Annotated in this window: 215 protein-coding genes and 1 tRNA gene (2 of these 216 only partly in view); 109 read left to right on the top strand and 107 right to left on the bottom strand. The window is 41.6% G+C overall.

Annotation, left to right across the window (positions count from 1 at the left end; translation table 11 throughout):
• Window positions 1–197, top strand: the final stretch of a protein-coding gene (locus tag AFM12_RS11980) for an AMP nucleosidase (protein WP_055148510.1). The gene continues 580 nt to the left of window position 1, outside the view; 197 of the gene's 777 nt are visible here — the last part of the coding sequence; its start codon lies off the left edge, out of view; its stop codon occupies window positions 195–197.
• Here the strand turns inward: AFM12_RS11980 and AFM12_RS11975 are convergent.
• Window positions 194–607 carry a GNAT family N-acetyltransferase gene (locus AFM12_RS11975; RefSeq protein WP_055148507.1) on the bottom strand — a complete coding sequence of 138 codons (414 nt, stop codon included), beginning with the start codon at window positions 605–607 and terminating at the stop codon, window positions 194–196. The two genes, AFM12_RS11980 and AFM12_RS11975, sit on opposite strands and share 4 nt — an antisense overlap.
• Window positions 604–1,389 carry an enoyl-CoA hydratase/isomerase family protein gene (locus AFM12_RS11970; RefSeq protein ID WP_055148501.1) on the bottom strand — a complete coding sequence of 262 codons (786 nt, stop codon included), beginning with the start codon at window positions 1,387–1,389 and terminating at the stop codon, window positions 604–606. The genes AFM12_RS11975 and AFM12_RS11970 overlap by 4 nt, the downstream gene beginning before the upstream one ends.
• Before the next feature lie 165 nt (window positions 1,390–1,554).
• Here AFM12_RS11970 and AFM12_RS11965 point away from each other — a divergent pair, with 165 nt between their 5' ends.
• Both AFM12_RS11965 and AFM12_RS11960 read left to right on the top strand, forming a co-directional pair.
• On the top strand, window positions 1,555–3,501 hold the full coding sequence (locus AFM12_RS11965) for a KUP/HAK/KT family potassium transporter (RefSeq protein ID WP_055148499.1): 1,947 nt from the start codon (window positions 1,555–1,557) through the stop codon (window positions 3,499–3,501).
• A 51-nt stretch (window positions 3,502–3,552) separates the two neighbouring features.
• Window positions 3,553–4,263 (top strand): SDR family oxidoreductase, encoded by a 711-nt coding sequence (locus AFM12_RS11960; protein ID WP_172678815.1) that lies wholly within the window; start codon window positions 3,553–3,555, stop codon window positions 4,261–4,263.
• On the opposite strand, the gene nadB is transcribed toward AFM12_RS11960, so the two are convergent.
• Window positions 4,264–5,859, bottom strand: coding sequence for an L-aspartate oxidase (gene nadB / locus AFM12_RS11955; RefSeq protein WP_055148495.1), 1,596 nt, complete (start codon window positions 5,857–5,859; stop codon window positions 4,264–4,266).
• 43 nt (window positions 5,860–5,902) lie between these two features.
• Window positions 5,903–6,877 (bottom strand): KpsF/GutQ family sugar-phosphate isomerase, encoded by a 975-nt coding sequence (locus AFM12_RS11950; RefSeq protein WP_055148493.1) that lies wholly within the window; start codon window positions 6,875–6,877, stop codon window positions 5,903–5,905.
• A 190-nt stretch (window positions 6,878–7,067) separates the two neighbouring features.
• On the opposite strand from AFM12_RS11950, the gene AFM12_RS11940 reads away from it, so the two are divergent.
• The 9 genes from AFM12_RS11940 (at window position 7,068) to AFM12_RS11900 (ending at window position 21,488) form a co-directional block, all read left to right on the top strand.
• Window positions 7,068–9,350 carry a RecQ family ATP-dependent DNA helicase gene (locus AFM12_RS11940; protein WP_055148489.1) on the top strand — a complete coding sequence of 761 codons (2,283 nt, stop codon included), beginning with the start codon at window positions 7,068–7,070 and terminating at the stop codon, window positions 9,348–9,350.
• A gap of 71 nt (window positions 9,351–9,421) precedes the next feature.
• Entirely contained in the window at window positions 9,422–11,071 is a 1,650-nt protein-coding gene (gene ade / locus AFM12_RS11935) for an adenine deaminase (protein ID WP_055148487.1), read from the top strand.
• Window positions 11,072–11,077: 6 nt separating this feature from the next.
• Window positions 11,078–11,863: an acetylglutamate kinase gene (argB, locus tag AFM12_RS11930; RefSeq protein WP_055148485.1), complete on the top strand. Its 786-nt coding sequence runs from the start codon at window positions 11,078–11,080 to the stop codon at window positions 11,861–11,863.
• A 59-nt stretch (window positions 11,864–11,922) separates the two neighbouring features.
• A complete protein-coding gene (locus tag AFM12_RS11925; protein ID WP_216598511.1) occupies window positions 11,923–13,017 on the top strand; it encodes a M20 family metallo-hydrolase in 1,095 nt (364 codons plus the stop codon).
• A gap of 99 nt (window positions 13,018–13,116) precedes the next feature.
• Entirely contained in the window at window positions 13,117–14,433 is a 1,317-nt protein-coding gene (locus AFM12_RS11920) for a DUF937 domain-containing protein (RefSeq protein ID WP_157687385.1), read from the top strand.
• Window positions 14,434–14,563: 130 nt separating this feature from the next.
• Window positions 14,564–16,156: a S8 family peptidase gene (locus AFM12_RS11915; protein WP_055148481.1), complete on the top strand. Its 1,593-nt coding sequence runs from the start codon at window positions 14,564–14,566 to the stop codon at window positions 16,154–16,156.
• Window positions 16,157–16,234: 78 nt separating this feature from the next.
• Window positions 16,235–17,422 carry a putative sugar nucleotidyl transferase gene (locus AFM12_RS11910; protein ID WP_055148910.1) on the top strand — a complete coding sequence of 396 codons (1,188 nt, stop codon included), beginning with the start codon at window positions 16,235–16,237 and terminating at the stop codon, window positions 17,420–17,422.
• Window positions 17,412–18,509 carry a DNA polymerase III subunit gene (locus tag AFM12_RS11905; protein WP_055148479.1) on the top strand — a complete coding sequence of 366 codons (1,098 nt, stop codon included), beginning with the start codon at window positions 17,412–17,414 and terminating at the stop codon, window positions 18,507–18,509. Before AFM12_RS11910 ends, AFM12_RS11905 begins: the two co-directional genes overlap by 11 nt.
• A 111-nt stretch (window positions 18,510–18,620) precedes the next feature.
• A complete protein-coding gene (locus AFM12_RS11900; protein ID WP_055148477.1) occupies window positions 18,621–21,488 on the top strand; it encodes an ELWxxDGT repeat protein in 2,868 nt (955 codons plus the stop codon).
• A 4-nt stretch (window positions 21,489–21,492) separates the two neighbouring features.
• Here the strand turns inward: AFM12_RS11900 and AFM12_RS11895 are convergent, their stop codons facing one another.
• On the bottom strand, window positions 21,493–22,050 hold the full coding sequence (locus tag AFM12_RS11895) for a thioredoxin family protein (protein WP_055148475.1): 558 nt from the start codon (window positions 22,048–22,050) through the stop codon (window positions 21,493–21,495).
• 98 nt (window positions 22,051–22,148) lie between these two features.
• Here AFM12_RS11895 and AFM12_RS11890 point away from each other — a divergent pair, with 98 nt between their 5' ends.
• Window positions 22,149–22,667, top strand: a complete 519-nt coding sequence (locus AFM12_RS11890; protein WP_055148473.1) for a mechanosensitive ion channel family protein — start codon at window positions 22,149–22,151, stop codon at window positions 22,665–22,667.
• The gene (locus AFM12_RS11885) at window positions 22,657–24,012 is read left to right on the top strand and encodes an RsmB/NOP family class I SAM-dependent RNA methyltransferase (RefSeq protein ID WP_229308497.1); all 1,356 of its coding nucleotides are present in this window, start codon (window positions 22,657–22,659) and stop codon (window positions 24,010–24,012) included. The genes AFM12_RS11890 and AFM12_RS11885 overlap by 11 nt, the downstream gene beginning before the upstream one ends.
• Window positions 24,013–24,069: 57 nt before the next feature.
• Here AFM12_RS11885 and AFM12_RS11880 read toward each other — a convergent pair whose 3' ends face one another.
• The 3 genes from AFM12_RS11880 to AFM12_RS11870 are packed head-to-tail and all read right to left on the bottom strand — an operon-like array spanning window position 24,070 to window position 26,536.
• Window positions 24,070–24,630, bottom strand: a complete 561-nt coding sequence (locus AFM12_RS11880) for a pentapeptide repeat-containing protein (protein ID WP_055148469.1) — start codon at window positions 24,628–24,630, stop codon at window positions 24,070–24,072.
• The gene (locus AFM12_RS11875) at window positions 24,631–25,410 is read right to left on the bottom strand and encodes an SDR family oxidoreductase (RefSeq protein WP_055148467.1); all 780 of its coding nucleotides are present in this window, start codon (window positions 25,408–25,410) and stop codon (window positions 24,631–24,633) included.
• A 10-nt stretch (window positions 25,411–25,420) separates the two neighbouring features.
• Entirely contained in the window at window positions 25,421–26,536 is a 1,116-nt protein-coding gene (locus tag AFM12_RS11870) for an alkane 1-monooxygenase (RefSeq protein ID WP_055148465.1), read from the bottom strand.
• A gap of 71 nt (window positions 26,537–26,607) precedes the next feature.
• Between AFM12_RS11870 and AFM12_RS11865 the strand changes: the two genes are divergently transcribed.
• Both AFM12_RS11865 and AFM12_RS11860 read left to right on the top strand, forming a co-directional pair.
• On the top strand, window positions 26,608–27,192 hold the full coding sequence (locus AFM12_RS11865; protein WP_055148463.1) for a HupE/UreJ family protein: 585 nt from the start codon (window positions 26,608–26,610) through the stop codon (window positions 27,190–27,192).
• Window positions 27,193–27,315: 123 nt separating this feature from the next.
• Window positions 27,316–27,771 (top strand): GyrI-like domain-containing protein, encoded by a 456-nt coding sequence (locus AFM12_RS11860; protein ID WP_055148461.1) that lies wholly within the window; start codon window positions 27,316–27,318, stop codon window positions 27,769–27,771.
• Between the two features lie 170 nt (window positions 27,772–27,941).
• Here the strand turns inward: AFM12_RS11860 and AFM12_RS11855 are convergent, their stop codons facing one another.
• From AFM12_RS11855 to rpoN, 4 genes are read right to left on the bottom strand one after another with little or no spacing between them, the layout of a single operon-like run.
• Window positions 27,942–29,384, bottom strand: coding sequence for a hybrid sensor histidine kinase/response regulator (locus tag AFM12_RS11855; RefSeq protein ID WP_055148459.1), 1,443 nt, complete (start codon window positions 29,382–29,384; stop codon window positions 27,942–27,944).
• Window positions 29,384–30,115 (bottom strand): sensor histidine kinase, encoded by a 732-nt coding sequence (locus tag AFM12_RS11850; RefSeq protein ID WP_055148457.1) that lies wholly within the window; start codon window positions 30,113–30,115, stop codon window positions 29,384–29,386. Before AFM12_RS11850 ends, AFM12_RS11855 begins: the two co-directional genes overlap by 1 nt.
• Window positions 30,115–31,500, bottom strand: coding sequence for a sigma-54-dependent transcriptional regulator (locus AFM12_RS11845; RefSeq protein ID WP_055148455.1), 1,386 nt, complete (start codon window positions 31,498–31,500; stop codon window positions 30,115–30,117). The genes AFM12_RS11850 and AFM12_RS11845 overlap by 1 nt, the downstream gene beginning before the upstream one ends.
• Window positions 31,501–31,503: 3 nt before the next feature.
• Complete coding sequence (gene rpoN, locus AFM12_RS11840) at window positions 31,504–32,832, bottom strand: RNA polymerase factor sigma-54 (RefSeq protein ID WP_055148453.1); 1,329 nt, start codon at window positions 32,830–32,832, stop codon at window positions 31,504–31,506.
• Between the two features lie 213 nt (window positions 32,833–33,045).
• Between rpoN and AFM12_RS11835 the strand changes: the two genes are divergently transcribed.
• Together AFM12_RS11835 and AFM12_RS11830 are read left to right on the top strand one after the other, a co-directional pair.
• Window positions 33,046–34,407, top strand: coding sequence for an ATP-binding protein (locus tag AFM12_RS11835; RefSeq protein WP_055148451.1), 1,362 nt, complete (start codon window positions 33,046–33,048; stop codon window positions 34,405–34,407).
• Window positions 34,408–34,426: 19 nt separating this feature from the next.
• The gene (locus AFM12_RS11830; protein WP_055148449.1) at window positions 34,427–34,843 is read left to right on the top strand and encodes a response regulator; all 417 of its coding nucleotides are present in this window, start codon (window positions 34,427–34,429) and stop codon (window positions 34,841–34,843) included.
• Here the strand turns inward: AFM12_RS11830 and AFM12_RS11825 are convergent.
• Window positions 34,840–35,937: a hypothetical protein gene (locus AFM12_RS11825; RefSeq protein WP_055148447.1), complete on the bottom strand. Its 1,098-nt coding sequence runs from the start codon at window positions 35,935–35,937 to the stop codon at window positions 34,840–34,842. The genes AFM12_RS11830 and AFM12_RS11825 overlap by 4 nt on opposite strands.
• Before the next feature lie 121 nt (window positions 35,938–36,058).
• The gene (locus AFM12_RS11820) at window positions 36,059–36,997 is read right to left on the bottom strand and encodes a DUF8428 domain-containing protein (RefSeq protein ID WP_055148445.1); all 939 of its coding nucleotides are present in this window, start codon (window positions 36,995–36,997) and stop codon (window positions 36,059–36,061) included.
• Window positions 36,998–37,249: 252 nt separating this feature from the next.
• Here AFM12_RS11820 and AFM12_RS11815 point away from each other — a divergent pair, with 252 nt between their 5' ends.
• Window positions 37,250–38,161, top strand: a complete 912-nt coding sequence (locus tag AFM12_RS11815; protein ID WP_055148443.1) for an alpha/beta hydrolase fold domain-containing protein — start codon at window positions 37,250–37,252, stop codon at window positions 38,159–38,161.
• Window positions 38,162–38,228: 67 nt separating this feature from the next.
• Here the strand turns inward: AFM12_RS11815 and AFM12_RS11810 are convergent, their stop codons facing one another.
• Window positions 38,229–38,654, bottom strand: a complete 426-nt coding sequence (locus AFM12_RS11810) for a hypothetical protein (protein ID WP_055148442.1) — start codon at window positions 38,652–38,654, stop codon at window positions 38,229–38,231.
• 198 nt (window positions 38,655–38,852) lie between these two features.
• Here AFM12_RS11810 and AFM12_RS11805 point away from each other — a divergent pair, with 198 nt between their 5' ends.
• The 3 genes from AFM12_RS11805 to dnaB are packed head-to-tail and all read left to right on the top strand — an operon-like array spanning window position 38,853 to window position 42,032.
• Window positions 38,853–39,689 carry a ParA family protein gene (locus tag AFM12_RS11805; RefSeq protein WP_055148440.1) on the top strand — a complete coding sequence of 279 codons (837 nt, stop codon included), beginning with the start codon at window positions 38,853–38,855 and terminating at the stop codon, window positions 39,687–39,689.
• Between the two features lies 1 nt (window position 39,690).
• A complete protein-coding gene (locus AFM12_RS11800; RefSeq protein ID WP_055148438.1) occupies window positions 39,691–40,542 on the top strand; it encodes a ParB/RepB/Spo0J family partition protein in 852 nt (283 codons plus the stop codon).
• A 29-nt stretch (window positions 40,543–40,571) separates the two neighbouring features.
• On the top strand, window positions 40,572–42,032 hold the full coding sequence (gene dnaB / locus AFM12_RS11795) for a replicative DNA helicase (RefSeq protein ID WP_055148436.1): 1,461 nt from the start codon (window positions 40,572–40,574) through the stop codon (window positions 42,030–42,032).
• Between the two features lie 3 nt (window positions 42,033–42,035).
• On the opposite strand, the gene AFM12_RS11790 is transcribed toward dnaB, so the two are convergent.
• Window positions 42,036–42,827, bottom strand: a complete 792-nt coding sequence (locus AFM12_RS11790; protein WP_055148434.1) for a ParA family protein — start codon at window positions 42,825–42,827, stop codon at window positions 42,036–42,038.
• Between the two features lie 319 nt (window positions 42,828–43,146).
• On the opposite strand from AFM12_RS11790, the gene AFM12_RS11785 reads away from it, so the two are divergent.
• The 6 genes from AFM12_RS11785 (at window position 43,147) to AFM12_RS11760 (ending at window position 47,126) form a co-directional block, all read left to right on the top strand.
• Window positions 43,147–43,707: an RNA polymerase sigma factor gene (locus tag AFM12_RS11785; protein ID WP_055148909.1), complete on the top strand. Its 561-nt coding sequence runs from the start codon at window positions 43,147–43,149 to the stop codon at window positions 43,705–43,707.
• Window positions 43,694–44,272: a hypothetical protein gene (locus tag AFM12_RS11780; RefSeq protein ID WP_055148432.1), complete on the top strand. Its 579-nt coding sequence runs from the start codon at window positions 43,694–43,696 to the stop codon at window positions 44,270–44,272. Before AFM12_RS11785 ends, AFM12_RS11780 begins: the two co-directional genes overlap by 14 nt.
• Before the next feature lie 5 nt (window positions 44,273–44,277).
• On the top strand, window positions 44,278–45,354 hold the full coding sequence (locus AFM12_RS11775; RefSeq protein ID WP_055148430.1) for a hypothetical protein: 1,077 nt from the start codon (window positions 44,278–44,280) through the stop codon (window positions 45,352–45,354).
• 52 nt (window positions 45,355–45,406) lie between these two features.
• Entirely contained in the window at window positions 45,407–46,093 is a 687-nt protein-coding gene (locus tag AFM12_RS11770; RefSeq protein WP_055148428.1) for an FkbM family methyltransferase, read from the top strand.
• A 353-nt stretch (window positions 46,094–46,446) separates the two neighbouring features.
• Window positions 46,447–46,809 carry a hypothetical protein gene (locus tag AFM12_RS11765; protein WP_055148426.1) on the top strand — a complete coding sequence of 121 codons (363 nt, stop codon included), beginning with the start codon at window positions 46,447–46,449 and terminating at the stop codon, window positions 46,807–46,809.
• 20 nt (window positions 46,810–46,829) lie between these two features.
• Complete coding sequence (locus tag AFM12_RS11760; protein ID WP_055148424.1) at window positions 46,830–47,126, top strand: hypothetical protein; 297 nt, start codon at window positions 46,830–46,832, stop codon at window positions 47,124–47,126.
• A 2-nt stretch (window positions 47,127–47,128) separates the two neighbouring features.
• Here AFM12_RS11760 and AFM12_RS11755 read toward each other — a convergent pair whose 3' ends face one another.
• Window positions 47,129–47,758: a thymidine kinase gene (locus AFM12_RS11755; RefSeq protein WP_055148422.1), complete on the bottom strand. Its 630-nt coding sequence runs from the start codon at window positions 47,756–47,758 to the stop codon at window positions 47,129–47,131.
• Between the two features lie 94 nt (window positions 47,759–47,852).
• On the opposite strand from AFM12_RS11755, the gene AFM12_RS11750 reads away from it, so the two are divergent.
• A complete protein-coding gene (locus AFM12_RS11750; RefSeq protein ID WP_055148420.1) occupies window positions 47,853–48,959 on the top strand; it encodes a DUF8457 domain-containing protein in 1,107 nt (368 codons plus the stop codon).
• Between the two features lie 2 nt (window positions 48,960–48,961).
• On the opposite strand, the gene AFM12_RS11745 is transcribed toward AFM12_RS11750, so the two are convergent.
• The gene (locus AFM12_RS11745) at window positions 48,962–49,426 is read right to left on the bottom strand and encodes a DUF5362 family protein (protein ID WP_055148418.1); all 465 of its coding nucleotides are present in this window, start codon (window positions 49,424–49,426) and stop codon (window positions 48,962–48,964) included.
• A gap of 80 nt (window positions 49,427–49,506) precedes the next feature.
• Here AFM12_RS11745 and AFM12_RS11740 point away from each other — a divergent pair, with 80 nt between their 5' ends.
• From AFM12_RS11740 to AFM12_RS11730, 3 genes are read left to right on the top strand one after another with little or no spacing between them, the layout of a single operon-like run.
• Window positions 49,507–50,319: a PorV/PorQ family protein gene (locus AFM12_RS11740; protein ID WP_131458342.1), complete on the top strand. Its 813-nt coding sequence runs from the start codon at window positions 49,507–49,509 to the stop codon at window positions 50,317–50,319.
• The gene (locus AFM12_RS11735) at window positions 50,304–52,334 is read left to right on the top strand and encodes a ComEA family DNA-binding protein (protein WP_055148414.1); all 2,031 of its coding nucleotides are present in this window, start codon (window positions 50,304–50,306) and stop codon (window positions 52,332–52,334) included. The genes AFM12_RS11740 and AFM12_RS11735 overlap by 16 nt, the downstream gene beginning before the upstream one ends.
• Window positions 52,335–52,394: 60 nt before the next feature.
• Window positions 52,395–53,876: an autotransporter outer membrane beta-barrel domain-containing protein gene (locus AFM12_RS11730; protein ID WP_131458340.1), complete on the top strand. Its 1,482-nt coding sequence runs from the start codon at window positions 52,395–52,397 to the stop codon at window positions 53,874–53,876.
• A 50-nt stretch (window positions 53,877–53,926) separates the two neighbouring features.
• Here AFM12_RS11730 and AFM12_RS11725 read toward each other — a convergent pair whose 3' ends face one another.
• Window positions 53,927–56,347 carry a M1 family metallopeptidase gene (locus AFM12_RS11725; protein WP_131458338.1) on the bottom strand — a complete coding sequence of 807 codons (2,421 nt, stop codon included), beginning with the start codon at window positions 56,345–56,347 and terminating at the stop codon, window positions 53,927–53,929.
• Window positions 56,348–56,558: 211 nt separating this feature from the next.
• Between AFM12_RS11725 and AFM12_RS11720 the strand changes: the two genes are divergently transcribed.
• A complete protein-coding gene (locus tag AFM12_RS11720; protein WP_055148410.1) occupies window positions 56,559–57,773 on the top strand; it encodes a bifunctional alpha/beta hydrolase/OsmC family protein in 1,215 nt (404 codons plus the stop codon).
• Between the two features lie 10 nt (window positions 57,774–57,783).
• Here the strand turns inward: AFM12_RS11720 and AFM12_RS11715 are convergent, their stop codons facing one another.
• The 10 genes from AFM12_RS11715 to AFM12_RS11670 all read right to left on the bottom strand — a co-directional run bounded on the left by AFM12_RS11715 (window position 57,784) and on the right by AFM12_RS11670 (window position 68,679).
• Window positions 57,784–58,080 carry a LytR/AlgR family response regulator transcription factor gene (locus tag AFM12_RS11715; RefSeq protein ID WP_055148405.1) on the bottom strand — a complete coding sequence of 99 codons (297 nt, stop codon included), beginning with the start codon at window positions 58,078–58,080 and terminating at the stop codon, window positions 57,784–57,786.
• Between the two features lie 122 nt (window positions 58,081–58,202).
• The gene (locus AFM12_RS11710) at window positions 58,203–58,763 is read right to left on the bottom strand and encodes a GNAT family N-acetyltransferase (RefSeq protein ID WP_055148402.1); all 561 of its coding nucleotides are present in this window, start codon (window positions 58,761–58,763) and stop codon (window positions 58,203–58,205) included.
• 14 nt (window positions 58,764–58,777) lie between these two features.
• Complete coding sequence (locus AFM12_RS11705) at window positions 58,778–59,467, bottom strand: iron-containing redox enzyme family protein (RefSeq protein ID WP_055148398.1); 690 nt, start codon at window positions 59,465–59,467, stop codon at window positions 58,778–58,780.
• A 119-nt stretch (window positions 59,468–59,586) separates the two neighbouring features.
• Window positions 59,587–60,207: a response regulator transcription factor gene (locus AFM12_RS11700; protein ID WP_055148396.1), complete on the bottom strand. Its 621-nt coding sequence runs from the start codon at window positions 60,205–60,207 to the stop codon at window positions 59,587–59,589.
• Window positions 60,204–62,003, bottom strand: coding sequence for a sensor histidine kinase (locus AFM12_RS11695; RefSeq protein WP_055148394.1), 1,800 nt, complete (start codon window positions 62,001–62,003; stop codon window positions 60,204–60,206). The genes AFM12_RS11700 and AFM12_RS11695 overlap by 4 nt, the downstream gene beginning before the upstream one ends.
• 353 nt (window positions 62,004–62,356) lie before the next feature.
• Window positions 62,357–63,751: a hypothetical protein gene (locus tag AFM12_RS11690; protein WP_131458337.1), complete on the bottom strand. Its 1,395-nt coding sequence runs from the start codon at window positions 63,749–63,751 to the stop codon at window positions 62,357–62,359.
• 105 nt (window positions 63,752–63,856) lie between these two features.
• Window positions 63,857–64,144, bottom strand: a complete 288-nt coding sequence (locus tag AFM12_RS11685; RefSeq protein ID WP_055148390.1) for a hypothetical protein — start codon at window positions 64,142–64,144, stop codon at window positions 63,857–63,859.
• Window positions 64,145–64,265: 121 nt separating this feature from the next.
• Complete coding sequence (locus AFM12_RS11680; protein WP_055148388.1) at window positions 64,266–65,858, bottom strand: hypothetical protein; 1,593 nt, start codon at window positions 65,856–65,858, stop codon at window positions 64,266–64,268.
• A 6-nt stretch (window positions 65,859–65,864) separates the two neighbouring features.
• Window positions 65,865–67,253, bottom strand: coding sequence for a Dyp-type peroxidase (locus tag AFM12_RS11675; RefSeq protein WP_055148384.1), 1,389 nt, complete (start codon window positions 67,251–67,253; stop codon window positions 65,865–65,867).
• Window positions 67,254–67,365: 112 nt separating this feature from the next.
• Window positions 67,366–68,679 (bottom strand): peroxidase family protein, encoded by a 1,314-nt coding sequence (locus AFM12_RS11670; protein WP_055148379.1) that lies wholly within the window; start codon window positions 68,677–68,679, stop codon window positions 67,366–67,368.
• Window positions 68,680–69,129: 450 nt separating this feature from the next.
• Here AFM12_RS11670 and AFM12_RS11665 point away from each other — a divergent pair, with 450 nt between their 5' ends.
• The 4 genes from AFM12_RS11665 to AFM12_RS11650 are packed head-to-tail and all read left to right on the top strand — an operon-like array spanning window position 69,130 to window position 71,966.
• Window positions 69,130–69,897 carry a hypothetical protein gene (locus AFM12_RS11665; protein ID WP_055148374.1) on the top strand — a complete coding sequence of 256 codons (768 nt, stop codon included), beginning with the start codon at window positions 69,130–69,132 and terminating at the stop codon, window positions 69,895–69,897.
• Between the two features lie 5 nt (window positions 69,898–69,902).
• The gene (locus tag AFM12_RS19835; RefSeq protein WP_131458335.1) at window positions 69,903–70,568 is read left to right on the top strand and encodes a hypothetical protein; all 666 of its coding nucleotides are present in this window, start codon (window positions 69,903–69,905) and stop codon (window positions 70,566–70,568) included.
• Window positions 70,523–71,341: a sensor histidine kinase gene (locus AFM12_RS11655; protein WP_082391312.1), complete on the top strand. Its 819-nt coding sequence runs from the start codon at window positions 70,523–70,525 to the stop codon at window positions 71,339–71,341. Before AFM12_RS19835 ends, AFM12_RS11655 begins: the two co-directional genes overlap by 46 nt.
• Window positions 71,319–71,966: a response regulator transcription factor gene (locus AFM12_RS11650; protein WP_055148369.1), complete on the top strand. Its 648-nt coding sequence runs from the start codon at window positions 71,319–71,321 to the stop codon at window positions 71,964–71,966. Before AFM12_RS11655 ends, AFM12_RS11650 begins: the two co-directional genes overlap by 23 nt.
• Window positions 71,967–72,342: 376 nt before the next feature.
• Here AFM12_RS11650 and AFM12_RS11645 read toward each other — a convergent pair whose 3' ends face one another.
• Window positions 72,343–73,062: a fimbrial biogenesis chaperone gene (locus tag AFM12_RS11645; RefSeq protein WP_055148366.1), complete on the bottom strand. Its 720-nt coding sequence runs from the start codon at window positions 73,060–73,062 to the stop codon at window positions 72,343–72,345.
• Between the two features lie 53 nt (window positions 73,063–73,115).
• On the opposite strand from AFM12_RS11645, the gene AFM12_RS11640 reads away from it, so the two are divergent.
• The gene (locus AFM12_RS11640; RefSeq protein ID WP_131458333.1) at window positions 73,116–73,679 is read left to right on the top strand and encodes a hypothetical protein; all 564 of its coding nucleotides are present in this window, start codon (window positions 73,116–73,118) and stop codon (window positions 73,677–73,679) included.
• Window positions 73,680–74,180 carry a hypothetical protein gene (locus AFM12_RS11635; protein ID WP_055148362.1) on the top strand — a complete coding sequence of 167 codons (501 nt, stop codon included), beginning with the start codon at window positions 73,680–73,682 and terminating at the stop codon, window positions 74,178–74,180.
• Between the two features lie 3 nt (window positions 74,181–74,183).
• Here AFM12_RS11635 and AFM12_RS11630 read toward each other — a convergent pair whose 3' ends face one another.
• From AFM12_RS11630 to AFM12_RS11610, 5 genes are all read right to left on the bottom strand, one after another.
• Entirely contained in the window at window positions 74,184–76,925 is a 2,742-nt protein-coding gene (locus tag AFM12_RS11630) for a carboxypeptidase regulatory-like domain-containing protein (RefSeq protein WP_055148360.1), read from the bottom strand.
• 79 nt (window positions 76,926–77,004) lie between these two features.
• Window positions 77,005–77,472 (bottom strand): hypothetical protein, encoded by a 468-nt coding sequence (locus AFM12_RS11625; RefSeq protein WP_055148358.1) that lies wholly within the window; start codon window positions 77,470–77,472, stop codon window positions 77,005–77,007.
• Window positions 77,473–78,033: 561 nt separating this feature from the next.
• Window positions 78,034–78,540, bottom strand: coding sequence for a hypothetical protein (locus AFM12_RS11620; protein ID WP_055148356.1), 507 nt, complete (start codon window positions 78,538–78,540; stop codon window positions 78,034–78,036).
• A gap of 53 nt (window positions 78,541–78,593) precedes the next feature.
• Window positions 78,594–79,577: a formylglycine-generating enzyme family protein gene (locus AFM12_RS11615; RefSeq protein ID WP_229308496.1), complete on the bottom strand. Its 984-nt coding sequence runs from the start codon at window positions 79,575–79,577 to the stop codon at window positions 78,594–78,596.
• Entirely contained in the window at window positions 79,565–80,353 is a 789-nt protein-coding gene (locus AFM12_RS11610) for a Rossmann-like and DUF2520 domain-containing protein (protein ID WP_055148353.1), read from the bottom strand. Before AFM12_RS11610 ends, AFM12_RS11615 begins: the two co-directional genes overlap by 13 nt.
• Before the next feature lie 92 nt (window positions 80,354–80,445).
• On the opposite strand from AFM12_RS11610, the gene AFM12_RS11605 reads away from it, so the two are divergent.
• From AFM12_RS11605 to AFM12_RS11595, 3 genes are all read left to right on the top strand, one after another.
• Complete coding sequence (locus tag AFM12_RS11605) at window positions 80,446–80,661, top strand: hypothetical protein (RefSeq protein ID WP_131458331.1); 216 nt, start codon at window positions 80,446–80,448, stop codon at window positions 80,659–80,661.
• A complete protein-coding gene (locus tag AFM12_RS11600; protein ID WP_262489876.1) occupies window positions 80,662–81,462 on the top strand; it encodes a DUF3500 domain-containing protein in 801 nt (266 codons plus the stop codon).
• 61 nt (window positions 81,463–81,523) lie between these two features.
• Complete coding sequence (locus tag AFM12_RS11595) at window positions 81,524–82,381, top strand: dienelactone hydrolase family protein (RefSeq protein WP_055148345.1); 858 nt, start codon at window positions 81,524–81,526, stop codon at window positions 82,379–82,381.
• Here AFM12_RS11595 and AFM12_RS11590 read toward each other — a convergent pair.
• The gene (locus AFM12_RS11590) at window positions 82,371–83,753 is read right to left on the bottom strand and encodes a 3-deoxy-D-manno-octulosonic acid transferase (protein ID WP_055148342.1); all 1,383 of its coding nucleotides are present in this window, start codon (window positions 83,751–83,753) and stop codon (window positions 82,371–82,373) included. The genes AFM12_RS11595 and AFM12_RS11590 overlap by 11 nt on opposite strands.
• 136 nt (window positions 83,754–83,889) lie before the next feature.
• Between AFM12_RS11590 and ileS the strand changes: the two genes are divergently transcribed.
• On the top strand, window positions 83,890–87,252 hold the full coding sequence (ileS, locus tag AFM12_RS11585) for an isoleucine--tRNA ligase (RefSeq protein ID WP_055148340.1): 3,363 nt from the start codon (window positions 83,890–83,892) through the stop codon (window positions 87,250–87,252).
• Entirely contained in the window at window positions 87,249–87,785 is a 537-nt protein-coding gene (locus tag AFM12_RS11580; protein WP_055148338.1) for a hypothetical protein, read from the top strand. The genes ileS and AFM12_RS11580 overlap by 4 nt, the downstream gene beginning before the upstream one ends.
• A gap of 22 nt (window positions 87,786–87,807) precedes the next feature.
• On the opposite strand, the gene AFM12_RS20050 is transcribed toward AFM12_RS11580, so the two are convergent.
• Complete coding sequence (locus AFM12_RS20050) at window positions 87,808–87,906, bottom strand: type II toxin-antitoxin system YoeB family toxin (RefSeq protein WP_157687382.1); 99 nt, start codon at window positions 87,904–87,906, stop codon at window positions 87,808–87,810.
• Window positions 87,907–87,996: 90 nt separating this feature from the next.
• On the opposite strand from AFM12_RS20050, the gene AFM12_RS11575 reads away from it, so the two are divergent.
• The 6 genes from AFM12_RS11575 (at window position 87,997) to rbp (ending at window position 92,433) form a co-directional block, all read left to right on the top strand.
• A complete protein-coding gene (locus AFM12_RS11575) occupies window positions 87,997–88,440 on the top strand; it encodes a RidA family protein (RefSeq protein ID WP_082391310.1) in 444 nt (147 codons plus the stop codon).
• Window positions 88,441–88,481: 41 nt separating this feature from the next.
• Window positions 88,482–88,763: a pyrimidine/purine nucleoside phosphorylase gene (ppnP, locus tag AFM12_RS11570; RefSeq protein ID WP_055148335.1), complete on the top strand. Its 282-nt coding sequence runs from the start codon at window positions 88,482–88,484 to the stop codon at window positions 88,761–88,763.
• A 100-nt stretch (window positions 88,764–88,863) separates the two neighbouring features.
• Window positions 88,864–90,246, top strand: coding sequence for a prenyltransferase/squalene oxidase repeat-containing protein (locus AFM12_RS11565; RefSeq protein WP_131458329.1), 1,383 nt, complete (start codon window positions 88,864–88,866; stop codon window positions 90,244–90,246).
• A gap of 40 nt (window positions 90,247–90,286) precedes the next feature.
• Window positions 90,287–90,808, top strand: coding sequence for a TetR/AcrR family transcriptional regulator (locus AFM12_RS11560; protein WP_055148331.1), 522 nt, complete (start codon window positions 90,287–90,289; stop codon window positions 90,806–90,808).
• A 55-nt stretch (window positions 90,809–90,863) separates the two neighbouring features.
• Window positions 90,864–91,976: an MBL fold metallo-hydrolase gene (locus AFM12_RS11555; RefSeq protein WP_055148904.1), complete on the top strand. Its 1,113-nt coding sequence runs from the start codon at window positions 90,864–90,866 to the stop codon at window positions 91,974–91,976.
• A 208-nt stretch (window positions 91,977–92,184) separates the two neighbouring features.
• Window positions 92,185–92,433: an RNA-binding regulator gene (gene rbp, locus AFM12_RS11550; protein WP_055148330.1), complete on the top strand. Its 249-nt coding sequence runs from the start codon at window positions 92,185–92,187 to the stop codon at window positions 92,431–92,433.
• Window positions 92,434–92,477: 44 nt separating this feature from the next.
• Here the strand turns inward: rbp and AFM12_RS11545 are convergent, their stop codons facing one another.
• Together AFM12_RS11545 and AFM12_RS11540 are read right to left on the bottom strand one after the other, a co-directional pair.
• On the bottom strand, window positions 92,478–92,684 hold the full coding sequence (locus AFM12_RS11545) for a hypothetical protein (protein WP_310586870.1): 207 nt from the start codon (window positions 92,682–92,684) through the stop codon (window positions 92,478–92,480).
• 154 nt (window positions 92,685–92,838) lie between these two features.
• The gene (locus AFM12_RS11540) at window positions 92,839–93,363 is read right to left on the bottom strand and encodes a DUF7935 family protein (protein ID WP_055148328.1); all 525 of its coding nucleotides are present in this window, start codon (window positions 93,361–93,363) and stop codon (window positions 92,839–92,841) included.
• A 68-nt stretch (window positions 93,364–93,431) separates the two neighbouring features.
• Here AFM12_RS11540 and AFM12_RS11535 point away from each other — a divergent pair, with 68 nt between their 5' ends.
• Both AFM12_RS11535 and AFM12_RS11530 read left to right on the top strand, forming a co-directional pair.
• Window positions 93,432–93,704: a HesB/IscA family protein gene (locus AFM12_RS11535; RefSeq protein WP_055148326.1), complete on the top strand. Its 273-nt coding sequence runs from the start codon at window positions 93,432–93,434 to the stop codon at window positions 93,702–93,704.
• Between the two features lie 59 nt (window positions 93,705–93,763).
• The gene (locus AFM12_RS11530) at window positions 93,764–97,471 is read left to right on the top strand and encodes a sensor histidine kinase (protein ID WP_055148324.1); all 3,708 of its coding nucleotides are present in this window, start codon (window positions 93,764–93,766) and stop codon (window positions 97,469–97,471) included.
• 3 nt (window positions 97,472–97,474) lie between these two features.
• On the opposite strand, the gene AFM12_RS11525 is transcribed toward AFM12_RS11530, so the two are convergent.
• Window positions 97,475–98,035 carry an NUMOD4 domain-containing protein gene (locus tag AFM12_RS11525; protein ID WP_055148322.1) on the bottom strand — a complete coding sequence of 187 codons (561 nt, stop codon included), beginning with the start codon at window positions 98,033–98,035 and terminating at the stop codon, window positions 97,475–97,477.
• A gap of 189 nt (window positions 98,036–98,224) precedes the next feature.
• Between AFM12_RS11525 and AFM12_RS11520 the strand changes: the two genes are divergently transcribed.
• Together AFM12_RS11520 and pssA are read left to right on the top strand one after the other, a co-directional pair.
• Window positions 98,225–98,863: an MBL fold metallo-hydrolase gene (locus tag AFM12_RS11520; RefSeq protein ID WP_055148320.1), complete on the top strand. Its 639-nt coding sequence runs from the start codon at window positions 98,225–98,227 to the stop codon at window positions 98,861–98,863.
• Window positions 98,863–99,531, top strand: coding sequence for a CDP-diacylglycerol--serine O-phosphatidyltransferase (gene pssA, locus AFM12_RS11515; protein ID WP_055148318.1), 669 nt, complete (start codon window positions 98,863–98,865; stop codon window positions 99,529–99,531). Before AFM12_RS11520 ends, pssA begins: the two co-directional genes overlap by 1 nt.
• Here the strand turns inward: pssA and AFM12_RS11510 are convergent.
• Together AFM12_RS11510 and AFM12_RS11505 are read right to left on the bottom strand one after the other, a co-directional pair.
• Complete coding sequence (locus AFM12_RS11510; RefSeq protein WP_055148316.1) at window positions 99,520–100,368, bottom strand: M23 family metallopeptidase; 849 nt, start codon at window positions 100,366–100,368, stop codon at window positions 99,520–99,522. The two genes, pssA and AFM12_RS11510, sit on opposite strands and share 12 nt — an antisense overlap.
• Before the next feature lie 84 nt (window positions 100,369–100,452).
• Entirely contained in the window at window positions 100,453–101,880 is a 1,428-nt protein-coding gene (locus AFM12_RS11505) for a TlpA family protein disulfide reductase (RefSeq protein WP_055148314.1), read from the bottom strand.
• Between the two features lie 73 nt (window positions 101,881–101,953).
• Here AFM12_RS11505 and AFM12_RS11500 point away from each other — a divergent pair, with 73 nt between their 5' ends.
• The gene (locus AFM12_RS11500; RefSeq protein ID WP_082391309.1) at window positions 101,954–102,721 is read left to right on the top strand and encodes a YdcF family protein; all 768 of its coding nucleotides are present in this window, start codon (window positions 101,954–101,956) and stop codon (window positions 102,719–102,721) included.
• Here the strand turns inward: AFM12_RS11500 and pfkA are convergent.
• Window positions 102,718–103,692: a 6-phosphofructokinase gene (gene pfkA, locus AFM12_RS11495; protein ID WP_055148310.1), complete on the bottom strand. Its 975-nt coding sequence runs from the start codon at window positions 103,690–103,692 to the stop codon at window positions 102,718–102,720. The genes AFM12_RS11500 and pfkA overlap by 4 nt on opposite strands.
• A 278-nt stretch (window positions 103,693–103,970) precedes the next feature.
• Between pfkA and AFM12_RS11490 the strand changes: the two genes are divergently transcribed.
• The 6 genes from AFM12_RS11490 to AFM12_RS11465 all read left to right on the top strand — a co-directional run bounded on the left by AFM12_RS11490 (window position 103,971) and on the right by AFM12_RS11465 (window position 110,663).
• The gene (locus AFM12_RS11490; RefSeq protein WP_055148309.1) at window positions 103,971–105,803 is read left to right on the top strand and encodes a phage tail-like protein; all 1,833 of its coding nucleotides are present in this window, start codon (window positions 103,971–103,973) and stop codon (window positions 105,801–105,803) included.
• Window positions 105,804–105,924: 121 nt separating this feature from the next.
• Complete coding sequence (fabD, locus tag AFM12_RS11485; RefSeq protein WP_055148307.1) at window positions 105,925–106,809, top strand: ACP S-malonyltransferase; 885 nt, start codon at window positions 105,925–105,927, stop codon at window positions 106,807–106,809.
• Window positions 106,810–106,940: 131 nt separating this feature from the next.
• Window positions 106,941–107,011: transfer RNA gene (locus AFM12_RS11480), tRNA-Gln, on the top strand.
• Window positions 107,012–107,099: 88 nt separating this feature from the next.
• Entirely contained in the window at window positions 107,100–108,638 is a 1,539-nt protein-coding gene (locus tag AFM12_RS11475) for a SulP family inorganic anion transporter (protein ID WP_055148305.1), read from the top strand.
• A 103-nt stretch (window positions 108,639–108,741) separates the two neighbouring features.
• Complete coding sequence (locus AFM12_RS11470) at window positions 108,742–110,109, top strand: deoxyguanosinetriphosphate triphosphohydrolase (protein WP_055148303.1); 1,368 nt, start codon at window positions 108,742–108,744, stop codon at window positions 110,107–110,109.
• A gap of 77 nt (window positions 110,110–110,186) precedes the next feature.
• The gene (locus AFM12_RS11465; RefSeq protein WP_055148301.1) at window positions 110,187–110,663 is read left to right on the top strand and encodes an SRPBCC family protein; all 477 of its coding nucleotides are present in this window, start codon (window positions 110,187–110,189) and stop codon (window positions 110,661–110,663) included.
• A 23-nt stretch (window positions 110,664–110,686) separates the two neighbouring features.
• On the opposite strand, the gene AFM12_RS11460 is transcribed toward AFM12_RS11465, so the two are convergent.
• Together AFM12_RS11460 and AFM12_RS11455 are read right to left on the bottom strand one after the other, a co-directional pair.
• A complete protein-coding gene (locus AFM12_RS11460) occupies window positions 110,687–111,724 on the bottom strand; it encodes a glycoside hydrolase family 43 protein (protein WP_055148299.1) in 1,038 nt (345 codons plus the stop codon).
• A gap of 11 nt (window positions 111,725–111,735) precedes the next feature.
• A complete protein-coding gene (locus tag AFM12_RS11455) occupies window positions 111,736–113,157 on the bottom strand; it encodes an MFS transporter (protein ID WP_055148297.1) in 1,422 nt (473 codons plus the stop codon).
• A gap of 134 nt (window positions 113,158–113,291) precedes the next feature.
• Between AFM12_RS11455 and AFM12_RS11450 the strand changes: the two genes are divergently transcribed.
• From AFM12_RS11450 to AFM12_RS11430, 5 genes are all read left to right on the top strand, one after another.
• Entirely contained in the window at window positions 113,292–113,678 is a 387-nt protein-coding gene (locus AFM12_RS11450) for an RNA recognition motif domain-containing protein (protein ID WP_055148295.1), read from the top strand.
• A 60-nt stretch (window positions 113,679–113,738) separates the two neighbouring features.
• Complete coding sequence (locus AFM12_RS11445) at window positions 113,739–116,132, top strand: penicillin acylase family protein (protein ID WP_082391308.1); 2,394 nt, start codon at window positions 113,739–113,741, stop codon at window positions 116,130–116,132.
• A gap of 87 nt (window positions 116,133–116,219) precedes the next feature.
• Window positions 116,220–117,422, top strand: coding sequence for an AGE family epimerase/isomerase (locus AFM12_RS11440; protein ID WP_157687380.1), 1,203 nt, complete (start codon window positions 116,220–116,222; stop codon window positions 117,420–117,422).
• 33 nt (window positions 117,423–117,455) lie between these two features.
• Complete coding sequence (locus AFM12_RS11435) at window positions 117,456–117,989, top strand: hypothetical protein (protein WP_055148291.1); 534 nt, start codon at window positions 117,456–117,458, stop codon at window positions 117,987–117,989.
• A 99-nt stretch (window positions 117,990–118,088) separates the two neighbouring features.
• Window positions 118,089–121,226 (top strand): VCBS repeat-containing protein, encoded by a 3,138-nt coding sequence (locus AFM12_RS11430; protein WP_165492345.1) that lies wholly within the window; start codon window positions 118,089–118,091, stop codon window positions 121,224–121,226.
• On the opposite strand, the gene AFM12_RS11425 is transcribed toward AFM12_RS11430, so the two are convergent.
• From AFM12_RS11425 to AFM12_RS11410, 4 genes are all read right to left on the bottom strand, one after another.
• Window positions 121,213–121,590 (bottom strand): hypothetical protein, encoded by a 378-nt coding sequence (locus AFM12_RS11425; protein WP_055148287.1) that lies wholly within the window; start codon window positions 121,588–121,590, stop codon window positions 121,213–121,215. The two genes, AFM12_RS11430 and AFM12_RS11425, sit on opposite strands and share 14 nt — an antisense overlap.
• A gap of 3 nt (window positions 121,591–121,593) precedes the next feature.
• Window positions 121,594–122,919, bottom strand: coding sequence for a tail fiber domain-containing protein (locus AFM12_RS11420; protein WP_055148285.1), 1,326 nt, complete (start codon window positions 122,917–122,919; stop codon window positions 121,594–121,596).
• Window positions 122,920–123,065: 146 nt separating this feature from the next.
• Window positions 123,066–123,443 carry a hypothetical protein gene (locus tag AFM12_RS11415; protein WP_131458326.1) on the bottom strand — a complete coding sequence of 126 codons (378 nt, stop codon included), beginning with the start codon at window positions 123,441–123,443 and terminating at the stop codon, window positions 123,066–123,068.
• A 4-nt stretch (window positions 123,444–123,447) separates the two neighbouring features.
• Window positions 123,448–124,566 carry a tail fiber domain-containing protein gene (locus AFM12_RS11410; RefSeq protein ID WP_082391305.1) on the bottom strand — a complete coding sequence of 373 codons (1,119 nt, stop codon included), beginning with the start codon at window positions 124,564–124,566 and terminating at the stop codon, window positions 123,448–123,450.
• Between the two features lie 59 nt (window positions 124,567–124,625).
• Between AFM12_RS11410 and AFM12_RS11405 the strand changes: the two genes are divergently transcribed.
• On the top strand, window positions 124,626–125,105 hold the full coding sequence (locus AFM12_RS11405; protein WP_055148279.1) for a hypothetical protein: 480 nt from the start codon (window positions 124,626–124,628) through the stop codon (window positions 125,103–125,105).
• On the opposite strand, the gene uvrA is transcribed toward AFM12_RS11405, so the two are convergent.
• From uvrA to AFM12_RS11390, 3 genes are all read right to left on the bottom strand, one after another.
• Window positions 125,100–127,940 carry an excinuclease ABC subunit UvrA gene (gene uvrA, locus AFM12_RS11400; RefSeq protein WP_082391332.1) on the bottom strand — a complete coding sequence of 947 codons (2,841 nt, stop codon included), beginning with the start codon at window positions 127,938–127,940 and terminating at the stop codon, window positions 125,100–125,102. The two genes, AFM12_RS11405 and uvrA, sit on opposite strands and share 6 nt — an antisense overlap.
• Before the next feature lie 95 nt (window positions 127,941–128,035).
• Window positions 128,036–128,266, bottom strand: coding sequence for a VF530 family protein (locus AFM12_RS11395; RefSeq protein ID WP_055148275.1), 231 nt, complete (start codon window positions 128,264–128,266; stop codon window positions 128,036–128,038).
• A 6-nt stretch (window positions 128,267–128,272) separates the two neighbouring features.
• Complete coding sequence (locus tag AFM12_RS11390; RefSeq protein ID WP_055148273.1) at window positions 128,273–129,286, bottom strand: hypothetical protein; 1,014 nt, start codon at window positions 129,284–129,286, stop codon at window positions 128,273–128,275.
• 72 nt (window positions 129,287–129,358) lie between these two features.
• Here AFM12_RS11390 and AFM12_RS11385 point away from each other — a divergent pair, with 72 nt between their 5' ends.
• The 5 genes from AFM12_RS11385 to ftsY all read left to right on the top strand — a co-directional run bounded on the left by AFM12_RS11385 (window position 129,359) and on the right by ftsY (window position 131,788).
• Window positions 129,359–129,703, top strand: a complete 345-nt coding sequence (locus AFM12_RS11385; protein WP_055148271.1) for a DUF3127 domain-containing protein — start codon at window positions 129,359–129,361, stop codon at window positions 129,701–129,703.
• A 227-nt stretch (window positions 129,704–129,930) separates the two neighbouring features.
• Window positions 129,931–130,113, top strand: a complete 183-nt coding sequence (gene rpmG / locus AFM12_RS19485; RefSeq protein WP_082391304.1) for a 50S ribosomal protein L33 — start codon at window positions 129,931–129,933, stop codon at window positions 130,111–130,113.
• Between the two features lie 29 nt (window positions 130,114–130,142).
• Window positions 130,143–130,298: a DUF4295 domain-containing protein gene (locus tag AFM12_RS19480; protein ID WP_082391303.1), complete on the top strand. Its 156-nt coding sequence runs from the start codon at window positions 130,143–130,145 to the stop codon at window positions 130,296–130,298.
• Between the two features lie 57 nt (window positions 130,299–130,355).
• Window positions 130,356–130,751 carry an acyl-CoA thioesterase gene (locus AFM12_RS11380; RefSeq protein WP_055148269.1) on the top strand — a complete coding sequence of 132 codons (396 nt, stop codon included), beginning with the start codon at window positions 130,356–130,358 and terminating at the stop codon, window positions 130,749–130,751.
• Between the two features lie 77 nt (window positions 130,752–130,828).
• Window positions 130,829–131,788: a signal recognition particle-docking protein FtsY gene (gene ftsY, locus AFM12_RS11375; RefSeq protein WP_055148267.1), complete on the top strand. Its 960-nt coding sequence runs from the start codon at window positions 130,829–130,831 to the stop codon at window positions 131,786–131,788.
• 73 nt (window positions 131,789–131,861) lie between these two features.
• On the opposite strand, the gene AFM12_RS11370 is transcribed toward ftsY, so the two are convergent.
• Complete coding sequence (locus tag AFM12_RS11370) at window positions 131,862–132,428, bottom strand: YceI family protein (protein ID WP_055148903.1); 567 nt, start codon at window positions 132,426–132,428, stop codon at window positions 131,862–131,864.
• 324 nt (window positions 132,429–132,752) lie between these two features.
• Here AFM12_RS11370 and AFM12_RS11365 point away from each other — a divergent pair, with 324 nt between their 5' ends.
• Window positions 132,753–133,823 carry a sensor histidine kinase gene (locus AFM12_RS11365; protein ID WP_055148265.1) on the top strand — a complete coding sequence of 357 codons (1,071 nt, stop codon included), beginning with the start codon at window positions 132,753–132,755 and terminating at the stop codon, window positions 133,821–133,823.
• Window positions 133,789–134,526 carry a LytR/AlgR family response regulator transcription factor gene (locus AFM12_RS11360; protein ID WP_055148263.1) on the top strand — a complete coding sequence of 246 codons (738 nt, stop codon included), beginning with the start codon at window positions 133,789–133,791 and terminating at the stop codon, window positions 134,524–134,526. The genes AFM12_RS11365 and AFM12_RS11360 overlap by 35 nt, the downstream gene beginning before the upstream one ends.
• Here the strand turns inward: AFM12_RS11360 and AFM12_RS11355 are convergent.
• The 4 genes from AFM12_RS11355 to AFM12_RS11340 all read right to left on the bottom strand — a co-directional run bounded on the left by AFM12_RS11355 (window position 134,523) and on the right by AFM12_RS11340 (window position 136,838).
• Window positions 134,523–134,918 carry a thiol-disulfide oxidoreductase DCC family protein gene (locus tag AFM12_RS11355; protein WP_055148261.1) on the bottom strand — a complete coding sequence of 132 codons (396 nt, stop codon included), beginning with the start codon at window positions 134,916–134,918 and terminating at the stop codon, window positions 134,523–134,525. The genes AFM12_RS11360 and AFM12_RS11355 overlap by 4 nt on opposite strands.
• Window position 134,919: 1 nt before the next feature.
• Window positions 134,920–135,342 carry a hypothetical protein gene (locus AFM12_RS11350; RefSeq protein ID WP_055148259.1) on the bottom strand — a complete coding sequence of 141 codons (423 nt, stop codon included), beginning with the start codon at window positions 135,340–135,342 and terminating at the stop codon, window positions 134,920–134,922.
• A 66-nt stretch (window positions 135,343–135,408) separates the two neighbouring features.
• Window positions 135,409–136,326, bottom strand: coding sequence for a hydroxypyruvate isomerase family protein (locus tag AFM12_RS11345; RefSeq protein WP_055148257.1), 918 nt, complete (start codon window positions 136,324–136,326; stop codon window positions 135,409–135,411).
• Window positions 136,327–136,469: 143 nt separating this feature from the next.
• Window positions 136,470–136,838, bottom strand: coding sequence for a Rid family detoxifying hydrolase (locus tag AFM12_RS11340; protein ID WP_055148255.1), 369 nt, complete (start codon window positions 136,836–136,838; stop codon window positions 136,470–136,472).
• A 52-nt stretch (window positions 136,839–136,890) separates the two neighbouring features.
• Between AFM12_RS11340 and AFM12_RS11335 the strand changes: the two genes are divergently transcribed.
• Window positions 136,891–137,505: a TIGR04282 family arsenosugar biosynthesis glycosyltransferase gene (locus AFM12_RS11335; protein ID WP_055148253.1), complete on the top strand. Its 615-nt coding sequence runs from the start codon at window positions 136,891–136,893 to the stop codon at window positions 137,503–137,505.
• On the opposite strand, the gene AFM12_RS11330 is transcribed toward AFM12_RS11335, so the two are convergent.
• From AFM12_RS11330 to AFM12_RS11320, 3 genes are all read right to left on the bottom strand, one after another.
• Entirely contained in the window at window positions 137,502–138,065 is a 564-nt protein-coding gene (locus AFM12_RS11330) for a hypothetical protein (RefSeq protein WP_055148251.1), read from the bottom strand. The two genes, AFM12_RS11335 and AFM12_RS11330, sit on opposite strands and share 4 nt — an antisense overlap.
• 85 nt (window positions 138,066–138,150) lie before the next feature.
• Complete coding sequence (locus tag AFM12_RS11325; protein ID WP_055148902.1) at window positions 138,151–138,753, bottom strand: helix-hairpin-helix domain-containing protein; 603 nt, start codon at window positions 138,751–138,753, stop codon at window positions 138,151–138,153.
• Window positions 138,754–139,106: 353 nt separating this feature from the next.
• The gene (locus AFM12_RS11320; protein WP_055148249.1) at window positions 139,107–140,588 is read right to left on the bottom strand and encodes a DUF4301 family protein; all 1,482 of its coding nucleotides are present in this window, start codon (window positions 140,586–140,588) and stop codon (window positions 139,107–139,109) included.
• A 111-nt stretch (window positions 140,589–140,699) separates the two neighbouring features.
• Between AFM12_RS11320 and AFM12_RS11315 the strand changes: the two genes are divergently transcribed.
• Window positions 140,700–141,953: a glutamate-5-semialdehyde dehydrogenase gene (locus AFM12_RS11315; protein ID WP_055148247.1), complete on the top strand. Its 1,254-nt coding sequence runs from the start codon at window positions 140,700–140,702 to the stop codon at window positions 141,951–141,953.
• Window positions 141,954–142,397, top strand: a complete 444-nt coding sequence (locus AFM12_RS11310; RefSeq protein ID WP_055148245.1) for a hypothetical protein — start codon at window positions 141,954–141,956, stop codon at window positions 142,395–142,397. It begins immediately after the preceding gene.
• Here AFM12_RS11310 and AFM12_RS11305 read toward each other — a convergent pair.
• Window positions 142,390–143,178: a glycosyltransferase family 2 protein gene (locus AFM12_RS11305; protein WP_310586869.1), complete on the bottom strand. Its 789-nt coding sequence runs from the start codon at window positions 143,176–143,178 to the stop codon at window positions 142,390–142,392. The two genes, AFM12_RS11310 and AFM12_RS11305, sit on opposite strands and share 8 nt — an antisense overlap.
• 40 nt (window positions 143,179–143,218) lie before the next feature.
• Here AFM12_RS11305 and AFM12_RS11300 point away from each other — a divergent pair, with 40 nt between their 5' ends.
• The 4 genes from AFM12_RS11300 to AFM12_RS11285 all read left to right on the top strand — a co-directional run bounded on the left by AFM12_RS11300 (window position 143,219) and on the right by AFM12_RS11285 (window position 147,030).
• A complete protein-coding gene (locus tag AFM12_RS11300; protein WP_157687374.1) occupies window positions 143,219–144,268 on the top strand; it encodes a patatin-like phospholipase family protein in 1,050 nt (349 codons plus the stop codon).
• Window positions 144,269–144,319: 51 nt separating this feature from the next.
• Entirely contained in the window at window positions 144,320–145,099 is a 780-nt protein-coding gene (locus tag AFM12_RS11295) for a 3-keto-disaccharide hydrolase (RefSeq protein WP_055148241.1), read from the top strand.
• Between the two features lie 67 nt (window positions 145,100–145,166).
• Window positions 145,167–146,021, top strand: a complete 855-nt coding sequence (gene prmC, locus AFM12_RS11290) for a peptide chain release factor N(5)-glutamine methyltransferase (RefSeq protein ID WP_055148239.1) — start codon at window positions 145,167–145,169, stop codon at window positions 146,019–146,021.
• Window positions 146,022–146,055: 34 nt separating this feature from the next.
• Window positions 146,056–147,030, top strand: a complete 975-nt coding sequence (locus AFM12_RS11285) for an AAA family ATPase (RefSeq protein WP_055148237.1) — start codon at window positions 146,056–146,058, stop codon at window positions 147,028–147,030.
• A gap of 1 nt (window position 147,031) precedes the next feature.
• Here AFM12_RS11285 and hemB read toward each other — a convergent pair whose 3' ends face one another.
• Complete coding sequence (gene hemB / locus AFM12_RS11280; RefSeq protein ID WP_055148235.1) at window positions 147,032–148,012, bottom strand: porphobilinogen synthase; 981 nt, start codon at window positions 148,010–148,012, stop codon at window positions 147,032–147,034.
• A gap of 89 nt (window positions 148,013–148,101) precedes the next feature.
• On the opposite strand from hemB, the gene AFM12_RS11275 reads away from it, so the two are divergent.
• A complete protein-coding gene (locus AFM12_RS11275; protein WP_055148233.1) occupies window positions 148,102–148,866 on the top strand; it encodes a hypothetical protein in 765 nt (254 codons plus the stop codon).
• A 4-nt stretch (window positions 148,867–148,870) separates the two neighbouring features.
• Here the strand turns inward: AFM12_RS11275 and AFM12_RS11270 are convergent, their stop codons facing one another.
• Window positions 148,871–149,464: a methyltransferase domain-containing protein gene (locus AFM12_RS11270; RefSeq protein WP_055148231.1), complete on the bottom strand. Its 594-nt coding sequence runs from the start codon at window positions 149,462–149,464 to the stop codon at window positions 148,871–148,873.
• Window positions 149,465–149,582: 118 nt separating this feature from the next.
• On the opposite strand from AFM12_RS11270, the gene AFM12_RS11265 reads away from it, so the two are divergent.
• Entirely contained in the window at window positions 149,583–150,353 is a 771-nt protein-coding gene (locus AFM12_RS11265; RefSeq protein ID WP_055148229.1) for a hypothetical protein, read from the top strand.
• Here AFM12_RS11265 and AFM12_RS11260 read toward each other — a convergent pair.
• Both AFM12_RS11260 and AFM12_RS11255 read right to left on the bottom strand, forming a co-directional pair.
• A complete protein-coding gene (locus AFM12_RS11260; protein WP_055148900.1) occupies window positions 150,350–151,834 on the bottom strand; it encodes a YfcC family protein in 1,485 nt (494 codons plus the stop codon). The genes AFM12_RS11265 and AFM12_RS11260 overlap by 4 nt on opposite strands.
• A gap of 90 nt (window positions 151,835–151,924) precedes the next feature.
• Window positions 151,925–153,088 carry a sigma-54-dependent transcriptional regulator gene (locus AFM12_RS11255; RefSeq protein WP_055148227.1) on the bottom strand — a complete coding sequence of 388 codons (1,164 nt, stop codon included), beginning with the start codon at window positions 153,086–153,088 and terminating at the stop codon, window positions 151,925–151,927.
• A 206-nt stretch (window positions 153,089–153,294) separates the two neighbouring features.
• On the opposite strand from AFM12_RS11255, the gene AFM12_RS11250 reads away from it, so the two are divergent.
• Entirely contained in the window at window positions 153,295–154,098 is an 804-nt protein-coding gene (locus AFM12_RS11250; protein ID WP_055148225.1) for a hypothetical protein, read from the top strand.
• Between the two features lie 94 nt (window positions 154,099–154,192).
• On the opposite strand, the gene AFM12_RS11245 is transcribed toward AFM12_RS11250, so the two are convergent.
• A complete protein-coding gene (locus tag AFM12_RS11245) occupies window positions 154,193–155,095 on the bottom strand; it encodes a prohibitin family protein (protein WP_082391300.1) in 903 nt (300 codons plus the stop codon).
• Window positions 155,096–155,205: 110 nt separating this feature from the next.
• Entirely contained in the window at window positions 155,206–155,715 is a 510-nt protein-coding gene (locus AFM12_RS11240) for a heme-binding domain-containing protein (RefSeq protein WP_055148223.1), read from the bottom strand.
• A gap of 126 nt (window positions 155,716–155,841) precedes the next feature.
• Between AFM12_RS11240 and AFM12_RS11235 the strand changes: the two genes are divergently transcribed.
• Complete coding sequence (locus AFM12_RS11235) at window positions 155,842–157,563, top strand: GMC oxidoreductase (protein ID WP_055148221.1); 1,722 nt, start codon at window positions 155,842–155,844, stop codon at window positions 157,561–157,563.
• Between the two features lie 48 nt (window positions 157,564–157,611).
• Here the strand turns inward: AFM12_RS11235 and AFM12_RS11230 are convergent, their stop codons facing one another.
• Genes AFM12_RS11230 through AFM12_RS11220 form a run of 3 tightly spaced genes read right to left on the bottom strand, consistent with a single transcriptional unit; the run spans window position 157,612 to window position 162,147 of the window.
• Complete coding sequence (locus AFM12_RS11230; RefSeq protein ID WP_055148219.1) at window positions 157,612–160,071, bottom strand: YbcC family protein; 2,460 nt, start codon at window positions 160,069–160,071, stop codon at window positions 157,612–157,614.
• Between the two features lie 28 nt (window positions 160,072–160,099).
• Window positions 160,100–161,752: a proton-conducting transporter transmembrane domain-containing protein gene (locus tag AFM12_RS11225; protein WP_055148217.1), complete on the bottom strand. Its 1,653-nt coding sequence runs from the start codon at window positions 161,750–161,752 to the stop codon at window positions 160,100–160,102.
• Between the two features lie 5 nt (window positions 161,753–161,757).
• Window positions 161,758–162,147, bottom strand: coding sequence for a hypothetical protein (locus AFM12_RS11220; RefSeq protein WP_131458324.1), 390 nt, complete (start codon window positions 162,145–162,147; stop codon window positions 161,758–161,760).
• 11 nt (window positions 162,148–162,158) lie between these two features.
• Between AFM12_RS11220 and AFM12_RS11215 the strand changes: the two genes are divergently transcribed.
• On the top strand, window positions 162,159–163,055 hold the full coding sequence (locus tag AFM12_RS11215) for a LysR family transcriptional regulator (RefSeq protein WP_055148211.1): 897 nt from the start codon (window positions 162,159–162,161) through the stop codon (window positions 163,053–163,055).
• 95 nt (window positions 163,056–163,150) lie between these two features.
• Here AFM12_RS11215 and AFM12_RS11210 read toward each other — a convergent pair whose 3' ends face one another.
• Window positions 163,151–163,579 (bottom strand): DUF1761 domain-containing protein, encoded by a 429-nt coding sequence (locus tag AFM12_RS11210; RefSeq protein ID WP_055148209.1) that lies wholly within the window; start codon window positions 163,577–163,579, stop codon window positions 163,151–163,153.
• Between the two features lie 175 nt (window positions 163,580–163,754).
• Between AFM12_RS11210 and AFM12_RS11205 the strand changes: the two genes are divergently transcribed.
• The gene (locus AFM12_RS11205) at window positions 163,755–165,581 is read left to right on the top strand and encodes an alpha-amylase family protein (protein ID WP_216598509.1); all 1,827 of its coding nucleotides are present in this window, start codon (window positions 163,755–163,757) and stop codon (window positions 165,579–165,581) included.
• Window positions 165,582–165,687: 106 nt separating this feature from the next.
• Here AFM12_RS11205 and AFM12_RS11200 read toward each other — a convergent pair whose 3' ends face one another.
• Window positions 165,688–166,041 (bottom strand): Spx/MgsR family RNA polymerase-binding regulatory protein, encoded by a 354-nt coding sequence (locus AFM12_RS11200; RefSeq protein WP_055148207.1) that lies wholly within the window; start codon window positions 166,039–166,041, stop codon window positions 165,688–165,690.
• A 109-nt stretch (window positions 166,042–166,150) separates the two neighbouring features.
• Here AFM12_RS11200 and AFM12_RS11195 point away from each other — a divergent pair, with 109 nt between their 5' ends.
• Complete coding sequence (locus tag AFM12_RS11195; RefSeq protein ID WP_055148205.1) at window positions 166,151–167,395, top strand: thioredoxin family protein; 1,245 nt, start codon at window positions 166,151–166,153, stop codon at window positions 167,393–167,395.
• Between the two features lie 51 nt (window positions 167,396–167,446).
• Here AFM12_RS11195 and AFM12_RS11190 read toward each other — a convergent pair whose 3' ends face one another.
• The 3 genes from AFM12_RS11190 to purD form a co-directional block, all read right to left on the bottom strand.
• Window positions 167,447–167,929, bottom strand: a complete 483-nt coding sequence (locus AFM12_RS11190) for a gliding motility lipoprotein GldH (protein WP_055148897.1) — start codon at window positions 167,927–167,929, stop codon at window positions 167,447–167,449.
• Window positions 167,922–169,319, bottom strand: a complete 1,398-nt coding sequence (locus AFM12_RS11185) for a PSP1 domain-containing protein (RefSeq protein ID WP_082391331.1) — start codon at window positions 169,317–169,319, stop codon at window positions 167,922–167,924. Before AFM12_RS11185 ends, AFM12_RS11190 begins: the two co-directional genes overlap by 8 nt.
• A gap of 129 nt (window positions 169,320–169,448) precedes the next feature.
• On the bottom strand, window positions 169,449–170,738 hold the full coding sequence (purD, locus tag AFM12_RS11180) for a phosphoribosylamine--glycine ligase (RefSeq protein ID WP_055148201.1): 1,290 nt from the start codon (window positions 170,736–170,738) through the stop codon (window positions 169,449–169,451).
• A gap of 187 nt (window positions 170,739–170,925) precedes the next feature.
• Between purD and AFM12_RS11175 the strand changes: the two genes are divergently transcribed.
• From AFM12_RS11175 to AFM12_RS11155, 5 genes are all read left to right on the top strand, one after another.
• Complete coding sequence (locus AFM12_RS11175; RefSeq protein ID WP_055148199.1) at window positions 170,926–172,278, top strand: FGGY-family carbohydrate kinase; 1,353 nt, start codon at window positions 170,926–170,928, stop codon at window positions 172,276–172,278.
• A gap of 87 nt (window positions 172,279–172,365) precedes the next feature.
• Window positions 172,366–174,675 (top strand): PSD1 and planctomycete cytochrome C domain-containing protein, encoded by a 2,310-nt coding sequence (locus tag AFM12_RS11170; RefSeq protein ID WP_055148197.1) that lies wholly within the window; start codon window positions 172,366–172,368, stop codon window positions 174,673–174,675.
• Window positions 174,676–174,677: 2 nt separating this feature from the next.
• Window positions 174,678–176,132, top strand: coding sequence for a DUF1501 domain-containing protein (locus AFM12_RS11165; protein ID WP_055148195.1), 1,455 nt, complete (start codon window positions 174,678–174,680; stop codon window positions 176,130–176,132).
• A gap of 30 nt (window positions 176,133–176,162) precedes the next feature.
• Window positions 176,163–178,280 carry a c-type cytochrome domain-containing protein gene (locus tag AFM12_RS11160; protein WP_055148193.1) on the top strand — a complete coding sequence of 706 codons (2,118 nt, stop codon included), beginning with the start codon at window positions 176,163–176,165 and terminating at the stop codon, window positions 178,278–178,280.
• Window position 178,281: 1 nt separating this feature from the next.
• Window positions 178,282–179,709, top strand: coding sequence for an alpha-L-fucosidase (locus AFM12_RS11155; protein ID WP_055148896.1), 1,428 nt, complete (start codon window positions 178,282–178,284; stop codon window positions 179,707–179,709).
• Here the strand turns inward: AFM12_RS11155 and AFM12_RS11150 are convergent.
• On the bottom strand, window positions 179,706–180,245 hold the full coding sequence (locus tag AFM12_RS11150) for a hypothetical protein (RefSeq protein WP_131458322.1): 540 nt from the start codon (window positions 180,243–180,245) through the stop codon (window positions 179,706–179,708). The two genes, AFM12_RS11155 and AFM12_RS11150, sit on opposite strands and share 4 nt — an antisense overlap.
• A 152-nt stretch (window positions 180,246–180,397) precedes the next feature.
• On the opposite strand from AFM12_RS11150, the gene AFM12_RS11145 reads away from it, so the two are divergent.
• Together AFM12_RS11145 and AFM12_RS11140 are read left to right on the top strand one after the other, a co-directional pair.
• Complete coding sequence (locus AFM12_RS11145; protein WP_055148188.1) at window positions 180,398–181,462, top strand: phosphotransferase enzyme family protein; 1,065 nt, start codon at window positions 180,398–180,400, stop codon at window positions 181,460–181,462.
• Window positions 181,463–181,511: 49 nt separating this feature from the next.
• Window positions 181,512–182,261, top strand: coding sequence for a DUF4488 domain-containing protein (locus tag AFM12_RS11140; RefSeq protein ID WP_055148895.1), 750 nt, complete (start codon window positions 181,512–181,514; stop codon window positions 182,259–182,261).
• A 110-nt stretch (window positions 182,262–182,371) separates the two neighbouring features.
• On the opposite strand, the gene AFM12_RS11135 is transcribed toward AFM12_RS11140, so the two are convergent.
• Window positions 182,372–183,463: a glycerate kinase gene (locus tag AFM12_RS11135; RefSeq protein WP_055148186.1), complete on the bottom strand. Its 1,092-nt coding sequence runs from the start codon at window positions 183,461–183,463 to the stop codon at window positions 182,372–182,374.
• A 70-nt stretch (window positions 183,464–183,533) separates the two neighbouring features.
• Here AFM12_RS11135 and AFM12_RS11130 point away from each other — a divergent pair, with 70 nt between their 5' ends.
• The 3 genes from AFM12_RS11130 (at window position 183,534) to selD (ending at window position 186,360) form a co-directional block, all read left to right on the top strand.
• Complete coding sequence (locus tag AFM12_RS11130; RefSeq protein WP_131458320.1) at window positions 183,534–184,202, top strand: DUF998 domain-containing protein; 669 nt, start codon at window positions 183,534–183,536, stop codon at window positions 184,200–184,202.
• 89 nt (window positions 184,203–184,291) lie between these two features.
• Complete coding sequence (mnmH, locus tag AFM12_RS11125; protein WP_055148182.1) at window positions 184,292–185,305, top strand: tRNA 2-selenouridine(34) synthase MnmH; 1,014 nt, start codon at window positions 184,292–184,294, stop codon at window positions 185,303–185,305.
• Window positions 185,306–185,316: 11 nt separating this feature from the next.
• Window positions 185,317–186,360: a selenide, water dikinase SelD gene (selD, locus tag AFM12_RS11120; protein ID WP_055148894.1), complete on the top strand. Its 1,044-nt coding sequence runs from the start codon at window positions 185,317–185,319 to the stop codon at window positions 186,358–186,360.
• On the opposite strand, the gene AFM12_RS11115 is transcribed toward selD, so the two are convergent.
• The 3 genes from AFM12_RS11115 to AFM12_RS11105 are packed head-to-tail and all read right to left on the bottom strand — an operon-like array spanning window position 186,357 to window position 189,664.
• A complete protein-coding gene (locus tag AFM12_RS11115) occupies window positions 186,357–188,195 on the bottom strand; it encodes a 3-coathanger stack domain-containing protein (RefSeq protein WP_055148179.1) in 1,839 nt (612 codons plus the stop codon). The two genes, selD and AFM12_RS11115, sit on opposite strands and share 4 nt — an antisense overlap.
• Window positions 188,196–188,217: 22 nt before the next feature.
• On the bottom strand, window positions 188,218–189,318 hold the full coding sequence (locus tag AFM12_RS11110; RefSeq protein WP_055148177.1) for a right-handed parallel beta-helix repeat-containing protein: 1,101 nt from the start codon (window positions 189,316–189,318) through the stop codon (window positions 188,218–188,220).
• Between the two features lie 4 nt (window positions 189,319–189,322).
• Window positions 189,323–189,664 (bottom strand): LytTR family DNA-binding domain-containing protein, encoded by a 342-nt coding sequence (locus AFM12_RS11105; protein WP_055148175.1) that lies wholly within the window; start codon window positions 189,662–189,664, stop codon window positions 189,323–189,325.
• A 158-nt stretch (window positions 189,665–189,822) separates the two neighbouring features.
• Between AFM12_RS11105 and AFM12_RS11100 the strand changes: the two genes are divergently transcribed.
• From AFM12_RS11100 to AFM12_RS11090, 3 genes are all read left to right on the top strand, one after another.
• A complete protein-coding gene (locus AFM12_RS11100; protein WP_055148173.1) occupies window positions 189,823–191,610 on the top strand; it encodes a sensor histidine kinase in 1,788 nt (595 codons plus the stop codon).
• A gap of 53 nt (window positions 191,611–191,663) precedes the next feature.
• On the top strand, window positions 191,664–192,320 hold the full coding sequence (locus tag AFM12_RS11095) for a response regulator (protein ID WP_055148171.1): 657 nt from the start codon (window positions 191,664–191,666) through the stop codon (window positions 192,318–192,320).
• A gap of 62 nt (window positions 192,321–192,382) precedes the next feature.
• Window positions 192,383–192,775, top strand: coding sequence for a MerR family transcriptional regulator (locus AFM12_RS11090; RefSeq protein ID WP_055148169.1), 393 nt, complete (start codon window positions 192,383–192,385; stop codon window positions 192,773–192,775).
• Window positions 192,776–192,780: 5 nt separating this feature from the next.
• On the opposite strand, the gene AFM12_RS11085 is transcribed toward AFM12_RS11090, so the two are convergent.
• From AFM12_RS11085 to AFM12_RS11015, 14 genes are all read right to left on the bottom strand, one after another.
• A complete protein-coding gene (locus AFM12_RS11085; protein WP_055148167.1) occupies window positions 192,781–193,296 on the bottom strand; it encodes a cupin domain-containing protein in 516 nt (171 codons plus the stop codon).
• A 136-nt stretch (window positions 193,297–193,432) separates the two neighbouring features.
• Entirely contained in the window at window positions 193,433–193,777 is a 345-nt protein-coding gene (locus AFM12_RS11080) for an avidin-fold protein (protein WP_055148165.1), read from the bottom strand.
• Window positions 193,778–193,785: 8 nt separating this feature from the next.
• Window positions 193,786–195,219, bottom strand: coding sequence for a glycoside hydrolase family 32 protein (locus tag AFM12_RS11075; protein WP_131458318.1), 1,434 nt, complete (start codon window positions 195,217–195,219; stop codon window positions 193,786–193,788).
• Window positions 195,216–196,526, bottom strand: coding sequence for an acetylxylan esterase (locus AFM12_RS11065; protein WP_055148159.1), 1,311 nt, complete (start codon window positions 196,524–196,526; stop codon window positions 195,216–195,218). The genes AFM12_RS11075 and AFM12_RS11065 overlap by 4 nt, the downstream gene beginning before the upstream one ends.
• A gap of 82 nt (window positions 196,527–196,608) precedes the next feature.
• Window positions 196,609–197,094: a GyrI-like domain-containing protein gene (locus AFM12_RS11060; RefSeq protein WP_055148157.1), complete on the bottom strand. Its 486-nt coding sequence runs from the start codon at window positions 197,092–197,094 to the stop codon at window positions 196,609–196,611.
• 12 nt (window positions 197,095–197,106) lie between these two features.
• Window positions 197,107–197,556, bottom strand: coding sequence for a GNAT family N-acetyltransferase (locus tag AFM12_RS11055; RefSeq protein ID WP_055148155.1), 450 nt, complete (start codon window positions 197,554–197,556; stop codon window positions 197,107–197,109).
• Window positions 197,557–197,559: 3 nt separating this feature from the next.
• On the bottom strand, window positions 197,560–199,155 hold the full coding sequence (locus AFM12_RS11050; RefSeq protein ID WP_055148153.1) for an MFS transporter: 1,596 nt from the start codon (window positions 199,153–199,155) through the stop codon (window positions 197,560–197,562).
• Between the two features lie 171 nt (window positions 199,156–199,326).
• Window positions 199,327–200,448 carry an ABC transporter permease gene (locus AFM12_RS11045; RefSeq protein ID WP_055148151.1) on the bottom strand — a complete coding sequence of 374 codons (1,122 nt, stop codon included), beginning with the start codon at window positions 200,446–200,448 and terminating at the stop codon, window positions 199,327–199,329.
• A 124-nt stretch (window positions 200,449–200,572) separates the two neighbouring features.
• On the bottom strand, window positions 200,573–201,679 hold the full coding sequence (locus AFM12_RS11040) for an ABC transporter permease (protein ID WP_055148149.1): 1,107 nt from the start codon (window positions 201,677–201,679) through the stop codon (window positions 200,573–200,575).
• Window positions 201,680–201,878: 199 nt separating this feature from the next.
• Window positions 201,879–202,619 carry an ABC transporter ATP-binding protein gene (locus AFM12_RS11035; protein ID WP_082391297.1) on the bottom strand — a complete coding sequence of 247 codons (741 nt, stop codon included), beginning with the start codon at window positions 202,617–202,619 and terminating at the stop codon, window positions 201,879–201,881.
• Window positions 202,612–203,577, bottom strand: a complete 966-nt coding sequence (locus AFM12_RS11030; RefSeq protein WP_310586868.1) for an ABC transporter ATP-binding protein — start codon at window positions 203,575–203,577, stop codon at window positions 202,612–202,614. Before AFM12_RS11030 ends, AFM12_RS11035 begins: the two co-directional genes overlap by 8 nt.
• A gap of 32 nt (window positions 203,578–203,609) precedes the next feature.
• The gene (locus tag AFM12_RS11025; protein WP_055148148.1) at window positions 203,610–204,587 is read right to left on the bottom strand and encodes an HlyD family secretion protein; all 978 of its coding nucleotides are present in this window, start codon (window positions 204,585–204,587) and stop codon (window positions 203,610–203,612) included.
• Window positions 204,588–204,690: 103 nt separating this feature from the next.
• Window positions 204,691–205,953 (bottom strand): TolC family protein, encoded by a 1,263-nt coding sequence (locus tag AFM12_RS11020; RefSeq protein ID WP_055148146.1) that lies wholly within the window; start codon window positions 205,951–205,953, stop codon window positions 204,691–204,693.
• Window positions 205,950–206,561, bottom strand: coding sequence for a TetR/AcrR family transcriptional regulator (locus tag AFM12_RS11015; RefSeq protein WP_055148144.1), 612 nt, complete (start codon window positions 206,559–206,561; stop codon window positions 205,950–205,952). The genes AFM12_RS11020 and AFM12_RS11015 overlap by 4 nt, the downstream gene beginning before the upstream one ends.
• A 196-nt stretch (window positions 206,562–206,757) precedes the next feature.
• Between AFM12_RS11015 and AFM12_RS11010 the strand changes: the two genes are divergently transcribed.
• Both AFM12_RS11010 and AFM12_RS11005 read left to right on the top strand, forming a co-directional pair.
• Complete coding sequence (locus tag AFM12_RS11010) at window positions 206,758–207,288, top strand: hypothetical protein (RefSeq protein ID WP_055148142.1); 531 nt, start codon at window positions 206,758–206,760, stop codon at window positions 207,286–207,288.
• 78 nt (window positions 207,289–207,366) lie between these two features.
• Complete coding sequence (locus AFM12_RS11005; RefSeq protein ID WP_055148140.1) at window positions 207,367–208,146, top strand: phytanoyl-CoA dioxygenase family protein; 780 nt, start codon at window positions 207,367–207,369, stop codon at window positions 208,144–208,146.
• Between the two features lie 36 nt (window positions 208,147–208,182).
• Here the strand turns inward: AFM12_RS11005 and AFM12_RS11000 are convergent, their stop codons facing one another.
• From AFM12_RS11000 to AFM12_RS10970, 7 genes are all read right to left on the bottom strand, one after another.
• Entirely contained in the window at window positions 208,183–208,560 is a 378-nt protein-coding gene (locus AFM12_RS11000; RefSeq protein ID WP_055148138.1) for a nuclear transport factor 2 family protein, read from the bottom strand.
• 22 nt (window positions 208,561–208,582) lie between these two features.
• Window positions 208,583–209,011, bottom strand: a complete 429-nt coding sequence (locus AFM12_RS10995; protein ID WP_055148136.1) for a VOC family protein — start codon at window positions 209,009–209,011, stop codon at window positions 208,583–208,585.
• A gap of 40 nt (window positions 209,012–209,051) precedes the next feature.
• Window positions 209,052–209,465, bottom strand: coding sequence for a hypothetical protein (locus tag AFM12_RS10990; protein WP_055148134.1), 414 nt, complete (start codon window positions 209,463–209,465; stop codon window positions 209,052–209,054).
• Between the two features lie 63 nt (window positions 209,466–209,528).
• Window positions 209,529–210,389 (bottom strand): VOC family protein, encoded by an 861-nt coding sequence (locus tag AFM12_RS10985; RefSeq protein WP_055148132.1) that lies wholly within the window; start codon window positions 210,387–210,389, stop codon window positions 209,529–209,531.
• A gap of 15 nt (window positions 210,390–210,404) precedes the next feature.
• Window positions 210,405–210,797, bottom strand: coding sequence for a DoxX family protein (locus AFM12_RS10980; RefSeq protein WP_055148130.1), 393 nt, complete (start codon window positions 210,795–210,797; stop codon window positions 210,405–210,407).
• Between the two features lie 103 nt (window positions 210,798–210,900).
• Window positions 210,901–211,338, bottom strand: a complete 438-nt coding sequence (locus tag AFM12_RS10975) for a VOC family protein (protein WP_055148129.1) — start codon at window positions 211,336–211,338, stop codon at window positions 210,901–210,903.
• A gap of 46 nt (window positions 211,339–211,384) precedes the next feature.
• A complete protein-coding gene (locus tag AFM12_RS10970; RefSeq protein ID WP_055148892.1) occupies window positions 211,385–211,795 on the bottom strand; it encodes an SRPBCC family protein in 411 nt (136 codons plus the stop codon).
• Window positions 211,796–211,923: 128 nt separating this feature from the next.
• Between AFM12_RS10970 and AFM12_RS10965 the strand changes: the two genes are divergently transcribed.
• On the top strand, window positions 211,924–212,892 hold the full coding sequence (locus AFM12_RS10965) for a GlxA family transcriptional regulator (protein WP_055148127.1): 969 nt from the start codon (window positions 211,924–211,926) through the stop codon (window positions 212,890–212,892).
• Window positions 212,893–213,019: 127 nt separating this feature from the next.
• Here the strand turns inward: AFM12_RS10965 and AFM12_RS10960 are convergent, their stop codons facing one another.
• Window positions 213,020–214,000: a phytanoyl-CoA dioxygenase family protein gene (locus tag AFM12_RS10960; RefSeq protein WP_055148125.1), complete on the bottom strand. Its 981-nt coding sequence runs from the start codon at window positions 213,998–214,000 to the stop codon at window positions 213,020–213,022.
• Window positions 214,001–214,136: 136 nt separating this feature from the next.
• On the opposite strand from AFM12_RS10960, the gene AFM12_RS10955 reads away from it, so the two are divergent.
• Both AFM12_RS10955 and AFM12_RS10950 read left to right on the top strand, forming a co-directional pair.
• Window positions 214,137–214,985, top strand: coding sequence for a helix-turn-helix domain-containing protein (locus tag AFM12_RS10955; RefSeq protein WP_055148891.1), 849 nt, complete (start codon window positions 214,137–214,139; stop codon window positions 214,983–214,985).
• 81 nt (window positions 214,986–215,066) lie between these two features.
• A complete protein-coding gene (locus tag AFM12_RS10950; RefSeq protein ID WP_055148123.1) occupies window positions 215,067–216,539 on the top strand; it encodes a TraB/GumN family protein in 1,473 nt (490 codons plus the stop codon).
• Window positions 216,540–216,608: 69 nt separating this feature from the next.
• On the opposite strand, the gene AFM12_RS10945 is transcribed toward AFM12_RS10950, so the two are convergent.
• From AFM12_RS10945 to nhaD, 5 genes are all read right to left on the bottom strand, one after another.
• Window positions 216,609–219,779 carry a 3-coathanger stack domain-containing protein gene (locus tag AFM12_RS10945; protein WP_055148121.1) on the bottom strand — a complete coding sequence of 1,057 codons (3,171 nt, stop codon included), beginning with the start codon at window positions 219,777–219,779 and terminating at the stop codon, window positions 216,609–216,611.
• Between the two features lie 92 nt (window positions 219,780–219,871).
• Window positions 219,872–223,087, bottom strand: a complete 3,216-nt coding sequence (locus AFM12_RS10940) for a VCBS repeat-containing protein (RefSeq protein WP_055148120.1) — start codon at window positions 223,085–223,087, stop codon at window positions 219,872–219,874.
• Between the two features lie 44 nt (window positions 223,088–223,131).
• Window positions 223,132–224,646, bottom strand: coding sequence for a sulfatase family protein (locus AFM12_RS10935; protein ID WP_082391295.1), 1,515 nt, complete (start codon window positions 224,644–224,646; stop codon window positions 223,132–223,134).
• A 67-nt stretch (window positions 224,647–224,713) separates the two neighbouring features.
• On the bottom strand, window positions 224,714–225,430 hold the full coding sequence (locus AFM12_RS10930) for a type VI secretion system tube protein Hcp (RefSeq protein WP_055148118.1): 717 nt from the start codon (window positions 225,428–225,430) through the stop codon (window positions 224,714–224,716).
• Window positions 225,431–225,650: 220 nt separating this feature from the next.
• Window positions 225,651–226,919: a sodium:proton antiporter NhaD gene (gene nhaD / locus AFM12_RS10925; RefSeq protein ID WP_055148116.1), complete on the bottom strand. Its 1,269-nt coding sequence runs from the start codon at window positions 226,917–226,919 to the stop codon at window positions 225,651–225,653.
• Window positions 226,920–227,200: 281 nt separating this feature from the next.
• Here nhaD and AFM12_RS10920 point away from each other — a divergent pair, with 281 nt between their 5' ends.
• From AFM12_RS10920 to AFM12_RS10910, 3 genes are all read left to right on the top strand, one after another.
• Window positions 227,201–228,661: a TolC family protein gene (locus AFM12_RS10920; RefSeq protein ID WP_055148114.1), complete on the top strand. Its 1,461-nt coding sequence runs from the start codon at window positions 227,201–227,203 to the stop codon at window positions 228,659–228,661.
• An 11-nt stretch (window positions 228,662–228,672) separates the two neighbouring features.
• Window positions 228,673–230,055, top strand: a complete 1,383-nt coding sequence (locus AFM12_RS10915) for an efflux RND transporter periplasmic adaptor subunit (RefSeq protein WP_055148112.1) — start codon at window positions 228,673–228,675, stop codon at window positions 230,053–230,055.
• Window positions 230,056–230,120: 65 nt separating this feature from the next.
• On the top strand, window positions 230,121–230,686 hold the 5' portion of the coding sequence (locus AFM12_RS10910; RefSeq protein WP_055148110.1) for an NAD(P)H-dependent glycerol-3-phosphate dehydrogenase. Its footprint extends 424 nt past the window's final position; only the first 566 of its 990 coding nucleotides appear in the window; it begins with the start codon at window positions 230,121–230,123; its stop codon lies beyond the right edge, outside the window.

Below are 230,686 nucleotides of genomic sequence, written 5' to 3'. Positions count from 1 at the left end.
TTGTGAACAGCATTCCACACGGGGCTCTCCTTTTGGTTTCGGATAACCCAATGACCCCAGACGGCGTAAAAACCGAGGATAGCGACAAGAAAGTCACGACCAATTTTGTCAAGAAGCACCTTGAAATAGGTATTGACTCTCTCAATGAGCTTGCCGCCTCCGGCAAATCAGTGAAACACATGCGTTTTGAGACTTAAAACGTCCGCTCCATAATCACAAAATTTATTCCTCCTTTTGAAAAGGTTACATTGGTTTTCTGCAAACCAAACTTTTCGTAAAAGGAGGTTTTGTTTGCCCGGGCATTACACCAAATCCTCTTGGCTTGCTGTTGCTGTGCAACCAGAATAACATGCTCAATCAGTTGAGAAGCATAACCCTTACCCTGACATTCTATCTCGGTGGCTAATTTCCGGAACTGGGCATCGCCCTCATCTGCAAACAAAGATATGATGGAAGCCAATCTCCCATTCACAAACAAACCAAAGTGTCGGCCGTTGGCGTCATTATCAACCTTGACATACTCAAAAGGCTTGTCGGGCCACATCACTTTATGACGAACAGGCCAGGTTTCTTCGGCAGCAATTTCCCGGATTTCAGTATTGATCATTTACCCTTGAACTCCGGTTTTCTTTTTTGAAGAAATGCCATTACCCCTTCTCCGAAATCCTCCGTAAAACCACATCTGGTCTGGCCTTTGGCTTCAGCTGCCAGCATTTGTTGTAAGGAGCTTTCGTAGGTTAAATTGAGCACCTTCTTCATCTGAGCGATGGCCACTGTGGGTGCAGAAGCATAGTAATCCGTCAGTTGATTTACAGTGGCTTCCAGCTCATTTGCAGGTGCTACTTTACTCACTAAACCCAGCTGTAAAGCTTCTTCCATGTAAATTTTTCGACCAGTGCTGCACAATTCAAAAGCTTTTTGAACCCCTACTAATCGAGGTAAAAAGTACATTGACCCGGCATCTGGCATCAGACCAATACCTACAAAAAGCTCTGTCATATACGTTTTATCATTGGCAATGATCAGATCACAGGCCAAAGCCAGTGACATCCCAGCACCTGCAGCAATACCGTTCATTTGACAAATGACCGGTTTGGGACATTCCCGAATCCCGATAATGAGTGGCTCATAGTTTTCGGCAAGAATTTCTCCCAAAGGCCGGCCCGCATTGGCCATTCCATCTTTTAAATCGGCACCCGAGCAGAAGGCCTCAGCACCAGTGGCAGTCAAAGTAATGACCCGTATCGTCTCGTTTTCACCGAGTTCCTGAAAGGCAGATGCAAGCTCTTTGAGTATTGGGGCGTTAAGGGCGTGAAAAACCTCAGGCCTGTTCAGGCTGATTTTGGCTTTTGGCCCATCTATTTCAAGAATAATATTTTGATAGTCCATGTGTTGTTGATCCGTGTATATCGGGCAAATTAGGAAAAATAACCGAATACCATTCTGACAAGTTTTAATTGTAGAATTCAATCTTTTTCTTAGCCGTCCAGATATTTTTTAAGAAATTGACCCCGCTTTTTACCTCAATCGTTTGCATTAAAAGCCACTGTTTCAATGGATCAGAAAAGCAACCTCGATAAAGTCACTGCTGCCGGCCTTTTAGTGGCCATGGGAATCATCTATGGTGATATTGGCACCTCGCCCCTTTATGTAATGAAAGCCATTGTGGGCGACAGGCCCATTACGGAGGATATTGTACTTGGAGGTGTATCGTGCGTCTTCTGGACATTGACGCTGATCACTACGATAAAGTACGTTATCCTAATTCTCAAAGCCGACAATAACGGGGAAGGTGGCACTTTGGCTCTCTTTGCTCTGGTAAGACGACATGCCAAATGGCTGACAGTGCCTACCATGATTGGGGGTGCAGCCTTGCTGGCAGATGGAATCATTGCCCCGCCTATTTCGGTTTCTTCGGCTATTGAAGGTCTTGAGATTCTTTATCCTGATATTCAGACCATTCCCATCGTTATTACGATTCTGACCATCCTTTTTGTGGTTCAGATTTTCGGGACAAAAGTGGTGGGCTATGCTTTCGGGCCAATTATGGCGGTTTGGTTTTCCATGCTCGCCATTTTGGGGGTTTCAATGATTGTTCAATACCCGATGGTGCTGAAGGCCCTCAACCCCTATTATGCTTTTAATTTACTGGCCAATTACCCTGGTGGTTTTTACCTTTTGGGGGCGGTTTTCCTGTGTACCACAGGAGCCGAGGCTCTCTACTCTGACCTTGGGCATTGCGGAAGGGGAAACATCAGAATCAGTTGGATTTATGTCAAAACCTGTTTAATTCTCAATTATTTCGGTCAGGCTGCCTGGTTAATGCTCCATGAAGGGCAAATGCTTGGTGATAAAAAGCCGTTTTTTCAATTGATGCCGGAGTGGTTCATTTTGCCGGGTATTGCTATTGCCACCATGGCTACCATCATTGCCAGTCAGGCTATGATCAGTGGCTCATTCAGTTTAATTTCTGCGGCTATTCGCCTTAATTTCTGGCCAAAAGTAAAAATTCACTACCCTTCAAATGAAAGGGGGCAATTGTACATACCTAGTGTTAATGTGTTGCTTTACCTCGGTTGTATTGCAGTAGTACTATATTTCAGGCGATCTGAAAATATGGAGGCCGCCTATGGTTTAGCCATTACGGTTACCATGCTTATGGACACCATTTTGATGAGCTATTTCCTCTATACGCATCGAAGTAAAAAACGTTTTGTCTTTACTTTTCTGACCGTTTTCCTTCTCATAGAGTTTGCTTTCCTTTTTGCCAATCTTGAGAAGTTCCCGCATGGAGGTTGGGTATCCTTATTGATCTGTATTGCCTTGGGGTCAGTGATGTACATCTGGCTCAAAGCGAGTGAAATTAAATTACGATTAACTGAATTTGAGAAGTTGGATAAATACCTGGAATCGCTCAAAGAACTTTCAAAAGATATAACGGTTCCTAAATATACCACGCACCTCATTTTCATGAGCAATGCCTCCAGGGAGTCGGAGATTGAGTCGAAAATCATCTACTCCATCTTTCAAAAAAGACCAAAGCGGGCAGATGTTTACTGGTTTGTTCATGTGGATACCACTGATGAGCCAAATACCCTCGAGTATAAGGTAAAACACTGTGCACAGGATGACGTCTATAAAATAACGTTCAGGCTTGGTTTCAGACAGCCGCATAAAATTCACTTATACTTCAGGCATGTACTGGAAGAAATGGTGAGAAATGCTCAGGTGGATATCCGAAGCCGATATGAGTCACTCAACAAGCATAATGTGATTGGCGATTTCAGGTTTGTGGTGTTAAAGAAATTCCTGGCTTCCGAGAATGATCTCCCCTTCTGGGAAAACGTGGTGATGAAGTCCTATTTCTTTATCAAACAGTTTACCATGTCTGAAGAAACCTGGTTTGGGCTTGACTCATCGGCAGTTAAAGTTGAACATGTGCCCTTAGTGATCAGGCCCGTTGAGAATGTTCCTCTGAAAGAGATTCCGTGGGATGAATGAAACTAATCTCCCCTGGATGCCTGTTTTTCAAATCCAATTAAACAGATATCTATGTCAGAAAAAGTAGCATTTATTACAGGAGGAAGTAAAGGGATAGGATTAGGTGTGGCCGAAAAACTAATCAACCAAGGCATCAAAGTGGCTCTAACCAGTCGGTCATTAGAAGCGGCTAAAGAGGCTGCTTCTGAACTCAATAAAATCAAAGCAGGTTTTGCCCTGGGAATTGAGTCCGATGTCCGCAATCTTGATTCTCAAAAGAAAGCCGTTGCCACAGTCTTAGAGAACTGGGGACGTATCGATTACTTTATTGCTAATGCGGGAGTAGGTCATTTTGCTCCGATCAGCGAACTTACTGTTGACCAATGGAACGAAACCATTGATATTAATCTGACGGGTGTTTTCTACTCAGCAAAAGCATGTTTAGACGCTTTAAAAGCGTCAAAAGGATATTTCATTACCATTGCCAGTCTAGCGGGCACAAACTTCTTTCAGGCGGGCTCCGCTTATAATGCTAGTAAATTTGGATTAGTAGGGTTTACTCAGGCCATGATGCTAGATGTACGAAACGACGATATTAAAGTGAGTACCATTATGCCCGGCTCCGTAGCCACCTATTTCAATGGGCATACGCCTTCAGATGCCGATGCCTGGAAAATTCAGCCGGAAGATATCGGGCAGATTGTCTCAGATCTGATCAGAATGCCGGCCCGAACGCTGCCAAGTAAAATTGAAGTGAGGCCAAGTAAAACGGCAAAGAGGTAATTATAAAACCGAATTCTCCGGTTTGCCACCTAATTTGTAAGGATAGTCTGTGGTATAATGCAAACCACGGCTCTCCTTACGCATTTGGGCACATTTGATCACCATTTCAGCACACAAAATCAGGTTTCTAAGCTCACAAAGCTTCACCGAAAGCTTGCTCTTTTTGTAGAACTCTTCAGTTTCTTCTTTGAGCATTTGTAGTCTTCGCATCGCCCGGTTTAAACGGAAATCTGACCGAACAATACCCACATAATCAGACATCATTCGCTGAAGCTCCCTAAGGTTATGTGTCACCAGAATCTCTTCATTGATTTGCACCGCCCCGAACTCATCCCACTCCGGCACTTTGACGTTAAACTCTACCCCCTCAATATTCTCAAGAGCTCTTTGAGCGATTCTATTTCCAAAGACGGCGGCTTCCACCAAAGAATTGGAAGCCAGACGATTGGCCCCATGTAGACCTGTTGAAGAACATTCACCACAGGCGAACAAGTTTTTAATACTCGACTGTCCTTCTTCATCCACCAAAATTCCACCACATAAGTAGTGAGCGGCCGGGGTTACCGGAATATAATCCTTTGTCATGTCGATACCCAAACTCAGGCATTTCTCATAAATTGTAGGGAAATGATCGAGAATAAGTTCTTTTGGTTTATGACTTATGTCTAGGTAAACGTACTCCTCCCCTGACTTCTTCATTTCCGCATCAATGCTCCGAGCTACAATATCCCTTGGAGCCAGCGAGCCACGCTCATCATAGTCATACATGAACTCGCGGCCACTCAAATCACGTAAAACACCGCCTTCTCCGCGAACAGCTTCGGTCACCAAAAAACTCGGAAAAGACCCTGGATTGTATAAGGAAGTGGGGTGAAACTGAATCATCTCCATATCTCTAACCTTTCCTTTAGCACGGTACACCATGGCAATACCGTCACCGGTTGCAATAACCGGATTCGTGGTGGCAGCATATATATGTCCAGCTCCACCAGTAGCCATCAATGTCATTTTCGACAGAATTTTCTCCACCTCGCCGGTATTGACATCTAGGGCATAAATGCCGAAGCATGTGGTATCTGTATTTTCACGTTTCACCTCCTGACCAAGATGGTGTTGAGTGATAATTTCAACTGCATAATAATGCGTTAAAATCTCAATATTGGGGTTCTTTTCCACGGCCTCCAGTAAGGTTCTTTCAATCTCCCAGCCCGTTATATCTTTATAGTGCAGAATTCTTTTTTCAGAGTGACCACCCTCGCGGGTCAAATCATAATCACCATCGTCATCTTTGTCAAAATTAGCTCCGTAGTCAATCAATTCCCTTATCCTGTCCGGACCTTCTTTGACTACAATTTCCACAATATCACGATCACAAAGACCATCTCCCGCTATCAGCGTATCCTCAATATGCTTTTCAAAAGTATCTACTTCCGGATCAAAAACAGCAGCAATACCACCCTGTGCATATTTTGTGTTAGTTTCATCAGCATTATTGACCTTGGTCAGAACTAATACCTTGCCTTTTTCAGCTGCTTTGAGGGCAAAACTTAATCCGGCAATACCAGAACCGATGACCAAAAAATCTGTTTGTCGCATAGTCGGGTTGAAATATTCAGCAAAAAAGGCTTAAAAAGTTGGCTTAGCCAAGCCCCTCGCGTAGAAGGTCGTGCATGTGAATGAATCCGAGTAACTGCCCATCTTCTTCCACGATCAAGTGTGTGATACTGTTTGATTTCATAAAAGCAAGAGCCTTTGAAGCATTAACCTCCGGCTTTGTAGTTTTCGGATTTTGACTCATGATTTCACTGGCTTTAAGACCTTTATAATCCTCATGACTTTTAAGCATTCGTCTGAGATCACCATCAGTAATAATACCTAAAACCGTATTACCCTCATTCACAACGGCTGTAGCCCCAAGGCGTTTTGAAGAAATCTCCATAATTACCTCTTCGACACTACTATTTGGCCCCACTTTCGGAATTGCATTATTCGGGTAAACATCACCTACTGTCAATAACATTTTTTTACCCAAACTTCCACTAGGATGATTACGGGCGAAGTCTGAAGTCGTAAAATCCCTGGCCTCCATAAGACATACCGCAAGGGCATCGCCCATCGCCAAAGCTACAGTTGTAGAAGTGGTTGGAGCCAGATTATTACGACAGGCCTCTTCTTCGACACTTACATCTAAAATACAATTTGACGCTCTTGCAATTGTAGAGCTAACATTGCCTGTGAGGGCGATATGTTTACATTCAATTCGTTTAAAATAAGGTAAAAGTTTTACCAGTTCTTCTGTCTCTCCACTTTTTGAGATACTGATCACAATATCACTTTTGTCCAATATTCCGATATCACCGTGAAGAGCATCAGCACTGTGAAGAAAAACAGAAACCTGACCTGTTGAATTAAACGTAGCAGAAATCTTTTGAGCTATCAGAGCACTTTTACCTACACCTGTAAGTACTACTTTGCCTTTTGAGCTCAATATCAGCCGAATAGCTTCTTCAAACCGACCATCAATTGCACTTTTTAAAGATTCTATTGCCTCAGACTCAGCGGTTAAAACTTTTTTACCAAGCTCAATAAGATTTTTATTTATTTTCGTTTCCACTTAAAAAATCGGGAATAAGTTAGGCTCAAAATTAGCAAACTTTAGCCCGAAATGAACAGACTTCTGAACGCTTTTCGGGGATAAACCACGATATCGATTATTCGAAAAGTATTGATTATATTTATCAATCAACATGATATTTGAAGTTGTTGAAGTGAATGAAGTTTTTTGATAGAAGTACAGCAAGATCATGAGTGTAACACCAATAGAAGACAAGCTGAAGCAAAACCTTAAAGACATCTTTGGTTTTGATAAATTCAGGGGTGAGCAAGATAAGATTATACATAGTATTGTAAAAGGCGATAACACTTTCGTGATCATGCCTACCGGTGCTGGTAAGTCACTTTGTTATCAGCTACCCGCAATCACCTTAGAAGGAACGGCTGTGGTAATTAGTCCGTTGATTGCCCTGATGAAAAACCAGGTGGACCAAATGAAAGGTTTTGGCATTAATGCCCGTTTCCTGAACTCCACACTGAATAAGTCAGAGATGAATAAGGTCAAAAAGGACGTTCTGGAAGGTGAGTGTAAGCTCCTCTACATTGCTCCGGAATCTTTGACCAAAGAAGACAATCTCATTTTTCTGAAGTCTGCAAAGCTATCTTTTGTGGCCGTAGATGAGGCCCACTGTATTTCAGAATGGGGACATGATTTCAGACCTGAATACCGAAAAATCAGAAGTATTATTGAAAGTATTGATGAAAAGCTGCCCATTATTGCTCTTACGGCAACAGCAACACCAAAGGTTCAGCTTGATATCAAGAAAAACCTTAATATGGATGATTCTAAGCTCTTTAAAACTTCTTTTAACAGAGCCAATCTCTATTACGAGGTAAGACCCAAGAAAAACCCTAAAAAGCAGCTTCTGCAATTTATTAGCGGCCTGAAAGGTAAAAGTGGAATTGTGTATTGCCTTAGCCGAAAAAAAGTGGAGGAGATTGCCAACCTTCTTTCAGTGAATGGTGTAAAAGCTCTTCCGTATCATGCCGGCCTTGATCCTGATGTAAGAATGAATAATCAGGATGCTTTTCTGAATGAAGAATGTGATGTAGTCGTTGCCACCATTGCCTTCGGGATGGGTATTGATAAACCTGACGTTCGTTTCGTGGTGCATTATGATGCTCCTAAATCTCTTGAAGGCTACTATCAGGAAACCGGAAGAGCCGGCCGTGATGGCCTTGACGGTACCTGCCTTATGTTTTACGCCTATGATGACGTCCTGAAACTGGAGAAGTTTAATAAAGATAAAACGGTAACAGAGCGTGAAAATGCCAAGGCTCTGTTGATGGAAATTGTGGCCTACTCAACTCTGGGGGTTTGCCGAAGACGTCAGCTGTTGAGCTATTTTGGTGAGTACATGAACGACGATTGCGGTTTTTGTGATAACTGTAAAAAGCCGACGAAGAAGTTTCAGGTGGAGGAAGAGGCCGTTCTGGGTATGAAAGCTATTCTGGCCACCGACCAACGTTTTTCCATTCAGCATGTGGCAGATGTTTTGACGGGCAACACTGAGAATAACGATTATATCCAAAGTCATGGCCACGATAAACTTCCTGAGTATGGCAAAGGATTGGAATACTTCAAATCTGAAGAAGTTGTCTATAAACCTAAAGGTAAAAACGCCGATAAAGACGAGCAGGAAGAATACACCGTAACCGACAAGTGGGTTTCTGTTCTAAGACAGCTTCTGGTCTTTGGTTATATTGAGAAAGACATTGAGAATTACGGTGTGGTAAAAGTGACCGAAAAAGGTCACAAATACTTAGCTGACCCTTATCAGATTGAAATGCATGATGACCATGACCTTTCTGAAGCCGAGGGCAGCCGTGACGACGAAATTCAGACCTCCGCCCCGGGAGGAGCCGGTGGTGCGGCCGATGAGGCACTTCTGGAAATGCTGAAAGCCTTATGTAAAAAAGTAGGAAAGCAGCAAAATATCCCGCATTACGCAGTTTTTCAGGAACCATCTTTACAGGAGATGGCCACCACCTACCCTACCACCATGGATGCCATCACTCAGGTGCAGGGTGTGGGACAGGGCAAGGCACGAAAATTCGCTAAGCCTTTTTTAGAACTGATCAGCAAATACGTTGAAGATAATGACATTGAAACCACCCAGGATTTCATTGTAAAATCAGCCGTTAATAAGTCAAAAACCAAGATTTATATCATTCAACAGATTGACCGTAAGGTAAGTCTTGATGAAATTGCCGAGTCAAAGGGAATGGCCTTTGAAGACCTTCTTTCTGAAATAGAAAACATCTGCTATTCAGGCACCAAGCTGAATCTCGACTATTATATCGACGGAGAGATAGACGAAGATAAACAGGATGACATTTTCGATTATTTCATGTCTGCGGAGAGTGACAAGATCAAGGACGCCCTGGCCGAGTTTGACGATTATGATGATGAGGTCACTGAAGAAGATCTCAGATTAATGCGAATTAAATTCTTAAGTGAGGTGGCTAATTAAGCCACCTTTTTTTATTTAAAAAGGGTACATCAGAGGCCCGGTTCTTTGACGGCCTTCGTATCTTCGCCTTCATGGAAGTACTTCAGGGCAACATTGTCAACATATTCGAAGACAGCATTTTTTGGGGTGAGTTAATCCTCAATGAAGGACGAATTTTCACTATTAAAAATCTCGGTGATGAGAAAGCCGAAGAACCCTACTTTTTACCAGGATTTGTGGACGCTCATGTCCACATTGAAAGTTCTATGCTTACGCCAGCCTCATTTGGCAGAATTGCACTGTGCCATGGAACAGTAGGTTCGGTGTCAGACCCGCATGAAATTGCCAATGTTTTGGGGATTACAGGCGTCAATTATATGATTGACAATGCCTCTCAGACTCCTTTCAAAGTTACTTTTGGAGCTCCATCATGTGTACCGGCAACGACCTTTGAAACTGCTGGAGCGGTTATAGACTCCGAAGGAATTGAAAAGCTGTTAAGAAACCCCAAAATAGGCTATCTGGCAGAAATGATGAACTATCCGGGCGTCATTTATGAAGACGAAGAGGTCATTAAAAAGCTGGAAATTGCACGAAGAATGGGGAAGCCTATCGATGGCCATGCTCCCGGCCTACGCGGAGAAGGAGCAGAGAAATATTTCTCAAATGGTATCACTACCGACCATGAATGTTTCACAGAGGCAGAAGCTTTGGAGAAACTCAAACTGGGTGTAAAAATCCTCATCAGAGAAGGGAGTGCTGCTAAAAACTTTGAGGCTTTAATTCCTCTGGCTAAAGAGTGGAGTCATCAAATGATGTTTTGCTCTGATGACAAACATCCTGACGAGCTTCTCAAAGGTCATATCAATGCCTTAGTTAGCAAAGCAATAAAAGCTGGTATTCCACTTTTTGAAGCTCTGAGAATTGCATCCATGAATCCTGTCAAACATTATGGTCTTGATATCGGGCTTTTGCAAGAAGGTGATCCTGCAGATTTTATTCAGGTTACCGATCTCAAAAATTTTAAAGTGACAGCTACCTGGATCAACGGTGAAAAAGTTGCCGAATTTGGAAAATCACTTTTACCCGAACCCAAAAACAGTATCCTCAATAACTTCAAAGCCGGTGACGTGATGGCTACTGACCTGAAAATCATCAGTGAAAACCCTGATACAAAAATTAATGTCATAAAGGTTAATGAAGGACAATTGGTCACCGACAGCTTTCAGGTAATTCCTTTAAGTGAGGGTAGAGAGATTATTGCTGATACGGAACAAGACATACTCAAACTGGTGGTGCACAATAGGTATAGCGAAGCTAAACCTGCAGTCGCCTTTATTCATGGTTTCGGGTTAAAAACAGGAGCTATTGCCTCTTCTGTAGCCCATGATTCACATAATGTAATTGCCGTTGGCACAGATGATAACTCTATTGCCGATGCCATTAATTTGGTAGTCCGTGAAAAAGGGGGAATTGCCGCTGTGGCCGCCGAAGAAATGGGAGTTATCCCTTTGCCCGTGGCCGGGCTGATGAGCGATAAAAACGCGGAAACCATAGCCTCTGATTATGAGCAGATTGACAAATTCACTAAGACTGAGCTCGGTTCTGTCTTAGCTGCACCTTTTATGTCTCTATCCTTTATGGCTTTGCTGGTTATACCGCAATTAAAGCTTTCTGACCTCGGCCTTTTTGATGGTGGCAAGTTTGAATTCAAATCTCTTCTGGAAATACAAAAGAACTAATCAAATATGACAGTTAACGTCATCAAAATCGGTGGAAATGTGATTGATAATGAAGCCAAACTTCAAAAGTTTATCAAAAACTTCTCATCATTGAAAGACCGAAAAATACTGGTGCATGGTGGTGGAAAAATAGCTACCAAAATTGCTGCCGACCTACACATTGAAACCAAAATGGTGGACGGACGACGTATCACGGACGAACCCATGCGGGAGGTGGTGACCATGGTTTATGGTGGGAAAGTCAACAAGCACGTGGTTTCTGCATTACAACAAAATGGCTGCAATGCCATAGGGCTCAGCGGAGCAGATGCGGGTGTGATTTTGGCTCAAAAAAGACCAGTTAAAGAAATTGACTACGGTTTTGTTGGCGATATCAAATCCGTCAATGCTGGTTTTATTGAATCTCTTTTAAATCAGAATATTACCCCAGTTTTTGCACCGCTCTCTTTTGATCCTGAGCATGGTATGCTCAATACCAATGCTGACACCCAAGCATCTGAGGTGGCCCGAGCTTTGTCTGAAAATCACGAAGTTAATCTCATCTATTGCTTTGAGAAAAAAGGCGTTTTACTAAATGCCGATGATGACGACTCTGTCATTCCTAAACTGAACCCAGAGAATTACGAAAAGTATAAAGCAGATGGGGTCATTTACGCCGGCATGATCCCTAAACTTGATAATGCTTTTGCTGCTGTAGCTGCCGGAGTTAATAAAGTGATTATTTGTGAGGCAGATCAACTTCAATTAGCTGTTGAAACCGGGGAAGCCGGAACAGCCATAAGCCTCACTTGATTGCTTTTTCGAAAACCCTCAACCTAACTCTATTGAATTGTTTCCCTTAATTTTGAGTCATGATGGTCGATGAATTACTGAAAAAAGAAGCAATTGAACTGCTTAAAAAACTAATTGCCACACCTTCCTTAAGCCGTGAGGAGGATGAAACGGCCTACCTTATTGAGGAATTTTTCAGAGAGCGAAACATTCCATTTTCAAGACTTGGAAATAATATCTGGAGTCGCAACCAGCATTTTGATAAATCAAAGCCGACAATTCTTCTTAACAGCCATCATGATACCGTAAAGCCGAACGCCTCCTATACCCGCGACCCGCATGAGCCCACGGTAGAAGGCGACATTCTTTACGGACTCGGAAGCAACGATGCCGGCGGGCCTCTGGTGGCTCTTTTGGCCACTTTTGTTCACTTTTATTATGACTCATCACTGCCTTTTAATCTAATTTTTGCGGCCTCGGCCGAAGAAGAGATTTCAGGAAAAAACGGCATTGAGTTATTGCTCAAAGACCTTCCTCCAATAACCTTCGGGATAGTAGGCGAGCCAACTTCATTGGACCTTTCAATAGCAGAGAAAGGACTTATGGTACTGGATTGCCTTGTAAAAGGAAAGGCCGGCCATGCCGCCAGAAATGAGGGAGAAAACACCATCACAAAGGCCATGAAAGACATCTCATGGTTTCAGACTTTCGAATTTCCCAAAATATCAGAAACACTGGGCAAGATGAAAATGTCTCTGACCGTTATCAATGCGGGGTCGCAACATAACGTGGTGCCTGACGAGTGCCGTTTTACGGTAGATGTACGAGTTACAGATGCTTATTCACTCACTGAAACGCTTGAAATTATTAACAGTAAGGTGAGTTGTGAGGTCACACCAAGGTCTGTTCGTTTAAACTCATCGGGTATTTCAAAGAATCATCCAATACTGGATGTCGCAAAGAGTTTGCAACTAAAAACGTATGGTTCGCCAACACTTTCTGATCAGGCACTTATGCCCTTTGAAACCGTAAAACTGGGCCCCGGGGATTCCGCAAGGTCGCATACCGCTGATGAGTTCATAAAACTGAGTGAAATCAATGCAGGAATTGAACTTTATGCCAAGGTTTTAAAAGAGTTGAAAAATAATCCTGAGTTTAGCCAAAGGGGCATTTAGGCATCATATTTGATTCGTTTGTTTCGTGAATCCTGATACTAACGGTATCAACTATACTTTCTTACAAAGCGTAACACAATGAACATCGTTAATAACTTAGTGTCTCAAGTTAGTCCCGAAGCCCGGGCTAATCTCAGCGAATTCCTTGGAGAATCGTTGGAAAAATCATCTTCCGGATTTGAGTCTGCACTAAAAACAATGCTCTTTGGTTTAGTTGATATCACAAAAACAGCAGGGTCGGCCGATAGTATAGCAAAGGTTATCAAAGACGGTGGTCACTCCGGTGATCTTATTGACGACCTCTCTAACCTTTTTGGCAAAAAAGACAAGCTCCAGCTACTGGTAACTATAGGCAAGAACATTAATACTCACTTTTTTCAAACCAATCTTGACAAGTATGCTCAGGATATATCAGCTGAAAGTGGAGTTTCTAAAAGCTCTGCACTTTCTTTACTGAGTCTGGCGGCCCCCTTGGTGCTGGGTAAACTGGGCAAAAATATCAGAACCAATGGTTGGACGAACCAACAGTTCACCGCGGCCATGCTTCATGAAGGGGAAACCTCCTCTTTTCAGTCAACCGTGGTTGCAGAGGCGGAGAACCATGAGGCCCTGCCAGACGAAAGAACTGTAATTACGGAAAGGAAATCTACAAAAGATTCTAATCTGGGTTGGTTGGCCTGGCTTTTCCTTGTTTTGCTCGGTCTGAGTGCGTTATATTATACCTTCAAAGGTCGAATAGATGGGGGTAATCCTATCACGAGAGATTCAAAAGCGTCTTCGGAACAAGTTTCTGTCGACAGCTCTGCTCAAACTAATGCTGACGAAATGTTTGAAGCCCTGAATCCTGATAGAAACAAAAATGACAATTCGGCTCAAACGACAGAAAGTAGTTCTGCGGCGATAGAAGAAAGAACTTCGGCTAGCTCAGAAAATTCAAAATCAGACACCAATGGTTTTGTCGGGAATACTTCCGAAAATACAAAGAAATCAAATTCCACATCAGCTCCTGTTAGTACAAATACAGCCCGGTCCAAAGGAATTCAACGTAACTCCTCAACTGGATACCCAAGCCGATCAAATCCCAATGATCTCCCGCCGGTAAGCACTCCGGATAACCGTCCGATGAGCTCAAAACTTAGGTCCTCTGGTTTCATAGGCATCAACGGCTTGAGCTATAAATACGCCAGTGCAGAAATTGTTTCTGAAGGTAGTATTTCACAATTGGTGAAATATCTGCAAGCCAACCCTTCAGCCACGATTGAAGTTAAAGGTGGTGGAGGTGATCAAGAACTATCTGAAGACCGTGCCTACGCTCTCAAGGGTCTTCTGTATCAGAAAGGAATTCCCTCAGGTCGGGTGCAGATTTCACGTCAAAAAAGCACTGATGGCCCGGTAGTCATTAAGGTGAACCCCTGATATTTCTTCAAAAATTGCAGCTTTTCAGGTCTTAGGGTTACTCCTAACAGGATAGCATTTTTACAATATATTTTATTGTATTACAGTTTATTACTTATTTCGCATCCTATTTTAAAAAGACTTCAAAAGCATGCATAAACTTATCCTGAGCCTGGCGACAATTGTTTTATCGCTAAACATTTCGGCTCAAGAGCTTCAATCAAAATTCAACTGGCATAACCTTGATTATGAGCAGGATGGCGTTCGGGGAATGAGCGTAGAAAGAGCCTATAAAGAACTGCTTCAGGGTAGAAAATCTGAAACTGTTATAGTAGGGGTTATTGACTCAGGCGTTGATATTGAGCATGAAGATTTGAAAGATCATATCTGGGTAAATCGTGATGAAATCCCCGATAATGGAATTGATGATGATAATAATGGCTTCATTGATGACATGAACGGCTGGGACTTTATTGGAGGCCCTGACGGCCAGGATGTGAAACAAGAGCAACTGGAAAGTGCCCGTTTAATGGTTAAATATGACCAGCTTTTTGGCGAAAAGCCGAAGAAAAGAAAAATCAAAAAGTACAAGGAGGAATACGCCGAATACTTGAAAATCAAAGGCGAGATTGAGGAGAAAAAACAGGAAGCTGCCCAGTACCTGCCCATGTACGAAGGCCTTCTGACCAATTTTACCTCGTCTGAAGACTTGTTAAAGGAATATCTTGAAACTGAAAGCCTGAGCAAAGAAGCCGTTGAAGCCATTAAAGAGGCCGACGCCGACATAAAAATAAGACAAGCCAAAAAATATTGGTTGTACTTGGTGGATCAGGGTGCCAGCAAAGCTGCCATTCAGGAGGGAATTGACCATTTCAAAGGCCAACTGAATTATAACTACAATCCTGATTTCAACCCAAGAGCTATTGTGGGTGACAACCCTGAAAAGCTTCAATATGCCAAATATGGAAATAATGAAGTGATAGGCCCGAGAGCCATGCATGGCACTCATGTTTCCGGTATTATAGCCGCTGACAGAGCCAATGAAAAAGGTGTAAAAGGCGTGGCAGACAATGTGGAAATCATGGTGGTCCGTACGGTGCCCGATGGCGATGAGCGAGATAAAGATGTGGCGAATGCAATACGTTACGCTGCTGACAACGGTGCTCAAATCGTTAACATGAGTTTTGGAAAGCCATATTCTCCGGAGAAAAACTGGGTGGATGATGCCGTAAAATATGCGGAGTCAAAAGGTGTACTTTTGATTGCTGCAGCGGGCAATGACAACGCTGACATTGACATCCACAGACATTACCCAACGAAATTTTATAAAGACGGAGGAGAAGCGAATAACTGGATAACAGTAGGTGCTCTTTCCTACAAAGAAGGTGACGAGATGGTTGCGACATTTAGTAACTATGGAGATGAATCTGTAGACGTTTTTGCTCCGGGAGTAGCCATTTACTCTACGGTTCCGGGCTCAAAATATGAGGAAAAACAAGGCACCAGCATGGCAGCACCGGCAGTTACCGGTGTAGCTGCTCTTTTGAAGTCTTACTTCCCCACTTTAACCGCCGGTCAGCTCAAGCAAATCATTCTGGAGTCTTCTGATAAATTTAATAATCAGCAGGTTCAGTTACCGGGTGGTGGTGATACAGTGGCTTTTGGCGAGCTTAGCACTTCTGCAGGTGTGGTAAATGCCTATAAGGCCGTAAAACTGGCGATGGAATTGACCCGAAAGCAATAATATCTTTTTATTAACATTGGCGTTTTTCAGTGAGCCCAAATTATGCGAAAGCTTAATTTGGGCTTATTTTTGTCACTTATGAATATAATCCTCTTTGAAGATCTTGACTTCAGAAATCACCTGAAGCCACTCACTTTAACTCGGCCTATTGGTATGCTTCGGGTTGGTATTCTCACCATTAAAGAGAAGTGGGAAAACAGACTTAATCTAAGTGTATCACTAGATACCGAGGAGTACTTGCAAACCAAATATCCACTCATTTTAAAAGAGGAAAATGTTTTTATCAATTCCAGCTTTCTGCCAACTCCCGCATTAATTGACCTCATAAAAAACCTAAAGCCCGGGCAGGTGATTGCCTCTGGTCTTGAGATAGTCGCTTACATCTCTGATGCCAGAAAAAGTGCTCAGGAATTGGGCAAAGCCCCGGAAATCATAGAACTGGAACCGGAAGATACTTTCTCTATTAAACATCTACCAGACCTGTTCCTGAATAACGGTTCTCAAATAGAAGCCGATTTCAAACTAATTACAGCAGGTCGGACTTCTCAGGAAATTACTGATCCATATACCAAAGTTTATAGTCAGGAGAACATCTTTCTTGAAGAGGGCGTAAACATCAAAGCCGCCGTTATCAATGCTGAGGAAGGCCCTGTTTATATCGGAAAAGATGCTGTCATTCAGGAAGGAGCAGTTATTATTGGCCCTGTTTCTATAGGGCCCGAAGCAAAAGTAGCCTATGGGGCTAAAATCAGACAAAACACTACGCTGGGGCCAGTCTGCCGCGTTGGAGGCGAGGTGGGTAATACCATTTTTCATGCCTACACCAATAAGGCTCATGACGGCTTTCTTGGCAACTCCTACATTGGTGAATGGTGTAATTTAGGGGCGAACACCAATGCTTCAAACCTCAAAAACGACTATTCTGAAGTTAAACTCTACGATTACCACACCGATGGAATGACACCAACCGGAGAGACTTTTTGCGGCACCTTCATGGGTGATTACAGCAAAGCAGGTATAAGTACCATGTTTAACACGGGCTCAGTGGTAGGTGTAAGTTGTAATGTTTTCGGTGCTGGTTTTCAGTCAAAACTTATACGGTCTTTCACTTGGGGGGGAGCCGCTGAGGGTTATGAGCCTTATCGTTTTGAGAAAGCGATTGAGGTAATCAATGCCACCATGAGCCGCAGAAAAATTGAATTATCAGAAGAAGACTTACTCATTCTTTCGCACATCAATGAGCAAAAAATAACCAATGAGGTTTAGTGATATCAAAGGTCTGGAAGAGCAAAAACGGACACTCATACAAAGTGTGCAGAAAAACCATGTGGCTCATGCCCAGCTTTTTCATGGCTCAGAGGGTTCAGCCAATCTCGCACTTGCACTAGCCTTTGGTTCGTACCTTAGTTGTGAAAATCCAACAAACACCGACTCATGCGGGCAGTGCTCATCATGCCTGAAAACTGATAAACTGATTCACCCTGACGTTTCTTTTATTTTTCCCACAGCAGGTGGCAAAAAGGTTCTGTCAGAAAACTTTATGGCTGAGTGGCGTGAGTTTGTGCTTGATCATCCATATAAAGACATCACCGAATGGCTTGAGAAAATCGGCATTAAGCAGGGAAATATTCCTGTAGAAGAGGCCAGAAAGTTAATCGGAAACCTCTCCCTTAAATCTTATGAAGGCGGCTATAAACTCATTTATGTGTGGCTGCCGGAGTATCTGAGTATTGCGACGGCCAATGCCATTTTGAAAATTCTGGAAGAACCACCTGAGCAAACAATCTTCATGCTGGTGTGCAATGATGCTCAAAATTTACTAACCACCATCATCTCCAGAACTCAGCGATTTGCTGTTCCAAAGTTCAGGGAAGAGGATATCGTTCCCTATCTGGTTGAAAAAGGAACGACAACTGAACGTTCAAAAGAGATAGCCCGCCTTTCAGAGGGAAATCTCTTAAAGGCTTATCAGATCGCTAACGCAAAAAATGACAATATGCACGATTGGTTTGCCAATTGGATGCGATATTGTTATGCTTTCAATGTGCTGGAGCTGGTACCGATGGCTGATGATTTTGACGCTCTCAGCAAGGAGCAGGAAAAACAAATTTTGGAGTACGGTCTTACCGTTTTCCGGGAAATTTTTCTCATGGCCAGCGGCAATGAAAACATGGTAAAACTGGAAGAGAAACCACTCGACTTTGTGAAGAACTTTTCAAAGGTTTTCAATATCAACAACCTCTCAAAAATCTCTGAGCTAGTTGACGAAGCCATCTTCCACATTGACCGAAATGTGAGAGCCAAAATCGTTTTCCTTGATCTCTCGCTTCAAATGGCGAGGTTGATTAAGTAATACAACCTTCCTCCCCAAAGCGGCATTTGGTACGAAGAATAATACCGATCAATTGATAGTTGATTCAATTAATGTGGTAACTTCAAAACATATTTTCACATCTCTATAAACATGAAAAAACTACTAATCCTTCTACTTTTCGCCTACGGCGTGAATGCACAACAACTTCTGAAGCAGATAGGTAACGGTACGGGCAATACGTATTACCGAAATCATGAAAACTTCAACAATCCCATCACCGGAGACAGCTTAATCCTGATAAGGGAAAATGATCTTTTTGTAACTGATTTGTTAAGCTCTGTTAAATTCATTACCCCGAGTGACACAACAGTCAGAAACCTACATGGAGGTTCCGGATCTACATCTCTTGGAAAATTCTCAAAGGCCTTTCGACTGGGGGATAATATGGTTTATTATTCTTCTTCCGGGAATACTCAAATGTTGGGTTCTGTTCCATTGAACGGAACTACCCCTATTCTGGTCTATCAAAAAAGTGATGGAAATCCAATGAAAAACTTCACCGTATTTGATGGCAAACTTCTATTCACAGAATACAACTCCACATTTTGTAATTGCTATAGATTGATGTCTTGTGATGGTAATTATGGAGGATGTACCGAAATAAAACAATTTGGTCCTAACCCTCCGGAAAATCTAACCATTTTTAATAATGAGATTTTTTTCAGTCAAAATGATGATATCAATGGTCTGGAGTTATGGAAAACAGATGGAACTGCAGGTGGAACTGTAATTGTGAAAGACATTTTACCGGGATCAGAAGGCTCCTATCCTAGCAACTTTTTAAGTGCAAATGGCAAACTTTACTTCTCAGCTGTAGCCGCCAAAAACACTACTCATACTTTCAGAGCAATTTTTGAGACTGATGGTACTTCATCCGGAACTCAATTGATTTATCCTCAGCCTTACACAAACGGTGGATTTTATCCTCAACAACTACAACTACTTGGCGATGACCTCTATTTCGGAAACCTAACTAGTTACGGGAAAGTCAACCTTTTAAACCAAAGCTATCTTCCTCTTATCTCCTCTCAAATGGGGCTAAATAGTAGCTTTATTTTGAATGGGAAAGTGTATCAAATTTTTAGTATCGAAAACCCTCCATTTCAAAATCGCTTTGAGCTTTGGGAATCAGATGGAACAGTAGCTAATACAAAACTGGTTAAAGAGCTTTCTTCAAACGCACATTCCGCCGAAGCAAAAATCTGGATCAATAACTCAAGGGCGTATATCGAACTTATAACCACTTATAATTACTCAGAAGGCGAGAGAGAAGTTGATATCTGGACTACTGACGGTACAACAGCTGGAACGTTAAAGCTAGATGAAATTGATCCTTCAATCTCAACAAAAAACAATAAAGGGGGGCTTGGCCTTACCGGTAATACCTTCTTTTTTAATGCCTATAAAGAAGGATTGGGCTATGAACTCCTTAAGACAGACGGTTCTCAGATAAACCTTGTAGAAGACTTTAATGAGGCCCTGTTTAAACCTGAGCCCTCAGATTTTTTCTCTTATGATGATCAAACTTTCTTTATGGCCAGTAATAATAAAGACGGTCGCGAACTCTGGAAAACAGACGGTACTTCTGCTGGCACAATACAGCTTTTTGACTGGACAAAATACGACAAGGCTACACCAAATGGCAATTCGGCCCATAATACAATCAATGACTTCGCGATAATCGGAGATAACCTGATCTATATGCACCCTTTGGCTTCAAAAATAAAAGCCTATAATATGGTCTCTGAAAACATCACTGATTTAAAAAGTCTGTCTCATCTATATACGGAGAGTACAGGAAAAATTGAAAAATGGTTTACAAAAGCTGCTACCGGAAAAGTTATTTTTGTTGAGGATCAACATCCCTTTGGAAAGGAACCATGGGTTACAGACGGTACACCCGCTGGAACGATGCTCCTGAAGGATATTAATGCTGGAAACTCGAGTAGTTCTCCTCATGCGTTACGAAGTCTGAAAAGCAAAGCAGTTTTTGTCACCGAATCACCCAGGGCTTTCTGGATTACTGACGGAACTGCATCCGGCACACTTCAGGTAGGAATACTTCCTGCCACTTCTTCCTTAAGAACCAATATTGACTCTAAGGATGGTTATGAGGCCTATGTTAGGGGCGATACAGCTTTTTATAATGTTTTCAATAATTCCACGGGCAATGACGAAGTGTACGCTGTTAACCAAAGTGGAGTTCAAATACTTGGCAGCTCGAAAAGAATAGATCATTATGTTGGAATCGCAGAACTATCTGATGGCCTCTTTTTTAAAAACGGAGCTACCTCCGCTCCTAATACTTTTTCAAAAATAAGCCCCCAAGGCAGCTTCACTAATATCGGTGGCTACGGTAATGACACCTCTATTGACCATATCTTTGGTTTTCGTGATTCACTTTTTTTTCAAGCTAAAAATCTCAACACAAACCTGAAGAGACTTTACAAATCGAAAGGAAATTTTATTACGACAGACACCCTGCTCAGCTTTAATTATTTGTACAGCGATGATATAAGATATGTTCCAATTGACAGTTCAACCATTGTAGTATCTGCTCTTTACTACGGTTTGGAATCAGGAAATGAAATCTGGCTTTATCAGGATAACCAACCAAAAAAATTAATATTCAAAGCTCCTCAAAGTCCGGTATACCCCTATTCGGCCTTTGAAAATTATCATCTTAATGGTCGGAAGCTTTACTTCACAATGGGAACAAATGACATTGGCACCCAACTCTGGGTAATGGATTTTACATGCCCGGATAATATTACCATAAATCAGGTACAGCATCAGAATGGAACATTCCAGAGTGGAAATAGTATTGATTTAGAAAGTCAATTGGTTTCACCGGTTAAAACAAGCCTGGAAGCAAGCAATAAAATCAATCTGAATCCAGGGACTCAAATAGAGGCCGGAGCCGTATTTAAAGCCGAAATTAGAGATTGTCCGTATTAAGCAATCACCCCTTCCACTTAATATTACAGCCCATACTTGGATATTGAATTTCAGAGACAAAATCGCCGGCAACCACTGCTCTTAGAGCACCGCGGAGATCAGTGCCCGTTATAGGGACGCCGTTTCCTGGAGAGGAGCCATCCATTCGGCCGCGGTAGACGAGTTTGAGGTCTTTGTCAAAAATATAAAAATCCGGCGTACAGGCTGCATCATAAGCTTTGGCTACCTCCTGTGATTCATCGTAGAGATAAGGGAAGGTATAGCCGAGCTCGGCAGCCTTCTTTTTCATTTCCTCAGGGGCATCCTCGGGAAAATTTTCGATGTCGTTAGAACTGATGCCAATAAAACTCACCCCTTTCTCCTGAAACTTCTCCACTATTTTGACCAACTCTCCATTGATGTGCTTCACATACTTGCAATGATTGCAAATAAACATAACTACGGTAGCTACATCAGACTTGAGCTCGTCTAAGGAAACTTTTCGACCTGAAACGGTATCCGGAAGTATAAAATCAGGAGCCTTTGTGCCAATGGGCAGCATGTTGGATTCTGTAAGAGCCATATCGCGATTACTTTTGAATCAAAAATACAAAAATCCTACAGAAGCTCTTTTGTGCGATTGCTGCACTCTTTAGAAAACTTTGTTCGTAATTTTGCCCGATGAATTTTGATACATTTCTCGACAGCCGTTTTTTTGAACTGGTAGCCACAGCCGTTGGCATTCTTATCTTTTTTATTGTAAGATCCATCACTGATGGCATCATAAAAAAGCAAGCTAAAAAACATGGCCTGGACAAAGCCCGTAGTGTCTATGCCAGAAAATTCTTTGACATCACTTACCTCCTGATTCTCCTGCTTGGACTTGGTTTTGTTTGGGACATAGAGTTTAAAGGAATATTTGCTTCCTTTTTTGCGGTAGCCGGTGTAGCCCTCTTTGCCTCCTGGTCAATGCTAAGCAATATCACCGCATCAGTGCTTTTGTTTTTCAATTTCCCTTTTAAAATCGGCTCCCGTATCAAGATTATGGATAAAGATGATTCCGTAATTGGGGTGGTGAAAGACATTACCTTTTTTGCCATTCAGATAGAGGATGAAAACGGCGATTTGGTCTCTTATCCCAATAATGTTGCCATTCAAAAGGCTATTGTTCAATTAAAAAATTCGAAAAGTGTCAAATAGACTACCAGAGGCTTTCGTCGAACGGATGAAAAACCTTCTCGGGACTGAATTTGATCAGTTTTCTGAAACACTTAAGAGTGATGCTCCGGTAAGTGTAAGACTGAATTCGCGAAAGAAGCTTACTGAACTTTTCGATGACCTTAAAACCGATAGAGTAAGGTGGCATTCCGAAGCTTTCTTCCTGAAAGAACGCCCTGTTTTTACGCTTGATCCGGCCTTTCATGCCGGGGCATATTACGTACAGGAGGCTTCATCCATGTTTCTTAAAGAGGCTCTTGTGCAAACCGTGGATTTCTCAAAGCCTTTAAGAGTACTGGACCTCTGTGCCGCTCCCGGTGGAAAAACCACCCTCATGGCCGATTTAATGAACAGCGAAAGCTTGCTTGTAGCTAATGAAGTGATAAAAAGTAGAGTGAGCATTCTCAAAGAAAATCTTTTGAAGTGGGGCTTTCCGAATGTCATTGTCAGCAATCATGACGCCGAGGAATTTGCCGATCTGGAGGGTTTCTTTGATCTGGTCTTGGTAGATGCTCCATGCTCCGGTGAAGGACTTTTCAGAAAAGACAAAAATGCCAGCAGCCACTGGTCAGAAGAGGCGGTGGCAACTTGTTCGGCACGTCAAAAGCGAATTCTCCAAGCAGCGGCAATGGCGGTGGCTCCGGATGGGGTTTTAATCTACTCCACCTGTACGTATAACCCGGAAGAAAACCACCAGAATGTACAATGGTTTGTCAAAAATCAGGACTTTGAGGTTTTGACGCTTAATACTTCTACCTTCCCCGAAATTGAATCCCGCGAGCCGGGTTATCAGTTTTATCCCCACAGGTTAACGGGAGAAGGGTTTTATATTGCCGCTTTACAAAAAAAAGGAGGTGATACAGATTACACCACGGCAAAAATTCGCCTGAACAGGTTACCCAAAAAACAGGTAGAAGAGCTCACAAGCTGGCTGGAAAGACCGGAGCATTTTGAATTTTTCCTTAAAAAAGATGACGGCATTGTCGCCGTTCCCAAAGAACTAGCAAGCGATTTCGGAACCGTGTTAAAAGGCTTATTCAGGCGTTCCTCAGGTTTTGAAATTGGTACCTTTAAGAAAAACAATTTTGTACCTTCTCACGCCCTGGCTTTGAGTTCGGAGATTTCTTTAAAAGTCCCAAAAATAGACCTTAGCAAAGACGAAGCCTTGCTCTTTCTTAAAAAAGAGTCTTTTGACTTTGGTTCTGCCGAAAACGGTTGGCATCTGATTACTTATCAGGGGCTGGGGCTTGGCTGGGCCAAGGTTATCGGAAATCGGGTGAACAATTATCTCCCAAAAGAATGGCGAATCCGGATGGATATTGAATAAGCAGTGATTTACTCATTCAATGATTTGTTTCGAACGAGTTCAATCATTGGATGAGGTTTAGCTAATTTTCACCCCATACTTACTCAAAAGGCCGCGTGCTCCGTCCAATGAGATGAGAACACCTTTGAGTTTATTATTCTCCGGATCAATGGTGTAATTCTCGGCAGTCCGCAAGTCGGCTTTCTGTAGGTTTGATCTTTCAAAATGTGCTCCGTTTAGATCACAGCGTTCAAAAAGACAGTTGGTCAGATCAGTATCTGTAAAATCCGCGTCCTTGAGATTACAGTCGGTAAAGGCCGTATTTTTTAGGTTTAGGCCATAAAAAGAACATAAACTGAGCTGACAAGTATTGAAAGTAACATCCAACAGGAAAGGATTGATATCGCCGAAAAGGATACCCATCATTTTGCAATCAGAGAACACCACTTCATTCAATGTCGTGGTCTTTAGGTGAGCATTGGTGAGGTTACAATCCACAAACTCACATTCGATAAATTTGATACCTGAGAGATGTGCTCCTTCTAAATTGCAGCCCTCAAATCGACAAGCCTCGTAGGAGTCTATTTTGAGTTTTTGAGAGGTAAAATCTATTTTCTTGAAAACTTCGCCTTCTATCATTTATAAACTTGCACTTAATCCACCATCTACAGGCAGGTTGATACCATTTACCGATGCAGCCACCGGACTGCAAAGATAAGCAACTGCGGCTCCGACCTCCTCTGCATCCGCGAATTTCCCCGAAGGAATTGACGCCAGAATTTCCTTTTCAATTTCGCCGGTAGACTTCCCTTCACGATCAGCTCGTTGTTTGATCACCTGCTCCAGCCGACTGGTCATGGTAAAACCCGGTAAAATATTATTTACCGTGATACCTGAATGGGAAAGCTCTTTTGAGAGGGTTTTAGCCCAGGAAGCTACAGCCCAGCGGATAGTATTGCTCACTCCAAGACCTATAATAGGCTGTTTCACCGAAACAGAGATCACATTGACAATCCGACCAAAACGCTCAGCCTTCATAAAAGGAACTATATGCTGAGTGAGTAATTGATTGACCACCAAATGCTGCTCAAAGGTCTTTTGAAACTTCTCGGCCGATTCATCAATAATCTGCCCACCAGCTGGCCCACCGGTATTATTGACCAGAATATGATAATCTCCTTTTGAAGTTTTCAAAGCAGCTCTTACCTCGTCTGTTTTTGAAAAATCAGCAACCAAATAATGATGGTTTTGACCTGACTCAGCCGGTAGCTCTGTCAACCTCTGTTTTAGTTTTTCTTCATTGCGGGCGATTAGGCAAACCTCTGCCCCCAGTAAGGCAAGTTCTATCGCAGAAGCCCATCCAATACCGGCTGTACTGCCACATACCAGTGCCCTTTTTCCAATTAAATTTAAATTCATGTTTTTTGTCTTAAGCGTAGCCCCTCACCACCGATTGAATAAAATCTGCATCTGCCGCCCCCTCTTTCCACTTCTCCAGCTTTTGATTCATCACCTTAAACCAAAGTGGAGGAAAAAGGCTCATAATGATCATCAGCGGGTAGCCAAAAGGCATTTGAGGACTTTCATCAAAATGCCGTAAAACCTGATATGGCCTGCTGGCATAGGCATGATGGTCTGAATGTCGTTGCAAATTGAAAAGAATAAGATTGCTGAAAAAATGATTGGCATTCCAGCTGTGAAGCGGATTTACTTTCTCATACCTCCCATTCGCCAGTTTTTGGCGGAGCATTCCGTAATGTTCAATATAATTCACAGCCTCAAGCAATAAAATTGCCACTAGTGCCTGAATGAACAAAAACTGAAATTGGCCATGGACTATACTCCCCGAAAAATAATTGACCAGCAAAAGTGCAACGGTAAAAAGTATGGGTGTGGCCAGAAAACCTATCAGCATTGAGTTTTTGAATGACCAAACGGCTTTCCCCTCTTTTTGCAATAAACCGGTCTGAATTTGCCAGGCAGATCGGAAACTACCAGTGATAGATCGCCACCAGAAATGATAAAGCGTTTCATTATACCTTGAAGTGGCAGGGTCTTCAGGAGTAGCTACCCGTACATGATGCCCCCTGTTATGCTCTATAGTAAAATGATGATACCACACCGAAACTAAAGCCACTCTGGCATGCCACTGTGCCCACTTACTTTTTCTATGGCCCAGCTCATGAGCCACATTAATAATGGTACCGCTGTAAATTCCCTGACTAACAATGAGTCCGATAATCTGATGATTACTTAAATCATAGCTTGACAAAACATACAGCCCCCAGCCCAGTAAAAAATACTGAATATAGACATGAGCATACACCAGAATATCAAAATAGCGTTCATTAACAAGCTCCTCAAAATTTTCTTTGATTACATTATTGCGGTCTTTGCCCAGCAAATAATCAATGACAGGAATGACGAGATAAGCGTATGGAGCTGACAAAAAAGTGATCGGCTGCTCTGGCACATAAAAACCTGACAGAATAAGAAAAGGAATAGAGAAGGATGCTAAAAAGCCAATTTTTTTCCAGTAGCTCATATTCACCAAATATAGTTTGGTCGCTCATTGTATTGTCTGTAAATTTAGTCACCTAACCTTTATCATCCTAAATGTCAGAATTCATCACCTATCTAAAATTAGGCTACTTACACATAACTGACCTAAACGGCTTTGATCACATCCTTTTTATTATTGCTCTCTGTGCTGTTTACAGCATTTTTAAATGGAAAGAGGTTTTAATTCTGGTAACCGCTTTTACACTAGGGCACTCAGTTACGTTGGCTTTGTCGAGTCTGGAAATTATCTCTGTTGATTCCGACCTTATTGAATTTATAATCCCGATTACCATACTCCTCACCTGTGTGGCAAATTTCTTTTATAAATTCCCACGAAGCATCTACAAGAAACCGAAGAATAAACGCTGGGTTCGTTATGTGCTGGCCTCTTTTTTCGGGCTGATTCACGGGCTGGGATTTTCAAATTACCTCAAGAGCCTGCTAGGCAGCGAGGGCAGTATTACTTTACCTCTTTTCTCGTTTAATCTGGGGCTGGAGCTGGGGCAAATCCTGATTGTCTTTTTAGTCTTGATAGTGAATTTCAGTATGGTGGAACTACTCAAAATCAAGAAGAAGAGCTGGAATTTTATTTTATCGGGTATCGTGTTTGGGATGTCGTTAATGTTGATTATTGGGTGAATTGGGTCTTTAGCTTTGAGCGACGGGCTTTCGGCGGGGGGCGTTCACTCATTGCTAAATAACTCGGCGACAGCTTCAACCTTTTTTTGAGAAATTTACACGGATTCATTACCGACAAAAAAGATGAAACAACTACCCAAAATTCAGCTGGCTGGCCTAAAAGTAAGATGCAATAACTTTGACGGCTCGGCCAAAACGGAAATTGGCAGCTTATGGCAACGCTTCTTTTCTGAAGGTTTTGCCTCAAAAATTGAACATAAAGTCAATGCTGATATGTATTGTGTGTACACGGAGTATGAGTCTGACTATCGTGGAGATTATACCTGTTTTCTAGGTTATGCGGTGAGCGAGCCCACTGCTGATCAGAATCTGGCCTATTTAGAAATAGACGCCGATAGTTACCAAACCTTTGACGCCAGTGGCAAAATGCCGGAATCTGTTTTAAATAAATGGGAAGAAATCTGGGCGGACAAAAGTCTCAAAAGAGCCTATCACGCCGATTTTGATTTGTATAAATTCTCTGAAGCCAAGGAGGGACAGGAGCCCGAAGTGGAGATTTATCTCTCGGTTTCAGAGTAATCATCTGAGCTCATAATCACTTCTGAGCCAAAGACAAATCCACCCAGTACTAACCAGGTCATAAGGGTAAAAGCCATATCAAAATCCATCATTTGTGTTGTTTGTTTATCTTCTTGGGTAAAAAAGATATTCCGGGTAAAAAGGTGTGGAAACACTTGGACAGTAAGCCTTTATTTGACATGAGAAGGTACAAAAAACACCACAGTAAACTCTGAACCCTCACCAGGCGATGAGCTTACACTTATCTCAGCCTCATGAGCTTTCAGAATACCCAAAGTGGAAGCCAGCCCCAACCCAACTCCGTTGGTTTTAGCTGTATAGAAAGGTTCAAAAAGCTTTGACTGCAGTTCTTCATCCATTCCTATTCCGTTATCACGAATTTTTATCATCACCCGCTCATTTTCAGAATAGGTATTCAAATGAATTTCAGGATTTTCAACTCCTTCCAGGGCCTCAATGGCATTGACCATAATATTGACAAAAGCCGTGCTCACCTGTTCAGCATTCATCAGTAGTTTAGGACAATCAGTGATTTCGGTAAAGATCTGCACCTTCTGCATCATTGCCCGGTCATTGACCTGTTCCAATGTTTTGTCAATCACGTCACAAAGGTCTGTCAATTCCTTTTTGGCCTCTTTTTCAGAAGCCACATGAAGCACCTCATTGATAAGTTCGTCGATTCTTCGGGCGTTTCGCTGAACAATCTCCAGCAGCGGAGCATCTTCTTCACTCACCCCACCTGAGAGGCTACCGAGACTGAGATTGATATTCATAAGCGGATTTCTGACTTCATGGGCCAGCACCTGCATCAATCGGGCGGTAGATTGTAGTTTTTGAGATTGAAGCATGGCTTTCTCGGCCCTTATACGTTGTGTTTGATCACTAAAAATACCATGAATAAAAAAACGGCCGTCTTCTTCAGGCTCAAGAACAGCGGAGAGAAGTCCTTGTTTTCTTTCTCCACTTTTAGATTTGACCGTCAGTTTGAAGTCTTCAATACTCCCCAGCTCGGCTACCTCGTCCTGCAGTTTGACCAGCTCCAGCGGGTCTTCAAACAAAAACTGGCTTTGCATTTCGTAAATTTCACTTCTTGAATAGCCCAGATAATCTTCGGCAGAGCGACTGATGTGAACAATGTTCAAATCTTCATTCGCAATAAAAATGATCTCTTTGGAGTGCTCAATCACCGTACGGTATTTCACCTCACTTTTTCGTAACGCTTGTAGCGTTTCAGCATGTTTAAGGGCATACCGAATGCTTCGTTCCAGCGTATCAGCATTGAGCGAGGACTTCTCCAGATAGTCAGACGCCCCAAGAAGAATCGCCTCCTGATCCACCTTATTGTCTCCCTTGCCGGTCAGCATTATCGCCGGAGTATCAGAGCTGATCCCTCGAAGTGATTTAAGCAAACCCAGCCCAGAGTCTTTGCCGAGCAAATAATCGAAAAGATAAATGTCATGCGAACGAGTTCGTATCTGAGCCAGACCCTGCTCGTAAGACTTTGCCCAATCAAGTCTGTAATCAAGATTATCAGTTTCCGCCAAAAGTGTTTTGGTGATAAAGTGGTCATCCTCATCATCTTCTACCAATAAAATATTGATTTTTGAGGCCATCAGGTAGAAGGTAAAAGAATATGAAAGGAAGCACCATTTTCCTCAGTTTTTTCAGCCCAAACAGCACCGCCCATTTTATCAAAGATGGCCTTTGTAATAGACAAGCCCATACCCGACCCAGGGAATTCCCCGCGACCGTTGATTCGATAAAAAGGTCTGAAAATGTCTTCTTCATGCTCTACCGGAACGCCTATGCCGTTATCGCTTAAGATCAGGTAGGCATAGTTTCTGGAAGAATTTAGGCCTTTTGACCCAATAACAGTGGAAAAAATAGATTTGCTCATTAATCGCAAAACCGGCTTCTCAGGAGAAAATTTTTCTGCATTACGTATTAACTCCTGTAGAGCATACATTAGCTGTCGGCGATCACCGTAAACTACCTCAGGAACCTCATACCTAAAGTCGGTTTTGGGACTGATAATCAGCTCATCCACCAGCTCAGGAAGTATAATCTTCTCTTTTTTGAAGTCAGTGGTATTGATTCTTGAAAGCCGAAGCAGGTCGTCTATCATGGCTTGTTGCCTTCTGGCCGCATCCATCATTCTACTGAAATACTCCTGCTCTTCTGCAGAAAGTTTGTTGCTAAGGCTTTTGGTAAGTCTGTCGCCAAAAGTTACAATTTTTCGGGCCGGCTCTTTAAGGTCGTGTGAAGCAAGGTAAATAAACTCGTCAAACTCTTTTTGTAGTGCTTCTACCTGCTCAGGCACCTGATTTGGGATCATCTCTGCCATTACATGTTCATTTTTTTCATCTTATTATAAAGCGTCTTACGATCAATATTCAGTAGCTCCGCCGCTTTACTTTTACTAAAATTTACCTTTTTCAAAGCCTCCATGATCATCTCATATTCTGCCTCATAGGCCGCAGATTTCAGCTGGCCGTGAAGCCTTCTGTCAGCCTTTACCTCCGGCTCCTTGTCCTCTTCTACAAACAGGAGTTTCTCATGATTAACAATCTCAAAAGGCAAAGAACCTTCCTCTATAAACTCGCCCTCTGTGAGTAAGGTGGCTCGCTTCACCACGTTTCTGAGCTCCCGAATATTCCCGGGCCATGGGTACTTTTTAAAATGCTGCTGCACCTCCTCAGAGAAACCTTTGACCTCTTTCTCCAAATCCTTATTGGTTTCTTCCAGAAAATACTCAGCAAACTCAAAAATATCATTCCCACGTTCTTTTAAAGAAGGTACATCAAGACTAAACTCGTTGAAACGGTGATATAAGTCTTCACGGAATTTACCCTGAGCAATGGCCTCGGGCAAACGCTCATTACTAGCCACCAGAATACGTACATCAATATCAATTTCTTTATTGCCTCCGATACGTTTCAGCTTTTGCTCTTGTACAACTCTCAATAATGAAACCTGTACATCATAAGATAAATTGGCAACCTCATCCAGAAATAAAGTACCCCCGTCAGCCAGTTCAAAATGCCCGATCTTTTGATTAATGGCCCCGGTGAATGAGCCCTTTTCATGACCAAAAAGCTCAGAACCAGCCAGTTCTTTAGATATTGCTCCACAATCCATAGCTACAAAAGGCCCGTTTTTTCTTTTACTCTTCTGGTGAATGGTTTTGGCTATAGCCTCCTTCCCTGCACCACTTTCACCGTAGATAATAACGCTGAAATTCGTCGGAGCCACCAGATTCACCTGTTTCATCAGTTTTTTAGAAATGGAGCTGTTACCGAAAATATAATTCTCCTTTTCAGCTTTGACAGGCCTTGTTTTACCCGATGAGCTCTTAACCGGAGCATCTTCACCGGTTTTCAGGGCCTTACGGATATTGAGTAATATCTCATCAGGGAAAAGAGGTTTGGTCACATAATCAAATGCTCCCATTTTCATCACATTGATGGCCACCTTTATATCAGAATAACCAGTAATGATGATGACGGGCAAATCCGGCATCATCTCTTTAGCCTTTTGCAGCACCTCGGTGCCGTCAATATCTCCAAGCTTAAAGTCTGAAAGCAGCAAATCAGGCTTGTAATCAGCCAATTTTTTGAGACCCGCCAATCCCGAAATGGCAGTTTCTACCTCGTAGCCGTTTTTTGTTAAAAAACGGTGCATCAGCAGGCAAATGTCTTTATCGTCGTCTACGACCAGTATTTTAGGCATAATTTATAGGGCTCTTCTGTATTTTGATGAAGGAATATTTAAAAAATCACGGTATTTCGTAACCGTTCTCCGGGTTACATTTACTCCTTGCTGACTTAATTTACGCTGAATCTCGGCGTCAGTCAAAGGTTCTTTCTTATTTTCTTCCGAGACAAATTGACTCACAAAATCCTGTACTTTTCGGTTACTGATAAATTCACCATTCGCTTTTTGGATGGCTTCAGAGAATAAACTTCTCATAGGTATAATTCCAAAATCAGTTTGTACATGTTTCTGACTTGTAATTCTCGAAATGGTTGATAATGTTCTACCAGTGAGATCGGCAATATCTTTTAAAACCATCGGTCGTAAATCTTCAATTTCTCCGGTTCTGAAGTAGTTCTTTTGCAGCTTTACCACGGTAGCTATACAGGCAGACATAGTGCTTTCCCGCTCTTTGAGGGCCTCCAGAAACCATTGGGCATCATCCGTTTTCTTCTTTAAAAACGAAACGGTTTTCTTATCCTGCGGTTTACTCAATGAACTTTCTAAAACCGGAACAAACTGGAGTTTACGCTTCCTACCTTTAAGCAAACCACCAACAGGCTCATTTTGAATAATTTCGACTTTAAATTCAGGGATAATTTGTTCTTTCTCAATAGCCTCCTGGCTTTGCCCGTAAAATGGATAAGGCCGTAACTTTGAGATGAAATTTAGAAGCTCCCTGAGCTCTGAGAGCTCAATACCCAGTTCTACGGCTAAAAGTTCAAATTCCCTTTCAATCAATAAATGAAAGTGTTTATCAATGATTTCAATTACACTTTGCGGCAGTTTTTTTTCATCCGCCTGAAATAGCAAAAACTGTTGCAAATTCTCTGTGGCAATACCTGTGGGCTCAAGTAGATGAATGGATTTGCGAGCCGTTTTTATCTCTTGAAGATTGTAAAATTTGCCTTCCATAAAGGAAAAAACATCCTCGAGTTCTTCGTCCGTTTGGGGCAAAAATCCTCTCTCATCGACGGAGTCAATCAAAAGCTCGGCTAAGCGTTTTTGTGAGGACGAAATCGACAAATAAATCAACTGCTCTTTCAGCTCTGTTCTTAAATCTTTTGATTGGTCTTCCTGAACCTCTACAAGTGAAAAGCTCTTTTCGGTATTACCAAATGTAGAATACTCTAAGTTCCAATTTTCGCCCGAGGTTTCCTCTTCCAGCATTGGATTTCCCTCCAATTCCTGATTGATCAATTCTTCAAGCTCAATTTCGTTTAGTTGCAGAAAATTGAGAAATTGAATTTGCCTTGGAGTGATCTTCAGGTTTTGCTTTTGAGATTGTATTAGCTTCTGGGCAGGCAAACGGTAACATTTTATATAAAGGTGGTATTCAAAAGAAAGTCCAGTTCATTCTTTTCTGAATCAAAGGAGACCAAAAAAGCTTACTTACCATTGATTATCAAACAATTAAATCCATTTAAAAATTAAACATCAAAAAGAAACAAGGGAAACAACCACAAAATCCTAGTGGCTATTTGGGGAAGAAATTCCCCATCTTGAGCAATCATAACCATCATGAACAAAAAACTCGTAAATCTGATTTTCGGAATTTCTTTAAGTGTACTGCTGCTTCTTAGTGTCCTCACTTTTGACCGGCTCAGCACCTTTAAAGAGTACTCGGATATCATTGACCGCTCGAACCAAACGTTATTGGCCATATCCAATCTGAAATCAGGTTTTAATACAGCTATTGCCGAGCAAAGGAGCTACCTGCTCACCAAAGACACTACCTATTACTATCAATTTCAGGAAGAGAAAAATTATATGCGACACTCGCTGCAGCAGTTCAGCCGCCTCACCCGTGAGGATAAGGTGCATCAGTATTACGCAGAGAAACTGGAAGAACAGGTTGATAACCGAATACAGAGTCTGCTGGTGGAAGTCATTAATGATACCAGCTCTGCCAAATATAAATACGTTCAGAATGAGCTCATTTTTAAAAATGAACAGATTAACCGCGATTTTTATGAGCTAATTAATAAGGTGGATCAACATGAAAAACTGCTTCTTAAAAGAAGACTTCGTCTCAAAGAATTTGAAGAACAGTTCACGCCTTTCCTCCTGTTTATTCTTACGTTAGCCACGCTCGGTTTTCTCGGCTATTCTTTTGTTCTGGTAAGCCGTGAACTACAAAAAAGGGATGAAGCCACGGAACTTCTACAGGAAAACGTGGAAAATCTCAACAGGTCAAATAAAGAGCTGGAGCAGTATGCCTACGTAGCCTCCCATGACCTGCAGGAACCACTGCGAAAAATCAGGATGTTTGCAACCAAACTCACCCGCGATCACAGCGAAAATCTTGACGAAAAAGGCCTGAACTTGTTACAGCGGATGGATGCGTCGTCAGAACGCATGACGAACCTGATTAATGACCTCCTCAGCCTCTCTCGTTTACTCTCAGACGAACCGGAGAAAGAGAATGTAAAACTTCAACTCGTGGTTAATGAGGTTTTACAAAGTTTTGAAGACAAGACGGAAGATATCGAAATAGACCTTGGAGAACTACCTGAAATATCCGGGCATAAAGGACAGATTTATCAGCTTTTCCAGAATCTCATTGGTAATGCCATTAAATTCAGAAGAAACGATGTGAACTCTTTTATCCGTGTCAAAGCTTATAGAAAAGTAAAGTATAAAGGAGATATCCCCTCTATGTATCACCATATCGTAGTTAAGGATAACGGCAAAGGTTTTGATCGCCAATTCAAATACAAAATGTTCACTGTTTTTGGTCGATTAGAGAAAACATCCGATGTAGAGGGTACGGGAATTGGTCTTTCCATTTGCTCCAGAATTATGCAAAACCATGGAGGAGAAATAGATGCCGATGGAGAGGTTAATGAAGGAGCTGAATTTCATTTGTATTTCCCGGCCTGAGAAAACTCAAAAAAAGAAAATGCAGGAATATAAAATACTTATTGCAGAAGACGACGAAGACGACCAGTTTCTGATGGAATCAGCTTTTGAGGATCTTGGCGAATCGTACACCTATGAGTTTGTCAAAGATGGAGAGCTTTTAAAAAAGAAACTTGAAAATCAACAGCTACCCTCAATACTGATGATGGACCTCAACATGCCCAAAATTGACGGTAGAGAAATGTTGAAATACATTAAATCCAGTAAGAATATGCAACACCTCCCGGTCCTTATTATTTCCACTTCTGCGGCTGAACCTGAAATCAAAAATGCGTACGCGATGGGGGCTGCCGCCTATTTTGTTAAACCATCTAATTTTGATGATCTGGTGAAAATGCTCAAAAATATCACCGGCTTCTATTTTGAAGCCGCTAAACTGAGTGACGACAACAGCTAGTTTATATTGACCCAGTTTACTCCATCAAAGACACGAACTTTTCGGAGGAAACTATCAAAATAAATCTGCCCCTCTTCAGGATTATCGGGAGCTTTGGGAATAGGTTTAAGATACATACTGCCCATTACTTCAAGCTTGACGTCATTGGTAAAACTTATGCAGTCGCCCGTTACGGCATCACAGAGATCAATTGTTTCCGGATTACCATCATCACAGGCCACACATGCCAGACAAATGTTCATACCCGCATTTGGCTGAAAATAACCCTCAGCACATGGCTGACACGAAATTTGTCCGGTAATAGGATTAAAGGTTCCCGGTTGGCAGTCAGTGCAGTTCCAGCTTCCAGCCGAAGGAGCATAAGTCCCCTCTTCACACTTAAAGCACTTCACTTCTCCACTGTTTGTAGCGTATGTTCCTGATAGACATTCAAGACACTCCTGTGAGCCTTTCACCCCGCTGTAACTCCCGGGCGAACAAGCAATACACTCCACCTGGCCATATTTGCTATTGTAGGTACCCTCTGAGCAGGAATCACAAGATGTTTTCCCGGTCATGGCGTTGAAAAGGCCCGGTGGGCATAATTCAAAAGAAGACGCACTGTCATCTTTCACAAAACCGCCACCCGGTGCCGGAATTGCACTTGTGCTTCCAAAGTTTGGAACGTAGAAACCGGGAGTGGCATTTATACAATTTAATTGTCCCGTGCCCGGCTGAAAAGTGCCAGGCGGGCAGGCCGACTGGGTAACAGATCCAGTAGAGGGTACATAAAATCCGGCATCTGCTGACAAACAGCTATTTTGGCCCGAGGACGGGTTATATTTACCAAGTTCGCAGGCAAAGCACTCTTCATTACCTGTTCCCGAACTGAATTTTCCCGGAGGGCATAACTCGTAAGCCACCGCACTATCCACAGGCACAAAAGCCCCTTCGGGAGCATTTATACATGCGAACTGACCAGGAAGAGGATTATATGTTCCTTTTAAACAATTGGTACAACCGGAACCATTAAAGTATGTTCCCGGAGGACAGTTAATCTGGGCAAAGGACTGAGCACAAAGACCCAGTAATAAGAGGGTAATTATTTTTTTCATAGCTAAGGTAAGTTTCCTGAAATTACCATAAAATCAGGTAATCAGAAAGACCATTAAATAAAAACACCCGACGGAGACCGACGGGCATTTTTGTTTGAGAACATGTAAGTGTATCTATTTTTTACCTTAACCTAAAGTCGATGGTGCCGTAATAATTATTCGCTGAGTAGACTTTTCCTTTGTAAAACCCTTCTTCCAGATCCTCTGAAAGCTCTACCTCGAAACTAACAATCTCGGGTCCGTTTTTAGGATCATATGTTTCCGTAGCATGTACGGCCACAGGAATAGTTCCGTTTGATCTGTTAATGCTTACTTCGTTTATATAACCTGGAAGAGGTTCAATTTTCTCGTTAAACAAGCTCAAATAAAGCGTCTCTTTCCCTTTCATTTCTTTCATTAAAAACTCAGGCATCAGGAAAGAAACCGTAACTTTCTTAGCTCGCTTAGCTTTTGAGGTCAGTTTATCTCTTCTGTCGGTCACCTCAATTTTGAAGTTATCAGCCGGAGCGTCATAAATCAGCTTCTGATAACGATCTGATAAGTCATTGAAATCAGCCTCAAGCTTAGCATATTTCATTTCCCAGGCTTGCACCTCTGCTTTCAGGTCTGAATTTTCTGCTTCCAGAATAGGTACTACTTTCAGGTCTTCAGCCATTTGATCTTTTATTGCGGTTAACTCCGTCAGTTGTGCATTCAGACTATCAATTTCCATTTGACGCTGCAATTGCTCAGCTTCAAGTTTCTCACGAGCCTGCTTGGCTCTGAAAGAGTAAGCCTTGTTATTTGCGACTCTTTTTTCTTCCATTTCTTTTAGGGCCGCTGCAGCTTCCTCAGATTCTTTAATTTTGGCTTCAAGCTCGGCAGAGAGTGTTGCTACCTCATCTTCAAGCTCGGTTTTCTGAGATGATAAGTCGAGGGCTTTTTCTTCTGATGCAGCAAGAGACTTCTCAGCTTCCTGTGCATTTTGATATTGGTATATCCCTACCATGGCCGCAGCCGCAAAACCTACTCCCAAAAAAATAGCAGCAAGTCCTGTTTTCTGTTTGTTTGAATTTTCCATTATAAACTAATTTTTGATGTTGCCCATCTTCTTGAAAATCTTATTCCCTAAGCTTTCGCCAGCCGGAATGCAGCCTGTTTGAGAAAGGATTTTCTCAAATGAGCAAAAACGGGAAATTCAACCCAAAAAAGCCCTTACAGCCCCATTCGGGGAACTTTGGGGAATTTGTTTCGCAAAAAATATTCATGGAAGTAGCCCAATAACATTGGAATATATTTTTCTTAAAAAGAGATAAATCAAACTGCTAAAATCATGAAAACACGATTACTCTATTGGATTGTTTTAGCTTCACTGGCTCTGCAGTCCTGCGAACTTGTTGCTGACGTTTCTCCTTTTTCTCAGCAAAAAAAAAGAACTCCTTTGGTTAACCTTATGACTAACCAAACTGTACAATGGTATGACGTCAAATTCAATCAGTCTTATGGCGAAAACAGGTTTCAGAATTATGATGTTTACGTACCTCATGTCGACAGCCTTGACCCTGAGAAAAAGTCAGTTTCTGTGGTCCTTGTTCATGGTGGGGGCTGGAGTCTTCTTGACAAGAGCTTTTTAGCCGAAGCAGCACAACACTTTGCTAATCAGAAACTTAATATTACCATTTTCAATATTAACCACCGCCTGGCAGGAATTGACAGCGTAACTTTTGATGATATGATGATGGATTTTGACTTGTTCTTTGACCATCATGACAGCCTCAAAAATGTGCTCAATCTTAGTGATGAAATTGTGCTATGGGGTTATAGCTCGGGTGGGCATTTGGCTTTGTCATATACTTATAAATATGATAAGAGAAATATAAGAGCTGTGACCGCCATTGCAGCCCCCACAGACCTTACTGATGAAACCATTAATCAGGGTATAAAAGATGACAAAAACAGAAACCTTACCGAGCTTTTGATAGGACAACCATATGAAGAAAATCCGGACGCTTACCGAAGAGCCAGTCCTTATTTTGCAGTAGACAGGCAGTGCTCAACCACCCTTCTTTTCTATGGCGGGAATGATAATTTAATTAAACCAGAGCAAGGAGAGAAACTTGAATCTCTCCTAACGAAAAAGAGAGTACAGTCTGAATTCTATCTGCTGCCAGACGCCAACCATGATATGCATGGCAAAATGGGAGAGATTGTTTCAGAAACTATAGATTTTATGAAGAACTTATAATAGTGGTTAGATTAGCTTAGTAACAATCCCCGCAGCCCTTGGCCGCGGGGATTTTCGATTTAAAAGACTAAGCGTCACCTCTTCCCAGCCACCAGCCGGCAACAGCTCCGGCCAGAGCCATTTGAATGATCATCAAGACAACATCCAGCAAAGTGGATGAGAGCGATGTCACATTTGAAGTTCCTAACATGGTAAAGTCCCAACCAATAGCTACAAACGCACCGATGACAGCACCCGCCTTGGCACCGCCACTGAAGGTGGAAATACTGGCCCATTTAGCGAAAATATAAGAAAGAAGTAGACCAAGGGCCATCTGACCTATTACCAGCCAGTGAATAGAACTCATCATTTCTTCATCTGTCTTTGCGACTCCGGTGGCAGTACCACCCATATCGGAAAACAGATCGGCCAATAGAATGCCGTAAATCAGCCAACCAAGTAGAAAAAGAGTCAGGCCGGCTAATAGACCGGCAACAATCGATTTGGTGTTCATAATTGTAAATGTTAAGGGTTAATAAGCGTACTAAATTAACCTTATTTTGTAATATTTAAATATTTCATTGAACTAAAAGATCATCCTATCCTTAACAGGATAAATTATCCACATTTTTAAAACTTATCGACAAACTAAATTTTCAATACTCAGGCGGGTGCAAAAGACCTATATTTGTAGTCCTCAAAATCAAAAACTATGGGAAAAATCGTTTCTATTGTCAATCAGAAAGGTGGAGTTGGAAAAACGACAACGGCCATCAATCTATCTGCCTCTCTTGCTATTCTTGACTATAAAATCCTGATCGTGGACACCGATCCGCAGGCAAACGCCGGCTCTGGTCTTGGGATAGACAGCAAGGAGTACAAAGACAATATTTACTCAGCTCTGGTAGGAGAATCAGATATCAAAGACTGCATTCTTTCAACAGAGATCCCAAACCTTGACGTCATACCGTCGCACATTGATTTGGCTGGTTTTGAGTTAGAAATAGTCAATCAGGTTGCTCGTGAATACATACTAAAAGAATTACTTGAGCCCATTAAAGGTGATTATGATTTCATTTTCATTGACTGCTCGCCTTCATTGGGTCTCATGGTAATTAACTCTATTGTGGCTTCAGATTCTGTTCTGATTCCGGTTCAGTGCGAGTATTTTGCTCTTGAAGGAATTGCAAAGCTGCAGAACACAGTAGAAATCATTAAAAAGCGTCTTAACCCGGATTTAGAGATGGAAGGTTATGTACTTACCATGTACGATGGTCGTACCAATCTCTCAAAAATGGTGGTGGAAGATGTGACCAACTACTTCAAAGATGAGTGTTTTGAGACCATCGTGCCCCGCAATGTAAAATTGGCCGAGGCTCCAAGTTATGGCGTACCTGCTCTATTGATGTTCTCCGGTGAAAAAGGGGAAGAGTTTGACATCAAATTCCTCGAAAACAAAGGTGCTATCAGCTACGTGGACCTTGCTAAAGAAATGCTCAGACGTAATAATCTTCCGGAATTTAAGGCGGAAATCACAATAGCGGCATAAGATGGCGAAAGGATTAAGTGCACTATTGAGCGACAGCGATCTCGTAGTTTCCAAAAAGGTCGCCTCTTTTGAGGGCGTTCAGCAGGTTTTGGTTTCCAAAATCAAAGCAAATCCTCATCAACCCAGAACTGAGTTTGATGAAGAAGCTCTCGAAGAACTGGCTGAATCTATCAAAGTTCATGGTATTATTCAGCCACTGACTGTTCGTGAAGTTGATGGCGAATACGAGCTTATTTCAGGCGAAAGACGTCTGAGAGCTTCCAAACTTGCTGGCCTAAATGAGGTGCCAGCCTATATTCGTAATGTGGACGATCAGCGTTCGCTAGAAATGGCCTTGATTGAAAACATTCAGCGTCAAAATCTGAATGCCATTGAGGTAGCTCTTTCTTTCCAACGAATGATTGACGATTGCGGGTTAAAGCAAAATGAACTTGGTAGCCGTGTTGGTAAAAACCGTACAACGGTCAATAATTACCTTCGTTTATTGCAACTCCCGGCGGTTATCCAATCCGCTATTACGCTTGGCAAAATCTCAATGGGGCAGGCTCGCCCTCTAATTACATTGGAAGACGAAGCTTTTCAATTAGAGCTTTTCCATAAAATCATCAATCAGGGACTTTCTGCTCGTAAGGTGGAAGAACTGGTTAAAGCTGAAAATGCTTTTGGCGATACTTTTTCGCCTCTTGAAACCTATCGTGAGGATATGCGTATTGAGGAAATATCACTTCGCGGAAAAACAAAAGTACCGCTGAAAATCAAGGTAAGCGATGTAGACAAAGGACATATTTCTGTACCCTTTGAAAGTGAAGACCAACTGAATGAGTTTTTGGAAAAACTCGGACTCGACCAATAATTTCTTGTCCTTAGAAAAATAAGCCCGAAATGGCCAAACAAAACCGAAGATTGCAGCCCAATATCAGGCCAACGAGAGAGCCCGTGCTTTTTCAGCAGCTTTCGCATGTGCAGGCTTTGGAGGCCAATGTTCTCGGCGGAATTATCAAAGAGAAGGATGCACTTACCTCAGTTATTGACATTCTTAAATCAGATAGCTTTCAAGATGAACGGCATATTGCTATTTATCAAAGCATTCTGGCTCTGTTCGGTAAAACAGAACCGATTGATCTACTCACGGTAACCAATCAGCTTCGTCAAAATGGGGAACTGGAGTTTGTAGGCGGAGCTTCTTATGTCTCAAAAATCATGGCCAACTCTACCGTGGCCCATATTGAGCAGGATGCCCGCATTATTGTACAATACGCCATCCGAAGAAACATCGTCAAAATACTGGACGTCGTAAAAAATAAAGCTTACGAAGACACCACCGATGTTTACGGACTGATGGATTCCACTGAGCAATCTCTTCGCGAAATTCAGGAGGGTAACCTTAACAAGAATATTCCCGAGCTGAGTGCCGTAGTTCAGAAAACACTTGAGGAAATCAAAAATAAATCTGACCAAAACGCTGAACACAGCAATGTGCCTTCCGGCTTTCCGTCATTAGACCGAATTACCGGTGGTTTTCATAATACTGAGCTCATCATTATTGCAGCCAGACCAGGGATGGGAAAAACTGCCTTTGTAGTTTCTGCATTAAGAAATGCAGCTATTGATTTCCATTTGCCTGTGGCTCTTTTTTCGCTTGAAATGTCGGCACAGCAGGTGATGCTTCGTTTAATTTCGGCCGAGGCGGAGATTGACAGTCAAAAACTTAGAAAAGGAGAGCTCGATAAAGACGAATGGCACTCGCTACACTCCAGATTAAACAACCTATCCACAGCTCCAATTTATGTGGATGATACCCCTGCACTCTCTATTCTGGAGCTGAGAACAAAGGCCCGTCGTCTCAAGGCTTTTCATAATATCAAGATGATCATCATTGATTACCTGCAACTTATGACCGCCGGAAACATCAAGCAGGGTATGAATCGTGAACAGGAAATTGCCGCAATCTCCAGATCACTAAAAACTCTGGCCAAAGAACTTAATGTTCCGGTAATCTCCCTCTCACAACTTAGCCGTTCGGTGGAAACAAGAGGTGGTGATAAACGCCCTCAACTCTCTGACCTCAGAGAATCAGGTTCCATTGAACAGGATGCTGATGTGGTGATGTTCTTATACAGACCTGAATATTACGATATTGATTCTCTGGAAGACGGGACCAGTACTAAAGGCTACGCCGAAATGATCATCGCCAAAAACCGAAGCGGCGGTACTGAAGATGTCAAAATGCGATTCATTGGTAAATACACTCGCTTCGCCGAATTCGATGGCTTCCACGTCTCAGCCGAGGAATATGAACAACAAACCGGCATTACGATCGGAAGTAAGGCGAATGATATGTAGGAGTTAGGATACCTTCCTCTTCTTCAAATTATACTTTTCCAACAACTCAAGGATAAGGCGATGGTAGGCCTGGAGGCCGGGCGAGTTACTTTTCTTTGAGGCAATGACTGGAATCTGGCTGGCGGTTGAATCAATAAAATCAGAGTCACGCGGAATGAAGGTATCAAATACATCATCCCCGAAATTTGATCGCATCAAAGCTATCATTTTGCGGGACAAATCTGATTCTTCATCATACATGGTCATGAGAATACCTTCCACGTAAAGTTCAGGTTTGAGTCTTTTCTGAATAATTTTGATGGTATCCAATAACATCTCCAGCCCTTCCAAACCGAAATACTCACACTGAAGTGGAATAAGAACCGAATCTGCCGCTACCAGACTATTTACCGGCACAATACCTAGTGAAGGAGGACAGTCAATAATAATAAAATCATAGAGCGGTTTAATGACCTCAAGCTTTTCGGTTAATATAAATTCCCGATTGGTGACGGTCACTAATTCAATTTCTGCCCCTACAAGGTGTTGCGTGGATGGAATCAAATCGAGGTTCTTTCTACCAGAGGAAATGATACAATCCTGAATAGGAGCTAAATCAACCAATGCGGCATAAATGCTTCGATTATCATATTCCATATTAATACCAAGAGCTACCGTACACGATGCCTGATAATCCGTGTCAATCAAAAGAACCTTATAGCCACGCATAGCTAAACCCACAGAAAGATTGACGCTTGTTGTGGTTTTACCTACACCGCCCTTTTGGTTAGAAACTGCTATAACTTTTGGTATCATTCAGAAAGCAAAATTGAACTTTAAAAGTAGATAGATTTTATAGAAAACGAGGTTTACAAAACATATTTCTATCCACTTTAACAGAAAAAAAAATTGAGCTAACCCTCATCACCTCCCCTGTTTTTCGGTATATAACTAACTGATTTTATTGAAGTTAAATTCCACCATTTCTCTCATCACAAAATAACACCGCTTATGCAACATTCTCTTTCTATTGGTTTCTCTTCACTGTAGTTTTGAGGTCGTTCTGAACACCCGAGCAGAAACCAAAACATCGATAAATAAAGAATCCCTCGTGCGGGTAGAGGTGCCGAGAAATTTGACACCCAAGGTTTACATAGAAAAAAACACAGAATTAGTAGAAAGGTGTAAACATGGCGACCGACAAGCTCAATACAAATTGTATAAGCTTTACTCACGAGCCATGCTGAATACCTGTTTGCGTTTTGTAAAACAGCAGGAAGAGGCTGAAGATGTACTGCAGGAGGCGTTTATTGATGCATTTACTAAAATTCATTCATTCAGAATGGAATCATCGTTCGGGTTGTGGCTGAAGCAAATTGTGGTCAATAAATCTATAAATCACCTGAGAGCCAAAAAGCTGGAACTGGTGGATATAGAAGATCATCAGTATAAAATAGAGGAGCCTGAAAGTTTGGGAATTGATGAGAGCGAACTTGAATATAGAGTTGAAACCGTAAGTCGGGCTTTGGAAATGCTGCCTGATGGCTACCGCACCGTTTTAAATATGTACCTTTTCGAGGGGTACGATCATGAAGAAATAGCAGGTTTTCTGGAAATCAGCGAAAGCACCTCCAGAACACAATATATGCGAGCAAAAAAGAAATTAGTACAGATCATAAGAGATGGACAAGCTTAAAGATTTCATAGAAAATAATCGCCGTTCTTTTGATACCGCTGAGGTTTCTGAGGGGCTTTGGGACAAAATAGAGCTGGGATTAAATGCTGGAGGTACCATCCCCCTGAAATCAAAACCCTGGTTTAGAATGGGCATAGCGGCATCAGTAGCTATTCTATTGAGCCTGGGCTATGTGGCTGGTAAATACTCCAGACCCATTAAAGAGCATAAAGAGATCATTAACCTCAGTCCGAGATATGGTGCGGAAATGGTTCGCTTCAGTTCTTCTGTGAATGAAAAGAAAAAACAACTGAATACCTTTCAGGATGTTAACCCCGGTCTGGTTGAGCAGTTTAATGAAGACCTTAAGGCCCTTGACGAAAGTTACGGAGAACTAAAAAATGAGCTGCCCAATAACCCAAATCAGGAAATTATTCTGGACCAGATGATTGAGAACCTGAACTGGCAGCTAGAGCTACTTGATCGTCAACTTGATGTTATCAAAAAAGAACAAGAACAGGAAAAAGACGACATGGTACTTTCTCCATTTGAGATGGAAGAAGAAGTCCCTGTTCAATTTGTATAAGTCGTATGAAAGCAAAAATTTTAATTGTATTAGGTTTACTCCTTTTGAATTTTGGTCTTCAGGCAAAAGAAAAGGAATGTATAAAATTACATGTCGGCCATAATGAGGTTCCTGAAAATCTGATTGAAAAGAAAAAATCAATAACGCATACGCACCACCTGAGTGGCCATGAACCGGTACATATTGAGAATCATTTTGGTGATGTAAAGGTCAGAGTCTGGGAAAAACCAGAAGTGAAAGTCAATATTGAAATTACAGCCAATGCCCCTTCCGAAAAGAAAGTTCAGGCTTTTCTGGAGATTGTAAAGATCCACTCTGAAAAAGTAAATGGTGAAATTCATTTCAAAACAGATCTCCAATGCCTCGCTTCGGCCTTTGAAAATAATATCAATGGAGGTGATGATAAAGAAGAACGTAATTTCCTCCGAGTTGATTACGAGGTATGGATGCCTGAGGGTCATGATTTGACCGTGGAAAACTCCCATGGTGATGTTTATATCCCCCGATTTTTATCTGTTTTAAACCTCCATCAAAACTATGGCAACCTCTTCGCTGATCATTTAAAAAATGAGCGATCTGTCATCGATCTTAATTTTGGTAAGGGTTTTATCAAGTCAATGAAAGGCGGACAGCTGAACGCACGGCAAACGGCCCTGCTCATTGATAAAGCTGAGAATGTGGTCATGACCAACACCAGTGGTAACGTCAAAGTGCTGATGGCTGATCATGTGGACATGAAGACCTCATATGGCTCAGGTCATATTGATAAAGTGAGCGAAAGCTGCCGCTTCCAGGTCAAATATGCCAAGGAGTTTATCCTTGGAGAAATTATGGCTGACGTAGACAAACTGGAGATTGAGAGCTCTCACACCAATCTTGAGCTTCCGCTATGTGTAAAGGGTCGCTATGATCTCAGCACCAATACCCGAAACACTGATTTGGTATTGAAAGACCAGCCAAAGGTCCATTATATTACCACCGGCAACGACGCAGAAAAGAGAATGCTCATTGGTACTACCACTGAAACCAATGCCACAAAAGTACGGGTTACCTCTTCTTACGGCCGTGTAGAAGTGAAATAAGCATTTCAAAATTTAACAGGTTGGTGTACCTTTGAGGCTTAAACGCCCCGTAATGTCTGTAAAGCACTTTTTCAAACAACTCTTCAGTGGTATCGTCGTAAGAATCCAGGATGGTCCTTTACAAGGTAAAAAATGGATCGCCACCTCCGGGTCAAAATTCATCAAAGGGCGTTTTGAGACTTACAAAGCCAAGGCTTTTCTAGAGCACTTTAAAGAAGATGACGTCTTTTTTGACATCGGTGCTCACTTTGGTTATTTCTCTTTGCTGGCAAGTCAAAAATCAGATCATATTTTTTCATTTGAGCCCCGTCCGGCAAACCGCAAATTTTTCGAAAAACATATGAAACTGAACAATACCCAGGGCGTTCAGCTATTTCCTTATGCCATTGGCGATAAAACAGGTACTGTTCGGTTTAACACTCAGACCGGCTCAGCTACAGGTCATGTTTCAGACTACGGAAATCTCGAAGTGGAAATGATTCATATAGACCAATGGGTTCAAAACAAAAAACTGCCTAAACCTGATTTTATAAAAATCGATGTGGAAGGTGGCGAAATCGAGGTGATTAAAGGTTGTCAGGAAACCATCTCTACGTACCGACCAAAAATGTTAATTGCCACCCACAGCGACGAACTTCATCGGTCTGTGCTTCAATTTCTTAAAGGAGAAAACTATAAGATAGAAGTATTGGAGCCCGAGTCTGAGACCGGCGACACTGAAATCATGGCTCTTCCCTAGCCCGTTTTTTAAATCCTTCCAATTAAAGCTCACTCTAAAAAGAGCTCCCTGAAGGTAAAAATAACCTCTGATTAGAAGAATATTTCCCAAAAGTACGGATTTAGCCCCCAAAAACATACATTATTTTAAAAATAGCCTTGATAAAGTATTTTCATTGGCTACCTCCTCTAAAATGACCTCTCAATTGCTCATTGAGGAACTTTTGCAAAATAATATTTTAAATAATTTTAAATATTTGATATTTTCCATTTATTATTCGTTATATAATTTTTTTTCCATATTATATTTTGAATAATTAAAATTGAGCTTATTATCTTTGTTCAAAGCAATTACGCTTCATTAATCTAATAAGCATGGAAAAACAACTCACAGATAATCTGTACATCAGCAATGAGGCGGTTGAGATTCTGGACTTTTTAGCTGACCAGAAAATCACACCGGCCACATTTGGGAAAAACCAGACGATCAGCCATATAGATGGTGTAGATCTTTATCTCATTCTCTTTATTAAAAGAGAAGAGAAAGATGAATTTATAAAGTTCACTTTTAAAGATTTCACCACTAACCCTGACTCTATGTTCTACCTGCTGAATGTATTGAAAAATCTGGCAAAAGAGGACTATCAGATGTTTAATCCGGCTCAGCGAAAGCTGGAAGAAATGATTCATATGCGTCCGGTTTTCCACGCTTATTATTACCCAAAAGCAGCAGCATAAACCATAAAACAATTAAAGAAATGAACAAACTATTTAAAATCGTAAGCAAAGCATTAAGTGCAGTTATTATAACCGGAGGAGGAGCCTTCGCCCAGGAAATAGAAGAAAGTATGAACCCATTGAGAAATTCAAGAAACTACAAAGCCAAGGCTACTGTAAGACAGGAGTGGAAAGGCAACCCTTACGGGTCAGAGATCACCAAAGAAGTAAGTAAAAACTATAAGAGACCAAATAGAAAAAGCAAGTCGCTGGTAGTAGCTCTTACCACCTCGCCGGCCTCAAAGCGAAACTACAAAAGGCCTTATTCTCAGAAATAGAATTAATCGGCCGTCTCGTTTTCTTTAGCAGGGGGTGCGGGTACAGCCGGTAATTTATCAGACAGGTGATAGCAACGTCTGCAGCGGGCTTCATAGCTCTCCTGCTCACCTAGCATCACCTGTTTTTCATTTTTGACCTTACGGTATGAAAAATGAGCAATATCTCCGCACTGCACACAAATAGCATGCACCTTCGTGACATATTCAGCCACCGCCATAAGTTGAGGCATTGCCCCAAAAGGAGCACCGGTGGAATCCATATCCAAACCTGCGATGATTACCCGCTTTCCGCCAGCTGCCAGTTTATTTACAACATCTATTATTCCTGAATCCAGAAACTGAGCCTCATCTATCCCTACTACTTCACAATTGCCTGCGTAAAGTAAAATTTCGCCCGAAGCATTTACCGGAGTAGATCGAATAGAATTTTGGTTATGAGAAACAATATCCTCCTCATCATAACGGGTGTCTATACCCGGCTTAAAAATCTCAACATTTTGTTTTGCAATTCTGGCCCGGTTTAGCCTTCTGATCAGCTCTTCCGTTTTACCGCTAAACATAGAGCCACAGATTACCTCTACCCATCCTGATTTTTTCTCAGATGCTTTCCCACTTTTTGGCTCCAGAAACATAAAATCTGATTTTCTTCGTTGTCTATGAAATGCACAAATTTTGTACCTTTACTGTACAATTGTGCTTACTCCTACAAAAAAAGACATTTTGATAATGACCTACAAGTGGAATTCGGCTGATGCCCAGCAATACGCAGAACAGTTTGCTTCACTACTCTGCGATGAATTTTTCAAAAACAAAGAAAGTATCAGTGGAGCCGAAGTGCTTCAGATCAGCGAAATAAAACAGCTTAATCTTCTGGTTATCAAAAACCTTTACGATAAATGGCAGGAAGAAAATACGCGTTTGAAAAGTCCGTTTTTTGATTACTCAAACCCGGAAGTGAAAGAAGCTCTAGAGAGTTTCATGAATGTACTGAGTCGTCATATTTCAGTCAACCAAAAGACTTTCCAAAGCCTTCTGAGTAAGGCAACTTTTGATACCTTACAGCTTGCTGCCGAACCTCAAGCCTTTTTTGAGGGTCAATTGAGAAATCTCCCTGACTTTAAGCTCAGTAAATCCTGGATTGACAAAAACTCAAAGTATTTCGTATTCAATAAACACATTTTGAACAAACTGGGAGAAAAAACCGGTGACATCAATGTGTTTGCCAACGAGGCCATTCAATGGCTTAAAGAAATCATCGCCTCTGAAGGAACTGAGGATCCATCAGACTTACTTGCAGACCTCAACAATATACTTCCGCTTTACGTGGGAAAAGCGGCAGGAAAAACTTCTTTTTTTGATGAAGCTCTAAATGGATCTGCCTCTACTAACCCAGTCCGTTTAAAACCAACGGAAGAGCCTCTACCTGAAATACCGGCTAAGCCAATACCTGTCAAGGTGAAGATAGATAAACCTGTAGCTCTCCAGGAAGAAGCCATGGCTCGCCTAAACGAAAAACACAGTGGTACATCAGTCACACTGAATGAGCGAATCATCTCAGAGAATACCAAAAATTTACTGGATCTGCACCAAAAGAAAAAAATCAGCAGCCTGAAAGAAGGCATCTCTTTTAATCAGAGACACCTCTTTGTTAGAAATCTTTTTGCGGGAGATTTGGACGCCTTTAATCAAACATTAGAAGCTCTTGAGACCTACTCGTCTTATGATCAAGCCATTAATCACCTTGAGCAAAATACTGTAAAGCAATTTCAATGGAAAGCAGGATCAGAAGAAGCCGGTGAATTTTATGCTCATCTGGAGCGGAAATTTGCCTAGGGCTATATTGAGTTAATATTGGATCCTGCCATTTGCGAGGCGAAAGTCATCATTCTTATCACAATAAGTGCGTATAAAACTATGGTCACTATGGTAGTTATACCCACAAGACGATACATTTTAAACTGATTTGTAAAAGCCAACTCCATTTCTGATTGGTCATCATTTATGACAGCATTCGTGCTTTTTGTGGCATACTGAAAGAGATAAAAGCATAGGAAAAAATAGACTGCAGCCATCCCCAAATATAGTAATGGCATAAATTTGAAAAAGCTCCCCATTGGTCTCATTTGATCAAAACGGGAAATATCAGAGCCGATAAAACTCATAGCTCCATACATAGCCAGTGCGGCTAAAACCATAAAACCAGTACCTATAAAACCTAAAATCGCCAGAAATTTGGCCCACCTGGCTCCCTTTAAAATATTGTTTTTGATGGATTCTGAAAAATAGAGTGTTTCTATCATTGTGCTTAGTTAAAGTTGAATATTGACAACAATGATAGGCTATAAATTTGAAAATGTTCTGCTATTTTTAGTTCAACATTTTGAAACCACTCAACATCATACTATCCATACTTCTTCTGCCGCTTTCTGTTTTGGCTCAAACTACGGTTTTGAGTCCCGTAGGAGCACGTAGCTGGGGGATGGGTAACGCCATGACTGCACTACCCAATGAATTATCTTTCTTTTATAACCCGGCTGGATTATCATTTGCAGAACAAAACTATGTTAACAGCTCCTTTGACTCTCGTTTTGACATCGCAGGGTTGTCAACTGCTTCTCTTTCGGCCTCGTTTCAAACGTCAGGATTAACTATCGCCGCCGGTGCAGAGCGGTTTGGAGACAGACTCTATAATGAAAACAAGGCAGGCCTTGCCGTTTCAAAAAATACCGGTCTGGTTTCAATAGGTATTAAAGCATCTTACCTCGGATCCTACGCTGAAAACATTACATCCTCGGCTACTTTGCTCACTGAATTTGGTGTCATGGCCAAGCTTCATAGTCAAGTAAATATGGGTTTCCATGCCCAGAATCTCACAGGTGCACGTTTGGTTGATGGTCAAAAACTCCCCACTACTCTAAGACTTGGACTAGCCTTTTTACCTATTAAACAAGTGGCCATTTCTGCGGAGACAGCGTACACTCTGCAGCATAAACCTTTCTTCAGAGCTGGTTTAGAATATGCTATGAAAGAAAACTTGTTCCTAAGAACTGGAATCAATACTCAGATAAAGACCAACCATTTTGGAATAGGCTATGCGTATAAACAATGGCAAATAGACTATGCCGCCAATACCCATCCCGCTCTGGGGCTTTCTCATCATATCAGTTTAAACCTCAGATGGCAGAAGAAATGAGAAAGCTTAGGCATTACATACCCCTGCTCGCTTTCTTCCTTTTGAGCAAAATTTACGCTCAAGAGGTCCCCCAGCCTGTAATTGAACTGGATGAATTTATTCAAAAACTGGCTGCCACACAGCAGGAAGATGCCAATTACGAGGATTTATATGAAGCCATACTTCAATTTTACCTCAACCCTCTAGATATAAATAAGGCTGATGCCGGAGAACTCAGAAGCCTTTATGTTCTATCTGAAATTCAAATCCAAAGTCTGCTTCAGCATAGAACCAAATACGGAAATTTATTAAGCCTTTACGAATTGCAAAGTGTTGAGAATTTTGATCAGGAGACCATTAAAAACCTGCTTCCTTTCGTAAGAATAATTCAAAAATTGCAGAGCAATGACATAAAAGGAATTTACCGTAGGGCTACCGATCACTTCTTTGTTATAAGAGCAGAACAAACCCTGGAGAAAGCCCGCGGGTACACGGATAGTATTTTTCTCGGTAGTCCTCAAAAGATTTATGCTCGCTATCGGCTGCAGCATCCCAAAGATTTTAGCCTGGGTTTTATTATGGAAAAAGATCAGGGAGAGCCCAACCTGGCAGACTATACGACTTTCCATTTTCAGCTTCAGAACAAAGGCAAACTGCGAAATATGATTCTGGGTGATTACCAGTTACAGTTTGGTCAGGGTTTAATACTTTCTGGTGGGTATGCTGCGGGCAAAGGTGGAGAACCGATTTATACCACTCGCAGAAGTGATTTGGGCATACGGCCACATAACTCCGTGCTCGAAGGCGGCTTTTTACGCGGTGCAGCAGCCAGCTATGACTTTGGTCAAATTCAGCTCACCGGTTTTGCTTCTTACACTAAAAGAGACGCCAGTCTTAATACAAGTGTAGAAGAGCGGGAAGATGTTTTCAGCTCCATACTCATCGCCGGTTTACACCGAACAGAGGCAGAAATAGCAAAAAAAGGGGTTCTTCCTGAGCAAAACTACGGGCTCAATGCCAAATTCAGACTGAATGGCGGGCATATTGGTTTTACGGTTTTGAATACCACATTTGGAAACCAAATTGAGAGAAATCCTCGTGAATATGCTCTTCACGAATTCAAAGGAACCCAAAACATTGTTGCGGGTCCAAACTTTAGCTATAGCTGGCAAAACTTCAACTTCTTTGGTGAAGCTGCCCGCTCATCAAGTGGTGGTATCGGGGCGGTTGGTGGCTTTGTGGCTTCTTTGAGCCCTCAATTAGAATGGGCTCTGAATCTGAGAAATTATGATCGCGATTTCCATAGTTTCTATGCCAATGCCTTTGGCGAAGCCAGTCGAAATATTAACGAAAAAGGAATGTACACGGGTCTGAAATACAGTCCGAAGAGAGGAATTACATTCTCAGCCTTCTATGATAAATACAAATTCCCATGGCTTAGATATTTGGTGGATGCACCATCTGATGGAGACGATTATCTGTTGAGGTTTACTCTCAAACCAACAAAAAAATGGATATTTTACACGCAATATCATAGAGAACGCAAACAGAGAAACTCTCCGAATAACGAAACCACAACAGACTATTTAACAGACAGTTATCGACAAAACCTTTTAGCCCATTTTGAAACAGGCCTTGGTAAAAACTTCAAATCGCAAACAAGACTTCAATACAATTCATTTCTCTACTATGGCCTGACACGTTCAAACGGATTTGCTCTTATTCAGGATATAGAAGGTGCCGTGGGCCAACTCCAGCTCAAAACACGGATTGCTCTTTTCAAGACCGACGACTATAACTCCAGAATTTACGCCTACGAGAATGACGTTTTATATACCGTTTCTTTTCCGGCCTATTTTGGAACAGGAACTCGTCTCTATTTGGTCAGCAGATATAGTGTTAACAGAAATATTGATTTATGGTTTCGTATAGCAAGAACTTCACTTCTTAATACAGAAACCATAAGCAGTGGATATAATGAAATAGAAGCTCCACACCGGAGTGATTTAAAACTACAAATCAGGTATAAATTTTAGGATAAGACATATACTTTCAGTGAAATTCCTGAGTTTTGTAAAGGTAACTCAAATAGAATCGTGCTTAGAATAATAATAACCTTGCTACTGGTGGTGAGAACTTTGAGTGCTCTCTCGCAGACGCCCGCCCTGCAATGGCAGAAAAATATTGGTGGCAGTGGGGATGACTTCGACCTAAAAATAAGCCAAAATAGCCTCGGCGAAATATATATAGCCGGTACAACATTTTCGAACTCCAATGATGTCCCGGGAAATAATGGCGGTTCTGATATTTTTATTGCAAAAGTTAATTCGAATGGCTCTTTGGCATGGACAAAAAACTATGGAGGTTCAGCCAATGACAGTATTATTGGATTAACAGCTTTATCCTCGGGAGGAGTTGCCGTGCTTTGCAAATCAGGTTCAACTAACTTTGATTTTGATAAAACAGGAACCTGGCTCATAAAATTAAACTCGAACGGTTCTCAAAATATACTGAAAAGCTATGACGGAAATCCTACCAAAACGGGTCAAATAATTGAAACAAGCTCTGGAACAATCCTTTTTTTAAGTAGTGAAACTAGCCCCACCACCGGACTAGACCTTAGAGTTGTAAACCTTAATAGTAATAATGGTACAATAATATGGGATAATACATTTGGGGGCAGTGGTGAGGAAGTCCCATCCGACATTTTAGAGCAAAATGGCTTCTATTATGTTTTAGGCACGAGTGACTCTCCTTCAGTTAACGGAATTGTTTCTAATGGCGGCAATGATTTATTCTTATTAAAAATCAATGCTACTGGTTCCGAAATATCAACAAAACTTATCGGAGGGAGTGCCAATGAAGAGGCCGGAAGCTTAATAATAGGACAAAGTCTTTTTGGTAGCTTCCTGATAGTCCTATCAACAACATACTCAAACAATACAGGTGCTGGTTCACTCAACGGTACTTCAGACATTTGGCTTTATTCTACCAACATGGACCTCAACCCTTCCGGAGACCTGAATAACTTATTTGGTGGAGATAGCCTGGAATATGCGGCTGATATGTTCTTTGACTTTCAGAATGAAAAAACTGTAATTCTAGGTACTACATATTCCGATAGCACTTTTATGAACAATTCTGACCCCATAGTTCCAAATATTTATTCTACAGAAGTGCTTTTTGGTAGCCCAATAAACGAACTTGTATTTGGTGGTTCAGGGTCTGATATCGCTTCATCTATCATAAAGACGAATACTGGTGACATTTTAGTTGGTGGATATTCCAACTCCTCTGATGGAAACCTTACAGGCAATTATGGCGGGAAAGACTTTTGGCTAATAAAACTTGGGGACGCCTGCCCTGATGTTATAGAACTGAATGCCTCGACCTATAATGAAAGTATTAGTCGGACAGCCGAAACCCTTATAAAAGTTTCTGGTTCAACTTTTGATTCTCCTGGAGGGCACGTATTTCTTCGTTCAAACTCTATCCTTATTGAACCAAATGGAAATGGGTTTGGAACACTCATCACGCCAGGCACCGTTTTCGAAACCGAAATTGGCGGATGCCCATAAAAAAAGCATGGCCGGTTAAGCCATGCTCTCTTTACAAAATTTCTAATTTCTTAATCTGCCCCTTGAGTAGCAGCTGCTCCGTTTTGACGGGCTTCCTGCATTGGGTTTGTAGAAGCTCTTGACGATGACTTATAGAGTTGGAAACGTGTTGGTTTCTCCGGCTCTCTCGGGAAAGCGTTATTCGAATCATCAATGTCAGCAATCTCCTGATACGGATCTAAAACAAACTTCTTCACTCTTTTCTTTGTCGGAATCGTCTTGGTGATTTCAATATTATTCTTTCTCCAGATTTCTGCCGGGAAACGAACAACTTCTTCAGTGCCATCCTCAAATTCCATTTTCACGATTAATGGCATCACCAGCCCTCCTTTGTTTTTGACTTTCAAGGCATAGTAGTTCATTCCGCTTTCCACGAGTTTGCGTTCATCTTCAGAAAGGGTTTTGAGATAGGCCTCATAACGTTGCTTATCCTGCGGAGTCACCTCGTATGGATCATAAGAAGAATAAAAGTCACGATACTTCTCATCGGCTTCTTCCACCGTTTGCGGAATATCCGTTCTGTTTCTGATGTTGGCTATGGTCTCGGTGTCTTTTTCGTGCTCAGCACGGCCTTCTGCCTTAACAATTTCAGGGTTTTGGGTATCCAGTGAGAACCATTCCACTTCCGCCAGATCCTGATCTACAGCCTCGGTAGTATAAAACCAGCCTCTCCAGAACCAATCAAGATCTACACCGCTGGCGTCTTCCATCGTACGGAAGAAATCTGCAGGTTTCGGGTGCTTGAAGGCCCATCTTTTTGCATACTCTTTAAAAGCATAATCAAAAAGCTCACGACCCATTACCGTTTCTCTCAAAATATTCAGTGCCGTTGCCGGTTTACCATAGGCGTTATTTCCAAACTGAATCACCTGTTCAGAGTTTGTCATAATAGGCTGCATCTGACTGGGGTCAGATCGCATGTATGAAACAATATTCTTAGGCTCACCACGGCGGCTAGGAAAATCGCGGCTCCACTCCTGCTCAGAAAGATACTGGCAGAAACTGTTCAGTCCTTCATCCATCCATGTCCATTGGCGTTCATCTGAGTTGATGATCATCGGGAAGAAGTTATGACCAACTTCATGGATTATCACTCCAATCATGCCTCTTTTAACGTTTTCTGAATAGGTCCCGTCTGCCTCAGGGCGACCGCCATTAAAACTGATCATTGGGTATTCCATGCCTCCGCGGGGAGTAGCATGGCAGCTTATCGCTACCGGATAAGGATATTCGATGGTTGATTTACCATAGGTTTTAAGCGTATGCTCTACCACTTTAGTGCTATACTGTCCCCACAGCGGATTTCCCTCTTTAGGGTAGACAGACATACTCCAGATTTTACGGCCGTTTCCATAAACATCGGTTTGCATTGCATCCCAGATAAATCTTCTTGATGAGGCAAAGGCAAAATCACGAACATTGCTGGCCTTGTACTTCCATGTTTGCTTTTTGTCCGACTTGGTTTTGGAGTTCTCAATAGCCTCTTCCTGAGTAACGATCAATACCGGATCTGTGGCTTTTGAAGCTTCATCCAGTCTTTTTTTCTGAGTTCGGGTCAGAACCTTGTCCCAGTTTTGGCATTCGCCGGTGGCTACTACAACGTGATCATCGGGCACTGTGATTTCCACCTCATAATCTCCAAAAACCAATGCAAACTCTCCATTTCCAACAAACTGCTTATTTTGCCAGCCGTTGACATCGTCATACACGCACATTCTTGGGAACCAATGGGCTACGAAATAATTATAGTTGCCATCTTCCTCAAAATATTCATAGCCCGAACGGCCGTAATAATCAGCCATATTATAGCTCCAGGCTATTTGAAACTGAACCGATTGATTCGTGGTCAATGGCTCAGGCAAATCGATACGCATCATGGTGCTGTTTATGGTATGCTTTAAATCACGACCAGCCATATTTTTGACATACTTAATATCATAACCTCGCTCGCGACTATTATCCACATCTCCATAAACTGAGTTTGCCGACTGAAGACCGGACAATTGCCCAGAGGTCATCTTTTCATCAATTCCTCCTGTTTTAGAAAGTGCATTGATAGAATTGTCTTTGAACATATTCATATCCAACTGCACCCAGATATAACTAAGGGGATCAGGTGAATAGTTGTAATAGGTCACAACCTCCTCACCAATAATTCGTTGGTTAACATCGTCTAGTTCTACTTTAATTGAGTAATCCGCTTTTTGCTGAAAATAGTCTCTCCCCGGAGCACCAGAGCCAGTTCTGTAGGTATTAGGAGTAGGTAGCTCGGTTCCAAGCTGTTCAAAAACGCGGTTTGATTGGAGCTGGGCAGTTGCAATAAAGGATGTAAAGACAGGTAAAAGGCTCAGTAGAGCGATAATTTTAGGGTAAACACCCTTTCTGTTGGCTGTTGACTTATTCTCTACAGCCCAAAAGAAAGTTCTGGTCATTGTTTATTGATTTGAAGTAAGTCAGCAATTTAAGTGACAATTCAATTGAAACAAAGTGTGAGAAGTCAAAACGTCAGAACTTCATTCTTTTCTGACAGTTTTATACAATGAAGCCTTTTGAATCGGGAGGAAAGGGTACCAGTCACCAAATGTTCAAAGAGAACCCGTAAAGAAAAGAAATCGTACATTCACAATAAAACCTCATCAATCCATGAAATCAAACCACCTTACAATTGTCAACTCCAAGGGTATTGAATTAAAGGCTTCTTTGGAGTTACCAGCCAATGAAAGACCTTGGCGATATGCCATTTTTGCTCATTGTTTCACCTGCTCCAGCGACCTGAGTGCGGTCAGAAATATCAGCAGAGAGCTCGCTAATTATGGTTTCGGGGTTATTCGGTTTGACTTTACTGGCCTGGGGCAAAGCGAGGGCGAGTTTAAAGACAGCCACTTTTCTGCAAATGTTCAGGATCTCATCGATGTATCAGCCTATATGGAAAAGCACTTTCAGGCTCCCAGCTTACTGGTTGGCCATTCACTTGGAGGTGCAGCGGTCATTATAGCCGGGCAAAAACTTGAAAATATAAAAGCAATAGCTACCATTGGTGCTCCGGCAGAGACCAGTCACGTTGAACATCTTTTTGAAACAGCTCGCGAAGAACTTACCCATAAACAGGAAACAAGAATTAATATTGGAGGCAGACCTTTCACCATTGACGCCAAATTTCTTGAGGAGCTTGACCGCCAATCGGTGAAGTCAACTTTGAAAGAAATGCGTAAACCAATTTTGATCTTACACTCTCCTCAGGATAAGATTGTGAGCATTGAAAACGCCAGAGAAATTTACAATCATGCTTACCACCCCAAAAGCTTCATTTCGCTGGATGGTGCTGATCATTTGCTCAGCAAAAAAGAAGACTCTGTTTACTCGGGTAAAATGATCGGTACGTGGGTTGATAAATTTTTGCCCGCAAAACCCCTGAAGGTCATTGATACGTATGGTGAGCAGGTGGTTGGCCATCTTGATCTGGAAGAGGATCATTTTACCACCACCATTCAAACCGCCAAACATACCATCATCGCTGACGAACCCGCAAGTGTGGGAGGTGATGATTTTGGGCCAAGCCCATATGAACTACTCAACTCAGCTCTCGCAGCCTGCACGGCCATGACCCTCAAACTCTACGCAGAACGCAAAAAGTGGCCTCTAGAGGAGGTCTATGTTTATTTGAGTCACAGCAGAAAGCATGTGGAAGATTTGAAGTCTGATCGAAATGAAAAGATTGATGTTATTGAGAAAAAACTGAAGCTTGTCGGTGATTTGGATGCTTCGCAACGTGAAAGACTTAAGGAAATCGCTTCAAAATGTCCGGTGCACAGAACTTTGATTACCACAACTCAAATAAACACTGAGATAATTGATTAACAGGCGATTCTTATATGCCAAGAGCCGTTTTTATGATCGACTTCTTTCGTCGACTTACCGGAACACGGTTTCCACTTCTAAGTTCAACATAACGCTGACCAGCTAATGTTGCTACATTGACAATCTTTTTGGGGTTCACCAAATGCGACTTACTCACTCTGAGAAAACCAGAAAGCTTCTCTTCATACCGCTTTAAGGTGGTACAGGAAACTTCGACTGTCCCGTTGTCGAGGTATAACTCGGTGTAGTTTACCACCCCTTTGAGGAAGACAATTTCTTCAGGATTATTGATTTCTGACAGTTTCATGGTTTATATGGATTATTGAAAAGACTTGTGATTCAGCAGAGGGAAAGACTCACTCAGTAGCGAATTTCAAAGATATGGTGCCCCATACGCCAATCCAATACCCCGTTTGGGGTATTCTTCCGCTAAGCCACTTGTGCAAAGTCCTTAAGCTCTTGCATATACTTTTCATAAACGGATGCAAAGGGACTGTTCAGTTCTGTCAATCGCTTCACATCCCATGGATTAATAAACAATTGAAACCGCTTACCAAACGCATATTGCTTCTCACGATATGGCATAAAGCCCAAACGACGGTACATCTTCAATAAATGCTCTTCTGTTTCAATCAGGGCCAGTTTGGCATCAGAAAGCAGTGCCTGTTTATAAACAGCCAACATCAGTAAATAGGCCACCCGACTATTCCTGTACTTCGGTAAAACAGCAAGGCGATCTGTAATGGCAATTTTTAGGTTGTGCCGAATTCCCCACTCCTCTGTCAAATCATCAGAAGAATCCGGCATCCGATATCTCAGGCAACCCAGCAATTGCTCATTTTGGCTGGCCAGCAACTGAACAGCATGACGGTCTTTAGGCTCAAAACCTTTGGGAAGAAAGTCTTTTTGAAGCTCAAGCGTATTGACCTCATACCGTAACTTCATCACCCTTTCCAGCTCGTTTTCTGAATCTGCAATTTTGATAATCATGGCACATTCTGTTGTTAGTAAACCAGAGTCAGTTCACCTTTAATGATCCAGTCGAAAATAGTTGACGCATAGAGCCATGTGGCTTTTTCAGCTCCGCTCAAAAGCTGAGCTTGATGTACTTCTGAGAAGTTTTCAGCTCCCAGGGCATCCAGAATCTGATCGCCATGAGGTAACTCTTCGTGCATGTGCACCTGTGTAAACGTGGTATTCCTTTTATGAATAAAATCCGCAGAGCCCAGTAAGTCTTTGATGATGGGAGCCGCAAAGTTCCCCACGTTTTCAAGCACAGCTGTGGCACCAAGTCGCTCCATCGGCTTCTCTATAACCGCCTGCCGCTGATAGGCCCACCAAAGCTCTACCGGAAAAGGAATATCGCCTGTACCAGCACCGGTATTTTTGAGATCTTTCTCGGCCAGCTTGTAATGCATTTCCTCCTCGAAAGCAAAATTGATCAGAAACTTCCGAAGCTTTTTATAGGCCCGGGTTTCACTGTGCGAAGCAATCGCCATAAATGTATCCTGAACACCCTTGGTCAGGTGATATTGCATCTGCAAATACCTGATATACTGCTCAGGCTTAAGGCCTGTCTCTGAGAAATTCTTTTTGAGTTTTTCTGCGAAGAAGAGGTTGGCATTCTCAACGCGAAGGGCCAGTTGATCCATGAAATCAAGACTGGTTTTTAGAGTGTCGTTTTGAGCTATCATAAATTCGATTTTGATTTGATAGTTCAAATTTCAAGAAGAACCGTAGGCCTGAACAGGCTGAAAGTACGGGTTTAACGGGGTGTTTTAACCACTGAAAGAAAGGGTAATTTAACGGTGGTTCAGAATTTATTCATCACTACAATCAACTCAGCCACATTGCTAACATTCAGTTTCATATAGATATTCTTACGATGAGTCTTCACCGTATGAAAACTGAGATTGAGATTTTCGGCGATTTCCTGATTATTGAAACCATGCCTCAACTGATGCATCACCTCCAGCTCGCGGGTGCTCAGCTGATAACGAGCCATGAAATTATCTTTGCCGATGTTTTGGTCCTCAGTAAGAGATTCAAATTCCGTGAAACAGGTACCTCCGTTCAAAACCTTTTCTATACCCGAAAGCAATACAGACGTCTCACAATCTTTCAGCAAATAGCCATCCATCTGAAACTGCTTGCTTTGTTTGAGAAACTTCTCGTCTTCGTACATCGTCAGCATGATGATTTTGACTCCGGGATAGCTATTCTTGAGGTCGCGGCCGAGTAGAATGCCATTGGTTTTACCCAAATTGATATCCAATAAAAGTACGTGTGGTTTGAGTCGAATAACACCCTGAATAATTTCTTCGCGTTCTTTCAAAGGGCCAGTTACCTCAAAAGTAGATTGTTTGGAGAGCAACTCTTTGAGGCCTTCACCGAAAAGCTGGTGATCGTCGGCGATAAGAATTCTTTTTTTCATTGCAGTGGAACGTCAAGGATGATGGTGGACCCCGATTTGTTAGAATCAAAATTAAGCTTTCCATTCAAATAATCGGCTCGCATTCGCATGTTTTTCATCCCCAGACCTTCCTCATTGTCAACGAATTGACTTCCGTCATCTTCCACAATTAGTGATAATTCTTCCTCTGACCAAACAAGCTGCACATGCACCTCGGTGGCATTGCTGTGTCTATTGATGTTTTGAAGAATTTCAGAGAAGATTCGATACACATGTAGAGCTGATTTGGCAGGCAACTCGACCCGGTTGCCATGTTCTCCAAACTTAAAATTTCTGCCAGGCCCTTTATTGAATTTGATTAACTCCCGAATAGAATCCACCAGACCGGTTCGTTCAAAATTAGGAGGCATCAGGGCATGAGAGATTCTCCGTAGGTCATCCCCTGCCCTCTGAGCCAATTGGGTAAGCTCAAGCTGATCTTCATCACTGGTCAGATGCAAAAGCTTATCAAAAACCTTCCTTTTGAGCGTGGAGAGCGTTCCGCCCAAATCATCATGTAAATCACGGGCGATACGTTTTTGTTCCGTTTCCTGAATCTCGATATAGGCATTGGCCAGCTGCAGCTCGGTGTCTTTGAGTTTTTGTTCAACAATTTTGCTCAGAAAACGCTCACGATAAATCAAAGCAAAAAGAATGAAGAGCATTTCCAAACAAATGGAAAGTCTAAAAGCCTCAAAAAACTGATTGGGTATTTTGATAACTCCAAAAACATTGGTGAGTCCTTCAATTAGGCCTGACAAAACCAAGGGCATGGCCATAACGATGTAGAGACGGGCAAGCACATTTTCTTTCAGGCTATTCAACAGATACCAGATGAGGTACAGAATATTGAATACAAAAAAGGCCAGTTTTATGATAAAGAAAAGCTGATTTCCTTCCTGTGAAGGGAACAGAGAAACCAGAACGGTAGCTCCGAAAAGGACATCGATAGTGGTGACGAGAAACTTATTTTCGGGCCTTCTATTAATATTGACAAAAGACACCGCAAACCGCAGAAAAGTATACGTGCTGATGAAAATGCAAATATTAATAAGATAGTTAAGCTCAATAGGAAACGGCTCCCTGATAAATGCAGGAGAAGCCACTCTCAGCGTGTAGAACAGCAGAAAATTGACGGCATAAACGAGATAAAGCACTAAAGTTTTGCGATACTCAGCCGTAAAAACCAGGTTATAAATACTAAAGAGAATGGAAGTGATCAAAGCCAGAATCACCAGCCCGTCTTCAATGAGGGAAGTGTTATGATGCCCGTAAAAACCCTGCCGGTCGTAAAGCATAAGTGGCAGACGCAAGACCTGGTACACATTCTTCACTCTGAAATAAACTGAACTGACAGTATGCGGAGCCAATTTAAACTCAAAGGCATGAAGATAAGTCGGTAACTGCCGATGGCTGATTGGACGGCCCCAGCCAGAGCTTTCCATCTGCCATGTGGAATCACTCAAATGCCAGAAACGGACATCTTCCAGAATAAACTGATCTGAACTCAGAAAAGCCTGTTTTTCATTCACAGTCTTATTTTCAAGATCAATTTTGACCCAAACGGGCTGCCTCAAATGCCCGAAATTGATCTCTGGTTCGGTGTAGGGCCGAAACTCTTTCAGTTCCTTTATATGACCAAAGTCTAAACCCCCTTGCTGATCAATAAAATACTCCACGTTCTTTACCTCCACCTCTTTCCCAAAGGCATTGATCACCCGCTGATCTTTCAGGGTGCAGGAGGTGAGAAGCAGCAGCAGCGGTATATATTTTATCATGTGCAGGTGGGGCAGATGAGCTCACAGGATAAATATATTGGAAAGGGAGAGGAATTGGAAATTTTTGTTTCCAAGGAGGTTTAAGAAACTGTGACCCGGATTTCCGAGTCCGGGAAGCCCTTCTTTCATGGCCAATAACAGCGACCTGGCTCTAGGCTACCAAGGTGACACCTACCTCACGGAAAACCTAAGAACCCAAGGCATCTCCCTAAGCACCGATAGTTGCTTCCGATTGGCCACCAAAGCAATCCTTTAAGTTTCTACCCATATGATTAGTCCTGAGAATCGGGATGTTTTTGAGGGAAGGATAGGATTGGGGTGGTCAGGATAGAGTGAGGTTTTATAACTCCAACTTAATTCTTCAGATTCCAGAGAATATAACTGGACAAAATAAATCTTCTCAATAATTCTATTCCTAAAGGTACAAACACAAAAAATGAATTTTGCCATTTAATACCCAAGCAGAAAATCAAAAGAATTAGCACCACAAAAAAAAGACCTAGACTCCATTTAATATAATTCATAAAATTCTTTGTGGTAGTCATTCTTCCGAAGAACTGAATAAAGGTATCCGCCTTAAGAGCACCACTAGAAAAAAGTTCAGTTGTTCTGTATGATGAAATCGGAGGCAAGTCTCCCTTAATAATCGCTGAGTAGACTTTAGCTATCTGATAATTCCGATAACTTTTCATGTGCATTTCATCAAACCAATCATTTGAGGTAGCTAAGCCTCGATTATCGACGTGTACCAAATTGTCAAAACCGCCATCTTTGGCAAGACTAATTAGTGACTCATTAAAAATATGAATCATAGCTTTTAAAACACACCGCATGTCTTTCACATCATATATTTGAGAATTTCTGAGCGGGTTTTCTATCCAATTGCCGTTGTTTTGAAGTCTATTAAGAAGACCTTTATAAAAGTAGTTTAAAGAGAACCAAAGATTCTTGGCTGCCATAGCTGGAATGGCCTCAGAGTACCCCTGAGTAATGATCAGTAAAGTTTTGTATTTCTTTCTTATGTTATGAAACATGAAATAATAAGACCAAATCATCAACTTTACCTGGCTAATAAATGCCTTATTGAGATATTTATACCCTCTTACTAATTCAGAATCGTTCGTAGGGAAATGACTCAAAATTTTAAGATAATAATCTGAGTCATCCGGATAATCTGTTGTACACTGAATGGATTTACTATACGAGGGTTGCCTTATAAACAAACCCAACTTTTGTCCCTCCAGCAGATCATTACCTCCCCCGCTTACCAGAAAAGCATCTGGTTTTATCAGGGATAAACCCTCAATATACTCACCACCGTAAATATAGTTTTGAAGCCAGTCGGCTGCATAGGCCATACTATAAACAGATACATTATTTTCAAGATTTAGCACTTCCAATATATCACAGAGAAATGGGTGATTAAACCAGGAATCTCCTTCAGCCACAACACGTTTTAAATCTTTCTGTTTGTTTTTTGAGGAACTTACTTCTCTGAAATATTTCCAGTAGCTCTTTTGCCTTACCGCATTTGTGTATCTATTCAGACTACCAATCTTACCCTCACCAGCAGCAGACTTGTAAATTCCTCCTTCTACCAAATCTAGTACTCTAAGCGTAGTTTTCCGAATGACATCTTTATCGAGCCTGCCATTATCAATAGCTTTGGTTAGAACTTTCATCTGTAGGAGACCAAAAGTCTCGGGTTCATCAATCAACCTTTTTATGGTACCTCGGTAGTTACTCATTTGAACATTTCTTTTTTCTGCTAGGTATGGTTTGATGATAAAATCTTATTCAAAACAGTCGGTCATATATTTTTTCCATATCAAATTATTTTCGAAGGGCTACTTTCACAATTCTTCCACAGCTTTAACTCTTGTTTCCACAAATTTTTTAGTTCTTCTGTCAAGATTTACCTCTATCAAAAGATCTTCCTTTCGTGTAAAATCACCTTTCAGAATTTTATAGTCTGCCTGTATCCTGAATATATGATGATTTTCATTCGATCGATCTAAATCTACTCGTATGGACCTCAAAGAAACTGTTTCATCAGAATCTCTTCTTTCAAACCAATTGCTAACCACTTTATCCTGTCTGGCGAAAGATATGGCCCCAATAAAAAATTGGCTCTTTGTCATTTTATCAGATTTATTTTTTTGAATTCACTTATTTAATCAAGTGGAAGCACCATGTATAAATATCAGATAGAAAGATTTTCAACTTTATTTATAGTTGTAGAAAAACGCGGACTTCTTTGAACTACCGTTCAATCCTGTTTGTCAGATTGTATGATATCCCAAAAAACAGAGAAGGTCGAAATACTTTTTCTGTAATCTCATTGACAGTTAGATCAGAAGTTAAATAGTTTCTACCCAATTCATATTGTGGCTCTTTTAATCTGTTGACTCTTAAATAACTGATTCCGGCATTGAGCATGACTTTCTCATATTTACCCAGCACCATACTTAAGCCACCAAATACTCTTAAATCGATATCTGAAATAGTCTGAAAACCAGCCCCTATCCCAAAAAGACCTCCTAGTGCACTAGTTTTACCCGTCCTGGGGTAGAAATGCATTAATGCTCCTAAACTTGGCTTCATGGCGTTTTTATTTAAGTTTACGCCAAGATTTGATAGCGAATCTGGAATAACATCCTCTAAATAAACATTTTCGTCATTAGATTCGGTACCGAATGAAATAATAGGTCCCATGCTGAAATCAACTTTCCAACCACCCTTGGCAGGGATGTGGGTTTCCCAGCTCATCGCTCTTAGTTTTGGCCCTGTACCCGCACCAGCCCCTGGAGTAATTGATATCTTAAAAACTGCGTAGTCGGCATCCATTTGGATAAGCGGAGATAAAACTGTAAAGTTTTCTTCTTCTTTTAATTCTCTTTTTAAATTAGATACATCATTTATATAGGAAAGGTAGGTCTCGCTTTCTAACAAGTGATAACCCTCTTCAATTTTTTCAGTAGCTTCGGCAATTTTCTCTTCTATTTTTTTAAAATTATTTACAACATTAGAACTGTCATGCTGAAAGTTTAGATGTAGCATATCTAATCTGAGCTTTTCGTCTTCGTCTATATTGCTTTTTTGATTTTTGCTCTTTACCTGTTCCCTTGCCTTATTTGAAGCCATTTTTTGAGTATATACGGCTGCATTATACTTATTTATTAAATTTTCTAATTCTTTATCCCGTGCTTTTGAATTTTCAGCAGCCAAGCCATCATACAACCTTTCCACATTGAAATATAACAACTCAAACATAACATACTGCTTGCTAAGTGAAGACTCGTCGGGTATTTTTATTGAATTAAATTCAGATTGAATTTTAGCAAAAGGTAAGTTTGATTTTGCCAATGAAATTAAGTCTTTTCTTACCTTTTTCACATTAGAGATACCATTGATAACATCTTTAATCATGTTGTAATATTCGTCACATTTTTTTATTAAGACTTTTGTCTTGTTCGCGAGCACTTCCGGAGTTTCATTACTTTTAGCTATTTCGGTCATTAATTCAATAGCTTCATCTGTGTTATTTAAACCCTCTTGTGCATTTTCTGGAGTAGAAATTAAATCTTCTTCGTCAATATTGAACAATCGTTGTAACTCGGAGGGCATTGGAGTGTTAAGACTCATATTTTTCCCTTCAATTTTGACATCAAATAAAAAGGTATTAATATTTCTAATTTTGATGTTCGTAAATCCCCCGTATTCCACAGGTGATACTTTAACATCTAAATCTTTCACATTAATATTTGATAACTCTGCGTAATCAAATACTACTTCCTGCCCCAATGTCGCATTGCCGACGAAAAGAAGTATTATTAATTTCAAAAACTTATTCATAGCTATTTAAATATTTATTGTTTTTAAATACATCATACTCGGAGCAAAGAAATACTCACCGCCCCTCATGCTTACAAAATGATTAAAGTCTGCTGATTTCATGGACGTTGGGTTACCCCATTCAGTGGCATAAGCACCTTTTGCCAGGCTTTTCCCCTGACCAATAATCAAATCCAGACCGGGCTTATCATAGGCCTTTCCTTGTGGGAAATCAGAATTATTGGCCCAATTTTTTTGTATGTGCTCAAACTGATCTTCCAGACTGGCCTGGAAAGACATAAACAACAAGCCAACACCACCTATGGGCATTTCATCGATGGGTATATCCGGCTTATATTCTCCAAAAGGAATTCCTCGCCTGGCCATTCTCCGATCTGCCGCTTCCTTTTCTGTATTGCGAGGATTAGTCTTTCTGATGTGGGCATGAAAGGGGCATTTAGATTCTCCGTTAAAGGTGTAGTCAAAATCATTAAATCGTTCAGCACCCATCATGCCTTCATGCCCTGATACTTCCACAGGTGTTCCATCCTCAAAACGACCAACAATCATCGCCCCTACTCTTTCCTCGTCAACTCCTATCAAGTGTAGTTTTTCAGCAAGCTCAGCTTCTGCTTTTTTGAAGCCTTTTACATTCTGCTCCAGTTTGCGATAAACAAAGAAGCTACCTTTAGAATGGGGTTCATCCACAAACTTGTCTTTAACCAGAACCAACTTGCCCTCAGCTCTTGGATCAAACTTTAAATCTTTAAGATTTCTTATGCGATGATCATTTAAATACTTCTCAAACTCATCCTCGAAGAAAAGTGGCTGCGAGATGCCATCAGCATAACCAAAATGCTCAATGGCTGCCTTGTTTTTATTAAATATGGCATTCCCATATTCAATGTGAAGCGTTTGCAGGAAGGAACTGGTTTCTCTTTTGATTTTTTCTACCTGATTCACCAAAGTTGATTTAGAATCATCGGCGAGCAATAGCATAAAGTGACAATTCTCCTGATAGACCTCATCCCACTTGGAAGGCTCCGGATCATTTAGAGCAGCCCTTTTCATACCATTTATAAAAGAGGTGTTCCCGGAGAATAACCGTTGAGCTTTATCCTTACCTTCCAAAAAAATATACCCCTCAAAACTGATATAGAAACCACCAAATAAGCCTCCGTCAATTTTTTGTGTTTTAAACAAGTGATTCGCTTTGAGTTGCTGATAACCTGATTTCACAACTGACTCTTCCTTATTTACAAGTTCACTGATCCAAAAGGCAGTGCTGTTCCTTTGTCCCTTTTTCCCTTTGAGAAAAACATGAGCCGTATATTTCCGGCCGTGCCCTTTCAGAATATTGCCTTGAATTGCTTCTAATTCGGAGCGTAGTTGAGGGTTGTATTGGTTAATCAGCATAGAATTGATTTTTTGTCAAATCTCGATCTATTTCCATTTCAGTTTCATTGGAAAATTGCCCTATTAAATAGGGTATTTTCCCCGTATAAGAATATCTGTAACGATGTGAATACTAATTTATAAGATCAAATATCGAAGATAAAATGGACCCACTGTTATGTCTTGGAATCACATTAAATGGGTCAAATCCAGGTGATTTGTTCACATAGGAATTTGGGTCTTTGAGGAGAAGATTCAGTAAAGTACCTGCTACAATGGTACCTCCTATCTGCCCTAATTTTCCTCCTCCTTGCTCAGCTTCATGAAGAATATAAAACCATAACGGAGTTTCCGTTAGGCCGGCATCATCTATTTTTTGATGTAGAGGTAAAGGCTGGCTACTAAACAAATTTTGAGTAATATCTTCGCCTGTCCTGATGCCGAATGTCCTTTGTCCACGTTGCAAATTCCTGTCTGCAAGACTTTTTATCAGATCGTGAATAAAAGGCAAATTAAAAAGGTTAGCGGCAAGTGAAGTGTCTATTGGTCGGCATTTCAGGTAGCTGTGCCCATCCAAGTCGAAGAAAAATTTCCAATCCAGATTGAATCCTTTTTTTACAGGAGCAAAGCTGCCGAAATCAAATAAGTCACCTCTTTTTCTTCTATTAAGTCTGTAATTATTTCTGATGTGAGAGTGCCCAAACCTGTAAGCTGCAGCAGAAAATTCTACTGAAATCAAAGGAACATTATTCCAATTTACAGGACCGGGTAGGTGGGCGTTAAAAAAACCGTGCTTTATGGGAGTGTAAATATTTGTTTGAACAACTTCATTTAAAAACTCATCCACGATGGCCTTTTGGTAAATCCACCGTACAAATTGTTGAGCCTCCTCAAAGGTCATTTGGAAGTCATCAATCAGACAATTATGAAACTGGCAAAAGCCGGAGTGTAACTGATTAATGAACAGATTTTCATCATTCCTGGGATCGCCGATAATGGCAGTTCCTTTTGCATTTCGCTGAAAATCCTTTGGGTTTCTTTTATGTCCCAGAATTATTTTATCGCCGTCAAATAAAAACGGAGTTCCTTCTTTTCCTCTGCCATATACAGAGTCCAGTTCAAGCCGCGGTGTTCTTAAATTCTCAATTTCAGTGACATCATCAACCACCTCACCGAGCTTACTGATAACATCGAGTGTAATATCATGGTCAATAAATTGGCCAAAAAAAGCGAAGCCGACAGGAGTTTCCAGGTCAGGAGTTTGACTTGAATCCGTCATTGAAGCGGCTACTTCTGACAGTTTTTCTTTTGAGAAAGCAGCAGTGTCTCCTTTGCCAAATAAATACCCAAAATTGTGGCCGAATTTATCCTTACACATGTCATTTTCGTCACATGTGCGTTCAATCAGTTTCCACATGCTTTCGTTGGTTCCATGATGTTTGCTCATATTATTTTTTTTGAACAAAGCTCAACCTTCCAGCAATCACTTGTAAGGGGAATTATCCCATATCACTTACCGTAGTTTTCACGTTTTTGAAAAAGTCTGGTATAATGCGGATAAATTATTCTTTAATTTCCTTACACTTCTACTGTAATATGAGATTGGTTCATCTAACTTCTCACCGAATATTATTAGTTCTCTGATGGTAGCGAGTATGAAAATTTAAAACCTTTAAGCTATGCAAGTGAACGCTCACAAGCCGAATTTGAGCTGAGGAGGTATAATGAGTTTATTCCGGAGGGGATAGAGAATGAGCTTATTTGAGAAAGCCGGGGTTTGATTAGGTGATCTGTCAATCCCTGACTTTATAGCATTTTTTTTGACTATGATTTAAAAAAGGGTGTTTTTCACGTAGCTCAGGTTTTCAATTTTAAAGAATTTTAATAGAAAAAAGTTATGCCATATTTCCTGTTTGATCATCAAAAGAATTTTACCAATCCAAGTAAGCTGAAGCCCATAACTGAAGAAGTATTTTTCAATGGGATTAACAACTATCGAAAAAGAAAGAAGTTACATCAGAAAGAACTAAAAAAGATAAATGTTAACCTAAAGAAGGAGGTTTATTTTTCCTCTTTTAAAAGAAAACATATCTTGAGTTTCCTAAGCCATATTGAAAATACAAACAATGAAGATTATTTTGTACTTCGCTTTGCCTCCAAAATTGGAAGAATAAGCAAAGATCATCATTCCTTCATGACACCTGTATTAATGAAAAAAAACACCTGTGAAATTGAAGACTTTATGTGCCGGGGAGGTAGAAGAGGCAAACAACTTGGACCCAAATCTGATAGAGATAGCTATTGCAATAGTGCAATAGGTTATTGGGACAACAGGAATGACATTGTGAAGAATACCGATCACTTTGAAAATGAATGTAGCGGAATAGCACATTTAGCACTTGATGTAAAAGAATTATTAAGTTGTAAAGATTTACAAGGGAAATACGTGAATTTTATTATGATGTATTCACCCGTAGCCAAACTTGGTGACAGAACAACAGAGTTTAAAACAACATTTGCATTTTACTTAAGTGACAATCGTAGCAAATCAGAGATCAAAGTCTTTTTAAGAAATTATGAAGCTCAAAATGGCTTCATGGACTACACAACATTTAAGGCAGAAGTTGATCCATACGACAACGGTCATGAATGTTGTCCCATATAACTGAAGTGAAATTTGCACTAATCTATCAGTTGGTTTTATACGGCTCTATGGTCGCCGGAATTCTATTTAGAAAATCAATATTTCCCTCGAGCAGATACATTTTCTATTTGATTTTAATCACCTCTGTGGTAGAAACAATAGGACTGTTCTCGTTAAAACTATATGATAAACCCGCCTCAGTAATCTATGACTTTTTCCAGCCAATTGAATTGATTCTTATTGGGCTGTACTTTTTAGGAAAGTACCAAGAGCAAGTCAATAAGGTTTTAAGTAAAGTACTCGTAGGTATAGGGATTCTCTTCTTGATTGCTTATCACATCATACGTGAGTTCTATGAATTAAAAGCTTATTATGATTTCTTGATTGTGGCGTTTATAGTATCTATTCTATCTATCTTATTCTTAATAGAAGTTTTAAGATATCATTTGGATAAGGAATTATTAAAATATGAAGTCTTTTGGATATCTACGGGTATCCTTGTTTTTCATGCAGGGTCGTTTGTATTGATGGGAACCGTAGTTTATGTTTATTTGCTCAACCCTAAATTAGCTAGCCAGTTATACTCCATCAACCACCTCCTAAACATCATCTATTACTCCCTCATCACCTACGCCTTTTACATTCAATGGAAGTCAACGAAGTCGTCATCGTCATCATTGGAGGGACATTGATTATGTTGATTCTGATGATCTTTATCATCAGTTTCTTCTTTATCCACTCCCGCCGCCAGCAAGCCCACAAGTTGGAAAAAGCGGCTATGGAGGCCACCTTCAATGAGGAGATTCTGACCGCCAAAAACGAAGTTCAGGAAAACACCATGAAGCATATTGCCCGGGAGCTGCATGATAATATCGGGCAGTTGCTGAGTTTGGTGAAGATTCAGTTGAATAATATTGATGAGGAGAATCCGGGATTGAAACGGGTGACGGACAGCCGGGAATATTTGAATAAGGCTTTGACCGATTTACGGTCTTTGTCGAAGACGTTGAACTCTGAGAACATCCTTCAGGCTGGTTTAGTGAAGGCGATTGCCTTTGAGCTGGAGCGGCTGGAGAAAACGGGTTTTGTGGAAACCAGCTTTGAGAATCAATGCTCTTTGGTGAATATTGAGCCCAAAATCAGCATCATCGTCTTTCGTATTTTTCAGGAAATGGTGCAGAATGTGATCAAGCACGCCAATGCCAAAAAGCTTTCGGTAAGCTTGTATCAAAACACAGAAGTCTATACTTTAGAGTTAACTGACGACGGACAGGGCTTTGAGGTAGAGAAGAAATTCCGGTCAAACGGATTTCAGTCGGGATCAGGATTAGCGAATCTAAAAAACAGAGCTGAACTGATCAATGGGAAATTAGATATAGCCAGCACGCCAGGTCAGGGAACCACCCTTAAGCTATCTATACCCATTAACCGCCCAATAAACCATGACGAAAGTAGCCCTGGTTGACGACCATCAGCTCATCCGCAACGCCCTCGCCGAACTCATTAATAAATTTGAAGGCTATCAGGTCATCCACGAAGCCGGAAACGGTGTAGAATTTCTCTCTCAACTCGAAGCTTACGAAGCCCCTGACATCGCCCTTATTGATATCAATATGCCGCTGATGAATGGTTTTGATACGGCGAGAAAGGTGGCAGATACATATCCGGACGTCAAAATTCTGGCACTTTCTGTAGAAGATGATGAAGAAGCCATTATCAAAATGCTCCGATCAGGAGCCACCGGCTACCTCCTCAAAGACACCGCCACCAAAGAATTCAAACTGGCTTTGGATGAAATCAACCACAAAGGCTATTACCATAGTGACTTAGTTGCCAATACCTTACTAAAATCCATTAAACCGGAAACCAACGGCAAAGCTGTTAAAGCCATCATCAACTACCAGGCCCGAGAAGAAGAATTCCTTCAACTCGCCTGCTCAGAAATGACCTATAAAGAAATCGCTGACCAAATGTGCGTCTCCCCCCGCACCATCGACGGCTACCGCGAAAACCTGTTTATGAAACTCGAAGTGAAAAGCCGCGTAGGATTGGTGCTTTTTGCGATTAAGAATGGGATTGTGGAGGTTTGAAGTGGGAAGTTAGAAGTTGGAAGTTTTTGGCGGAGGACCGAGGACGCCTGCCTGTCGGCAGACAGGGATGACCGATGCTACCGGAGGCTGAGCCCTGGCCGTCCGGCAGGCGGGTTGTCGAAGCCAGAGGTTTGCTGGGTGTCGGGTGTCCGATGTTTTTTTGGCCAATGACCGATGTTATTGGAGAAAGGAACACGGAGAACGGAGAAAGAAATGCTGAATTAGCTACACGCTTAAACTGCCTACTGTAACTGCCCACTGTTTACTTCTACCGGCTGCTGAGCGTGTCCGCAGGTCAATGACTCTGTGAGATTCTGTGAATCCAAGCCATAGCCAAAAACTGCCCACTGAATACTGGAACTGCTTACTAAAAAAACTACTCCACAGTAATAATCTTCTCAATCGCCTCCAGAGAATTCGGATCACCGTAATCTAAGATAGCGAGCATGGAGTATTGGCCTTTTGGGAGGTTCTCAGGTAATGGCAGATTAACGGTCCGCTTACCCATTGGGAAAATTGGGCATTCTATAGGCTCTCCCTGAAATTCTTCACCGGTGGCTATATTCGTTAACTCTAAAAAGGAAGTGGTCTTCAGCATCACTCCCCCGTTATTGATAACTTTCAAATCATACAAACCCGGTGTTTCTTCATTGACATTCAAGGCCTCTGCTCTTGCTGATAATTTGGTTACCGATGGAGGGGTTTGATAGATGTGGACGCCAAACCTGATGATCTCTTTAATATTGGTTTTTATCCCGGGAGCTCTTTCATCAATCTTTTCTCTGATTTCAGACCCTTGAATAAAGAGCATAGCCCACTTCATAGACTCCATTGATTCGGCATCTGAAGGTGCTTCCAAGGTAATTGGAACTGAGGCTGTTTCACCCGGACCAATGGTCAGAAAACGCGAACCAATCTCCAACCATTTTGCACAGGAGTAAGGCTTACTGCCTCCTTCAAAATATTCATGACCTCCATCTTCCTTTCTGGCCCAGTCTCCCGCATACAATTGTACCGTTTGGCTACTCTCAGATTTATTTGTGATATTTATGACCTGAGTTTGACGCTCATTGGGTGCATTAAGCAAAAAATCCATTGCGGTAGGGTAAATCGTCAGGTGCTGTCCGAATGTCTGGAGAGAAACAAAAAATGCAAAAAAGAGGAAAAATCGGGTCATCATGTATTGAATTGGATCGGGATAACTTTGTGTTTGCAAAACGAATCACGAGTACTTTTATCAGGAAAGTTACTCTGATATCTACCTTCCTTCTATGTTCCAAATTTAATGCCATTTTAGCACAAAGCATTAACTTTTCTGTAACACCAAATACTGATCTGGGATTGGTCTATCAAACGGGTTTAGATTTCGAAACTGAACGCACTATCCCAAGAGCCTTCCGGCTCGCTTTCGGGGCGGCGAATTTGAATCTGGCCGTCAATGCCAAGGTCATATCCACCCTGAATTACGGCACAGAGCTCCTTTCCAGTGATTTTTATTCTATTCGCCTGAGTAATGCCAATACGAATGTGAATAATAAATTCCGACGCCTTTATCAGCTTGATTTTGCAGATCAAACGATTTTGGAGCATCGTGGATCAAACAGAGGCGGATCTGTCTATTATGATTATGACCTCATCGTAGCCCCGGTAGGTTATGATATTGAGCCCGGGCAATATTTCTATTCCATCGTTTTCACTTTAAGCCCTCAGTAAGTGAGAAAATTGTTCATCATAGCCCTATTATCCCCCTTTTTCAGTAACGCTCAGGTTTTACGAACTGAAGCCATTTTCCCGTTTTTAGACATCAGACCTGTTCTTGATCTAAGCGTAGTACCAAAGGGAAACGCTCTGTTTTTTGAACCCAAAAAGGATAGAGATTTTCTGACCGGAATGTCACAGAAAAATGCTTTCTCTGTAGAGATAAAATCAAATACCAACTGGCAGCTCACAATAAATTCTGATGCCGAAACATTCACAAATCAGGCGACCAATATGCCAAGTGAAATTTCTTCTGAAGTTATACAATTAAGGCAGGATAAAAAGACGCAATACGTGGCTCTGAATACAACTCCGCAAGTTTTGGCCACAGGCGGACCTGGCGGAAGTAAATCGAAGGAGAATAACTTCGATCTGGATTTAGCCTTACTCCCGGGAGACTATATGGAAAGTGGAGGTTTTCAAATCACACTTTTCTTTACGCTCTCTTCTCAATAATTTTTAGTCTACTGACCGACGGATGTTTAACTTTCGTTTTTTCTCAATCAGTTGAAATTCAATAGATTCAGATTTCTGCTGCTGAAGATTTACCGTTTTAGTGAGTTCTTCAAAATAATATTTAGTACCGGTTATTGATGCCGGCATTTGAACCGTGTACACGCCGGAAAAGAGATTAAAGTTAAACTCGCCGTTCTCCGTAGTCAGGGTGGTAAATTCCTGACCGTTCTGATTTTTGGCAATGATCAACATCCCGCTCAAATCTAATTTTGTGGTAAGCGAATAGTCAGAAGTTTTGAGCGAAATCTTTCCATGAATCGTTTTTGATTCTTTAAAAGCTAATGAAACTTCGGTGTCTTTTTTAAACTGAATGGTGTCTGAGGAAAGCTTATCCGGAAGCCAGCCCATGATATTTCTGCTTTCTTTTAGGTCTACCACATAATTGTCATTTTTGATATTTTTGAGCACCCCTTCACCCTTACTATTGGTTCGGAGTCTCTGGCCATTAACAATTAGATTTGCCCCTTTTAAAGGCTGCTCACTAGCATCCCAAGTATTATTGGCATTGCTGTCTTTAAACAGTCTTACCCGTAAAGTGTGATACTTTTTAAAAGGCAATTTGAGGTTAAATGTCTTGTAAAAAGCCACACTGACAAAGTATGAATTTTTAGGATTCAGAACATTGACCGTATTGGTCATGCTGAATGACATTTCTCTTGACGGAAAATCAAATTCTACTTCAGCCTGCGTATTCAGCATATTAACGTTACCCTGAGAGGTGCGGTAATAGTTGGCCGATAAACGAGTCTTGAGTCGCTTCAACTGAGATGAGCTCCAGAATAGGGCATATTGCTGCCTGTTTTGCCAGGTCGATGTTCTGTCATAATACAGGTAATCAAAATAATAGAAAGGCCCGTATTCGTATTTGAGATTAAAGCCCAGAGATTTCACCTTGCCTGATACACTGGCATTATAGGTATTGAATAGGCCCAGCTCCTGCCCTTCTTTCTCCATTCCGGCTCTGACCATATTTAACTGAACTACCTGATCTCCAAAACGACCTCTTCTGAAATAGTTTAAGCTCAGCTTTTTACCTACAACCGGCGAGTTTAATAAAGAATTTGAAGAACTAAGTCCTACATTTTGCAGCTGGTAATGTTCCCCGGCTTTCGCTGTTAGTAGCCCATCACCAATTTTAGAGCCAAACTGAAAACCGTAGTCCGTATTCTGAAAGGTAGTCTGCTCCACATATTCGGTAAAATCATTTTTGTAGAGTGACGGAGTTCGGGTATTGGTGTTGGCAAAACCACCTAGCCTCAAAGGCCCCAAATGAAGAAGGGCCTGATGATTTTGGAAGTTCAGACCTCTGGCCGTTCCCGGAAACCAGGAGCTGGTGATCCTGACATTTGACTGAACCGAAAACCATTTTTGAACACTGGCCAAAGCACAATTCAGGGAATAACCATTTTCAGAGATTCCAATTTTTTCTGCCTTTTCATTACTCAGGCCACCTCCAATTCTTAGTCTGAGTTTTTTATTTCTCAAATTCAGGCTATTCTCAACATAACTTGAGGTAACTCCGTTGTCTTTATTTACTGAATAGTAGGCTTCGGTTTCATTAGTTATAGCATTCTTTAGTGAAAAAGACTGACGGAAGCCGAGCGAAATCCCCTGATAAAAAGTTGGCCGTAATGCGAGGACCTCAAAATCTTTAGATCCAAAATGGTAACCTACTCTACCTCCTATTCCAAAAATCTGACTTTGAAAAAAGTCCTGAACAGACCCTACTTCAACTCTCGCTTTCTTTCCTCGGTAGGCCAGACTGTGGTAGCTGAATCTTGCATCGTACTTGTCATTAAAAATAAATGACTGCGATCGAATCCCCAGGAAAGAACCATTCTCAAACTCCACATCTCCGGAGAGGTTAAGAATCTGTGAAAAATTGTATTTCGACATCCCATTGGCCTGCCATCTTAACGATAAAGGCAAAATGTATTTGTCCGATGGGTTTGCCTTAAATTCAGAAGGAGAAATTAATATGCGTTGTTGAAGAGTTTTTGAAGTACCTCTGCTTGCCACATTGATCACAATATTGTCTTCCAACTGATTTAGTTGACGACTTCTGACTCCCACCGTGATCAGTGTATCTGTGGCAGGCCCCAGCAATATCTGAGTACCCTTTGAGGGTAATGTTAACATAAACTCCGAGGTTAAATCCACCTCAAACAGTTCATACCGATTACCATGATTATAGAGATAGAAGCTGAAATTTGGCAAAGCCTCATCATCACCTACATAGATGACCGGATTCAGCAATTTAATATCCCAATTATTAATCTGACTGAGAACCACACGAATGTAGCGGCGAATTTGCTCTCCGGTCAGAGCGTCTTCAAGGTCAATGATGACTGGGTAGGGTTTACCTCCAAAGGAATGATCACCCGGTTTCAATCGAAAAGAAAGGATATTCTCTTCACCCGCTCTAACTTCTGTAGAGGCCGGTAAATCTCTCAAAAGGCTCCAGCCTGACGGAAGAGACATTTTGACGCGGAATGTTTTCGATTCTGAACTGTGATTGAAAATGCGGATGGTATTGAAACCAAATTTACCCGGAGCGATATGCATAGAGTCTGAAAGAAACTGAACTGATACAGATTGCTCCGATAGCATCATGTCCTGACCGTTGGCATGTGACACCCACGACAGAGCACTTAGAAGAAGAAATATTTTTATCAGTCTTTGCACGTAAATCCCTTCCAGGGTTAAATAGAAAAGGGCAGGAAGTCTGAACCTCCTGCCCTTTACAAATCAAACACCGTACCAATTAAGGCTGGGCCTCAAGCGTATAGGTAATTGTAGCAGAGTAAGTACCCGGCTCCAATACATAAAGATCTGCTGGCGTATAAGTTAAGTTGTAAGCAATAGTTCCTGTTTTTTCTTTCCCTCTTCCACCAGTTTCTACAGTAGCACCAGTAGTGCTCATGGCTTGGCCGCCAACTGTTAGGTTACTTACAGGGATTGAAAAAGCACCATCCGATTCGTTTGTGATATCACCATCTGCTGCAGCAGTAATTTGCCAAAGCTGGTTCGTCTTAATTTTGTATGAATGACTACCAGAGGCTGAAAGAGTTCCTCCATCCAGGTCTGTTTCTGTTGCAGATACAGTTACATCTTCTCCTGGAGTTGTTTGAAAGGACATAACTGGAGGGATAGACACGCTCACATTGAAATTTTGGCTAAATCCAGCAAAACCAAAGAAGGCGAAAGCTACGGTTAAAAGAGATTTTTTCATTTTACTTTTTGTTTAAAATAGTGTTTGCAGATTAACACGTCTCTGCAGGTACGTTGTTATTAATAATTGAACTTTAGTACGAGATCAATGAAGTATTCAGAGGTGACTTTAACTGAAGTGTAGTATCCAATAACAACAAAGCAGATATCAGGGCGGACCAAGGACCATGCAGCCTTAGATTTAAATACGTTTTTTTCTGACAAATCTGTTTGCTATTCGAGAACCAAACTTCATTTCCACTTTCGTGGATAATCAGTCACTTTTCCTGAGGACTTTAACTATTAATTCAAGCCTCTGAAATTGAATTTGAATTCTTCAAATAACTTTATCGAGTAGGCTATTTTTCAACCCTAATCGTTGTCAATTATCACCCAAATTCTATGCCAAATTTTATTTCGTATTTACAAAATAAATTTTCGTATATGTAAAAACTGAATTCGTACTTGCTTGAGAAGATTATGGATCCAGATTTAACCGTAAGACTATCAGGGGCTTACCCTTTATTTTAGCTGAATATTCTTGTGTGGTAAAGTAGGATTAAAAGCCCTGTTACGTTCGTTTCTAAAGGGAGCTTACAGTGAAAAGCACATTCATGGCATAGGTACCTGCTGGCTGGTCAAAGGACGGAGAAGCTTTAAAATCAACATCGAATTCATTTTTGCCACCAAAAAGTCCGGTCCCTCCAGATTTCAAGGGTACTCCTACAATAGATAATGGTAAGTAGGGTGCCAAACCTTTACCAGATCTGAGTGAAAGTACGGTACTTGGCATGTCAGATAAATCACCTGTTTCCACTTTCGTAAAGAAAGGAGTTTCTGCCTGTGCACTAGCTACCCAAAGTTTGTTTGACCTTACCTGCAGTGTTGCCGCCTTACCATTTGTAAGACCACTTTCAAGCTGCTTTTCGGTAGCAAAATTAAAATTTGTAGTGTTTGCCGTACCCGGCTTTAGACGAATCTGTGCTGCTTCAGGAATTATAATCTCTACCCTAAAAGAGGCTTGACCAGATACACGAAGTGTACCGGCCACAAGGGCGATCAATGCAATCTTTATTCCTGACAATTTCATTAGTTAAAAACAAAAGAAACATCCCTGTTTCTAAATACCAAACTTTTATTCAATTAATCGATCTCTTTCAGACAACGAAAACCGATATGAAAAAGGCTTGTTTCAGGTGTGGAAGAAGAGCGTCCTGAAACCCTGTAGCCATGACACCAGGTAGGCTCACAAAGAAACGAACCTCCTCGTTGAGCTTTTTCCTGATCCATTCCTCCCGGAAAATCATCAATGATAAGGGCTCTGTAATCAAATTTATAGTTTAGGCACCATTCCCAGACATTACCGCTCATATCTGTTAAACCTATTGGAGTTTCGCCGTATTGGCCCACAGGTGAAGTCTCTGAAAAACCATCTTCAACTCTGTTGAACTCAGGAAAAATCCCATTCCAAACATTGGCTTTAAAGCCTAATGAAGTGCTTAAAGAATCTCCCCATGGATAAATAGACCTGGAATTTTCCGCGTTACGGGCAGCATGCTCCCATTCTATTTCATGAGGCAGTCTTTTACCTGCCCATTGGGCATAAGCCATAGCATCACGCCAAGAGACCTGGGTTACCGGATGATCATCATTAGCAGCTGGAAAATCAGGACCCATCGGGTACCGCCAGTTGGCTCCATCTTTTAGGATCCAATTTTTACCGGTGGATTCATGAATAACTCCGGCATTGCCAAATTCTTCGGCTTCAGTTTTATAACCTGTAGCTTCTACAAACTCACGAAACTGAGCTACCGTAACCGGTGATTTATCCAGAAAATAAGGTTTTACACGAGCCCAAAATAGGGGCCTTTCATGATCAAAACCTTCTTCAGAGCCAATTCTGACATTACCACCATTGATAGCGATCATGCCCTCAGGAGCTTCTTTGTCGTTGATAATCATTTCCTTTTCCTCAGGCTCAGCCGTGCCTGTATAAAGAATAGTAACGGGTAGTTCTGCTCTGGGCGAGTTTATATCAGTGCTGCTTTTGGTTTCTTCACTGCCACCACAAGCCAGCAAGATCAGAGTAAAAAACAAACTAATAAGGGAAATTCTTATTGGTGCCAATCCTGGATACTTTGAGTTAAGGTTTTATATACTTTTAATAAGTCAGGGTCTTCTTTTACAAGCTTTTTGTGCTTTTCAATGGTACTTTCATCATCTCTGACAGCAGGCCCGGTTTGTACCTGAGCCGGATGTTCAGCCTTCATGGCTTTTTGAAAAGTTTCAGAAATTAGGGGTTTGAGAATTTCAAAATCAATCTCCTCTTCTTCAACTATTTCTTTTGACAAAGCCCACAGGTGATTGACAAAGTTACAACCAAAAACCGCAGCAACATGAAGAACCAAACGCTGATGTGAGGTGATTTCGCTCACATTTCCGGAGATTTTTTGAGCAATTCCCCTCAAAATTGACAAGGTATATTCGTCTTCCCCTTCAATACAGATGGGTACTTTCCTGAAATCAACCGGAACACCTCTCGTGAAGGTCATCAAAGGATAAAAAACTCCCATTTTTACCTCAGGGTTTCTTTCCAAAGCAACAGACAGCTCACCCAAAGTTTTCGCACCGGAGGTATGCACTAAAATGGCCTCTTTAGGAAGGCGTATTTCAGAAGCTACCTGGACAATGGCATCATCAGAAACGGCCAGAAAGAAAACTTTTGAGGTGCTATTGCTGAAATCAAGATTCGTTTGCACCGCAACATCATAGGCATAACCCTGCATATCAGCAGCTTTTCGCTTCTTCCGGGCAAAAACCTCGGCCACATTGAGATCATTTTCTTCAAAAACCTGAATAAAATGCCAGGCGATATTGCCCGTTCCTATGATACTTATATTCATTTGGTCTTGGTCTGCCTTTCACAGGTCTACTGCCTGATGAATTGACCCTAAATATATGTAGATTGTAAGACAATTCAACCCTGAATCTGAAAATGAAAAGCCTGATCCTTGCCTTCGCGGCACTCGTTTGTTTTGGCTGTTCCGCCCAAAAAAATACAAACAAGGAAGTATTGAACGCCACAAGTTCATTCTTGGAAACCTTGTCGGCAGAACAAAAAAAGAGGCCGTTTTCCCGCTGGAAAGTCAAGAACGAACCAACTGGTTTTATACCCCCGTACCCAGAAAAGGCCTTGACTACCGCAAATTAAATTGAGCAAAAGAAACAGGCCATGGATGTCCTCTCGGCTTCTTTAAGTGAAAGAGGTGCTTCTACAACAAAGGCCATTATGCAACTGGAAGGGGTTCTTCACGTATTAGAAAACAGGCCGGCTGGTAGCGACCACCGTGACCCGGAAAAATACTACTTCTCCATATTCGGGGAACCCTCTGCAGATAAACCCTGGGGATGGCGGATAGAAGGACATCATTTGTCCTTGAATTATTCTTCTGCCAAAGGTAAAATCTATTCTGCCACCCCATTATTTTTTGGCACAAACCCGGCAAGAGTACCCGCAAACATGCCTTTGCCTGAAGGAACCGAAGTATTACAAAAAGAAACTCAGATGGGTTTTGACCTTCTTCATTCCCTGACATCAGAACAAAAAGCCATAGCCAAGACAAGTAAAAAAGCCCCTTATGATATGGTGAGTTCTAATAATAAAGTGGCTGTGGTTAACCAATCTGAAGGATTATCTTACGAAAGAATGAGCACTGATCAGAAGGAGGCTTTCACCAATATGCTCAGATATTATATCAGAAGGGCACCGTATGGGTTTGCCACGGAGCTACTTCAAAAGGTTGAGAACGTGGGTTTCGAGCACCTTCGTTTTGTCTGGATGGGTGCTGAAGAGTGGGGAGCCGGACATTATTATCGAATTTCTCATCCGGTAATATTGGTGGAATACGACTGTACTCAAAATAACGCCAACCATGTTCACACCGTGGTCAGTGATTTAACAAACGACTGGGGCGAAGACCTCATTCAAAAACACATCAGAGAAGATCATTAAGGTTTTGGAATCATTTGAAAGCCTCTAACTGTTATCAGACAAAACCAAAACTTATCAAACAATGAAAATTGCTTTACAATCTGTCATTCTGTTTTTTGCCTTTTTCCCATTTTATCTGGGTTCAAAGGAAACTAAAAGAGAAATCACTATTTGCCACGGAGACCTGCCAACTTCAATGGCCGATTTCGTTTCAGACCCTGAATTCGTCAAAATGCATCCGCGTCCATTGAGGATCATTCATGAAGGGCCGGGAGAAGAAATTAAATTTGATACTCCTGATGGTAAAATGGCTTCCGGTTATTTCATCAAAGCCAAAACCGATTCAGATAAATGGCTTTTCGTGTATCAGGAGTGGTGGGGATTGAATGATCATATTCGCACCGAGGCAGATAAATTTTATAAAGACCTTCATGGAGATGTCAATGTTTTAGCTCTTGACATGTATGATGGAAAAGTTGCTTCTGACCCGTCCGAAGCAGGTAAGCTAATGCAGGGTGCCGATCAGGCTAGATTACAAAGTATCATTAACGGAGGTTATGAATTTGCCGGAGATAACGCCAAAGTGGCCAGTGTAGGTTGGTGCTTTGGTGGTGGTTTATCCCTTAAATCAGCCTTGGCTGGCGGACAACAAAACGTCGGCTCTGTAATGTATTACGGAATGCCTGTGCAGGATGTGGAGCAATTGAAAACCCTAAGTTCTGACGTTCTTGGTCTTTTTGCCACGGAGCAATGGATTAGTAAGGAAGTAATAGAGGAGTTTGCTTCAAACATGAAAAAGGCTGATAAGAAACTGACCTATAAGATTTTCCCGGGTGTGCATGGTTTTGCCAACCCAAGTAACCCGAATTACGATGCGGAAAATACTAAAGTCGCTTATGGCATGGCCTTGGGTTACCTGATGTCAAAATTCAACGGGTAGAGATTTCCTGCTCGATCCATTTCAAAACCACATCGGTAGCCCCGGTGTGGTTTTTTACATATTCCGAGGCCAGGTTTGACGTTTTCGAAAGGTCTTGTTCGTTTAGAAGAAAGTAAGAAAGCTTATCTTTCAATCCCTCCCCATCAGCTATTGGAAAAGCTACCTTTTGCTCAATTAAGTCATTGGCCTCCTGGAATTTATCAAAGGATTTATCTCCAAAGAAAATAGGCATACCAAAAGTAGCAGCTTCCAGAATATTGTGTAGCCCCTTCCCAAAAGCACCGCCGATAAAAGCAAAATCGCCGTAGCGATAAACTGAAGAAAGCAAACCAATGCTATCAATGAAAAGAACTTCAAAACTCTCCCAATCTGTTTCAGAGTTGATTTCCGAAAATTTAAGACATGGCTTTTCAATTTTAGCGATCCAGCCATCAATTTGCTTCTGATTTATTTCGTGGGGTACGATGACGAATTTGAGATTTTTGGAGTTGGAAGGTTGAAGGTTAAAGGTTAAAGGTTGAGAACCAGCACTATCACCATTCTCCGTCCTCCCTTCTCCCTTCTCCCCATTTCCCGCTTCCTGCTTCCTATCTCCAGCTTCTGTCAGTTCGAGCGTAGCCGAGAACACTCCCATCAAAACCTCCATATCCTCTTCCCAAACCGAGCCGCAAACCATCAGTTTTGAATCCCCTTTAAATCGTTCAATCTCTGAAACTTCCCGACTCGATTTTAAAGTATCCGCTACACGGTCAAAGCGAGTATCGCCGGCAAGAGTGGTTTGAGGAATATCAATAGAATTGAGCAACTCCTTTGTTTGCTTATTCTGCACAAAAAAATGATCGAACCTTTTCAAGGTATTACGACCGAAACCACCCCACCATTTAAAGAAATACTGATCTTTTCTGAGGATGGTTGAGATTGAAATCAACGGAATTTCTCTTCTCTTTAGCTCAAAACTAAAACTTCTCCAGAACTCATATTTCACAAATACCGCAAGCCGCGGTTGATAAAGATCAAGAAAGGCATTGACCTCCCCGGGCAAATCAAAAGGGAGATAACAAATGATATCAGCCCCTTCATAATTCTTTCTGATTTCAAAGCCTGATGGAGAAAAGAAGGTCAAGAGAATCTGCCAATCCGGATGCTGCTTTCCAAACCTTTCCATCACTGGTCTGCCTTGCTCAAATTCACCTAAAGAAGCACAATGGAACCATATGAGGGGTTTACTCTGGTCTCTCAAAACGGTATTCTTCCAATTTTTATCACCTTTCATTTTGAGCCTGGTCTTAGAATGAAAAACCCCAGCAAATCGTAAGGCCAACTTCACAAACCGGAGAAGAGAAGCATAAAGAAGTTCTGTGAGTGATCTCATGAGAAGAAATTTGAGCAAATATATCCACTTATATAATGTCCGACATCGTATTTGAGTCGAAATCCCTATCTTTGCCCCCTGATTTTTAAAGGCCTCCACGGGGGCATTTTTTGATAGATCAAGCACAAAAATATTTATGAAATATCCTGAGTACAAAGCGGTCAATTACGCCGAGGTGGCGAACGAAATTCTGGAATTCTGGGAGAAAGAAGACATTTTCAGAAAGTCAATTGACGAGCGTGAGGGCAGTCCAACGTTTACCTTTTACGAAGGCCCTCCTTCCGCAAACGGCACCCCGGGTATTCATCACGTGATGGCCCGTACTATCAAGGATATTTTTTGTCGCTACAAAACGCTTAAAGGTTTTCAGGTGAACCGTAAAGGCGGCTGGGATACGCATGGTCTTCCTGTTGAACTTCAGGTAGAGAAAGAACTTGGCATTACGAAAGAGGATATCGGAAAGAAAATTTCTGTGGCCGAGTACAACCAGAAATGCCGTGAAGCGGTGATGCGATTCACTGGCCTGTGGTCGGATATGACCGATAAAATGGGGTATTGGGTGGATATGGATGCCCCCTATATCACCTATAAAAACGAGTATATTGAGAGCCTTTGGAATCTCCTTAAAAGGCTCTACGACAAAGGCTTGCTCTACAAAGGCTACACCATTCAGCCCTACTCTCCGGCTGCAGGAACCGGCCTTTCTTCTCATGAGCTTAATCAACCGGGCACTTACCGCGATGTGAAAGACACCTCGATGACCGCACAGTTTAAAGTTCAGAAAGACGAAAAAAGTCAATTTCTTTTTGATCAGGCAGGAGATGACGAGGTCTATATTCTGGCCTGGACGACCACGCCATGGACGCTGCCTTCCAATGCGGCCTTGACCGTTGGAGCCGGCATTCATTATTCTTTAGTCAAAACCTTCAATCCATACACGCATTTGCCTGTTAATGTGGTGTTGGCTTCTGATAGAATCGGAGCTTATTTCAACGAAAAAGGCAAGGATGGTGATTTTGAGGCCTATCCGACTTCCGACAAAAAGATATTGCCTTGGACTGTCCTTGGAACTTTCAAAGGTTCAGAGTTGACCGGTATCCATTACGACCAGCTGCTTCCATACGTTCAGCCTGAAGAAGGTGATGCATTCCGTGTCATTTCAGGTGATTTTGTGACCACTGAAGACGGTACTGGTGTGGTACACACTGCTCCTACTTTTGGTGCAGATGACTTCAGAGTGGCTCAGCAAAACGGTGTTCCTGCTATTTTGGTGAAAGACGAAAACGGAAAAGACATGCCTTTGGTTGATCGCAAAGGTCGTTTTGTAAAAGAAGTGGCAGATTTCGCACTAGAGTATGTCAAAGCCGAATACTACACGGATGAAGAGATTGCTGCTGAAACAGAAAAGCAGGGAAGAGATAAATATTTATCTGTCGATGAACGAATCTCCATTAAACTTAAGGAAGAGAACAGAGCCTTCAATGTGCAGAAATACGAGCACAATTATCCCCATTGCTGGCGTACGGACAAACCTGTTCTGTATTACCCGCTAGATAGCTGGTTCATCAAAACCACAGCCGTAAAAGACCGGCTGGCTGAACTCAATAAAACGATCAACTGGAAACCGGAATCGACCGGTACCGGTCGATTTGGCAACTGGCTGGAGAATCTGGTTGACTGGAACTTGTCCCGTTCCCGTTATTGGGGTACTCCGTTGCCCATTTGGCGAAACGACGAAGGCGAAGAAATTTGTATTGGCTCGGTAGAAGAGTTGAGTCAGGAAATTGAAAAATCAATCGCTGCTGGCTTTATGACTGAAAATTACCTCAAAGGAGGTGATTACGAGTCATTTGACCTCCACCGCCCTTATGTCGACGATGTTATTCTGGTTTCTGAAAGTGGCAAGAAACTCTTCCGTGAGCCAGACCTGATCGACGTTTGGTTTGACTCCGGTGCTATGCCTTATGCTCAGTGGCATATGCCGTTTGAGAATAAAGAGATTTTTGACAAAGCCTACCCTGCTGATTTCATTTCAGAGGGTGTGGATCAGACGCGTGGCTGGTTCTTTACCTTGCATGCCATTGCCGGAATGTTGTATGATTCCGTAGCCTTCAAAAACGTGGTTTCTACTGGTCTGGTACTCGATAAAAACGGAAACAAGATGTCCAAACGTCTTGGCAATGCCGTAGACCCGTTTGAGACGTTGAAAAATTACGGAGCTGACCCTACCCGCTGGTACATGATCACCAATGCACAGCCCTGGGATAACTTACGCTTTGACCTGGCCGGTGTAACCGAAGTACGGAATAAGTTCTTTGGTACTCTGACCAACACCTATAACTTCTTCGCGTTGTACGCCAATCTGGATGGATACAATTTCACTGGTAACCCTGATTTAAGCAAGTGCACCGAGCTTGACAAATGGGTATTGTCAAAATTGCAAACACTCATCAAAGAAGTGGATGCCGCTTATGAAGATTACGAGCCAACCAAAGCCGGACGAGCGATTCAGGAATTTGTCACCGATCAGCTTTCGAACTGGTATGTGCGTTTAGGCCGCCGCCGTTTCTGGAAAGGCGAAATCTCAGATGATAAGAAAGCTGCCTATGAAACCCTTGGGCTATGTCTTAAAACAGTTTCGCAACTGATGTCGCCCATCGCTCCTTTCTATGCCGACTGGCTGTACAAGAACCTGACTGGAGACGCTGAGAAAGTATCAGTGCACCTTTCAGATATGCCTGTAGCCAAAGAAGAATGGATCAATGCCGACCTTCAAACCAGCATGGATTACGCTCAAAGAATCAGCTCCATGATTCATGCCTTGCGGAAAGCCAATAAACTGAAGGTAAGACAACCACTCTCAAAGGTGTTAGTGCCTGTCTTATCAAAAGAAACCCGTCAGTTGATTTCTTCGGTGGATGAACTCATCAAAACCGAGGTCAATATCAAATCTGTGGAATATCTGGATGACGACTCCGGCGTATTGAGCAAAAAAGTGAAACCGAACTTTAAGACGCTCGGGCCGAAGTATGGCAAAAACATGAAAGATGTTGCTGCTGCCATCAATGGCATGTCAAAAGAAGATCTAAAATCGCTGGAAACGAGTGGCAAAATTCAACTTGCTGTCGGTGAAATCGAATTGGGTGATGTGGAAATTCAAACGGAGGATCTTCCAGGCTATCTGACCGCTCAGGATGGTAACCTCACTGTAGCCCTTGACATCACGATCACCGAGGAACTGAAGAATGAAGGAATCGCCCGCGATTTTGTCAACAAGATTCAGAATTACCGGAAAGACAGTGGCTTTGAAGTCACAGACAAGATCAATATCCAGCTACAAAACAATAATGAAGAACTGGCCAAAGCTATTGAAGTTAACAAAGATTACATCTGCCAGGAAGTACAGGCTCTTTCTTTGGAAGTGATTGACAGTTTGAGCGATGCGGCAGAGCTGGAGATGGATGAGTTTGTTTTGGTGGTGAAGATAAGAACAGCATGAGAGCTCTTTGCATTTCACTAATATTTATTGGATTAAGTGGTTGTCAGAAACTTGAATTTGACAAAATTGATTCATGTGGACAAGGGCTTTTAACTTTAAACTACGCAGGTAAAAACGTCTGTGCCTCCACCGAAATTAAGCCTAAGCTGACCTTAAAACCTGTTGAGTCTTGTAAAAAAAAGAAGGCAGAAAATGTCTTTAAACTTAGCCTTGTCTTTGAAGATGAGGGCAATTGGCTAGAAACGGAAGATGGTATTGTTCAAGGTTACCTTAAAATTGTTATTGAAAATTTCTCTTTTGAGAGTAAACGTCCTCAAAAATTCTTGGTAACAGAATTTGATAGAGGAGGTTGTAGCTTCCTAAGCTATCCTTTTCAACAATCAGATTTTCTAAAAGGAGGCACTATTATGATCACCCGAAAAACTGAAAGTACTTTTTCTGCCCACGTTGAGTTTATTGTCAATATCAAAGGAAAAAGAAAATCCATTTTAGGTTTTATCAACAAAATGAATTATGAAATTTCCGAAAGTTGAGAAGCAAATAATAGTGAAACCTTCACTGAAAAAAATGAATATGATCATCGTAAATCCAGTTAACCAAGCGGTGCTCGTTTTTTATTCTTCTTGACCAGTAATTCTTTTTGAACCATTCCACGAGCTTTTGGGATAAATTCAGGCAATAAGGCAACAGCTATTGATTTTCCATCAAATTCTGCTGATTTTAAGTCAATAAACCAATTTCGGCATGAAAGTCTTTTCCCTCGTCCTCTTCCTTTTCTTCTCAACCTTTAATGTTTTTGCCCAAAACAAAGAAATCATTCGGACGGAGCGAGCTCCGAAAGCCTTAGGTCCTTATAGTCAAGGGGTCAAATCCAATGGTTTTACATATCTGGCTGGCCAATTAGGCATCCATCCGGCTACAGGAGAATTGGCCGCTGATTCCTTTGAAACAGAGGTCAAGCAGGCTCTGGAAAATATCAAAGCTATTTTGGAAGCCGGTGGTGGAAGTATGAGCGACATCGTTAATACCACGGTCTATCTAACTGATCTGTCTAAGTTTTCAATTTTCAACGACATTTATGGCACTTATTTCACTGAAAATTTTCCGGCCCGAACTACAGTCGGTGCCTACGCACTACCCAAAAACGCCCGAATTGAAATTGCAGTTGTCGCCATTTCGAAAGACTAACTAGCCTTCCTATCTTTGCCGCCTCATAACAATAACAGGAAATGATTAAAGCAAACGAGTATTTTGAAGGAAATGTGAAATCATTAGGCTTTGCCACCGCTGAGGGAGATTCCTCAGTAGGCGTAATGGAGGCCGGAGAATATACGTTCGGGACAGGCAAACCAGAAATCATGCACGTAATTGAAGGTGAAATGAGCATTCTTTTAAAAGGTGAAACCGAATGGAAAACCTATAAAGCCGGTGAGCATTTTAATGTGGAAGGTAATTCATCTTTTGACGTAAAAACCAGCGGACAAACAGCCTATTTATGTCAATACCGTTAAAAACATCAACTCATTAATAAAAGAAGAGCGGCATTTCGTCGCTCTTCTTTTGTTTATCAGGTTCGTTTTCTGATTTTTGATAATTCCATATCTGAGCTCTGTGAGAAAACTTCTATTCCTGCTTCTTCTTTCTTTTTCGCTTCGGGCACAGCTCACACCTGATGAAGCTTTCAAGGGGGCCTTAAAGTATTTAAGCGAAACACAAACTGACAACACCATAGAGGGAAAACAGTATAAAGGTGAATGGCCGGTTTACATGGAATTGACAGAGCCTTATTTTTTTATCGGCAAAAGGCAAAGGGCACGTGATTCTAACTGCTTTACTGTTTCAGCAATTCATAATCAGCTTGCTGAATTGTATTTGGCCGACAGCACTCTTTCAGAGCTGAAACCTATGCTGTCAAAGGCTTTTGAGGAAATTCAAAGCTACAAAACAGGGCCGGAGTTCAACTTCTGGAAAGCTCTAACTCCATTAAAAGACCATCGCCTACGTTTAAGCAGGCCAGAGGAGTTGCCTTTGGTCAGACGACCAACCAACTTTAGTTTCAAACCCCGCCTGGTGCAGAAAATGGCTAATGTGGCCAATGATGCCGACGACACTAATCAGGGAAATCTGGCTATTTGGTACCATAATCGTGTTTTTAAAGATACATTGAATCTGGTTTCAGCGGCAAAATTTGAATCCAGAATTGACCTTAAACGACAAAACAGGAATTGGTATAACTACCTCTTTCATACACGCAAGAACTCCGGAGCTTACCTCACCTGGTTTGCCGATGAGCATGATTACGGTTTCTGGAACCCGGCCTACGGATACCTCTCTGTCCTCAGTATTTTTCTACCTTCCAGCTCGGCTTATCCCAGAGCATACAAGCCCTGGGTCCCCTTTGGAGCCAACGATGTTTGCCCCATTGTGAACGCCAACATCCTGACCTATCTGGCAAAGAGTCATCAGTTAGAAGACGCGGTTTCGGTTAAAAATTCGGCTGAAATGATTCACCGTATGACCAGAAAAAATATGTGGAATACGGCCGGAGTTTATTATCCGAATGCTCAGCATTTATCCTACAGTGTGGCCAAAGCCTATGCCTCTGGTGTAAATGACCTCAAAGAAGCAGCAGCGGATACCAAGGCATATCTTTTAGCTAGCCAAATGGAAGATGGGTCATTTCTAAGCAAACCTTGGGTCAATTACCACGATACCATTCAAACAACTACATATGCCCTTTCGGCAATGCTCAATCTGCAAAAAGCCGGTTTGGAGATTAACCAAAGTAAAATTGACAAAACAGTCAACTTTCTTCTCTCAAAAGCCATTCAAGACGAAAACGGAATTCATTGGAAAGGGGGCGTTTACTTTACCGGAGGTACTGCTCTCCGGAATATCCTTCATTGGGAGTCTGATGCTTACACCACCTCTCTTATTGCCGGAAGTCTTCAGCAGGTTTTGAAGAAAGAAAAAAGTGTCAAAACTTTGAACTAAAATCATCGTGCTTTACTTTTGTAAGTGATTACTTACTTTAATGACCGAAAAACAAGAAAATATTCTGGAAGCTGCGTTACGCCTTTTTGCCTCAGAGGGGTATAACGCCACCTCTACAAAAAAGGTAGCCATAGAAGCCGGTGTTTCCGAAGGTTTGATTTTTCGTCATTTCGGAAATAAGGAAGGCCTACTGCAAGCTATTCTAAACTTAGGAAAAGAGCGTTTGCAGAAAGTTTACGCCAACATTGTCTTGCAATCAGACCCAAAAGAAGTTATCAAAAAGGCTATTTTAATGCTTTTTGAGGTACCTGAGGAAGAATATGCCTTCTGGAAATTGCAATTCAAACTAAAATGGGAGCTCGAATTAGTAGATCACGAAAAAATGGCCCCGCTCCTGCTTTCCTTGTCAAATGCATTCAAAAAATTAGGCTACAGCAATCCTGAAATGGAAGCAAAGCTTCTTCTTCATATTCATGACGGGCTGGCAACAGCTATACTCATGGGGAGAAATGTTGACAAAGAGAAAATGAAGGACTTTCTTCTTGACAAATACAACGTCTAAAAAATTTAAATAAATTATAAGTGATTACTTACTCAAAATGATAAAAATTATAAAAATGATTCTTATAACAGTTACTGCCCTCTTGATCGTCACGGGAATTGGAAGCTATGTTTTTGTCACCTTCCACCCTGTATTTGGTGGCAAAGCTGACGAGACTCAAAAAGCTGAGTATCAAAAATCGAATCAATACCAAAATGGAATTTTTGAGAATCAGATAGAAACTGATATGTCCATGGATTTCATGGAGATGCTTAAGATGATGCCCGAATTTCTTAGCAGACCACCTGAGCGGGAGCCTGATTTTGAGTTGCCCGTTGAGAAAATTGACAGCATCTCCATTACCACCGCCCCCGATGGCACCACTCAGTTGACCTGGTTTGGCCATTCAGCCTTTCTAATGACAATTGAAGGTAAAAAAGTTTTGATTGATCCAATGTTTGGTGAAAGCCCTTCCCCTATTTCTTTTATGGGTTCAAAACGCTATTCAAAGGAGCTACCTATAGAAATAGAGCAATTACCTGAGATTGACCTTGTTCTATTCTCTCATGATCATTATGACCACCTGGATTATCCTTCAGTAACAAAACTGAAAAGTAAAGTAAAGCAATGGTTCGTGCCCTTAGGCCTTGAAAATCATTTGACAAAATGGGGAGTGGAGGCTTCAAAGATCAAAACCTTTGATTGGTGGGATGAAACCGAGTATATGGGTTTAAAATTAGCCTGTACACCTGCCAGGCATTTCTCTGGTCGTGGGCTGGGAGACCGTTTCTCCACCCTTTGGGCATCATGGGTAATTCAGAGCGACTCCAGCCGTATCTTCTTCAGTGGAGACAGTGGTTACGGGCCGCACTTTAAGGAAATTGGGAAAAAGTATGGTCCCTTTGACTTTGCGATGATGGAATGCGGTCAGTACAATGAGAAGTGGGATAATATTCATATGATGCCAGAGGAAACTATTCAGGCCGGTCTGGATATCAATACCGGCAGACTCATGCCTATTCACTGGGGAGCTTTTACTCTTGCTATGCACTCATGGACAGACCCGGTAGAGCGGGCTTTGAAGGCGAGTAAGCAAACAGAACTTGAGATTATCGTCCCAAAAATAGGCGAAACTTTCAATGCTGTAAAGCCCGAAATAGAAGGACAGTTTTGGTGGGAGAAACCTTAACAACTTCCACATAAACCTCTCATTTTAAACGACTTTTTTGAAGACGTGTCAAAAAAGAATAAAGATGAGGCATGAAAGTATTGTAAAAAATATGTATACCTTTGTTGCCGACAATGAGCATAATTTTGTTTATGCATTTCTTATTTCTTTTCTGAATTAGACTGCTACGCACATTATCCTCTCTTTTTTTTATTTAATTTTTTTTCAAATGAACATTTTCGTAGCAAAATTGAACTACAACACAGAAGAAGATGTACTAAGAAGCTCTTTTGAAGAGTTCGGTACTGTTGATTCTGCAAAAATCATCATGGACAAATTCACTGGCCGTTCTAAAGGCTTTGGATTTGTAGAAATGCCTGATGATTCTGAAGGGCAAGCCGCTATTGACGCCCTTAATGAAACTGAGCTTGATGGTCGTACCATCGTAGTGAAAGTTGCAAGACCTAGAGGTGAATAAGTACTTGTAAGCGATATAAAAAGGTGGGTTTTACCCACCTTTTTTTATGCCTGAGATGTAGGTTTCTTATCACCTAACAATTCCTGTATCATTTGTTCTGCCTCCGGAAACCTCTCCTTTAACATTGCCAAAGTATCCGCCAACTTATCCGAGGCCTGCCCTTTCAGCTCTTCAAAATACTCCGGAGCCTTTTCGATAGCCCCTTCGGCTTCGGTTTTCAGCTCCTGCCCTCTGGTTTTGAGATCTTCCATGAGCTTTTCGCCCTCCTCTGTTTGAAGCTATTTGTGCATGGCCACTCCTGCAGCCGCACCCAGAATAAATGTTGCTAAGTGTTTTGATGTCACTGCCATAATTGAGAATTTATTTATCCCGATTTATAGATTTTGACCAGTGAAAACAATGATATCAGGCGAACAAAACCTGTACTTCTTTCTTCAACATCAACAAGGCTTTTGAAGTCGGGTCAATTTCTTCATTGACCACTTTGTCAAAGATTTTCTTCGAAAGTTTTATCGCCGGCTGATCAGCGGATAATTCAGATGCGGACTGATTAATCAAAGTCAACACCGAATTCATTGAGTTCTTAATTTCCTCCCAGGTATCAGGGCCGATATAAATTTGCTGTGCAAGATTATGGTAATATTCTTCACGAACTTCTTTCAACAAAATAGCCTGAAAATCACCAACCTGATTGGCTTTTTCATACAATCTCAGCAGCAAATAATTAGGCGTAATACGCTCCAGAAAAAGCGTCATTCGTTCATAAGCTTGAAGACGAAGGCTGAGAGTGCCTTCATTGACCTGAGCTTTCACCTCAAGTTGCTTTTGCTCATATTGTTTGTTCAGAAATGACCTGACCAAAAGAAACATCCCCAGAAGCAAAAAGCCGGAGGGAATCAGAATTTTGAATAAATCCGCCAATATTTCCATAATTGAGGCAAATTTGCGTTTTAATTTCTGAGGTCAAAACAATCAACCTTTTTTTCTGAACCTACTCAATGGTCAGCTTTACCGAAACAGCTAAAAAGAAGATTCTGGAAGCCCTGAGCCAGCCTGGTATTTCAGAAAGTTATGCTCTCAGGCTCGGTCTTTCCGGAGGTGCCTGTGCAGGTAAATACATTATTGGTTTCGATCAAAAAGCCGCTGATGACGATAAGTATTTCATCGATGGTATCCCGGTCATCATTGCTAAAAAACACCTGATGTATCTGATGGGCAAAAAGGTGGATTATAAAACCGAGAATAACGAGTCTTTCTTCGGGATAGAATAGCGGCCCTTGGCACGGTTTTTTCTTTTCAAGCCATAGTGACTTGCGTTTAAAGCTTTTCAATGATCTGGAAATTCGTCAAAAAATATTTGCTCCTGATACTGGCGGTGGCCTCCTTTACTTTGGCAGGCATACAGTATTTCTCTGCCCCCCCGGAGCAGGAAACAGCGGAATTAAACTATAGCGAGGCTGTTCAGGAAAGTGTAACCGAAAGTCTGCAAACCGCGGGCAGAGAGCTGGCTGAAGTCACCAAAATATATCAGGATGGTAATGAGCTCAGCTTTACCAATTTGAATATTGAAACAGAGTTCCCATTCTATGTTTTCAAAAATAGAGAGCTTATCTACTGGTCAGACCACAGGTATACTCCTGATCATCAGTCTATCCAAGGCTTTTATGATGATGGTCTGCTCGCTCAGAAAAACCATATTCACCTGGTGAGAAAGCAGGATTTCTTCCATAATCAGGATAAAATTGAGCTTGTTTCGCTTATTCCTGTTTTTATAGAATATGAGCATGAGAATGACTACCTGAAGTCTCACTTCAATAATAAGCTATTTAAGGCCAGCCCTTTAAGCATAAAGAACACCGCGAGCTCCAAAGCCCATTTAAACATTCACGATCAGAAGGACCGGTTTCTGTTTTCAGTAGAACCTCCACGGTACGAGCGACTGTATTCGTCAAACCTATCAGACAAGGCTCTTGGCTTTCTGGTTCTCGGATTTCTTCTTCTGGGCCTTTGCTTATTGACAAGGATACGTTCTGTTTTTCACAAACATGGTTTTGAATACTCTCTGGCTCTAATCATCATTTATGTGGTGGTGGTCCGGTGGTTTATGCTGGCGAATAGTATTCCTTACTCTCTTTATGAAATTGACCTTTTTAACCCCAAGTATTTCGCGGTAAACGCATTTACCCCATCGCTCGGGGATCTCATTGTAAATACGCTATGCTTTACTCTGATTGCTCTGTTTATCGCTTACAGGTTTCACAAGTCTGCACTTTACAGAAACATCATAAAATCTGGAATTCATGGCAGAAGTGTTATTTCAGTAATTACAATTTTACTGAGCACGGCGGTCACCTATTGCTGCCATAAAGCCCTCATTTATCTCTATGAGAAATCGAATTATATGCTTGATTTCTCCGTCAGCACCTCGTTTGACAATATCAAATTGGGCGTATTGGCCTTCTATGTTTTCCTGGCCATTCTATTTTTTCTGAGCCAACATCTTTTGATCGGCATATTTTTGAGATTAAACAATCGTCATAAATCTGGATTAGCTCATTGGGTTTACGGTGCAATCTTGTCCGCTATCATTTTACTTTTTGTCGGTGAAACGTCGTGGGTTTTATTGATCGGAGCTTTCTATTTTCTTATCTCGTACTGGTTCAAATTCCCGTTGTATCTCTATACTCTAAAGTATAGAACTTCGATCTTTTTCTTTTTAGGAGCCTTCGTTTTCACCTTGATTTCGATGCAGGTGCTACATCATGAAAACAGAAGAAAGGCAGCATTTGATAAACTAAACTTTGGGAAACAATTTCTGGCCGAAAATGACGCTCTGGGAGAAGGTTTATTAGGCAAAGTCATACTCTCCATTAAAAGTGACTCCGCAATTCAAAATGCTATTCAGAGACCGACACTTGCCCGCGAGGCAGTGAGCTCCTTGGTAAAAGAAAATCATTTGGAGCTCTATTTTGATAAATATGATACCGAAGTTTACTCTTTTAAACCACTCGGAGAGCAATTGGGCTTTGAGGAAAACTTACCATCACTGCAAGAGCTGGAAAATCAATACAAAAAGCCAAACTACCAAACCACCAATGCTAACATCTTCTTCATTGACGAAACCGGAGAAAAGTTTATAAAACAGTACGTCGTTTTTATCCCTCTTGAAAGAGGCGGAACTGTGGTACTCGACATGAAACAGCGAAACGCCAACAAAAAGAGCGTTTACCCGGAGCTACTCATGGAGAAAAAACTGAGCCAAAGTCCTGAAATCAAGCCCTTCAGTTACGCCATTTATGATGATAAAAATGAGCTTATTTATTCTGGAGGTAAATATAATTACCACAAATACGGGCTAACGGATTATCTCAAAAACGATCAGCTTTTCTCTGACGGAATTCAGTTTAATGGTTTTAATCACCTCGGTGTAACTAATGATACCGGAAGAAAAATCATTGTATCTACGAACGATCATCTGTGGAAATCACTCTTGTCTGACTTCTCCTTTCTCTATCTCGTACTGGTAAGTGTAATTTTCGTTGTCATTCTGTTTTATGCCTTCAGTTTTGGGTTGAGAAAACTCAAAATGAATTTCTCTACCAAAATTCAGGTTTATCTTAATGCCGCTTTCTTATTACCTTTTATGTTACTTCTTTTTGTAACCATTGGTATCATTAGAAGTACTTTACTAAACATTCAGGAGGGCTTTTATTTTGAGAATACTCAAAACATAAGTTCGACCTTCAGAATTCACCTTCAAAACCTCAAAGAAGGCCGGTATAGTGAGGCATTCTTTGAACAAGAAATCAATAAACTAGCTCAGGATACCCGATCTGATATCAATTATTTTAATGAGGAGGGCAAGCTGGTCTACAGCTCCAGACCCCTTATTTATGAATATAATCTGCTTTCAAAGTGTATTAATCCGGGAGCTTATCGGGCCATTGTAGAAGAAAATGAGAACGAAATTCTGCTGTCAGAAAAACTCGGAGATCTTGAATACCGGGCGGCCTATATGACCATAAAAGATAGCCAGAATGAGCGGTTAGGTATCATAGGAGTACCCTTTTTCAACTCTTCAACAGCTCTGGAAAGCCAGCTAAAAGAGGTATTTACCACGATTTTAAGTATTTGTATAGCCCTGTTTTTAGCTCTGTTGGTATTGTCTTATTATGCTTCGGGACAATTGACTAATCCATTAAAAATGGTGGCTCAGAAAATAAAACGAATTAGTTTAAACGAGGTTAATGAACCTATCCATTGGGAAGCTGACGATGAAATTGGTGTTTTAACCGGCTCTTACAACCAAATGCTTAAAAAGCTTGAAGAAAGTAAGGATGCCCTTTCTCAAAGTGAAAAACAAACAGCATGGCGTGAAATGGCAAGGCAGGTAGCCCATGAAATAAAAAATCCGCTAACACCGATGAAACTTTCTATTCAACAGCTACAGCGTACATTACCCACGCTGGAAGATACCACACGTGGTAGAATAGAACGTTCTTTAAACTCTCTCACTGAGCAAATAGACAACATCTCGGAAATTGCGAACTCATTTTCAGAATTTGCCAAAATGCCTGTTCCTCGCTCTGAAGTGTTTGAACTGGGCACCGTGGTTCAGCGTACAGCTTACCTTTACGCTCAAGACAATGGTCTCGACATAAATATCGACATAAAAGACCAGGGGCTCATGGTTCGAAGTGATCACCAATTAATAAACCGCGTGGTGACTAACCTTATCATCAATGGTATCCAGTCAGTTCCTGAAGACCGAAAGCCTCAAATTGAAGTCAAGGTTTACGGACATCACAAAGACAAATTCGCTATTATTGAGGTCAAAGATAACGGCAGCGGTATACCTGAAGAAAACCGTAAAAAAGTCTTTATGCCAAACTTCAGCACCAAAATAGGCGGTTCAGGCCTGGGGCTTGCCATGGCCAAACGTGGTGTAGAACATAGTGGTGGCAATATTTGGTTTGAGACTGACGAGAATAAAGGAACTACCTTTTATGTAGATCTTCCGCTGGTCAGAAAAGCATAAAATCTATTCGTCATCTACAGTTACATGACCCCAGTTTTCGCCCGAGCGAATGCGGTTCAACTGTGTGTGAGTTATTCCAAACTGACGGGCAATCATCTTTAAACGGGTACTGTCTGATTTCAAAAGCTTCTTTATCATCTTTACTTTTGACTCATTGAGCTTATAGTTTTTCGATTTTACCGGCCTTTTTCGATTGATAACATTAGGATTTTGTTTGTTATGCTCAATCATCTCTTCTTTTGTAACCCAGGCAAGATTAGAACAGATATTATTGTGCTTATCAAAATCCTTATGAATCACATACATATGATCTTCCGATTCTTTCTCTACAAAATACTCCGCAACCATCTTATGTATGTAACGATTAAATGATTTACCTTTCGGCAGACGTAGGTTTAAGGATTTATAACCCTGAATGACTGAACCTTTCAGAAATTTTCCGTCGGGATTATTCTGAAAGCTTTTTAAACGGCCAAAACTTGATACTTCATAGTGAGGAGGCGTCTCTAATCCATCTATAGTGATTCTACGCCACTTTTCAGAGGTGGAGTTTGGATTGATCATAAAAGGGGTTTATAGAGTTAGGTTACTATTTTAAAGAATTCAAATACTATTTATAATTTTTACGTCATTTTGAAAGAACAACTTAAAAACTATTTAATAAATGAGACTAAATAGGACTTTATTCATAACAAATACGCCTTTTTTAGCATCTTTTACATCGTTATGACGTAGCAATTTTTAAAAAGTAACATGAGCACCATAAAGAAATTTACTTTTTCGCCTTTTGAGGAAAACACCTATATCATCTATGATGAAACAAAGGAAGCTGTCATTATTGATCCGGGCTGCCTCGCTCAGGAGGAAAAAGAGAAGCTTGCTTCCTTCATTAAAAAGGAAAACTTACAACCCAAAGCCCTACTTCAAACCCATACTCACCTTGACCATGTATTTGGTAGTGCTTTTGTAAAAAGAAATTTTGGTATCAAAATGTATATCCATCAGGCAGATTTGCCTGTTTTGGCCGATGTCGAAAATCGTTGCAAAACATGGGGAATACCTGGTTATGAGCCCGTAGAGGCTGACGCTTTTCTTCAAGATGGAGATATCTTCTCTTTTGGAAATACCGAACTCAAGGTAATTTGGGTGCCGGGTCATGCCCCCGGACATATTGCGTTTATCAATACAGAAGACAAATATATTGTGGGTGGAGATTGCTTATTTAATGGAAGCATAGGGAGAACAGACTTTCCACTTTGTAGCCATGAAGATCTGATGAAAAGTATTCGGGAGAAGTTCTTTACTTTGCCTGACGAATACACGGTTTATGCAGGCCATATGGCCGATACAACGATCGGTTTTGAGAAAAAATTTAATCCGTTTTTTAATTAATGAAGGTATTTACCATCCCTAATTTCATTACTCTTCTCAATCTTGTTTGTGGAATTGTGGGCATCATTGAAACAATGGAAGGTCGGCATGAAAATGCCGGATACCTCATTTTAATGGCTCTGGTTCTTGATTTTCTGGATGGATTTATTGCCCGACTAACCAAATCCTATTCAGATATTGGTAAACAGCTCGACTCTCTGGCAGACATGGTCAGTTTTGGGGTACTGCCGTCTTTAATGTTGTACAATTTGTGGGATAGTTCTGAATGGTTTGTTTATATCTCCTTTCTACCGGCTTTGTTTTCAGCATTACGACTCGCCAAATTCAATATTGACGAGCGACAGGGAGATACCTTCTATGGCATACCAACACCGGCAAATGCCATGACGGTAGCCGCTTTTCCATTTATTTTAAAAGACAACGAGGGGCTTCTTTCGCCACATACAATAGAAATCGCCCTAGGCGTTTACGCGGTAGTTATAAGTATTCTGATGATTGCGGATATTCCCATGATGGCCTTGAAGTTCAAGGAATTTAGCTGGACAAACAATAAGCCAAAATTCCTTTTTTTGATTCTCTCCTTAGGCTTATTGCTCCTTACTAAACTAGTGGCTATTCCGCTTATTTTAATCCTTTATGTAGGATTTTCTCTTTTTTCAAAGTCCTGATTTCAGCGGAAAAGAGTTTCCCAGCAAAAAAGGCTGCCTGGTTTTTAAAGCGGTTGCTTCAATCGTTTTTCTTGGTCTGTGCTTCGGTAGTTGAGTGGTATAAATTGTTCTGGCCTTTTTTAGCCATGGGTAATGGTTTACAGCAGTAGGCTTAAAATCTTCATCCATTTTGAGAAACATTAAATGGAGGTGAGTATCTGAGCGGTTTCTTTCGGCATTAAAACCACTACGGCCCACTTCACCTATTTTATCACCCTGCTCCACTATTTGCCCTTCAAGAGCATAAACTTTTCGCTGATGAGCGTAATACCAAAGTCCACCAGATTCAAAATCATAGAGCCAAACGTAGTTGCCTCCCTTGTATCCGTTCTCTTCGGTCCACTCAGTTTCAGTAGCAATCACAACACCTCTGTTTACGGCTAAAATATCCACATATTCACCTGTGTTATCATCTTTACAATCATGGTCAAGATCATAAATGAATATATCATGGGCCGGATGACTTTTAGCCACCGAATGATCAAACAAGTCAAAATGACGAGCATAAAAACCTCTGCCTCTGCCCCCTACATCTTTGTAATTTTTTGTTCTCAACGGGAATACCAAATCCATGGAAAGTGAATCGTAGGATGCAGGCTTGTACTGTTCATGAAGTTCTTTCATGATTCGTGAAAACTCTTTTTCCGCCTTTACTGGTTCAATCTTTTGCTCGCGAATAGCCACAAGTAAGCCTTTAAAGTCCAACGGCTTTTCTTTTTCTGAATTCTTCTTTGACTGTGATTGACAAGAAAAATTAGTGATAACCAGAATGATGACAAAGATTCTTTTTAGCTGCATGTATTGCTTCCCCTCTTACGATAATTGGCAAATATACAAAGCGAATAATTCTCAATAAAAAAGCCACCCGAAGGTGGCTGTTAATTATTTACTCTGACTTTTAGAACCGTTGCGACGTTCATAAAACTCTATGAACCTATCAAACTCTTCAATAGGAATACGTTTGCCAATTATACGCTTTTGAGAGTCCAAAATATATGAGGTTGGCGTAGCATAAACATCATAGTTCTCGCGGAAATAATAGTGATGTCCCTGATCCCAAAGGTTCAGCATGTCCTCACCAGTTCCGTATTTATCAATGAACTTCTTCATTTTATCAAGCTCATAGTCCACTGAAACATTATAAATGACAATACCTTTTCCTTTGGCAGCTTTGGCATATTCCACAAGCTCCGGAGCAGCATCTTTACAATGGCCGCAGTCAGGGCTGTAGAAATAAACAATGGTGTATTTACCCGGGCTTTGCTGCACAGTATGTGCCTGCCCAAGCGTATCATAAACATAAAGTCTCGGGAAGACTTCACCGGTTCTCAACGGCTTCAGAATTTTTACTCTGTCCTCAAATTTCTTGCGTTGTTCTTCTGAAAGCCAGTCGGCATCTTTTAGATAATATTCTTCAGCGAGATGCACAAAAACACCATCAAGGCCAACTATTTCTGAGTTTTCGTACTTATTGGTAACCCACCAAAGCACGTAGCGATAAACCTCCGGATTTTGTTTCGAAAGTGTTACCACTCTATCTGCGTCAACAATCACACTATCCTGAACCTGGAAAACAAGGTCTTTGAAGTACTTCTCAAGCTTGGTTTGCAGAAATGGAGTCCAGAGCATTCTTCTGTCACTAAAGTCCATATTATCCCAGAAATGAGCCTTATAATATCTGAAAGCAAAAGTACTGTCTTTTGAGCCATCAGGGTTTAATGGCACCTCTTTCGGAATCTCTATTTCCTGATTCGCTTTTATCACCTTCGCGGCAAAAGTACCCTCATTTTCAGCAATCGTCTTCTCCAGGTAATTCTTGTACTCCTCCTGAAGAGTCATCATTTTTTCTCTTCGTGTGCTATTAGCGTCCGGGTCCTGCGGATTAATTGAAGCATTTATTTCAGCAGCTCTATCATTCATTCCCTCAAGGAATTTACGATAGCCGAAAAGAATATCATTCTCTTTAGAGCCCGTAAATTTTACAGATTTAATAAAATTGACCGTGTCAGCTTCTATTTCAAAGGCTTTCTCGTCGCCACTAACTATAAAATCATAATATTTTGCCGAACTATGCACAATCAAGTAAATACCACCTTCAAGAGGCTCTTCACCCTCAAAATGATAGATGCCATTTTCAAGTTTTGCCGAGTCTACTTTGATATACTGATTATAACCCATAAAGTGGGCCAGATGAATGTATCTGTCTGTCGGTCCTCCATCCAGTTTGACCTTTATACTATACTCTTGCTGGGCAAAAGCAGAAAACGCAGTCATTAAAATTAGCAGAGCACCTAGTGTAAATCGTTTCATATTAGGATTTATTAAAAACTGGATACAAATTTAAAGATAAACGGATATAACGCTTGATTATTAACAGTTCTTTATGTTTTACCTACTTTCTAAACTGCTGACGTTTATTGTGATGCCGTTAGGGATCATCCTGATCCTTATCATCCTAATGATTAAAAGTAAAAATCGTACCAAAGCCAAAAAGTTAGGTCTTTTTACCATTTTCTTAACATACCTTTTCAGCTGTCCGGCTGTAGTAAATAAGGCATTGACTTTGTGGGAGTCGCCTCAGAAAAACATTGAAGATTTAGAAGCTACAAACGCCGGAGTACTACTCACTGGTGGCTTGATAAATGCCTACCTCCCGTTCAACGAGAATCTGCATCTCAATTATGCCGGTGATCGCCTGTGGCAAACATTACATTTATACCAAAAAGGGAAGATTCAAAACATCATAATCACCGGAGGTGATATCAGTATTTTCTCAAAGAAGAAGGTAACCGAAATTGATCTTGCGAAAGATTTTCTGATTCAAAACGGTGTGCCTCCGGAGCATATTGTTCTGGAGAAGAAAGCCAGAAACACCCACGAAAATGCCATGTCCGCAAAACAGCTGCTAGATAAAAAATTCCCCGACCAGGAAATCATTTTAATAACCTCCGCATTTCATATGAAGCGGGCTGCGGCCTGCTTTAAAAAAGAAGGAGTGAAACTTCAAACCTACCCAAGCCATATCATGAGTATGAAAACAAGTCTCGACCTACCAGACTTACTTCCCAGTTCAGGGTCATTTGGTCTTTCAGAGACTCTTTTCAAGGAGTTTGTAGGTCTGCTCGTCTATAAGATTGCCGGATACGCTTAGATACTAAGAATGTGAACCATTCTTAGAAGATCATCATGAATTGGTTTTGGCTTCTTAATAGTATCAATGAATGGTGTAAACACCAAATTGTTATTTACAATCCCCGCCATTACATTTTTCTGACCATCAATAAGACCCTCAATAGCACCAAGACCAAGGCGGCTTGCCAGAATACGGTCATAAGCTGTCGGTATACCACCTCTTTGAATGTGACCTAAGGTAGTCACTCGGATGTCAAGCTTGTCGCCAACCTTACTTTTGATTTTTTCAGCAATCTCAGGAGCCTTACCCTCTTCATCGCCTTCAGCTACAACCACAATGGAAGAGGATTTTGACCTGCTCCAGCCATCTTTAAGGGCAGAAACTACTTTTTTCAATGGTGTATGCGTCTCAGGAACCATCACGATCTCGGCACCACCACCAATACCAGACTGGATAGCAATATAACCTGAATCACGACCCATTACCTCAATAAAGAACACACGGTCATGAGAATCAGCAGTATCTCTGATTTTATCAATAGCCTCGAGTGATGTATTTACAGCAGTATCAAAACCAATGGTATAATCAGTACCATAAAGATCATTATCAATTGTACCCGGGCAGCCTACTGTTGGAAGCTCATATTCATTATAAAAAACTTCAGCTCCGGTGAAAGTACCGTTACCTCCAATGGCAATCAAACCTTCAATACCTCGAGACATTAAATTCTCGTAAGCTTTCTTTCTACCCTCAGGTGTCATAAACTCCTTACTGCGGGCCGACTTTAGAATAGTACCTCCTCGCTGAACAATATTACTTACAGATCTGGAATCTAAAGGGAAGATATCATTGGATATCATTCCATTATATCCTCTCCTGATGCCATACATCTCAAGTCCATGGTAGATACCTCCTCTGACAACTGCTCTGATACAAGCGTTCATTCCCGGGGCATCTCCTCCTGATGTAAAAACGGCAACCTTCTTCATTTTCCTTAATCCTGTTTTTTATGACGCTCGCAAAAGTAAAGAGTTTTCAGGATTTACACCAATTGATTTTCCTGCCTTGCAGCAATTAAACTTAAAGCATCATTGAGAACAGGATTTAAACAATTATAAACATCACTATTCAGGCTCTTCATACCTCCAAACCTCCGTTTCATCCATCACCATTGACGTATACTATTTCTGGCACATTATTTGGGGTTTACCTGTCACACACTGAATCCCATGTTAAGTTTACTTGTCCAGGAATTAAAAAGAACAAAATGTTGAGAAGATTACAAAAAGCCTTTCCGACTTTCCTAATAGTAGTCGTGATAAGCCTGATAACAGAAAAAACGGTACAGGCCCAGGGAGTTGGGATAGGAACCGTTGATCCGGATAAATCAGCCATTTTAGACTTAAGTTCATCTGATAAAGGTCTCCTTTTACCCAGAATGAGCCTAAAGAACAGAAGTGGTATTGATAATCCTGCCAAAGGTCTAATGGTTTACCAGACAGATTACCTGTCTGGCATTTATGTCTATAACGGTACTGACTGGACGGCACTGGGCAATACGGAAGCAAAACTAACTACAGCTGACAATTCTGTTTGGGGCACTACAGGCAACACAGGTCTGGATGGTTCGACAAACTTTCTGGGTACAACCGACGAAACTCCATTGGTTTTCAAAGTCAACAATCAGTTCTCCGGAAAAATTGATCCTAAAAGAGGTAACCTGTACTTTGGTTTTAAAACAGGAGCAATATCAGACAGCTATAACTCTGTAGTTTTAGGTGCTTTGGCTATGCAGAAAGCAAGTAGTAGTGGAAATAACATTTCAATCGGTTTTCAATCAATGTTTAGTAATGAAACGGGTGGACATAATGTTTCCATAGGTACCGGGGCTCTTGCCGCGAACATTCATGGGGGTAGTAACGTCTCTCTTGGTTCTTTATCTGGATATAAATCAACAGGTAGCGGTAACGTCTTCATTGGTTTCCAGGCTGGCTACGCTGAACAGGGTAATAATAAATTCATTTTGAATAACGATGCCAACAGAACACCTCTAATTTATGGTGATTTCGAAACCGGCAAACTCGGGATAAATACCTCTGACCTTCAAAATACACTTACAATAAAAAGCTCTACAGCTAATTCAAGTGGCTTACGCTTCACAAATCTGACAAACCAGTCACCTGCCGGAAATTCTAACGGTAAAGTTCTTTCTGTCAATCAATCAGGTGATGTAGTCTTGGTAAATGATCGTGAAGGTAGTTCTGTAACGGCTACTACATATTGGAATGCCTCGGGCAGTGATATTGTCAACAGTAACTCAGGAACAACAAAAATTGCCAACGGCCTTCAACTCGGTGCATTTCAAAACATGTCGGGTAAGTTTCTTGGGCTTGACAACAGCGGGAATGTTGTAGCACTGGACGCACCTACCTCCGTAGTTACCAGTGGTGGCAGCGGACTTTGGTATCAGGATGGAAACGATGGAAAAATTAAACCCACTGTGGACGCCGACGTTATGATTCACAAAAGAATTGATGCCCACGGCTTAGATCTCGGATGGGGAGGTATTAAGTTCAAAGAATTGAACAGTACTTATCCAAACCCATTCCCTTCAAACGGTCTTGCTCTTTCATTGGATGAGTTTGGTCATGTAATTCTGACTTCAAACTCAGATGGAGGTTCCGGAAGCGGTTCCTCAGTCTGGAATTATGCAGGTAATATTATCAGAACGCCTGGAGACCAGAAAGTGGTGATTGGTACCGGAATGGATACCCTTCCCGACGGTTTCTCTTTATTTGTTAGAAAAGGTATTCTGGCCGAAAGGGTAAGAGTAGCAGTAGCAAACTCTTCTAAATGGGCTGATTATGTTTTTGAAGATAATTATGACCTGATGCCTCTCGATAAGGTTGAAGAGTTTATAGATGCCAATGATCACCTACCGAATGTTCCATCTGCTGCCGAGGTTGCCGAAGGAGGAATTGATCTTGCAGAAATGTCAGCAAAACACATGGAAAAAATTGAAGAGCTTACGCTTTACCTTATTGAGGCAAACAAGCGAATTGAAAACCTTGAAAAACAAATCGAAGAACTTCAGAAATAATATTTACAAATCGTATTCGGTTCTAAACATCTCAGCCCATCAGCTGAGATGTTTTGCTTTCAGGAACTGTGAAAGATTAATTAGCCTCGCTAACTTGCGGCCTGAATCATAAAGAAAAACGATGAAAGCATATGTTTTTCCCGGACAGGGAGCACAGTTTAGTGGAATGGGTAAAGATCTTTACGAATCTTCCGAAAAGGCCAAAGCACTTTTTAACAAAGCCAATGAAATTCTGGGTTTTGATATTACCAAAGTAATGTTTGAGGGCTCTGCCGAAGATTTACAACAAACTAATGTTACTCAACCAGCCATTTTCCTTCATTCGGTAATTCTGGCAATGGTTCAGGACAATATTCATCCTGATATGGTAGCAGGCCATTCTTTAGGTGAATTCTCCGCTCTTGTAGTTTCGGGTGCACTATCTTTTGAAGACGGTTTAAAATTAGTTGCTCAAAGAGCAGATGCCATGCAAAAGGCCTGTGAAATCAACCCTTCTACCATGGCCGCTGTGCTAAGATTGGAGGATGAAAAGGTGGAAGAGATTTGTAAACAAATTTCTGATGAATTGGGTGAGGTTCTTGTGGCAGCAAATTATAACTGCCCGGGTCAATTGGTTATTTCAGGATCAGAAAAAGCCATTGATGAGGCCGTGGAAAGAATGAAAAACGCCGGAGCAAAAAGAGCTCTAAAGCTCCCCGTGGGTGGAGCATTTCACTCTCCACTAATGGAACCAGCCAGAGAGCAACTGGCCTCAGCAATTGAGAATACAAACTTTAGCAAGCCAAGCTGCCCTATTTATCAAAATGCCACAGCTTCCGCTTCAACGGAGGTTGATGAAATAAAGAAAAACCTGATCGCTCAGTTAACTGCCCCGGTTAAATGGACACAATCTGTACAGAAAATGGTAACAGATGGTGCAAGTTCATTTACCGAGTGCGGACCAGGTAAAGTTCTTCAGGGACTTGTGAATAAAATAGAACCAGAGGTAGAAGTTGCTGGAATCTAACCATTTGCACTTTTCCAATATCCGCTAATGGACTTTAAGCGAAATTCTTGCAACCAGACTCTAATATTTTTTTGAGTTGATAGTTTGCAAATCAAAAGAGTCCTGCTAATTTTGCATCCACAAAACAGGATTGGCCTGTGGTGTAATGGTAACACAGAGGTTTTTGGTGCCTTTATTGAGGGTTCGAGTCCTTCCGGGCCAACTAGCTTGAAAATCGCAATCGATCAAAAGTCGGTTGCGATTTTTCTTTTTATGCCCATTTAATTGCATTATTACAAGCATTGTCATAAATGAAACAAGTACTTTCGCTCTTTGATTTATCTCAAAAAGTTAACTACAAAAACGAGGTATTATCTGGTTTAACGGTAGCCCTTGCCTTAATTCCAGAGGCCATTGCTTTTGCACTTATTGCCGGGCTCCATCCATTAACTGGTCTTTACGCCGCATTTTCGATGGGCCTGATCACTTCCGTTTTTGGAGGAAGACCTGGAATGATTTCCGGAGCTACTGGTGCTGTCGCTGTTGTTATAGTTTCATTGGCAAAAAGTCATGGTGTTGAATACATTTTTGCTGCAGTAATTTTGGCCGGAATTATCCAAATGGCAGCCGGTTTTTTTAAGCTTGGCAAGTTCATTCGTTTGGTTCCTCACCCTGTTATGTTTGGTTTTGTGAATGGTCTGGCTATTGTCATTTTTATGGCTCAGCTCGGCTCTTTTAAGATCACAAATACTAATGGTGTACAAGAGTGGATGCAGGGTTCTCAACTATACATAATGTTAGGTCTGGTACTTCTGACCATGTTGATAATTTGGGGTCTACCCAAGATTACCAAGGTAGTTCCAGCCTCTTTAACCGCTATTTTAGTTACTACAGCCATTGTTCTGGGATTAGGTCTTGAGACAAAAACCGTAGGTGATATCAGCCCTATTAAAGGAGGGTTCCCTCCATTTCATATTCCTTCCGTTCCTTTTAATCTGGAAACGCTGAACATTATTTTTCCCTATGCCCTGATTGTGGCGGGAGTAGGACTTATTGAGAGTTTGTTAACGCTCAATTTAATTGATGAAATCACCGAAACCAGAGGAAGAAGCAATAAGGAAGCCATTGCACAGGGTGCAGCCAATTTAGTAACCGGCTTTTTCTCAGGTATGGGCGGCTGTGCTATGATTGGTCAAAGTCTTATTAATATTTCCTCAGGAGCCAGAGCTCGTTTATCGGGAATTGTGGCCTCTGTTATGCTTCTGGTTTTTGTAATGTTCGGAGCTGAATACATTGAGCAAATGCCAATGGCCGCACTTACAGGACTCATGATCATGGTATCTATTGGTACTTTCGAATGGGCTAGTTTTAAAGTCATTGGAAAAATGCCAAATCACGATATACTGGTGGGTATTCTCGTGGCCGGAATAACCGTACTGCTACACAACCTTGCATTGGCTGTACTGATTGGTGTCATCATCTCTGCCCTCGTTTTTGCTTGGGAAAACGCCAAAAGAATCAGAGCCAGGAAATATGTTGACGACAAAGGCATCAAACACTACGAAATTTTTGGACCACTTTTCTTTGGATCGACACAGGCTTTCAGTGAGAAATTCGACGTTCAGGAAGACCCTGATACTGTCATTATTGATTTTCAGGAAAGCCGTATCAATGATATGTCGGGAATAGAGGCTCTGAATAAGATAACAGAACGTTACCAAAAAGCTGGAAAAGAACTTCATTTGAAGCATCTGAGTCCTGATTGTAGAAAGTTATTGAAAAATGCGGAGAAGATCATCGATGTTAACATCCTTGAAGATCCTACCTATAAAGTGGCTGTAGAAATTTAAGCTAAGATTGAATGCTTGATAAAAAAGCTTCACTCTTAATCAATCTGTTATTTTTTCGGTGAGGTGGTAAAAGGTATTTTTGCAAAAACCGAAACTATACGAAATGAACTGGCAAAGCCTTTTCTCCAATAAACGCTACGGATCAAGCAATAAAGGACTGAATGACGAAACCAGAGGTGAATACCTCCGTGATTATGACCGGCTAATTTTTTCTTCACAGTTCAGGAGACTTCAGAATAAAACTCAGGTTTTCCCTTTGCCAGGAGCAGTTTTTGTCCATAACCGGCTGACTCATAGTCTTGAAGTTGCCTCTGTGGGTCGATCACTCGGCAGGCTTGTGGGTGAAAAACTGGCAGAAAAATACAAAGACGAATTCAACGATCAGGCAACTAACTTTTACCGTTTTGAACTATCGGATGTAGTTCAAACCGCCTGCCTTGCTCACGATATAGGGAATCCACCTTTCGGGCATTCAGGTGAAGACGCAATTCGAACTTTCTTTAGAGAGTTACCGGAAAATCTAAGTCAAAAACTGGAAGTTGAATTATCAGAAAACCAGTTTAACGACCTCAAAAACTTTGAGGGCAATGCAAATGCTTTCCGAATTTTGAGCACGCTTTTCAAGAAAAGCGGTCTTAAACTTACTTACACCAGTCTGGCCTCTATCGTCAAATATCCGGTAGATAGTACTCATGGTTTTAACAAGAAAACCGGCCTTATAAGTACCAAAAAGAGTGGCTATTTCGATGCAGAACTGGAGGTAGCTTATGAAATGGCGAATGAGTTGCAACTCATCACTTTCGATCAGGAAAAACACCTGCTGGCCCGGCACCCTTTTGTGTTTTTGGTTGAAGCTGCCGACGACATTTGTTATCGCATTATTGACCTTGAAGATGCTTTCAGGTTGAACATTTTGAGTTTTGAGGAAGTCAAATCACTCTTGCTGCCATTTTTTGATGGTGAAAAGAACGAGGAGTATATTTTGCAGCAAATGTTGGATATCAAGGACGAAAAACAGAAGCTTTCATTGCTGAGAGCTATGCTGATTAACCTACTGACCAACCGCTGTGCAGCCGTTTTTATAGAGAATGAAGAAAAATTACTCAATGGAGAGCTCAACCAAAGCCTTATTGATCTCATTGACGAAAAATCGCTGGCTCTGGTTGAGAAAATTGACGAGGTTTCCATCAAAAAAATCTACAATCATAAATCCGTAGTGGAGATTGAAATTGCCGGATTTCACGTTATTGGCGGTTTACTCAAAGAGTTTACAGGTGCTGTTTTAGACCGCAAAACAGCAAAATCGAAGAAGCTACTTAGACTAGTTCCAGAGCAATTTGACCTCAATCCTGAAAATGGTTTGTATCAAAACCTCCTCTCTGTAATTGACTTTATTTCAGGCATGACAGACCTCTATGCCATTGATCTTTACCGAAAAATCACAGGAATACAGATACCAACCCTGAGTTGAAATAAATTCTTTCATTGAATGGCCAACTTTCTGCATTATTTATATGTTGATACATACAAATAAAAGATCTGTACTAAATGATTACGTTTAGAAAGCATTCCGGAATTTACACTTTAGAGGCTGAGACACAACTTCCAATTTCTTTGAAAGAGGCCTGGAGCTATTTTTCAAGTCCTAAAAATCTTCAGGAAATCACTCCGCCACACATGGGTTTTAAAATCACTTCAAAACCCTTTGAAAAAGCATTTTCTGGTCAAATCATCAGCTATAACGTGGGAATTTTGCCGGGCATCCGTACCAATTGGGTTACCGAAATTACGCACGTCGAAGAACAGAAATTCTTTGTGGATGAACAGCGTTTTGGCCCCTACAGCATGTGGCATCACGAGCATCATTTTGAAGAAAACGATAAGGGTGTTTTCATGACAGACCGTGTTAGCTTCAAGATTCCCTTGGGCTTTTTGGGAGATATAGCCTATGCATTATTCATCAAAAAACAACTACAGGGCATTTTTGAGTATCGGGAGAAAAAACTGAAAGAAATCTTTAACTAAAAAGCACCCGAAGGTGCTTTTTATTAGTCTCCGTAAGGTTTCAGGGTTTGAATGCTTCCATCCTCATTATGTATAATTTCAGCAACCTTGATAGATCTCAAATGCGTCACTCCCTTCGAAAGAGAGGAATCGTGATAGAATAAATACCACTTACCCTCTACCTGACAAACCGAGTGGTGGGTAGTCCAGCCCACGACTGGCTCCAAAATTCGACCACCATAAGTAAAGGGCCCATAAGGAGAATCGCCGGTGGCGTAGCAAATAAAATGGCTATCACCCGTTGAATAGGTAAAATAGTATTTGCCGTTATGCTTGTACACCCAAGCCGCCTCAAAAAACCTTCGATCGGTATCTCCGGCCAGCAAAGCCTCTCCGTTTTCATCAAGGATTACCACATCTTTGGGTTCTTCGGCAAACTCCAATAAATCTGGAGTTAGTTTTGCAATTTTTGCACAAAGTGCAGGCTCATCATCTTCCGGTATAAAGGCAAACGGACTCTCAGGCTGCCCGGCATTGAACTCACCTGTTCTCCAGCGTTGTAACTGCCCACCCCAGATTCCACCGAAATACATGTAGTATTCGCCGTCATCATCTTTATAAACTGCGGGATCAATTGAAAAACTTCCTTTTATCGCTTCGGGCTGAGCTTTGAATGGTCCTACAGGCGAATCACCAATGGCAACTCCAATCCTGAAAATGCCATCGTACGCCTTGGCCGGGAAAAACAGGTAATACTTTCCGTCTTTCTCATGGGCATCGGGTGCCCACATTTGCTTCTCAGCCCACGGCACGTCATCAACATGCAAAGCCACACCATGATCTACTACCGGGCTATCCACGGAGTCCATAGAGATGACATGGTAATCTTCCATAGCGAAATGACTTCCGAGATCATCAAAAGCATCGCCGGCATCAATATCATGTGAAGGATAAATATAGATTTTACCCTCAAAAACATGAGCCGAGGGGTCCGCCGTGTAAATATTAGTTACTAAAGGCTGAGAAATAGCCTTTTCGTTTAACTCCTTAAAATCAATATGTTCTATACTATCTTCAGGCATTCTTTTTGGTTTTATGCTATTCTTCTTTCTTTGAGTTCTGATTCAATCTGCAGTTCCATTTTCTTTCCAATTTCATAGAAGAATAATAGGCCTACTGCAATTAAAAACGGTATTGCGGGAAAAACACTGACTAACATTTTTATGCCGTTTATAGTATCGGCTGTTTGGCCAACTTCAGACTTTGGCACATAATTGAACAGATTCAAAATCCATGTTAGTAAGGCACTCCCTATACTTAGGCCACCTTTCAGACCAACCATCATGGCTGAGAAAATAATGGCTGTGGCTCTTCTATTCGTTTTCCACTCAGAGTAATCCGCCACATCAGCAATCATCGTCCAAAGAATAGGCGTACTGATACCATAGAAAAACATGTGTAAAATCTGGGATCCGAAAATCCAACCGATAGACTGTGGCGGGTAGAAATAGAAGAAAATAATAAACAGCGTAGAAACAAAAAGAGAGGCTCCGAATACGTTGCGTTTCCCATATTTATCAGCAAGCGTTTTAGACCACATGATCCCGATAAGACCTATTAAAATACCTCCACCGTTAAAAACGCCAAGACCAAGTGCAGTATCATTTTCAAAAACGGGCAAGAAAGGTTTCATCGGATTAAGAAAAGCTTCGAGCTCGCCCTGATCTACATAATTCTCGAAATAATAAACATATGATCCGCCTTTTAAAGCCAGTGTGACAAAAATCAAAGTAGTCACTACCAACATGATGATCCAGGGAATGTTTCTAAATAAATCACCCAGATCTTCTCGAAGGCTGGACTTCTGTTCGGGCTTAGGAACCACCCGTTCTTTCGTAGTAAAGAAAGTGATTAGCAGCATAACGGTCCCAATAATCGCCAATACCGTCATTACCTTTTCAATGCCCACTGCTTTATCACCATCTCCGGCACTTAAGATCAGGTTATACATGAAAACCTGAACAAAAAACTGAGCAAACATTACCGCCACAAAACGATAGGCCGACATACTGTTACGTTCTTTCATGTCACCCGTGATAACACCACTTAGTGCCGAATAAGGCAAGTTATTAGCCGCATAGAGCATCAATAAAAGCGTGTAAGTCACCACGGCATAAATCACCTTGCCTTTGTACGAAAAGTCTGGTGTACTAAAGGCCAATAGAGCCACAACTCCCAGCGGTACGGCCGTCCAGAGAATCCATGGTCTGAATTTACCCCAACGGGTATTGGTTCTGTCGGCAATCGCCCCCATTACCGGGTTAAAAACGAAAGCAGCAAATAAACCTACAAAAAGGGTAACCAGCGTAGCATCCTCGGTTTTAAGCCCATATATGTCGGTATAGAAGTAAGCCAGATAAGTAACCAATGTCTGAAAGACAAGATTAGCCGCCAAATCTCCAAGGCTGTAACCCACCTTCTCCAGGATTGATAATTTGTGATTTTGAGTTGTCATTATTGTAAAGGGTTGAAAAAAGGGACTTATTTAGTTTAATCGACAAATAAGTTAAATCTTTGTCCTGATTAACAGCTTATAAGCTCTTAAAAATTAATAAGTGTTATTTTGACACTCAAATATATTATTTTGAAATGGATTTACACGTAAGCAACCTTCCTTTTAAGCTAACCGAGGCCGAGCTGACTCAAATTTTTGAGGCTCACGGTGCTGTCGAATCTGTTCAAATTATACTTGATCATAAACTTCGTCAAAGCAAAGGGTATGGTTTTGTGAAAATGCCAAATGATGATGAAGCTCTTAATGCAATTGAGGCATTAAACGGCTCAGAAGTCATTGATCGCGTTTTGAAAGTGAGCGAGTCAAAACCTCGGACCGAAGAGAAAGATACCTCTAAAAAAGTACCCTACTGGAGACTAAAAAAGAAGCCAAAACAAAAGTTGGTCACTTTTGGTGATGAACCGGCTCAGCCACCAAAAAGAAAAAAGAAACGCGGTCAGGGTCGTGGCACCAAATACTAGCCATTACCTTCTTATAGCTTTCAGCGAAAATGTCTATTTTGGGCTACCTAATCCCTGAAAATGATCAAAAAAGTCATTCTGGGCCTTCTGGCTCTTATTATTCTTGGCCTCGCTGGGGTCTGTGCCTATCTGCAATATTTGCAGCCTTCCTACTCTGGTGAACTGAAAATTGAAAATCTCAAAGCACCTGTAGAAGTTATTTACGATGACTACGCAATCCCCCATGTTTATGCCCAAAACGAGGACGACCTTTTCAGAGCTTTTGGGTACGTCCATGCTCAGGATCGCCTTTTCCAAATGGAACTACTCAGAAGACTTTCGGGCGGCCGACTTTCAGAAGTTTTTGGCGAAGCGGCTCTGGAAACCGACCTATTTTTCAGAACCCTCAATTTCAAGAAACATGCAGCCGAAGCTATTGCAGACAGATCACCTGACTCCTCAGTAATGCGTGCTGCTGAAGCCTATATCGATGGTGTCAATCAGTATTTGAAAAATGGAAAAACGCCTATAGAATTTACACTGGCCGGTATCCCAAAAGCTGAATTTACGGTCAATGACATCGAAATGATTATCGCCTTTATGGGCTATACTTTTGAGGGTGCTTTCCAATCTGAGGCCGTACTCACGTACCTTCAAAATACATATGGTCCGGAGTACATCAAAGATTTTGACCAAAGCTGGCCTGATGGTGATTATCAATTACCAGTAGATAAGAAAGCACAGATAGAAGTAGCCAAAAGTCTTGCTCTGGTAAGTCAAAAACTTCAGGAAATTGATAAAGACTTGGCCATAAAACCATTTAATGGTTCAAACGGCTGGGTAATTTCAGGTCAACGGACAAAATCCGGCAAACCGATTCTTTCCAACGATACGCACATTGCTTACTCACAACCAGCCATATGGTACGAGGCCCATCTGAGCTGCCCTACTTTTGAGGTTTACGGTAACTTTCTGGCCGGCACGCCCCTTCCCGCCCTTGGGCATAACCCTCACGGCGGCTGGGGGCTAACCATGTTTGAAAACGACGAAGCCGATTTTTATCGTGAAAAATCAAACCCCGAAAACCCAAATCAGGTTTGGTATAAAGACCAATGGGTTGATCTGGAGATTCAGGAAGAAGTGATAAAAATCAAAGGTGGAAAAGATACCACAATTCAAATTCGTAAATCACCACACGGCTATTTGCTCAACGGTGCTTTTACAGATTTGAAAGAGCATTCTGATCCTATTGCTCTGCAATGGGTTTATCACCTTTTACCTTCAAAACATGCTGATGTTTTCTATGGCCTTTGCACCGCAAAAAATGTTCAGGAAGCAGAGGAGGCTGTTCAACATCTGACCTCTCCCGGACTCAATTTCATGTGGGCTGATAAAGAAGGTAATATAGCATGGTGGGCCGCTGGTAAATTGCCTATTCGGCCCGATCATGTGAACTCGTACGTCATTTTAGACGGAAGTGCCGGAGACGACGACTGGCAAGGTTTTTACAATTTTGCGTATAATCCTCAATTGGTAAATCCCGAAAAGGGCTATCTATATACGGCCAATAATCAACCTGAAAATATGGGCACGGGAAAAGTGCCGGGTTATTATGTGCCCTCAAACAGAGCAAAGCGAATTCTGGAACTGATCGGCATCGACAAAACAGACTGGAGTGAGGAAAGCCTCAGAGAAGTCATCAATGATAATATCTCAAGTACTTACCCGCCTTTGATAGATAGCCTCTTGAGCGTAATAGATAAGAATTCATTGTCAAAAAATGCTCAAAATGCTCTGCCTATCATTGACAATTGGAAAGGTGAACATGAATTGAAAAGCACCGCTCCCGCTCTATATTACCGTTGGGTTTATGAAATGTATGAGAGAGCAATGCGGGACGAACTGGGCGAAGATTACTTCAAGGATTTTGAACACAGCCATGCTTTCAAAAGAGGAATGAGAACATTTTTCCTGAATGATAAATCGCCCTGGTGGGATGATGTCAATACTTCGCAAAAAGAGACACGAGAACAAGTCTTCACCGAAAGCTTTGAGGCTTCAGTGACCTTCCTGGAAAATCAATTGGGCACCGATCAATCTCAATGGCACTGGGAAAAAGTGCATACCCTCGAGCATCCGCATGCGATGGGTCAGGTGGAAGCTTTGAAAAAGTATTTCAATTTGGGCCCATTACCCGCTCCCGGCGGACTAGAGACCATTGATAATCAAATGTTTCTTTTGGATAGCACAGGATATTATAAAGTGGTGGCCGGCCCGGCACTTCGTCGAATTATAGATTTTGCAACGCCTGATAAGGCCTACAGTGTATTGCCTACCGGGCAAAGTGGCTATTTCATGAATGATCATTACGATGATCAGGCCAAAATGTTTGTCAACGGGGGAAAACGACCGGAATTAATGAACCGAGCAGACATTGAAAAGGCTCAAATTGGTCGGTTGATTTTAAAGCCCTGAATTCATCGACAAATTGGAATGAATCAGCACCGAGGTTTCGAAAGCTCAAAAAAGCTGAGTAAATTTCTGTATTCAACCCAATCTCAAATGACGCTAAACACCTTTAAATCAGAAGTAAGAGACGAGTTTTTTGACCTTATCAACTACTGGATGGAATATAGTATTGACGAAAAAAATGGAGGGTTCGTCGGGACGATTGACAAAGACAATAAACAGATATACAGCTCCAAATCAATGGTTTCAACGGCCCGAACGCTTTGGGGTTTCAGCACAGCCATTCATTTCATCAAAACTCAACCTGAACTCAACTCAGAAAGTCATCTGATACCAGAGTTAGAGAAGCTATGTCTCAGGGCTTTCGATTACATCACCGAAGATTTTTGGGATGAGAAAAACGGCGGTGTTTACTGGAGCGTAAAGCCAGAAGGTCAGCCCGAGAACACCAAAAAGAGCATGTATGCCCATAGTTTTTTCGTTTATGGTATGAGCGAATATTTCAGAGCGACGGGTAATAAACCTGCTCTGCAATGGGCCCGGAAAGGTTTTGAGTCCATTATTGAAAATGCATACGATCATCAAAACGGAGGATATATTGAAGGTTTTGCTCAGGATTGGTCGGATACGAATGACTATATTCTCTCAAAAGGTGAGCTGAGAAAATCCATGAATACGCATCTTCATTTGCTGGAGTGTTTTGCTAACCTTTATCGGGTTGACCGCTCTGAAAAGGTTCGATTTCATCTCGAGCATTGCCTGCAAATAATGCTTGATAAAATCATCGGTAAGGACAAGACCCGAATGACCTTGTTTTTCACTGAAGATTGGCAGCCAAGAGACCAAACCATCAGTTACGGGCATGATATTGAAGCCAGTTGGCTGGTGTTGGAGGCTTCTGAAATTCTGGGAGATGAGCATTATATAGAAACCGTCAAAATAAAATGCCTGGCAATGGCCAAAGATGCCGCGGATGGTCTGCAGGCTGATAATGGGATGATTTACGAGATTAATCCCGAAACCGGACACGGAAACTTCTCTCGTGATTGGTGGGTAATGGCAGAAGCGATGGTCGGTTTCTATAATGCATATCAGCTCTCCGGGAAGGTTCATTTTCTGGAGAAATCAGAGAACAGTTGGCAGTTTATCAAAGATCATTTAATGGCGGAAAACGGTGAATGGTGGGGCGGAGTAAACGCCGATCATAATATCTCCTCTTTCTCAAAAAGTAACCCGTGGAAGGCCCCGTACCATAATGTCAGATCGTGCATGGAGATTTATCGGCGAATCGGGTGAGTTGATGATCTTTGTATTCCCTGAAATCAACCAATGACTTCAAAAGAAATTCTGGAAGACCTTCGACAAAGCTTTCTAAGAGAACAAAAAGCTCTTGGGATTCACACAGCCTTGGGCTCACTTCTCAGAACTTTTGAACTAAGTCACCCTAATTTTGAAGGCTTTATTTTTCGACCCGCAGAGACAAAAAGTCTTGTTTTAACAACCGAAGGCAAATTTGGTGTTGATGACAAACAGCAGATTCGTGTACCCGAGAATATTCTGGATTTTCCTTTGAGCTATACCATCCACCTTCTTTTTCATGAGTTTATTCATATTCGTCAAAGAGCGACACCTAACTTCTCGGCCAGTCGCCCGCTGCGAGAGTTTGAGGCCTACTTTGCCGGACTTTTCTCTCCAAATCGGCCAGTAATTCCCTTGTCTGAACATTTGAGAGAACAGTTTTTGGCGGCTATTGAAAAGTATTACCAGCAAATGACAGAAGAGGAAAAAGCTACAGTTCAAGACAAATACGATTTAGCTCAAAAAAGATGGCCAGAATCGGGTGATCCGCGTTTTCTGACTTAGTTTTGGTTATTGAAACTCCGGCCATTGAAATTTCAAAAGAACATCCTTTTTTTTATCCTGTCTGCTCTTCTGCTTTCGTGCAAAACCGAACCTAAGCAATTGTTCAGCACAGTACCTGCGGATCACTCCAACCTTTATTTTGAAAACCGGATCGCCGAAAACGAGCAATACAATGTTTACGACTACCATAATTTGTATAATGGTGGAGGAATTGCTGTGATCGATATCAATAATGACGGGCTTCAAGACCTATATTTTACAGGCAACCAAGTCTACGACAAACTGTATTTAAACAAAGGGGACTTTGTTTTCGAAGACATCTCTCAATCCGCAGGTATTCAGAGCAGTGACTGGTCAACGGGGGTATCGGTGGTGGATATCAATCAAGATGGATTTCTGGATTTATACGTTTGCAAATCAGGAAATGAAACCGCAGAAAATAGAGCAAATCATCTGTATATCAATAACGGCAACCTGAGCTTTACGGAAATGGCTGCAGATTTTGGTTTGGCAGACACCACGCATACCAATCATTCCGCTTTCTTTGATTTTGACCATGATGGCGACCTGGACGTTTACCTCCTTACCACTTCAAATGACATCCGTAATCCTAACCTTCTTCATGAAAAAGATCGCTATGGACTTTACACCAGAGACCGGTTATATATTAATGATGGAAAAGGAAAATTTAGCGAAGAAGGCCTTCGCCGAGGTATTTATCAAAACAATCACGGATTGGGATTGGTGGTAGCTGATATCAACCAAGACGGCTGGGAAGACATTCTGGCTTCCAGCGATTTTCTACCCAATGATTTGGTTTATCTCAATAATCAGGACGGTACGTTTAGTCACAAGAGTTCAGATATTCTCCCGTATCAGAGCAGGTTTTCCATGGGCAATGACATTGCAGACCTCAATAATGATGGTTTGCTGGATATCATGACCGTAGATATGCTACCAGCAAGCAATGAGCAGCAGAAAAAAATGCTGATGACCTCTTATCACGTCTTTGAGGTGGAAAATCAACTCGGTTATGAGCCGGAGTTCACCCGAAATATGTTATTTCTCAATCAGGGCATTCTGAATGGTGAGCCTCAGTATACCGAAATCGGCCTGTTTACCGGAGTCGCTTCTACAGATTGGTCCTGGGCTCCTTTGATCGTAGATTTTGATAATGATGGTCTGAAAGATATCGCCGTTAGCAATGGGTATCTCCGTGATGTCACCGATTCCGATTTTGTTTCCTATAACATGAGCTTTGCGGAGAAAACAAAATCAAAAGAAGAAATGCGGGCTTTTATGAATAATAATGCCGCATCTCTCCCTCATTTGAAAGCTAAAAATCAGTTTTTCCGTCAAACCGGAAACCTGGAATTTAAAGAAGTGACAGAGCAATGGACTACAGTAGAGAAGGGCTTCACTAATGGTGCCGTAATTGCCGATTTAGATAATGACGGCGATTTTGATTACATCACTCACAATATCAATGAACCTGTGGGCTTATTCCGAAATAATTCCAAGAATAATTACCTCAAAATAAAACTCAAAGGTCTCAAATCAAACTCGTTAGGAAGTGGAGCAAAGATTGAGATTGACTTCAATCATAAAACTCAGACAGCCCTCAATTTACCCGTCAGAGGTTATCAATCCTCTACAGATCCCTCAGTTATTTTCGGAATCGGGGATGAAAAAGGAATGGCCAAGGTTAGAGTCGTTTGGCCTTCTGGTAAGGTAAGTGAGCTGGAAAACATTGAGATCAATCAAACAATCGTGATTGATGAAGAATTGGCCAAAGAGCAAATACCTTCTCCTGTTGGTGCTCAAACTGCCCACTTTTCTCAATCGGCCACCGAGATCATTTATCAGGAAAACAGGTTTATCGACTACTATACAGAAAATCTTTTGCTTCAGAAATACTCAGCACCTGGCCCTGCCGTGACCGTTGCAGATATTGACAAAGACGGACTGGATGAGATTTTTGTGGGAGGAAACCCGGAATGGCCTTCAAAACTTTACGGACAGACCGAAGCAGATAATTTCCAAGTCATTTCAGAACAGTCAATCAACAATGAGGATGCCGATGCCGTATTTTTTGACGCCAATTCTGATGGTTACCCTGATCTATATCGGGTAAAAGGCTCAAATGAAGTAAGGGCTCCATCTGATAAATTTCAGGATGAGCTTTATATCAATGATGGTCATGGAGGTTTTCTCAAAGCCAGGCTTCCAGGTATTGAATTTCCAGGTTCTAAAATACTGGCTGGAGATTTTGATCAGGATGGCGATCTGGACTTATTCAGGTTTGGGGCTGTTTTAGCAGGCAATTTCCCCTCAGCCGCTAAATCTATGTTATTGACAAATGATGGAAAAGGAAATTTTGCAGTTACCAATCAATTCGATTTAGGTCTAATCACAGACGCCATTTCAGCCGATTTCAATAAGGATGGACGAGTTGATATACTTGCCGTTGGTCACTATTCTTCACCAAAATTCTTAATGAATACTCTCGCTGGCTTTAAAGAGACAGAGTCTTTTCCTCATTTAAAAGGATTGTGGAACTCAGTGGCAATAGCAGATCTTGATGCTGACGGTGACGATGATGTTATTCTGGGTAATGTTGGTAGAAATTATAGATATCCTTTCGGAGTAAATAAGCCCGTTAAGGTGTATCAAAGCTCAAAACTCGCTGGTTTTCTGATTACCTATTTCAAAGATGGTCTGGAGGTGCCCGTCGCCACCCGTGATGATCTAATCCGTCAGTTCCCGGGATTACGTTCTAAGTTTCCCAATTATGCTTCCTATGCAAAAGTTACCATTGATGACCTTAAAGATGTTTTTGATCGGCAAATTGCTGAGATAAATACCATGGAAAGTGGAGTTCTCTGGAATGAGGGCAACGGTTTCCTTTTTGAGACTCTCCCTTCAGTTACTCAACAATCTGTGGTAAATTCAATTCTGGTAAAAGATATTAATAACGACAAACTCCCCGATTTGGTGATAGCAGGAAACAGCCGGCAGTTTGAGCCCACCAATAGCGGGTTTATTGAGGGCTCCTTGGGTCAACTGTTGATAAACAATGGTAAAGGGCAGTGGAAGATTATCTCAAATCAGGAAAGTGGCCTTTGGCTTAAAGGAGAAACCAGAAATCTGATTGAGATCAAAACAAAAAAAGGCAGCGAAATACTCGCTGCCCGATTCCAGAAGCCTTTTATAAGGTTCAATTTCAATACACATTAAATGATTTCAGGAATTTCCCTTCCGAATCATACAGACCTGCAGAGAAAGTAGATATGGGTAAATCTTTCAAGCTTATTGAAACCGTACCCGTCTCTGCGTTTAGGTTATAAGACTTTAATTCTTCGTCTCTTCTTGGGTGAAACAGTGTTATTTTACCCGAAGTCATTCCAGACGGAAGCGAATAGTCTAGCTTAACTTCAGCACCAGTAACGGAGGCTTCATTCTTTTTCAGATAAATATCCTCAACCGAAGAAACCGTAAAGCTCGGTTTAGCACCTAGAGGGCGACCGTTTTCGTCAATCTCCTTCTGACCAAATGAGCTAAATGTAATGATTACCAAACCGACTGTAAGAAATTTTTTCATGACCTATCTTTTAGCATTTGAAAAAGTTGATTTTTGAGAGGCACTTTCAAGTTGCTTTATCCTTTTCTCCAATGAAGCCATAGACTTTAACTCTTCTTCCAGGCTTCTTATTCTTTCTTCCTGCTCTTTAAAACCCTGAATTAGAATAGGAACGATACTTGTATAATTTACACTTTTATATCGTCCACCACTTCCTGTGTCGAATTCTTTGATAAGCTCAGGAAGAATGCTCTCAACATCTTGAGCCAGTAGCCCATATTGAAGCTCTTCAGGTAACCCAAGGTTTCGTACAAACTCCTGCTTAAAATAATATGACTTCGGATACAACTTCATTAAAAGACCTGAGGCATCCTTTAGATCTATAAGACTCTGTTTTAAACGTTTATCCGAAGGACCAAAAGACGCACTTGGGAAAATACTTCCTTTAACATAGACATCCCCCATAAAATGAGCCGTGCCGGTAACATCAAGATCAGTATATGCACCGTTACTACCACCGAAAGCAATAGTTTGAACCGAACCATCAGGAAACTTAATTCCCTTATTCTGAAGAATTAATGAATCTTTCAACGATAGCTTACCTTCCGAATCTAAAAGAAGTAAATCCTCACTACCTTTAATATGCAATGGCCCCGCTGGCGTTAAAACCCCCATTCCTATGTCACCATCCGTATCAATCACTAAAGCATTGGATGGAGAACCCGGCCTTACTCTGAAAGGAAGCGTGCTTCCGTTTGAGGCGTCTCTGATGAAAAAGCTAGTTTCATTACCAGCCAAATCCCATGTTTGAGGCTCAAAACCAGAAGTTGCATTCTGCTCTAATCTTAAACCCGGGGTATCACCTCCTGCGACATGTAATTCTATAACAGGGTTTTGAGTTCCGATACCAATATCGCCATCTGACTCAACATATAGTGCATTATTCCGGGCACCTGCCTCTACAAGAAAAGGAGTTCTAGAGGCAGTTGCATCCTGAACTGCAAAATAATTCCCCCCCCCATTGTCATCATCATTAATTACAATTCTCCAATCGTTAGCTGGGAAAGAAGCCGAAGTACTAGTATCATCGAAATGAACTCTCAAATTATTCTCCTTAAACCTTTGGGTATCAAAACCAAAAGATTCAGAGGCAACACAATCATTACCAACACATAGACTTCCATCTATACTTCCGCTACCAGTATGAAAATAGGCTTCAACAGCCTTAGCTTCAGACCCACCTAAAACCTCATTTAACTCTTTCTGAGTCTTTTTCCGCAGGCTCACCTGACTTTGAAGCAAACAGGCCACCAAAACCAAGCCTGATCGAAGTATATAATTCTTTAACATGGCTGTATAACTGTTTATTATCAAAGATAATTTATATCGATATACAGCCCGCATTTTTAAAAAGAGTTCTATTTAACGGAATTAAAACAAAAAAGGCAGCGAAATACTCGCTGCCCAATTTCAAAAACCTTTTCTAAGAAAAGGTTTCAATACACATTAAATGATTTCAGGAATTTCCCTTCTGAATCATACAAGCCTGCAGAGAAAGTAGATATTGGTAAATTTTTCAAACTTATTGAAACTGTACCCGTCTCAGAATTTAAGTTATACGACTTTAATTCTTCATCCCTTCTTGGGTGAAAAAGTGTTATTTTACCCGAAGTCACACCAGAAGGAAGCGAATAATTGAGTTTTATTTCTGAACCGGCAACAGAGCTTTCACTTTTTGCCAAATAAACATCTTCAACCGAAGAAACCGTAAAGCTCGGTTTAGCACCTAGAGGGCGACCGTTTTCGTCAATTTCTCTTTGTGCAAAAACCACCGTTCCTGCCAACATTAAAGCGACTGTTAAATACTTCTTCATCTGACTATCTTTTCGCATTGTTTGTAGTTGCACTATTCTTAGAACCTTCCAGGTCTCTTATCCTTGATTCCAAAGAAGCATAGGATGCAAGCCCTTTCTCTAATTCTTTAATTTTTTCGTTTTGGGCATTAATAGTAGCCTGCTGTTCTTTAAAACCCTGAATCAGTAAAGGAACAAACGCCGAATAGTTCAAACTTTTATAATTCCTTTTCAGGTCGTTATCACTGTAAACTCCAACAATTGTTGGTAATATTTTTTCAACTTCCTGAGCGACCAAACCATATTGTAGACCCGACGGAAAACCGTTACTTTTAATAAACTCCTTTTTAAAATAGTATGACTTAGGGTACAACTGCATTAACAAGCTTGTCATATCATTCAATGGTTTGATTTCCTCTTTCAATCGGAGATCTGAAGGAGCGGTAGGCTGGATTAAACTGACGTTCTTTATTGTCACACCACTAGGGCCGATCTCAAATGCCTTGTCAGGAGAATTAGGAAATATTCTGAAAGGTAGTTTGCTTCCGTTAGTTACATCCCTTATAAAAAAGTTAACTTCATTACCAGCCAGATCCCAAGTTTGCGGCTGAAAGCCCGCAGAGCCGTCTTGCTCAAGCCTCAAGGCTGGTGAATTGCCATCTACTGCATGTAACTCAACCACTGGATTACTTGTTCCAAAACCTATGTTACCTTCTCCCCGTTTCACAAATAATGCGTTATTACCGGCACCAGACTGAACCTTGAAAGGGTAGGTTCCAGCATCGGAATCTTCAAAGGCTAAGAAACTATCTCCTCCATTTATGGTTTCGTTAGCCACAATCCTCCAATCATTTGTCGGAAACGACCCTGAATTACTGGTATCATTAAAATGTATACGTAAATTGTTTTCTTTAAGTCTTTCGGTGTCGGAGCCGAAATTTTCTCCATTCACACAATCAAACCCGACACAAATACTTCCCTGAACAATAACATCATCGGCAAAAACCTGATCGTTTACAGCTTTCGCCTCATTACCTCCTAATATGTTATTTAATTCTTCCTGACTTTTCTTTTTACTTACCTGACTCTGTAGTGTCAATAGCGATATAAAAAGAGCACCGAAAAGGCGTACTTTTTGTTTCATGTTGCTAGAGTAGTTTTAATAGGTGTTATTTGTACGCAAGTTATACAAATTCTGAGTTAATGAAAGTATTGAGGCCTTTTAACTTCGTAGTTCTTATTTCCATTTTGGCTGGGTGCACGAGCACTTATAAAGATGATGCCAAGGGCCTCTATATTGATTACAAGGGACTTAAAGCTGAATCCATCAACGTTTTAGTCAATCAAACTCCACAAAAAAGTAAAAACTTCAATTATGGGGACGAAATCACTGTGGTAGTTGATGGTATTGATGACTTTAAAATGATCAGTGATTCAAATGTTTTACCCGGTGCAGAATATGCTGTTTCTGATGAGGAAGGAAATGTGGTATCCTTCTTCCCAGACCTTTTCACAAAGTACGGAGAAGTTGGTGTTTCTGCCGAGGATGCCAAAAAGCTTAAGCTTAACCTGGTTGTCGGCCAACCCATGGAGCATGGTAAAACATACTACTACCTATTCAGAATCTGGGATAAAAAATCTGATAAAGAACTCAAAGGTAACATTGAGGTCAATGTCCTATAGTTCGGCTTTCAGATAATGTCCGGTAAAGCTTTCTTTCACCTTTGAAACCTCCTCCGGAGTGCCCTGAGCTACTATTTGACCTCCTCTGGTGCCACCCTCGGGACCCATATCCACGATAAAATCAGCTACCTTGATCACATCCATATTGTGCTCAATAATGAGCACTGTATTCCCTTTATCGGCCAGTTTTTGAAGCACATCCAGAAGTTTTTTGATATCCTGAAAATGCAAACCTGTGGTTGGCTCATCTAAAATGTAAAGCGTTTTACCAGTGTCTCTCTTTGAAAGTTCCTCTGAAAGTTTAACTCGCTGTGCCTCTCCGCCAGACAAAGTCGTAGCGTGCTGACCTAAGGTAATGTAGCCCAGACCTACGTCAAAAAGCGTACTAACTCTTCTTTGTATACGCGGCTGATTTTCAAAGAAGTGCATGGCCTCTTCTACCGTCATGTCCAGCACATCAGCAATGGATTTCCCTTTAAATCTCACTTCCAAGGTTTCTCGATTAAAACGTTTACCCTTACACGTTTCACATTCCACATGTACGTCCGGTAGAAAATCCATTTCTACTTTTTTCATTCCGCCTCCCTGACAGGTTTCACAGCGGCCTCCTTTCACATTGAAAGAAAAGCGTCCAGGCTTATAGCCCCGAATTTTGGATTCCGGCAGCTCCGCAAATAGAGCCCTGATGTCCGTAAACATGCCTGTATAGGTCGCGGGGTTTGATCTTGGCGTTCTCCCTATTGGTGATTGATCAACCTCAATAACTTTATCAATATACTCTAGCCCCGTCACTTTTTTATGTTCTAATGGCTCCCTTTTTGCTCTGAAAAAATGTCTGTTTAAGATTGGAAAGAGAGTATCATGAATCAGAGACGACTTCCCTGAGCCACTAACCCCGGTAACACAAACCATTTTACCCAAAGGAATTTTAAGGTCAACATTCTGTAAATTATGGCCTGTAGCACCTTTTAAAACCACCGATTTCCCGTTTCCTTTTCTCCTTTCTTTTGGTACTTCAATTTGCTGACGACCACTCAAAAAATCAGCCGTAGGGCTTCCGTTCTTTAGGAAATCTTCAGGTGTACCCTGGCCAACAATTTTGCCACCATGCCGCCCGGCCCCCGGTCCAATATCAAGAATATAATCAGATTCCAACATCATATCCTTGTCATGCTCCACAATCAATACTGTATTACCAAGATCACGAAGATCTTTCAAAGCCTTAATCAGTTTTACATTGTCTCTTTGGTGCAGACCGATGCTTGGTTCATCCATGATATAAAGCACTCCCACGAGCTGGGTGCCAATCTGAGTAGCGAGTCTGATTCGTTGTGCTTCTCCTCCGGAAAGAGATTTTAAAGGCCTGTTAAGTGTCAAATAATCCAAGCCAATTCCATTCAAAAAGCCGATTCTTTTCCGCAGCTCCTTCAAAATTTCAGTTGCAATTTGCAATTGCTTATCTGTAAGCCTTGTCTCTATATTCTCAAACCAATCTGAAAGGTCAGAGATATCCATCTCAGCCAGTTCTGAAATATTTTTGTCAGCTATTTTGAAATGTCTTGATTCAATTCTCAGTCGAGCTCCTTCACAATCAGGACAGGTTTTTACAATCATAAAATCCTGTAACCAGTCCTGAATCTTATCGTTATCTGACTCTTGCTGGCGTTTCAGAAAGTTTATAATTCCTTCGAATTTAGTGTTCCAGTCTTCACCGGGATACTTCTTTGAGGGAACTGCCACGGGATCATCACTTCCGTATAAAATAGTTTTAAGTCCTTCCTCAGGAATTTTCTCAATAGGCGTGCTCACGTTTGCCTTGTATTTTTTGAGTATCACCTGAATCTGTTTGAAAATCCATAAGTCCCTGTATTCACCCAAAGCCACAATACCGCCCCGGCTTATGCTTAAAGATTTGTCCGGAATGATAGATTCTTCAGTAATTTCTTCCACCTTCCCCAGACCGTTACAGGTAGGGCATGATCCATATGGCGAGTTGAAAGAGAAGGAGTTCGGCGAAGGTTCCTCGTAACTTATCCCACTTTCAGGATCCATCAAGTTTTGAGAGAGGTATTTTACTTCATCTTTTTGATCCAATAGAAGCATAGAACCCTTCCCGGTTTTGAGGGCCGTGCCCACCGACTGACTGATGCGATATCGATCCTCTTTTTGAGGCATAATACGATCAATCACCACCTCAATATCGTGTATTTTATAACGATCTACCTGCATTTTGGGTACCAGATCCTGCACTTCTCCATCCACACGAACTTTGGTATAACCCATCTTTCGAATCTGTACAAAAAGCTCGCGGTAATGCCCCTTCCGACCTTTCACTAATGGAGCCAGAATAGTCAGTTTTTGTCCCTCATACTCCTCCAAAATCTGATCGACGATCTGATCCTGAGTTTGTTTGATCATCGGTTTACCCGTCACATAGCTGTAGGCAATGCCTGCCCTAGCATAAAGCAAACGCAGAAAATCATAGATTTCAGTGGTCGTACCTACGGTAGATCTTGGGTTTCTGGAGGTAGTTTTTTGCTCAATGCTGATGACGGGAGATAGTCCGTTTATCTTGTCAACATCCGGGCGTTCCATATCGCCAATAAATGAGCGGGCATAGGCAGAGAAACTCTCCATATACCGCCGCTGACCCTCAGCGTAAATGGTGTCAAAAGCCAATGAAGACTTCCCTGAGCCACTGATGCCCGTCACGGTCACCAGCTTATTTCGGGGAATTATAACATCAATGTTTTTTAGGTTATGCTCCCGGGCTCCAAAGACCTCAATTTGCTCATGCCCGGTAATTTCTACGTCTGAAAGTGCTTTTTCTGCCACGTTTATGAAAGGATTTTTCTGCAAACCGCAAAGTTAGCCAAATATCTCTCAACCAGACAGATTGAATCTAAAATGCTAAGAATAATGTGAATGTCTCAAACTAGCCCGTCCCGTTTCAACTCCAGATAGAGCTCTTCCACCTGTTTTCTGGCCCAGTCTGTTTTTCTCAAGAATTTCAAAGAGGAGTTCATCGTGGGGTTATTATTGAAACAATTAATTCTGATGATCTTCCCCAGTGCTACCCAGCCAAAATGATCCACTAAGGCATTCAGTATGGTATCAAGTCTCACACCGTGAAGAGGGTTATTGGGCTGCTCCTGAGTCATTGAGATTTATATTTCTTCGGCAATGATACGCTTACAAACGGCATTTTCCAATTGCAATGCCAGCTCATGAGCCTCACATTTCCAATAAAGTAATGCCCATTTTTGAGAAGCTATATTTTTTAACCAGAGAGAAGGCAATGGAGCAAAAGGAGCTCCGATAAAAGAATAAAACTGTCCTGTAACATTTGATTCGGGCAATTTCAGGTCAAGCCCAAGCCTATATCCTGCGGTTTGTAAAAGCAACTGATTCAGGAATACCTTTTCATTTTTCAATAATTCAGGAAGACTCTTTTTCAATAGGCCACTTGCTTCAGCCAATTGTGGAGGATCAAATTTTTCAATCAACCGGGCGTAATGATACACAATCAATGGTACGGTTCCATAATGCCGTGATACCCAAAAAGGATTTTTGAGATACTCTTCTGAAACAATCACTTCATTCAGATATTCCAAAGTCTGGCGATCATTGATATTCAACTCCTCTCCCGAACCGAAAACCAGATACATTAGATTTGACAGAGCACAGGCGTCCTTCTCTTTTGGCATGTTTTTACCAAACCAGGTATCATAAACTCCATCTTCATGAGCATGTTCAATCAGAAGATTTTTGAAGTAAGATATTTCTGCCTTTTGAATCAAAAAAGACAGAGCTGTATCATCAATATCATCCGGTAATTTGAAATGCCTGAATCTATGCATTAAGAAGCCGTTCGGAAAATGAGAATGCTCACCACTCTGATAAAAATTGAAAGTCTGCCGATCAGGCTTAGTTTGATACTTAGGTAAGCATCGAATTAGCTTTTCTTTAATCTCCTTAATCATCAAACGCTCATCACTTTGCATAAACGATTCGACACCATTCAAAACAAAACAAACTGATAATGAAGAGAATATATTATTATCAGGCCGCCTATAGTTCCAAAAAGGATTTACTCTGAATGATGGAAATAGTCCCTGATCAAAGTATTGATCTCCTTCAGATTGCAAATTTTGAATACGCTTAATAAGCTCGGTGATCAATGGATTTTACGGCTTGAATTCCTTAGATTTGCAGCCAAATTAATTAAAAATCTATACTAAAATTTATATCGGATGGAGATCAGCGGAAATATCATTCAGGTTTTACCACTTCAAAGCGGCGAAGGCAAGAACGGTCCATGGAAAAAGCAGGATTTTGTGATTGAGACAGAAAGCCAGTACCCTAAAAAAGTTTGTATTTCTATGTGGGGCGACCGAATCGATGAAAATATGATCAAAGTAGGTAATGGTGTAACGGCTTCAATAGACGTTGAAAGCAGAGAATATAATGGCAGATGGTATACCGATGTGAGGGCCTGGAAACTTGAAGCTAGCACAGCAGGAGAAGGTGGAGATGATATTTCTGCTCCCGCTGATATTCCTGCTGCCGTCGAGGGTGAAGATGATCTTCCTTTCTAAAGCGGAGAAAATGTATATTGGAAAGTTCTGGACTCATTGAAGTATCAGGTCTTTTCTTAAAAAAAGCATTCGAAATCAATGCTCTCACTCAAACAAACACACTCATAGTCAGTGAAAAGGGCAAAGGAAAATATTCTAATTTATTTTCGATGTAGTTTTGCCGAAAGCTGGAAAAATATCTATCTTTGCACCCCTGTTTAGAAAAAAGACAATAATTCGATAAAGCAATGGCTAAGAAAGGAAATAGAGTTCAGGTTATTTTAGAGTGTACAGAGCACAAAGAGAGCGGTATGCCAGGTATGTCTCGTTACATCACTACTAAAAACCGTAAGAACACCACTGCAAGACTGGAATTGAAGAAATACAATCCGGTTCTAAGAAAATACACCGTACACAAAGAGATCAAGTAATTCGGTAAAACATTTAAACTAAGAAGACAATGGCAAAGAAAGTAGTAGCGACCTTACAAGATAAATCTAAACTTAAGAACTTCTCAAAAGTTGTTAAGGCTGTCAAGTCTCCAAAAACGGGTGCTTATACCTTCAAAGAAGAAATGGTGCCGGTTGAACTAGTAAACGACGTTTTGAAAGCCTAAGGTCAGAATCATCATTTTAAGAAGCCTCTTTGAGAAATCAGAGAGGCTTTTTTGCTTATGGAAAATACTTTTTCACAAAACATCAAAATCACTCCAGAGCACCTTGATGAACTCAATCACGTCAATAACGTGGTTTATCTGAAGTTCATGGAAAAAGCAGCTATTGATCACTGGTATCACGTAGCTACTGAAGAAGAGCGTGAATCAGTACGATGGATTGCCAGAAGGCACGAGATTGACTACCTGAGGCCTGCTTTTCTTAATGATGAACTTACCATCGAAACCTGGGTGGAGAAGCATGATGCTATTAGTACTGAAAGGCATTATTTAATTTCAAAAAATGGTCAACCAGTGGTAAAAGCTTTAACCCTTTGGATTGCACTTGACCCTGTAAGCATGAAACCAAAGCGTCTTCCAGCCGAGCTTATGGCTAAATTTGACCGGCTTTTTTAAGCATTTCGTTGTCACATAGACATCTACTGAACTAAGCTTCTTATTTTTACGTCCTTATAATCGAAAAAAATCAGCACATGGGCATATTCGGTTTCTTCAGTAAAGAAAAAAAAGAAACTCTCGACAAAGGACTTGAAAAGTCAAAATCAGGCATTTTTGAAAAAATCAGCCGGGCGGTTGTTGGTAAATCTTCGGTTGACGAAGAAGTTTTAGATGAGCTTGAGGAAATTTTGATTTCATCTGATGTCGGAGTTGATACTACGATTAAAATAATACGAAGAATTGAGAAACGAGTTGCTGAAGACAAATACACATCCGTTGAAGAGCTTGATACCATTCTACGGGAGGAAACTGCGGCCCTACTAGAAGAAAACAATTCTCAGGACGTTCAGAATAGTTTTGAGACCGACAATCTGCCAAAACCATATGTTCTGATGGTAGTGGGGGTCAATGGTGTTGGTAAAACTACAACTATTGGTAAGCTGGCTCATAATTTTCAGAAGAATGGAAAGAAGGTGGTTCTCGGAGCAGCAGACACTTTCAGGGCCGCTGCCGTAGATCAACTGAAACTTTGGGGTGAGCGTGTGGGTGTTGACGTTATAGATCACGGAATGAATACTGACCCCTCTTCAGTGGCTTATGATGCTGTTAAAGTTGGTGTTGAGAAAAATGCTGACGTGATTATTATAGACACGGCTGGAAGGCTTCACACCAAAGTGAATTTGATGAAAGAACTGGGCAAAATCAAACGTGTAATGCAGAAGGTTTTGCCTGAAGCCCCTCACGAAGTGATGCTTGTTCTTGACGGTAGTACGGGTCAAAATGCAACTATTCAGGCACGTGAATTTACCAAAGTGACCGAAATTAATTCGCTGGCCATCACCAAACTAGATGGGACCGCAAAAGGAGGAGTAGTTATCGGTATTTCTGATGAGTTCAAAATACCTGTAAAATATATTGGTATTGGCGAGAAGATGGAAGATCTACAGGTCTTTAACAAAATAGAATTTGTAGACTCTTTATTTAAGAAAGGGTAACGCTCTCAAAAAGAGCATAAAAAAAGGGAGTCCGAAATCGGCCTCCCCTTAAAAATAAAACCCCTTTTATTTTTTACTCTTTAGTGAATTCTCCGTTGGCGAAAATCACAACTTCTCTACTTTGACCAGCACCTGATTCACCACCGATGTGGAAATCGTATCTGTCGATTTCACCTGTAGCCTTAACACCAACCATCTTCTTTTGGTTTCTAGGGTTAACTATCGGGCCATTCACAATAACATCCATCTCAACTTCTTTTGTAACGTCTTTGATGGTAAGATTACCTTTCATTTTATACTTCTTACCTTCCAAATGCTTGAAAGAAGTACTTTTAAAAGCAACCGTTGGATATTTTTCTACTTCGAAGAAATCAGCACTCTTAAGGTGAGTATCTCTTCTTTCAATTCTTGTATCAATACTATTTGCCTGAGCGGTGAACTCAAATACAGCATCAGAGAGGTCATCTTTGTCAGCAGTAATCGTGGCCTCAATGTCTCTGAATTGTCCGTCAACATCAGAAAGCATCATGTGGGTAATTGTAAAACCTACATTGGAGTGAGCTTTGTCAACATTCCATTTTTGAGCGTTAACCGCGAAAGCTGAAGCCAGTAAGGTTACAAGCGTTAGTGTTTTTTTCATTTCAGTTAATTTATATGTTAATACATTTAAAGCATACAAAGCTATCAACTCTGCTCATTTTAAGGTGTTAACAAAATTAAAACAGCTCAAAAACTCTACCAATTCGGTAGAATAAACGACTACTGGGCCCCAAAAATGGACAATAATCTCTAAGGCCTAACCCTTCACTCCCGAAAAGGTCATTTTTATCTTCAAAACTGCAAAGTTTGTCGGTTAAGTCCGTTTCCGATGTTAAATAAGCATTAATCGCCTCATTATGTCATGACATCTGTTAAGTCAGTTTTCCATTGGAAATCTTCTTTTTTTTGTATTGCTTTAATTCAAATGGCATTGATAACTCAAAGACCGAAAACTGAAAACGCCTACAAGATTCTATTTCAAATCTTTATGTGGGTAATCTGGATTGGGTATCCGTTGGTAAACGCGGATTATGACAATCCGGATGCAGTGATCTTTCTAAAAATGTTAGTTACGGTTAGAGCTGTGGAGATTCCACTCTTTTACTTTATTGTACATTACCTAATCCCTAAGGTTTTCAGAACCAGAGGTACCACTAGTTATGTTTTTTCGCTAATTATAATCTGTGGAGCCTATATCTTTTTTGAGGATAAACTGAAGTTTTGGATTAATCCGAACTACAAGCATGCCTTTACTTTCTTTATTTTCTTCCCCGTAATGTTTGTTGCTGCATTGGCTACAGGCTATGGCCTGATTACTGAAATCATGAAAGAGGAGCGGGGTCGTAGAGAAGAGAAACAGGAAAGAATGCAATCTGAGTTATCGTTTTTAAGATCCCAGATAAGCCCGCATTTCATTTTTAATGTCTTAAATAGTATTGTTTACCTTATTCGTTCGGAGCCCGGTGATGCCGAATCTGTAACCATTAAGCTCTCTGAACTTATTCGATATATGCTATACGAAACCGATAGCAAGCAGGTGCCGGTTAGCCGTGAAGTAGCCTATCTTCAAAACTATATTGACTTGCAAATGGTCAGATATGGTGATGATGTGGAAATCAATGTCAATATAGAAGGTAATGACAGTAGCCTCACCATTGAGCCCATGCTGCTGATTCCCTTTGTTGAAAACGCTTTCAAGCATGGTATTGGCATGGTTAAAGAGCCAAAAATTGATATTCAACTTGAGTATCACGGGGACCTGCTTACATTTATGGTGGCCAATCAAATAGCCCCCGAGACCAAAGAATCAAAAGACTTCAGTTCAGGAATAGGTCTTAAAAATGTGAGACGAAGACTGGAGTTGCTATACCCTAAAAAGCACGAATTAATGGTCGATGACAGCGACGGGAAATTTGTGGTTCAATTATCGATAGACCTTAAACGAGACAAAACCGAAGAAGATGCCTACCACCAAGCTGAATTGCATAGCAGTTGATGACGAAAGCCTTGCCCGCAAGTTACTGCAGGAGAACATTGAACAAGTTCCATTTCTTAACCTGGTAAAAGTTTGTAAAAATCCCTACGAGGCCATGGAGGCTTTGCAGGCGAACAAGATTGATCTCATGTTTCTCGATATCCAGATGCCGGGGATGTTGGGTACCAAATTTTTAACCAGCCTTACAGAAAAGCCGTTGGTTATTCTGGTTACAGCTTATGATACCTATGCTGTTGAAAGTTACAATCTGGACGTAGTGGATTATCTAATGAAACCTGTCAGTTTTGACCGGTTCTCAAAGGCTGCTCACAAAGCTCTTGATATCTTTAAAAAGAACAAGGAAAACGCGGTAAGCATCGAAGGAGCACCTCCAATTGATGAACAAGATTCTTTCTTTGTAAATGTGGAATATTCGCTGGTCAAAATAATTTTTGATGATATCACTCATATCGAAGGTCTCAAAGACTATATCAAAATCTTTATTACTACACAGACCAGACCTATTCTTACCAAATCAACATTAAAAGGAATTGAGGCCAGGCTACCAAGTAACTTTATGAGGGTGCAGAAATCCTATATTGTTAATCTTGAAAAAATTCAAAGTATTCGAAATCACCGGATAACTATTGACAAATTTGACATTCCGGTAAGCGATAGTAATATGGAGGATCTCCTGAAAGCCATAAACTATCAAAAGCCTTAGTCAAGAAAAAGACTTCTCAGCTCCGGCGTGGGTATCATGCACTCCCGCCTTTTCCCGAACCATCGGTAGCGGTTACGTGCTGTGAAATCATACACCCAATCTCTCAATATGAGGGGTAAAAATCGGAAAAAGTAAAGCCAGGAAAAGCGGGGAAGTTGTTTCAGAATGGCCAGTGCGGCATCAGATTTGATCAACACCTGATCCTCTTCAGTAATCAGAATTACTGAATCAACTTTTGAGGTGTCAAAAGACTTTTGATCGAGCTTCTTTTTTGCGTAGTCAGATTGTAAAGAAGCAAAACGGAAAACAGATTGGCGATCCTCTTTGATGATAAACTGTACAAAACTATTGCACAGGTTGCACACACCATCAAAGAGAATCACCTGAGGCATTTTAGAATAATTTATCAAAAGGCAAACGGCTCAGCACAAGAACCAAAGCCAACCCAAAGAAGATCATTGTTGACTTAAAACGCTTGCCATTTCCTACTGCTTTTTTGCTCTTAGCATTACCTATAGTCACTAAAACCGCGGCAAGAATACCCACAGTTGGGTGCTCTATATAAGCCTTTCTGGCAACTGCATTCTTCATGATGGCACCCATTTCTACGTTTGAAAGAGCCATAACCATCAGAATCAAACCGAGTAAAAACATGGTATGCGTAGCAATAAGGGCAAAAAGGTTAACCTTTCTGTGCTTGCCTTCCCACATTTTTTCGCTCGTGGTTCCCATAATTCCATTAATGGTAGCCCAAGCCAAAAGAATAAGGGCAGCAAACGCCAGATAGTGGTGAATGTTCAGAAGTATTTCTCTCATGTTCTCTAATTTTTTGGTCAAAAGTACTGCTCAAAGCTTTAGCAGCATTAGGTTTTTAGCTATTTATTAAAAATCATCACACCAGCGATAAGCAGCAATCAACTTTTCTTCTCCTTCTTTACCTTTGAAGGCATTTCCGTGCTCCATTCCTAAAATAAACTGATCGCCTGCCTTCTCATAAATATGCTCGAACAAGAACTTATAATTGATCTCACCCGTGGTTGGTTCTTTTCTGCCTGGTTCGTCACCTATTTGAAAATATCCGATTTCATCCCAGGCCTGATCCATATGATAAGTTAGTCGTCCCTCATTTTTCTGCATATGGTACATATCAAACAATATTTTGCAGGCAGAGCTATTCACCGATTGGCAAATATTATAGGTCTGATCGGAGAAGCGTAAAAATAAATCAGGGTTATCAGAGAGTGGCTCCAGTACCATGGTAAGCCCATGAGGCTCCAGAATGTCAGTACCTCTACGCAAGGCATCCACCACATTAGAAGTCTGAATACCAAGAGGTAAATTCCGCTCAAAATAACCGGGCACCACAGTCATCCATTTGGCATTAACACGTTTTGCCACATCCACAGCTTCACGACAGGTTTTCAAAAATGTATCCTTAAACTCATCTTTCCCTGTAGTCAATGAAACCTTCCAGTTGTCACCCCCGTCAATCACGAATACGCCCATTCGCATCCCAAGCTTTGACATTTCATTAGCTATTTTTTCCTGATCCTCAATTGAACGTTTCATCATGCCGTTATCTTCCAGAGCTCTAAAGCCTCTTTCATGCATAAAGCGGATCTGATCAATTAAATCATCACCAGCACTGTTCTTAAACATACCAAAATGGGGTGCAAAAGCAGACTTGAAAGGTTTATCATCGTATTGATATTTACTGGCTGCAAAGCTCTGTTTGGCAGCAAGACTCAAACCAGCCGCTGATAAGATTGATTTTGAGATGAATTTTCTTCGACTTGACATATTCTAAAAGGGTTGATGTTTAACTACTTATCTTAATTAATATAAAAAAACTGAACGGAATACTATTTCTTCTCTCAAAAGTACCATACTTTTGACGCACCTATTCAACCTTAAACTTTACTATTCGCCCTAATACTATTAAACTATTTAACGGCGATCGCTGAAATCTCGACATTAACATTTTTCGGCAAACAAGCCACCTGAACCGTTTCACGGGCAGGTGGTTTATTTTTATAGTACCTTCCGTACACCTCGTTTACTTCGGCAAAGTCATCCATTGATTTCAGGAAAATACTGCATTTGACAACGTCTAAATAGGAATAACCCGCAGCTGAAAGAATAGCCCCAATGTTTTCCATAACCTGAGTTGTTTCCTCTTCAAGAGTCCCGTTTTGAGAAGCTTCAAAGGCGATCTGACCTGAAATATAAAGTGTACTGCCAGCTAATACAGCCTGAGAATAGGGTCCGATCGGTTCAGGAGCCTTTTCCGTATATATGATTTGGTTGCTCATTTGATGATCCGTTATTTTTGAATGGGTATTATAATCCTAAACTAACAGTCTTTTGAAAGAAGCCCTTATAATTTTCATTAAAAATCCTGAGTTAGGGAAAGTTAAAACCAGACTGGCCTCAACGATTGGGGATGAGAAAGCTCTGGAAATCTATAAATTACTCATGAAGCACACTCGTGAGATCGCCCAAAATGTAGCTGTGGATCGTCATGTGTTTTACAGTCAGTTTATTGATGAAAACGATGAGTGGTCAAACAGCGATTTCCACAAACACCTTCAAAACCAGGACCCTGACCTGGGACTCAAAATGTTTTCTTCTTTCCATGACCTATGGAAAAAGGGGTATGAGAAAGTGCTGATTATTGGTTCAGACTGTCTTGAGCTAACTGACGATACTGTCAAAGATGCCTTTGTTTTGCTCAATGAGCAGGAAGCCGTGATAGGCCCTGCAAAAGATGGCGGATACTATAGTATCGGCTTCAATTTCAACCTGTTAGATCAGAAAACTGAGAAGGTAATGGCTGATGTATTTCTGAATAAAACCTGGTCACATGAAGATGTTTTTATGGAAGCAATGAGTGCCCTAAATTCAAATAATCTAAGAAGAGCCAAACTTCCTCATTTAAGTGATGTTGACTATGAAGAAGATGTAAAGCATTTACTTTAATTTTCTCCCGGAAGAGCCCACTCAGGTACAGTCGATAAATTTTCATCAAAAAGCTCGTCAATGTAGTACTCTCGCCTAACAGTGAGGTTGCACTTTTTGACATCTTCCTCACCTCCAAAAACATAAATACAGGGTTGATATGGGCCTTCAAGAATAGTGGTCATAATTGATCTTGGAGCACCTGAAGGGAAAAGGTCATCCTTATGGTCCCGACCTAGAAGACAATGACCTAGCTCGTGAAACACCAAAGCCTCTTTGTTTTGGTCTGATTCCCTGAACCAGCAAATAGGATCAGTACTGATTGATACAATTCTTTGCCCCGCTCTATTCCTTTTAGGACGTTCACATTGTCCACAAAAATCATCATTAATGACTTCTGTAAACTCTAAAATCAAATTTTCCTTCTCAATAAAAACACCTCTCTTTTCAGCCTCTAAGAAAAACCGATCAACATAAACCTCCAGGCCTTCTTCAATGCGATATTCCAATAACAAAGACTCTTTTTCACAGCCCATAAAGAGAGCTAACAGAAAGATTAAGAGGAAATTATAGCTTTTCATCAAGAGGAAAATAATTGCCTCAAAATACAAAAAAAACCGAGTACAAAGTACCCGGCATTTCATTCAACCCTATTGAAATAAAATCTTATTTTCCTCCCTTAAGGGAGTCTTGTAATTTCTTAAGCTCATCCATTTTACCAGCAGCCGCAAGCTTTGCTTGTTTAGGCCATGTCTTTGGCTCATGGATGTTATACCTTGGGCCGGCTGCTTCCAAAATTCCTTTCAAAGTCTTTTGAGTAGCTTTACCAAGTTTTTCAAACGTATCAATGCCGTCTGCTACTAACAATTCGGCAATTTTCTTACCTACACCTTCAATTTTTGTCAGGTCATCTCCCTTCACAACTGCTACTTTTTTCGCTGACGTTTTCGCCGCAACTTTTTTAGCTGGAGCTTTCTTCACCGGTGCAGGAACTTCAATTACGCAGTTATCAATCTGAAAATCAGAAACGAAATTGTAAGCATCTGCATTACCATCGTTTACCCATCTTCCATCATCAAGCAGGTATCTATACTCATAGACCTTTCCTGTTTCAAGTGTGATGGCGGTGGTAAGAGATCCGTCTTTGGCCTTCTTTAGTTTCACACCTTTCGAAGCATCCCAGTTATTGAATTCACCTAGTAATATTCCTGAACTTGCATTTCCAACAATTTCAGGAGCCAGAGAAAAATTAATTTTGGTCTTTGCCATTACGTTTTCCGTTGTTTGCTGTACAAATGTTATCATTAGAATTCGGACATGCAGCAAACTTTCTTCAATAAATTCAATATTTCTTCGAAATGTACAATTCTTTAAAAAATACAAACAATTTCAACATCAAATAAGTATAAAAAACTTCCATTTAGGGCTAACCGGAAGATTAAGTAGACTACTTATGTATTCATTATCAATCAATTATGCAATATCAAGCTACTCAAGGGTATTGCAAACGTTTGCGATAAGCTCCAATGTTTTCAACCCCCTTTCAAAGAAAAACCCTACTTCAAATATGTATGAAGCAGGGTTTCTTCCTATTTCTTAGACAATTATCTAATCGTCTATCCTTAAGCTGGTTGGTGTTCTTTTCTCAACAAATCATTCACCGTCTTTACGGGATTGAAGGTAATAAGAGGCACTTCCACAAATAGTGTATTCCAGTCAGCCATAGAGCCATTCCATAATCCCGGTAATTCCTGAGCCTTCAAGGTTTTACCACTCATACTCTTTTCAGTAATAAAGCCGGTTTGGGGATCTCTGAAGTCCAATAGATTAAACTTCTCCCGTTTGTAATTCTTAGTTGATACCACAAGATCCACAGGGTTAAAATGCGTGGCATTATTAAAAATTTCAGACTGACGCTTGTTATTGAAATTAAACTGAGCCGACTCAAGAATGTGTGTTGAGAAGGATCCGTCTCCATTTTCTATCCAGAATGGCCCACCACCTGGCTCACCGACATTCTTCACCATTCCACAGACACGAATAGGTCGGTTGATTTTTGCTTTGGCATAAGCCAATTTATCTTCATTTGACCAATTTCTGAAACCTTTCGGCGGGGTAACATTGAGCTCATTCTTTAAGAAACTCAACGCCTTTTGACGTGTATAATCTGAAACTTCGGGCTTATCCAACCTTTTAGCGAAGTTGAAAACCTTTTTCTGATAACTCATCAAAAGGCCTGCCAAAGCTTTTTTATACTTAATGGTTTCATCCTTCAGGTGATCAGGGACTACATTATCTACATTTTTGATAAAAATCACGTCAGCATCCTGATCATTCAGGTTTTCAAGCAATGCTCCATGCCCAGCCGGACGGAATAATATTGAGCCATCCTCAAGCCTGAACGGAGTATTATCCATATTAACCGCTATGGTATCTGTACTTTTCTTTTGCTCAGAAAAACTGAAAATAAACTGAACCCCATATTTTTCCTCATAGGCTTTCTTAACCCCCTGAATCAGCGACTTAAACTTGCTTTTATGCTCTGGCGAAACGGTGAAATGCAAACGAACCCTACCATTTCTGTTAGCGTAGGCCGCACCTTCCACCATATGCTCCTCAACCGCGGTTCGGGTCTGATCACCATATTGATGAAACTCTAGTAACCCTTTTGGCAGACTTCCATAATCTAAACCATCAGCATTCAAAAGTCCGTTCAACAGGCTCTGATCATCCCTTTTACCCTGCGTTACTTTCATCAGGCTTCCTGCAAAAGCAAACTTATCAATTTCATTAATATACTGTTCTACGCTCTTGTCTTTCTTACCTTCATCTTTCGCAGCAAAAAGAGCTTTGAACATTCTGGAGGCTGCACCCGAAGCCGGCACAAACTTGAGAAGTTTCTTTCTTGAAGATTCTTTATCAAATAAAGCTACCAACTCATCAATTTCGGATTCTTTCAATCTGATCATCCCGTCATCAATAGTTGCCGCTTTACGGGCTTTAATGAACGGAAAACCGTTGACGAAATTTTCAATTTGTTGCTCCACCGTTTTAATGTCGCTTCCTCTTTTCTCTATCTGGGCTTTGTCTTTTTCTGAAAACATGAAAATCTATTTAGGTTTTGCGTTAAAGTCTCATTCAAAAATAACGAGCCTGATTGAGAAAAGGGGCATTTTTTATGTCTTCGTTTAATTTTTTAAGACCTTTGTGCACCTATGGAACAACAAAAAGCAGAAGATTTTTTCAAACAAAGCCGAAAGGCTTCAAAAGCTATTGCAAGACTAAATTCTACAGAGAAAGCTAAACTTTTGACGGATTTGGCTGAGCTCATTGAAAAGGAAGTGGAAGAAATCAAGGTGGAAAACAAAAAAGACCTTGACCGAATGGAGACCTCAGATCCGAAATACGACCGTTTGTTGCTTACTGACGAGCGTATTGCAGGCCTTTCAAATTCTCTACGAACGGTTGCCAAACTGGAAGACCCGGTGGGAAAAGTTCTTTTAGAAAAAACATTGCCAAATGGTCTCAAACTTTCGAAAATTGCCGACCCGCTTGGCGTCGTGGGCATTATATATGAATCAAGACCAAATGTTACCGTAGATGTAGCTTCACTTTGCCTTAGATCAGGTAATGCAGCTATTCTGAAAGGTGGCAAAGAGGCTCATTTTTCAAATACCTACCTGGTTTCACTCATCCATAAAGTACTAAGCAATAATGGCTTACCTACTAAAGTAGTAACACTCTTACCCACAGATAGAAGTTACACAGCCGCCTTGCTCAATGCCGAAGATTACGTGGATGTTATTATTCCTCGTGGCTCGGCAGGACTCATCAATTATGTGCGTGAAAACTCAATGATTCCTACAATTGAGACCGGAGCGGGTGTTTGTCACACATATGTTGAAAAAACAGGAAATCCTTCAATGGCTGCCGCCATTCTGGTCAATGCCAAGGTGACACGCCCTTCCGTTTGTAACTCTTTGGACTGTGCCGTACTGGACGAAGAAGTGTTGGAAACTGTGATTCCTCAGGTACTTGAAGGCTTTAAAGAATACGATGTTGAAGTTTATGCCGACGAGAAAAGCTATCCTGTTTTTGAGAAAAATGGGTATACCAAACTCAAAAAGGCAAGTTCTGAAGACTTCGGGAAAGAATGGCTTGACTATAAAGTCTCTTTCAAAACCGTAAATGGTATTGACGAGGCTCTCGAGCATATTGAAGAAAATAGTTCAAGACACTCGGAGGCCATTATCACAGAGAATAGTGATCTGGCTATCAAATTCATTAAAGAGGTAGATGCCGCCAGCGTCTATCACAATGCGTCTACCCGATTCACCGATGGCGAGGAGTTTGGCTTAGGGGCTGAGATAGGAATTTCCACTCAAAAACTACACGCCAGAGGGCCTTTTGCCCTTGAAAAACTGGTTACAGAAAAATGGGTGGTTTTAGGAAAGGGTCAAATTCGTTAAGTGAAAGAAGAACTCTTAAAACTGGCTAAAGCAAAAGTTCAGCTCCGGCTGGATGAGGCTCGTAAAGCCATGACAGCGGCCCAAACTGCGGCCAATGAAGAAACCAAAAGCTCTGCCGGCAATAAATATGAAACCGGCAGAGCCATGGCTCAAAACGATCGGGACATGTATGCCCGTCAGGAAGCTGAAGCAAAAGCCGAAATGGCTGTTTTACAAAGTATTGATCCTCAAAAAAAGTATGAATTCCCGATCACTGGAGCCTTCATTGAAACTTCCATAGGTAAAATTCTTATTGCCACGAGTATTGGCTTTTTACAGGTGAATGGCGAGAAGGCTATGGTCATTTCTGAAACTTCGCCTATGGCTCAGGCCCTGAAAGGCAAAAAAGCCGAGGAAATTTTTGAGTTCAGAGGTCAGCACGTCAAAATTATTTCGATCAGTTAAGCCACTGAATAATCTTTGAAAGGGGTTTCCACCATAGGGTGTACCATTTAGGTTTTATTCCGTTGATTTTCCAGGCCTTGCGATCTTCTTTGTTTGCCCTGATCCTGTTTTTGAGAGACATATTGCTCACACCTCCCGCCCTCATTTTAATCTGAACAATAGGGATATAAACAGCCTTGATTTCATGTTTGTAGAGCATTCTGAGCATAAGCTCGTAATCGCCTGCCGAAGCAAACTCATCCCTGAAGAAACCGAAACGATCATAAAACTCTTTCCTTAAGAAGAAGGTGGGATGAGGCGGCATCCAACCCTTGAGAAAATTTGAGCGGTCGTAATTACCTGCTTGCCAGTTTCGGGTGACTTTATTCGTATCCTGGCTATCCACGTATTGTAAATCACTGTAAGCCGCTCCTACTTTGGAGTCCTCAAAAACCTTTGCTACCCTACTTAAAACCTCGTTATCAGCATAAAAATCATCAGCATTCAGTAAGCCAATTATTTCACCACTTGCTAACTCCAGACCCTGATTCATAGCACTGTAAATTCCTTTATCTTTTTTAGAAACCCACTTCAGCTGGTCTTCGTATTTTTTGAGTATGTCGAGTGTTCCATCAGTAGAACCTCCATCTTTTATGATATACTCGATATCTTTGAAATCCTGAACAAGCACACTTTTTATAGTGTCTTCAATGGTAGCTGCCGAGTTATAGCAGATGGTAATCAGAGTTATTGTCATTCCGTTAACAAAGGTACGGTCATCAGGTGAAACAATTTCAAGCAAAAATTCATTTATTAGATTGAAAGAAGCTCAAAAACATTTCATGCGTCGGATTATACCACTGATTATCTGCTTTCTGTTCGTCTTCGGGAATCTTAACGCCCAGTATATCCCGGTCTACCGTAACCTTGTGTTGGAGGGTGGCGGCATCAAGGGAATTGCCTACGGAGGGGCTTTGGCGGAGCTTGAAGAACAAGGTATTTTGAAAAACATCATTCGGGTAGCAGGCACCTCTGCAGGGGCTATTCAGGCTGCACTCTTGTCTGTTGGGTACTCAGCGGAAGAAATCACTGAAATCATCTCCGAGACTCCGATTGAGTCGTTTAATGATGATGGTTTTGTCCCTCGGGGCACAAAACGACTGCTCAATCAATACGGCTGGTATAAAGGTCAAAGCTTTCTATCTACTTTTGAAGGGTTCATTTATGACCGAACGGGAACTCTAGACCTGACTTTTGGAGATCTTCATAAGCTGGCAGAGGCTTATCCTTTTAGAGATTTATATGTAGTGGGAGCCGATTTATCAGCTCAAAAGTCTGTTGTTTTCTCTCATGAAACGCATCCCAATATGCGAATTGCGGATGCCGTTCGGGTCTCTATGTCTATCCCTCTTTATTATCGAGCCATTTGGTTAAATAAAGACGGTAAAGTTTATGAAGAACCCACTGAAGATGACCCTTGCCACCTTTTTGTTGATGGTGGTATTCTTATGAACTACCCTGTTGAAATCTTTGACCATTCTCAATACATCCCGGCTTGTGACGACGAGTATTGCGATATGTTTAACCCCGAGACTATTGGTTTGCGACTCGACCGCCCCGAACAGATTAATCAAGAGCTTGAAAATGGTTACGGAATTGCTCCTTATCAGATTGAGGATTTCAATTCCTATATGGCCGCTTTGGCAAGTATTCTGATGCGAAATGTAAACCCTGCTCACCCCAAAGACGTGGAGCGAACGATTTATATCAATGACCTTGGCATTAGCCCTAAACCCCGCAAGGTGCCTGAGGATGAAAAAAAGGCTCTTATGGAAGAAGGCCGCAAGGGCGTTCAACTCTTTTTAAGCCGGATAAATTTACTGGCAGATTAAACTGCTTTTTGTAAGTTTGGAAATTCTAAAACCAAAACCATAAATAAACAGATGAAAAAAATAAAGATTTTGTTGTCAGCCGCTTTAATGGCTGCTGCGGCTCAGGTTTCTGCTCAATACTCGAGCACACCACCGGAAGTTTCGCCGATGCCAATGAAGCCGGAAATGACTGAAATCTGGGAGCCTGAGGTACCCGTTGTTACTCCGGGCAAAAAACTGGGCGATGCACCATCTGACGCCATCATCCTTTTTGACGGTTCTAACCTAGACCAATGGGTAAGTAGCAAAGACCCTTCTCAGCCAGCTCCGTGGACGATCGTGGGAGATCATATGGAAGTAAAGCCTGGCTCCGGTGATATAAAAACCAAAATGAAATTTGGCGACTGCCAGCTACATCTTGAATTTTCAGCACCCGATAAAGTAGAAAGCGTGAGCCAGGGCAGAGGTAACTCTGGTGTTTTCTTTCAAGATCGTTACGAGCTTCAGGTCTTAGATTCTTACCAAAACCGTACGTATAGAAACGGTCAGGCGGGTTCTATCTACAAAGACCACGCTCCGTTGGTAAACCCAATGCGTGACCCTCTTTCTTGGAATGTATACGACGTTGTTTATACCGCCCCGAGATTCGGAACCGATGGTCAGGTGGACTACCCGGCCAGAATCACGGTTTTCCTAAATGGTGTTTTGGTTCAAAATAACGTGAGTATCACAGGTATTACAGAATACATCGGTCTTCATATGTATCCGCCAGCTCATGGTGATGATGTAATCCATCTTCAGGATCACGGAAACAAAACTCAATTCAGAAACATCTGGATCAGACCATTATAATTTTAGAAGAAGAGCCGGAAAGCCGGCTCTTCTTTTTCACTATGCAGAGGGTAATACCTCTTTTTTTATGTCTTTTTTAGGAGCCAAAAGTATTTTTGATCAAACCCTTCAAGACCTGTACATCGAGGATGAGTCGGAGCGAAAGTCTGTGGCTTTTCTTTTGCTGGAAGACGGTTTTGATATCTCAAAAATGGATATCATCTTAAATAAATCGGTGATGATTGATGAATTGCTTCTGGAAGAATACGTAGAAAGAATCAACAGGCAGGAACCCATTCAGCAAATCGTCGGGTTTACCTATTTTGCTGGTCGAAAATTCAAGGTTGACAAAAATGTACTAATTCCACGCCCTGAAACCGAGGAATTGATCTCCATCATCAAATCCTTGCAATTGGATCAACCTGCCATTCTGGATATTGGTACGGGCAGTGGCTGTATTGCCATTTCACTGGCTCTTGAGCTCATCAATTCAGAGGTATGGGCTTTGGATATCTCTGAAGGAGCCTTGAAAGTCGCAATGGAAAACGCCAAATCCCTGAAGGCTTCTGTTAAATTTTTACACGAGGATATTCTCAAAGAAAAATCAACAGAGCTCAATCTCAAACGCTTTGACCTGATTGTCAGCAATCCACCCTATATCAGAAACCTCGAAAAGTCTCAAATGAAAGCCAATGTGCTGGATTACGAACCACACCTCGCTCTTTTTGTAGAGAACGATAACCCTTTAATTTTCTATAAGCGTATCGCCGATCTGGGTATCGAGCAACTCAATAAAGACGGACTTATTCTGGCCGAGATCAATAGTTATCTAGGCGAGGAAACCCGACAGTTATTTGAAAAGAAAGGCTATGAACAGGTAGAAATTTTGAAAGATTTTTATGGTAAAGATCGTTTTGTAAAAGCTAAAAAAGGATTAGTCTGAAAAATATGGGCTATTTCATTAATTTCACCCCTGAATGAGTCACAAAAAAGAACTTCAAAAGAAAATAAAAGACGTCTTTGAGGAAGTCGGCAAAGTTGTCGTAGGTCAGGATTATCTGGTCAACAGACTGCTGATCGGCCTTTTTACGGGGGGGCATATCCTGTTGGAAGGTGTCCCCGGTTTGGCTAAAACCAAAACCATTAATACCCTTGCTCAGGTTCTTGAACTCGATTTCAGAAGACTTCAGTTTACGCCTGACCTTTTACCTGCCGACCTTATCGGGACGATGATTTATAATCAGAAGTCTGGGGATTTTGAGGTCAAGAAAGGGCCTATTTTCTCAAATCTTATTCTGGCCGATGAAGTGAACCGTGCTCCTGCCAAAGTGCAGTCAGCATTGCTGGAAGCCATGGCTGAAAAGCAGGTGACTATTGGTTCTGAGACCTATCAGCTTGATCGCCCTTTTCTGGTAATGGCTACTCAAAACCCCGTGGAGCAGGAAGGTACTTACCCCCTACCCGAGGCTCAGGTTGACCGCTTTATGATGAAAATCTTTGTGGATTATCTCGATAAAAAAAGCGAGCTGGAAGTACTTAGAAGAATGACCAACCTTGACTGGAATTACAGTCCTCAGCAGATGCTTACGGCTGAAGAAATCCTTTCAATCAGGTCGGAGATCAATAAAATTGAAATCTCTGATATGCTGGAGCGATATATCGTGGAGCTGGTATTTGCCAGTCGTTTCCCCGGAGAATACGGCTTACACGAAGAGGCTCATTACGTGCAATTTGGCGTTTCACCCCGGGCGGGCATTGCCCTTTATAATGCAGCCAAAGCAATGGCCTTTTTTGATGGTCGCGATTACGTCTTACCTGATGATATCAAACCTCTTGTGAATGATGTTTTCAATCACAGGATTATCCTCAATTATGAGGCAGATGCCGATGGGGTGACCACCGAGCACATCATTGAAAAAATTCTCAATAAGGTGGCTATCGCAGGGAAATAGGCTACTGGTTTCGTAAAACCTTGGCCGCCTCTTTAGCAAAGTAAGTCAAAATCACATCAGCCCCTGCTCTTTTCATACTGAGGAGCATTTCCATCATGGCTTTTTCACCATCCAGCCAGCCGTTTTGGGCCGCGGCTTTGATCATCGCGTATTCGCCACTTACATTATAGGCCGTAATCGGAATATCAAAATTGCTTTTTAATGCCTTGATAACATCCAGATAAGCAAAGGCGGGTTTTACCATCATCATATCTGCTCCTTCGTCAAAATCAAGATCGGCTTCCATGACAGCTTCTTGAACATTGGCGGGGTCCATTTGATAGGTCTTTTTATCACCGAATTTCGGGGCAGAATCCAAAGCATCTCTGAATGGCCCGTAAAAAGCAGAAGCATATTTTGCCGTATAAGCCATGATACTGACATCCGTAAAATCAGCATCATCCAAAGCTTCACGAATCTCGCCGATACGACCATCCATCATATCCGAAGGTCCGATGATATCAGCACCAGCCTCTGCCTGAGCAACGGCCATGTCACAGAGAATCTCGACCGTCTCATCGTTAAGGATTTTACCATCTTGCACGATACCATCATGTCCATCAGAACTATATGGGTCCATCGCCACGTCGGTCATGATTAACAAATCAGGGAAGGCTGCTTTGACCTGACGAATGGCTTCCAGGTAAAGGGTACCCTCTTCCGTGCTTTCAGAGGCCAGATGGTCTTTCTTTTCTTCAGGGTAATTAGGGAACAAACACACGCATTTAATACCAAGCTCCGCCACCTCTTTGAGCTCTATAAGTAACTCATCAATGCTAAACCTGAAAATACCGGGCATTGACTTGATTTCCTGCTTGATCTTCTCTCCTTCCATGACAAACATGGGAAAGATAAAGTCATTTACGCTCAGGGTATGCTCAGCCACCATAGCTCTGATAGCAGCAGATTTTCTATTTCTTCTCGGTCGACGTGTCAGTTCCATTTCCTAGGTTTTTAGGCTGCAAAAATAGGGATTTGATTCCAATCCCACTTTTTTATCTAGTTTTACCTTTCCCAATCCGGAAAAATAATATGACAAATCACCGAGCACCACTAGAAAACTGGGCACAGGTTAATATCAAAAAAGCCCAATGGACACTGGCCGCTACAGAGACCATACGACTGCTAATTGGGCTTTTTCTGGGCTATAAGGTACTGCATGGAGTAGGGGTTAACGAACTTGTTTTGGTTACAATTTTGACCCTTTCCGCCTTTTTTGTAGTCATGAACCGACCTGTAGGTCGTCGGAATTTCAGCCAATACATTAGAAAAGCTGGTTTGCTTTCTCTTTGCTCTTTTGTTCTCAGTTTTACGCTAGGTGGAGTTTTGTCAGGTAATCAGATTAACTCTTCTGCTAATCTGGTCATGGCCTTTGATGATATTACCGAAACTTCGAAAAGTGGACTTTTAGATAAGGCTTTGAAGCAAACAAAGCAACTGAAAGTAGAGCTGAAAGCAATAAAAAAAAACAAGACGAAAGAACCCGCCAAACGCTGGCCGTACCTTTTGTTGTTTCTTTTGAGTCTTCCGTTGACCTATTTCGGCTTGATTTTGAGCTGCAGTTTGTCTTGCTCAGGTTATGGCGTTTTGGCGATACTGACGTTCGTATTAACCTCCGGAGTTTTCAGCGGCGGTATTTTCTTCCTGATCAAAGCTCTACGAAAAAAAGCCTCCAAAAAGTATAAAAACATGAGCTGCGATGAACGCAAAGGCGAATGGAAAAACTTCCTTCTCGTTTGGGTAGTCACTGCCGTTGGAGTGGCCCTAACAATTCTGCTTGGCAATATTTTCGGATAAATTCCTACTTCTTTTGAAGTATTATAAACAGCTCTGAGCCAGCTCTAGGTGCAATGGAATTATGACAAGGCTCCATTGATTTGATGTCAAACAAAGGTTCGAAATAACCAAGATATTCCTCAGAGTTACCACCAAAAGGGGGGCCATCCGGTTTGTGCATTTCAAAAAGAACACCGGCCACTTTGCCTCCAGGTTTCAGCAATTCAGCCATTTTCTGGGCATACTGCTGACGTAAAGAAGGATCAATGGCACAGAAAAAAGTTTGCTCTATCACCAGATCAAAAGTGCCTTTAAGGTCAAAGAAATCAGCATGAATGACCTCACATCTGTCTTCTGCGATTTCTGCTTCAAATTTCACTTTCAGTCGCTCCACTAAAACCTCGGAAATATCCACCAGCGTTACTTTTTTGAAACCTGCAGAGAGAAGATGCTCAGCCTCATGGGAGTTGCCACAGCCAGGTATCAGAATAGATATATCCTTGTTAGTCAATTGATCCACATAAGCTTCTATTGGAGGTGAAACCTGCCCAAGATCCCAGCCTGTGGTGTTCTCCTTGTATCGGGTTGACCAGAAATTATCGTCTAATTGATTTGACATCAAAACCGTGATTTGTTTCAAAGCAGAACGCAAGATGCAGGGCAAAACATTCCTTTAAGTTCAATTTGTCTACATTCCACGGAATTATTTACTTTGCCTGAATTCAACTTTTAACCACATGCTGTTTAACCCTAAAACGCAAACCACTATAGCTCGTTGGGCTTCAAAAAATGTAATTCTTGCTCAAACCCTCCTCTCTGCCGCTGAAATAGGCCGATTGTCGATTGCTTTTTATTTAGGCACTGTTTTGATGGCCAAGGTTGGGGTCAATGAACTACTGTTGATCACCATTTTTACCTTCTCATTGGCTTATGCTGTATTGAAGTGCAAAACCAAAAGGTTGCACTTTAGGAGCTATCTTAGCCGAGCCATGGTTATAATGAGTTTAACCTGGTTCACCAGCTTTTCAATTGGAGGTTTCCTTTCACCACAAAACAATTCTGAACCCTCCGTTTACGCAGGGGATGTGATAACTATTCAGGAGAGTGGATTACTTAAAAAAGCCCAAGAGCAAAATACTTTGGAGCTGACTCGAAAAAAGAGAAACGGACGTTATAAGCCTAAAACAGGAATGGGTAAAAGAAGAATTCTATACGGGTTTCTTTTTGTCCTAAGCCTCGCTTTAACAGCCGCCGGAGCCATGCTTACCTGTACTCTCACCTGTACCGGACTTTGGTATTTTGCTCTTCTGGCCGCAATAACAACGCTCGGACTTTTCTCCGGAGGAATTTACTTTCTTCTGAAAATCTTCAGAAAAGGCCATCAAAGAAAATACCGACAACTCAGGAAATCCCAAAAGCAGGATGAATGGAGAAAATTCTTCAAAGTATGGCTTTTTACCAGTCTAATCGTTTTACTTGGCTTAATAGGTATACCTTTTTTACTCTAAAAGTAAGTTCCGGCAATCAGGGCAAGTAGCCCCAAAAAAGCCAACATTGTCACCAAAGGCATTATGAACTTCAGCCATTTATTAAAACCCACATTTACAACAGTAAGTGAGGCCAGAATGAGACCGGTTGGGTTGATAAAGGCAAAAAGCCCTTGCCCGTACATATAGGCGTTGACAATGAGCTCCCGTCCAATACCCACCACATCTGCTAATGGAGCAAAAATGGGCATTGTAAGTACTGCCATACCAGATGAAGAGGAAATGAATAAAGACAAACCGGTATAAACGACATAAAGCATACCGATGAAAAGTCCTTTGGGCATGCCATCAACAGCTAGCGAGCTTTGATAAAGTAAGGTGTCTGAAATCTGCCCTTGTTCCATCAAAATAGTAATTCCACGGGCTACACCAATGATCAAAGCCACACTCAAGAGGTCTTTGGCTCCATTGATAAAACTTTTGACAAAGGCCTTTTCACCAGTTTTGGCAATAAAACCCATAAGAATTGCTCCGCAAAAGAAGACGGTTGTCATCTCAAGAAACCACCACTCCAAACTGGAAACACCATAAATCATAACAACAAAACAGAGTGCAAAGACGATTAGAATGAATTTTTGGCGACCTGTGAGCAGCTTCCTCTCGGCACCTTTCTTTTGAAGAAAACGCTCTTCCAACTCCTCTTTTTGCTCATAAATTAATGAAGTTGAAGGGTCTTTCTTCACTTTTCTGGCGTACCGCAATATATACCAGAGACAAAGTGAAAGACCAATAAATAACATCATCACACGACCCTGGATGCCTGTAATCCAGTTGATTCCAGCTGAATCCGAGGCGATAATCACACTAAAAGGATTCACGGTACTGGCCATAGTACCAATAGAAGAACCGATATAAATACAGGCGATGGCCACCATGGCGTCATATCCGGCAGCCAGAAAAACCGGAACGAGAATCGGGTAAAAAGCAATCGTTTCCTCGGCCAAACCAAAGGTAGTCCCTCCCGCTGCAATTAATGAGGTAATAATGATGATCAATAAGAACTCCCTGCCTTTCAAAACATTGGAAAGGCTGATAACTCCAGCATCAAAAGCTCCTGTGGAGTGGACCACTCCAATAGCTCCCCCGAGAATTAATACAAATAAAATAATGTCAATGGCTTCCTCAATTCCTTTCAATGGAGCCTGAAAAAAGTCGATAATTCCCTGCGGTTTTGAGGTCGTTTTGTGATAGGTACCAGGTATGCCAATAGGCTTCCAGATATCTCCTTCGGTAAAGTTTTCCAATGGAATTTTGACGCCGATATCATCCAGCGACTCTTGTGTCGCAGGCATTGATTTCTCTGATTCACCGCTGATTCTGAATTCATTTGTTGTGCTATCATACACTAGTCGATCATATTGACCCGAAGGTAAAAACCAGGTAATACCAGCCACCAAAGCCGCAATGATCAATAAAACTGTATGTGCCGATGGGAATTTCATATCGCTGTAATCAGTTCTTCGGCCTAAAATAGACATAAAAAAAGTGAAACACCATTCGGCATTTCACTTTTGAAAAGCAGTTGACAAGGCTTAAATGCCCATACCTGCATATAATTTCACGTCATCTACCTGAATAGTTTCACCACACATAATTACTAAACGCTCTACTACGTTTCTTAATTCACGCACGTTACCCGTCCACTCCAATTTCATCATGTGCTCCATTGCTTCTTTTGAGAATGACTTTTGAGTGTCTCCATACTCTTCAGAAACATCCTGAAGGAATTTATCACAAAGCAAAGGAATATCTGTAGCTCTGTCTTTCAACGCCGGCACATGAATAGGAATCACATTCAAACGGTGGAAAAGGTCTTCTCTGAACTCTCCTTCTTCAATCGCCTTTTTGAGGTCTTTATTCGTCGCCGCCAGTACTCGAACATTGATGCTAATCTCTTTTTCGCCACCTACCCTGGTAATTTTCCCCTCTTGAAGGGCTCTGAGTACTTTGGCCTGAGCTGATAGACTCATATCGCCGATCTCATCCAGAAATAGTGTGCCGCCATCGGCCTGTTCAAACTTTCCGATCCGTTGTTTAATTGCTGAAGTAAATGCTCCTTTCTCGTGTCCAAAAAGTTCTGACTCTATTAACTCTGACGGAATAGCCGCACAGTTAACCTCAATCAGTTTCTTTTTGAAACGACTGCTTTTCTCGTGAATCTGTTTGGCTACCATCTCTTTACCTGATCCGTTCGGGCCGGTTACCAGTACTCGGGCCTCTGTTGGTGCTACACGGTCAATGGTTTCTTTTACTTTGAGAATAGGTGCAGAATCTCCAACGATCTCGTTCTTTTTGTATACACGCTTTTTGAGCGTTTTGATGACCTCTACATCATTTGCTTTCTCAATGGCGTTTCTTACCGTAACCAAAAGTCTATTCAGGTCTGGCGGCTTGGTAATGAAATCAAAGGCTCCACGTTTAGTGGCTTCTACGGCATTCTCCACGTTACCGAATGCTGAAACCATCACAAACTGTGTTACAGAACCTTCTTCTTTGGCTTTGAGGAGTACATCAAGCCCTTCGAGTTTGGGCATTTTAATATCACAAAGGGCCACATCATAGGGTGCACTCAGCACCATATCCAGGCCTTCCTGACCGTCTTTTGCTTCGTCTACCTGATAACCTTCATATTCCAGAATATCTCTGAGTGCATCCCGAATACTCTTTTCGTCATCAATTACAAGGATTTTTGCCATTTGGGTAGCTTAATCGTGGTTTTAGGATTATTATTTTAGCTTGAAAACACATGTTTTACCGAGGCAAGTTAACAAAAAACTTTCATTGACTACGTTGTTTTACAGCCCCAGACCATTCAAAGCTTATATTTTCTATGGTTTATATCCATCCGTAGATAATTTCGGTATTATTCTTGCAGCTACTTCCTTAAAATGTCAGGGAAAAGATGCTAAAGAATTTCGGCAAAATTGCGATGCTGGGTGTGCTTGTGCTTCTAACCTTCTCTTGTAAGAAAAAGAAAAAACTGAATAAGCTTCTTGAAACAGCCGCCTGCCCGGTGATTGCTCTTATTGAGCCCGACGGCACCTCCTGGCGGGATTTTGAATATGTTGGAAAGCAGCTTACACGGATTTATTTCAATGACGACACAAGGATGGTTTTGAGCATCCGCTATGGCGAAGATCAAAGGATCAAAACGTTGGAAATCGATAACGAGGTGGATCTCGAAAAAGTAGTGGTAAGCTATACCTATGATGAGGATGGGCAAATCAGTGAAACCAACTCCTCCATTTCAGGACTACCCTTCATGCATAACGTGTTTACATGGCAAGACAATAAGGTAGTGAGTGTGAAAACCACCGTTGAACTTTTCGGACGCTCAGTAGACGGACAAACGAGAATTGAGTATACCGGAAATAACGTAAGAGCTGTTTATCAATCCATTGATAGTGACCCGGAGAAAATGGTGTATCAGGGCGAAAAGTATGACGATAAGCCCCTGTTTATGCCAGGTGTGTTTCGTCAGGTTTGTCTGGGTTTTGTTGGCATAGCCAATAACTTCTTTTCCTATATGGGCAAAAACAACATGGTGATAGGCAAACTGTATAACGATGAAGGCAAAGTAGATCAGACGACTCAAATCATTTTCGACTATGACAAGAAAGATCTTATCATGTCCGGCGAATACATTATTGAACAAAACGGAGAAATTACCAGCAGTACTCTCAGATACGAGTACGACTGCAACTAAAAATCTTGTGCTTACAAGACTAATAATCCAGTGTATAAAAGAGGCCACCCATTTGGGCGGCCTCCACTGTTTTAAAACCTTTTGTTTGGCTTTATCAAGGCGTTATTAACAAATTTCCTTCTTTACCTCCAAGAATTACCATTTTACTATTTTCTGATTCCGCAAGGGCTTTTTGAGCCTGAATAGCTTCATATTTTAACAGACGATCAGTCAACGTAGAAGTTAGAATTCTTTGATAATCAGCAATACCCTGAGCCTCTACACGCTTTCGCTCGGCTTCCTGCTTTTCTTTCTGAAGTACAAACTCCATTTTCTGAGCTTCCTGCTCGGCATTGATTTTTGACTCAATAGCCAGTTTTACTGATTGGGGAAGTGTAATATTTCTGACCAGTAATTGCTCAAGCACCAGTCCCCTGGACTCAAAATCCTTCTCGATAGCATCAAAAATCTTGTTTTGAAATTCTTCTCTTTTTGAGGAATACAGAGAAACCGCCTCATAGTTGGCCGCCAGGTCTCTGATTCGGGTTCGGGCTATCGGTCTCACAATTACATCACGATACTCCTTACCAAGCTCCCGGTAAATAGCGGGTGCTCTTTCAGGGATAATCCTGTAAAGAACAGTAAGATCAAGAGTTACTTCCAGACCATCCTTCGAGAGGGCTCTGATGGCATCATCGCCGCCCTTATTCCCTTCATCAGTGATACCACTCATGGTGTAATTCTGTGTTTTAATATCAAATTCATGCACCTCCACCAGCGGATTTACCACGTTTAGTCCACTCTTTAAAGTGTTGTCTTTAACATTACCAAACAAACTCTGCACTCCTACCTGACCCGGGTTTATCTGCACTACAGCTTTTGAGAGTGCTCCTAAAATAAGAAGTACAATACCAATCACTCTGATGGTGCCTGAAAGTCGCTGAAGAGGTGATTGCGGGTTATTTAAAACAAAACTGGCTATTATGGCCGCCAGGCCTAAAAACAATAACATTGACATATTTATCGATCGGTTTATTTAGTTCTAAGGTACAAAAAAGCCCCCGCCATTGCCATCAAATCTGGATAAATGGGTCGGGGGCATTTTAACAGGAATGCCGAATGGATGAACTAGTGATCACCCGGTCTCGGCCCTCTTTTAGGAGGCGTAAGATCTATAGTACTGTCTGCTTCCATCTGAGCTCTGATATCCTGAGCCCAGCCAATGAGCGATGCTTTTTCAGCGTCTGTCAGTATGGCGTCTCTGTGAATTAAGGTGTAGCTTTCCAGAGGCATTTCGCCTTCGTCCACCATTTCTACGAGCTCTTCCAGTTTATGCCATTTTACCCAGTCAGGGCTGTAGGCTGCAAACTCTGACAGGTCAAAGTGTTTTTTACCATCATCAACATGGTGAGCAAGAAACCAGGCTACCGGCTGAATATTACTGTACCAAGGGTATTTGGTGTTATTACTGTGGCAGTCATCACAGGCTTTCTCCAAAATAAGACCTACATCATCCGGTACCTCATATAGTGTTCTTATGTCGTTAGGTGAGCGGGTCTCTGAGATGTTCTTTTCAGGCTGTATGAATTGAATCACAATCAAAACTACTAGCAAGCCCAGTAAAATTTTCTTCATCATAGTTTAAAAGGGTTTCGTTTCACCAAATGTACACCTTCTGCTGAAATTGAGAAAATCAGTGGTTGATCAATATGGTTTAAGAAGCCAGCTTTTGTAGTTTTGATATCCCTATTGAAGAACATTAATATGTATATAAATTTCAACGAGAATACTGAAAATAGTTTTGACGCCATCGTTGTTGGTAGCGGTATAAGCGGTGGCATTGCAGCCAAAGAACTTGCTGAAAAAGGTCTCAAAGTGCTCATGATAGAGCGTGGCCCTCAAAATGATCACATCAGCAGTTATAAACATGCTCTTACTCCACCTTGGGAAATGCCTCATCGGGAGAGAATCACCAATGAAATCAGAGAGCGTTTTCCATATATGACCTCTGAGGGTGGGTACCCCGTAAATGAAACCAATGATCATTTCTGGATGCCTTTTGAAGAGAGCCCGTACATCAGAGAAAAGCCTTATGACTGGTATCGGGGTTTTGGTACCGGAGGTAAATCGTTACTTTGGGGCCGTCAGGTTTACCGCTGGAGCGATCTTGATTTTGAGGCGAACCTCAAAGAAGGAGTAGCCATCGACTGGCCTATCCGTTATAAAGACATTGCTCCCTGGTATAGCCACGTTGAAAAATTTGCCGGAGTTAGTGGTGAAAAACTAGGTTTACCGCACCTGCCAGACAGCGAATTTCAGCCGCCAATGGAGCTTAACTGCGTGGAACTTGACCTCAAAGAAAAGATTAAACAAAAATATGGTTCTGAAAGAATCATCACTATTGGCAGGGTGGCTCATCTCACTGAACCTACCGAGGAACAACAAGCATTAGGACGTGCCAGCTGTCAATATCGGAATGCCTGTGCAAAAGGTTGCCCCTACGGAGCCTATTTCAGCACAAATGCCGCCTCTTTACCGGCCGCCATGAAAACCGGAAACCTTACTTTGCTTAGTAATGCAGCGGTCTCTGAAGTCATTTTTGATGAAGAAACTCAAAAGGCGAAAGGAGTTATCGCTATTGACCGGGAGACTAAAGAGAGTAAAGAGTTTTTTGCCAAAGTTGTTTTTCTCAACGCCTCCACTATCGGCACAGCACATATTATGCTGAACTCAAAATCAGCTCGTTTTCCTTATGGTTTGGGAAATGATAGTGGTATGTTGGGTCGAAATCTGATGGATCATCACAGCCGTGCCGGAGCGGGTGGCAGAGTGGAAGGCTTTACTGATCAGTATTATTTTGGACGCAGAGCCAACGGCTTTTTTATTCCACGTTACCGTAACATCGGCAACGATAAACGGGATTATCTACGTGGATTTGATTATCAGGGAGGTGCCAGTCGCGGGCGGGGTAATACCGCCGGCAAACCGTCTTTCGGAGCTGAATTGAAAGAATCTCTCAATGAGCCGGGTAGCTGGTCGGTCTACATGAGTGCATTTGGCGAGACACTGCCATATGAAGAAAACCGAATGTATCTTCATGAAACCGAAAAAGATCCATACGGTATTCCAAAGATCGTTTTTGATGCCGAAATCAAAGAAAATGAGCTTAAAATGAGAGTAGATATGAAGAATGATGCGGCTGAAATTCTGGAAGCCTGTGGCGTCAAAAATGTATTTTCTTTTGCCAACGAAAAACCTCCGCTTGGCCTGTCAAAACATGAAACCGGTACGGCCAGAATGGGTCACGACCCTAAAACTTCAGTTCTTAATAAACACAACCAGGTTTGGGGCTGTGAGAACGTTTTTGTTACCGATGGGGCCGCCATGACCAGTAGCGGCTGCGTAAACCCTTCTCTAACCTACATGGCTCTGGCCGCAAGGGCCGCTGATTTTGCTAAGAATGCTTTAAAACGTGGAGATTTCTAAAAGTTTACAATGACGGGGTGTATTCATCAATACACCCCGTTGTTTCTTTTATATTTTTTCCCATTGCAGATCACCGATGTATCTATAACTAACTTCTCCTGTCTCTCCTAAGGCCAGAAGGTGAATCCATTCGTTATCTATAAGATCTCTTACGTTTTTATGATTCTCCAACACCTGATTGATGGCCTCAAGAGGAGCTTCAATAATCACATTGAGTTTTACGGGCTCATGAAGGACCTGATCTCCGCTGAAGACCGACTGTTGTGGTAATCCAACTCTCAGATCTCCCGAAAATCCTTCAAGGACACCAACTCCGCCTGTTACGTTATGTAAAGTCTTGTTACCGGCCCCCATATTTTTATTATCCACCGTAGAGGCGAAGTATTGAAGACTAATCCAGCTCGTAACGATCATCGGGGCAGTCATAATCAACTCCAGCACTTTAAAGCTTTCGTCCTTTTTCCAATCATAGGAGTGTAAAAAAGACCTTCCCTGAAAATCAATGTTTCTGGTTCTCTCCCGCGGGGCAATCACAAAAGAATAGCAACCTGCCAGCCCCCACTCAGGCCTTACCTGTGACCAGTCTTTGCTGCGGTCTTTGATTACTTTATCAACTTCTCCCTTCAGAGCCATTCTACCAGCTCTTTCTTTTCTCGTCAATCGACCAGCCAGGGTAAATGAATTTTTGATTTGCACAAGCTCTTTGATCTGATCTGGATTGAGCTGACTGAGTTCTTCAAACTCGACCTCATCCGTGGTGGTATCATGTAACCCAGCTAAGAACATCGTTTCGTCAGGAATATCAATCTGGAGTTCTTTCAGAGCTTTTCTAACTTCCGGATTATTCAGAACTTTTGCCGCCACTTTTGCATTGGCCTCTCCGGAATGACCTCCGCAGGCTCCACAATCCAGACCTGAGGCATGCGGATTATTCACCGATGAGGAACCATGGCCTATAAGCAGAACAAACTTTGCAAAATTCTCTGTCAGCGACATGGCTCTTAGAGCATTCGCTGCCATTTCCACCTGCTTTTCCAAAGGAATACCAACCTCTCTATGGCTGTGATGAGCATGATCAATGTTTACTGTTCTGTTCTTGAAATCTTTGCCCGAGTAACCCACTTTTGCAGGGTCATGTACTGCCCTGGTTAGCCTGAAGGTATCGGTTAGCAATTTCACGAGAAAAGTAATTCCTAAAGGGCTCACAAAACTAAAACAGGTCACTGCCCCGGATTTAAGGCTTTTCCAAAGCTTTCTAACCTGATAGTTGAGCTGCCTTTTCTCCTGAGCTTTGGCGTTTTGATCTGCATTTGAAAGGCCTTCTTCAACAGTATACCCGGGGGCCAGTAAGGCCGGGCACTGAGCCTGCCCGTGTTCATGAGCCAAAGGCATATAATTGATGGGAAACGCGAAGAAACCTGCAAAACCCATCGTTTCAATAGCAGTATCAACCTTTTCAAGGTTTCGTCTGAAAGTCTCTGACCTGACATCGATGCAAAAAATAGCCTGAGCTAACTTTCGAGTCGTCTCCGAAGCGTTAACCGGATTTTTCTCCCCTTTAAACTTCTCAATAATTTCTCTTTGGACCGTCCGGTTGAATGCCTCCTGCAAAATCAAATTGGCAGACAGGCTTTTTCGATGACCTGATTGAGAAGACTTAAAATTTTCAGTGTAATTCTCCCAGGCGTCGTTCAGTTCGTCTGTATCTATAGCCTTCATGAGGCAAGCTTCCCAGCAAAGAAGTATGGTTAAAAACTCCTTGAGCTTTGTTTTACCTTCTCCCTGAAGCTCAAGGTTCCAATCAATCTGAGCTATGTATGCTGACCAGCCAGCCGTTTGTAGTAAAAGCTTGTGTAAATAAACCGGAAGAAATTCTTCAGTAATCTCCAGCGTTTCTATGGCCTCCCTTGCTGCCTCCTCAGGCTGATCAGGCAAGGCTTTGATACTGCTACGGAAACCTTTCAAACCCTGAATTTCAGGAGTAAGATCTATCCCGGCTTCAGCTTTCCAGGATTCGAAAATTCCGGATTCAAAATCGCTGGCTTTCCAGGCAGCCTGACCTTTATCAAAATAAGCCGAGGCCCAGAAAGAGATTCTGGAAGTCATGAAAGATCGCCAATCTTTGCCCGTAATTTTGGTGGCCATATCGGCCAGACTCAATATGCTTCTTTTAGATTTTACATCCTCTGAGATGTCAAGACCATTGAGAAATTCATCTGCTTTGAATTCCGAGGCTTCTTTTGAAAGAACCCATTCCAAATCACTTTTACTGATATTACCTTCTCTGTATTTTTCAAGGTAAAATGAGCTTGGAAGTGCCATTTGAATGTTGGCCAGCTCAGAAAGATATTCGGCTGTATCAACGAATTTCTGATCAGCAAATCCGATGAATGGATTCACCGCCACCACATTTTCTAATGACCATAATGGGGCCACTTTTTCACAAGCCATTGTCAGCTCTTTGCTGAGTAGCTGATCTGATATTTTGGATATTGATAGATCAATCATTTAGTTTCTTGGTTAATTTGTTTGTGTTCTAGGACAGAACCATTTCCTCTTTTTCAATTTGCTTGGTGTCCATATCTACTCTTTTTCCTATCACAAAACTGTAGGACTCAGATTCGATAGAGAGAGCTTTGATCATCCGATCAAACAAGACATTTGCATACAGGCCGTTTCTTAAGTGAATACCTAACTTCAGGAAGAACGCTCTTTTCCTAAGCCGGGGGGCAACCATTTGAAGGACCACAATCAAGCTAAAAACGGCGATTATTGCTCCTATGGTCAAATATTTACCTAGGCTCACTCCGGATACCTCTGGCACCTGTCCGGTGATCAAATGACTCATTATAGACTCGAAAAAGAAAAAGGAAAAGGAAATAGTCAGAGCCATGATCAGGCTTTGAAATATCAGGCCGAATTTGATGCCGGAACTGAAAGTTTCAGCGAAAACTCTGGATAAACCCAGGATTATTACCACACCGAGAGCTATCAAGGCAAATTGCTGAGTAAGGTCAACTTGAAATAAGAAGACTGTGAAACTGTAAACTGCAATTGCCGCAAGAACCCCACTTATTGCTTTTACGAAGTTTAGAGAACCTTTCACCTTTTTAAAGCGGGAAGCCCTGATAAGATCAATGGCACTTCCAGATGATAAAAAGGCATGGGCTTTATAGAATGAGTGCCCTACCAAGTGCAACATGGAAGCCGAGAAAACCCCAAGACCTGAAACCATAAAACTGAAGCCCATGTGTGCAATGCTAGAATAACCCAAAGCTGTTTTAACCGAGGGCTGTGTCATATAAACCACCGAGCCGAAAACTGCAGAAAGAGCTCCCACTATCAGAAGAATGTAAGAAGCATAAGCCGAAGCTTCAATTAAATAGGCCATACGAATCACGAGAAACGGACCGGCATTTAACAAACCGGCATGCAATAATGCCGAAACAGGAGTTGGAGTTTCCATAACTTCGACAAGCCATCCATGGGTTGGAAACTGGGCTGATTTAAGGAAAGCTGTTATCAATAAGAGCATAATAGGCAACTCAAATTCTGTAAAGACCAGGCTTGACACATTTGTACTTTTTAGCCAATTGAAAATCTCCTCAAGGTTACCAGACCCAGCTGATTCGTAAAGGAAGTAAGCCGCAGCAATGAACGAGACATCGCCAAGCCTGGCCATAATGAACTTCTTTTTTGCCGCTATCTGTGCACCTCGGCGTTCAGCATAGAAAACAAGAAGATAATGGAGCATTACGCTGGTAACAACCCAGGCCAGTACCAATTGAAACAAGTTCCCCGAAATTACCAGTAGCTGAACAGCACTAAGTGTGCCGGAAAGTCTGCCTATAAACAGCCCCTGACGTTCATCTCCTTCCAGATAATTGACACTAAACTTGAGGATCACGAAACTGAGAATGGATATCATCCCAAACATCAAAAGACTTATGGAGTCAAGCCGAATACTCAGCCCAAGACCCTCAAAACCCCACAAGGCAGACTGAAACACGCCATTATTGGCCACAAAAAAAGCTCCGGTTACCGAAGCTAAAACGCTGAACAAAGCGGCAACAAGACTTATCTGAATAATCGGCTTTGCTTTTTGTCCCGGTGCAAAGGCAGAACTTACAGCTGAGATGAAAAAAAAGGCCGGAGCAATTAGAAACAGTAGAAGTATTAATTTTTCCAAGAGTCTTATGCGTTTTGGTTCAATGGTTCAATGATAACATTTGAATGGATGCGGAACTTTTTACCACTTCCTTTAACTAAATCCAGCGATTCTTTTTTGGCGTTTTTTAACTCCATAATTCGCTGAATGGCCTCTGATTTCGCAACACCAAGACGTTCTTCATGACTGAAATTTTGTGCTACATGAAAATCAATTTTTGATTGAAACAACTCGCTTAATAAATCGACCGCCTCACCTGCTGTAAACTCTCCCCTGATCAGATTTAGAGTTAACTTTTCATCGACCGATTTACGTTTTTCTGACATCGTTATCATAACTGAAATTGTTTTTGGTTCGGGTGCAAAGATGAAGGGCATGATTGATAAATTTTTATTTATATTTGATATGAGCATCATTAATATTTTTTATGAATTACACCTTTCATCAACTTCAGATATTTCTCAAAGTAGTTGAACATGAGAGCATTACGAAAGCCGCAGAAGAGCTGTACATGACCCAACCAGCGGTCTCAATTCAACTTAAAAATTTTCAAAATCAGTTTGATTTAGCCCTGACTGAAGTGATAGGAAGACAGCTTTTCATTACAGAATTTGGCAAAGAAGTGGCAGTTATTGCCGAGCGGGTTGTGCAGGAAATGGAGAATATTAACATGAAAACACAGTCGTTCAAAGGTCATCTGACAGGCCGAATCAAGATTTCCTCCGCCTCTACCGGTAAATATGTAATCCCTTATTTCATTGGCGGGTTTTTTGAACAGCACAGAAGTCTCGATCTCATTCTTGACGTGACTAACAAAACGAGGGTGGTGGAAAGCCTGAAACAAAATGAAATTGACTTCGCACTCATCTCGGTTCTTCCTGAAAACATTGAGGTAGAAGAAGAAATACTCATAGAAAACAGACTCCTGATGGTAGGAAATAAACCTCATAGGGATGAGTCCCGTCCTCTGATTTACAGAGAAGAGGGCTCGGCCACCAGATCTGCAATGGAAGAATATTTCAATACCAAAGAAAAGAACCAACGAAAACGCCTGGAACTCACTTCTAATGAAGCCGTTAAGCAGGCCGTTTTAGCCGGAATCGGTAATTCTATCATGCCCGTAATAGGTATGCATAATGAGCTGCAAAACGGTGATTTGCACGTTCTAAATTATCCTCGTCTACCCATTACCACCCAATGGAGACTTGTTTGGTTAAAGGGGAAAAAGTTGTTACCCGCCAGCCAGGCTCTTTTAGACTATATCAGGAACGAGAAGGAAAATATTATTGAAGAGCACTTCAAATGGTATCAGAATTATGGCTGATTCTGATTTGCTAATCGTCATAAATAGTCCGCTTAGAAAGCCATTCTATCAACTGCCAGGAAACCAGTTTTCAAGGCAGTTGATATTAAGAAGGGTTAGTTCATGAAAATGATTATTGAAGCAACAAGCACTAAGGAAACCAAGGCATATCCGGTATTAATAAAAAACAATTTCCATGAACGGCTCTCCCAAACTATGGCTCCCAAATGATATGGAACGTAAAAGCCGAGCCATGTGAAAAAGGCGGTACTGAATACATTGCTTATTTTACTCATTTCATCCATACCGGGTACATAGCTCCACGCGACGATATTGTGAGATAGTACATAAGCCAGTAAGAAGTTGCCAATCACCATAAAAGCCATACCTTTCATCATCACCTTAGGGTCGGGCTTTTGAGTCATATCCATACCCATTTCTTTCCCCCAGACTTTGCCAAAAAGAGGCGTATACCAGAGAAAACCGAGAATAAAGTTTGCTACCACGGCTACCAGGATAGCAAGCCAGTTGATTTGAATTTCCATACCATTTGGGTTAAAGGGTTAGTTTTCTACTCTTTTGGATTTTCGACTCCTCCCGTTTTTGTAATTGGTTACCGCTCCATTTTTCATCTAAAATATAGAAAATCAATGAATTATAGATGATCCAAATTTTAGCAAATCAATAAATCCCAAGGAGCAGTCATTTTGATAAAATTAAATGGCAAGATTAAAAATCATTTATCTTTGCCCGCAAGACGAAAAACGGCTGAACAGCCGCAGAATACTTAAAAAACTTACACTCCTGCTTGCTATGACAACAGCAAATTCAGGCACCGGCGGTATACGTAACGGTGTGATGCTCAATGCTTACCCAAACAGTATTGGCCAAAAACTCAGCGACCTTGTAGCTATATTGCAAAAACCTGAGTTTAAGGACACCTTTTCTCTTTTTTACGTTCTGCCCACTTTTTTTAATAGTGATCTTGATCGAGGCTTCTCCATCATTGACTATAACCATAATGAGGAACTTGTCTCAGAGAAGGATATTGAGGCACTGAAAAACCTGAATATTGAACTCAAATTTGATATTGTACTGAACCACCTTTCTGTGGCTTCTCCTCAATTCAAAGATTTGCTGGCAAAGGGCGAAAAATCGGCTTATAAAGACTTTTTTATCAACTGGAATGAATTCTGGAAAGGCGAAGGCGAGCCCGATGAAAACGGTTTGATGATCCCGAAAAAAGAGCATCTCGATAAGCTCTTCATGCGAAAATCAGGTCTGCCCATTCTCAATGTTCCTTTCCCGGATGGAAGTGAACAACCTTATTGGAACACGTTTTATCAAAAGGTGACCCTCGAAGAAATTGAAGAAAAAGACCTCGATAATCTTCAACTTGTCAAGAAAGCTGAAGTATGCTCACAGGTGAATGTGGCCATCCATAATTCCGAGGATTTGAGTCAAGTCAATTTCGGAGCTGATCAGGACAAAAAGGAAGCAATTCTGCAGGTAGTCAATCGAAAAAAGAGTTTCTTGGGTCAGATGGATGTCAACGGAAAATCACCACTGGTTTGGGATTTTTACGAGGAAGTACTCTCAAAAGTTGGCAGCTACGGCTGTAAAATTTTGAGGCTGGACGCCTTCGCTTACCTGCACAAAGAAGTAGGTCAATCTAACTTTTTCAATAAACCCGGCACTTGGGATTATCTGGAGCGAATCAATGGAATCGCTCAGAAAAATAATCTTCAGCTGCTACCTGAAATTCATGCCGAATATGGCGTGCACCTACATGATGAAGTAGCCGCTGAAGGCTATATGATTTACGACTTCTTCTTGCCGGGCTTGCTGATTCACACATTGGAAAAAGGCTCTAACAAAGCCCTTTTAGGCTGGGCCAAAGAGATTATTGAGAGAGGCTTCAAAACCGTAAACATGCTGGGCTGCCATGATGGTATTCCGGTGCTTGATCTCAAAGGCAAAGAGGTGAACGGGGTTTATCAAAGAGGACTGTTGAGTGATGAAGAAATAGACGACATCATGGAAATTGTGATGCAGCGGGGCGGGCGAGTTAAAAACCTTTACGGAGCAGATGGTAAAAAGTTATCTTACTATCAGGTAAATGCTACGTATTTCAGTGCTTTGGGTGAAAACGATCAGAAAATGCTGTTGGCCAGAGCTATTCAACTCTTTATGCCCGGTATTCCTCAAATCTGGTATCTGGATGTTTTCGCCGGAGCCAATGACTACGAAGCTGCTGACAAGGCCGGTGAAGGAGGTCATAAAGAAATCAACCGAACCAACCTGAGTCTCGAAGAAATTGAGCAGAGACTATCTCAAAAGGTGGTTTCAGCCCAGCTGGAGCTCATCCGTCTAAGAAATACACATCAAGCTTTTGCTGGAACGGTCTCCTTCCCTGAAACGAGTGAAAACCAGTTAAAAATCTCGTGGACAAATGGGGATGACTACGCTCACCTTTCCGCTGATTTGAAAAGTCTGAGTTTTGAGATTCGGTATTCTGAAGGAAGTACCGAATGTTTTTGGAGCTAGTCCTTCCCAAAATTACCGATCACTGAAAAACGAACTGTAAACCTCAAATTATAAAATAAGTCAGAGACCGATATTCTCACCTTCAAAGTCAAAGACTTTGAAAAACTCAAGCGAATACTTTTGAATACTCCTCATCATCAAAACCCATCACCACTACTTTGCCATCCTTTTCAATGATCGGGCGTTTGATTACTGATTGATTTTCCAGCATCATCTCTTTGGCCACGGCTGCATCTTTGAAATTGGCTTTCATTTCATCTGAGAACTTTCTAAAAGTGGTTCCACGGTTATTGATCAGCTTAGCTGGTTCTACCTGCTCCATCCATTCGGCAATTTTTTCATCGGAGATTCCTGCTTTTTTGTAGTCATGAAAATCGTAGCTCAGCCCTTTGGCTGCCAGCCAGTCAAAGGCCTTTTTCATGGTATTGCAGTTTTTGATTCCGTATACAGAGATTGACATGGTTTTGGTTTACTTTTTGTTTAACAAGGATTTAACAGGTACAACAAGCCCTCAGAACTTGTCGTTTCCTTTTATGTCATTAATTTCGCCAGCATAACAAGCAATTCAAATGAAGCATTTTACAAAAACTATTTCTTTACTCGTGGTTCTTCTGGCCTTTGGGTGCAAATCTAACTCACAGCAGGCCGAAAAAGCTCAGGCTCCCATAAATACTTCTGAAATCACATGGCAGCCGGATATCACTCAGGCTCTGGCTGATGCCAAGGCTCAGGGTAAACTCCTTTTTGTAGAATGCTACTCTCCTACTTGTCCTTACTGCCAGGCGTTGGAACCGTTCTTTAAAAACACTGAAGTAGCCACTAAATACAATACCAATTTTATCAATTATAAACTTGATGTGGGAGAGGCCGAACAGGTAAAATTCCTCAATGCCCGAAATATCTGGTTACCAAGCTTCCCAATGTTTCTGTATTTTGACGGCGATGGCAATTTGGTTCACCAATCTGGTGCTGACCCCAATGTGGAATCAATCAACGGAAATGCTGACGATGCTTTGGATGAAGATACCAGGGCAGATAGTTACCCAAAAAGGTTTGCAGCGGGAGAGCGTTCAATTGAGTTTCTGACTGATTATGCTAACTACGCTAAGGTTATTAAAGACACTGCTGCCACCACAACTGCTGCTGAAGAGCTTTTCAAAATCTATCCAAAAGATAAATTAGGAACCAAAGAAAGCTGGGAGTTGACAAAGAAAGCTGTAAATGACGTTGACAACGGATTTGCAGAATATTGGTTAAAAAATGTCTCAAAAGCAGCAGCTATTGAAGCCGAAAACGGGCACCCGGGTACCGAACAAAATACTTTACAGGGTATTATTCAAAACTCATTATATAGTTCAAAAGCAAAAGACTACAGCATTGAAAAGATCAATCGTATCAAACAATACATGACCAGTACCGGAGCCGGACAATATGTTGACGGAGCCACCTGGGAATTGGAATCCAAAGCTCTGATCAGAGACGGCAAAGGTGCACAGGCTTTAAGTGTAGGTCAAAAAATGGTTGATAAGCTAAAAACCAACGGCTCTGCATTGGTTTATATAACCCGTGTATTCGTTGATAACTTTAAGGATAACTCGTTTATCCCAACAGCTAAAAAATGGATGGCCACTGCATTGCCGACTATCAATCAGGATAACGTGAAAGCCGAGTATCATTATGAAATGGCCCGTATTCATCAGAAAGCCGGAGATCTTACTGCCGCAAAAGCAGATGCTGCTACAGCCATGGAGTTAACTAGGAAAATAGGCGGAAAGCCGGAGAAATTCCAGGAGCTGATTGACAGCTTGAATTAAGAAATTTCGATAAAGAAATAGATCAGACAGCTCGCCGAAAGGCGGGCTTTTTTATTTTTCAGCCGTATTGTCTACAACTTCAAAACCGACCGACATGATACCCAAAAGTGGGTCAGGTCGCATGTTTTGCTGAAGCTCAAAAGTATAGGTTCCATTATAAGGAAACTTGATGTCGCGATACTGAGCAGCACCAATTTTATGATCAAAAAGATCACCGAGTCCGTCGCCCAAAGGTTTACCACTTTTCTCATCAAAAAGCATCAACTCTTCCATACCTGACTCCAGGCTGGCACCGGTGCTGTCTTTCAGCCAGCTTTTGAGATAAATATTATAAAAAGGGTATTGAGCCGCATTTCTCAGCATATAATTGATACTGTATGACTTAGTATTATCTTTTACTTCAAAAGTAAATTTTTGGATATCATCCACAGCCCATTCCGCATCTTTAAAATCGACTATTTCTTTATGAATAGCCGCGTCATTACAGGCCCACAAAGCACTGGCCGCAAACAGCAAAATGATAATCTTATTCACCTTTGTTTTCACTCTTATTCGGTCTGTTTCTGTTATTTCTACGCTTGTTCCTGTTTCGGTTATTTGGCTTTTTCTTACCCTCGGCAGTTGGTGTTGCCTGCTCTCCCGTGTTATTCTGAGCTTGAGGATTTGGCTTTCTTCTATTCTGTTTGCGTGGGTTTTGGTTTTCCTGATTGTTATTGGTTGCCTTATTTTCAGGCTGACCTTGTCCTGAATCACCCCTCGGCTTACGATTAGGCCTTTTCTTCTTCTTTGAAGAACTTTTGCCTTTAGAAAGCTTCTTGTCTAATCGCTCCAGCTCATTATTGATTGATGCTGGTTTTTGCTTCTCAAAATCTTCGATTAAACTCAGATTTTCAAGTGTCATTGGTTTCTTGCCAGCCTTATTCAACTCCAGAATCTCAGTTACCTGAGAACAAGGAATAGAGTACCAGTTAGAATCATTTTTAAAACTAAACCACATTAACCTCCTGAAGATATCAGTCTTCTGAAGGTATGCTTCTCCTTTCTCAGTAAACAGTGGCTTCGAGACTTTAGGTATGCCTTGTAAAGCATCTACGTAAGTTTCAAGCTCATAATTCAGGCAACATTTCAATCGTCCGCACTGACCCGATAATTTCGCCGGATTGAGTGAAAGATTCTGATATCTTGCGGCAGCCGTCGGTATTGATTTGAAGCTTGTCAGCCAGGTAGAGCAGCAGAGTTCGCGACCACAAGAGCCTATTCCACCAAGACGCGACGCCTCCTGTCTTAGGCTAATCTGACGCATCTCTACTCTTATTCTGAATTCACCTGCCAAGGCCTTAATCAGCTCTCTGAAATCTACCCGATCATCGGCCGAATAATAGAAAGTAGCCTTACTGTTGTCTGACTGAAACTCCACATCAGAAAGCTTCATTTTAAGACCATATTCATGAATGAGTTCCCGGGTTCGGTACATGGTGCTGAGGTCACGATTAATGGCCTGCTCATGTTTCTCCATGTCTTTCTCCGTTGCCACCCGAAGTATCTGCTGAATTTCGTCATTATCCGAAATTCCTTTTTTGATCAACTGAAGCCTGACCAGCTCACCCTGTAAAGACACCGAACCGATGTGATAGCCAGTGGGCATATCACAAACCACAAAATCACCGGTGTGTAAATTGAGTTTTTTTGTATTTCTGAAGTACTCTTTTCGGCCACCTTTGAATTTGACCTCCACCACGTTATATCGCATGGCAGCAGGCAATTCCATGTCAGAAAGCCAGTCAAAAGAGTTTAATTTCGTGCATCCGGTACTACAGCCTCCGCTGCTACCACAGCCTTTGGCTGTTATATGATTTGTCTTACCCTCTTCGGCTACCGGCCTAATACTACCGCATCCGCCAGAGGAGCATTGTCCACATCCCATAAATATATATTCATCACCTCCACTTCGGGGAGGATCGTTAAAGCAGCACCTTTTTTCAACACTGCCATCCTTCACTTCAAGGTGCCTGGCATTTCAATTGAGCCTCTAAAGGCTCAAATCAAAATTAACTTATTTTTGGATTAAAGCCAGTAAATCCTGGCCGATATCCTTTCTGTAATACTTCCCTTTGTATTTCACTTTCCGTGCCATACTCTGAGATTTTTTCACGGCGGCATTCAGTGTCTTTGCCATGCCTGTAAGGGCCATAACTCTACCACCATTTGTCACAACTTTGCCATCCTGCAGTGCCGTACCTGCATGGAAAATCAATTTATCCTTATCGCCTTCAGGCAAATCCATTTTATCGCCTTTCTTGTAAGTTTCCGGATATCCACCGGCTACCACCACCGAAGTTACCGCTGTTTTCGGCGTTACTTTCAATTTGATTTTATTCAGAGTTCCCTCTGCTGCAGCTTTGAAAAGTTTAGCTACATCAGTTTGAATCCTCGGGAAAACCACCTGAGTTTCCGGGTCACCCATTCTTACGTTGTACTCAATCACCTGTGGCTCACCACCTTGATTCATAAGGCCGATAAAAATGAATCCAACGTAATGAATTCCCTCTTTTTGAAGGCCTTCGAGAGTGGGCTTCACCACCTTTTCTTCTACTTTTGAAAGAAAATCTTCAGTAGCAAATGGAACAGGAGAAACAGCACCCATACCACCGGTATTAAGCCCGGTATCTCCTTCACCAATTCTTTTATAATCTTTGGCCTCTGGCAAAATCACATAATTTTTTCCATCGGTCAATACGAAAACGGAAAGCTCAATTCCAGTCAAAAACTGCTCGATCAATACTTTTGAGCTGGCATCACCAAACTTAGCCTCAGCCAGCATTTCGTGCAAAGACTGCTTTGCTTCATCAGCATTTTCGGTGATGATTACACCTTTTCCAGCAGCAAGACCGTCAGCTTTGAGAACATACGGACCTTCGTTGGCATCTATGTAAGCCTTACCTTCTTCCAGCGAATCTTTGTTAAACGTTTTTGAAAAAGCCGTAGGCACTCCGTATTTCACCATGAAATCTTTAGAGAAGTCTTTGCTGCCTTCCAGCTGAGCCCCGGCCGCATCAGGACCAACGATATTTATATTTTTCAGATCTGCATCTGCCTTAAAGAAATCAACAATACCCGCGACCAAAGGAGCTTCAGGACCAACAACAACGAGATCAATTTTTTCATCAAGAACGAGTTTTTTTATCGCTTCAAAATCGGTAACAGAAATATCTACATTAAGTGCTATCTCGTCAGTTCCGGCATTTCCGGGAGCCACAAAAAGCTTACTACATTGTTTTGATTGTGCCAGTTTCCAGGTCAGGGTATGTTCTCTCCCACCGGAGCCTATTACCAGAATATTCATTAATTCAGATTTCAGTTCAAAAGAAAGGGGGCAAAGATCGTTAACATTGTACTTTATAAGAAGTTTAAAGGAGAATTTCTATTTCTCCTTCTCAAATACTCTGGAAAACAGGATTTGCTTTTGATTTTGTTTGATACAATCAGCGAAGGGTGTTATTTTGAAGAAGAAATTCAAACGCTCCGAACTGATGAAAGAAGCCTGTCTGGTTTTTGATGTACTGCACCACCTCAAATTCGTGACGGTCTTCGACCAGAGCTATCAGGTCCTTTATAAAAAAGTAGAACCAAAAACTTACAGCTTTGATGAAGATGGTATTGAATGCGAAGACCTTCCTGGATTGGTCGCGTGGATCATTGCTGAAATAGAATCACTAAAGTCTTCTAAAGACTTTAAAATAACAGCTATCAATTTCACCTCTTACATCGGAGCTCTCGTTCACCTCGACTCCAATCATCAGCCGGTGATGCCTGTTTATGATATCCGCCGAAACCTTGGGTATAAAATCAATAAAAGTATTGATCAGGCCTTGGAGAATTATCCCGGATGGCGAACCGACCTGCAGGTTGCCGAGAACAGTTTCCAGACTGTTGGTTTTCAGTTGTTGTGGTTGAAAATAACTAAGCCAGACTTGTTTGTTCGGGTTAAGAAAAGTCTGTCTATTGCCCAGTATTTGCAAAGTATATTCTCCAAACAATATTTCCATGACTTCAGTACCATCGGCTGTCATTCTGCTTGCTGGAGTTTTGAGAAACAGGAGTATCATCCGTGGCTGAAAGAGCAAGGACTGAACTCCATTTTGCTCCCTCTTAAAAACTCAAATGAGACTGTTTTAGCGGATGGAATATATATCGGAGCTGGCATGTACTCTAAAATTGCCGAGCTGCAGACTTTCATGGCCATAGAGAAAGACCAGTTTATCTTGTTGAGTACTGGAGCTTGGACAGCCTGCCTCAACCCTTTCAATTCGGATCTTGTCCGAGAGAGTGATCTAACCAATAATTGTTTCAGTTTGCTGAATAGCGATGGCAGAATAGTGAGAATGGCCCGCCTTTTTAGTGGAAATGAGCACTCCAGACAAATACAGCATCTGGCCAGGCATTTCGGGCATGATGAAAGTCATTGCCTTAACATCAAATTTGATTATCGGATTGTTAAAAAACTTCGGCAGACCGTAGACCAGGTAAGACCTCAGGGAACAGAATTAGGCTCAATGCTCGACAGCCCCTTTATGGAACGAAACCTCAATTCTTTCGGCTGTATTGAAGATGCCTATCACCAGTTTGTCATGGATTTAGTGGCACAGCAAATTGCCTCTATAAGACTAACCATTGACCATCAGATCAATCGTAAAATTTATGTTGAAGGTGGCCTGGCGAAAAATCAGGTCTTCATGAGTTTATTGTCAGAGGCTTTCTTTGATCGCATTATTTATAAGGTCAATTTCCGGAACACAGCATCAATTGGAGCAGCCATCAGCATTGCCAACTCTTGGAACCCTACGCCGATCTCGGCCGAAACATTAGAGGTGGAAGCCCTGTAAAACAGGCCTCTCATCTACTCCTGATAGGATTTTGCCATCTAAATCATTAGCTTAGTGTCACGACTTCTGATCTTGACAAACTAACCTATGATTACACGGAAACTACTGATGGCTTTATCGGCCAGCTTACTGGCAGTCGTCGTTTCTTTAAATAGTTGTAATACAACAACCGACACCAAGGACAGTGACCTCGTCGATTATAATTTTCAAATCAGGCCTATACTTTCTGACCGTTGTTTTAAATGCCATGGACCTGATGCCAATAAAAGAGAGGCTGATCTTCGTCTCGATACTCCTGAAGGAGCTTACGCAGCTTTAAAAGAAAACCCGGAAGCTCATGCTCTGGTTAAAGGCAAACCTATGCTTTCTGAAGTTTTCTTAAGAATAACTTCCGAAGACAGCACTCTCCGAATGCCTCCACCGGAGTCTAACCTAAGTCTTAATGAGCAAGAAATCAGTCTCATCAAAAAGTGGATAGAGCAAGGTGCAGAGTACAAGCCTCACTGGGCTTTTATAAAACCGGAGAAAACAGAATTACCGAAGGCTGATGAAGATTGGGTCAAAAATGAAATTGACTATTTTGTTTATTCTAAAGCCAGAAAAAAAGGTTTAAAGCCGAATGAAGAAGCCTCAAAAGAAGCCCTTCTCAAGAGAGTTACTCTTGACCTCACCGGACTTTTACCGACCCTTGAAGAACAGGAGAGTTTCCTTAACGATAATTCAGAAAATGCATACGAAAAGGTAGTTGATCGCCTACTGGAAAGTCCGCACTATGGAGAAAAAATGGCTTTGCCCTGGCTTGACCTTGCCCGCTATGCCGATTCACACGGTTATCAGGACGACGGGCTCCGAACCATGTGGCCATGGCGTGACTGGGTTATTCATGCCTTCAACGAAAATTACTCTTATGAGAAATTTGTGACTTGGCAGCTGGCCGGTGATTTGATTGCAAAACCAAATAAAGAAAGTCTTTTGGCCACGGGTTTTAATCGAAATCATAAGATAACGCAAGAAGGTGGGGTTATCGATGAAGAATATCGAATTGAGTATGTTACTGACCGAACGAACACTTTCGGGAAAGGCCTTCTGGCTCTGACTTTTGAGTGTGCTCATTGTCATGATCATAAGTATGACCCTATTTCTCAGAAAGACTATTACAGCACTTTTGCTTTCTTTAATCAGGTGCCGGAAAAAGGGATTTTTGGAACCATTGATGCCTCTTTTGCTGACCCGCCAAACATGAAAATCAGTAGCGAGGATGTGAAGTCTATTTTGAAGTTCATCAATAAGAAAGATACTTCGGATGTCTCTGTGATGGTCATGAAAGACTCCTCAAAAGTACGCCCAACCTACCTTCTGGAGCGTGGCAATTACGACGCTCAAGGCGAAATTGTCGGTTTTGCATTGCCCGAAAGCATTCTGGCTTTTGACAGTTCAAAATTTGAGAAAAACCGCCTGGGTCTTAGTCAATGGCTTTTTGACAAAGAAAACCCTTTGACTTCAAGAGTTTATGTCAACCGCCTGTGGGAGCAGTTTTTCGGTCAAGGGATTGTAAAAACCACTGGTGATTTCGGGATGCAGGGCGATTTACCCACTCATCCTGAATTACTCGACTGGCTGGCTGTTGATTTTCAGGAGAATGATTGGGATATCAAATACTTGATCAAAAAAATGGTGATGTCTGCCACTTATCGCCAGGCCTCCGACTTAAACAAAGACCATTTGAAAACAGATCCCGAAAACCTTTGGCTCGCCAGGGGCAGCCGAATCAGAGTTGCCGCTGAGCATGTCCGCGATTTGGTTTTGCAAAGCAGCGGATTATTAAACACGGAAATTGGCGGCCCAAGTATCAAACCTTATCAACCGGAGGGATTGTGGGAAGTTGCCACCTCCGGACGTGGTCTATTGGCTAAGTACAAACAAGATCATGAGGCAGATTTATACCGAAGAGGAATGTACGTGTTTATCAAGCGTACTGTGCCGCCGCCATCAATGCTCATTTTTGATGCAAGTAACAGAGACCAATGCGAGGTAAGGAGGCTAAGAACGAATACACCTCTCCAGGCTCTTAGTATGCTAAACGACCCCACTGTGCAAGAGGCTGCAAGGGTTATAGCCGAGGAATTGACCCTTGAAAAACAGGATATTGAAAGTAAACTGGAAAAAGCTTTCAGAACAATCATTTGCCGTAGGCCGGAAGCCAAAGAACTGAAGGTGCTGAACACCTATTTTGAGGAAGAACTGACCTATTTTAATGAACATAAAGACAAAGCGGAGGAATTGTTAAATGTAGGAGAATACCCTTCAAAAACGGCGAAGTCGATTAGTGAAACAGCCGCAATGATGCACTGCGTGCAATTGATTTATAATTTAGAGGAAGCACTAATGAGAGTATAGTCATGAGTAAGGAATATTTAGAACATCGTTTTAATATAAACCGCCGGCATTTTTTGGCAAAAACGGCTGTCGGTCTTGGCGGAGCAGCTTTGGGGTCATTGCTGATACCTGATCTTTTCAAAGGCCAGGCTGACAACTCAGAAGCCTTGCCCACAAGAATCACTCATTTTGCTCCGAAAGCTAAACGAATCATTTACCTTTTTCAAAACGGGGCTCCCAGTCAATTGGAGTCTTTTGATTACAAGCCGCTTTTGAGTAAAATGCATGGCAAAGATCTGCCGGAGTCTATCCGTCAAGGGCAGCGTTTAACAGGCATGACCAGCGGACAGGATCGCTTCCCGCTGGTAGGATCTGCGTTTGATTTCAAACAATACGGCAGTAACGGTACCTGGGTGAGTGAGCTTTTCCCACATACCGCGAAAATTGTGGACGACCTCTGTATCATTAAATCAATGCACACCGAGGCCATCAATCATGACCCCGCTCTTACCTTTATGCAAACCGGAGCTCAAGTAGGAAATCGCCCCAGCATGGGTGCCTGGTTAAGTTATGGTCTGGGAAGTGAAAATGAAAATCTGCCTGCCTTTTGTGTTTTGCTCTCGCGGGGACGAGGAAACGGTCAGGGTGTTTACTCAAAATTATGGACCAATGGATTTCTGGACTCAACGCATCAGGGTGTAACCTTTAGTAGTGGGGAAGATCCAATTTTATATCTCAATGACCCTGACGCACTTGAAAGAACAGAACGCCGACGAATGCTGGATAAAATGGCTGAGCTGAACCAGCTCGGATTCGATGGTAATCAGGACCCTGAGGTTCTGGCTAAAATTCAACAGTATGAAATGGCGTACCGAATGCAAACGGCCGTTCCTGAACTTACTGACCTTTCCAAAGAACCGGATTCAATCATTAAAATGTATGGCCCTGAATGTCTTGTACCAGGTAGCTACGCAGCCAATGTACTTCTGGCCAGAAAGCTTTCTGAATCAGGAGTTCGGTTCGTACAGCTTTATCATCAAGGATGGGATCAGCATGATAATCTTCCGGGCCAAATGCCGCTGCAGGCTGAAGAAACTGATCGGGCATCTGCCGCCTTGATAACGGACCTTAAACAGCGAGGATTATTGGATGAGACATTGGTCATCTGGGGAGGCGAGTTTGGACGCACTAATTATTGTCAGGGAAATTTAACAGCCGATAATTACGGTAGAGATCACCACCCAAGAGCATACAGTATCTGGATGGCAGGCGGAGGGGTAAAGCCCGGAATCGTCTACGGTGAGACCGATGAGTTTGGCTATAATATTACCCGGGATCCCGTGCATGTCAATGATTTCCATGCCAGCATTCTCCACCTGATGGGGCTTGATCATGAAAAACTAACCTATAAACATTTAGGCCGAAGATACCGACTCACCGATGTAGCCGGGAAGGTTATCCCTGGTATAATGGCCTAAATCACCTACGTTCAAGCGATTTTGAATTCCATGAAAAAATGGCAAAGTATTTTTGAGTACCTACTTTTGGGCACATTGGGCCTGCTGGTCATATTTCTTATTTTTTCTGATTCTATTGTAGTGCCAGACCTCCTCAAGCCCCTTGGCAGAATGCATCCTCTTTTGCTTCATTTGCCCATTGGTTTTTTCCTGGTTCTTCTTTTACTCCTTGTTTTTAAAAAGGAGTTTCCTGAGGATACTTTTCAAAAGAGTTTTGGATTCTTGAGTCTTCTCAATGCTCTTCTAGCCGTTTTTACAGCACTTTTTGGCATACTTCTGAGCAATGAATCCGGTTACGAACCTGACACTCTCAATTGGCATAAGTGGACAGGGGCAATTTTTGCTTTATCAGCTGTGATTTTGTATTTCTTCTACTCCAGTTTTTCTCACAGGCTTTATCAATTGGGATTGAGCTTTACGGCTCTGATATTGATTATTGCCGGCCACCTGGGAGCAGAGATTACCCATGGCGAAAACTACCTTTTGGAAGCATGGAGTTCAAAAGAAACCAAGCCTTTTGATCCGGAGCAGCCGGTTTATACTCAAGCCATCTTTCCAATTTTGGAAAAGAAATGCATTTCCTGCCATAATGATCAGAAAATGAAAGGCCAGCTAAATATGGCCAGTATTGATCAGCTTTTAAAAGGAGGAAAAAACGGTCCTCTTTGGTTAGCAGGAGATGCTTTGAACAGTCATTTGACTGAAAGGATAAATCTACCTCTGGAAGAGAAAGAACATATGCCACCCAAAGGCAAACCTCAGTTAACTACTCAGGAAATTGCCCTGATAACGCAGTGGATTCATAGCGGAGCTAACCTGGAAATAAGTACGGCAGGGCTACCTGAAAATGATACTTTACGACAGATGATCACTGGCTTGTATCAAAATACCGATGAAAAAAAATATGCTTTTGAAGCTGCTTCTACCGACCTTATCGAGGAATTAAATACTCCATTTTGTAAATTAGAACCGCTTTCTTTAAACTCACCTGCTTTGGAGGCCTCCTTTTTTGTTAGTCAAAGATTTGACCGAAAAAGCCTTCAAAACTTAGAGAAAGTTGCACCGCAGCTAGTCAGCCTAAAACTCAATAAGATGCCGGTGAAGGATGAAGATTTGCAGCTTTTGAGTTCTTTTGAAAATCTTGAAGAACTTTACCTCAATCAAACTGAAATAAAGGGAGCAGGTTTAAGTCACCTGATAGATTTAACAAAACTTGAAAAACTTAGCCTTTCCGGTTGCGATTTGGAACCTATTGCTCTGGAACAAATCAAAAAGCTAACTCAATTAAAAGAAGTATACCTCTGGGATACCGGAGTAGATACTCAAAAATGGCAATCTGAACTGGCTGGCTTGAAATTAATTGAAGGCTATCAACCCGACCCTGAAGAGAAAATAAAGTTGAATCCGCCTACTGTGGTAAATAAAAACAGGGTGCTGAAAAGAGGCGAAAAAATAGAACTAAAACACACCCTCCCAGGAGTGAAAATTGTATACACAACAGACCTGAACGAACCCGACACCCTAAAGGGTGACGTTTACCAAAGTCCTTTAACCTTCAAAGGATTCGGAGCAATTAAAGCCAAGGCTGTAAAAGAAGGCTGGCTTGCCAGTGAAACCGTTTCCTTTCCTTTCTTTTTCTCCGAAATAAAGGCAGATACGGCCGTTTTAATCACAAAAAAAAATGCCCAATACCCGGGAAACGGAGCTAAGACAGTGATTGACCTTGCCGCAGGTGATATTGACAATTTCAAAGACCGCAGCTGGTTAGGTTACAAGGATACCCACGCTGAAATACTTATAGAATCGCAAAAAGAGCCTAATGGACTTACGGTTTCTTTTCTTGTCGATGCCGGTAGTTATATTATGCCTCCCGTCTCTGTTGAACTTTGGGCTGGTCCAAGTCCCAATTCGATGAAATTATTGGGTAAAAAGAGCCCGGATCAACTCAAAGGCTATGTACAAAAACGTGTTGATGGCCTTAGTTTCGAATTGACCGAAAAAAATAAATATATAAAACTAATTGCCCGCCCTATAGCCAAACTGCCCTCATGGCATGCTGGCAGTGGCCAGAAAGGCTGGGTCTTCATTGATGAAATCTATCTTTGGTAACATGAACAAACTCTATTTTCTTTTTCTATTTTTTGCCTTTTCCTGCACCTCTGAAAACAAACAGGCAGAACTGGAGCCTTACGGGGCGGTACCTTCTGAACGCCAGCTCAACTGGCACGATATCGAGATTTACGGACTCATTCACTTTACCCCAACAACTTTTGAGAATAAAGAGTGGGGCTTTGGTGATGCTGACCCCTCCATCTTTAATCCAACAGACTTTGATGCGGATCAGATCGTGGAAGCTGCCAAAGCAGGAGGGCTGAAGGCCCTGATTCTGGTGGCCAAACATCATGATGGCTTTTGCCTTTGGCCTACCAAAACCACTGAATACAATATCACAAAAAGCCCCTGGCGAGATGGAAACGGTGATTTAGTGAAAGAAATGGAGCAGGCCTGCCGGAAAGCTGGTTTACAATTTGGCGTTTATTGCAGCCCATGGGACCGTAACAGTGAGTATTATGGTACTGACAAGTATCTGGAGATTTACCGGGAGCAACTTCGGGAACTTTACACCAATTACGGCGACCTCTTCATTAGCTGGCACGATGGAGCAAATGGCGGGGATGGTTACTATGGAGGAGCAAACGAAATGCGTAAAATTGACAACACCACCTATTATCACTGGGACGAAACCTGGAACAATATTACCCGAGAATTGCAGCCCGGAGCCAATATTTTCTCAGATATCGGTTTAGATGTTCGCTGGGTTGGTGGCGAGCACGGCTATGCGGCAGAAACCCACTGGGCTACCTTTACCCCGGAGCCAAATACGGGCGATAAACCTGTACCGGGCAATGTAAACACGATGGTTAGTAGCACCGGAACACGTGGAGGTAAATACTGGATGCCGGCTGAATGCGATGTACCACTTAGACCAGGTTGGTTTTATCACCCTGAAGAAGATGGCAAAGAAAAATCAGCAGAAGATGTTTTTGAACTTTATCTCAAAAGTGTAGGTAGAGGTGCTGGCCTTGACCTCGGCCTGGCTCCCACTACGGAAGGTAAACTACATGAAAACGATGTAGCTATCCTGAAGAAATTTGGAGAAATGGTGAAAGAAACTTTTGCTGATAATCTGGCCGACGACGCTCAAATCGGGAATGAAAATGCTGGCTCTCTTTTAACAGACAATGATAAAACCACGTACTGGACTCCCGGTGAAAACGAAGCTGTAATTGATATTGAGCTCAATGAAGAGAAGAACATAAAATATGTTCAGCTGAGGGAGTATATCCCTTTAGGCCAGCGAATAACAAACTGCAAAGTTGAAGCTCTGATAAACGGTGAATGGTCCGTAATAAATGAAGTAAAAAGCATTGGTGCCAACAGAATCATGTCGATTAATGAAACTGTCAGCACCAAAAATGTACGAATAAGCCTAATTGCCGACGCACCAATAGTACTCAGCGAGATAGGTTTATTTTAAGAATTTGCAGTCATCTCGGCAATCGGAATACGGTCAGCATAATTCCAAAAGGCTGAGACATTGACAATTTTCCATTGGCCGTCCACCTTTTCCATCAGTCGTACCTCTTTGGAGTGAAGAAAATACTCCTGATTGCGGTCGCTGTTATACTGATCCCAGGTAAGGTGGGCGGCTTCTTTTCCATAGAATTTCACCCTGAGGTTTTTACGCAGAACTACCGGGTGACTAGAGCCGGCCTCCTCAGGTTCAGAGGGATTTTCTTTGATATACTTACCCAGATTCTTCTCAATGTTTTCCCAACCCACCGAGGCATCAAAAGTACCATCAGCATTACTCCAGGCCTGATATGAGTACTCGGTATGCGTAAATTTATCGGCCCAGCAATCGTAATCCCGCAGGAAAAAACATTCGGTCTCTCCTTCAATTACATCCATAATGGCGGTGGTTTCATCTTCTTCATTGAAGGGTGTGCCACAGGAAAGGCACAAGAATAGGCTGCCGGCTAAATAAGTCAGATGTTTGATATGTGTTCTCATAATTGAAATGTTATTTATGGTGAAAAGTTTGAAATAAAGTGCCGGAGCCATGCGGAGGCGTTTCTTTTCAACACATATCAGTCTTATATTACGAAAAATATTTGATCTTCCAATTACCTGAGTACAATTTTTTCTTCTAATAACCCTATAAAATGAAGGCTGGAATTCTTGACAACTGGATTGATGTTTCCGAAGAAATTGAGCTAAAACGCTTTGGATCAGGCCATATTCATCAAACATTTCTGGTCAAAATAAGAAATAAGCCTTCTTATATTCTTCAAAAACTGAATACCAGCATTTTCGGGCTTCCTGAAGTTATTTCAAAAAACATTGAGTTAGCCTCTGATTTTCTGTCAAAAAAAGACCCGGATTACCGCTTTCCCGGGGCTGAACTTACTCGAAGTGGGGAGCCTTTGTTAATAGAAAATGGAGAGCACTGGCGACTTAGTCGTTTCATTGAAAATTCTTATAGCCCGGATGTGCTTGAGAGTCCTCAACAGGCTTTTGAGGCAGCGAAAGCTTTTGGAAAACTCAGCCGCCTACTTCACGGGATACCGATGGATGGATTCCAAGAAACTATACCTGATTTTCATAACCTGCATTTTCGGTATTTTCAATTTGAGCAGGCTATAGTAAATACTTCTTCTCAAAGACTGAAAAAGGCCGAAGAACTGGTTGAATTTTACAAGGACCAGAAAACACTGGTAGATGTTTTTGATAAAATCAACTCTGACAATCTCTTACCCCCGCGGATTCAACATCATGATACCAAGATCAATAATGTTCTCTTTGACAACAAAACCCATAAAGCTCTGGCTGTTTGTGATTTAGACACCCTGATGCCCGGTTATTTCATTTCTGATTTAGGCGACATGATCAGAACCTACACTTCTGCCGAAAATGAGGACAGTACTCGCTGGAATGAGGTCAAAATACGAACACCCTTTTTGGAGGCTCTATTACAAGGGTATTTGAGTGAAATGGAGAATGTACTTACCACCGATGAAAGATACTATCTCTCTTACGCCGGAGAATTTATGATATATATGCAGGGTCTGCGTTTTTTATCCGACTATCTCAATGGCGATATTTACTACCCTGTTAAATATGAACAGCATAATTATGACAGGGCCAAAAATCAGATGATTTTACTTCAGAATTATCAGGAAGGATATTCCAGAAACTTTTTTGAGGAAATTCTACAAAAGAAAGACTGATTTGGTATCCGGTAGTTTTACTAAATTTAATATCGCAAACCTTATTGATATGAAACTTCTCGCCAGTCTTTCACTCGTACTTATTTCATTTTTCAGCAATGCTCAATCTCTCGACGGCTCATGGAGAGTTACTGAGATCAATGGTCAAGCCCAAAACAATGAAGAAACCGTGATGATTTATCAGGAAGGCTATTTTGTTTTTGCCAGTAAGGATACCGGCTCAAACCACTTTCTGGGAACGGGAGGGGGTATTTACACAATGGACAACGGAGTTTATGAAGAGACCTTTGACTTCAATACTTACAACAGCGAGAAAGTAGGGACAACCGTTAAATGTGACATCGATTTCAAAAATAACAATGAACTTACCTTTTCTTACTCCACTCCAGATGGTTTGAGAAAAGAAACCTGGCAAAGAATAAGCGACGAAGAAAATGACCTTAATGGTACTTGGGTGATCACAGGCAGAAAAAGAGATGGCAACTTAAGTCAGATGACCCCGGGAGCCCGAAGAACGGTCAAAATATTGGGTGGTGGCCGTTTTCAGTGGATTGCTTTTAATAGCGAGACCAAAGAGTTAAGTGGAACCGGCGGCGGTACGTACACTGCCAAAGATGGCAAATACATTGAAACTATTGACTTCTTTAGCAGAGATGATGGCCGGGTTGGAGCCGAATTGTCTTTCGATTTTGAAGTGATTGATGACGAATGGCATCACAGCGGACTTAGCTCTCGCGGAGCTCCTATTTATGAAATCTGGTCAGATTATAGAGAAGCCTACCTAAAAAAGAAAGAATAACGTTTTTATGCTTCCTATGATTCTTTGCGGTTTTCTTTCACCACATAGGCTCATGAGGTTACATAGTTCTTACAAAGCAGCTGAAAGCCGGAAACAGAAGTCAGAAAGCTTTACAATAGCTCTTCAACTCTTTTGGCCAATAATTCCGCAGCATTCTCAATGGCCTCCTCTACTGAAGTTTCGGCATTGACCAACGAAACCGCTTTATGAATACCCAAATCTTTTAATTGCTCAGTCGTCAATTCATTTTTACCGCATACCGCACTGACGGGAATTTCATGTTTTTTACCCAAGTCAGCAATTCCCGCAATCAGCTTACCTGATAAGGTTTGCGTATCCAATTTTCCTTCTCCAGTAATAATGAGATCAACATCTTTTAGCTGTTTTTCTAATTCCAGAATTTGCATGATGGTCTGAACGCCGGGTAGAATTTCAGCATTGAAAAAAGCGATCATGCCAGCGGGCACACCTCCGGCAGCTCCGGCTCCGGGAATATGAGCAACAACTTTATTCAGGTCTTTCTTAACAACCTCCGCAAAGTTTCTCAATCCCTCATCCAGTCGTTTGACCATCGCTTCGTCTGCACCTTTTTGAGGAGCATACACATAAGCTGCTCCATTTTCACCATAAAGCGGGTTTTGAACATCACAGACAACTTTGAGTTCAAAATCAGGTAATTCCGCAGGCTTTGTGACAGACTTCATCTGACTTAAAGCCTCTCCACTAGGCAGTAATTCTTCTCCACTTTCATCTAAAAACCGATATCCCAAAGCATAAGCAATTCCCAAACCGGCATCATTCGTAGCAGAGCCGCCGACAAAAAGGTAAACCTTGGTGCAGCCGTTTTTCATTGCATGTTTTAACTGTTGCCCTGTACCGTAGGTAGTTGCCAGCTCAGGATCTCTCTGATTCTTTTTGATCAGGTTCAAACCACTGGCTACAGCCATTTCAATAAACGCCGTACCTTCTTTCTTAAGGTAAAACCCATCAGTAGGCCGCCAGAACGGATCTTTCAAAAACTGTTTGACCTCCTCGGCCTCTAAACTTTGCTGAATTGCTTCCAGCGAGCCCTCACCTCCATCTGCCAGGGGCACTTTTATAATTTCAATACCTTCAGGAATTCCTTTTTCTAAAGCATCACAAACCTGTATGGCAGAAAGGGAACCTTTAAAAGAATCAGGGGCAAGTAAAATCTTCTTCATACCGCGAAATAAAACCTTTTTTAATCAACATCCTCTTGATGTAACTTTAATAGAACAAACCCCATCGGCCATGAATTCATTTGACACCAAAGAGCACCGCGAAGGGCAGGAACAGCTGATCTCTTTTAAAGTTTTAAGGCAGGCTATCGGCTTTCTAGGTTTATTTTTTCCGTTTATTTTGATTGTGGGAGGAAACTGGATTCATGATTGCCCAATGATTTTACAATCAGTCAGTGGTTATTATCATACCGATATGCGGCAGGTTTTTGTGGCTGTGATGGTAACCATCTCCATTTTTCTTTTTGTGTATGACGGTTACGACTTCACGGATTTCGTTTTAGCCAAACTTGCCACTCTGTTCGCTTTGGGCGTTGCCTTCTTTCCTACCGAAATTGAGAGTTTTGACCCCACTTGTCTGGTATACGAAGTTCCCGTCCGTCATGAATTGCATATGATTTCCGCAGTCTCCTTCTTTCTGATACTTACCTATTTTGCCCTTGTGCAGTTTCGCAAATCTGACAAGAAATTACTCGGAGAACAGAAGAGCTACCGAAACACCGTGTATCTCGTCTGCGGAATTGTGATGTTAGCGAGCATTGTTCTAATCGGTCTTTACCTCCTCTTTGAACAATATTTCCCGGTCTTTCCCTGGGTTTTTGTCTTGGAATGGATTGCTTTGGCCGCCTTCGGCATCAGTTGGATTGTAAAAGGTGAGTTTATTCTTGCCGATCAGCCGTGACTCTCTTTTCAATGTAAACTTAATCCTATTTGATCTTCATAAAACCTCTAAATTGCGTCAGATTAGGGTTTTGAAAAGCCCACACATATATGATTGAACGAAAACAGGTTGAAGAATTTCTGAAAGACGTGCCCAATGCTTTGGTACTTGATGTCCGAAGCCCTTCAGAATATAACCATGCCCATATCCCGGGAGCCATTACTTTCCCTCTTTTTTCTGACGAAGAACGCAAAGTTGTAGGTACCGCCTACAAACAGCAAAGTCGCGAAACCGCCATTAAAATTGGTCTTGATTATTTCGGTCCTAAAATGAGAAAGATGGTAGAAGAAGTGGAAAAATTACTGGAAGGCCAACCCAAAAAAGTGCTGGTACATTGCTGGCGAGGTGGAATGCGAAGTGGAGGAGTTGCCTGGCTTCTTGATCTGTATGGCTTTGAGGTAGTTACTCTTGATGGAGGTTATAAAGCCTTCCGAAATTGGGTTTTGAAACAATTCACTCAAGATTATCCGCTAAAAATGGTCGGTGGTTATACAGGGAGCGGTAAAACAGAAATCCTGAAAATGCTACAATCAAGAGCTGAGCAAATGATTGATATTGAAGGTCTGGCCAATCACAAAGGTTCAGCACTTGGAGGTATCAATATGCCGCCGCAGCCATCCCAGGAAATGTTTGAAAACCTCCTGGCCTTTGAACTATCAAAGCTGGATAAAACCAAACCTATCTGGATTGAAGACGAGAGTCAACGTATTGGCAACCGCAATATTCCGAATGACTTCATAGAAAAAATGAGGCAAGCCAAGCTGTATTTTCTGGATGTTCCTTTTCAGAAAAGGTTAACTTATTTGGTCGATAATTATGGAAAACTACCTGCCGAAAAGATTGTCAACGCTATTTTGAGAATCAAAAAAAGACTTGGTGGCCTTAATACCAAAAATGCCATCAATTATCTGGTAGAGGGAGAAATCGATAAGAGCTTCGCCATTCTTCTCAGCTATTATGACAAAGCCTATGATAAGGCACTTGACAAACATGAAGGCCAGGTGGTAAAAATTGTGGCAGAAGAGCTGGATATGCAAAAAAACACCAACCTTCTTTTAAAATGACAAACCAAAAAATGGAAGAAATTAAACTCACTCAATATTCACATGGGGCAGGATGTGGCTGCAAAATTTCACCAAAAGTGCTCGATGTTATTTTACAGGGCAATATAGCCCTGCCAAATAATGAAAACCTGATAGTAGGAAACCACTCCCGGGATGATGCCGCCGTTTTAGACCTTGGCAATGGAACTGCTCTCATCTCAACCACCGATTTCTTTATGCCTATTGTGGATGACCCTTTCAATTTTGGAAGAATTGCTTCCTGCAATGCTATAAGCGATGTTTATGCCATGGGTGGAAAGCCTGTGCTGGCCATCGCAATATTGGGTTGGCCCATTGATAAGCTGGCTCCTGAAGTAGCTCAAAAAGTAATTGACGGTAGCAGAAGCATTTGTCTTGAAGCAGGTATTTCATTGGCGGGAGGGCATAGTATTGACTCACCCGAACCCATTTTTGGGTTAGCCGTTAACGGCATTGTACCGATTGAAAATGTCAAACAAAACAATAATGCAAAGGCCGGGGACTTCCTTTTTCTGACAAAACCCCTGGGAGTTGGCATTCTAACCACAGCAGAGAAAAAAGGCCTTCTTAAACATGAACATAAAAACCTGGCTGCCAACCAAATGATGGTTCTCAATAAAGTTGGAGAGGAACTGGGTAAAATGGACGCCGTACACGCCATGACTGATGTCACTGGTTTTGGTCTTTTAGGCCATCTCACTGAAATGGCCGAAGGATCTGGTCTCTCAGCTGAAATTCATTTTAACAAAGTGCCTTTAATCTCACCCGACATTCACGACTACATTGCACAAAAATCTGTGCCCGGCGGTACCCACAGAAACAGGGCCAGCTATGGTCATAAAATAGCCGACATTTCAGATGAGAAATGGGCCGTTCTCGCCGATCCGCAAACCAGTGGCGGGTTATTAATTTCTGTAAATCCTGAAAAAGTGGAAGAGGTTATCAATGTTCTCAAAGCTGCCGGTTTAGAGGAGTCTATTGAGCCCATAGGTGTTTTGAAAAGTCAGGGAGATAAAATAGTAGAGGTGGTTGCCTAGTTACATCCACCTATTTCTGCCTGAAATACTGTGCCCGAATCAGCTTTAAAACCGGGGTTCAGCTGCACCGAAAGACCAGAGTTATAGGTTACTTTTGTTCCACTACCGCTGATAATATTCGTTGCCGTAATCTTTTGATCAGAACCGTTTGACACGATTCCAGAATTTATCGGAGCCGTTATTGGGTCAAAGACACCTCCACAAATAATCACTTTGACAGATTCAATCACCTCACAACCCGCTGAACTAGTCGCTTTGATATAATAAGTCCCGCTCTCCAAAATACTGGTAGGATTTGAAACCGGTATAGTTGCCGACGAATCTGAAAAATAACTAAAAGTGGTTCCGCTTGGCAATGAGCTCCCGACCGTTACTGCAGAGGCGGTAAGGTCAACAGAAGATCCGGATGGAGCTTGCTGATCGCTCAAGACCAAAATCGCACCGACTTGAAATGTTGAAGTCACGGTATCCCGTAATAAAGGAAAAGTTGATTCAACTATAACCTGATATCCCGTACCGGTAGAAGTACCACCCGGAATGGTCACTATTAAAGTATCTCCGGTATTGTTCATCTGAGATAAAATCTCAGTAAACCCTGATCCGCTCGCATCTTTGAGTTTGACCAAAAAATGCGTGGCAATGCCATATTCTGAACTATCCGGCCAGTTACCCGTTGTGTCGACAGGTATTTTGATGAGTTCTCCTGGGCAAAAGATATTTGAAAGGTCTCCTGCTATATTTCTCGGCTCGCCGGTTTCCAATTTTATCGTACTATCCACCTTTATAATTGCCTGATAATAGGCAGAATTTCGAGAATCAGAAATTGAAGAAACTACGGGCTGTTTGGTGTTGACTTGAAGTGTAAATACATTAAAGCCATGAGAGAGGCTGTCCGTTCCAATTTCGTTTTCCGCTTGTATATGAGTTGAATCTGTAATCAACTCAAACTCTATCGGACTATTAGTTGTAAAATCAACACTAAGGAGGTTCTCTGGTGTGACATAGCCATATTGAGTGGGCTTAAGAGCATATTTTACACTATCAATTTGGGGCACGGCACCTATCACTAAAATAGATTGAGAACTCCAGGAAGAATACATCCCCCGTTTGTCAGAAACACGATAATGCCATTGGTTATATCCCTCTGCAGCCAGGTTTAGAGCTAACTGATAGGTAAACCGAAAGCCTGAATCCGAAGAGGGTAATGCTACAGTTTGTACGTTGAGACTGTCCTGATTCCAGAAGTACTGTAGCTGGCGAACTTCCATAGAGTCTTTTTGAGAGCTTACACCTGCAAGGTGATTTTCAGGCGAAACAAAAATCAGGAATTGTTCAAAAGAAGAATACAGACCATATTTATCCTTCACGGCCAAATTAAGTGTATGCAAACCACCGGACTGTGGGCCTAATGACAATGCCATTTGACTCTCAAAACTGGCGGAAGGGCTGTTTATATCAATGGTAAATAATGAGGTACGAAGAGTATCCCAATAATAAACCAATTGCCTCACCTGAGCCGAATCAATACCGGAACCCGATGTGGCCAAATGATTCTCAGGCCCTATCAAAATCTCATGACTTTCAACAGGAGACCATGAAGAATCAGATTCCATAAAGCGGACATATACCCGATGTAGCCCGGGACTCAGCGGTACATCTACTTCGATATCATAACTTTCATCAGCTTGTCCGGTAAGTAGATCAGAACCAGACAAGGCTGTTCCCTGCCCCACTCCGGGATCAGTATCCCAAAAGTATTCTCCAGCCGTTATTTGTCCCTTTGCAGATTGGGCAAAGACCATCCATAAAACCAATAGTACTAGTCCCTTTTTCATAAGTGAAAGGTTTTAAAAGGGCCTAGTTATTTGATCTGGCTTTTACTTTGACAGTAATCGTGCTATTGGTAGCTGCCAGAGGTGGGACTACCATTTCATAAACCTGAGGGCCAATAGGTATTCCGCTTAGGACATATGGCAAGGAGCCTCCAAAAACCCCAGCGTCGGTCGTAGGATCAGAGCCACTGTACGGGTAACTTCGACCAAAACCTACGGCAGGGCCTGTGGGGTCAAGTAGAATTCTTGCATCCGCATTATTCATTCCATTGATGATAGTCGGGTAACCGGCAAAAATGCGTTCGGTGGTCACCAAATTATCAACAGGAATGGTGTATCCAGCATAAACGGTATCAATGATATTGTACTTAAAATTCAAAGGATGATATAGCGGGTTAGAGGTAGAAAAAATGGTAGAACCCGTAGTCGTGGTCGAATGACAAAAACCTCCCTTGAAAATGTTATTATAAAATGAAACACTGCTGATTCCACCACTAACGGAGATGTATTGTCCCGCACTGTTACCAATGTTTGTGCTGTCTGGGTCAAAAATATTATTCACCACTAAACCCGTAGAATACATGGAATGGGCAAAGCCAATGCTGTTCATCACTACATTATTAGATATCTGATAATTCGTTTGAATGACAATTGAACTACTGCCTACTTTAATACCTGGTATGGATGAATTTTGAGAGCCAAAATAATTTTGTACCACCTTATTGTTGGAGGTTGCGTAATTGATAGTTGTGTATCCCAAATAAAGAGTTCCATCAATTTTATTACGAGAAACCAGATTATTACTACTGGCAATATTCAGGTTACCGGAAACCACCAAACCTGTAAGCATGGAGCCATCAGATCCAACATCAAGCCAGATGGAATTTATATAAGCAGTACCACCCTGCAACTTGAAATAACCCGGGCCTATTAGTGTGAGTTTTTTGTCAATTTTTACGGTTTGAAGGTACTGCCCGGCACTTATCACCAGAATGTCACCTGCTGAGGCACTGTCTACTTTAGCCTGAAGGTCATCACCATTGACCACAGAAATGGTTTCGGCTTTAAGGTGTCCCCGGGAAATTATGAATAATATGATCGAAAGAAAAAGTAGTCTTGTTTTCATAGTTTTAAAGGTTTGGGCAATTGAAAAGAGAAATTTTTCGATGAGCCAACAGGGCTCTTCTTCGTGAAAATTCTACTCTGAAGCCATTGCTGAGTTCAGCCTCGGGATGCGGAAAATCAGGATAGTATTCCACAATATGCTCGATATTGAGAATCACCTGTTTATTGACCCGAACAAAAGGAGCGTTTTTCACCAGCTCCGACATCTGCTTTAAAGTTTTGGCAATCAGGATTTTGCGACCGCCCTTCAGCCAAAGCCTTGAGTAATTGACATCCGACTGGATGAGCATGACCTCGGAAGGAGGCAATTCTACATTTCGTACAAACTTTATGGTGTTGAGTTTCATGGCTGTAAAGTTTACTCCACAAAACTGTCTCATAATTAAGCCGGTGGCAATAAGGCATTTGCCCTATTTACGCACGTGGCCCTGCTCAGCATATTCTGATTATATTTGAAATATTAAGCCCCAAAAGCCTGTCAAAACAGGTCGCTCTGTAAACAATAATGAGGCAAATTCTAACCATATTGGCCCTTTCGGTTTTGTGCCTGCTCAAAACTCAAGCTCAGGAAAAAGCTTTTTTTTTGAGAGACACTACCGGTCAGATTTCATTTCCGGAAATTCTAAATAATGGCCATTTTGAGGAACAAACAGATGGTGATTTTGGACTTGATAATGTTTGGCACTGGTTAAAAATTGATGTTCCCCCCAGCCATGATGATCGGGTAATTTTGATTGAGAATTCATTTCTCGATGAAATTCATTGCTATTTCAAAGGCCCGGACACACTTATTGATTTTGGGGAAATGTTTTATGGCACACCGGTTTCAGAGAGGCCTATAGATCACTATCAGTTCGGGTATCCTGTACCAAAATCGGGTGGAACATACTACCTGAGGGTATATCGTAAATTTCTTAAACTAGCTGCTCCGTTTAAAATCTACACGGCTCAAGAGTTTAGAAACGAAGTCTCCTCAAAAAATAAAGTTTACGCTGGCTTTACCGGCATTTTTGCCTGTGTCATCCTTTTTTCGTTAATCCTCTTTGGTATAAACAGAAAGTGGTACTACCTCTTTTACAGTCTATACACTTTTCACATCTGGCTGTCTACTTTGCTGGCGGAGGGCTCAGTAGTTGAATACTTTCACCGGTATAATCTTCTCTTTTCGTCGTATAACTGGCGAAACATGCTTAACAATCTGGTAGTCTTATGGCTTTTTGGTTTTGTGAATACCTTTATCCTGGCAGGGGCAAAAAAAACACGATTCCTAAAAACACTCATTGCTCTTTCTTTGATTGGGATCTTGGTACCACTTGCTCTTTTGCCTTTTGAGCATTTATATATCGACCATCTGAAAGACCTGCCAGCCATATTAAAGTTTTACCCGTACAGCGGTTTTACGGTAGGCACCTTCTTTTGTTTTGCTTTGGTAGCCTACAGCCTGATCTTTAAAGTACAGCCCTTTTCAGCCAAAATATTTTTGATTGGTTTTACGCCGCTACTGATCTATTCATTCCTATCTCCCATGAGAAATATAGGCGTCATACCCGATTATGAGTGGCTATCTTACAAAACCCGGTTAGCCTGCATTCTTTTTGATGTGCTCTTTATTTTTATTGGTATTGCTCTACAAATCAGACGTTTGTCAAAAGAAAAACTCAGACAAACCCGCTTGGCTTTAGAAGCCGAGCTCCAACTATATAAAGAGAAAGAAAGAATTAGCCGGGACCTCCATGATAATGTAGGCTCACAACTGACCGTAGTTTCTACCGGCATTGACAGAGCATTATATCTTTCAGAAAAAGAGGGCTTTAAAAAAAGTAATCTGGAACAACTAGGCGAAAATGTAAGGTCTGCTATTCAAAGCTTGCGAGACTCCATCTGGGCTACCCATTCTGAAAAAATTACAGCGAATGATCTGGCCTTAAGAATCAAAAATTACCTTTTGAAGCTTTCGGATCAGGTAACCATAAACGGGCAGTTTTCGGATAAAGAAATTGATGCCTCTCATGCCTTAGATATCTATCGTATTTTTCAGGAAGCTGCCCAAAACGTCATTAAGCATGCCGGCCCCGCTGAAATATTCCTGACTTTCAAAGAGAACTTAGATGGCTTGAGTATATATCTCAAGGATACCGGAAACGGCTTTGACCCTCTATCGATTGATGGTGACAACCACTTCGGGCTGGAAAATATGAAGGCAAGAGCCAGCCAATTGCCGTGCAATTTTTCTATCAAATCTGAAACAGGTCAAGGAACAGAGGTGATTTTACATTTGAACTTAAAAACATAAATAGGGCATTTGCCTTATTGAACCCTTGCTTACAAAATCTCAATTTTGGACACATGATAAGAATTGGCATCATAGACGACAACCCCACACTACTCAGAAATCTCAGGCAAAACCTAAGCATTTTTGAGGAGGTTGAAGTGATTTTCAGTGCTAACTCGGGCCTTGATGCTGTTTCTAAAATGAATAATACTCCGGCAGAAGTATTGCTTATGGATATTGAAATGCCGGTGATGGATGGTATTGAGGCTACTCAAAAAATTAAAGAAGAACATCCCGAGGTAAAAATCATGATGCTTACCGTAATGGATCGTGAGGACAAAATTTTTGAGGCTATAAAAGCCGGGGCTTCAGGCTATCTTATGAAAGATGAACGGCCTTCTAAAATCATCGCGGCCATAGAAGAAATGATGGAAGGTGGGGCTCCTATGTCGCCAACAGTAGCCATGAAAACCTTGCAAATATTACGCAAACAGGAGATTGCAGGGAAAGAAATTGAGTCAACTCAGTCACCGGAAGATTTCAACCTAACCAAACGTGAAATAGAGATTTTAGAAAAGGTAGCCGATGGTCTTACCTATAATCAAATCGCTGAAGAGCTCTTTATCTCGGCCAAAACGGCAAGAAAGCATATTGAAAATATTTATCAAAAACTGCATGTACACTCAAAGCTGGAAGCAGTAAGTCTGGCCCGCAGAAACCGCTGGGTTTAAAATAAATCCTGAGTATTAATAAATAACAAATGGTTCTCTGAAAAAGAGATCATGGAATTGCTATGCAAAATAAAATCACAAAATATTCGGTCAAAAAGCTCTCTGATCTGGCAGGAGTAAGCGTCAGAACTCTACATATCTATGACGAAAAAGGTCTGCTCAAACCGTCTGAAAGAAGTAAATCGGGACATCGCATTTACGGTCGACTTGAGTTTAAGCGACTCCAGAAGATTCTGTTTTACAAAAACCTCGGGTTCTCTCTGGATGAAATCAAAGAGATGCTCTTTACTACCGACTGGCAAAGACTTAAGGCCTTGAGAAATCAAAAAGAACTTCTCATTCATCAGTTCAGAGAACAAGAAAAAAGGCTTCATCAAATTGAGGAAGCTATTGAAAAACTTAGTCTGGAAAATCAGTTGCCTTATCAACAAACGCTAAAAAAATCAGCGGCTTGAAGCTTTTAACGTCCGAAATCATCTTGGACCCGCACGATATCCTCTTCATCAGAAGGGTTTTCTTTATCAACGTGCTGCCAGATTTCGGCCACAATCCCATAACCATCAGTACCCACTAAACGGTGACGCTCGCCACATTTCAGATTAACAATATCACCAATTGACAGTGTCTGAAGCTCAGTCTGTTCATCGGTATCTGAGATCACAACTCCGGCTACACCACCAATTAATTTCCAGATTTCTGCACGACGATGGTGGTACTGCCAGCTTAGTCGCTGATCCGGAGCCACAACAAGAATCTTAGGGCTAAGCTTCTCAAAGCCTGCGAAATCTTCTAAAGATAAATGCGGAAAGAAGGCCTGAATAAATTCCGGAGCCTGACTTTCGTCTAATACAAAAAAACCTCCCCATGGGCGGGCATGGTCAGTGGCAGTTACCTGAAAGCCTTTCTCATCTAAAAAAGATTGAACACTTGAGAAAACTTCGGGCCTTTCAGCATTCTTTCCAAATTGCAAATTCATGTGATATTGTTTAATGTTTGTGTTTCGTTCATTTCAATTTAGAGGCCAATCCTCCAAAAATGCCAATAGGGCATAAAGAAGCGTTATTTTTCGAAGAACGGAAAGCAAATCCGTTCCACAATTTGGATATTTCTATTTATTGGAATTCTTCAATAATACTTTTACCCTCAGATTTATCTCCACTTGTCCATCTCCATTTTTCATGTAGACGAATACGCCCATCTGGTAAAACTTCTGGAGTAGAGTGACAGACTCCCGTCATCAGTTCTCCGTTTGTATTTATCTGCTGATACCGCATGTCCAACTCTCCGTTTTCAGAAACCAGAGCAATAAGACTTCCTTTGGCAATCTGTCCTCCAGCGTATTCTGATGTCAAAATATTCCCTTCCTGCTTGTAATGGAAAATCGTTTCAGCAGATGTCTCACCATTTTCAGTGTTTTGGACCGGTCGGAATCGGCGATTGTGGTAATTGATTTTCATTTGGTAATCTAGGGAAATTGCAAAATAGCCTTTAAAGGCTTCTGAGTAGGGAAAACCTGCTGAGTCATCACCTTTTTTCCGTCATTCGCAAAAAGCTCAATCACGGATTGATCCATGTATAAATCCAGAGATTCAAAATTTCCTATTTCCATTTGGTCTTTACTGGCAAAAGAAGAATTGAAGTCAACTTTTCCACTTTGAGTACGATCAAAAGTGAGTACTCCGTTTGAAACGGAAATAAGGGTGAATTCCGATTCAGATTGTTCAAGTTTCAGCTCAAAAGAACCTTCAATTTGACCCAAACGAATATGAAAGACCGGATTTTCAAAATCAGCCTCCGGATTCTTCTTACTTAGCTCAACCGTCTGAATATCCTTTGAAACAATCGGAGAGTTCATTAGTCGATACGTGCCATTTTCATTGTAAAGAGACAGTTCCCTTGGAAAAGAAAAGCCACCTCTGAAACCCTTGTTTGGAGTGTCATTGGCATAAGCCCAATTGGTAGTCCATCCCAGAATGACAGGCTTCTGATGGTGCGTCGGTAGGTTATTGAAAGGAATAGCTGCATAAAAATCCTTACCGGCATCTAGCTGAAAAACATCATTCTGTACTTGTGGCGTAAACGATTTTCCATCGAAATCACCCACAAAATACTGCATACCAATGAATCCCGGAGTCTTGTGGCCAGATGAGATCAGCAGTACCCATTTTGTTTCCTTCGAATTCTCAACAGGCACCTCAAAAAGGGCGGGGCATTCCCATATTTTGGTGGTGTCTCCCTGTTTGCCAAATTCACTTAGCAGTTCCCATTTTTTGAGATCATGCGACTCATAAAACTGGGCTGTATATTCCTGAGGTTTGACCACGGTCATCAGCCAGCTGTTACGTTGATTATTCCAGATCACATTGGGGTCACGGAAATCCTTCATACCCAAATCCAGCACCGGATTTTCCTCATAATGCGTCCAGGTTCTTCCCTTATCCGAGCTGTAGGCAATACTCTGGTATTGCCCCATTCCTTTGCCACTACTATCTACATGTACCGTAAAAATAGCCACCATGCCTTTGGTAAACCCGTCCTCAAAAAAGCCGGAAGTATTGGTAGAGTCTATCACAGCCGAGCCGCTGAAAATCATAGAAGTGCTACCATCACCGTTGTCAAACTCAGGAATGGCCACAGGAAGGTGCTCCCATGTTACTAAATCTTTGCTGATAGCATGGCCCCAGCTCATATGCCCCCATTTATCGCCAAAGGGATTATGTTGATAGAAGACATGATATTCAGCGTCCAGAAAAATCAGTCCATTGGGATCATTGGTCCAGTTTTGGGGTGGGGTGAGATGGTATTCAGGGCGGCAAGTCATTTCCTGTATTTCTTTCTGCTGACAAGACCAGATTGTTACAATAAACAGGACAACATAAAGTAGTTTACTATTTTTCATTCTGAAGGGTTTTTCTTTTTCAACATTTTCGTCATCCAGTCTCTTTGAGCTTTTTGTTGCTCGGGGTAAACCCAATGAGCAGACTCCAGAGCTAAAAACTTTTCTTTCTTGCTTTTGATGACGTTATAAGCCGCAAAAATGGAGGTAGGCGGTACCACATTATCATTATACCCAAAAGAAAACCACACCGGTGCCTGAATGCTACGGGCAAAGTTCAGGGCATCATAATAACTGATGGTTTCCACAATTTGCTTGTGAGAGCCCCACTCCCATTTCGTTTGATCTTTGAGGTAATGCGGCCATCCACCGGCTCGTCCTTCCAGATAACCGGTCATATCACACATGGCAGGGTGGACAGGGGCCACGGCTGTGACTCTGGCATCTATTCCCGCTGTAACAAGACTTAATGCTCCACCTTGCGAGCTGCCCATTACTCCCAGGTTTTTGCCATCCCATTGAGGCAAAGAGCTTAGAAAATCGTTGGCTTTGATGCAGCCCAAATAAACGCGTTTGTAGAAATATTCGTCCTTATCATGAATCCCATCTTCCCAATAATGATTATTCCAGCCAGCCAGCAAATCGTCATAGTTTTTCTGTGGCATGGTGACGGAAATGCCATGAATACCTATCTCAAAACTGATAATACCATCTTCAGCAAACTGGACATCGCCGTAGTAAGGCCGTATTCCCGCACCAGGCACTTTGAGAACAGCAGGGTATTTACCTGCTTTTTTGGGTAACGAAAGAATGCCATAAAGCCTGGCTCCCTTCTTCCAGTTTTGCAAACTCACTTCGTAAACATTGACTTTTTCAGTGCAGCGTTCGGGTAACAAAATCATACGGGTATCCATTGGCAACTCCCGGTTTTCTTTGACGGCATTTGACCAGAAGGTTTGAAAATCAAAAGGCAGTTTAACTGTTGGCTCAATTTTCTCAGGCTCAAAACCCGCCGTAGCCCATGCAGAGTAGGTTTTGCCATTAAGCTCAACCGAAACCTGACAACGTTTGAAGCCCGGTTTCTCCATACTTCCACCTTTAATAAGGATAGAACCGTTTTCAAGAAAAACATCCTGTTCTACTTCAGGCTTCATTTGTTCCTCACCAAGTACATAATGAATTGTCACATTAGGCAAGGGTACATTACTTTTCAAAACCGTCACCTGAAAATCAGCATCTTCACCAATTTTGTATGTCCAGTCGGCATGATTCGGCGTTACGATGATCTCAATCCACTGATGATCAGGTGGAGGCTGGGCGATTGAAAGAAAGCCGGAAAAAGTAAAAAGGAATAAAAAGAGCCTTTGCATTGAGCTTAATTAGGGTTTATCGATCAACGAAAATATGAATTATTCTCCCCGATCAATCAGCCCTGAGTTCAAAAGAAACAATCTATTTCTTTATCGGAATCCAAATATCCTCCTCAGAGGCTGGATTCAAACGATCATACTTTTCATCCAATACCTCAAAATGTGGACGATTGTCCAAGTGAAAACCTGATGAAGGTAGCCATTCATTTAAGATATAACCTATTGATTTCATAAAGCCCTGTGGCGTATTACCCACATGCCTGAAGACCGCATAATATCCTTCGGTTAATTCAAATGACTTCATTCCCTCCGGAATATTTTCAAATGCCGAAACTTCAACCAATGCCCACTTTTCAAATATAGTAGAGGGTGTATACTCTGACATCAGAAGCCCTTCGGGAGACCTTTGCAACGAAACAAAACGATGGTCAATACGATGTTGAATCGTATTTCTCAAAGGCATAAATTTCGACCACAATGGCCCTGGATTATGGTTTTGAAAGCTCATGGGCATCATCATGCCTACGAGCTTTTTGGGAGAAATATTTTCAATTCTTGGGTTCTGCATTTCTCAAATGATTTACTCAATAATCAAATCACAGCTCTCCTCAATATTGCTGATCTCGGCTCCCAATCCGCGGTAGAAAGCTTTGGCTGACTCATTCCAATGGGAGACCTGCCATTTAACTTTATAGCAGTTTTGTTCTTTGGCAAGGTCGATCACTTTTTGAATCAACTTTGTCCCCAAACCTATTCCACGATAGTCTGGTTGCAGATAGAGATCATCGAGGTGTAAGGCTTTGCCGGTCCAGGTATGATAAGCCGGGTACCAGGTAACATAGCCGACCAGCTCCTTTGCGTCATTTTCCACCACAAAACCTTTGAGAAGGTCTTGCTCTTTTTCCATTCTTTCAATGGAATTTTTGAGGGCTTCAGGCCTTTTTTCAAAAACGGTAAACTCCTTAAATAAAGCAAAGAGCGACGGTAGGTCGCTCTTTGTAATCTCTCTGATATTGATATTGGAATTCAATTGCTAGTGTCCTCCTTTAATTGATTTTTTGGCTACTTCGGCATCAAAATCGATTCCCTGCTTGCGAAGAGTTCGCTGGGCCACGATCCCGAAAACAAACAAATATACAAAACAGCCTGTCGCCAGTAAATATGAGGTCTGGATTCCCATCACATCGGAAAACTTGCCCTGCATCACAGGCAAAATAGAACCACCCAAAATCATCATTATGAGCAATGCTGAGCCCTGATTGGTAAATTTACCAAGACCAGCAGTTCCCAAAGAGAAGATACTTGGCCAAAGAACCGAGCAGAACAAACCACCCGAAATCAGACTGAAGAGAGCCAGTTTACCGGTTGTCAATACTCCAATAAGTGTCATTAAGGCTCCCAAAGCGGTAAAAATCAAAAGAATAAGTACCGGTTTTTCTTTACTGGCAATAAAAGCAAGAATCATCACCACCACACAAAGGGCGTAAGGGTAAAGATCTGAAACATCTCCGCTATAAAGTGAGTTAGCAAAGAGTACGATACCAAAAGCCACAAATGGCACCACCCATGTCAAAATCTTTTTCAAGGTTGCCGAAGGATTAAAAGCCGGCATGGCGGCCGTCCATCGGCCAATCATCATAGAGCCCCAAAAAAGAGATACATATTTTGATATTTGGGATGAATCCAGATTTTGTGTTTCTTTCAAATACTCGCCGAGATTTGAGCCAACAGTCACTTCCACTCCCACGTAAACGAAAATGGCTGCCATCCCTAATAAGGCCTGTGGATAATCAAATACTTTACTTTCATTCCCTGTCAGAGGTCCCGAATTAAGCCCGCGATACATAGCATAAATCAGGAACAAACACATAACTCCGAATGAAACCATAATAGCAGTTTCAATAGAAGCTACCAATGAAGAAATAACAAAAATGGCAATAAGGATGAGTGGACCAAAAGTAAGAGCATTACCTACTTCTACCTCCTCGTCGTTCTTGATACGGGGTAGTTTTGATATCCAAAAGAAAAGAGCCACCGTCACAAAAAGGACTCCCAGAATCAAGTAAGGAATTTTCACATCCTGAATGGAAGCATTCTCAGCAGCCTCTGCCGATATAGAGCCAAAAATGGCGTAACTCACCAGAGCCGGACCGATAGTACCCCCAAAATTATTGACGGCCCCACCCATGTTGATACGCAAGGCTCCGGTTTCCGGAGGCCCCAAAGCAATCATAAAGGGTTGAGTAGCTGTTTGCTGAAGACTGAAACCCAAGCCAACGATAAATAAACCTGAAAGCAGCAAACCGTACGAACGGGCTTCTGCAGCCGGGTAAAACAGTAGGGTTCCTAAAGCTGAGAGAACAAGACCGATAATGATCCCGTTTTTATATCCGATCTTATTGAGAATATCGGTTTTAGTGAATTTCGAGAACATAAGGTAGAGCCAAGAACCCACGAAGTAGGCCGCATAAAAGGCAAAGTCAACGAGCTGAGCCTGCGTTTGAGTTAACTCAAACTTCTCTTTAAAAAGTGGAATCAGAATACCATTTGAGGCTGCCACAAAGCTCCAGAAAAACCACACCGTCATAAGGGTGTACAGAGCGGGCATGTTTGATTTATTATCAGACATAGGTTAGAAGGGTTGTAATTTGGTCAATATTGAATGAGCAAATTAATTTTATTTTTTAAAAAATTTTAAAAACCCCTTAAAAAACTATTGCCCCTTGAATGGGTTTGTAGGAGAATTGTGAATTCAACCAAGTCAGCACCCTGAAACTCTACTTTTCCAATTCAACATTTCCTACGCCGACCGCTTCCGGTAATTCCTAACCGCTAACCAGTTAAAACCAATGGCAAAAGCGATCATCATACCAAAATCGGGTAGTAAATCTTTGAAGGTGCTACCTTTTATATACACTGCACGGATCACCTCAATAAAATAGGCCGGCGGATTGATTTTGGTCAGCCATTGAGCCCAATTTGGCATACTTTCAATGGGTGTGTAAAGTCCACCCAGCAAAATGAAGATCATCATAAAAAAGAAGGCGAATAGCGTCGCCTGCTGCTGTGTATCGGCGAAGGTGCTCACCAACAAGCCAATACCCAGAACTCCTAACAAATACACTGCCGAGAAAACATAAATAGTGAAGAAAGAACCCACTGGCAAAATGCTGTATACTATAAACGAAACCACCATGCCTAAGGTTATTGAAACCATACCTAAGACCCAAAATGGCAGCAATTTCCCGAGGATAAACTGCCATTTTTTGACCGGAGTCACGTTGATTTGTTCGATGGTTCCGGCTTCCTTTTCCGCCACTATATTTAAGGCCGCCAAAAAACTTCCCACCATAGTCACCAGAATGGCCAGAATCCCAGGAACCATAAATAAATAATAACTGATATGCGGGTTATACCATCCTGCTGAAGTTATTTCCACCAGCGGAAGCGGCGAAAACCGTGGAAACTGAACCCATTCTTCTCTGACTTCCCGATTAAAGTCAGCTATGATTTGAGAAGCGTAGGCCGTACCCAGACCAGCTTTAATTCCATTCACGGCGTCGGCAGCCAGATGCAGTTTAGCTCCATCTTCTTTGATCAACTGTTTTTCAAAATCGGGTGGAATCGTTAGAATAATGTCGGAATCACCTTCTCCAACCGCTTTAAGCGATTCCTGATAGGAATTGCCGTATTCGGCCAACTGAAAATATCCTGTGGACAATAGCTTTTGAGTCAGACGGTTTGAGTAAGGCGAATGATCTTGATCCACCACCGAAATATTGATCTGTTTGATCTCGTAATCTGCCGCCAGCGGAATCAAAATCAACTGAATAACAGGCATCATAAAGATCAGCCGCAGAATCGTCGGATTCCGGAAGATCTGTTTGAATTCCTTCTGAAGTAGATATTTGAGGGTGTTCATTATGTTTGATTTTGTGCCGAGGTTATAACTTTCGTTACTGGTTGGAAGCTCGGAGTTGGAAGTTGGAAGTTTTGACGGATGACCGAGGATACTCCGGTCACCGGTCTTCGGTCTTCCGTCTCCTCTACTCCAGCCTCACCTTAAATTTCTTAATCGCGGCGACGAAAAATATCACAGTCATAACCACCAAAATACCAGTCTGTTTGGCTACGTAACTGAAACCTAAGCCTTTGACCATGATGGCTCTTACGATGCTGTAATACCATTTGGTAGGCACGATATTGCTGATGATTTGCATGGGTTTCGGCATATTTTCAATGGGAAACATAAAGCCGCTGAAGACCAGAGCCGGCATCAAAAAACCCACCAATGAGATAAACATGGCCACCTGCTGCGACTCCACATTCGCTGAAATGAGTAACCCCAGGGCCAGCGTAGTGAGTATGAAAAGCAGCGACTCGGCCAGTAACAAGGGTAATGACCCAGCGATTGGCATATCCAAAATAAAGACAGCCATGAGTAAAATGAGAATCACATCTACAAAACACAGAGCCAGATAAGGAACCGCTTTACTTAAAACCACCAGAAGTGGCTTCATGGGCGATACCAATAAAATCTCCATTGTACCCATTTCCTTTTCTTTCACAATGGAAACGGAAGTCATCATTGCTCCTAGCAACATGAGAATTAGTGTCATTACACCCGGCACAAAATTGTAGGAACTTTTGAGCTGAGGGTTATAAAGCATCCGGGTTTCAGTGGTGATTTGGTAAGGCATTTTCATGGTACCGAATAACTCATTTTGAAAGTCACGTACTACTGCTGAGGCATAATTGATAACGATATTCGACGTATTCGGATCAGAAGCATCGCCCACAAAACGGATCTGAGCACTGTTGGAATGTCGTAAATCATGATCAAAATTTGGAGGAAAAATCACCACTATCCGAACTTCGCCACGGCGGAAAGTCTGATCAATTTCCTGCTCCCGATCCAGAAATTTAACCACGCTGAAATATTGACTGTGATCCAACCGATCAATGAGCATGCGACTACTCTCATCTTTGGCATTATCCAAAATACCAATGGATGAATTCTTCACCTCGGAAGAAAGAGCAAAACCAAACAAAAGCATCATCATCACGGGTAACCCGATGAGAATCATCATACTCCGCCTGTCCCGCAGCAGGTGCTGAAATTCCTTTTTGACAAAAGCTAAAAACAGTTTCATTGCTCTTAATGTTATTTTCTACTCTACCGCGAAGCCGCAAGTTCGCAAAGTCTAATTCCCTTAATTTGGGTCATCCACCCCCGATAAAAAACCGCCTCAACTCGTAGGTTTAAGGGGACTGAGTAAGATGTAGGCAACTTCGGTCCCCGGTCGTCCGTCTTCCGTCAAAAAACATCAAACATACATCACCAACACCACCCTACTCCCCTCTCTTCGCCCCACGGGCCAGTCGCAAAAACACCTCATCCATATCTTTGGCCTCAAACTGATTCCGCAATTCCTCCGGCGTATCCAGTGCGGCAATAGCTCCGTCAACCATGATACTTACCCGGTCGCAATATTCTGCCTCATCCATGTAATGCGTTGTCACAAAAACGGTTATACCCCGATGAGCGGCTTCGTAAATCATATCCCAGAATTGTCGTCGGGTGATGGGGTCAACACCACCAGTTGGCTCGTCTAAAAACACAATTTTAGGTTCATGCAAAATGGCCGTGGAAAAAGAAATCTTTTGTTTCCAGCCCAATGGCAACGAACCCACCAACTTATCCGCCTCCTGAGTCAGTCCCAGTCGACTTATCAATTCTTCCGATTTTTCTTTGAGTTCCCTTTTCGGAATGCCATAAATTCCTCCAAAAAAGTGGATGTTTTCACGCACCGTCAGGTTATTATAAAGCGAGAATTTCTGACTCATATAACCAATGTGCTTTTTGATGTTTTCTGTTTCCGTATAAACATCATAACCGGCCACCTTGGCCACACCAGAGGTTGGAGCCAGTAAACCGCATAAGATTCGCATGGCGGTGGTTTTACCGGCACCATTCGCTCCCAGGAATCCAAAAATTTCACCTTTTGAAACTTCAAAACTAATGGCATCCACAGCCGTGAAATTTCCGAATTTCCGGGTCAGGTTCTCTGTATGTATTACCGTTTCAGCCATGATTTTCCTGCTCCAGCATTAGTTTGATAAATACATCTTCAATATCGGGCATCACCTCGTGTACGGTCAGATTCATATGTCCCTTTTCTCCGAGAAAATGTAAAAGGGAATCCGTAGCCGGACTATCCTTGAAAACGACGTGATTGTCTTCTCCAAAAGCAAAACAACTATCGGTTTGGTCAAATGATCTGATATCCTGAATAAGCCGATGCCGGTCTGTTCCTTTGACTGAATACGTGGGCTGACGATGCTTTTCCAGGATATTTTCCAGCCGGTCAATTTCCATGATTTTGCCGTCTTGCATCAAAGCGATCCTGTCACAGCGGGAGGCTTCATCCATGTATGGCGTGGAAACAATAATTGTTATACCGCGGGCTTTCAGCAGGTCCAGCATATCCCAGAATTCTTTCCGGGAAACGGGATCAACACCTGTTGTTGGTTCATCCAGAAACAGCACTTTGGGTTCGTGAATCAAAGCACAGCAAAGGGCCAGCTTTTGTTTCATCCCTCCCGATAGTGCTCCGGCCAGACGGTCTTTGAAAGGTTCTATCTGAACATAGATATCCTTAATCAAATGATAATTTTCCTCAACGGTTGTTTCAAAAACGGTAGCAAAAAAGTTCAGGTTTTCAATGATGCTCAAATCCTGATACAGTGAAAATTTACCCGGCATATAACCAACAATCTTCCGTATCTCCCAGAAATCATCCACCACATCAAAACCATTCACTTCCGCCTTTCCTTCGTCAGGTTTTAACAGCGTGGTGAGAATCCTGAACAGGGTGGTTTTACCCGCACCGTCAGGACCAATCAAGCCAAAAAGCTCTCCACTTTCCACTTCCAGACTCACGTCATCCAAAGCGGTAACGGTACCCTTTTCATAGGTTTTGGTGATATTTTGAATTGAAACGCGACTCATGTCTTCGACTTCACTTGTGGCTTCGACAGGCTCAGCCACCGCTCCTCTCCAGAGAGGGGACTTTCTTTATTTTAAAATTTTACTTCTCCGTACATGCCCAGTTTAAGGTAGCCGTCGTTTTTGACTGCCACTTTGATGGCGTATACCAGATTTGATCGTTCGTCTTTGGTTTGGATGGTTTTGGGCGTAAACTCAGCCTTGTCCGAAATCCATTCCACGGTGCCGGGTAATTCTTTGTAACCTTCCTCCCCGTTATCCACCATCACGGTAACGGCTTGCCCGAGTTTCAATGTCGCCAGCTGATCATTGGTGATATAGGCTCTCAATTTCAGTTCCGATAGATCCGCCAGTTTGTAAAGAGCTTTGCCCGGAGCGGCCACCTCGTTTTCTTCCGCATATTTGACCAGAACAGTTCCGTTTACCGGGTTCTCAATAGCACATTTGTCCATCATATTTTCTACCTGAGCGATGCGTTCCTGCATCGGCTTACTCTCACTCATCACCGCCCGGTTGGCAATGGTAATCTGATCTTGCTGGGCTTTCATTTGCTGTCGCGTTATGGCCAATTGGCTTTCCGCTGCGGCTATTTGTTTGGTCAAAACAGCCACTTGCCCGTTGATGTCATCCAATTGTTTGGTAGGCACTGCATCTGATTTGGCCAGGTTTTGAACTCTGTTTTGTTCTCTTTCAAGTACCTGAAGCTGTTCTTCTTGAGCCGAAAGTGCCTTTTCCTGAGAGGCCAGCTGAGCTTTTAAAACTTCCACTTGCGGACCGGCTGAAGTGCGTTTGGCTCCAAGAGCTTCCAGACTTGCTTCCAGTTGAGATTTCTGGAGGTTCAGGTTTTCGCAATCGATGAGACCCACCGACTGACCGGCGGTCAATTGCGTTCCTTCTTCCAGATTGAGCTGTAATATCTGACCGGAGGTTTCCGCCGAAACGATGATTTCTTTCGCTTCAAAAACGCCCGTGGCATCAAATTCATTTTTATCCTTATCACAGGAAATCAATCCCAGCAATAAAAGCGATCCAATACTGTATATGCTTTTCATTTTTTATGAATTTTTATTCTTTGTTTCTTTTTTGCCACCAAGTCACGAAGTCACGGAGGTGAACTAAGGCTTTCTCTTCGTGTGCCTTTGTGTTTTCATTAACCTACTGCCCCAGCAAAAGCCGGATATTCTGTCTCGTCTGCAAAAGCTGTACTTCATGGATAGCCTTGTTTTGACGAGCCTGATCCAGTTTATTTAATTCGACCAGATAATCTGCAGAAGTAATGACACCATTATCCAGCTGAGTCTCCGCCGTCCGAATCAATTGCTCTCTGATATCTATCAATTCATCATCACCAGAAATTAACTGCTTCAAACGCTCCAATTCGTTTTCTTGTTTACTTTTTTGAATTTCCGTGGCCAATAAAAAGCCTTCTTTCTGAGCATCCAGTTGCTTTTGGACTACCTGCAGCTGCTGTATTTCTGTCTTTTGACCTCCGGTGTATAAATGACTAATCGGGATTTTTAAGGAAACACCTCCAATGAAGTAGGGTGAAAAATCACGAGCCAGAAAGTTTAATCCCGGCCTACCATAGCCACCTGTAGCAAAAAGAGCAAGCTTGGGAGCATTTTTTGCTTTGATCAATTGCTCACCTACCCGAAGAGACGTCTGTTTAGCCGATAAAAAAGCCAACTCGGGGCGATTGTTCTGATCTTCCGAACCGGATGTAAAAACATCCTCTGAAAAGGTGGCATTGGAGTCTAACGTTTTCCCGGTAAGTAAACTCAAACTTTCCATGACCGATTTTTTTATTTGATCTATCTCTGCCATTTTTTGGTTCAGTTCCAGTTCTTTGGCTCTTAAATCAAGTAAAGAAGATCGAGTGGCAACTCCATTTTCTACAGCTGCTTTTGCAACCTTCATTCTGGCCTGTAAATCATCCAATAATAGATTTGCATTCGTCCTTTGCTTATCGGCAATGATCGCTCCGAAAAACAACTGACTTACTTGTTCTTCAACTTTAATCAGTTCTGTAGCAATGCTATTTTCCTGTACCGCCTGATCTGTTTTCGCCTGAGCTTTTCTGGCCGCAGTCAAGCCACCATCCCATATATTTTGCTGCAGATCCAGCGTTAGCTTATACTGATCCTGAGGGGGCGGCTGAATGTCAATTCCAGGCAAAGGAATTGAAATGGAAGTCACCTCCGACTGCCAGGTAGCCTGACCACCAAGGGTAGATTGAGGTAGATAAGCTCCGGAGATTTCTTTAAGTTTTAGCTCTGTTGACTCCTTGATTAGTGCCATTTGTGCCTGCTGAGGATGATGATTGCGTGCAGCATTGATAAGCTCATCCAACGAATGCTGAGCAATAAGCATTGGCGAAGCCAACAAACTCAAAATCAAGGCTTTCAATACCTTTCTCATGGTGTTAAAATTTTTCTGATATAAAGTTTCAATTCAGGTATTCTAGACCTCATCATGCTCTCAAAATTGCTTTCTTCCATCTCAAAAACGACTTTCAAAATAGGCTTACCTAAAAAAGGAAAAACACACATCCCAATCACCGAAATCAGAAATTGGTTCGGGTCAATCTCCGCCACCACACCTTGTTCCCTGTCTTTTTGATAACTGATAAAAACACTTTCGGCCAGTTGTGCCTTAAAAGGCAATTTTTCAATAAAACCCTGAGTACCTGATGAGTTCACCGTACGAACCACAAAAAACGGAATGAAAGGATAGCGGGTTAGAAAGTTGATATAGCCCTCAACGAACTCCTCCATTTTCTCAATGAAAGTGGTGTCCTCTCTTTTCATCATATCCTTCACCGCAGGAAAAAAGAATTTTGATTTCATCTCAAAAATCTTCTCAAAGAGCATCTCTTTTGACCTGAAATAGTAATGCAGCATGGCCTTGTTAATCCCCGCTTTGTTAGCAATGTTTTGCATGCGTGCTCCCTCAAAACCATCTTTTACAAAGGTCTCCTCGGCCGCGGCCAGAATTTTTTCTTCCGTTGATTGCTCTTGCTCAGACACTACTCTAACTTTATGGTTTATCTAATTGGTTTAACCATTTGGTTAATTCGTAACAAACATAGAAATAGAAATATTCAGATTCAAACCTTTTCTATCTTTTTTTACTGGTGAAGCTCTCTAAGAATAAGGCTTTTAGAGCGGTCAGTACAACGAAAAGTCTCTATCAGGCATTTGAGAAGCATAAAACGTGAATTGTATGAAATTGATCATATTCGTATTTGCCTTCATTTTTACCGCTTGTAAAACGGCTGAAATCTTACCCTACGAGGTTAATCCCGAAAGATTCGGTAAATCTGCTAATACGGTTTATGAAAATGCCCGGCTGAATCAAAAGAAAGACGCTCCAACTTTTGGTCTGTCAGGTCAATATGAGATCATGAAAGGCGATAAACTGGTGTTTGAATACATTTTCGTCAAAGAAGCCAATCCAAATATTGCAGACGATGAGTTTACCGAAACGCTGGTTTTTGAAACCGATACCAACATTACCAATAAGACCTTCAAAGACGGAGAGATTATGAAACAAAAAGCTATTTATCGCTATTTGTGTTACTGTATTCCAGTAGGCGAACTTAAAGAAACCAAAGGTACCATAAGCATTACCCGCCTATCGGCTGAAAGCTACCAGGTCGTGGCCGATGTTGACTTTATTTTCAAGCCTGCCGAAAACTTTACTGATCCGGTGACCTGGCAGGTGGATTTTGATAAAATTTTCACGGTAAAGTAGTATTTATCTGATGTGACAGTGCCTAAAGCTCCTAATACTAAAGCTTTATGTGTATCTTTTGAATCTCAAAACCAGTTCATGTCTAAACTTAGTGAGAAGCAGCTCAATGATTTTATTGATCAGGGATACCTGAGACTTGACGGGGTGTTTGATCAGCAAACTGCCGAAGAAGCCCGGAAAATCCTCTGGGAAGCCATGGGTGTGCAGGAAGCCACAGGAGTTTACTGGAAAGAACCGGTGATTTACCTCGGAGATTTTGCTCAAAAGCCTTTTCGTGAAGCTGCGAATTCAGAAAGACTTGCTGTAGCCTTTGATCAATTGGTAGGACAGCAAAACTGGATTCCCCGCATGAGTCTCGGTAGTTTCCCTATCCGGTTTCCGTCTTTGAAAGAACCAGGAGACACCGGCTGGCATGTAGATGCAAGTTTTCCCGGCGATGAGCCCGGTGATTATATGAAATGGCGAATCAATATCTGCTCAAAAAACCGTGGTCTATTAATGCTTTTCCTGTTTTCTGATGTCACAGCAGCCGATGCCCCGACCCGAATACGCGTGGGTTCTCATCTGGATGTGGCCAGAATTTTAAAGCCTTTCGGCAAAGAGGGGCTGTCCTTTACGGAGCTGTCAGATAAGCTAGGCAGCACGAGCAACCGAAAAGAGATATTTGCTACCGGTGAGGTAGGTACCGTCTATTTATGCCATCCTTTTTTAGTTCATGCCGCTCAAAAGCATCTGGGGCAATACCCGAAATTCATGGCCCAGCCACCTCTTTTTACCAAGAATGACTTGAGCCCTTTAGTTGAAAAAGAAGAATATCCGGCGGTGGAGATGGCGATTAGGAGGGCTTTGAAGGTTTGATTAGGAAAGGCGATTCTTAATCTTTTTTATCTAATCTTATTTCTTCAGTATAATGAATGATCTAATCTCTTTTATCTTATTCGCCCCGGCACTTTTAAACGTATAGATATCACAGAATTCGTAGACTTTATCATCAGCCCCAATGATCAGGCCATTAACCGCAGCGGCCTTCCCATGGGTGATGACATTGAAGATTTCCATAGAATTCATGGAGAAATCAACCATGATTTTCAGCTCTTTCTCAAAAGCTTCTTTGCCTTTAATTTCTTTGTCACCGACCAGCGTCCATTGAATGTCATCCTCCACCACGTCAAGAATAGCCGAAATATCATTTTTCGTGAAGGCTTCATTGAAAGTAATGAGCAACTGAGCTTTGGGGGAGTTATCGCAGTTATCGGGTACAATAAATTTCATTTTATGTTTCTGTTTGAAAAAACTAATCTACATTAAACTCCACCATCCACTCTATCCCAAATTTATCTCTGAACATACCAAAGAATGAGCCCGGAGCGGTCTCATTAAAGGGCATTTCTATTTCTCCGCCTTCTGAGAGGGCTTTGAAGATATATTCTGCTTTCTCTTTGCTCTTAGCACTCACATGGATTTTACTTCGGGTCTCGCTCTCGTTATGCCTTCCCATGAACTTTGGGGTGTCATTGCCCATAAGCACATTGTTCTTACCTATTGGCAGAGCGATTTGGAAGATCTTATTGGCCTCCTCTTCGGTGATAGGAAAATCAGGGTTCATTGGAAATTCTTTGTAACGCACCAGTTTTGAAAACTCGCCGCCAAAGGCCGCTTTATAGAGATTGAAAGCCTCTTCGCAGTTGCCGTTGAAATGGATGTAGGGGTTGATACTTGCCATTTTTTATCCTTTCATTTTAATAAATCCCGAAAAACCAGGCTCAAGCCAGCCTGAGCATACACCAAACCTCCTCCATGCTCACATACCATTCTATCCCCAAAGGGTGCTCTTTGTGATGAACATGCTTCAGTAAATAGGTAAAGGCCTCTCCTATTGACGGGATGTTCTCCATATATCCTTTTACCGAAACATATTGATAATCACCCGCTGGAACGGTTAATGTTTCTAAATTATGTCTTTGAAACTCTCCTTCACGAAGTTCCTGACTTCCGGCCCAATAATCCATGCCACCATCCGGCAATATTTTGGAAAGACCTAATTGCATACGGTCCGGATCAAACTCTACCAGAGAATGCATGTATTGAAAAGCCGCCTTCACACCCATGGGAAAGCTTTCGGCTTTTTTGCAATAGACAGTAAGATCCTGTGCGAAATGATGAGTTTTTATTTCCATCGTTTTGAATGTCAGATGTTTGAAGTCCGATGTCGAGTGTGTGTTTTTTTAGACTGGTATCCGTCAACTTTCCGCCGCCTTCTCCAAGTCCGCGATGATGAGTTTTTTCATGGGCATCATGGCATCGAAAACACGTTTGGTTTGTTCGGGATTTCCTGAGCTGATCAATTCCATAAATCGTTTTGGAACAATTTGCCAGGTTACCCCAAACGGATCTTTCAGCCAACCGCACTGCACCTCCTCACCTCCGTTAGCCGTTAGCTTTTCCCAGAAATAATCAGTTTCCTTCTGATCTTCAGTTGAAACTAAAATTGATACGCCTTCATTGAAATCAAACTGATGTTCTCCGGGGCCATCCATAGCTATGAATTGAAATCCATCAATCTCTGATCTTGAAAAAAGTACATGGCCTTCCGTATTGCCCTGGCCCGATCCATAATGAGACATTTCTAAGTTTCGCCCCTTATTAAACACTGAGGTATAAAGCTTTACCGCATCAGCTGCCTTTCCATTTTTCTGGTTAACAAAGAGTAAACTCGGAGTGATTTTTTGATTGGTATTGCCTTCTGCCCGAAGGTTTAACTGCCACGAAACCCCAAATCGATCTTCGAGGAATGCATAACGTGCCGTCCATGGATATGCATCCAGCGGCATCATCACCATTCCATCCTCCGAGAGTTTCTTAAATTTTTCATCAATCTCTTCCACCGAATCACATTCCACATAAAAGGAAATGGACGGGTTTGGCTTAAACATGGGGCCACCATTGATTCCCATCATGTAATAGCCATCCAGTTCAAAAGTAACTGCGGTTTGAAATTCATTGATAATAATGGAATTCTCAAAAAGTGAGCAATAAAACTTTGCAGCCTCTGTACCATTATTGTTAAACCATATGGCCGGGTAGATTTTCGGACTTTTCATTTCTTATTTAAAGATTTAGCTGATCAAGGGAAAAATGGACCGTAATTTTTCATTTCTGAGCCAAAGACCGCCCCAAAGAAGAATTCCAAAATATACAGGAAACAGCAAGTGACTAAATAGTGGATTATCTACCCGCAAATGCGTAGCGATAGCTCCACCCAAATAGCCAGTCAGTAAAACAGCACCAAGAATCGACGTCTTGGGAATAACATATAGGATAGTAGAAATCAATAACAGGATTCCCATGGTTGCAATATGATGTTCCTGATAGCCAAGCTCATTCACCGTTGTGGTAATCACCTCCTCGGGTTTCATGAATTTCATCACGATATCAAAGGTTAAAAATAATACTACAAAGCCGCTCATGATCCGACTGATCCAGAGTCTGGTTTTAGATATGTTTTCCATTATTGTAAAAGGGTTTAGAGTTTTGTTTTAGAGCAACACGAATTCCACAGATTCTACTGATTGACCCGGATTCTTGTTGAGTCTTTTGTCTTAAGTCTTAAAATCACTTCTTCTCAGAGCAATTAAACATCCATTGAATACCAAATTTATCGGTTAAGCTTCCGTAGTAATCACCCCAGAACATGTCCTGAAGCTCCTGCCTTATTACTCCACCAGTGCTTAATTCCTTAAAAAGCCGTTCAGTTTCTTTCCGAGTATCTGGCATGAGATTAATATTTACATTATTTCCTTGAATAACATTAAATCCCATACATTCGGGTGCATCGGTTCCCATGAGTTTAAAGCCGGCTGTAATGGGCAATTCTACGTGCATAACCCCATTCAAGGCTTCTTCAGGAAGCGAAGGACTACCCACTTCGGGAGGCACATCGCTAAACCGGCTGATGGGCCCAATAAATTCGGTTTGAAATACTTCTTTATAGAAATTGAACGCTTCTTCAGTTCTGTTCGGGAAATTGAGATATATACTTACTGATGCCATTTTTTGATGGTTAAAAGTTGAAAGTTTCTGGTTAAAAGTGTGGCAATTAATTCTTCTCTATATAGGTCTTAAAATTATTCAAAATAGCCTGCCAACCTTGCTGTTGCATTTCGACCGGGTTTTGATCTTCGGCATCAAAATGAGTGGTCACTTTGGTACTATCTCCTAAATCCTCAAAATCTGTGAGAGCTACACGTCCATCTTCCATGGTGTACTGAATAAGACTATTTTGAACCACTTTGTCATAGACAGCCGTAAAGTCAAAACCAAAACTACCATCCTTGGCTTCCATTCGGGCTGAATATTTCCCTCCCGCTTTTAAATCATTGCTGGCTGAAGGACAGCACCAGTCGTCACTAGCGAAATTCCAGTTCACAATGTGCTCCGGGGCAGTCCAGTATTCCCATACTTTGGATACGGGTGCGTTTACTTCAGCTTCTATTTTAATCTTTTCCATTTCGCTGATCTTGATTTTGTTTTTTACAAAGTTGGCTCTAAATATCTGCAAAAAAAGTGTGCAATCCCGACTACTAAAGGGGTGGTATACGACAAAAGAAAAAGCTAACTTTAACAAAAAAATCATCTATGCACGTCACCGTATTTGTTCCCGAGCAGGCCGTAATGGAAGCTATCTCACCACCATACCGTCTTTTTACTTCGGCCAATCAGTTTTTGCAGTGGCAGGGGAAAGAGCCACTTTTTGAGGTTGAATTCGTTGGCATGACAAAATCGGTAGCGGCTCAGGATGGTGAATATGAAATCAAAACGCATAAGACTATTGATCAGGTTAAAAAAACTGATCTGGTGATTTTGCCGGCCCTTTATGGTGACGTGCAGCAAGCTCTGGAAAAGAATGAACCTGCCTTAGATTGGCTGAAATCAATGTATAGAAACGGTTCCGAAATCGCTTCACTATGTATTGGAGCTTTTTTACTGGCCAATACAGGCCTTGCTAACGGCAAAAAATGCTCTACTCATTGGGCGTACTACGATCAATTCAGGTTGATGTTTCCACAAGTAGAACTGCTGGATGGAACCATCATCTCCGACGAGGACGGCATATACAGTAGCGGAGGTGCCAATTCTATCTGGAACCTGCTTCTGTACCTGCTTGAAAAATATACCGATCGCAATACGGCCATCATGGCAGCCAAATTTTTTGCTATTGATATTGATCGATTTGATCAGGGATATTTCACGATTTTCAGTGCCCAGAAAAATCACAATGACCCTGAAATTCTCAAAGCTCAGGAACTGATTGAATCAAAATTCAATGAAAAAGTAACGGTAGACGAGCTAGCCGACTATATCGCCGTCAACCGCCGGACTTTTGAACGCCGTTTCAAAAACGCCACCAATAATACCGTAGTAGAATACCTTCAGCGGGTTCGTGTAGAGGCTGCTAAAAGGCAATTTGAAGCCAGTAGAAAGAATGTTAGCGAAGTTATGTACGAAGTGGGCTACTCAGATAACAAAGCCTTCCGTGAAGTTTTCAGAAAGGTGACCGGGCTTACGCCGGTGGAGTATAGGAATAAGTATGCAAAGGTGGGTTGAGTTCGACGAGCTCACTCATCGGTTCTCCTCAAAGATCTCAGGGCATAAAAGTTAATGAGCCGAATATGTTATCTATTCGCCTCATATTTTAATCTTTTTAAGTCAATTATGCTTTTAACAAACTATTCTACCACTTCCTTAAGCCCAGCAATTTCTCACCCAACTCTGTTAATTGAGCCGTTCCATACTTCGTTTGCTCCCAATTTCTCGGGTCGCCGGGGAAGGCGTAACCTTCAGGGGCAATTCGGTTTTTCCAGGAGTTAATTCGCCATTCTTTTAGCGGCTCGTTTTCTTCCTGAGCGGGCATCATAGAGATGTATTGGGCTATACGAACTTTATCTTCTGAGCGGTTAGCTCTGATTCCGTGAGGTTCTGAACTATTGAAAATAAGTAAATCACCGGCTTCTAAGGGCACTTTAACTATTTCATTCTCCAGACCAGTGGTATTGGGTTGAAAATGATTACGATCTTCTGGCTGAGAGAGTTTCCAGGTATCGTAATTTCTAAAAAGCCACGGGATACATTGAAAACCACCCATATTTTCATCTGTTTGATCGGCTAACGCTAACACCCCCTGTACCTGTTGAGGCTTGGTCTCAGGGTCATAATCCCAGTGGATGAAGGCCTTGTACTCATGCCCCGGCCGCATTGGGAAATTCAAATTGGCCCTATCAATTGTTACCCAAAGTTTTTCAGTGCCCCAAATATCTACAAAAGCATCATACACTTTTTGCATCTGTCGGTTATTCCATAGATGCTGGTTATTATACACTTCCACCATCCCGGTACCGGCGAGTTCTTTCATTTGCATTTCGGCTCTTGGTGCTGTGTACCACGTACTTTTGTCGTTCGGGTCTTTGTCTTCAAACTCCCACAGAAAAGTCGCAGTTTCTAATGCCTGCTCTCTGGGAACTGCATTTTTGATGACCACATAGCCATTCTCTAACCAGAAATTCCATTGCTCTTCTGTCAGCACTCTCAGACTGTCAGCGGTCGCTTCGGTTCTTAGTTTCTGCGTGCTGCTTTTGGCTGTTGAAGGGTTTCCGGGAATATCGGTATGCTCATTGACCGGCATGGGTGCCATGGTCGCCATTGTTCTGTTCTCCATATTAGTAATATTTCTTTATCAAGATTGAATAAGACAAATTTAAGAATGTCAATTCCCTTAGATTTTCAGAAAAACACACAATTTTTGAACTATATTGACCAATCAATTTATTTTTAATCCCAATAAATGCATTGAAATGAAAATTGAGCTGGAGCAGATTAAATCAGAAGACAAATCATTTCAGCTGATGTTCAATCCTCGACTGAGCGATCTCTTCTACTGGCATTTTCATCCTGAGCTTGAGCTCGTTTACATTGAAGCCGAACGGGGGAAACGTCACGTGGGCGATCATATTTCCCACTTTTCGGGCTCTGACTTGGTGCTGATTGGCTCCAATATTCCGCATCTCAATTTTGACCATGGTATCAAAACCGAATATCGAAAGGTGGTTTTGCATCTTGACAAAGACTTCGTCAGTGAACAATTGCTCAAAACACCTGAACTAAAACATTTGGGCTCACTTTTTGAAAAGGCCAAATACGGAATTGCTTTGGGCAGTAAGGAGAAAAAGGAAATCGGTCAGCGACTTTTTGATTTGGAAAACCTTCACTCTTTTAACCGATACATTGAAATCCTAAAAATTCTGAGTGATTTGAGTCAGTTCACAGAAAGTGAACTGCTACACGATGAACCCTACACTCGTTTGATCAATCAAAACGACGAAAACAGAATCCGCTCCATTTATACGTTCATTGACACCCATTTTCAGGAGAAAATTTCACTGGAAGAAATCGCCGAAGCCCACCATTTCTCGCGGGAGGGTTTCAGTCGCTATTTCAAAAAAAGAACCGGTTCCACTTTCACCGATTTTGTGAATCGGTACCGGGTTAGCCAAGCCAAACTGATGCTGGAAAACAATCATTCTATTTCAGACGCCTGTTTTAATTGTGGTTTTGAGAGCCTGTCGTATTTTACCCGCGTTTTTAAAAAGGTGTCCGGTGAAAACCCCGGAGAATTTGTCAGGAAACTAACCTCCACAAAATAGAAAACTGGCTGCCTTTGACCCAAAACTTCAATTAAGCGGTCAAATGGTTTTAAATTTACTCCAGTCTCAAACCCGTTTGTCATGAAAAGAATCATCTTCCTTCTCTTGTTTAGCCCATCTCTTTTTGCTCAGCGGTCAACCCTTTTTGAGCTTACCAAACCTGGTTTGCCGCACAAGAGCTATCTTTTTGGCACTATACACATGACCAATGACAAGGTCTTTAATTTCAATGACAGCGTGTATGTGGCCATCAATGCGAGTGAAAAAGCCTTTTTTGAGATTGATATGAATGACGGTTCTCTGTCAAAAGATGCCTTGAAGTCTACGGTGATGGAAATACTGCCAACCTTAGACAGCAGCCGCATAAAATCGTTTTTTGTAGACCAGCTCTTCCCCGGGATAGAGAAACAGATTACTCCGCAACAAATGGCTGATAGAATCAATAATGATCTGCTGCCCCTGCTGGAGAAAGCCTTACCGATGTTTATGGAACAAAAAGGAGAGCGATCTTTAATGATGGATCAGTACCTCACTCAATATGCTCTGGCCAGTGGCAAAAAGATCGTGGGCATTGAGGATGTGAATGAACAGATGGATGCTCTTCTCGGCGGAATTAAAGTTTCTGATAATTTCTTCACCAAAAAGACGGCAAAAAAAATCATCAGTTTCCTCAAAAACGGCGATCTGGAAAAGCCGGTGATGAATTACCTGGAAGGACAAGCCGGGATTATTGATACCTATCATCAGTTTGCCTTGTCGAATATTGAAGAAATGCTGCAGCAATCGATGAACAGTAAAATTTATGACCGACTCATTGTCCAGCGAAACGATATTATGTTTGAACGAACACTTCCTGAAGTGAGTTCAGCTCCGGTTTTCATCGCTGTGGGCACTGGCCATTTGGTAGGAACAAACGGACTTTTAAAGCAATACCGTGATGCCGGATTTCAAGTCAGAGAAGTGGATGTGAGATCTGATTTTATGCTTCCTCAAAACTGGAAATCGTTTGAAAATGATAAAATTAGCCTCCAGGTACCGGCCTCATTGAAAGACTTCTATTACGAATCTGACGATTATGATGCCACATTGGAGGGAGGTCAAATTTTCACTTCGAAAGGGGTTTTGAATTTGAGTATCACTCATTACGGACCTATCGAGGAGGAAGTTTATGAGGAAGAGCCTGAGCCCCCAACGATGGAAATCCCTGAAAGTAAGGAAGGTGATGGCTTCAAACTCTCTCCGCCACCTATGACCAAAGAAGATGGTGAACCTTCATACCTGGGTCAGGTAATCCAAAAAGTGGATTTTATGGAGTTTCTTGGTAAAGCAATGAGCCAAATTAAGCCCATGGACGGCATGGAAAACGAGGCTGGTACTCTAATGTATAAGGGTGAAGAGATTGCCTACACCGACACCAATATGTTTGGCAAAAGAACCATCGTTCTCACGTTGGAAAACGGAGACGATCAATACGAAATCAGACTAACCGGCGACAGCGGAGCCATGGATGTATTTGATTGGAAGTCAATGATCACGGCTTTGGAGTTGAAATAAGGGTTTAAAGTGGCCCTGATTTCTAAGAAATTTCAGCTCCTTAATGGGATAGCAAACCAATAAAATGTTCTATTGGCAACCATCGATAATTGCTTTGAAGACACTTCCTTTATCAATCGTGGCACCTGGACTCAGAATTACTTCGCGACCACTTTGAAAAATAACTTCATTCCCTGGAATAATATCTCCTTGAAAATTTATCACCACCTCAGATTTATAAAATTCGTTGGTAATGATAGAATCGTTTATTGGAGAATCGAATGTCTGACATTTAGGCTCGTGCGACAAAACACCCAACCATACGTCTGTTAGGCCTTTGGTAGACTTTATGTCGGCATTTGGACCAACAACATCGGTACTTACAAAGTATTTCCCACTTGATAAGGAAAGTATTCTTGATGCAGAATTTCCAATCTCTTCACTTTGAATCACTTTTTGCCAATTCAAATTCAATCCTAAGTCATAGCAGGAAACAATCAAGTTATACCACCGTGAACCAAAGTGAAAGGGTGCTCTTACTTCACTTCCACAACATGATCTGCTAGTAACGATCACTTTATCACTATCAATTAGCATATCATGAATTCCATCATAATAACTATCAGGAGCGTTTCTAATATAGCTGGTACTTGATAAACCAATCTCAGGTGAATACTTACCAACAAACATACTTTTACCTCCTCCGGGGTTCAAACTAAAATCTCCGTTTGTTGACTCTGTATATCCATGTAAGAATATTTCACCATTATTTACTTTAACTGAATGTAAAACATCATCATAATTTCCTCCAATATTAAAGAAGGAAATACTATCACCTGTTTCCGAAATATTTAACAGTCCAATATCATCAAAACCCCTTGAACCTGGGAACGCCTCTCTTGAGGTAAAACCGAGAATAAAGTTTCCTTGCCCGTACTTTTCTAAATTATACACCTTAGCTCCCCTGTTTGTGTATGTTTCATGAAGAATTTCAACTCCATTAGAATTAACTCTTTTGATCCCCACTCTACTTTCTATGAGACCCGCGATTAGTATATCCCCATTCCCTAACTCCTGCAACTGACTGAATTGATCAGGAATGTTTTCAACATAATATCCATTATCATGCGGTGTGGTATAAGTCTTGAGCCACTTGAGAGTTCCGGTGGCTGAGAGACGTCCTGCCAAACCTCCATAAACTCCATTGAGATTCGTTGAAAAAGTGGTACCAACAAAAAGAATATCCCCGTTTTGTGCCTCTTTCAAATCAAACACTTCATCGCTCGACTCACCATGAATCTCATATTTCCAAAGAACATCTAAATCATTGTTTAGTTTGATTATTAAAATATCACTTCTCCCACTATTCCCAGACAATTCTCCATTGGATGATTTTGAATTAATAGCTATAATATACTCTCCTGAATTTGTAAGTATTAAATCACCCAACTCATCCTCCATTGATCCCCCCAGATTTAACTGCTCCTCTATTTCCAGGGTGTCCTTTTGAATATTAAATCTCACTGAGTTTTCAATTGGAAACGTACCACATAAGTTTTGGACTTTATCCAGGTATAATATTGAAGGCTTCTCCAAATATTTTTGAACGAAATTAATATTGTTGCTAAAACTTGTGCTGAAGGATTCTTGATTTACAAACAGTTTGAATGGTCCATTCGCAGGAAGAGTAATGCTTGATCCTAAGTAACCTTGAGTGGGATTATCAAGCTCCAAAGAAGCATTCCCTTCCCACTTTAATGGAGACTGAACTCTGATAACTCCTGCAATAATTTCATTCTCAGGACTTGTGCTTTTTATTTTTACCCTAAATTCCTTCGTGCTATTAACATTGGGACTTGATAATACAGGAGCGTTAAAGTTGAAAGTATAGCCGCTTGTTTCACCCAAGTAATACTCCTCATATCCTGAAACTAATGATATTTGAAAACGATTATCAGGATTAATCGGCGTATTCGAAGAAAACTCAATTTGAATTGGCCTTTTGCTACAAAGCCAGCTTGGCGAGATATCTTTGAGTTGTAAAGAACCCTGTTCAATCTTAAAAGTCTTTACCCTTATATCGCCCGAAGGATAGCTTATCCCATAATAATCATAGAGCTCTACAATGGCATAATTCCCACCACCCTGATTTATAAATTTAACTGAATTAAAGGGATTGAACTTTGCAATCAAAAAACTTTCAAGAAGAGCCCCATTACTACTCATTAAATATAAACCAGAATTGGTGTAATAGAGAAAATCATCATTTACACTGGAAATCTGATTACTTGATGGAAGATAGCCTTGCTGTGGTCTCTCCCATATTACATTTCCCAGCTTGTTTAGCTTAAGTATATAATTACCGGTTGCCGTAAAGAGCTGTTCATCGCGTCCGTCAATTCTACATGCCAGAATATAACCTTCATCGTCTGCTCTGGATACACCATAAATCTCGTCTTCACCCGCTCCACCGATAATTCTTGAATTTTGAATCTGACCAGAATTTTCATTGATTCTGACCATCCAGATGTCATCTTCAGACTCATTTGATTGTAAATTCTTACTTCCAACAACATCACCATCCGTACTCTCCGTATACGCCCAGAAAGTTACTGTACCATCATTATTGCTGAATACGTCATAAATATTTGAGCCTAGCCCGCCACCATATTGCCTTTCCCATTTAAATGACAGATTTTGATCAAAAGCCAGTCCACTAAGCTCAGAACCAATAACTCCAACACCTTTGTTGAAGGTCTTTCTTACATTTCTAAAAAGTATTAAAGTCTTGTTTGAAGTACTGACCAGCCTTAATTTTGAAGTTTGAAAAATACTTGAAGCTCTACTCTCAAATCTTTCATTAACAATAACCCCGGTATCCTTATTTAGAGTAAAGATTTTTAAAGAAGTATCTGAGTGACCAGCGATGGCTAATTCTTCCGAACCAAATTCAGCAATATTACTTGTCCGACTGTAGCCCGGCATTGTTTGTACCCATTCCACCTCAAAAAGTGTATCAGTTTTGATAAGGAACATTTTAGTACCAGAGGCATGTCCTTCGAATATTCCATCAGTACTAGAGGTGGAGCCAACAATAAAGAAACAGTTTCTCTCTGAATCAAATATGGCATCAAAGACATGTTCAGTAGAACTTCCCCCAAAAACCTTTAAAATTCCATCTGACACTGCTTGTGAGAATACTGGGCGAGAGAGTATAGTCAGAAAAAAAACTATACCTATTATCCATTTAGTTGTGGGCATGAAATAATTAGTTACACTTTTTAGTCCTAAAAATAATAAGACTTTAAATAATGTTGGAGAGACAAGTCAATGAATACTTAAAATATTTGGTCTTATCTCCCAAGAGAATAAAATAATACAGGCAAAGTATTTCTCCCTACAATCAAATTATTATTCACTATTTCTAATCCTCTTACATCCCCTATCAGATTCAACCCACTCCTACACTGCGGCACATAAGTGAAATTTCCTTTACCGTCATTGAGAAATACCTGGCCATGATTGGCGGAAATATTACCCAGGCGAACGCGGGTTTTGGTGTTATTACCCCCGGCAATCAAATCTAGGTCTCCATCCTGATCAATATCAGCACTCAATAAGGCATAAACCGGAGCGGCCTGAATTTGAACAGGTAGAGACTGTCTCACAAAACGACCGCCTTCATTTTTAAAATACACAGTTTCGAGGGTGGTCGCTTTTTGAATTTCCGGCGTGACCTCAGGGAAATTCTTTAGAATATCTGCTGTAGTAGCCTCCGAGTAAAGCTCATATGAATTATAGGCTTTTCTCAATGGAAAGAGCTGATCCAGCATTTCATCGCGACTGTAAAAAGGATAGGCCTTGCCCTGAAGGTAACAACTGAGGATCGGGTCTTTTCGGCCATTTCCATCAAAATCAGCGGTATAGAGTTCCAGAGGCTCAGCAGGACTGGCACATAGCTGAGAGTTTAGTCCTAGATTTCCCACGATAAAATCATCATCACCATCACCATCAAAATCTGCTGCGAGCAGGCTTTGGTAAATTCCGGTGTCATTGATAATTGCGGCCTCATCCCGCTCAAAGCTTCCTCCCACATTTTTGAAAACCTGCAAATCCGTCCACTCTCCTGCCAGAATAAGATCCATTTTGCCGTCGCCGTTATAGTCTGTGGCTATAGCATCTTTGATCAGACCGGCTTGCTCAAAACCCGAAATCTCCTGATACTCAAAAACTCCACCATTATTCAAATAAAATCGTGATGGGTTATAAGAAGGGTAGCTCCCCGGCAGCACAAAACCGCCTACAAATAAGTCCTCATCACCATCACCGTCAGCATCAAAAACCTCAACGCAGGCATCGGAATAAATATGTGGAGGAAATGCTGTATCATTCTTGGTAAAGTTACCTTTCCCGTCATTGATGTACAGGCGATTTTGAAGCAATAAGTCGTTTGGCAGGTATTCATAACCTCCACCCACTACATATAAATCTAAATCTCCATCAGAATCGGCATCAAAGAAGACAGCATCCACATCGGTACAAAGCTCCCATTGCTTAAGAAGGGTTTCATTCGTTTTTACAAAACTTCCGTTTGGCAAGGCTTTCATCAACTGACCCGGCGAGCCCTTTCCTCCGCCCAAATAAAAGTCCTCCAGCCCATCTCCGTTGATATCACCAACAGCCATGCCCGGCCCCTGATAAGAGTACATCCAAGGGAGTAAAATCTGCCTGCTAAAATCATTGATGGGCATTTGTTCATGCACGATATCTGGCATAGTTATTTCCTCAAAATAAGGTTGAAGAAACTCAATATTGATATCACCAGAAGCCCTTTTTGAAACCTCAATGGTCGTATTCACTTCCGGATCAGTAATGACCTGATAAGTACCATCAGGGTATATTATTTCAATTTTTTCAGCTCCGGAACTCCCCAAACCGAAATGTACCGGTCCATCATAACTGCTTTGAAAGCCATGATTAGGGGTAAATTCTCTGTATTGTTTTTGACCGTTTGAGGTCAGAATGACTTTGGTATTCAGGCGATCAGTTGGCTTGTCATTCAGGTTAATTTTAAGGTAGCTTTTCCCTCCTTCTAATTCATTGGAGTGATTCTCAAAAATTCCTACTGGCTCATTGAGATTATTGGTGATAATTTCCAAATCTCCGTCGTTATCCAAATCAGCATAAATGGCTCCGTTCCCAATTCCCTTATTCTCAAAACCCCATTCTTTCTGACGATTTTCAAACTGCAGGCCGTCCATGTTTTTGAAAATATAGTTCGGCGTTCTGGTTGAAGGCATTTTATTGATTATTTCAAGCACATTGTCTTTACCTTCAGAGCGTTGCTCAGCATAAAACTTCACAAAATCGTTATTGGTATAATCCCTGAAATAACCGTTAGTGATAAACATATCCTTAAGGCCATCGTTATCAAAATCAGCCAGCAAGGGCGACCAGCTCCAATCGGTATTGGAGATACCAGCAAGCTGCCCTACTTCTGAAAATTTGCCGTTTCCTTCATTGACGTGTAGCATATTTCGCATGACTTCAGGATGAAAACCATTGCGAAGCATACTCAGATAAGCCTCATAATTGTCCGGGCCGAAAAGTAGCTTTTGTCTTTTATTATCTTCAGGCAGCATATCAGCCGTGAAAATATCGGGCAAAGCATCGTTATTGACGTCGGCTATATCATTCCCCATGCTGAAATAGCTCGTATGATCTACCATTTCAGCAATATTATCAGTAAAGGTGCCATCTCCGTTATTGATATATAAATAGTCGCCTTCCAGATAGTCATTAGAAATATAAAGGTCAGTCCAGCCGTCTTCATTGAGGTCAGCGGTATGGATTCCAAGACCAAAACCGATGGGGTTACCCTTGATACCCGCCTCTTTACTGACATCCACAAAAAAGCCGTCGTCATTTCTCAATAGCCTATCCCCGGCGTACTGGTCACGCATAAAATGGATGGCCTCTACATCAAAACGTTTGAAATCTTTGACATTATGATTCATGATGTAGACATCCAGATCACCGTCTTTATCATAATCAAAAAAGGCCGACTGTGTAGTGAATCCATCCTGATCAAGGCCATATTCAGCCGCCTTTTCCTCAAAAACAAATTCTCCTTTGTTAATATACAGCTTGTTTTTCCTTAAATCCGGGTGACCTTCATTGCCCGAAACTGAAACATAAATGTCCTTAAGGCCGTCCGAGTTTATATCTACTACAGTAACTCCTGTCTTCCATTCTCCATTGAAAGCAATGCCTGAACCTGAGGTTTTATCTTCAAACTTTAACTCCCCGAGGTTTTTGAAAACCTTATCAGAACCCATGTTTGCAGAAAAGTAGAGGTCTATAAGTCCATCATTATCAAAATCAGCTGCAGCCACTCCACCGCCATTATAGAAATACTCATAAACCAGCACATTGAGCACATCTGTCTCTTCAATCTGGTTAATGAAATCAATACCCGAGGCCGAGGGGTCAAGACGTTCAAAAAGTGTTTTGTTTTTTGAACAGGAAAGCAGCAAAAAAATAGCCAGTAAGGAAGTTAGTTTTCGCATGATGAATGTTGAGAAATGCTAAAATAGACTATTCAGTAGCTGTTTCAAAGCTCCATTGTCCAATTCATTCCAGGCCAGTTTTCCACATTGACATATTCCTGGGCAGGTCCCTCGTTACTTCTGCCGTTTTTAATCACCTGTTGAAGCTGACTTCTCAAAAATTCATACTGCTCTTTCTCTTTTTCAACCAGATTTTCACGCTCTCCCGAATCTGATTTCAAATTGAACAATTGTACCTTAGGAGCATCCTTTGGTTCTTTTCCTGCTCGTGGATAACTCCAGCCACCTGAGCCCGGAGCCATAATTAGTTTCCAGTCTCCTTGCCGAATGGCAAAGTTTCCATCCACCGAATGGTGAATCGTATTTTTACGAAGAAACTCGCCCTGACCAGTCAATAATGGAAGCAAACTAAAGCTGTCTTCAGCCGTGTTTTCAGGAATTTTGACACCGTTCAGATCAGCTACAGTGGCCATGAAATCGGTAAGGCAATTGGTGGCATCCACAACTTTACCCGCCTCAAAATGCCCCTTCCATTTGATAATCAAAGGTATTCTATGCCCTCCTTCGTAAATATCGGCTTTGTAGCCACGGAAATTCATACTGGGTCGGTGTCCTTTTTCTTCAAGACCCTCTACGTCAGCATAAGGGGCACAGCCATTGTCTGAAGCAAAAACAATCATGGTATTTGAGTCTAAACCTTGTTTTTCGAGTTCATTCATTAATTGGCCAACCAGGCCATCAATCATTAATACGAAATCGGCATATTCATTAAGCCCTGATTGCCCCTTGTTATTTTCATCAGGTAGTATAGGAGTATGAGGTGCCGAAAGTGGCAAATAAAGAAAAAACGGCTTATCTCTTTTTTGAGAAATAAAACTCCGGGCCTTCTCAAAAAAAGTTGGTAAGACTTCCTGATGAGTAAAATCCGCACCTGTAGGACCTAAACGCCACCAGCCAAATGCTGAGGTATCCTGCGTCATTCGGTTTGGTAAAGCCGTGACCTCATCATTCTCAACATATACATAAGGCGGGATATCCAATGATGCCGGTATCCCGAAAAAGTAATCAAAGCCATACGAATTAGGCGAAGGATTGAGCTTTTGAGAAAAATCGACAGGAATACTTCCGGTATCGGCCTTAGTCCAGTTCATTCCTAAATGCCATTTTCCTATGGAGGCCGTTTCATAACCTGCGGTTTGCAAAAGTGTACCAACTGTAAGACGGCCCGGCTCCACAATACAGGTATCATAACTCCAGGTAACACCCTTTTTCAACACTCCTCGCCAGCTGTAGCGACCAGTCAGAATACCGTATCGGGTAGGTGTACAAACAGCAGAGCCCGAGTGTGCATCTGTAAACCTTACCCCCTCGGTGGCTAATCGATCAATATTTGTTGTTTTAATAAGTGAGGAATCATTAAATGCCGAAACGTCACCTATTCCCAGATCATCAGCAAGTATGTAAATGATGTTAGGCTTAGTCTCTTCTTTCTTTTGACAGGAGAAAACAACCACCAAAAGAAACAAAGGCAGAGAAAATGGGACTTTAAACGATTTCATAGGGCAAGGTTTTATCTCTAATCTAAGATAAAAATGGTAATCCCGTACCCCAACTATGTTTTAAAAGTTACTCATTGGTGTTGAAAGAATGAGTAACCTCTGTATTATGGATATGGTCTTTTATTGTAATCTGCTCAAAAACAAGCTGTATCTCCTCGATCATACTTTTAGCAGAAAGGTTATTCGTGGCATCAAGGAGTGTCGTTAGCTCGGAGTGAGGTCCCACAGTTCTCATGCTTAGCAAGTTGACATTCTCCAAATGATAACTGTAGTAGGGCACATCATCTTTAGTGGTCTGAATATAAAACGTAAAAATGACATCCGTAAAACTTTCTCTTCTTAAAAGAGCCTTGTTCAAAAGCGGAGAACTCTTCCCTAATTTCTTTTTGAACTTAAAGTCATATTCAGCCACACCAACAGAACGCCCGGTTCCAAGTGTTGAGAAAATATTAAAATCCAGATGAAGAACTCTTGACTGAGAACCGTGAATTCCCGTGTTTTCGACATCGCCGGGCACTATGGTTGGAGCCCCGCTAAACTCTACAAAAATGTGAGGCTCATTATTGGGTACCGGTTCTGACAATGCTTCCCATGAGCCCTCTCGTCTCAGAAAAAGAGACTTCTGATCAGTTTCATAAACGATCATACCTTCGTGAGGAGAAGTTACATCAGCCAGGCTTTCTACTTCCGGAACTTTAATACCATTTGGTAATACCAAACCCGACTGAGCTTCGGCAATTTGTACACCAAAAAACAGGACTAGGCCTAACAGTAAACCTTTCATAGCTATCTCTTTTTTTGAAAGTTACAAAGAGCATGTCCTAAAACGAAAAAACTTTTATTTCATGGTAAGAGTAGACCCAAAATACCTTCAACAAGAAGATTGAATAAACCATGATCTTATGAAAAAGACTTAAAACGCAGGGGGCATTTTTGTCCGGGTACAAACTAAAAATCCCCAACCGATGTCAGGGATTTAAATTCAAATTTATTTCTTAAACGTATTAAGGGAACAACAAAAGAAATACCCCAATACCGGCAAAATAACCAATCAAGGCCAACCAGGATATTTTCTTCACATACCAGAAGAAGTTGATTTTCTCCATACCCATAGCAGCAACTCCCGCAGCCGAGCCAATGATCAGAGCCGATCCACCCGTACCGGCACAGTAGGCAAGAAGCTCCCAGAAACGGTCGTCTGTAGGGAACTGGCTTAGGTCATACATACCCATTGAGGCTGCTACTAGAGGAACGTTATCAACCACCGACGAAAGCAAACCAATCAGCGTTACAATTACCGTTTGGCTGCTGATATTATCAGATAACCAACCGGCTAAACCTCTTAAAACACCTTCGGTTTGTAAGGCCGAAACCGCCAGGAGAATACCCAGAAAGAAAAGTACAGAAGGCATATCAACTTTTTCGAGAGCCTTGTACACTGAATAGTTATTTCTGAAATGCTCTTCTTTATCTTTTAAAAGAAGCTCGGTCACCATCCAAAGCACTCCAAGAGCCAATAGCATTCCCATAAAAGGAGGCAAATGAGTAACCGTTTTGAAAATTGGAACCGAAATCAAGCCACCGATACCGGTGAAGAAAATCACATACTTCTCTTGCTTGGTATGATGCGTCTCACCATCATCGCTGAAAAGCTTCTTTGGCAACATACCCTTGATGGAAGGAGCGAGCACAATTAGCGGAACAAGCATACATACCAAACTCGGCAGAATTAATGTCTTAATAATGTTCACCGCTGTAATCTGACCACCAATCCATAGCATAGTGGTAGTAACGTCACCCATCGGAGACCAAGCTCCACCTGCATTAGCTGCCACTACTATAATACCGACAAACAAGAGACGCAGTTTTTCCCCCTCAATCAGCTTTTTAACCAAAGTCACCATTACAATAGTAGTGGTCAGGTTATCCAATAATGCTGAAAGGAAAAACGTCAGAATACAGATAATCCAGAGCAGTTTTGTCTGGCTTCTGGTGGTTATTCTATCTGTGATGATATCAAAACCATCGTAAGTATCTATCAACTCCACAATAGTCATAGCACCCATCAAAAAGAATAGAATGCTTGCGATTTCACTCAAATGGTGAAGCAGCTCCTCATTCATGTGCTCAGGATCGTGCGTCGTAAAAGCAACAACCGTCCAGCACAATGCCCCGGTTAAAAGAGCCGAAGATGACTTGTCAATTGAAATATTGTGCTCAAGCACAATGCCCAAATAACCGACTACAAATACCAAGACCAGGAGTGCTATCATAACAGAAAATGTTTTATACGTTTGTAAAGCGGTGCAAAAATAGAAATGAAAATCTCAGGCACAAACAAATCCACTAACGGAAAAAGAAAAGACCAAATAATCATAAAAGACCTCCATAAATCAACAGTAACTCTTCCCCAAATTGGCAAAGTCAGATAATACACATCTGGTCAAGACATCAAATAAAACCTTTTCATTTAGCTAATCTGCCGCTTATCCATTTTCAATGAAGCAGACTGCCAAATGTTAACTAATATTGTTCCTGAAACTGCCAATCCCTTATGAAAAAAATATTACTGGCCTTCACTTTTGTCTTTTTATCAGCCGTGTTAGTATCAAATGCACAAACCCGGCTTTCAGGTGCTGAAGAGACACCTGGCTATACCCTCAAAGAGTGTATAGATTACGCACTTAGTCACAATATAGCCCTGAGACAAAGCGAACTCGCTATTGAAAATAGTCTGAATGCTCTGAATCAGGCCAGAGCTGACAGATTGCCGTCAGCCAATGGTCAATTTGGACTAAACTCGAACTTCGGCCGTAACATTGACCCATTCTCAAACGATATTGTGACGTCTACAATTGCTACCAACTCGATGGGAGTGGGAGCAAATTATATCCTCTATAACGGCCTTCGTATAAAGAATACAATTGACCGTAGCACACTCGACCTAGAAGCTTCAAGAATGGATTTGGCTGCTCAGAAAAACAATATCTCTCTGCAAATTGCCGTGGCCTATGTCAATGTTCTTTCAGCTCAGGATATGATCACCGTTGCTGAGAAAAATGTGGAGGTTACCCGCTTACAACTTGAAAGAACTGAGAAGATGGTTCAGGCCGGATCATTGCCTGAGACCAACATTTTTAACCTCAATGCCCAATTGGCTAATAATGAACTTCAATTGGTTAACAGCCAAAATCAGTACGAAACTGCGATTCTGACACTAAAACAAGCCATGAACCTCACGGATAACAGACCATTTACTGTTAGCCGCATTGATGTTCCTAACCCGTCAATTCAACTTTACCCTGAGTCTGCAGGTCAGGTTTACGAGGCAGCCATCAATTACCTCCCCGAGATTAAAGCTTCAGACATCAGAGAACAGATGGCGGTAAAAAATATTCAGATTGCCAAATCTGTTGGCCTGCCAACGGTTATGGTAAACGGAAACTGGGGTACAGCCTATTCTACAGCAGCCAAAAACCTTATCCCGAACGGCTTTGATACACAAACTGTGACTGCCACAACTGTCTTTCAGGGTGAAACAGTACCTTTTACCGTAGATTTTCAACAGCCGTCGTATGATCAGGTGGGCATCCCCTACTTCAATCAATTGGGTAATAACCAAAACATGAACCTCGGTATTTCTATGCAGATTCCTATTTTCAACGGATTCAATAAAAAATACCAGATGCAATCAGCCAAAATACAGCAATTGCAATCGGAGTTGAATACAGAGAATACGCTTTTGGGAATTCGTCAAAACATTGATCAGGCCTACATCAATATGCAAAATGCCGCCAAGGCATACTCAGCCAATCAGGTTCAGGTAGATGCATTGCAAAGAGCCTTTGAAGCTGCTGAAGCCAGTTATAATGCCGGGGCCTCTAATTATGTAGACTACAATCTTGCCCGTACACAGCTTGATCAGGCTCAGGCCAATCTAGTTCAGGCGAAATACGATTATATTTTCCGAATTAAAATTCTGGATTTCTACCAAAACAAACCTCTTGAATTCTAACACTTAAATACATGAAAAAGAAGTCAAACAAGACCTGGTATATTATAGGAGCCGTTGCTCTGGCATTCGTAGCCTTTCTGCTTGTCGGGAAGAAAATGGGCTGGATCGGCAAAGAAGAGGCCTCTGAGGTAGAATTTACGACAGTAGCAAAAACTGACCTCGTAGAAACTGTTTCTGCCTCAGGAAAAATTCAACCTGAACTGGAAGTGAAAATATCACCGGATGTTCCGGGTGAAATCATCGGTTTGTTCATCGAAGAAGGTGACTCCGTTCAAAAAGGCCAGCTATTGCTACGCATTCAGCCTGAAAACTACATTTCAGTGGTTGAGCGTTTCAGAGCAGGGGTAAATCAGGCCAAAGCCAGTGCCGAGCAGTCAAAATCACAGATTGCCCGTGCTGAATCGCAATTATTGAGATCTGAACTTGACTTTAAAAGACAGCAGAAATTATTGGCTGATAAGGTGATTTCTCAATCTGATTTTGAGGTCGCCGAAACAAATTACAGAATTGCAAAACAAGATCTGGAAGCTGCAAAGGCAAATTATAATGCCGCTGAATACGCCATCAGAAGTGCTGAGGCCAGCCTCAAAGACGCGAGCGAAAACCTCAGAAAAACCAATATCTATGCTCCAATGAGTGGTATTGTTTCAAAACTCGACGTAGAGCTGGGTGAAAGAGTAGTAGGAACTTCGCAAATGGCGGGTACAGAAATGCTTCGTATCGCAAACCTCAACAATATGGAAGTGAGGGTCAATGTCAATGAAAATGATATTGTTAGGGTACAGCGTGGCGATACTGCCATCATTGATGTAGACGCCTACAGCAGTCTGGATAAAACTTTTAAAGGTGTAATAACACAGATTGCAAATACCGCCAACGGCAGTGGCAGTGATTTAACGGCAAATGCTAACTCTACCGAGGCTGTAACTGAGTTTGAAGTAAGAATTAACATTCTCCCTGAATCTTACAGCGATCTGTTGGCCGAAAGAAGATATCCATTTAAGCCGGGTATGACAGCGACTGTAGATATTATTACAGAAAGAAAAAATAATGTTTTAACAGTACCAATCGCGGCTGTCACCACCAGAAGCGGTGACGGGGGCAACTCTGACGAAAATGAGAATGGAATGGGATTGGGAGCCGTGGAAGAAAGTGCACCAGAGGCCGAAGTTGAGGTCAAAGAAATTGTATTTGTCAACGAAGGCGGCAAGGCCAAAATCAAGGAGGTTAAGACTGGCATAACCGATACACAGGCTGGTACTATTGAAATTCTTGAAGGACTTGAAGCCGGAGAAGAGATTATCTCCGGTCCATATATTGAGGTTTCTAAACGTCTGAAAGATGGAAAGGCGGTTATCGCTAAAAAGGAAGAGGAAAAGCCTGAAAAAGAATAGCAGTCCAAACATATTGTTTTTTGAAAAGGAGGCCTCAGGGTCTCCTTTCTTTTTATCTTTGAAGAATGAAGGTTAGTGTAATAGGCGGTGGTAGCTGGGCTACAGCCATTGTTAAAATTCTCTCAGAAAATAGCCGCATCAACATAAGGTGGTGGATGCGAAATGCCGATGCTGTGGAGCATATCAGAAAGCTTCACCATAACCCCAAATACCTGAGTAGTGTTGAGTTTCACCCTTCAAAAGTAAAAGCTTACCACAAAATCAAAGATGCTGTTAAAGGCTCAGAAATCATCATACTTGCTGTACCCGCAGCTTTTCTTGCTGAATCTTTAAATGACCTTTCATTAAAACACTTTGAAAACAAAGCGGTCATTTCGGCCATAAAGGGGATGATTCCTGAAACGCATCAGCTCGTGACTGACTTTATCAAAGAGAAGTATCAGGTGCCTTTAGAACGTCAGGCAGCCATTGCAGGGCCCTGCCATGCAGAGGAAGTCGCTTTTGAAAAAAACTCTTACCTCACAATTGCCTCCCCGGACATTAGTTTGGCTGAAAACTTTGCAGACCTCATGAACTGTCGGTATGTGAGAACCTCTGCCATTTCAGATTTGTACGGAGTAGAGTATACTGC

The sequence above is a fragment of the Jiulongibacter sediminis genome, from assembly GCF_001306455.1.
GTDB lineage: Bacteria > Bacteroidota > Bacteroidia > Cytophagales > Spirosomataceae > Jiulongibacter > Jiulongibacter sediminis.
Note: the sequence above shows the minus strand (reverse complement) of the source record. Positions and strands in the feature narration are given on the sequence as shown.

What these genes read in the sequence shown, in the direction of transcription:
- AFM12_RS11060 (WP_055148157.1), bottom strand. Translation starts at nt 197,094, where the DNA reads ATGCAGAACCCAAGAATTGAAAATATTTCTCCCAAAAAGCTCGTAGGC.
- AFM12_RS11115 (WP_055148179.1), bottom strand. Translation starts at nt 188,195, where the DNA reads ATGAAAAAGGGACTAGTACTATTGGTTTTATGGATGGTCTTTGCCCAA.
- AFM12_RS11535 (WP_055148326.1), top strand. Translation starts at nt 93,432, where the DNA reads ATGGTCAGCTTTACCGAAACAGCTAAAAAGAAGATTCTGGAAGCCCTG.
- AFM12_RS11285 (WP_055148237.1), top strand. Translation starts at nt 146,056, where the DNA reads ATGAGTCACAAAAAAGAACTTCAAAAGAAAATAAAAGACGTCTTTGAG.
- AFM12_RS11035 (WP_082391297.1), bottom strand. Translation starts at nt 202,619, where the DNA reads ATGGCTGAAACGGTAATACATACAGAGAACCTGACCCGGAAATTCGGA.
- AFM12_RS11370 (WP_055148903.1), bottom strand. Translation starts at nt 132,428, where the DNA reads ATGAAAAAAACACTAACGCTTGTAACCTTACTGGCTTCAGCTTTCGCG.
- AFM12_RS11620 (WP_055148356.1), bottom strand. Translation starts at nt 78,540, where the DNA reads ATGAAATTGTCAGGAATAAAGATTGCATTGATCGCCCTTGTGGCCGGT.
- AFM12_RS10965 (WP_055148127.1), top strand. Translation starts at nt 211,924, where the DNA reads ATGCACGTCACCGTATTTGTTCCCGAGCAGGCCGTAATGGAAGCTATC.
- AFM12_RS11475 (WP_055148305.1), top strand. Translation starts at nt 107,100, where the DNA reads ATGAAACAAGTACTTTCGCTCTTTGATTTATCTCAAAAAGTTAACTAC.
- prmC (WP_055148239.1), top strand. Translation starts at nt 145,167, where the DNA reads ATGTCTTTTTTAGGAGCCAAAAGTATTTTTGATCAAACCCTTCAAGAC.
- AFM12_RS11320 (WP_055148249.1), bottom strand. Translation starts at nt 140,588, where the DNA reads ATGTTTTCAGAAAAAGACAAAGCCCAGATAGAGAAAAGAGGAAGCGAC.
- AFM12_RS11845 (WP_055148455.1), bottom strand. Translation starts at nt 31,500, where the DNA reads ATGCCTAAAATACTGGTCGTAGACGACGATAAAGACATTTGCCTGCTG.
- AFM12_RS11000 (WP_055148138.1), bottom strand. Translation starts at nt 208,560, where the DNA reads ATGAAATTTATTGTACCCGATAACTGCGATAACTCCCCCAAAGCTCAG.
- AFM12_RS11240 (WP_055148223.1), bottom strand. Translation starts at nt 155,715, where the DNA reads ATGATGAAGAAAATTTTACTGGGCTTGCTAGTAGTTTTGATTGTGATT.
- purD (WP_055148201.1), bottom strand. Translation starts at nt 170,738, where the DNA reads ATGAATATTCTGGTAATAGGCTCCGGTGGGAGAGAACATACCCTGACC.
- AFM12_RS11350 (WP_055148259.1), bottom strand. Translation starts at nt 135,342, where the DNA reads ATGAGAGAAATACTTCTGAACATTCACCACTATCTGGCGTTTGCTGCC.
- AFM12_RS11735 (WP_055148414.1), top strand. Translation starts at nt 50,304, where the DNA reads ATGGCAGAAGAAATGAGAAAGCTTAGGCATTACATACCCCTGCTCGCT.
- AFM12_RS11435 (WP_055148291.1), top strand. Translation starts at nt 117,456, where the DNA reads ATGACTTCAAAAGAAATTCTGGAAGACCTTCGACAAAGCTTTCTAAGA.
- AFM12_RS11555 (WP_055148904.1), top strand. Translation starts at nt 90,864, where the DNA reads ATGATTCTTATAACAGTTACTGCCCTCTTGATCGTCACGGGAATTGGA.
- AFM12_RS11110 (WP_055148177.1), bottom strand. Translation starts at nt 189,318, where the DNA reads ATGAAAACAAGACTACTTTTTCTTTCGATCATATTATTCATAATTTCC.
- AFM12_RS11875 (WP_055148467.1), bottom strand. Translation starts at nt 25,410, where the DNA reads ATGAATTTAAATTTAATTGGAAAAAGGGCACTGGTATGTGGCAGTACA.
- AFM12_RS11750 (WP_055148420.1), top strand. Translation starts at nt 47,853, where the DNA reads ATGACCTACAAGTGGAATTCGGCTGATGCCCAGCAATACGCAGAACAG.
- AFM12_RS11325 (WP_055148902.1), bottom strand. Translation starts at nt 138,753, where the DNA reads ATGGCAAAGACCAAAATTAATTTTTCTCTGGCTCCTGAAATTGTTGGA.
- AFM12_RS11770 (WP_055148428.1), top strand. Translation starts at nt 45,407, where the DNA reads ATGTCTGTAAAGCACTTTTTCAAACAACTCTTCAGTGGTATCGTCGTA.
- AFM12_RS11825 (WP_055148447.1), bottom strand. Translation starts at nt 35,937, where the DNA reads ATGAAAAAAATAATTACCCTCTTATTACTGGGTCTTTGTGCTCAGTCC.
- hemB (WP_055148235.1), bottom strand. Translation starts at nt 148,012, where the DNA reads ATGGAACTGACACGTCGACCGAGAAGAAATAGAAAATCTGCTGCTATC.
- AFM12_RS11675 (WP_055148384.1), bottom strand. Translation starts at nt 67,253, where the DNA reads ATGCTGATTAACCAATACAACCCTCAACTACGCTCCGAATTAGAAGCA.
- AFM12_RS11705 (WP_055148398.1), bottom strand. Translation starts at nt 59,467, where the DNA reads ATGATAGCTCAAAACGACACTCTAAAAACCAGTCTTGATTTCATGGAT.
- AFM12_RS11780 (WP_055148432.1), top strand. Translation starts at nt 43,694, where the DNA reads ATGGACAAGCTTAAAGATTTCATAGAAAATAATCGCCGTTCTTTTGAT.
- AFM12_RS10940 (WP_055148120.1), bottom strand. Translation starts at nt 223,087, where the DNA reads ATGCGAAAACTAACTTCCTTACTGGCTATTTTTTTGCTGCTTTCCTGT.
- rbp (WP_055148330.1), top strand. Translation starts at nt 92,185, where the DNA reads ATGAACATTTTCGTAGCAAAATTGAACTACAACACAGAAGAAGATGTA.
- AFM12_RS11105 (WP_055148175.1), bottom strand. Translation starts at nt 189,664, where the DNA reads ATGAAACTCAACACCATAAAGTTTGTACGAAATGTAGAATTGCCTCCT.
- AFM12_RS11915 (WP_055148481.1), top strand. Translation starts at nt 14,564, where the DNA reads ATGCATAAACTTATCCTGAGCCTGGCGACAATTGTTTTATCGCTAAAC.
- dnaB (WP_055148436.1), top strand. Translation starts at nt 40,572, where the DNA reads ATGGCCAAACAAAACCGAAGATTGCAGCCCAATATCAGGCCAACGAGA.
- AFM12_RS11755 (WP_055148422.1), bottom strand. Translation starts at nt 47,758, where the DNA reads ATGTTTCTGGAGCCAAAAAGTGGGAAAGCATCTGAGAAAAAATCAGGA.
- AFM12_RS11270 (WP_055148231.1), bottom strand. Translation starts at nt 149,464, where the DNA reads ATGTCAAATCAATTAGACGATAATTTCTGGTCAACCCGATACAAGGAG.
- pssA (WP_055148318.1), top strand. Translation starts at nt 98,863, where the DNA reads ATGAAGGTATTTACCATCCCTAATTTCATTACTCTTCTCAATCTTGTT.
- ade (WP_055148487.1), top strand. Translation starts at nt 9,422, where the DNA reads ATGGAAGTACTTCAGGGCAACATTGTCAACATATTCGAAGACAGCATT.
- mnmH (WP_055148182.1), top strand. Translation starts at nt 184,292, where the DNA reads ATGATTGAACGAAAACAGGTTGAAGAATTTCTGAAAGACGTGCCCAAT.
- ileS (WP_055148340.1), top strand. Translation starts at nt 83,890, where the DNA reads ATGAAATATCCTGAGTACAAAGCGGTCAATTACGCCGAGGTGGCGAAC.
- AFM12_RS11405 (WP_055148279.1), top strand. Translation starts at nt 124,626, where the DNA reads ATGAAAGTATTGAGGCCTTTTAACTTCGTAGTTCTTATTTCCATTTTG.
- AFM12_RS11500 (WP_082391309.1), top strand. Translation starts at nt 101,954, where the DNA reads ATGTTTTACCTACTTTCTAAACTGCTGACGTTTATTGTGATGCCGTTA.
- AFM12_RS11220 (WP_131458324.1), bottom strand. Translation starts at nt 162,147, where the DNA reads ATGATGCTCATATCAAATATAAATAAAAATTTATCAATCATGCCCTTC.
- AFM12_RS11020 (WP_055148146.1), bottom strand. Translation starts at nt 205,953, where the DNA reads ATGAGAAAGGTATTGAAAGCCTTGATTTTGAGTTTGTTGGCTTCGCCA.
- AFM12_RS11810 (WP_055148442.1), bottom strand. Translation starts at nt 38,654, where the DNA reads ATGAACACCAAATCGATTGTTGCCGGTCTATTAGCCGGCCTGACTCTT.
- AFM12_RS10960 (WP_055148125.1), bottom strand. Translation starts at nt 214,000, where the DNA reads ATGGAGAACAGAACAATGGCGACCATGGCACCCATGCCGGTCAATGAG.
- AFM12_RS11870 (WP_055148465.1), bottom strand. Translation starts at nt 26,536, where the DNA reads ATGAGCTACTGGAAAAAAATTGGCTTTTTAGCATCCTTCTCTATTCCT.
- AFM12_RS11395 (WP_055148275.1), bottom strand. Translation starts at nt 128,266, where the DNA reads ATGACTCAGGAGCAGCCCAATAACCCTCTTCACGGTGTGAGACTTGAT.
- AFM12_RS11725 (WP_131458338.1), bottom strand. Translation starts at nt 56,347, where the DNA reads ATGACCAGAACTTTCTTTTGGGCTGTAGAGAATAAGTCAACAGCCAAC.
- AFM12_RS11690 (WP_131458337.1), bottom strand. Translation starts at nt 63,751, where the DNA reads ATGAGTAACTACCGAGGTACCATAAAAAGGTTGATTGATGAACCCGAG.
- AFM12_RS10935 (WP_082391295.1), bottom strand. Translation starts at nt 224,646, where the DNA reads ATGAAATCGTTTAAAGTCCCATTTTCTCTGCCTTTGTTTCTTTTGGTG.
- AFM12_RS11455 (WP_055148297.1), bottom strand. Translation starts at nt 113,157, where the DNA reads ATGACAACTCAAAATCACAAATTATCAATCCTGGAGAAGGTGGGTTAC.
- AFM12_RS11830 (WP_055148449.1), top strand. Translation starts at nt 34,427, where the DNA reads ATGCAGGAATATAAAATACTTATTGCAGAAGACGACGAAGACGACCAG.
- fabD (WP_055148307.1), top strand. Translation starts at nt 105,925, where the DNA reads ATGAAAGCATATGTTTTTCCCGGACAGGGAGCACAGTTTAGTGGAATG.
- AFM12_RS11975 (WP_055148507.1), bottom strand. Translation starts at nt 607, where the DNA reads ATGATCAATACTGAAATCCGGGAAATTGCTGCCGAAGAAACCTGGCCT.
- AFM12_RS19480 (WP_082391303.1), top strand. Translation starts at nt 130,143, where the DNA reads ATGGCAAAGAAAGTAGTAGCGACCTTACAAGATAAATCTAAACTTAAG.
- AFM12_RS11425 (WP_055148287.1), bottom strand. Translation starts at nt 121,590, where the DNA reads ATGAAAAAATTTCTTACAGTCGGTTTGGTAATCATTACATTTAGCTCA.
- AFM12_RS11970 (WP_055148501.1), bottom strand. Translation starts at nt 1,389, where the DNA reads ATGGACTATCAAAATATTATTCTTGAAATAGATGGGCCAAAAGCCAAA.
- AFM12_RS11150 (WP_131458322.1), bottom strand. Translation starts at nt 180,245, where the DNA reads ATGAGAACACATATCAAACATCTGACTTATTTAGCCGGCAGCCTATTC.
- AFM12_RS11410 (WP_082391305.1), bottom strand. Translation starts at nt 124,566, where the DNA reads ATGAAACAAAAAGTACGCCTTTTCGGTGCTCTTTTTATATCGCTATTG.
- AFM12_RS11340 (WP_055148255.1), bottom strand. Translation starts at nt 136,838, where the DNA reads ATGAGCAACCAAATCATATATACGGAAAAGGCTCCTGAACCGATCGGA.
- AFM12_RS11790 (WP_055148434.1), bottom strand. Translation starts at nt 42,827, where the DNA reads ATGATACCAAAAGTTATAGCAGTTTCTAACCAAAAGGGCGGTGTAGGT.
- AFM12_RS11085 (WP_055148167.1), bottom strand. Translation starts at nt 193,296, where the DNA reads ATGAATTTGCAATTTGGAAAGAATGCTGAAAGGCCCGAAGTTTTCTCA.
- AFM12_RS10985 (WP_055148132.1), bottom strand. Translation starts at nt 210,389, where the DNA reads ATGAAAAGTCCGAAAATCTACCCGGCCATATGGTTTAACAATAATGGT.
- AFM12_RS10945 (WP_055148121.1), bottom strand. Translation starts at nt 219,779, where the DNA reads ATGCCCACAACTAAATGGATAATAGGTATAGTTTTTTTTCTGACTATA.
- AFM12_RS10990 (WP_055148134.1), bottom strand. Translation starts at nt 209,465, where the DNA reads ATGGAAATAAAAACTCATCATTTCGCACAGGATCTTACTGTCTATTGC.
- AFM12_RS11765 (WP_055148426.1), top strand. Translation starts at nt 46,447, where the DNA reads ATGGAAAAACAACTCACAGATAATCTGTACATCAGCAATGAGGCGGTT.
- AFM12_RS10920 (WP_055148114.1), top strand. Translation starts at nt 227,201, where the DNA reads ATGAAAAAAATATTACTGGCCTTCACTTTTGTCTTTTTATCAGCCGTG.
- AFM12_RS11865 (WP_055148463.1), top strand. Translation starts at nt 26,608, where the DNA reads ATGTCAGAATTCATCACCTATCTAAAATTAGGCTACTTACACATAACT.
- AFM12_RS11210 (WP_055148209.1), bottom strand. Translation starts at nt 163,579, where the DNA reads ATGGAAATTCAAATCAACTGGCTTGCTATCCTGGTAGCCGTGGTAGCA.
- AFM12_RS11385 (WP_055148271.1), top strand. Translation starts at nt 129,359, where the DNA reads ATGGAGATCAGCGGAAATATCATTCAGGTTTTACCACTTCAAAGCGGC.
- AFM12_RS11605 (WP_131458331.1), top strand. Translation starts at nt 80,446, where the DNA reads ATGAAAAGCCTGATCCTTGCCTTCGCGGCACTCGTTTGTTTTGGCTGT.
- AFM12_RS11530 (WP_055148324.1), top strand. Translation starts at nt 93,764, where the DNA reads ATGATCTGGAAATTCGTCAAAAAATATTTGCTCCTGATACTGGCGGTG.
- AFM12_RS11670 (WP_055148379.1), bottom strand. Translation starts at nt 68,679, where the DNA reads ATGAGCAAACATCATGGAACCAACGAAAGCATGTGGAAACTGATTGAA.
- AFM12_RS11050 (WP_055148153.1), bottom strand. Translation starts at nt 199,155, where the DNA reads ATGTCTGATAATAAATCAAACATGCCCGCTCTGTACACCCTTATGACG.
- argB (WP_055148485.1), top strand. Translation starts at nt 11,078, where the DNA reads ATGACAGTTAACGTCATCAAAATCGGTGGAAATGTGATTGATAATGAA.
- AFM12_RS11965 (WP_055148499.1), top strand. Translation starts at nt 1,555, where the DNA reads ATGGATCAGAAAAGCAACCTCGATAAAGTCACTGCTGCCGGCCTTTTA.
- AFM12_RS11815 (WP_055148443.1), top strand. Translation starts at nt 37,250, where the DNA reads ATGAAAACACGATTACTCTATTGGATTGTTTTAGCTTCACTGGCTCTG.
- AFM12_RS11695 (WP_055148394.1), bottom strand. Translation starts at nt 62,003, where the DNA reads ATGATAAAATATATACCGCTGCTGCTGCTTCTCACCTCCTGCACCCTG.
- AFM12_RS11025 (WP_055148148.1), bottom strand. Translation starts at nt 204,587, where the DNA reads ATGAAAAGCATATACAGTATTGGATCGCTTTTATTGCTGGGATTGATT.
- AFM12_RS10980 (WP_055148130.1), bottom strand. Translation starts at nt 210,797, where the DNA reads ATGGAAAACATATCTAAAACCAGACTCTGGATCAGTCGGATCATGAGC.
- AFM12_RS11590 (WP_055148342.1), bottom strand. Translation starts at nt 83,753, where the DNA reads ATGAGATCACTCACAGAACTTCTTTATGCTTCTCTTCTCCGGTTTGTG.
- AFM12_RS10915 (WP_055148112.1), top strand. Translation starts at nt 228,673, where the DNA reads ATGAAAAAGAAGTCAAACAAGACCTGGTATATTATAGGAGCCGTTGCT.
- AFM12_RS11580 (WP_055148338.1), top strand. Translation starts at nt 87,249, where the DNA reads ATGAGAGCTCTTTGCATTTCACTAATATTTATTGGATTAAGTGGTTGT.
- AFM12_RS11365 (WP_055148265.1), top strand. Translation starts at nt 132,753, where the DNA reads ATGGCATTGATAACTCAAAGACCGAAAACTGAAAACGCCTACAAGATT.
- AFM12_RS11900 (WP_055148477.1), top strand. Translation starts at nt 18,621, where the DNA reads ATGAAAAAACTACTAATCCTTCTACTTTTCGCCTACGGCGTGAATGCA.
- AFM12_RS11560 (WP_055148331.1), top strand. Translation starts at nt 90,287, where the DNA reads ATGACCGAAAAACAAGAAAATATTCTGGAAGCTGCGTTACGCCTTTTT.
- AFM12_RS11250 (WP_055148225.1), top strand. Translation starts at nt 153,295, where the DNA reads ATGCTAAAGAATTTCGGCAAAATTGCGATGCTGGGTGTGCTTGTGCTT.
- rpmG (WP_082391304.1), top strand. Translation starts at nt 129,931, where the DNA reads ATGGCTAAGAAAGGAAATAGAGTTCAGGTTATTTTAGAGTGTACAGAG.
- AFM12_RS11960 (WP_172678815.1), top strand. Translation starts at nt 3,553, where the DNA reads ATGTCAGAAAAAGTAGCATTTATTACAGGAGGAAGTAAAGGGATAGGA.
- ftsY (WP_055148267.1), top strand. Translation starts at nt 130,829, where the DNA reads ATGGGCATATTCGGTTTCTTCAGTAAAGAAAAAAAAGAAACTCTCGAC.
- AFM12_RS11650 (WP_055148369.1), top strand. Translation starts at nt 71,319, where the DNA reads ATGACGAAAGTAGCCCTGGTTGACGACCATCAGCTCATCCGCAACGCC.
- AFM12_RS11130 (WP_131458320.1), top strand. Translation starts at nt 183,534, where the DNA reads ATGAATTCATTTGACACCAAAGAGCACCGCGAAGGGCAGGAACAGCTG.
- AFM12_RS11465 (WP_055148301.1), top strand. Translation starts at nt 110,187, where the DNA reads ATGATTACGTTTAGAAAGCATTCCGGAATTTACACTTTAGAGGCTGAG.
- AFM12_RS11165 (WP_055148195.1), top strand. Translation starts at nt 174,678, where the DNA reads ATGAGTAAGGAATATTTAGAACATCGTTTTAATATAAACCGCCGGCAT.
- AFM12_RS11850 (WP_055148457.1), bottom strand. Translation starts at nt 30,115, where the DNA reads ATGGCAGAGATGATCCCAAATCAGGTGCCTGAGCAGGTAGAAGCACTA.
- AFM12_RS10995 (WP_055148136.1), bottom strand. Translation starts at nt 209,011, where the DNA reads ATGGCAAGTATCAACCCCTACATCCATTTCAACGGCAACTGCGAAGAG.
- AFM12_RS11895 (WP_055148475.1), bottom strand. Translation starts at nt 22,050, where the DNA reads ATGGCTCTTACAGAATCCAACATGCTGCCCATTGGCACAAAGGCTCCT.
- AFM12_RS11905 (WP_055148479.1), top strand. Translation starts at nt 17,412, where the DNA reads ATGAGGTTTAGTGATATCAAAGGTCTGGAAGAGCAAAAACGGACACTC.
- AFM12_RS11625 (WP_055148358.1), bottom strand. Translation starts at nt 77,472, where the DNA reads ATGAAAAAATCTCTTTTAACCGTAGCTTTCGCCTTCTTTGGTTTTGCT.
- AFM12_RS11135 (WP_055148186.1), bottom strand. Translation starts at nt 183,463, where the DNA reads ATGAAGAAGATTTTACTTGCCCCTGATTCTTTTAAAGGTTCCCTTTCT.
- AFM12_RS10975 (WP_055148129.1), bottom strand. Translation starts at nt 211,338, where the DNA reads ATGGCATCAGTAAGTATATATCTCAATTTCCCGAACAGAACTGAAGAA.
- AFM12_RS10970 (WP_055148892.1), bottom strand. Translation starts at nt 211,795, where the DNA reads ATGGAAAAGATTAAAATAGAAGCTGAAGTAAACGCACCCGTATCCAAA.
- AFM12_RS11775 (WP_055148430.1), top strand. Translation starts at nt 44,278, where the DNA reads ATGAAAGCAAAAATTTTAATTGTATTAGGTTTACTCCTTTTGAATTTT.
- AFM12_RS11505 (WP_055148314.1), bottom strand. Translation starts at nt 101,880, where the DNA reads ATGAAACGATTTACACTAGGTGCTCTGCTAATTTTAATGACTGCGTTT.
- ppnP (WP_055148335.1), top strand. Translation starts at nt 88,482, where the DNA reads ATGATTAAAGCAAACGAGTATTTTGAAGGAAATGTGAAATCATTAGGC.
- selD (WP_055148894.1), top strand. Translation starts at nt 185,317, where the DNA reads ATGGAAGAAATTAAACTCACTCAATATTCACATGGGGCAGGATGTGGC.
- AFM12_RS11195 (WP_055148205.1), top strand. Translation starts at nt 166,151, where the DNA reads ATGAAGCATTTTACAAAAACTATTTCTTTACTCGTGGTTCTTCTGGCC.
- AFM12_RS11525 (WP_055148322.1), bottom strand. Translation starts at nt 98,035, where the DNA reads ATGATCAATCCAAACTCCACCTCTGAAAAGTGGCGTAGAATCACTATA.
- AFM12_RS11065 (WP_055148159.1), bottom strand. Translation starts at nt 196,526, where the DNA reads ATGCAAAGGCTCTTTTTATTCCTTTTTACTTTTTCCGGCTTTCTTTCA.
- AFM12_RS11910 (WP_055148910.1), top strand. Translation starts at nt 16,235, where the DNA reads ATGAATATAATCCTCTTTGAAGATCTTGACTTCAGAAATCACCTGAAG.
- AFM12_RS11820 (WP_055148445.1), bottom strand. Translation starts at nt 36,997, where the DNA reads ATGGAAAATTCAAACAAACAGAAAACAGGACTTGCTGCTATTTTTTTG.
- AFM12_RS11880 (WP_055148469.1), bottom strand. Translation starts at nt 24,630, where the DNA reads ATGATAGAAGGCGAAGTTTTCAAGAAAATAGATTTTACCTCTCAAAAA.
- AFM12_RS11245 (WP_082391300.1), bottom strand. Translation starts at nt 155,095, where the DNA reads ATGTCAATGTTATTGTTTTTAGGCCTGGCGGCCATAATAGCCAGTTTT.
- AFM12_RS11345 (WP_055148257.1), bottom strand. Translation starts at nt 136,326, where the DNA reads ATGTCAAGTCGAAGAAAATTCATCTCAAAATCAATCTTATCAGCGGCT.
- AFM12_RS11230 (WP_055148219.1), bottom strand. Translation starts at nt 160,071, where the DNA reads ATGATTGATCTATCAATATCCAAAATATCAGATCAGCTACTCAGCAAA.
- AFM12_RS11140 (WP_055148895.1), top strand. Translation starts at nt 181,512, where the DNA reads ATGAAACTTCTCGCCAGTCTTTCACTCGTACTTATTTCATTTTTCAGC.
- AFM12_RS10950 (WP_055148123.1), top strand. Translation starts at nt 215,067, where the DNA reads ATGAAAAGAATCATCTTCCTTCTCTTGTTTAGCCCATCTCTTTTTGCT.
- AFM12_RS10930 (WP_055148118.1), bottom strand. Translation starts at nt 225,430, where the DNA reads ATGAAAGGTTTACTGTTAGGCCTAGTCCTGTTTTTTGGTGTACAAATT.
- AFM12_RS11100 (WP_055148173.1), top strand. Translation starts at nt 189,823, where the DNA reads ATGAGGCAAATTCTAACCATATTGGCCCTTTCGGTTTTGTGCCTGCTC.
- AFM12_RS11295 (WP_055148241.1), top strand. Translation starts at nt 144,320, where the DNA reads ATGAAAAAAATAAAGATTTTGTTGTCAGCCGCTTTAATGGCTGCTGCG.
- AFM12_RS11450 (WP_055148295.1), top strand. Translation starts at nt 113,292, where the DNA reads ATGGATTTACACGTAAGCAACCTTCCTTTTAAGCTAACCGAGGCCGAG.
- AFM12_RS11005 (WP_055148140.1), top strand. Translation starts at nt 207,367, where the DNA reads ATGTCTAAACTTAGTGAGAAGCAGCTCAATGATTTTATTGATCAGGGA.
- AFM12_RS11205 (WP_216598509.1), top strand. Translation starts at nt 163,755, where the DNA reads ATGGCAAGATTAAAAATCATTTATCTTTGCCCGCAAGACGAAAAACGG.
- AFM12_RS11155 (WP_055148896.1), top strand. Translation starts at nt 178,282, where the DNA reads ATGAACAAACTCTATTTTCTTTTTCTATTTTTTGCCTTTTCCTGCACC.
- AFM12_RS11175 (WP_055148199.1), top strand. Translation starts at nt 170,926, where the DNA reads ATGAAAGAAGCCTGTCTGGTTTTTGATGTACTGCACCACCTCAAATTC.
- AFM12_RS11145 (WP_055148188.1), top strand. Translation starts at nt 180,398, where the DNA reads ATGAAGGCTGGAATTCTTGACAACTGGATTGATGTTTCCGAAGAAATT.
- AFM12_RS11805 (WP_055148440.1), top strand. Translation starts at nt 38,853, where the DNA reads ATGGGAAAAATCGTTTCTATTGTCAATCAGAAAGGTGGAGTTGGAAAA.
- nadB (WP_055148495.1), bottom strand. Translation starts at nt 5,859, where the DNA reads ATGCGACAAACAGATTTTTTGGTCATCGGTTCTGGTATTGCCGGATTA.
- AFM12_RS11940 (WP_055148489.1), top strand. Translation starts at nt 7,068, where the DNA reads ATGAGTGTAACACCAATAGAAGACAAGCTGAAGCAAAACCTTAAAGAC.
- AFM12_RS11355 (WP_055148261.1), bottom strand. Translation starts at nt 134,918, where the DNA reads ATGCCTCAGGTGATTCTCTTTGATGGTGTGTGCAACCTGTGCAATAGT.
- AFM12_RS11445 (WP_082391308.1), top strand. Translation starts at nt 113,739, where the DNA reads ATGATCAAAAAAGTCATTCTGGGCCTTCTGGCTCTTATTATTCTTGGC.
- AFM12_RS11090 (WP_055148169.1), top strand. Translation starts at nt 192,383, where the DNA reads ATGCAAAATAAAATCACAAAATATTCGGTCAAAAAGCTCTCTGATCTG.
- AFM12_RS11545 (WP_310586870.1), bottom strand. Translation starts at nt 92,684, where the DNA reads ATGGAAGATCTCAAAACCAGAGGGCAGGAGCTGAAAACCGAAGCCGAA.
- AFM12_RS11760 (WP_055148424.1), top strand. Translation starts at nt 46,830, where the DNA reads ATGAACAAACTATTTAAAATCGTAAGCAAAGCATTAAGTGCAGTTATT.
- AFM12_RS11715 (WP_055148405.1), bottom strand. Translation starts at nt 58,080, where the DNA reads ATGAAACTGTCAGAAATCAATAATCCTGAAGAAATTGTCTTCCTCAAA.
- AFM12_RS11800 (WP_055148438.1), top strand. Translation starts at nt 39,691, where the DNA reads ATGGCGAAAGGATTAAGTGCACTATTGAGCGACAGCGATCTCGTAGTT.
- AFM12_RS11470 (WP_055148303.1), top strand. Translation starts at nt 108,742, where the DNA reads ATGAACTGGCAAAGCCTTTTCTCCAATAAACGCTACGGATCAAGCAAT.
- AFM12_RS11380 (WP_055148269.1), top strand. Translation starts at nt 130,356, where the DNA reads ATGGAAAATACTTTTTCACAAAACATCAAAATCACTCCAGAGCACCTT.
- AFM12_RS11255 (WP_055148227.1), bottom strand. Translation starts at nt 153,088, where the DNA reads ATGGCAAAAATCCTTGTAATTGATGACGAAAAGAGTATTCGGGATGCA.
- AFM12_RS11440 (WP_157687380.1), top strand. Translation starts at nt 116,220, where the DNA reads ATGACGCTAAACACCTTTAAATCAGAAGTAAGAGACGAGTTTTTTGAC.
- AFM12_RS11720 (WP_055148410.1), top strand. Translation starts at nt 56,559, where the DNA reads ATGAAATCAAACCACCTTACAATTGTCAACTCCAAGGGTATTGAATTA.
- AFM12_RS11490 (WP_055148309.1), top strand. Translation starts at nt 103,971, where the DNA reads ATGTTGAGAAGATTACAAAAAGCCTTTCCGACTTTCCTAATAGTAGTC.
- AFM12_RS11075 (WP_131458318.1), bottom strand. Translation starts at nt 195,219, where the DNA reads ATGAAAAATAGTAAACTACTTTATGTTGTCCTGTTTATTGTAACAATC.
- AFM12_RS11315 (WP_055148247.1), top strand. Translation starts at nt 140,700, where the DNA reads ATGGAACAACAAAAAGCAGAAGATTTTTTCAAACAAAGCCGAAAGGCT.
- AFM12_RS11260 (WP_055148900.1), bottom strand. Translation starts at nt 151,834, where the DNA reads ATGAAATTCCCATCGGCACATACAGTTTTATTGATCATTGCGGCTTTG.
- nhaD (WP_055148116.1), bottom strand. Translation starts at nt 226,919, where the DNA reads ATGATAGCACTCCTGGTCTTGGTATTTGTAGTCGGTTATTTGGGCATT.
- AFM12_RS11640 (WP_131458333.1), top strand. Translation starts at nt 73,116, where the DNA reads ATGCAAAAAAGAGGAAAAATCGGGTCATCATGTATTGAATTGGATCGG.
- AFM12_RS11095 (WP_055148171.1), top strand. Translation starts at nt 191,664, where the DNA reads ATGATAAGAATTGGCATCATAGACGACAACCCCACACTACTCAGAAAT.
- AFM12_RS11655 (WP_082391312.1), top strand. Translation starts at nt 70,523, where the DNA reads ATGGAAGTCAACGAAGTCGTCATCGTCATCATTGGAGGGACATTGATT.
- AFM12_RS11610 (WP_055148353.1), bottom strand. Translation starts at nt 80,353, where the DNA reads ATGAATATAAGTATCATAGGAACGGGCAATATCGCCTGGCATTTTATT.
- AFM12_RS11890 (WP_055148473.1), top strand. Translation starts at nt 22,149, where the DNA reads ATGAATTTTGATACATTTCTCGACAGCCGTTTTTTTGAACTGGTAGCC.
- AFM12_RS10955 (WP_055148891.1), top strand. Translation starts at nt 214,137, where the DNA reads ATGAAAATTGAGCTGGAGCAGATTAAATCAGAAGACAAATCATTTCAG.
- AFM12_RS11300 (WP_157687374.1), top strand. Translation starts at nt 143,219, where the DNA reads ATGCGTCGGATTATACCACTGATTATCTGCTTTCTGTTCGTCTTCGGG.
- AFM12_RS11360 (WP_055148263.1), top strand. Translation starts at nt 133,789, where the DNA reads ATGCCTACCACCAAGCTGAATTGCATAGCAGTTGATGACGAAAGCCTT.
- AFM12_RS11520 (WP_055148320.1), top strand. Translation starts at nt 98,225, where the DNA reads ATGAGCACCATAAAGAAATTTACTTTTTCGCCTTTTGAGGAAAACACC.
- AFM12_RS11160 (WP_055148193.1), top strand. Translation starts at nt 176,163, where the DNA reads ATGAAAAAATGGCAAAGTATTTTTGAGTACCTACTTTTGGGCACATTG.
- AFM12_RS11685 (WP_055148390.1), bottom strand. Translation starts at nt 64,144, where the DNA reads ATGACAAAGAGCCAATTTTTTATTGGGGCCATATCTTTCGCCAGACAG.
- AFM12_RS11275 (WP_055148233.1), top strand. Translation starts at nt 148,102, where the DNA reads ATGACAAATCACCGAGCACCACTAGAAAACTGGGCACAGGTTAATATC.
- AFM12_RS11710 (WP_055148402.1), bottom strand. Translation starts at nt 58,763, where the DNA reads ATGATTATCAAAATTGCAGATTCAGAAAACGAGCTGGAAAGGGTGATG.
- AFM12_RS11700 (WP_055148396.1), bottom strand. Translation starts at nt 60,207, where the DNA reads ATGAAAAAAAGAATTCTTATCGCCGACGATCACCAGCTTTTCGGTGAA.
- AFM12_RS11540 (WP_055148328.1), bottom strand. Translation starts at nt 93,363, where the DNA reads ATGGAAATATTGGCGGATTTATTCAAAATTCTGATTCCCTCCGGCTTT.
- AFM12_RS11860 (WP_055148461.1), top strand. Translation starts at nt 27,316, where the DNA reads ATGAAACAACTACCCAAAATTCAGCTGGCTGGCCTAAAAGTAAGATGC.
- AFM12_RS11215 (WP_055148211.1), top strand. Translation starts at nt 162,159, where the DNA reads ATGAATTACACCTTTCATCAACTTCAGATATTTCTCAAAGTAGTTGAA.
- AFM12_RS11665 (WP_055148374.1), top strand. Translation starts at nt 69,130, where the DNA reads ATGCCATATTTCCTGTTTGATCATCAAAAGAATTTTACCAATCCAAGT.
- AFM12_RS11645 (WP_055148366.1), bottom strand. Translation starts at nt 73,062, where the DNA reads ATGGATTTTTTGCTTAATGCACCCAATGAGCGTCAAACTCAGGTCATA.
- AFM12_RS11045 (WP_055148151.1), bottom strand. Translation starts at nt 200,448, where the DNA reads ATGAACACCCTCAAATATCTACTTCAGAAGGAATTCAAACAGATCTTC.
- AFM12_RS11040 (WP_055148149.1), bottom strand. Translation starts at nt 201,679, where the DNA reads ATGAAACTGTTTTTAGCTTTTGTCAAAAAGGAATTTCAGCACCTGCTG.
- AFM12_RS11835 (WP_055148451.1), top strand. Translation starts at nt 33,046, where the DNA reads ATGAACAAAAAACTCGTAAATCTGATTTTCGGAATTTCTTTAAGTGTA.
- AFM12_RS11420 (WP_055148285.1), bottom strand. Translation starts at nt 122,919, where the DNA reads ATGTTAAAGAATTATATACTTCGATCAGGCTTGGTTTTGGTGGCCTGT.
- AFM12_RS11235 (WP_055148221.1), top strand. Translation starts at nt 155,842, where the DNA reads ATGTATATAAATTTCAACGAGAATACTGAAAATAGTTTTGACGCCATC.
- AFM12_RS11460 (WP_055148299.1), bottom strand. Translation starts at nt 111,724, where the DNA reads ATGCCTGAAGATAGTATAGAACATATTGATTTTAAGGAGTTAAACGAA.
- AFM12_RS11595 (WP_055148345.1), top strand. Translation starts at nt 81,524, where the DNA reads ATGAAAATTGCTTTACAATCTGTCATTCTGTTTTTTGCCTTTTTCCCA.
- AFM12_RS11745 (WP_055148418.1), bottom strand. Translation starts at nt 49,426, where the DNA reads ATGATAGAAACACTCTATTTTTCAGAATCCATCAAAAACAATATTTTA.
- pfkA (WP_055148310.1), bottom strand. Translation starts at nt 103,692, where the DNA reads ATGAAGAAGGTTGCCGTTTTTACATCAGGAGGAGATGCCCCGGGAATG.
- AFM12_RS11185 (WP_082391331.1), bottom strand. Translation starts at nt 169,319, where the DNA reads ATGGGATGTGGACAATGCTCCTCTGGCGGATGCGGTAGTATTAGGCCG.
- AFM12_RS11925 (WP_216598511.1), top strand. Translation starts at nt 11,923, where the DNA reads ATGATGGTCGATGAATTACTGAAAAAAGAAGCAATTGAACTGCTTAAA.
- AFM12_RS11415 (WP_131458326.1), bottom strand. Translation starts at nt 123,443, where the DNA reads ATGAAGAAGTATTTAACAGTCGCTTTAATGTTGGCAGGAACGGTGGTT.
- AFM12_RS11080 (WP_055148165.1), bottom strand. Translation starts at nt 193,777, where the DNA reads ATGAAAATCAATTACCACAATCGCCGATTCCGACCGGTCCAAAACACT.
- AFM12_RS11855 (WP_055148459.1), bottom strand. Translation starts at nt 29,384, where the DNA reads ATGGCCTCAAAAATCAATATTTTATTGGTAGAAGATGATGAGGATGAC.
- AFM12_RS11330 (WP_055148251.1), bottom strand. Translation starts at nt 138,065, where the DNA reads ATGAAAAGCTATAATTTCCTCTTAATCTTTCTGTTAGCTCTCTTTATG.
- AFM12_RS11575 (WP_082391310.1), top strand. Translation starts at nt 87,997, where the DNA reads ATGAAAGTCTTTTCCCTCGTCCTCTTCCTTTTCTTCTCAACCTTTAAT.
- AFM12_RS11680 (WP_055148388.1), bottom strand. Translation starts at nt 65,858, where the DNA reads ATGAATAAGTTTTTGAAATTAATAATACTTCTTTTCGTCGGCAATGCG.
- AFM12_RS11200 (WP_055148207.1), bottom strand. Translation starts at nt 166,041, where the DNA reads ATGTCAATCTCTGTATACGGAATCAAAAACTGCAATACCATGAAAAAG.
- AFM12_RS11265 (WP_055148229.1), top strand. Translation starts at nt 149,583, where the DNA reads ATGCTGTTTAACCCTAAAACGCAAACCACTATAGCTCGTTGGGCTTCA.
- AFM12_RS11170 (WP_055148197.1), top strand. Translation starts at nt 172,366, where the DNA reads ATGATTACACGGAAACTACTGATGGCTTTATCGGCCAGCTTACTGGCA.
- AFM12_RS11010 (WP_055148142.1), top strand. Translation starts at nt 206,758, where the DNA reads ATGAAATTGATCATATTCGTATTTGCCTTCATTTTTACCGCTTGTAAA.
- AFM12_RS11510 (WP_055148316.1), bottom strand. Translation starts at nt 100,368, where the DNA reads ATGCAGCTAAAAAGAATCTTTGTCATCATTCTGGTTATCACTAATTTT.